We start from the raw sequence: 194930 nt of genomic DNA, 5'->3' as shown, positions 1-194930 counted from the left end.
AAGACGACGACACCGCCACCGCCAAGCCCGCGCAGGCCGCCGGCCAGCAGGCGCCCGCCCAGACCGAGCGCCTGGATTCCGAAGGCGACGCCCTGGTCCATGACGCCCGCGCCTTGTCCGCCGACGACTCCGACGCCGTGGCCCGTGCCAAGGCCGCACTGAACGAGCTGGACATCCAGGAAGGCCTGGACGACCTGGAAGGCTCCTCCGCCCGCGTGCACGTCGGCGACAAGCAGATGATCAACGCCCGCGCCGACCTCAACCAGCTCGTGCCCTTCAAGTACGACTGGGCCTGGCAGAAGTATCTGGATGGTTGCGCCAACCACTGGATGCCCCAGGAAGTGAACATGAACGCCGACATCGCGACCTGGAAGAGCGCGGACGGCCTCACCGAGGACGAGCGCCGCATCGTCAAGCGCAACCTCGGCTTCTTCTCCACCGCCGACTCCCTGGTCGCCAACAACCTGGTGCTGGCCGTCTACCGCCTGATCACCAACCCCGAATGCCGCCAGTACATCCTGCGCCAGGCCTTCGAAGAGGCGATCCACACCCACGCCTACCAGTACTGCATCGAGTCGCTGGGCATGGATGAAGGCGAGATCTTCAACATGTACCACGAGATCCCGAGCGTCGCGAAAAAGGCGAGCTGGGGCCTGAAGTACACCCGTTCCATCTCCGACCCCGAGTTCAAGACCGGCACCCCGGAGACCGATCGCCAGTTCCTCAAGAACTTGATCGCCTACTACTGCGTGCTGGAAGGCATCTTCTTCTACTGCGGCTTCACCCAGATCCTCTCCATGGGTCGCCGCAACAAGATGACCGGCACCGCCGAGCAGTTCCAGTACATCCTGCGTGACGAGTCCATGCACCTGAACTTCGGCATCGACATGATCAACCAGATCAAGATCGAGAACCCGCAGCTGTGGGATGCCCAGATGAAGGACGAAGCCACCCAGATGATCCTCCAGGGCACTCAGCTGGAGATCGAATACGCCCGCGACACCATGCCCCGCGGCGTGCTGGGCATGAACGCGGCGATGATGGAGGACTACCTCAAGTTCATCGCCAACCGCCGCCTGACCCAGATCGGCCTCAAGGAAGAATACCCGGGCGCCACCAACCCCTTCCCCTGGATGAGCGAGATCATGGACCTCAAGAAGGAGAAGAACTTCTTCGAGACGCGGGTGATCGAGTATCAGACGGGTGGGGCGTTGAGCTGGGACTAAGCTAATCAAGCCCCGCTATGCGGGGCTTTTTTTACTCAAAAGATATATAAAGCTATAAGTTTTTTATATCTTGCCTCCACCTACCAGCAGTGAATTTATCATTTCTATCTATTCGCTTTCTTACACTACCGGGCTTCCTACCAAGTTCTTTAGCGATTTCAGCGACGCTCATTTCAAAGTCGACCAACATCACTCTCAACTTCTCTTCGTCAACTAACCCCCACTCCCATCCATGTCGCGGATAGCGTTCTTTTACCGCCGTGATAGCGGCCAATCTTATTTTTCTTTGATTGTCACGAATTCTAATTATTGGAGAGAGCTGAGCTCTTGCCAATTTCACGCCTAGCTCAGGCAAATTAGAATCTGAAAGGCTCGATAAAAAAACCTTGCTTGCATCATCCAGCTCAGGAATATTACCAATATTTTCCTTTATACGAACCATCTTGGAGTTACGCTCGATCTTTCCAAGAACAGAATAATCTTTATGATTAAAAAAACGACCTAACCAGAAGCCGCTGACTAACCTTTGCTGAATCGCACTTTCTATCAGAACAGAGCGCCGCCTATCAAATGGAGAAACGTTTAAAGCCCAAACCCCCAACCTAGGAACATATTTATCCTCAACATACTCTCTCCAACTTAATTCAAAATCCTGCTTTGGCATAAGCAAGTTTTTTGGAGAGACAAGATCCAATGTTGTTGATGCCCAGACTTTCCCCTGCAAAGCCAAACCCCTAAAATACTTAATATAATTTTTTATACCAACTGAACTCATTAGAAAATATAAATCTTCTGAATCCGTTACTTTCCAAGCAGATCTATTTCCTCTGAGAAAACCCTGGTAATGCTGAAAAATCCGCCTTCCAATAAATTCAGAAACCCCAACATACACCACCCTATTCAAAAAACCTTCATGCACCAATAAATAGACACCTCCAAAATTATGATTCATCGCTCGTTTCATGCCACCCAAATATATCCACCTCACAACATCTCTCCAAGTAAAATATTTATTTTCAAGTTGGCGATATAAGTCATAACCAACTTGAGCGCTGTGAAAAGCTTAATATTCGACATCAAGTGGCACCACCAATCTACCACTAAATTTTAACCTTAATTAATAATGCAAACCATTCAAATACGCAAATAGCAACAGCAATTCCTTTAATAATAACACGAACCCAAACCCCTTAACCGATTAACCTATCAACCTATTAACCGATTAACCTCAGTCACGCACCCTTTACAACAAAAAGCTTGCGTTATATTTACCCTATAAATACCCTATAAACAGCAATATGATATATTGCCATTCCAGGATGGCTATACATTTAAACCCCCATCAAACAGCACCCAACGATGATATCTTGAACTTCATTCTTAAACGTCCTAAGACTGCCCAACTGGCCACGACTCGCTATCAGCTGAGGTATTGCTACCGACTCTCGGCTTCGGGATGTTCCTGGCCTATTTCGCCCGTAATCACTTCTATCCGAGCTTCGATCTCTTCCAGTTTTCGTCGTTGCTGCTGGCCGCTGCCTGCCTGGGCTTCCTGACCATTGGCGCCTTCGTTGCCGCACTCTTTCTGCCAGGTGCCTGGGTCTATTACCGCTTCATCAACACGGCGGCGATCAAGGAAGACATCACCTACGCCCTGCCCTATCGCGGCGAGGGGCGCTTACGCGAGATCATGCTGTTGATGACGCTGGTGTTCTTCGTGCCCTATCTGCTGGCGGGGTTCAGCGATGCGGCCATTCTCCTAGTCGATCCTGAACTGTTCCTCAACGTCGCTTTTCTTGCGCCCGTTGCCATCACGCTACTGGCGGGCATGGCCATTCAAGGGCTGTTCGACTTGCGCCGTTTCAGTTTCCTGAAGTTCGTCTGGGAGGCTTACCTGCCGACAATGGTCGTCGGCCTGTTCATCTTCTGGATGCTGGCGCAGGCCTATCCGCTGGTGAGCGATTGGCAGCCGCTGTTCAAGTGGGGTGCTTTGGCCATCGCCCCCTTCATCATTGCCTTCGTCACGACCATAACGTCCATGCTGTTCATCGCAGGGTGGAAGGCGGCGATGATGTTTTCGCTGTTCTTCGCGCTCTTTCTGGCCGGCTATAGCGGGGTGCTGACCACCCTGCCCGAGACCATGGTCAGGACGCTGGGCCTAGGTAATTACCAGGCCAAGGCGATCGTGCTCGATACCTCCTATTGCGCCCAGGAGCAGGCCCGGGTGCTGCCCACCGATGACCAGTGCGTGCTCAAGGAGGTACAGGTGGTCTGGTCGCTGGGCGAGGCCTTCGTGCTGCGGCTGGCGGATGGCAGCACGGCGCGGTTGCCGGCCACGGCGATTCGAACGTTGGTGAAACCCCAGTAACGGGTGGGCCAACTGCCCCCGCCAAAGGTCAGGTTTGAATTAGCGTTATCTGCCCGTCATCATGGCGCGCAATCCTCTGCCTCAAGCCCGCGCCTGCCGTGTCGATAAGACTGCGGTGCGGCTCCGCTTTGGCGGGCGCTCGTCCCAGGCAGGGAGCGCCCTTCTCGTATCCAGACAGGTCCGATTCGCCCATGGCACTCGATGCCCCCACCATGCTGACCCTCACCATCGCCCTGGCGGCTGCCGCGGCGGGCTATCTGGCCATCGAGTGGCGGTCGGTGCGCGAGTCGGCGCTGCTGTACTGGAGCACGGGTTTCGCCCTGATTTGCGTAGGTAGCACCCTGGCGCTGTTGCGTAGCCAGGGGCTGCTGCTGGTGGGTATCTGGTTCGCCAATGGGCTACTGATCTTCGTGCATGGCCTCTTTCTGCTCGGCGTGGCGCGCTTCACCGGGCGGCGGCTGAGTCTGGGCTGGTGGGCCATCGTCGCCCTCTGGCTGGGGTTGTTGCTGCTGCCCAACGAGGCCTGGTGGTCCAAGGTGATGCTGGTGGTGCAGTCGCTGCTGATTGGCGTCCTGGCGATACGGGCGAGTCTGCTGCTGCGCCGGCGCAATGCCGGGGAACGGCAGCTGCGTGCGGTGCTGCTGATCCATGGCCTCTTCTACCTGATCAAGATGATTCCGCCGCTCACCCCCGGTACCCTGATCGATCTGGCGGTCTATCGCGGCGCCATCATCCAGATCTCCCTGGTGGAGGGGGTGATGGCAGTGATGCTGATCGCCCTGTCGATGACCGGCACGGTGCGCTATCGCCGCGAGCAGCATATCGAGCGCCTGGCCGGCAGCGATCCCCTGACCGGCCTGCATAACCGCCGCGCGCTGGAAGCCGAGGCGCCGCGACTGTTCGGCCAGGCGACACCGGCTCGACCCGGTGCCCTGCTACTGATCGATCTGGACAACTTCAAGCTGGTGAACGACCTCCATGGCCATGCGGCCGGTGACGGCCTGCTGATCGCCCTGAGCGACCTGCTGCGCACCACCCTGCCCCGCCAGGCGCTGGCCGCCCGGCTGGGGGGTGATGAATTCGTGGTCCTGCTGGGTGAGGCGGCCGATGCGGATGTCGTGCGTTTGGCAGACACCCTACGGCAGCGCTTCAACCAACTGGCGGCGCAGCGCTTGCGGACGCCCGAGCCCGTCACCCTGAGCATCGGCGCCGTGCTGTTCGAACAGCCACCGGAAAGTCTGGCGGCCCTGCTGGAACGCGGGGACGGTGCCCTCTACGCCGCCAAGCGCGGCGGGCGGGATGGATTGCGGATGAGCCTGGGATGAAGCCGCGCTAATGGCTTAGGCTTGGGCGATCGCCTGACCGGAGCCGACATGCCCATCGCCCTCGAATCCCCCGACCAACCCGAGGTGGTCGCAATGATCGCCGAACTGGATGCCTATCAGGACGGCCTCTATCCGCCCGAGAGTCGTCATGCCCTGGATCTGACATCGCTCATGCAGCCGAACGTGCTGTTCCTGGTCGCCCGGGATGACAGCGGCACTGCCCTGGGCTGTGGGGCCATGGTGCTGCAGGACGACTATGGCGAGATCAAGCGGATGTATGTGAGCCCCAGGGGTCGCGGGCAGGGGCTCGGTGGTCGCCTGCTGGCGGAGCTGGAGCGTGAAGCGATAGGCCGCGGGTGTGAGCTGGCACGACTGGAGACGGGGCCCTATCAGCCGGAGGCCTTGAGGCTTTATCAGTCCGCGGGTTACCAGCGGCGTGGTCCTTTTGGGGCGTATCGGGAGGATCCGTTGAGTGTGTTTATGGAGAAGCGGCTGGAGGCGTAGGGTGGACAACGCGAAGCTTGTCCACGCGGGAGCTCTGGGGTTGTGCGTTGGTGGCGTGAGTGGAAAAGGCTGCGCCGTTTTCCACGCTACGGGTTTTGTAGGGCGGAGAACGCGAAGCTTGCCCACGCGGGAGCTCTGGTGCTGTGCGCTGGAGGCGTCAGTGGAAAAGGCTGCGCCGTTTTCCACGCTACGGGTTTTGTAGGGTGGACAACGCGAAGCTTGTCCACGCGGGAGCTTTGGGGCCGTGCGCTGGTGGCGTCAGTGGAAAAGGCTGCGCCGTTTTCCACGCTACGGGTGAGCTATCGTTTCTGTCTCTGCTCAAGGAAGAGCTGCCATGTCTCGATTTCGTCGTGCCCGTGTTCCGGGGGCTTCCTATTTTTTCACCGTTGTCCTGACGGATCGGCGTAGCGATCTGCTGACACGCCATATTGATCTGCTCCGCGAGACAGTGCGGGCAACGCAGTTGCGCCATCCCTTTCATATCGATGCCTGGGTCACCCTACCCGATCATCTGCATTGCATCTGGAGCCTGCCGGAGGGCGATGCGAATTTCGCCTTGCGCTGGAAGGTGATCAAGTTCGGTTTCTCGAAACGCCTGCCAGTAGGTGAAGGGCGTACCGCGACGCAAAGAGCCCGGGGTGAACGCGGGATATGGCAGCGGCGGTACTGGGAGCACCTGATAAGAGACGAGCAGGATTACCAGCGTCATGTGGAGTACATCCACTTCAATCCGGTCAAGCATGGCCATGTCGGCGCGGTAGAGGACTGGCCCTATTCGAGTTTTCATCGAGCGGTGCGGATGGGGCTCTATCCGCAAGATTGGGGTGGAGACTTTATGGCGGAGACAGGGCGTTGGGGGGAATAGCCACGCGGGGTCACGATTTGGCGACATCAGTGGAAAAGGCAACCACCGCTTCCACGCTACGGGGTGAATTCCGTTAACAGGAATTCCACGAAGCTCCTCACCGTCACCGAGCGCCATCTCGTCTGGGGATAGAGCGCGGTCAGGGGGCGGGTGAGTTCCTGGCCCTGGAAGAGGCGGACCAGATTGCCGGCGGCGACGTCGTCCTGCAGCAGGAAGGCCGGTTGCAGGATGACACCGAGGCCTTGCAGGGCGGCGAGGCGCAGGGCGGGGCCGTTGCTGAGGTGCAGGCGGCCGGGAGGCAGCGGGCCGAAGGGGGTGCCGGTCTGGGCGCGCCATTGGCTCAGGGCGCGAGGGTCCATGCCGAGGCAGTCGTGGGCCTCCAGATCGGCCAGTCGCTCGGGCGTGCCGCGTTGGGCGAGATAGCCGGGCGCGGCGCAGCACCACATCACATAGGGCGCCAGGGGTCGCGCCACCAGGGAGGAATCGGCCAGTTCGCCGATGCGGATGGCGACGTCGATACCCTCCTCCACCAAGTCCTGGACCCGGTCGCTCAGCACCAGATCGAGGGTGACCTGGGGATGCCGCGCCAGATAGTCGCCCAGCCGTGGCGTGAGGCCGTAGGTGCCGAAGGACACCGGCGCCGACACGCGCAGGATGCCGGCGGGTGCCAGGCGCTGGGTTTCGGCCTGGCGGTCGGTGTCGGCGACCAGGGCGAGAATCTCGCGGCAGCGGGCGTAGTAGCCCTCGCCAAAGGCGGTCAGGCGCTGGCGCCGGGTGGTGCGCACCAGCAGTTGCAGGCCCAGGCGCTTTTCCAGGCTGCGCAGGTGATTGCCGGCCATGGTCGGCGAGATGCCCTGGGCCTGGGCCGCTGCGGCCAGGCTGCCGCGCTCCACCACGGCGACGAACACCTGCATGCTGTCGAGCAGATCCATTCCACACTCCTGCTAAGGAATCCTCGCACCGGGAGGGTGTTTATCTCATCTGGGTGGTGGTTGAGGCTAGTGGCTTGGGTGAGGTGGCGAAGTGTTGGGCTTCGCTGCACTCAGCCAAACCCGTGGAAAAGGCTGCGCCGTTTTCCACCCTACGACCCTGAAATGGAGAATCGATCATGGATCTGCAACTGCACGACCGTACCGCCCTGGTGACCGGCGCGAGCATGGGCATAGGCACGGGCATCGCCCGCGTCCTGGCGGCCGAAGGCGTTCGACTGGCGATCACCGCGCGGCGGCGGGACGCCCTGGAGGCCCTGGCCGAGGAGATCGTGGCGGCGGGTCATGCCCGGCCGCTGGTGATCGCAGCGGATATCACCGACGCCGAAGACGTCCAGCGCCTGGCGCGGGAAGCCGAGGACGGGCTGGGCCGGGTGGATATCCTGATCAATAACGCCGGCGGTACACGACCGCTTTCGATAACGGCGGACGATGCGGCCTGGGACGAAGCCTGGAATCTCAACTTCACCGCCACCCGCCGCCTGACCCAGGCGCTGCTGGGTGGAATGCGCGAAAGACGCTGGGGACGCATCGTCAATTTCAGCGGCAGCATGGAGCCGCGGGACGTGAACGGCGCCGGGGCGGCCAAGGCGGCGATCCAGTTCTGGTCCAAGGGGCTGGCGAGTCAGCTGGCGGCCGAGGGCATCACGGTCAACACCATCGCCCCGGGGCGGATCAATTCCGAGCAGATCCTGCAGCGGCTGCACCCGACGCCCGAAGCGCGCCAGGCCTTTATCGCCCGGCACATTCCCATCGGCTATTTCGGCGAGCCGGAAGACGTGGGTCAGGTGGTGGCCTTTCTCGCCTCACCGCTGGCGCGCTACCTCACGGGTGATGTGATCGCGGTGGATGGCGGGATGCATGCCCATGCCCACTAGCGCCTGACGCAGACGAACAGCGCATTGCCCGCCTCGCCGGCCCAGGGTTCGATGCGCTGATAGTCGTGCTCCAGCACCTGGACCTCGAAGTATGGCTCCAGCAGGGCCAGCAGTTCGGGGAAGTCCACCGCCACCATGGGGTGTTCGTCCTGCCAGGTCTGCTGCTGGCCGGCGTGACGGCGTTCGATGCGCAGACGGAGTTGCTGGTGCTCGCCCTCGCCCGGGTAGTGCCAGGCGGAGGCGAAGCTGAAGTGGCCGTCGGCCCGCGCGACGCTGTGGCCGACGCTGGAGCCATTGTCGATGCGGCGCTTGTCGACGGCGTTGAAGCAGAACAGGCCGCCCGGGGTCAGGGCCGCCTGGACCCGCGCCAGGCACGCCTGGAGCCGTGCGAGGCTGCCGCTGTAGTGCAGGGAGTAGAGAAAGCAGGTGATCAGATCGACCGGCTGCTCCAGCTCGAAGGCGCACATGTCCTGGCAGGAGAACCGGGCCTCGGGGCAACGCAGCGCGGCCTGAGCCAGCATCGGCGGATTGAGGTCCAGGCCGCTGCTCTGGAAGCCGGCATCGAGAAAATGCCCCACATGGGGACCGGTGCCGCAGGCGAGATCCAGGTGACGGCTGCCGCCGTTGCCGAACAGCCGCTGCAGGCGCAGCACCGCCTGGCTCTGCGCCTGGTAGTCGATGTCGGCGCAGAGCAGGTCGTAGTAGGCCGACAGGTCGGTGTAGAGGGCGGTGGCGGACATCGCAGGGCCTCGGGGCTGAAGATGCGGGCGCGCATCTTAGTCGGTTTTCGCGATGATGGACGCCTTATACTGGCGGTTTTCCCGAGAGTCCCTTGACGTGAGCAACAAGAGATACGCCTGCATCGGCCTGAGCAACCCCAAGTCGCCGTCCAACGTCGGGTCCATCATGAGGGCGGCGGGCTGCTACGGGGTGGCCTCGGTGTTCTATACCGGCACCCGCTACGACCGCGCCAAGGATTTCGTCACCGACACCAAGAAGGTCCACCAGGACATCCCGCTGATCAACATCGACGACCTGCGCCGCATCCTGCCGCTGGGTTGCGTGCCGGTGGCGGTGGAGTTGGTGGACGGCGCCCGGCCGTTGCCCGAGTACACCCATCCCGATCGCGCCCTCTACCTGTTCGGCGCCGAGGACGGCTCTCTGAGCCAGGAGTTGCGCGACTGGTGTGAGGACGTGGTGTACATCCCTACCCAGGGCTGCATGAATTTGGCGGCCACGGTCAACGTGGTGCTCTATGACCGCCTGGCGAAGGGCAATAACACCCGCTCCGGTCCGCTTTTTTAACCAAACCCCTGGGTCGGCCGGCGCAAGACCGGATCGAAGGGGTTGATGCGCGCGGCGATCACCCCGGCTTCGCGGCGGAGCAGTTCGATCACCGTGGGCAGGCGCTGGGCGTTGAGGCGTTCGCTGAGGGTGCCCACGCTCAGGGCCGCCACTGCCCGGCCGTTGCGGTCGAGGATGGGCACGGCGAGGCCCGCCATGCCGGCCAGCACCCCGGTGTTGCGCGCGGCGTAGCCCTGCTGGCGGACGTTGTCGATCTCGGCGCGCAGCAGCACCTCGTCGTAGTGATGGGCGTCGCGCAGTCGCGGCAGGTTGTAGCGGATCACCTCTTCGCGTTCTTCCTCGGGCAGGAAGGCCAGGATCGCCAGGGCGCCCTGGCCGCCGCCCAGGGGCACGCGACCGCCGATGTCGCCGGTGAAGGTGCGAATCGGATAGGGCCCTTCGCTGCGATCCAGGCACATGGCGTCAAAGCCGCTGCGCGCCAGCAGGAACAGCGAATCGCCCAGGGACGCCGACAGCCGCAGCAGACTCGGCCGCGCCAGGTCGCGCAGGTTGCCGACCTGGCCGGCGCGGGCCGCCAGGGCGAAGAAGTCCAGGCTCAGGCGGTATCTCTTGCTGCGGGCGCACTGCTCGACCAGGCCCTCTTCCACCAGGCCGCGCAGCAGCCGGTGGGTGGTGGGTTGCGACAGGCCCACGCGCTCGGCCAGGCGGGTGACCTTTTCCCCTTCGGGATCCCCCTCGCCCAGGGCGCGCACTACGGCAAATACCCGGCTAATGGCGCCGACGCCTGGCTCAGCTGCCGCTGCCTTTCTTTCAATGGAATCTTCCATCGGCACTACTCCAAAATATTTCACTGAATGAATAAATCCGAAAAAAGAGTTCATTCAGTGAAAAACCTGCTTGTCCTGCATCCTAGGTCGCCCTTACCTTCAGGTCCATAGGGCGATACTCACAATCACCGGACGCCGCCATTCGAGCGAGCGCCAACGTCCAGATCCAGGCTGTCTTTCGCCCTGCCAAAACCTTGCCCACCGTCCCCGTGGGCGCGACCGGAGGAGCATTGCGGCCATGGCTTTCCTGACTCTCGACAATCTCAGCAAGCGCTACGGCGACAGCTATGCGGTGGCGGGCTCGACCCTGGCCATCGAGCGCGGCGAATTCGTCTCCCTGCTCGGCCCCTCCGGCTGCGGCAAGACCACCACCCTGCAGATGATCGCCGGCTTCGTCGAGGTCAGCAGCGGGCGCATCCTGCTCGACGGCCAGGACATCACCCACGCCAAGCCGGCCAGTCGCGGCCTCGGGGTGGTCTTCCAGAGCTATGCGCTGTTTCCGCACATGACGGTGCGCGACAACGTCGCCTTCGGCCTGCGCATGCGCAAGGTGGCGGGCGCCGAACTCGCCCGCCGCGTCGAGGAAGCCCTGGGCCTGGTGCACCTGGGCCAGCACGCCGAGCGCTATCCGCGCGAACTCTCCGGTGGCCAGCGCCAGCGGGTGGCCCTGGCGCGGGCGCTGGTGATAGCCCCGCCGGTGCTGCTGCTGGACGAACCGCTGTCCAACCTGGACGCCCATCTGCGCGAAGAGATGCAGTTCGAGATCCGCCGCATCCAGCGCGAGGTGGGCATCACCACCCTGATGGTGACCCACGACCAGTCCGAGGCGCTGTCGATCAGCGACCGGGTGGTGGTGATGGAGGCCGGGCGCATCACCCAGGTGGATGCGCCCTATCGGCTCTACGAGCATCCGCGCAACAGATTCATCTCCGACTTCGTCGGCAAGGCCAACCTATTGCCGGGCAGCCTGGATGCCCAGGGCCGGCCGCAGATCGCCGCCGGTGGCGCTCTGGCGATCTCGCTGCGGCCGGAAAAGATCGAGCTGCGCCCCGCCGGCGAGGGTCGCCTGCAAGGGCGGGTGCTGACCCGCTTCTTCCTTGGCAGCCAGTGGCTGTATCGCCTGGAGACGGCGCTGGGCGAGGTGTCGGTGCTGCGCAGCAACGACGGACTGCCGCCGCTGGACGAGGGCCAGCGCGTCGGCCTGCACTGGGACGACGGTCTGCTGCGCCGCCTGGAAGCCGCGGAGGCCGCCGCATGAGCACCCTGCTGCGCGGCACCGGCCGCGCCTATCTGCTCAGCGCCCCGGCCCTGGTGCTGTTTGCCGGACTGCTGCTGGCGCCCCTGGCGCTGACCCTGGCGCTGTCCTTCAACGTCTTCGACTACGAAACCGGGGTCAAGGAAGGCAGCTACACCCTGGCGCACTACCTGAGCCTGCTGGGCGATCCCTATTTCTACGAGATCTTCCTGCGCACCTTCTGGATCAGCGCCCTGGTCACCCTGCTCTGCGTGCTGATCGGGGTGCCGGAGGCCATCGTCCTCAGTCGCATGGGCGCGCCCTGGCGCTCGATCTTCCTGATCCTGGTGCTGACGCCGCTGCTGATCTCGGTGGTGGTGCGCGCCTTTGGCTGGAGTCTGCTGCTGGGCGCCGACGGCCTGGTCAACCAGGCCATCGTGGCCCTGGGCGGCCGCCCGCTGAAGCTGCTCTACACCCCCTTCGCGGTAGTCGTCGGCCTGGTCCACGTGATGCTGCCCTTCATGATCATCCCGGTGTGGACCTCGCTGCAGAAACTCGACCCTGCCGCCGAACAGGCCGCGCTGTCCCTGGGCGCCAGTCACCTGACGGTGCTGCGTCGCATCGTGCTGCCCCAGGTGATGCCCGGGGTGCTCTCCGGAACGCTGATCGTCTTCGGCCTGGCCGCCAGCTCCTTCGCCATCCCCGGCCTGCTAGGAGGACGCCGGCTGAAGATGGTCGCCACCTTGATCTACGACCAGTACCTGGCCGAACTCAACTGGCCGATGGGCGCCACCCTGGCGGTGGCCCTGCTGCTGCTCAACCTGCTGGTGATGCTGGGCTGGAATCGCCTGGTGGAACGCCGCTACAAACGTGCCCTGGGAGTCTGACCTCATGACCCGCAACGGCCCGCTTGGGCTCGCCTTCCATACCCTGGTGATGGTCTTCATGCTGGCGCCGCTGGTGGTGGTCTGCCTGGTGGCCTTCACCCCGGAGAACACCCTCAGCCTGCCCACCGCCGGCTTCTCGCTGCGCTGGTTCGCCGCCGTCTTCGAGCGAGCGGACTTCCTAACCGCCTTCTACAACAGCCTGCAGCTGGCGGCGCTATCGGCCACCCTGGCGACGCTCATCGCGGTGCCGGCGGGGCTGGCTATCACCCGCTACCGCTTTCCCGGCCAGGGCTTTCTCAACGGCCTGTTCCTCTCGCCGATCATCATCCCCCACCTGGTGCTGGGCGTGGCCATGCTGCGGCTGTTCGCCCTGCTGGGGGTGAACGGCAGCTTCAGCTGGCTGGTGCTGGCCCACGTGGTGGTGATCACCCCCTATGTGCTGCGCCTGGTGATCGCCGCCGCCATCGGCATTGACCGTAGCGCCGAGCAGGCCGCCGAGAGCCTGGGCGCCAGTCGCACCACGCTGTTCTGCCGCATCACCCTGCCGATGATCCTGCCAGGCGTGGCCGGCGGCTGGCTGCTGGCCTTCATCAACAGTTTCGACGAGGTGACCCTGTCGATCTTCGTCACCTCCCCGGCGACCCAGACCCTGCCGGTGCGGATGTACGTCTACGCCACCGAATCCATCGACCCGATGATGGCGGCGGTGTCGGCCCTGGTGATCGCCCTCACCGCGGCCACCATGATCCTGCTCGACCGCATCTATGGCCTGGATCGCGTGCTGGTGGGCAAACAATGAACAGCCGAGACCCCTCCATGGCATTGCTCAAGCGGGTGGCCGAACGCGACCGCCCGACCCTGGCCTTCACCCTCGACGGCCAGCCGGCCGAGGGCCTGCAGGGCGATACCCTGCTCACCGCCATCCTGACCCAGAGCGATCACCTGCGGGGCAGCGATTTCGGCGGCGAACCCCGCGCCGGTTTCTGCCTGATGGGCGCCTGCCAGGATTGCTGGGTGCGCCTGGCCGACGGGCGCCGGGTGCGCGCCTGCGCCACCTTTCTCGAAGCGGGCCAGCAGGTCAGCCGCGATCCGGGGCGGCCGCTGTGAGCGCCGTCGTGGTGGTGGGCGCCGGACCGGCGGGCATTCGCGCGACCCAGACCCTGGTCGCCCATGGCCTCGAGCCGGTGCTGCTCGACGAAAGCGCCCGCGGCGGCGGCCAGATCTATCGCCAGCAACCGGGCAATTTCCGGCGGCCGATCAAGGCGCTGTACGGCTTCGAAGCCGGCAAGGCCCAGGCGCTGCACGGCGCGCTGGAAGCCGTGCAGGCACAGCTGGACTATCGACCCGACACCCTGGTGTGGAATGCCGAAGCACGCGCCCTGGATACCCTGAGCCAGGGCCGCTATGTCGATCGCCTGGCCTTCGACCAGGTGATCGTCGCCACCGGCGCCACCGACCGCATCCTGCCGGTACCGGGCTGGACGCTGCCCGGCGTCTACAGCCTGGGGGCCTCCCAGGTGGCGCTCAAGTTCCAGGGCTGCGCCATCGGCAGCCGCCCGGTGCTGGCCGGTACCGGCCCCTTGCTCTATCTGGTCGCCTATCAATACGCCAAGGCCGGGGCCAAGCCGCTGGCGGTGCTGGACAGCGCGCCCTTCCGCGACCAGGCCGCTGCCACCCCGGCCCTGCTCGGTCAACCGGCCACCTTCGCCAAGGGCCTCTACTACCGCAGCTGGCTGGCACTGCACGGCGTACCCGTGCACCAGGGTGCCGAGCTCCTGGCGGTCGAAGGCGAGCGTCGAGTAGACGCCGTGCGCTGGCGCGCCGCCGATGGTGAGGCGCACCGACTGGAGTGCGACGCCCTGGGCTTCGGCCAGACGCTGCGCAGCGAGACCCAGCTGGCCGACCTGCTGGGCTGCGACTTCGCCTGGAGCGCTCTCAATCGCGCCTGGTTGCCGGTGCGGGATCCGGGTGGGCGCAGCAGTCAGACCGGGGTCTACCTGGCCGGCGACGGCGCCGGTATCCAGGGCGCCGACGCCGCCGAGCTGGCGGGCGAACTGGCGGCCCTGAGTCTGCTGGACGATCGCGGCGTGCCGGTGGACAGGACGCGCATCCAGGCCCTGCAGGCACGCCTGGTGCGCTTCGAGGTGTTTCGCCAGAGCCTGGAGCGGGCCTTTCCCTTCCCCGCGGACTGGGCGGCCAAGGCGCCGGACGAAGTCACGGTCTGTCGCTGCGAACAGGTCAGCGCCGGCGAGATCCGCGCCGCCGTGGCCCAGGGCCATTGGGAAATCAACAGGGTCAAGGCCACCTGCCGGGTCGGCATGGGTCGCTGCCAGGGGCGCATCTGCGGCGCGGCGGCGGCCGAATTGATCGCCTGCGCCAGTGGTCGCCCGCTGGACCAGATCGGCCGGTTGCGCGCCCAGGCGCCGATCAAGCCGCTGCCCTTTGGCGTGGAGCTGGCGCCATGAGTCGGCTGGACGTGGATGTCCTGATCATCGGCGGCGGCATCGTCGGCAGCAGCGCGGCGCTGTTCCTGGCCCAGGGCGGCCAGCGCGTCGCCCTGCTGGAACGCAACTTCTGCGGCGCCCAGGCCAGTGGCGTCAACTACGGCGGGGTACGCCGCCAGGGCCGCCCGCTGGTGCAGTTGCCGCTGTCCAGTCGCGCCCATCAGATCTGGGGCGGTCTGCGGGACCTGCTGGGTACCGATGGCGAATACCTCAGATCCGGCCACCTCAAGCTGGCCCGCAGCGACACCGACTTCGCCTCCCTGCAGGCCTATGCCCAGGCCAGCCAGGGCTTCGGCCTCGATCTGCAACTGCTCGACCGGGGCGAATTGCGCCGGCGCTTTCCCTGGGTCGGCGACATCGCCGTGGGTGCCTCCTTCTGCCCGGAGGACGGCCACGCCAATCCGCGCCTGGTTTCCCCGGCCTTCGCCCAGGCAGCTGCCCGCGCCGGCGCCCGCATCCTCGAACGGACCGCCGTGACCGCGGTCGAGCACGATGGCCAGCGCTTCCAACTCTGCACCGACAGCGGCCTGACCCTGAGCGCGCCCTGGCTGCTCAATTGCGCGGGTGCCTGGGCCGCGGAGCTGGCCGCCCGCTTCGGCGAGCCGGTGCCCCTCACCGCGGCCCATCCGGCCATGCTGGTGACCGAACCGCTGCCTCTCTTCATGACCGCCAGCACCGGCGTGGAAGGCGGCGGCATCTATGCCCGCCAGGTGGCGCGGGGCAATTGCGTGCTGGGCGGCGGGCGCGGTTTCGCCCTCGACGCCGACCGCGCCCGCCCCGGCCAGCTGGCCATCCTCGACATCCTGAGAAACGCCGCCGAACTCTATCCGGCCCTCAGCGGTGCCCAGGCGATCCGTACCTGGAGCGGCGTCGAGGGCTATCTGCCGGATCACCAGCCGGTGCTCGGCCCCAGTCTCACCACCCCCGGCCTGCTGCACGGCTTCGGCTTTGCCGGCGCGGGCTTCCAGATCGGGCCGGCGGCTGGCGAAGCCCTGGCCGAGTGCATCCTGCAGGGCGCCCCCCGGCACAGCCTGCAGGCCTTTTCCATCGCCCGTTTCCCTTCCCAGCCCAGGAGTTCCCAAACATGCGCCTGACCCCTGCCCTGCTCGTGGCCCTCGCCGGCCTGCCCCTGGCCGCCGTGGCCGAACCGACGCTCTACCTCGGCATGAATGGCGGCACCATGGAACGCCTCTATGCCGACAGCGTGCTGCCCGCCTTCGAGAAGGCGCACAACGTCAAGGTGGTGATCGTGCCCGGCACCTCGGCGGACATCCTCGCCAAGGTCCAGGCCAGTCCGCAGAAGCCGCCGATCCATGTGATGTTTCTCGACGACGGCATCATGTACCGCGCCATCGGCATGAATCTGTGCAGTCCGCTCAAGCCCAGCGCGGCCCTGGCGCAGATCCCCGAAAAGGCCAAGATCAAGGACCAGGCAGCCGCCGTCAGCCTGGGCGTGACCGGTCTCGCCTACAACAGCCGGCTGTTCAAGGACAAGGGCTGGGCGGCGCCGACCTCCTGGGCGGACCTCGCCGATCCCAAGTACAAGGGCAAGGTGGTGTTCCAGTCGCTGTCCTCGTCCACCTTCGGGCTGCATGGTTTCCTGATGTTCAACCGGCTCAAGGGCGGCACCGAGCAGGACGTCGACCCCGGCTTCAAGGCCTGGTCCACCACCGTCGGCCCCAATGTGCTGGAGTACATCCCCAGCTCGGCCAAGCTCTCGGAAATGGTGCAGACCGACGAGGCGGCGCTGTTCCCGCTGACGCCCACCCAGGTCACCGCGCTCAAGCTCAAGGGCATCCCGGTGGAATACGCCCCGCCCAAGGAAGGCGCCGTGGTACTCAACGTCGCCGAATGCGTGACCGCCAACAACGACCAGCCCGAGCTGGCCCAGCAACTGGCGGAATACCTGCTGACCCCCGAGGCCCAGGCGCCGGCGCTGGAACTGGGCGACCAGATCCCGTCCAACCCCAACACCCCCACCACCGACAAGACCCGCGGCCAGGTGGAAGCCATGCAGAACTACCTGAAGACCGCCGTGACCATCGACTGGGACGAAGTGAACAAGGTGCGGCCGCAGTGGAACGCCCGCTGGAATCGGCAGGTGGAGCGCTAGTCGCTCGAACAGCGCAAATGCACCGGTGGGTGTCGACCCTGGACAACCCAGCTTCGGGGCGACCCTTCACCCTTGGCGGCTTCCATCACCAGGAGAGCCGCCATGGCCAACCCGCCCATCACCGTTCTGCGCGACACCCAACCCCTGCCCGTGGTCGATGCCTGCAAATGGGAGCGCATCGAGGGCGAGCCCCATACCGTCAATCTCAATGCCTACACCTCCGATGACGGCAGCAAGATCATGGGCACCTGGATCTGCACCCCCGGCAAGTGGCGCGTCGACTACGTGAAGTGGGAGTACTGCCACTTCCAGGAGGGCTACTGCATCATCACCCCCGACGGCCAGGAGCCCATCCACCTGAAAGCCGGCGACATCTTCGTCGTCGAACCCGGCATGAAGGGCACCTGGGAAGTGGTCGAGACGGTGCGCAAGTATTTCGTGTTCGCCTGATCGGGTGAGCCCCCGGCACTGGCGTCGGGGGCCGGCTGTCATCGACCGTCGAAACCGCGGAAGAAGCGCTCGGCGTTGTCGCTCAAGGTTTCCAGGTCGTATCCCCCTTCCTGCACGATCACCGTGGGCAGCCCGAGGGCCTTGATCCTTTCGCCCAGCAGGCCGAATCCCGCCTGACTCACCGCCACCTTGGACTGCGGATCGTTTTCGTAGATGTCGAAGCCGAGGGACAGCACCAGCACGTCCGGCGCCCATTCACGCAGTGCCGTCTCGGCCTGATCCAGCCGGGCGAAGAAGTCAGCCTCGGAGGCGCCGTGAGGCATTGGCAGATTGAGGTTGCAGCCCTCGCCCGGCCCGCTGCCGCGTTCATCGGCGAAACCAGCCACCACCGGATAGAAGTTGGTCGGATCGCCATGGATCGACAGGTAGCAGACGTCATCCCGGTCGTAGAAGATTTCCTGGATGCCCTGGCCGTGGTGCATGTCGGTATCGAGGATGGCGACCCGGGCGAAGCGCGCGCGCAACTCCTGGGCCGCGATGGCGGCGCCATTCAGGTAGCAGAAGCCACCGGCCGCCTCGGCGCGGGCATGGTGCCCGGGTGGACGACAGAGGGCATAGGCGGCTGGCGCGCCGTCCCGTACGCAGCGCGCCGCGGCGACCGCGCTCTGGGCGGAGCCATAGACGGCGGCCCAGGTCTGGGCGCCGATCGGACAACTGCCGTCTGCCAGGTAGCGGGCGGTCTGGCCGAGGATGCCACGCAGCGGGTTGTTCTCGCGGATATAGATGTTCGACATCACCTCGTCACCCCAGTCCTCGGGTACCTGGTGCCAGTCGCGATAGGCATTCTCCAGGTAGGTCACATAGGCCTCGCCGTGCACGGCATGCAGCGGCGCGCGACCGTGATCCGCCGGCTGTTCGAGGGGATAGCCCAACCGCTCCACCGCGGCCAGCAAGGCGTCGAGGCGGGCCGGCACCTCCTGGGGGGTGCGCATCTGGCCACGGGACAGGTAGCTGCGCGGATGGTGCAGGCGCTGATCGGGATGGAAAAAGGTCTTCATGTCATCTCTCCTGATGGCCCGCGCGGGCCAGCACGGCATTGAACAGGACGTCGGCGCCGCGGCGGACGTCATCGAAGCTGGCCGACTCGGCCTCGTTGTGGCTCAGGCCGCCGGCACAGGGGATGAAGATCATCGCCGTGGGGCAGTGCTTGGCCAGGTGGATGGCGTCGTGACCGGCGCCGCTGATGATGTCGCGGTGGGGATAGCCCAGCGCCTGGACCGCATCGCGCACGGCGGCGACGCAGTCGGTGGCGAAGGGGGTAGCAGGACTCAGCCAGTGCCGCCGGACGTCCAGCGACAAGCCGCGCTTGGCGGCCACGGCGGCCAGGCATTCCCGCGCGGCGGCTTCCAGCGCCGCCAGGGTCTGGTCCTGGGGATGACGCAGGTCCAGGGTGAAGTGCACCTCGCCGGCGATGGTGTTGCGCGAGGAGCGCGCCACATCCAGTTGCCCCACGGTGACCAGTCCTTCGCCGAAGCGAGTTGCGAGATCCTCCAGCGCGGCCAGCATCCGGCCGACGCCGAACAGGGCATCCCGGCGCCGGGCCATAGGGGTGGTCCCGGCGTGGGCCGCGGTGCCCCGGACGCACACGTCGAGCCAGCAGATCGCCTGGCCCCCGGTCACCACGCCCACGGCCAGGCCCTCGTCTTCGAGGACCGGACCCTGTTCGATATGGGCCTCGAAATAGGCGTCGAAGGTCCGCCCCAGTGGCTGGTCGCCGGCATAGCCGGTGCGCTCCAGGCTGGTAGCCACGGAGATGCCGTCCCGGTCGCAGGTCGCCAGGGCCTCGGCCAGCGGCAGTTGCCCGGTGAAGACCGCGGAGCCCAGCATGGCCGGGGTGAAGCGGGCGCCCTCCTCGTTGGTCCAGACGGCGACTTCCAGGGGGCGGTCGGTCTGGATGTCCGCATCGTTCAGACTGCGCATCACTTCGAGACCGGCCAGCACGCCATAGACGCCGTCGAAGCGCCCACCCTTGGGTTGGGTGTCCAGATGACTGCCCATGACCACCGGCGCGGCCTGGTCATCACGGCCCGGACGACGGGCGAACAGGTTGCCGATGCGGTCCACCGTCAGACTGAGACCGGCGGCCGCGCACCACTGGCCGAACAGTGCCCGTCCCTGGCGATCCTCTTCGCTCAGGGCCAGCCGGCTGCTGCCGCCGGCTTCGCCAGGGCCAATCTCGGCCATGGCGGCAAGGCTCTGCCAGAGACGCTCGCCATCGATTCGATACATGGTGGATTCCTTGTGTTCAGGCGGGAGAGACATGGGCGGTCGCTTCCCGACGGCGCGCCAGAGCGGCCACGCACAGCAGCGACAGACCGGCCAGCAGGGAGTAGAAGACCGCCAGTGGCCACCACTCGCCCGTGAAGCGGTGAGCCAGCAAGGTGCCGATCATGGGTGTGAGGCCACCGGCGATGGCGCCACAGATCTGGTAGGCCATGGAGATGGCGGTGTAGCGCACCCGGGTAGCGAAGACACCACTGACGAAACCGGCGATCACCGCATAGAAGGACGCCATGCAGGCCGCCGCCAGGGCGATTCCCAGCACGATCAGCGGCGCCGAGCCGGTCTTGACCAGCACGAACATCGGATAGGGCGAGGCCATGGCAAGGGCCGCGATCAACAGCAGGAAACGGGCGCTGCCCAGGCGCTCGGCGAACAATGCGGCCAGCGGCTGGACCAGAAACTGGATGAGGGCGACGAACAGCAGGCAATCGAGGATCAGCGAGCGCGACAACTCCAGCACCTGGGTGGTGTAGCTGAGCATGAAGGTGTTGGTGAAATAGACGCCGGCGATGCCCAGGGTATTGGCACCGATGCACAGCAGCAACGGACGCCAGGCGCTGCGCAGCACCTCGGCCGCCGGCGCCTTGACCGTTTCCTGGCGCTCCTTCATCTCGGCGAATTCGGGGGATTCATCCACGCCCAGGCGGATGGCCAGCCCGACCACCAGCAGCAGCGCGCTGGCCAGAAACGGCAGGCGCCAGCCCCAGCTGAGCAGGTCCTCTTCCGGCAGGCTGGTGACGCTACGAAAGGCAATGATCGACAGGATCAGGCCGGCCGGGCTCCCCCACTGGGCGAAGGAAGCGAAAAAGGTACGACGGCCCGCAGGTGCATGCTCGCCGGCCATCAGCACGGCGCCGCCCCATTCACCCCCCACGGCAATGCCCTGCACCACCCGCAACAGGATCAGCAGGATCGGCGCCCAGACGCCAGCCTGGCTATAGGTGGGCAGAATGCCGATGAGCACGGTGACCACGCCCATCATCAGCAGGGTGACGATCAGGGATTTCTTGCGGCCGATGCGGTCGCCGATATGGCCGAAGACCAGGCCACCCAGAGGTCGGGCGAAGAAGCCTACGGCGAAGGTCCCGAAGGCAGCCAGGGTGCTCAGCAAGCGGTCTTCGGAAGGAAAGAACAACTGGCCGAAGACCAGCGCGGCGGCCGTGGCGAAGATGTAGTAGTCGTACCACTCGATGGTGGTGCCCACGAAGGCAGCGGCGGCGGCGCGTCTGGGTTGGCGACGAGGAGAGGTGGACGGCATGCAGGGTGCTCCTATCGACTGCCGGAAAGAGAGGCGGCGCGGCGGATTGGAAGGCCGGACGCACGGAGAGCAATGGGCAGGGGCGATCAGGGCGACATGGACGCAGCACTCCTGGGGGTATCGTTCTTGTTGGGCAGGAGAGGAAGAAGGATCGAGGACGCTCTAGGGCGCCTTGACGTCGTTATCCCTTGGCGGGCTAAGATTAGTCAATTTTCTAATTCTTATACTTATCTATAAACATGGCTAATAATCAGGATGAACCGCTCTCCCCCGCGCCCTTGCCCGAGGGCCGGCGTTTTCTCAACGATCGGCTGGACTGGAATCTCCTGCGCACCTATCTGGTGATCGTCCAGGAAGGCAGCGTGAGTCGTGCGGCCGCACGGCTGCACCTGACTCAGCCAGCCGTGAGCCAGGCCCTCAAGCGGCTGGAGGAACAACTCGATCGCGCGCTGATCATTCGCCGTGGGCCGCGCTTCGCCCTCACCGAGGCCGGCGAAGAGGTAGCCCGGATCGCCAGCGACCTCTATGGCAACGTCTCCCGCCTTGGCGCTGCCTTGGAGCGCTCGACGGAAACCGTGGTGGGCAAGGTGCGGATGCTCACCATCAGCCGCATCCAGTCGCGCTGCTACGACGACTTCCTCGCCGACTTCCACCGTCGCTTTCCACGGGTGGAACTGGAGATCGACGTGATGCGCAGCTCGGACATCATCAGCTCCCTGCTGCAGAAGACCGCGACCCTGGGCCTCGCCCTCTGCCGTATTCCTCAGCCCAAGCTGGAGCAGCGCGTGCTGTTGCAGCAGCGCTACGCCTTCTTCTGCGGACGCCGCCACCCCTTGTTCGGGCGCAGTGGCCTGTCGCTGGCCGATCTACAGGGCGAAAACTTCGTCAGCTTCACCAGCGACCAGATTGGCGGCAGCCTCTCGCCGCTCACCATCTTTCGCGATCAGCAGGGCTTCACCGGACGTATCGTGGCCTCCTCGCCCAGCCTCGAAGAAATCCGCCGCCTGGTCGGCGCCGGTTACGGCATCGGCTGTCTGCCCCAGCATGTGGTGGCCGACGAGGTGGCCGCCGGCGAACTCTGGCGCCTGCCGCCCAGCGAGGGCGTGGCCGATGTCGACGTGCACCTGCTCTGGCACCGCGAACAGCGCATGACCCAGGCGGAAACCGCACTGCTGGAAGGCTTCCAGCATCTGCTGGCGACCACCGAGGTCGCCGCGCGGCTCTAGGCCTCAGGGCGTGGCATCGCTCGCATAGCAGGCCCAGGCCAGGCGGGTGGCCAGGCGTTCGAGATAGGCCATGATGGCCGGCGCGGCGATGCGCTCCATCGGGGTGCTGCGCCAGCGGTGCAGCGACAGGCCCAGGGCGATGTCGGCCAGGCTGAAGGACTCGCCGGCCACATAGGGGCCGTGCTGCGCCAGGTGCGCCTCCAGAATGGCGATGCGCCCGTTCCAGGCGGCGATGCCTTGCGCTAGGCGTTGCGGATCGGGTTCCGGTGGCTGCTGCTTCACCAGCGCCAGATAGGCATAGCTCCAGGCCGGATTGAGTTCGCAGGCCTGCCAGTCGAGCCACTGATCGACCCGCGCCCGGGCGCGCGGAGCGGTAGGATAAAGCGCCTCGCCGCCATGGGCATTGGCCAGGTAGCGCAGGATGCTGTTGGACTCCCAGAGCACGAAGTCGCCATCCAGCAGGACCGGGATCTGGCCGTTGGGATTCCACTGCAGGTACTCGGCGGATTGCGCCGAGCGAAAGCCGGCGCCCCAGTCCTCGCGCTCATAGCCCAGGCCCAGTTCATCGAGGCACCAGAGCGCCTTGCGTACGTTGATCGAAGAGACGCGACCAAGAATCTTCAGCATACAGAGGCGACCTCCCGGGATGGATGGCTGAGATAGGGCTCGATATTGCCGAGCGCGCGCTGCACATAGTCCTCCTTCTCGCCCACCGGTGCCACGTAATGCAGCACCTCGGCCGCCGCGTCGCGGCCCAGCAGCCTGGCGATGGCCCAGGCCGCCAGGTAGCTGGAAGCCAGGCAGCCGCCGGCGGTGGCCAGGTTGCCGCGGGCGAAGAAGGGCTGATTCAGCACCTCGATGCCGGCTTCCTGCGCCCAGGGCTTGGTGGTGAGATCGGTGCAGCCGGGTACGCCGTCGAGCAGGCCGAGGCGCGCCAGCAGCAGCGTCCCGGAGCACTGGGCACCGATCAGCTGGCGCCTGGGATCGAGCACCGACAGTTGCTCCAGCAATGCCGCATCCCGGGCGACCTCACGGGTCCGGTTGCCACTTCCAACCAGCACGGCGGTGCAATCCGCCAGTTCGTCGAAGCCGGCCTGGCGCTCCAGGCGGACGCCGTTCATGGACGTCACGAGGGGGGTCGGCGCCATCAGCGAGACCCGCCAGTCCGGCCGCTTGATGCGATTGAGCAGGCCCAGGGCGATGAGGGAGTCCAGTTCGTTGAAGCCTTCGAAGGTGAGGATGGCGAGGTGCATGGGAGCTACCAAGGGCTTGCTGTCGATCCAAGGATTCTTGGCCGCGACTCTGCCGTTCGACCAGATACAGTGCCGCACCGGGCTGGCCATACAGTCATGCCAATCATCGGCAAACCGCTCTAAGCCGGGCAACGACGACGCTGGAGCACTGGAAGCCATGGCACTTAGCCATTACAGTGACACACCCTGGCCGAGCCACCGGCCGATTTGTCATCGCCCATCGGCCTTACCCCCTTTCGAGATGTCGATGGACAACGAGATTCGTTATGAACAGCACGTCCGGCGGGTGCTGCGCACGCCCCTGCTGGTGCTGCAGCCGCTGATGCTGGCGATGTGGCCGCTGACCCTGTGGTGCAATCCGCTGATCGGCAGTCCCTACAAGGGACGCTATTTCGCGCTGATGCTGCTGTTGCTGGCGATCAGCGCCCTGCTCAGCGTGGCGCGCAGCGCACGCATGATGAGTCTGACCTTTACCGGCAACATCTGGGCATTCGCCCTCGCCTTCCGCATCCAGATCCAGGATGGCGGCGCCGTGGGTCACTACTGGAACCTGCCCGTCGCCCTCATCATCATCCTGGGCACCTGCGGCCTGACCTACCGCCTCTCCCACTACCTCATCACCCTGGCCGGCGCCGGCTTCATCCTCTTCATCGGTCAGGACCGGTTGATACCCAGCGCGATGCCGGAGCAGTTGGTCGGGCTGCTGGTCAGTGTCGCCCTGGCCATCGGCATCGCCTACAACCACGCCAACAGCCAGTGGATGCTACGGACCTTCAGGCTCAAGGAGCGCTATCGGATTCTCGCGGAAACCGATGAACTCACCCGGATCGCCAACCGCCGCAAGCTCCTCCAACAGCTGGACGCGGCGCGGGGCGAGAGCGGATGGGAAGCCAGGCATTTCGTCATGCTCGACATCGACAACTTCAAGGAGATCAACGACCGGCACGGCCATCAGGTGGGCGATGAGGTGCTGGTCGCCACGGCGCGGGAACTCGATCGACTCGATCCGCGGCTGGAGGGCGGCCGCCTGGGCGGCGAGGAATTCGGCCTGCTGATCCGCGGCCTCGACGAGGCAAGGATCAGCCACCTGCTGGAAACCCTGCGCGCGCGCCTGGCCGAGGCCGGCCCCCTGGGCATCCGCTTCAGCGCCGGGGCGCTTCGCCTTGCGCCGGAGCTGTCGCTCAACGAGCTGCTGCGCCAGGCGGACGAAGGCCTCTACCAGGCCAAGCGCCAGGGCAAGGACCAGGTGGTCTGGATCCGCTGAGGACCGCTACTCCAGCTTTTCCACCTTAACCGCGGTGGTGCCGTCGTCGACCATGTCCACCCGCCGGGCAGCGGCGCGGGAGAGATCGATGATGCGGCCGCGGATATAGGGCCCGCGGTCGTTGATGCGCACCACCACGGCGCGATCATTTTCCAGGTTGGTCACCTTGACCCGGGTGCCGAGCGGCAGGGTCTTGTGGGCGGCGACCAGTTCGTTGTTGTTGAAGGTCTCGCCACTGGCGGTTTCCTTGCCGTGGAACTTGCGCGAGTAGAAGGAGGCCTTGCCGCGCTGTTCGAAGCCGGCTTCCTTCTTGACCGGTGCCGCGACGGTCTTGGCGTCCTTTTCCTGGCAGGCGGTGCAGGCAAGTATCAGAAGCAACACGAGGGATCTGGGACGGATGAACACGTTTCACCTTCCTCTTTTTCTTGGTTTTCGGGAAAGCAACGCTCGGGGAGTGGATTCAGCTAGCTCTGAACCCGGGCGCCCCCGGGAGGTTCGCCAGGGATGGCCAGCGGCCAGCCCATCTGTGACGAGCCCCTCAAGACCGCCCTAGGGCGCCGGCAGCACGTACCTGAGGATGGCCACGAAATGCAGGGCGCTGCCGGCCATGACGAAGCCGTGCCAGATGCCATGCCAGTGGCGAAAGCGATCGTCGAAGACGAAGAAGAGGATGCCGACGGTATAGAGCACCCCGCCGGCCGCCAGCCAGGCGAAGCCCTCGCCGCCCAGGCGATCCAGCAGTGGTCCCACCGCTACCAGCACGATCCAGCCCATGGTGGCGTAGATCACCAGCGACAGGATGCGCGCCTCCGAACGCGGCTTGAGCTCCTGCGCCATGCCGATCAGCGCCAGCCCCCAGACGATGCCGAACAGCGTCCAGCCCCAGGGACCGCGCAGGGTCACCAGGCAGAACGGCGTGTAGCTGCCGGCGATGAGCAGATAGATCGACAGGTGATCGAGCTTTTGCAATAGGCGTTTCGCCCGCCCCTTCACGCTGTGGTAGAGGGTCGACACGCTGTAGAGGATCACCAGCGCGACCCCATAGATGGCCACGCTGACGATGCGCCAGGGATCGCCCTGCAGGCTGGCCAGTACCACCAAGGCAATGGCGCCGGCCAGGGCCAGCAGGGCACCGACCAGATGGGTCCAGGCATTGAGACGTTCGCCGTAGTACATGCGTCCTCCGGTGTAGGTCGCAAATGGGCTCAGGGTCTCGCCGAGCCCTCGCGACGGGCAGTGAGGCGCTCGTAGCGGTCGAGCAGCGGCTGGATGGAAATCCCGTGGACCGCGATGCTCAAGGCCACCACCGACAGGGTCAGGTCGACGATGGTCCCGGCCCACTCGGCCGTGACCTGATGCGTGAGCGCGTAGCACAGATAATACAGGCTACCGATGCCACGGATGCCGAACCAGCCGATCAGCGCACCCTGGTGGCGATCGATGCGAGTGAAGGGCAGCATGCTGGCCACGCCCAGCGGGCGGATCACCACGAACAGCAAGGCGCCCAGCAGCAGCGCGCGGCTGTCCCAGTGGGTGATGAGTACCACGCCGAGCAAGGTCACCAGCAGCACCTCGAAGGAGCGCTCCACCAGACTGCCGAAGGCGAGCATGTCGCCCATCATCACCCCAGCCGCCATGCGCGGCTCCTCGATGTCCTCGGCGTTGGCCACGGTGGCACGCTCCGGCGCTCCGGTGAGGTGACCGATCACCGGTTGCGCCAGTTGCTCGGAAGGCGTTTCCGCATTACCGGAGGTCTGTACCTCGGCCTGGCGCAGGCCCAGGCCGGCGGCGAACACCGCGAGAAAGCCGAAGGCGCCGATCTCGTCGGCCAGCACATAGGACAGGGCGATCAGCGCCAGGGCGAGGAAATCGTTGGGCGAGATGGTGCTGTCGCCATGCCGCGTGCGCAGGAAGATCATCAGCCGCCCGACCCCCTTGCCCATGGCATAGCCCAGCAGCAGGCCCGCCGGCACGCCCCAGACCACATTCTTGAGAAACCACTCCAGGGTCCAGCCCCAATGGAGTTCGCCATGCTGCAGGAGCAGCAGACCGAGCAGCACGAAGGGAAAGGCGGTGCCGTCGTTGAGGCCCGCCTCGCCGGAGAGACCGAAGCGCACCCGGTCGAAATCCTGGGCGTGGTTGACCTGCACCAGCCCGGCCAGCACCGGGTCGGTAGGCGCGAGGATGGCGCCGATCAGCAGGGCCACGCCCCAGGACAGACCGAGCAGGTAGTGGGCGATCAGGCAGACCCCGGCGATGCTGAAGATCATCACCGGCCCGGCCAGCAGATAGGCGCCGTGCCAGGAAGAGCGATGAAAGGACAGGCGCAGCTTGAGGCCGCTGACGAACAGCGAAAAGAGCACCGCCACCTCGGTGAGGTGGCCGATCCAGGTCGCCGATTGCTGGAAGTCGACCTCGGCCAGGCCCAGGCCGATGGGGCTGATGAGCATGCCGAAGGCCAGGCAGACCACCGAGGTGGTGACCGGCAGCCAGCGCAGGTAGGCGGAGGTCAGGGCGAGGATCATCAACAGCGATCCCAATACCCCGACCCAGACGAGAAAAGTCATGTGGGTAGCGTGATCCAGAACAGAGAAGGAAGAACGGGTAGCAGACGTCACCCTTCTGATGGAGACTGCGCCGACGTAGCCGCGTGCCCCCTATCTGCCGAATGGCGCGCCTCCGGGTGACCCCGTGGCCCTGGCCGGGGTCCCATGCCCTATAGTCCCCAAGGAAAGCCTCTACCCGCATGAGCGATCACCGCCTCCGCAAGCAACGCCGCCTCGAACGCCTGCAGCGCTTCCTCGACTGGGCCGGCCGCACCCATCCCGACTTCGTCGCCAGGCAGCAGCACCAGGAAATCTGGTTCAAACCCTATTCGGGCTATCCCCTGCCGCACCTGGGGCGGATCGCCAAGGCCTTCTGGTTGGGGCTGGACGAAGGCGCTGCGGTCGCCGCCGGCAGCGCGCCCGATCCCGACAGCCTGCTGGGCCAGGCGCTGCTCAATGCCGGCAAGACCTTTGGCTATCCGGTGGACGTCTTCGGCAGCGAAAAGCTCTTTACCGGCGGCGCGGCGAGCGAATTGCTCGAATCCCACTGGGCGCTGAATCTGGCCGACAGCGCTTCGGCCGAGGCCTTTGCCGCCGCGGTTAGCGAGCGTCTGGGCGATGCGGTGCGCGAGCGCCTCGGCATTCTGGCGGCGCCCTTCGCCGAGATGGCGGACGAGGATCGCCAGCGGGTGCTGGAGCGGGTGCCCCAGGCGTTGATCCGCCTGGACGACTTTTTGCCGCGGGCGGTGGAGGTGCTCAACGAAACGCGCCACGAATTGAGATTCAACGTGGTGCTGACCCACGAGGACATTCGCCTGGAGATCCCCCGGCGGCTGGCGGCCAACCAGGGCCGACTGCTGAGTGACGCCGATGTCGCCGCGCTCAGGGCCGAAGCCGAGGCGGACCTGCGCGAGCGTTTCGCCGTGCTGGTGGGCGAAGCCGATGCCCTGGACTTCGATCTGCACCAGCTGGGCACGCCGCGCCTGCAGGAGCTGATGCGCCTGGAAGCCGACAAGCTGCGCCGCGCGCTGCGCCACGCCGTGACCCAGCAGCGCGAGAAGATGGCCTTCGCCGTGCTGCTGGAAAACAATCCGCGCTTCGGCCAGTACCACCAGAATTACCCGGCCCGCCGCCTGACCCGCACCTGGACCGCCCTGCTCGGCCCCACCAACAGCGGCAAGACTCACAGGTCCATTGAGGCCATGGCGGCGGTGACCCATGCCATCTACCTCTCGCCGCTGCGGTTGATGGCCCTGGAAAACCAGGAGCGCCTGGAATCCCTCGGCGTACCCTGCTCGCTGGTCACCGGCGAGGAGGAGATCATCCGCCCGGGCGCCACCCACTTCTGCTGCACCGTGGAGGAATTCGCCCGCTTCCGCCGCCAGCAGTGGGAGGTGGTGGTGGTCGACGAGGTGCAGATGCTGGCCGATCCGCAGCGCGGCTGGGCCTGGGTCGATGCCCTGGTCAGCGCCCACACCAAGCGCCTGCTGATGACCGGCCCGGCGCTGATCGAACCCTCGCTGCGCACCCTCTGCGAGCTGTGCGAGGACCGCCTGGAGATCAAGCCCACCAAGCGCCTGTCGCCGGTCACGGTGGCGCGCCACGCCACCACCCTGGAGCGCCTGGAACCGGGTTCGCTGCTGGTGGCCTTCAGCCGCCGGGTGGTGCTGGAACTCAAGGGCCTGCTGGAGATGGCCGGCCGCCGGGTGTCGGTGGTCTATGGCGCCCTCTCGCCGGAGGTGCGGCGGGAACAGGCGCGGCGCTTCCGCGAAGGCGAGACCGAGATCATGGTCGCCACCGATGCGGTGGGCATGGGCCTCAACCTGCCGGCCCATACCCTGTGCTTCTACACCGACGAGAAATTCGACGGGGTGGAGAACCGGCCGCTGCGGGTGCAGGAGGTCAAGCAGATCGGCGGGCGCGCCGGACGGTTCGGTCATCATGCCGAGGGGGAAATCACCGCGCTGGAGCCCCATGTACTGCGCAACATCAAGCGGCTGTTCCACAGCCCGGACGATCCGGTGGATTTGCACCAGTTCCAGGTGCGACCGAGCCTGGAACACCTGCGCGCGCTGTCCGAGTTCATGGAGGAGCCCAGCCTGCTGCGCACCTGGCTGACCTTCAATCGCAACATCAACTATGGCGACGCCTTCGTCTCGGTACTGCCCGACGAGCTGGCCGAGTGGATCAAGCTGATCGACCTGCCCGGTATCGACTTCCAGCTGCGCTGGATCTTCGCCTGCACGCCGATCCGTGGCGGCCTGGAAGGCCCGGCCAGCGGCCAGGCCCAGCGCTGGCTGCGCAGCGTCGCCCGCGGCGAGCCGGTGGATCTGCCGCGCATCCCCATGGGCACCGATCTCGCCGGACTGGAAAGCGCCCTGCACGTGGTGGAGACCTATCTGCACCTGTCGCGCAGCCTGCCCGAGCTGTTTCCGGCCCTGGAACGCGGCCAGGATCATCGCGACCTGCTCAACGACGCCATCACCCGGGAGTTGTCCCGCCGACGCCGGCCGCGTGGCCAGGAAAAGGGCCAGGGCAAGGGCGGCCGCCGCCAGGGACGGGGCGAACGCCGAGGTGGACGGTTCGGGCGCTAGGCGGCGCGGAAAGTCGCCAGCGGTCACGCTACCGATCGCGGCCATGGGCCGCTCCTACAGGGAAATCATGCTCCTGTAGGAGCGGCCCATGGCCGCGATAGTCCAAGCCAGAACGGCCGCATCGGCGGACCGCCATGGCCGCGATAAAGAAAGACAGTCGCTCCTACCGGGACGTCCCCAGCGGCGCCCGCGCCTTGAAGCTCCAGGTGAAGAAGAATTCCGCCACCTGCTCACCGCTTTCGTCGGTGCCGACGCTGCGCAGCTCGACCTGCTGCGGCTCGCCGGTCTCCCGGGCGCGCACCAGCGCCGCGGCGATGGCCGCGCCCTGGTCGCAGCGAAAGACGATGGTACCCACGGCCTTCTTGCTGAAGGTCGCCCTCATGGCCACCACCAGCATGGCGTAGCGGCTGCCGGAACGGCGGATGTGCCGGTCGGCGAGGATGCCGGTGGAAAATTCCGCCGCCATGCCCTCCACCGCCCAGAACATGCTCTTGAAGGGATTCTGGTTCAGCCAGCCATGGGTGACCTGCATCTGGCAGCCGGCATCGTCCAGGTGGCGCAGGCGCAGGCCGGCGATCTTGGCGATGGGCACCTTGGTCCAGACGAAGAGATTGAACAGCAGTCGATTCATGGCGAGCGCATCCGGCAGCCTGGCCGGAGCGCCAGGTGCCCGCAGCTTAGCGCTTCGCCCCGGGCCGCTCCATGGCTGGCGGACGCGGCCCGGTAGACAGTTCGCGACCCCCGGGTCGCGCGGCCGGGGCGCCTCGCCGAAGAGGCGCCCGCGGGCCTTATAGCGGATTGGCGTTGAGTTGCTCGGCGTAGCGCCGGGTCATGAACACCGCGAACAGCAGGCCGGCCACCGCCAGGCCGCCGCCCACCAGGCCGACGTAGGGCATGCCGACATGGGTCCCCACCACGCTGCCGAGCAGGGCGCCGCCGCCGATGCCGACGTTGTAGATGCCGGAGAACAGCGCCATGGCGACGTCGGTGGCGTCCTTGGCCAGGGCCAGTACCTTGGATTGCAGCGCCAGGCCGAAACTCATGATGGCGATGCCCCAGATGACGCTCAGACCCTCCAGCATGAAGCTCTTCCAGGCGAAGGGCAGCAGCAACAGCAGCGACAGGGCGATGCCAGCGATGGCCGCGATCAGGAAGCCATTGGGGAATCTCAGGCTGTAGCGGCTGAACAGCAGCGAGCCGATGACGCCGGAGCCGCCGAACAGCAGCAGCAAGGCGGTGATCTGCATGCCACCCATGCCCGCCACCTCCACGGCAAAGGGCTCGATGTAGCTGTAGCCGGTGAAATGGGCGGTCACCACCAGGGTGGTGAGCAGGTAGATGCACAGCAGCGCCGGGCGCTTGAACAGCACCGGCAGGCTGGCCAGGGAACCGGAGTTCTCGCTGGGCAGCAGCGGCAGGTTGCGCGCCAGCCAGAGCACCGTGCCCACCGCCAGCGCCGCGATGGCGACGAAGGTGTAGCGCCAGCCCAGCAATTCCCCCAGCACCCGGCCCAGCGGGATGCCCAGCACCATGGCCAGGCAGGTGCCGGTGGCCAGCAGGCCGAGCGCCTGGGTCTGCTTGCCGGCCGGGGCGATGCGCACCGCCAGCGAGGCGGTGATCGACCAGAACACCGCATGGGCGAAGGCGATGCCGATGCGGCTGGCCACCAGCACCTCGAAGCTCCAGGCCACCCCGGACAGGCCGTGGCAGGCGATGAACACGATGAAGACGAACACCAGCAGCCGGCGCCGCTCGATGGAACGGGTGGCGAGCATCATCGGCAGCGACATCAGGGCCACCACCCAGGCATAGATGGTCAGCATCAAGCCGACCTGCGAGGGGCGCATGTCGAAGCTGCGCCCGATGTCGCTGAGCAGCGCCACCGGAACAAATTCCGTGGTGTTGAAGATGAAGGCGGCCAGGGCCAGGGCGATGACACCGGACCAGCTGGGCTTCCGGGCTTCGGCGGTAGCATCCATGGGGGGTCTTCTACTCCAGAGCGAAAGGGTGGATGGCGACTCTCGGTCAGAAAGCCGACGACAAAAACCCACGAGCAAAGGCCTGGCCCGCCTGCGACGCCGGGTCGCGAGCGAGAAGTCTGCCGTAGGTAGGGATTGGAATTGAATGTAGTAAAAATTCTACGCTGTCGATTCGGACCATCACAACCTCCCGCAGTTGCGCCTGACAGCGGCAATCGCCTGGCCGAAGCGGCCAACCGCCTGATCGGTGGCGCTTTTTTACCCGGGAGCAGCACGCCGATCGCCTGGCGCTGCGACAAAACATCGCGAAACCTTTTGCCTGGACGAAGCTCCGAGCGAAACGCGCCGGACGATTGACCTTACCCCAGGGGTAAGCTCTAGCCTCGGCGTCACCAGCCCAGTCAGGAGCCTCCCCCATGCGTATCGTCCTCTCCTCCACCCTGCTCGCCCTCAGTCTGCTCGCCGGCGGCGTCGCCCAGGCCGCCGAGACCCAGCACCCGGCCCACCAGGACATGCAGAAGAGCATGGAGACCATGCACCAGGGCATGGAAGAAGGCCTCAAGGCCAAGGACCCGGACCTGGCCTTCGCCAAGGGCATGCTGGCCCACCACGAGGGCGCCGTCGACATGGCCCGCTATCAGCTGCAGCACGGCAAGGATCCGGAGATGCGCAAGCTGGCCGAGGACATCATCCAGGCCCAGCAGAAGGAAATCGACCAGCTCAATCGCTGGATCAAGGCCCACGGCAAGTAATGGCGCGCCGCGTCCGGGACTGGCACAGTGGGACGCCAGTCCCGACGCGGAGTCCACCATGCTGATCGACCATCTGGATCATCTGGTCCTGACCACCATCGACCTCGCCGCCTGCGAGGATTTCTACACCCGGGTGCTGGGTATGCGCCTGGAGACGTTTGGCGCGGGGCGCAAGGCGCTGCGCTATGGCAACCAGAAGATCAATCTGCACGAGCGGGGGCACGAATTCGAACCCAAGGCGCACCTGCCGGTGTCGGGCGCCCTCGACCTCTGCTTCATCGCCCGGGAGCCGCTGGACCAGGTGATCGCCCATCTGCAGCGCGAGGGCTGGCCGATCATCGAAGGCCCGGTGGCTCGCACCGGGGCCACCGGACCGATTCGCTCGGTCTATGTCCGCAATCCCGACCTCAACCTGATCGAGATCGCCGAGTACCCGACCTAGGCTCTGCGCGAAAGGTCGCCGAGCGAAGGTCAGGCGAGGCGAAAAGAAGCCTGAGGAAGCGGAGTTTACGAGTGGTAAATGAGCATTCCGAAGGCGTTTTCAACGACGCATCACCGAGTGCAGGCACTTTTCGTACAGAGCCTAGCGCGGCCGACCGAACACCTGGGTCCAGTAGAGGCTGTGGGTGCTCCGCGGATTCAGGGCATAGGCCGCGCCCATTTCGGTGAATTCCGGATTCATCAGATTGGCGCAGTGGCCCGGACTCGCCAGCCAGCCCTGCATGGCCTGGCTGACCGAACCGGCGCCCGCGGCGATGTTTTCACCGATGCGGGTCCAGCCGTAGCCCTGTTTGCCCACCCGCTCGGCCACGGTGCCGCCGCCGGGGGCGGTATGGGAGAAGTAGTCGCGACCGGCCATGTCCTGGCTGTGGGCCAGGGCGGCATTGGCCAGCGCCGGATTCCAGCGCAGCGGGGTGGTCGCGGCAAAACGCCGGGTGCCGCAGGTGCGCGCCTGGGCCCGGGCGCGATTGACCTCGGCGAGGACCGCCTTGCCGGCGCTCTGCCAGTCGCCCAGGCCGGCGCTCACCACCGGACGCGCCAGCACCAGCTGCCAGCGCGGACCCTGCTGACTCACCCCGATCTGCGCATAGTCGCTGCTGGCCAGCGGCCGGCAATACTGCTGGCGCAGTCCGGCCATGGCCGCCTGGGCGGTGGTGGCGCCCGCCAGCATGATCACCTGCACGGCCGATGCCTGATAACCCGCGGCGCGCAGATCGCCCTGCAGCCGATCGCGACCGGTCAGGCGCACCGCCGCCAGGCGATTGTCGGCGGCGAGCGGCGCCGCGGCGCGGGTGCCCGGGCACCCCTGGGGGGCGGCGCGATAGGCGTTGATCAGACTGACCAGGCGCGCCTCCTCGGGCGTCGCGGCGAGGGCGGCCTGGGTCAGCAGGGTCGTGGTCAGCAGCAGGGACAAGGCGGGGAAACGGGACATGCGCGAGCGGATCCGGAAAAGACGGAAGCGCTATGTACCCGGCCTGAATCCAGGGCGCAAGCCAGACCGGTGGCCAGCCGAGGAACGGATGGCAGTTTGCTTGCAAGGGTGATTGGAGTAGGCTCGCCGGCTCATTCAACAGGAGTCTCTCCCATGGCCAAAGCCTCTGCCCGCCACATCCTGGTTTCCAGCGAAGCCAAGTGCAACGAACTCAAAGCCGCCATCGAAGGGGGCGCCGATTTCGCCCAGGTGGCCAAGGACAACTCCAGCTGCCCCTCCAGCCGCCAGGGCGGTGACCTGGGCACCTTCCGCCCGGGCCAGATGGTCAAGGAGTTCGACACCGTGGTGTTCAGCGCGCCGCTGCATCAGGTCCAGGGTCCGGTAAAGACCCAGTTCGGCTATCACCTGGTGGAAGTCACCAGCCGCGAAGATTGATCGCGCCAGTGCTCCCGCTCGCAGCGGGGGCACCTCCCTTCCCTGCGCCCGACCGGCTATCCTGCAGACCTCCTGTCTCACGAGGATAGTGCCATGTCCCTTCCCCTCGAACGTCACGGTCAGTGCCTGTGCGGCGCCGTCCAGCTGGATTGTCGCCTCGACAGCCTTGCCGTCTCGGCCTGTCATTGCCGGACCTGTCGCCGCTGGAGCGGTGGCCCGCTGCTGGCAGTGGACTGTGCTCAGCCACCAGTGATCGGCGGTGGCGATGCCCTGGCCGTCCATGCCTCGTCCGACTGGGCCGAGCGCGGCTTCTGTCGCCACTGCGGCACCCACCTGTTCTACCGCCTCAAGTCCGAGCCGCATTACGCCATTCCGGTGGGCCTGCTCGAGGGCAGCGACTGGTTGCTGGACAGCGAGATCTTCATCGAGGAAAAGCCGGCCTGGTACTGCTTCGCCAACCAGACCCGCCAGCTGACCGGCGCCGAGGCCATCGCCGAGCACGGCGAACAGGACTAGTCGCCTTCCGGCGCCAGCCATGACCACTGGTCGCCTCGCTGCGGGCGACCTCGGGGTCCTGCGCACGCTCGTTATCACGCCAAGGCTCATGCCAGAGCCCCGGCCCCTGCCGCACCTCTGATCCGTTGCGCCCGGTCGCCTGCGGCCTGGGCGCACACCCCTATCAAGCCGCCGGCAAACGCGCCGATGCCTGGGTGAGCTCCCTTTCCCAGCCTGCCAGACAAGAGGAACAATCATGGGGTTTCTGCAACGCTTCGGCGCGCGTGCCCGCCAGGGCGGTAGCGGCGTGTTCAGCCTGACCTGCTCCGCTCGCGAACTCGGCGACCGCCTCAGCGGCGTCGCCCTCAAGCCCACCTATATCGCCGGCTTCGTTTCGCCACACCTGGACCTGGACGCCATCGCCCGGCAGCTGGCGGGGCGCTTTCCCGGCGCATCCATCAGCCTGTGCACCACCTCCGGCGAACTCTGCGGCAGCGAGCAGCGCCTGTATTGCGCCGCCGATGGCGCCTGGGACCGGCTGGTGCTGCAATTCTTCGACGCCTCGGTGATCGCCTCGGCCGAGGTGGTGCACGTTCCGCTGGACAGCGAGGACATCCGCCGTGGCGGACCGCGGCGCAGCATGAAGGAGCGCCTCGCCCGCCTGACCGAGTCGCTCAAGCGCCTGCAGGTGCGCACGCCCATCGATCACCGCGATACCCTGGCCTTCGTGCTGTTCGACGGCCTGTCCGCCTCGGAATCCTTCTTCATGGAGGCGCTGTACGAGTCCGGCCGCTTCCCCTGCCTGTTCGTCGGCGGTTCCGCCGGCGGCAAGGGTGACTTCCGCCAGACGCTGTTGCACGATGGCCGCAAGGCCTATGAAAACCATGCCCAGCTGGTCTTCCTGAAGATGGCCCGGAACACCCGCTTTGGGGTGTTCAAGAGCCAGAACTTCAGCGCCACGCCGCTCAGCCTCAGTGTCCTCACCGCCTCCCTGGAAGAGCGCTACATCAGCCAGGTGGTCGACAGCCGCGGCCAGATCAAGAGCATGGTGGCGGCCCTCTGCGAGGCCCTGAGCTGCCGCGCCGAGCAGCTGGAGCAGCGCCTGGCGGACTATTCCTTCGCCATCCGCGTGGGCGAGGAGCTGTTCGTCCGCTCCATCGCCCGCATCGACTACGAGCGCGAGCGCATCCACCTGTTCTGCGACGTGGCGCCCGGCGAAGAGCTGGTGATGGTCAAGCGCACCTCCCTGGTGGACGCCACCCGCGAGGACTTCGCCCGCTTCCTGCAGGGCAAGAGCGGCACCCCGCTGGTGGGCGTGCTCAACGACTGCATCCTGCGCCGCGCCAACAACGGCGCCGAGTTGCCGCGCATGGGCGAGGTATTCGGCCAGACGCCGGTGGTGGGCTTTTCCACCTTTGGCGAGATCCTTGGCCTGAATCTCAACCAGACGCTCACCGCGGTGTTCTTTTTCCGTACCCCGGAGGGCGCGCCCTTCCGCGACGACTATGTCGACAACTTCGCCGCCCACTACGGCGAGTTCAAGGCCTTCTTCCTGCGCCGGCAGATCAAGAAGCTGGCCGGGCTGAGCCAGGTGGTGGTCAACCAGATCAACGAGTTCAAGCGGCAGAACTTCACGGGTGTGGTGGATGCCCAGGGCCTCGACGACTCCATCCAGGCGGTGTTCGGCGGGCTCGCAGACCTCGGCCAGGTGCTGCGCCAGGCGCACCAGAGTCGCCAGGAGATCGGCGAGCAGTTGCGGCACTACTCCGGCGAATTGCATAGCAGCATGGACGATCTGGCGGGCAATATCCTGCAGCAGGGCGAGGTCACCCGCCAGGCTGACAGCACCGTGCAGCACCTCACCGAACAGGCTGAGGACGTGGTGCGCAGCGCCAACGAGCTGAGCCAGTCGAGTCTGCGCATCCAGTCCATCGTCCAGGTGATCCAGCAGATCGCCGGCCAGACCAACCTGCTGGCGCTCAACGCGGCCATCGAGGCGGCGCGCGCCGGCGAGAGCGGTCGCGGCTTCGCGGTGGTGGCCGACGAGGTGCGCAACCTGGCGGCCATCACCCACAAGAACGCCGCCGAGATCGGCGCCGACATCGACCAGTTGTCGCGCGCCATCAGCGAGGTCGGTGCCCATATCGCCGGCCAGGCCCAGGACGTGGGTTCGCTGCAGGAGCTGCTCGCCGTCCTACGCGAGTCCGGTCGCCTCACCGCCCAGACCTCCCATCGCACCAAGGACATCGCCGACACCCTGACCGGCCTCACCGCCGCCACCTCGTCCTAGGCTGCAGGTGACTTACCGTTCGTCGGCACTGACCGGCAAGTCCCGCCCTCTTCCCGCGCCGCCGCCCCTCACCAGGAGGGGCGACCGGAGGCCGCCGGCTCACCCTTTGAGTGACCGCAGGGTCACGGCCAGCGCCGTGGCTTGCGGCCCTGTTTTGCCCTCATCGGCGACCCATGGGTCAGCAATAGACGCCCCAAACCCGCTCCCAGCCGCGTCTACGACTTTTGTAGTGACTATACGAAAGCACTACAAAACTGAGTTGACGACGCCCTTATCTCCTGCAAATCTCTAGCTGCACCGGACGCGAACCCCCTATCCATGCGGGTCGCGACTGGGCTCCGGGTGACCCTCGGGCCGTCTTGCGTAGTGATGCTCAAGAGGCACTACAAGAGAAGACGACTGAAATGCCGCGCTGCTCGAGGCAGCGTCGCCAGAGGTGACGTCCGGATCCATGCAGGGACGTACGGCGACATGACTCGACAGCTGGGCTGACCTTTCGCCTTCGCGACCGGTATCCGGGTGGCAACCGCCATCCCGCTGCCGGACGTTGGGAAAAGACTGGTACCCAAGCAAACCTCATCGAGAAGGATCGACTCATGTCCGCTTACGAGAACGACGTTCAGGCCATCGCCGCCCTCAAGAACAGCACCGGCAATCACTGGAGCGCCATCAATCCGGAGTACGCAGCGAGGATGCGCCTGCAGAATCGCTTCAGGACCGGTCTCGACATCGCCCGCCACTGCGCGGCCATCATGCGCCGGGACATGGCCGCCTACGACGCCGACAGCAGCGCCTACACCCAATCGCTGGGCTGCTGGCACGGCTTCATCGGGCAGCAGAAGCTGATCGCCATCAAGAAGCACCTGGGCAGCACAAAAGGCCGCTACCTCTATCTGTCCGGCTGGATGATCGCCGCGCTGCGTTCGGAATTCGGCCCGCTGCCGGATCAGTCCATGCACGAGAAGACCAGCGTGCCGGCGCTGATCGAAGAGCTCTACACCTTCCTGCGCCAGGCCGATGCCCGCGAGCTGGGCATGCTGTTCCGCGAGCTGGACGCCGCCCGCGCCGCCGACGAGAACGCCAAGGCCGCCGCTATCCAGGCCAAGATCGACAACCATGAAACCCATGTGGTGCCGATCATCGCCGACATCGACGCCGGTTTCGGCAACGCCGAGGCCACCTACCTGCTGGCCAAGAAGATGATCGAGGCCGGGGCCTGCTGCATCCAGCTGGAAAACCAGGTCTCCGACGAGAAACAGTGCGGCCATCAGGACGGCAAGGTCACGGTGCCCCACGAGGACTTCCTGGCCAAGATCAACGCCGTGCGCTACGCCTTCCTCGAACTGGGCGTGGACGAAGGCGTCATCGTCGCCCGCACCGACTCCCTGGGCGCCGGCCTGACCAAGCAGATCGCGGTGAGCAAGCAGCCGGGCGACCTCGGCGACCAGTACAACGGCTTCCTCGACTGCGACGAGGTGGACGCCAGCCAACTGGGCAACGGCGATGTGCTGATCAGCCGCGGCGGCAAGCTGCTCAAGCCCAAGCGCCTGGCCAGCGGCCTGTTCCAGTTCCGTGCCGGCAGCGGTGTGGACCGGGTGGTGCTGGACTGCATCACCTCGCTGCAGAACGGTGCCGACCTGCTGTGGATCGAGACCGAGAAGCCCCACGTCGGCCAGATCAAGGCCATGGTCGACCGCATCCGCGAAGTCGTGCCCAATGCCAAGCTGGTCTACAACAACAGCCCCTCCTTCAACTGGACCCTGAGCTTCCGCCAGCAGGTGTTCGACGCCCTGCAGGCCGAGGGCAAGGACGTCTCCGCCTACGACCGCGCCAAGCTGATGAGCGTGGACTACGACGACACCGAACTGGGGCGCCTGGCCGATGCGCGGATTCAGAGCTTCCAGCGCGATGCGGCGCGGGAGGCAGGCATCTTTCACCACCTGATCACCCTGCCCACCTACCACACCGCGGCCCTGTCCACCGACAACCTGGCCAAGGGCTACTTCGCCGAGGAAGGCATGCTGGCCTACGTCAAGGGCGTGCAGCGCCAGGAGATCCGCCAGGGCATCGCCTGCGTCAAGCACCAGAACATGGCCGGCTCCGACATGGGCGACGACCACAAGGAATACTTTGCCGGGGAGGCCGCGCTCAAGGCGGCGGGCAAGGACAACACCATGAACCAGTTCCATTGATCACGGCCACTGCGGAGGACACGCTCATGAACCTGAACGACAACCCCAGCCTGGACGATCTCAAGCAACTCTTCGGCCGGCTCAAGGACAAGAACCACAACCACATCCTCTGGGTCTGCGAGAGCGGCGCGGTGCACGTCGACCGCCTGCCCGGCGGCGAGACGCCCGAGCAGTTCGAAGAGCGCCATCCCAGCCTGCGCATCCGCTTCAAAACCTACAACAAGGGCGGCGGCTACGTCGGCAAGTCGGCAGCGGCGGACGACAACTTCATCCGAAGCGTCCACACCGCCCTGCAGGAGCACTGGCGCCTGGCCGGTCGGCAGCAGCAGCCGGCCTACGTGGATCGCTACTACTGAAAGAAAAAGGGCGCGGCGGGTAGCTGATCACCCGGCGCGCCCTGCCCCACCTCTGAGGCGACTCGCCTGATCCTGGATGGCCCTCCGGGATCGAGCGAGTCGCCTCTTCCGTTTACAGCACGAACAGATCCACGAAGCGATGCACCGGGGTGGCTTCCAGGCCTGCCTGGTCCTTGCACAGCGCGAAGATCTGGGCGCAGCGACCGGCCGGGAAGCGCGTCGCCAGGTTGCTCTGGAATTTGCGCTCCAGCAGCGGAATGCCCTCTTCGCGGCGACGGCGATGGCCGATGGGATATTCCACGGCGATCTTCTCGGTGCTACTGCCATCGGTGAAGAACACCTGCAGGGCATTGGCGATGGATCTCTTGTCGGCTTCCAGGTATTCGCGGCTGTAGCGCTCGTCCTCGACGATCTCCATCTTCTCGCGCAGCTGGTCGATGCGCGGATGCGCCTGGTGGAAGGCGTCCTCGTAGTGCTCGGCGACCAGGTCGCCGAACAGCAGCGGCACGGCGATCATGTACTGCAGGCAGTGGTCGCGGTCGGCGGCGTTGGCCATGGGGCCCTGCTTGGAGATGATGCGGATGGCCGATTCGTGGGTGGTCACCACGATCTTCTCGATCTGGTCGACACGGTCGCGCACCTGGGGGTGCAGGATCACCGCGGCTTCGGCGGCGGTCTGAGCATGGAATTCCGCCGGGAAGCTGATCTTGAACAGCACGTTTTCCATCACGTAGCTGCCGAAGCCCTGGGGAAAGCTGAACTGGCGCTGGTCCGCCGGCTTGGTGGCCAGATCCTTGTTGGTGTGGCTGAACAGCACGTCGTAGAAGCCCCACTGGGGCGCGCTGAGCACGCCCGGGATACCCATCTCGCCACGCAGAGCGATGTCGGCCAGGCGCACGCCGCGGCTCGAGGCATCACCGGCGGCCCAGGACTTGCGGCTGCCGGCATTGGGTGCATGGCGATAGGTGCGCAGCGCCTGGCCATCGACGAAGGCGTGGGACAGGGCCGCCAGCAGTTGCTCGCGGTTGGCGCCCATCAGCTTGGCGCTGACCGCGGTGGAGGCCAGCTTGACCAGGAAGACGTGGTCCAGGCCGACACGGTTAAAGGAGTTCTCCAGGGCGAAGACGCCCTGGATCTCGTGGGCCATGACCATGGCCTCCAGCACCTCGCGCATGGTCAGGGGCGCTTCGCCCTGGGCCACGCGGCGCTGGGAGAGGTGGTCGGCCACCGCCAGGATGGCGCCGAGGTTGTCGGAGGGATGGCCCCACTCGGCGGCCAGCCAGGTGTCGTTGTAGTCCAGCCAGCGAATAATGCAGCCGATGTCCCAGGCCGCCTTGACCGGGTCCAGGCGATAGCTGGTGCCCGGCACCCGCGCGCCCTGGGGCACCAGGGTGCCCTCCACCTGGGGGCCGAGCAGCTTGGTGCACTCGGGGAAACGCAGGGACAGCAGGCCGCAGCCGAGGGTGTCCATCAAGCAGTTGCGGGCGGTGTCCAGGGCCTCGCGGGAGGTGACCTGGTAGGTCAGGACGTAATCGGCCAGGTCCTGGATGACCTGGTCGTAATCGGGTCGGTTGTTGAGATCGACGTTGGCGCTCATGGATTTTGGTTCCTAAATATCGTGGTCATGGCGGTCCGCCGATGCGGCCGCTGTACGGGGTTAGGTTCATCGCGGCCATGGGCCGCTCCTACAGGACGCTCCCGCCCTTGTAGGAGCGGCCCATGGCCGCGATCAAACAATCAACGATTGGCGATGGGCGTGAAGGCCCGCTGCTCGACGCCGATGTAGTCCGCACTGGGGCGGATGATGCGGTTGTCGGCGCGCTGCTCGAAGACGTGGGCGCACCAGCCGGCCGTCCGCGAGCAGACGAAAATCGGGGTGAACAGCGGCGTCGGAATGCCGAGGAAGTGATAGGCCGAGGCGTGGTAGAAGTCGGCGTTGGGGAACAGCCCCTTCTCTTCCTTCATGGTGCGGTCGATGGCTTCCGAGACCGGGAACAGCACGCTGTCGCCCACCTCTGCCGCCAATTGCCGGGCGTAGTCCTTGATCACCTCGTTGCGCGGATCGCTGTCGCGGTAGATGGCGTGGCCGAAGCCCATCACCTTTTCCTTGCGTTCGAGCATCTGCTTGAGGCCGCTGACCGCCGCCTCGGGCGAGGCGAAGCGCTCGATCAACGCCATGGCCGCCTCGTTGGCGCCGCCATGCAGCGGGCCGCGCAGGGAGCCGATGGCGCCGGTGACGCAGGAATAGAGATCCGACAGCGTCGAGGCGCAGACCCGGGCGGTAAAGGTGGAGGCGTTGAATTCGTGCTCGGCATAGAGGATCAGCGAGACGTTCATCACCCGGGCGTGCAACTCGCTGGGCGCCTTGCCGTGCAGCAGGGTGAGGAAGTGGCTAGCTATGTCCGGGGCGTCGCTGGTGCAGTCGATGCGGGTGCCGCTCTGGCTGAAGTGGTGCCAATACAGCAGGATCGCCGGAAAGGCGCCGAGCAGGCGATCGGCCACCTGCTGCTGGTCGGCGAAGCTGTGCTCCGGCTCCAGGGTGCCCAGCAGGGAGGCGCCGGTACGCATCACGTCCATGGGGTGGGCGCTGGCGGGGATACGCTCCAGGCCTTCCTTGAGCGGCTGCGGCAGGTCGCGCAGGGCCGCCAGGCGCTGGCGATAGGCCTCCAGTTGCGCTTGCGTGGGCAGCTCGCCATAGAGCAACAGGTGGGCGACTTCCTCGAAGTCGGCCCCGGCGGCCAACTCACGGATGTCGTAGCCCCGGTAGGTGAGGCCCGCGCCGGTCTTGCCGACGGTGCAAAGCGCGGTGCGGCCGGCGACCTGGCCACGCAGGCCGGCGCCGCCGAGGGTTTTGCTGTCTGCCATCGTCTCGCTCCTCTTGGATTTGTTAGGCGAAAAAGCGGGCGTTCAGGGTGGAGCGTCAGTGTTTCTGTTGTTGGAACAGGCGATCCAGCTGGTCCTCGTAGCGGTGATAGTCGATGCGGTCATAGAGTTCGGCGCGGGTCTGCATGGTGTCGACCACCGCCTGCTGGCTGCCATCGCGGCGGATCGCCGTGTAGACGTTTTCGGCGGCGCGATTGGCCGCGCGGAAGGCCGACAGCGGATAGAGCACCAGGCCGACATCGGCCCCGGCCAATTCTTCGGTGGTGAACAGCGGCGTGGCGCCGAATTCGGTGATGTTGGCCAGGATCGGCACCTTCACCGCCTGGGCGAACTGGCGGTACATGGGCAATTCGGTCATGGCCTCGGGAAAGATCATGTCGGCGCCGGCCTCGACGCAGGCGCAGGCGCGATCGATGGCGGCCTGCAGGCCTTCCACCGCCAGGGCGTCGGTGCGCGCCATGATGACGAAGTCCGCATCGGTGCGGGCATCCACCGCGGCCTTGATGCGGTCGACCATCTCCTGCTGGCTGACGATCTCCTTGCCCGGCCGATGACCACAGCGCTTGGCGCCGACCTGATCCTCGATGTGCATGGCCGCCGCGCCGGCCTTGATCAGCGACCGCACGGTGCGCGCCACATTGAAGGCCGAGGCGCCGAAACCGGTATCGACATCCACCAGCAGCGGCAGGTCGCAGACATCGGTGATGCGGCGCACGTCGATCAGCACGTCTTCCAGGCCGCTGATGCCCAAGTCCGGCAGCCCCAGGGAGCCGGCCGCGACCCCGCCGCCGGACAGGTAGATGGCCTGGAAGCCGGCGCGCTTTGCCAGCAGCGCATGATTGGCGTTGAGGGTGCCGACCACCTGCAGCGGGCGTTCGGCGGCGACGGCGGCACGGAATTTCTGGCCGGGACTGACGGCAGGCATGGCGTTACCTCGACTGAGCTTGGACTAGGGGATGGTGCTGCAGATTGCGCTTGGAGGCGGCGATGTGGCGGCGCATCAGCAGTTCGGCCAGTTCGCCGTCGCCCTCGGCCAGGGCATCGAGGATGCGGTGGTGCTCGGCGAAGGCCTGGCGCGGACGATTGGGGGTGGCGGAGACCTTGAGCCGGTACATGCGCACCAAGTGATAGAGCTCGCCGCAGAGCAGCCGCACCAGCATGCCGTTGCCGCTGGCCTGGATGATGCGGTAGTGGAAGTCGTGGTCGCCTTCCTGCAGGTAGTAGCCGGTGCCGGCCTGGAACGCCTGATCGCGTTCGTGGGTATCCAGCAGCTGGCGCAATTCGTCGATGCCCTGGGGCGTGAGCCGCTCGGCCGCCAGGCGGCAGGCCATGCCTTCGAGGGATTCGCGGATTTCGTAGAGTTCGACCAGTTCGGCCAGGCTCAGGGCGGCGACCCGGGCGCCGGCATGGGGCACCCGCACCACCAGGCGCTGGCCTTCCAGACGATGGATGGCTTCGCGCAGCGGCCCACGGCTGATGCCATAGGTGCGCGCCAGCTCGGGCTCGGAAATCTTGCTGCCCGGCGCCACGTCACCGCGGACGATGGCCTCGCGGATCCGGCGGAACACCTGCTCGGAGAGGGTCCCACTGTCGGTCTCGGGCGCTTCGGCCTGGAGGGGGCTATCGATCATTGTCGACACCTTTTGTGTTTATGGGCTGAATAACTACGCCTGAACGCCTCTCCAGTCAATCTTTGTCGACAATCCAGCTGTGACAGCCTGTATCTCGCTCCGCCAGAGGCGGTTCGCTACACTAGCGCGCCGCCCTCCCAGCCGACCTCGCCATGCCCCTCTGCCACCTGCATCCCCTGCCCTACCATGCCGATCCCACGGCGCGTTTCGCTCTGCTGCAGGGCGAGCCCGGCGCGGTGCTGCTGGATTCCGGGCGGCCGGTGGCCGAGCGCGGGCGCTACGACCTCATGGCGGCCTGGCCGCTGGCGGTGCTGCAACCGGCAGCCGACGAAGATGGCCGCGCTTTCTTCGCCCGGGCGCGTACCGCCTTGGTCAAACTGGGCCGGGCGGAATTGCCGGACGAGGTGGAGCTGCCTTTCGCCGGTGGCCTGCTGGGCTATCTCGGCTACGACTTCGGCCGGCGCTTGGAACGGCTGCCAGACGGCGCCCACGCCGATCTGCAACTGCCCGATAGCCGCCTGGGCCTCTATGCCTGGGCGCTGATCAGCGATCACCAGGCGCGGACCAGCCAGCTGGTCTGCCATCCGGCGCTGGACGCAGGGGAACGCCAGCGACTGATCGCCCTGTTCGACGCCGGGGCGGCGCCCGAGGCCGAAGGCTTCCGGCTGACCGCCCCCTTCGTCGCCGATATTGACGAGTCCACCTATCGCCAGCGCATCGAGGCCATCCAGGCCTATATCGCCGCCGGCGATTGCTACCAAGTCAACTTCGCCCAGCGCTTTCGCGCGCCCTTCCAGGGATCGGCCTGGATCGCCTACCAGGCGCTGCGCGCGGCCTGCCCGACGCCCTTCTCCGGCTATCTGGCGCTGGAGCACGGCGCCCTGCTCAGCCATTCACCGGAGCGCTTTCTGCGGGTCAGCCGCGGTCAGGTAGAAACGCGACCGATCAAGGGCACTCGGCCAAGGCGCGCCGAGGCCGGTGCCGATGCCGCCGAAGCCCGTGCCCTACTGGCCAGCCCCAAGGATCGCGCCGAGAATCTGATGATCGTCGACCTGCTACGCAACGACCTGGGGCGCAGCTGCCGGATCGGCTCGGTACGGGTGCCCGAGTTGTTCGCCCTGGAGAGCTATCCCAACGTCCACCACCTGGTCAGCGCCGTCACCGGCGAACTGGCCGCAGGGCTGGACGCCCTGGATCTCCTGGCCGGCAGCTTTCCCGGTGGCTCCATCACCGGGGCGCCGAAGATCCGCGCCATGCAGATCATCGACGAGCTGGAAGAGACCCGCCGCGGTCCCTACTGTGGTTCGCTGCTCTATCTGGACGTGCGCGGCGAGAGCGACAGCTCCATCCTGATCCGCAGCCTGCTCGCCGAAGACGGCGTGCTCAGTTGCTGGGGCGGCGGCGGCATCGTCATGGACTCGCACTGGGCCGACGAATACGCCGAATCCCTGGCCAAGGTGCGAGTGCTGCTGGAGACGCTGGCAGCCCACAGCTGATCCGGCTTTGCTACCATGGCCTCATCCCTTACCCGGCTGGAGTCCGCCATGTCTCTCGATCTCGCCCGCATCAACGCCGACTTCGGCCGCGATCCCGAAAAGCTCGTCGCCTGGGCCCTGGGGCTGGGCAAGAGCGCCATCGTCACCACCAACTTCCGCCCCTTCGAGGCGGTGATCCTGCATCTGGTCAGCCAGGTCAAGCCGGACATCCCGGTGGTCTGGATGGACAGTGGCTACAACACCCCCGCCACCTACCGCTGCGCCGACGAGATCGTGCGCAAGCTGAATCTTAACCTGGTGACCTACCTGCCCAAGCGCTCGCGCGCCCACCGCGAGGCTATCGACGGCCCGGTACCCGGGCTGGACGATCCGCGCCACGCCGCCTTCACCGAAGAGGTCAAGCTGGAACCCTTCGCCCGTGCCCTGCGCGAGACGGCGCCCGAGGTCTGGTTCACCGCCCTGCGCGCCACCGATACCGCGGTGCGCGCCCAGATGGACCCGGTCAGCGTCAACCCGGACGGCCTGATCAAGGTCGCGCCGCTGCTGCACTGGACCTCCAAGGATCTCTACCAGTACCTCACCGCCCACGACCTGCCCAACGAGTTCGACTACTTCGATCCCACCAAGGGTGACGAGAACCGCGAGTGCGGCCTGCACCTCGCCCACTGAGTCCGTGCCTTTCGCGCGTCCGCTCCCGGGCGCGCGCCCTGCTCCTGCTGATAGCTCACCCATGACCGCTTCCCGCCCTATCCACTCCCGCAAGGGCGTCTTTGCCGTGGTGCTCGGCAACGCCGTGGAGTTCTTCGACTTCGGCGTCTACGCCACCTTCGCCGTGCTGATCGGCCAGGTGTTCTTTCCCTCGCAGAACGCCTTCGCCAGCCTCATGGCCAGCGTCATCACCTTTGGCGTCGGCTTCGTCGTCCGCCCGCTGGGCGCCATCCTCATCGGCGCCTGGGCCGATCGGGTCGGGCGCAAGCCGGCGATGCTGCTGACCATGGTGCTGATGGCCCTGGGCACTGGCGGCATCGCCGTGCTGCCGGGCTACGAGCAGATCGGCATCGCCGCCCCCATCCTGCTGGTGCTGACCCGGCTGCTGCAGGGCCTGGCCTGGGGTGGCGAAGCCGGCCCGGCCACCACCTACATCCTGGAGGCGGCGCCACTGCACAAGAGGGGCACCTACGCCTGCTGGCAGGTGGTGGCCCAGGGCCTGGCCGCGGTGGCGGCCGGCCTGATCGGCTATGGCCTGACCCTCTGGCTGACACCGGAGCAGCTGCTGGCCTGGGGCTGGCGTCTGCCCTTCCTGCTCGGCCTGGCGATCCTGCCCATCGGTCTCTATATCCGTCGCGGCCTGGTGGATACCCACGTCGGTGAAACCCGGGGCACCGGCGCGGTGCTGGGCGAGGTGCTGGCCACCCAGCGGCGGCCACTGCTGCTGGGGCTGCTGATCCTCTCCGGCAGCACCATCACCCAGTATTTCCTCAACTACATGACCACCTTCGCCCTGGTGGAGCTCAAGCTGCCGGCCGGAATCGCCATGCTCGCCACCCTGGTGATGGGCGCGGCCATGGCGGTCTGCTCGATCCTGGGCGGGGTGCTCAGCGATCGCTATGGCCGGCGCATCGTGCTGATCCTGCCGCGACTGCTGTTGCTGGTGCTGCTCTATCCGGCGCTGGAGCTCATCACCCAGGCACCCGGCCCGGGCACCTTCCTGCTGACCCTGGCCGTGCTCTCCGGCCTGCACGGCATGAGCGGCGCGGCCCTGATCGTGCTCCTGGTGGAAAGCTTTCCGCAGCGGGTACGGGCCACCGGCTTCTCGGTGGTCTATGCGCTGGGGGTGGCGGCCTTCGGCGGCACCGCCCAGATCGTGGTGACCTGGCTGATCGGCGCCACCGGGGATCGCATGGCGCCGGCCGGCTATCTGCTGGTGGCCAATCTAGTCTGCCTCGGCGCCGCCTGGTTCGCCGCCGAGACCTGCCCGGGGCGTCAGCCGGCGGAACGCTCCGCGGCGTAACCCTCTTCCCGACGGTTCTTGCGCTCCAGGCGGGTGTAGACGATGCCGGTCAGCAGGAGGCCAAACACCAGCACCGCGGCCAGCAGATAGAGACCCGAGGCCAGGGTCCCGGTCGCCGCCTTGAGCGCGCCGATGCCATAGGGGCCGAGATAGCCGCCGAGGTTGCCCACCGAATTGATCAGGGCGATGCCGGCGGCGGCACTGGCCCCGGCGAAGAAGCGTCCGGGCAGGGTCCAGAACAGCGCGGTAAGGGAAAACAGGCAGAAGGCCACGACCGACAGCGCCGCCAGTTGCAGCACGGCGGTGCCGAACCAGGCGCTGCCGGCCATGGCCAGGGCGCCCACGGCATAGAGCACCGCCAGGTGACCGTAGCGATCGCCCAGGCGATCCGAACTGCGCGGCACGATGAGCAGGCCGAGAATGCCGAAGGCATAGGGGATCGCCGAGATGAAGCCGGTGGTGAGATCGCTGCCGCCGAACTGGTGGATCAGCGTCGGCAGCCACAGCCCCAGGCCATAGATGCTCAGGGTCACCGGCAGATAGTAGAGCGCCAGCAGCAGCACCCGGCGGTCCTTGAGCGCATGCAGGGGGTTGCCATGGCGGGTCTGGTCGAAGAGGTGCAGGTCCTTTTCCAGCTCCGTGGCCAGCCAGCGCTTTTCCTCGGCATTCAGCCAGGCGACCTGTTGCGGACCATCCGGCAGCCGGGTCAGGGTCGGCCAGGCCAGTAGCACCGCCGGCGCGCCGATGCAAAGGAACAGCCACTGCCAGCCGTGCAGGCCGAGCCCGCCATCCAGTTGCAGCAGCATGCCCGACAGCGGCCCCGTCACCAGCATGGCGATGGGTTGGGAGAGGATGAACAGCCCCATGATCTTGCCGCGGTGACGCACCGGGAACCACTGGGTGAGGTAGTAGAGCACCCCGGGAAAGAAGCCGGCCTCGGCCACCCCCAGCAGGAAGCGCATGACATAGAAACTGGTGGGACCCTGGACGAAGGCCATGCCCATGGTGATGGCACCCCAGGTGATCAGGATGCGGGCGAACCAGCGCCGGGCACCGAAGCGCTCCAGCAGCAGGTTGCTGGGTACTTCGAAGAGGAAGTAACCGATAAAGAACAGGCCGGCACCGAGGCCGTAGGCGGCGTCGCCGATGCCGACGTCGGCGCCCATGTGCAGCTTGGCGAAGCCCACGGCAGAGCGGTCGATGTAGGCGACCAGATAGAGCAGGACGAGAAAGGGAATCAGCTTGTGCGTGATCCGGCGAATGAGGACGGATTCGGGGTGCATGGCGTTCTCCGACTTGTTGTTTTTGTGCGGTTGAAGCGCAGATCGCCATAAAGTCTAACGTAATATCATTGAGACGTTAAATAGCCATAAGCCGCCATTAATCGGCACTTAAGGTAAATTTGGTACTATTAAAACAATGTTACGAAGTAGGAAATCTTACCTCTTGCTTTCCGCTGATTCCCATTACAGAGCCGCCTGGCCCACGATAAGATCGGTTATCGCGCTGATGGTGTTATAGTGATGGCACGACGACTTCGGATGCCTTTCGATGAATTACAAGACACCGCTGCCGCGCAAAAGCAGACACGCTCGCATCGTTCATGAGCTCGGTACCCAGATCGTGTCTGGACACTTTCTGCCAGACCAGCGCCTGCCCCCCGAGGCGCAGCTGTGCGAAGAGTACCAAGTGAGCCGCCCTGTCCTGCGTGAGGCCACCCGGGTGCTCGTGGCCAAGGGCCTGGTCAGGTCCAAGCCCAAGGTCGGAACCGTGGTCAAACCACGCAACGAGTGGCATCTGCTCGATCCCGACGTCCTGCATTGGCTGCTGGAGAGCGATTCGCGGCACAGCTTCTACGAGACCCTGGTCAAGGTGCGCAACATCATCGAGCCGGAGGTCGCCGCCATGGCGGCTGCCAATGCCCAGCCCGAAGACGTGAAGGCCATCGAAGACGCCTACGAGCGGATGGAGCAGGCCGTGGACATCGCCAACATGGCCGAACCGGACATGGCCTTTCACCTGTCCATCGCCACAGCCACCCACAACGAATTGCTGACTCACCTCTACAGCATCATGTTGCTGCCGGTGCGGGACTACCTGGAACGCTCCTCGGCGCTGTTCGCCGCCGGCGACAGCCTCAACCTGCTGGTCTCCCGGCACAAGGCGATCCTCACCGCCATCCAGCACCGCGACCCGCTGACCGCTCGCCACGCCGCCATCGCCCAACTGGCCGGTGTCAATGACATGGTCGCCGAGGCCTTCCGGCCGCAGCCCTTGTCTGAAGGTGAAATTTCGTATGATCATTGAGGGCAAGAACCCACTCGCGGTATGCCCTCATGTCCAGCAGCTACCATGCCTCTACCGTAGAACAACTCGGCCAGCGCCTCGCGGCCGGGCAATTTCCACCCGGTAGCGCCCTCAAGGTAGAGGCGGATCTCTGCCAGGAGCTGGGCGTCAGCCGCACCATCCTGCGCGAAGCGATCAAGACCCTGGCGGCCAAGGGCATGCTGGAAGTCGGTCCCAAGGTCGGTACCCGGGTCCTGCCGCTGAGTCGCTGGAATCTGTTCGATACCCAGGTGGTGGGCTGGCTGGCCACGGGCGGTCTGCCTGCCCATTTCGTCAAGGACTTGCTGGATCTGCGCCACGCCATCGAGCCGGCGGCGGTCCGCTGGGCCTGCGAAAGAGCCACCCCTGAGCAGGTGCAGGCGATCCAGGTCGCCTACCAGCATCTGGAAGCCTCCCTCGAGGGCGGCGACTACAACACCGCCGACCAGCGTTTCCACGAGTGCGTCCTGGCGGCCAGCCACAATCAGTTCATCGAGCAGATGGTGCCCGCCCTGGGCGCCCTGCTGGCGGCCTCCTTTACCCTGTCGTCGGCCGATCCCGCCGAATTGCGACGTACCCTCCCCCTGCACAAGACCCTCGCCGACGGCATCGCCTCGCGCGATGCGGCGCGCGCCGTCTGGGCCTGCATGATGCTGATCGACAGCGCGGCGGTGACCCTGGCGCGCTATACGGACTGACGTTTCGGTCGGCAACCTTGGCGTCGCCGCAGGTTCCCATGCCTGGACTTCCCGTACTGCCACAACAAGAGAGGTGAACGATGGATTGGCAGCCGCTGCTTCCCCAGCGCTTCAAACTGGCCGAGGGCCCCTTCTGGGACCAGGAGACCCAGGCGCTCTACTGGGTTGACATCGCCGGCTTCAAGGCCTGCCGCCTGAGCGGCGAGCACTATCAGGAATGGCAACTGGATCGGCCCTGTTCCGCCTTCATGCCCACGGTGCGCGGCGACGCCCTGGTAACCCTGCCAGACGGCGTCTTCCGTCTTGACCTGGATTCGCCACCGGACCGTCCCGCCCTGGAACTTTTCTGCGTCGCCGATCCCGATCCGGGCAATCGCGGCAACGAAGCCCGCTGCGATGCCCAGGGGCATCTGTGGCTGGGCACCATGCAGAACAATCTCGATGCCCAGGGTGGCGACGTGGCCATCGACCGCCACTCGGGCGGGCTGTTCCGCATCGATCCGGACGGCAGCGTCAGTCGTCACGCCAGCGATCTCGGCATCGCCAACACCCTGGTGTGGAGCGCGGCGGACAACCACGTCATCAGCGCCGATACCCTCAAGGACACCCTCTATCGCTATCCGCTGGATGCCAATGGCAACCTGGGGACCCCCACCGTCTGGGCCGGCCCCCACGAGCGCGGCTCGCCGGACGGCTCGGCTATCGACAGCGAGGGCTGCGTATGGAATGCGCGCTGGGATGGCAACTGCCTGCTGCGCTTCTCGCCGGAGGGCGAGCTGCTGGAGATCGTCGAACTGCCCGTCCAGCGTCCCACCAGCTGCGTCTTCGGCGGACCGGATCTGCGCACCCTGTACGTCACCAGCGCCGCCGCCGATGGCGCCCTCGACGGCGCCCTGCTCAAGGCCACCGCACCGGTAGCCGGCATGCCCTGCCACAGGTTCGCTGGCTGATTCATCCTACCGACCCAGGCGCCCCTCTGCGGTGCCTTTCCGTTCCAGCCCCTATGTAACAGCTTGGTGACAGAGGTGACGAAAAATCTCGTCACCTTTTCCTTGCACCCGCACCCATCCAATCATAATATCAATGAAGAGCGGTGTCGTCTGACCTCCACGACGGCAGCCCGCCGCCTCGCATTGCCTGGCCACACCAATAAAAACAAGGAGTTCCAGCTATGTTCCGTGTTCCGGGAGTTCGTTCTCTGCTGCGTGCCGCCCTCGCCGCCGGTGCCGTCAGCCTGTCTCTCTCCGCTTTCGCTGCCGATCCGGTCAAGATCGGTTTCCTGGTCAAGCAACCCGAGGAACCCTGGTTCCAGACCGAGTGGGCCTTCGCCGAGAAAGCCGCCAAGGACAAGGGCTTCACCCTGCTCAAGATCGCCGTGCCGGATGGCGAGAAGACCCTCGCCGCCATCGACAGCCTGGCCGCCAACGGCGCCAAGGGCTTCGTGATCTGCCCGCCCGACGTCTCCCTCGGCCCGGCCATCGTGGCCAAGGCCAAGCTCAACGACCTCAAGGTCATGGCCGTGGACGACCGCTTCGTCGACGCCAAGGGCAAGTTCATGGAAGACGTGCCCTACCTGGGCATGGCCGCCTTCGAGGTCGGCCAGCAGCAGGGCGCCGCCATGGCCGCCGAAGCCGAGAAGCGTGGCTGGAAGTGGGATGACACCTATGCGGTGATCAACACCTACAACGAGCTGGACACCGGCAAGAAGCGCACCGACGGTTCGGTGGAAGCCCTGAAGAAGGCCGGCCTGCCCGCCGATCACATCATTTTCGCGCCGCAGAAGACCCTGGACGTGCCCGGCAGCATGGACTCCACCACCTCCGCGCTGGTCAAGCTGCCCTCGGGCGCCAAGCACCTGATCATCGGCGGCATGAACGACAACACCGTGCTGGGCGGCGTCCGCGCCACCGAAAGCGCCGGCTTCAAGGCCGAGCAGGTGATCGGCATCGGCATCAACGGCACCGACGCCATCGGCGAACTGAAGAAACCCAACAGCGGCTTCTTCGGCTCCATGCTGCCCAGCCCCCACGAAGAGGGCTACCAGACCGCCAGCATGATGTACGAATGGGTGACCACCGGTAAGGAACCGCCCAAGTACACCGCGATGGACAAGGTCACCCTCATCACTCGCGCCAATTTCCAGCAAGAGCTGGAAAAGATCGGCCTCTGGAAGTGATGACCCCGGCGGCGCCTCGGCTGGCGCCGCCCTCCTCTTTCGTCTGACAGGAGTGCCCCATGGCAGCCCTGGAACAAACCACCGCCCAGAGCGCCGACAGCCTCGGTTTCGTCGGCATCGGCAAGACCTTTCCCGGCGTCAAGGCGCTCGCCGACATCTCCTTCAACGTGCGTCCCGGCTCGGTGCACGCCCTCATGGGCGAGAACGGTGCCGGCAAGTCGACCCTGCTGAAGATCCTCAGCGGCTACCACGCCCCCACCACCGGCCACCTCAACATCGACGGCCAGGAGCTGGTGTTCAAGAGCACCGCCGAAGCCATCCGCGCCGGCGTCGCCGTGATCCAGCAGGAGCTGCAGCTGGTGCCGGAGATGACCGTCGCCGAAAATCTCTTTCTCGGGCACCTGCCGGCGCGCTATGGCATCGTCAATCGCGGCCACCTGCGCCGCCAGGCCCTGGACCTGCTCAAGGGCCTGGCCGAAGAGATCGACCCCAACACCAAGGTCGGGCGCCTGTCGCTCGGTCAGCGCCAGCTGGTGGAGATCGCCAAGGCGCTCTCCCGGGGCGCCCGCGTCATCGCCTTCGACGAGCCGACCAGCTCCCTGTCCGCCCGCGAGACCGATCGGCTGATGACCATCATCGCCCGGCTGCGCGACGAAGGCCGGGTGGTGCTCTATGTCTCCCACCGCATGGAAGAAGTCTTCCGCATCTGCGACGCGGTGACGGTGTTCAAGGACGGCCGCCACGTGCGCACCATCGAGCGCCTGGCCGACATCACCCCCGACCAGCTGATCACCCTGATGGTCGGCCGCGATCTCGCCGACATCTACGACTACCGCCCGCGCGAAATCGGCGGTGGCTGCCTCAAGGTCGAGGGCCTGCTCGGCCAGGGCCTGCAGCAGCCGGTGGGCTTCGAGGTCTGCCAGGGCGAGATCCTCGGCCTGTTCGGCCTGGTCGGTGCCGGTCGCACCGAGCTGTTGCGCCTGCTGGCGGGGCTGGAAAAGCACAAGGCCGGCAGCCTGAGTCTCAAGGGCGCCCCGGTCAGCCTAAGGTCGCCGCGTGACGCCATCGCCGCCGGCATCCTGCTGTGCCCGGAAGATCGCAAGAAGGAAGGCATCGTGCCCCTGGCCAGCGTGGCTGAGAACATCAACATCAGCGCCCGCGCCCATCACGCCAGCCTCGGCTGCCTGATCCAGGGTCGCTGGGAAAAGGCCAATGCCGAAAAGCAGATTCGCGCGCTGAACGTGAAGACGCCCCACGCCGGGCAGAAGATCAAGAATCTCTCCGGCGGCAACCAGCAGAAGGCCATCCTCGGGCGCTGGCTGTCGATGCCCATGCAGGTGCTGCTGCTCGACGAACCCACCCGCGGCATCGACGTGGGCGCCAAGTCGGAGATCTACGCCATCATCCATGACCTCGCCGCCCGCGGCATCGCCGTGGTGGTGGTGTCCAGCGACCTGATGGAAGTCATGGGCGTGGCCGATCGCATCCTGGTGATGAGCGAAGGCGCCATCACCGGCGAGGTGGCCCGCGCCGAGTTCAACGACGAGCGCCTGCTGCAGCTCGCCCTGCCCCGTACCCGGGCCTGATGAAAACAAGAAAAGAGGTCACGTCCATGTCCGCCCAACCCCACAGCCTGACCCCGCCGCGCCGCGGTTTCGACACCCGCCGCTTCCTCGACGACTGGGCCATGATGCTGGCCGCCGTCGTCATCTTCACCCTCTGCGCGCTGTTCGTGCAGAACTTCCTCTCGCCGCTGAACATGCGCGGTCTGGGTCTGGCGATCTCCACCGTGGGCATCGCCGCCTGCACCATGCTGTTCTGCCTGGCCTCCGGCCACTTCGACCTCTCGGTGGGGTCGGTCATCGCCTGTGCCGGGGTGGTCGCCGCGGTGGTGATGCGCGAATTCGACAGCGTCTTTCTCGGCGTCGCCGCCGCCCTGGCCATGGGCCTGGTGGTGGGTCTGATCAACGGCCTGGTGATCGCCAAGCTCAAGATCAACGCCCTGATCACCACGCTGGCGACCATGCAGATCGTGCGCGGCCTGGGCTACATCTTCTCCGACGGCAAGGCCGTGGGCGTCTCCCAGGAGCAGTTCTTCGTGTTCGGCAACGGCCAGCTGTTCGGCCTGCCGGTGCCCATCGTCATCACCCTGTTGTGCATCCTGTTCTTTGGCTGGCTGCTCAACTACACCACCTTCGGCCGCAACACCATGGCCATCGGCGGCAACGAGGAAGCCGCGCTGCTGGCCGGCGTCCACGTCGACCGCACCAAGATCATCATCTTCGCCATGCACGGGGTGATCGGCGCGCTGGCCGGCGTGGTGCTGGCCTCGCGCATGACCTCCGGCCAGCCGATGATCGGCCAGGGCTTCGAACTCACGGTGATCTCCGCCTGCGTGCTGGGCGGGGTTTCCCTGGCCGGCGGCATCGGCATGATCCGCCACGTGATCGCCGGCGTGCTGATCCTGGCGATCATCGAGAACGCCATGAACCTGAAGAACATCGACACCTTCTACCAGTACGTCATCCGCGGAACCATCCTGCTGCTGGCCGTGGTCATCGACCGCTTCAAGCAGCGCTAAACCCAGACTCTGCCCTCCCCCGCGGCGCCAGGCGCGCCGTAACGGGGACCGCTATGCCCGTGAAATGCCCGAGGACCAAACAATGACCACGCCCAAACGCCCGCTCCGCTCCGCCCAGTGGTTTGGCAGCAACGACAAGAACGGCTTCATGTACCGCAGCTGGATGAAGAACCAGGGCATCCCGGACCATGAATTCCAGGGCAAGCCCGTCATCGGCATCTGCAACACCTGGTCCGAGCTGACCCCCTGCAACGCCCACTTCCGCAAGATCGCCGAACACGTCAAGCGCGGCATCTACGAAGCCGGCGGCTTCCCGGTGGAATTCCCGGTGTTCTCCAACGGCGAATCCAACCTCAGACCCACCGCCATGCTGACCCGCAACCTGGCCAGCATGGACGTGGAAGAGGCCATCCGCGGCAACCCGGTGGACGCCGTGGTGCTGCTCACCGGCTGCGACAAGACCACGCCGGCGCTGCTGATGGGCGCCGCCAGCTGCGACGTGCCGGCCATCGTCGTCACCGGTGGCCCCATGCTCAACGGCAAGCACCACGGCCGCGACATCGGCGCCGGCACCATCGTCTGGCAGATGCACGAGGCCTACAAGGCGGGCGCCATCGACCTCAACGAATTCCTCTCCGCCGAAGCCGGGATGTCGCGTTCGGCCGGGACCTGCAACACCATGGGCACCGCCTCGACCATGGCCTGCATGGCCGAGGCCCTGGGCACCTCGCTGCCGCACAACGCCGCCATCCCGGCGGTGGATTCGCGGCGCTACGTGCTGGCCCACCTGTCCGGCATGCGCATCGTCGAAATGGTGGAAGAAGACCTGCGGCTGTCGAAGATCCTCACCAAGGAAGCCTTCGAGAACGCCATCCGCGTCAACGCCGCCATCGGCGGTTCCACCAACGCGGTGATCCACCTCAAGGCCATCGCCGGCCGCATCGGCGTGGACCTGGAGCTGGACGACTGGACCCGGGTCGGTCGCGGTACCCCCACCATCGTCGACCTGCAGCCCTCCGGACGCTTCCTGATGGAAGAGTTCTATTACTCCGGCGGCCTGCCGGCGGTGATCCGCCGCATGGGCGAAGCCAATCTGCTGCCTCATCCCGAGGCCCTGACCGCCAACGGCAAGACGATCTGGGCGAACTGCGCCGAGGCGCCCATCTACGGCGACGACGAGGTCATCCGCGCCCTGGACAACCCGCTGCGCGCCGACGGTGGCATCTGCGTATTGCGCGGCAACCTGGCGCCCAAGGGCGCGGTGCTCAAGCCCTCGGCCGCGACCCCGGCGCTCATGCAGCATCGCGGTCGCGCCGTAGTGTTCGAGAACCTGGAAGACTACAAGGCGCGCATCGTCGACCCGGATCTGGACATCGACGAGACCTGCGTGATGGTGCTGAAGAACTGCGGGCCCAAGGGTTATCCGGGCATGGCCGAGGTGGGCAACATGGGTCTGCCGCCCAAGCTGCTGGCCAAGGGCATCACCGACATGGTGCGCATCTCCGACGCCCGCATGAGCGGCACCGCCTACGGCACCGTGGTGCTGCACGTGGCACCTGAGGCCTCGGCCGGCGGCCCGCTGGCGGTGGTGCGCGAAGGCGACATGATCGAACTGGACTGCGCCTCCGGGCGCCTGCACCTGGATATCCCCGACGAGGAACTGGCCGCGCGTCTGGCCGACTGGCAACCGCCGGCCGATCAGCTGCTGGCCGGCGGTTATCGCCGCCTCTACGTCAACCATGTGCTGCAGGCCGACGAAGGCTGCGACTTCGACTTCCTGGTCGGCTGCCGCGGCGCCGAGGTGCCCCGCCACTCCCATTGATCCGCTTCTACCCCTCTCCCCTCGGGAGAGGGTTGGGGTGAGGAGGCTTTACCGCCCCTCCTCCGGCTTCCGGGTCGCCTGACCCACCCTTGCACAACAACAAACCGAAAAGGTGGTCGAGATGAAACGCACGTTAGCCCTCACCGGACTTGGACTGTCACTCATGATCAGCACCCTTACCGCCCAGGCGGCCGGCCTCAGCAGCCAGCAGTCGAGCTTTGGCAAGCTGCCCGATGGCACCCCCATCGAGAAGTTCGTCCTGACCAACAGCCACGGCATGCAGGCCACCGTCATCACCTACGGCGGCGTGCTGCAGGCGCTCAAGGTGCCCGACCGCAAGGGCCACAGCGAAGACGTGGTGTTGGGCTTCGATGACGTCCAGGGTTATCTCGACAACCCCACGGTATTCTTTGGCGCCACCATCGGCCGCTTCGGCAACCGCATCGCCGACGGTCGTTTCAGCCTCGACGGCAAGAGCTACCAGATCCCGCAGAACGACAAGACCAACGCCCTGCACGGCGGTCCCCAGGGCTTCAACACCAAGGTGTGGAAGGCCGAGCCGGCCAAGGGCGACGGCTGGGTCGGCGTGACCCTGAGCTATGTGTCTCCCGATGGCGAGATGGGCTTTCCCGGCACCCTGACCACCCAGGTGACCTACCAGCTGGACGAACACAACCAGCTGACCCTCAAGTACCGCGCCACCACCGACAAGCCGACGGTGCTCAACCTGACCAACCACAGCTACTTCAACCTGGCGGGCGCCGGCAGTGGCACCGTGCTCAAGCAGGTGGCGATGCTCAATGCCGACACATACACGCCGGTGACCGCCAAGCTGATTCCCACCGGCGAATTGCCGCCCGTGGCCGGCACGCCCCTGGACTTCCGCAAGCCGACCGCCATCGGCAAGCACATCGCCGACGACAACCAGCAGCTGAAGTACGCCGAACCCAAGCAGGGTGGCTATGACTTCAACTGGGTGCTCAACACCGCGGGCGATCTGCAGAAGGCCGCCGCCGTGGTGACCGATCCGGGCTCCGGCCGCACCCTGACCCTCTACACCACCGAACCGGGCGTGCAGTTCTATACCGGCAACTTCCTGGAAGGAAACATCAAGGGCAAGGCCGGCAAGACCTACGGCCACTGGGGTGCCTTCACCCTGGAAACCCAGCACTATCCGGACGCGCCCAACCAGCCGAACTTCCCCACCACCCGCCTGGATCCCGGCCAGACCTACACCCAGACGACCATCTTCAAGTTCGCCGCCAAGTAAGGCGATTGCCGATGCACGCAAGGCCGCTCTCAGGAGCGGCCTTCTTCTTTGGGGATTGTGCATGCGGCTTCCCTCACCCCCACCCTCTCCCGGAGGGAGAGGGGGTTGTTCCGGCACGCGCTTGGCTCTTCAGTAGCGTGGAAAACGGCGCAGCCTTTTCCACTGTCCTGCCACCCCCCTTCCACCACCCAATAAAAAACCCGGCGTCTCGCGACGCCGGGTTCTCAACCACTCAGGACCGCGCGATCAGATCGCGGCCTTGGTGTTCTCGCCGTTCACCAGGCGCTGGATGCCCAGCGGGTTGGCGTTCTGCAGGGCTTCCGGGAGGAAGGCGTCCGGGTAGTTCTGGTAGCACACCGGGCGCAGGAAGCGGTCGATCGCCAGGGTGCCGACCGAGGTGCCGCGAGCATCGGAGGTCGCCGGATAGGGACCGCCGTGGACCATGGCGTCACAGACTTCCACACCGGTGGGATAGCCGTTGAGCAACAGGCGCCCGGCTTTCTGCTCCAGCAGGCCGATGATGGCCTCGAAACGTTGCAGATCGGCCGGCTCGGCCAGCAGGGTGGCGGTCAGCTGGCCATGCAGGCCTTGCAGCGCCTGGTGCAGCTGGGCCTCGTCGGCCACCTCGACCACCACGGTGGTGGGGCCGAAGACTTCTTCCTGCAGCAACTCGTCGTTTTCCAGCAGCAGGCTCACGTCAGCCTTGAACAGCTGCGGACGCGCCTGGTTGCCTTCCTGGCTGGCACCGGCCAGGTGTTGCACGCCGGAATGAGCCAGCAGCGCCGCGACGCCCTTCTCGTAGCTCTTCAGGGTGCCCGGATTGAGCATGGTCTGGGGCGCTTGCTCGTTCATGGCACCGGCCAGGCGCTCGAGGAAGGCGCTGAATTCGGGCGAACGCAGGCCAATGACCAGGCCCGGATTGGTGCAGAACTGACCGCAACCCAGAACCACGGAGGCCGCGAGTTCGCCGGTGATGGCGTCGCCACGGGCCTTGAGCGCCTCGGGCAGGACCACCACCGGGTTGATGCTGGACATCTCGGCGAACACCGGGATCGGCTGCGGACGGGCCGCGGCCATGTCGCACAGGGCGCGACCGCCGCGCAGGGAGCCGGTGAAGCCCACCGCCTGGATGGCCGGGTGCTTGACCAGCTGCTCGCCCACGCCACCGCCATAGATCATGTTGAACACGCCCTTGGGCATGCCGGTCTTCTCGGCAGCGCGAATGATGGCGTCGGCCACGTATTCGGCGGTGACCATGTGGCCGCTGTGGGCCTTGAACACCACCGGGCAACCGGCGGCCAGGGCCGCGGCGGTGTCGCCACCGGCGGTGGAGAAGGCCAGCGGGAAATTGCTGGCACCGAACACGGCCACCGGACCCAGGCCGATACGGTACTGGCGCAGGTCAGGACGCGGCAGCGGCTTGCGCTCGGGCAGCGCGGTATCGATGCGCGCACCGTGGAAGTCACCGCGGCGGAGCACCTTGGCGAACAGACGCATCTGGCCGCTGGTGCGGCCGCGCTCACCCTGGATGCGGCCAGCCGGCAGCGCGGTTTCCTGGCAGACCAACTGGACGAAGTCGTCACCCAGGGCATCCAGTTCGTCGGCGATGGCGTCGAGGAAGGTCGCGCGCTTTTCGGCGCTCAACTTGCGGTACAGGGGCGCGGCCTGCTCGGCGGCACGGGCGGCGGCATCGACCTCGGCCGTGGACGCCTGGAAGAATTCGTAGGGCAGCTTTTCGCCGGTCGTGGCGTCGATGCTGTAGACCCGCACCTCGCCCTCGCCGCTGCGAGCGCCACCGATGTAGTTCTTGCCTTGGATCTGCATTGTTCTCGACTCCTTATACCTAGGGGTTCAGGGAAGACCACCCGCTACGGGGAGGTCTTCGAAAGGGTGGCACGCTCGGTGTCCGAGCGGCCGGGCCAGCCTGTGCGATACCCACTCTAGCATTCGCATAGTCAGCAGTCATCATACAACTATCAGAGCTGGCGGACCTGCCCGGGCTGGAAGGCTGCCGTGCCGGCCTTGACGCCATTGCTCAGCGGCTCGCCGAATTCCGGCACCGCGATCTCGAATCTGTCGCCCGGCTCGACGCGCACGCCATCGGCGAAGGACAGGGTCGCCGTGCCGAAGAAATGTACATGGACATCGCCCGGCCGCAGGAACTGGGCATACTTGAAGTGGTGATACTCGAGGTTCTCCAGGCTGTGGCACATGTTGTCCTCGCCCGAGAGGAATTCCTTCTCCCAGACCACCTGCTCGCCGCGACGGATCCGGCTGGTGCCCGACAGATGGCGCGGCAGCTCACCGGTGCGCAAGGCCGGACCGAAGCTGCAGTAGCGTAGTTTGGAATGGGCCAGGTAGAGATAGTTCTTGCGTTCCATCACGTGGTCGGAGAATTCGTTGCCCACCGCATAGCCCAGGCGGTAAGGCTTGCCGTCGTCACCGATCACATAAAGACCGGTCAGCTCCGGCTCTTCCCCGGCGTCCTCGGCGAATTCCGGCAGCGGGATGTCGCCGCCCGGACGCACCAGGATGCCGCCGTCGCCCTTGTAGAACCATTCCGGCTGTGCACCGGCGCTCCCCGCTGCAGGCCGACCGGCCTCCACGCCCCATTTGAACATGCGCATGGAGTCGGTCAGCTTGGCCTCTTCCTGGCTGTTCTGCTGGTGCATCTTGTCGCGGGTGGCGGCGCTGCCCAGGTGGGTCAGACCGGTCCCGGTGACCAGGCAGTGCGCGGGATCCTCATGGTCCAGCGGCGGCAGCAGGCGACCGGCCTCGAGCAGCTCGGCGTAGGCCGGGCCGGGCTCCAGGCCCAGGGTCTGCACCTGAGATTCCAGGGAAACGCCGGCACGGATGGCCTGCAGCGCCAGGGTCCGGGTGCTGGTCGCGCCGCGGACCTGCTGGACTTCACCGCGCTCGACCACGCCGACGCGGCGCTGGCCCTGCTGGTCTTCGAACTGAATCAGGTGCATGGCATTCTCCTTGTTGGTTATCGCCTGCAGGAGACTTTACTCGGCGCCATGGGGCCTGCCTAATGAGAGCTCCCTATCCCGCGATAACCAACGGTTATTCCCATGCTGCCATCCCTGGGCTCCATCGCCTCCCGTCTGCGCCTGCGGCAACTGCGCCTGCTGATCGCCCTCGACGAGGAAGGCTCGCTGCACAAGGCCGCCGAGCGCATCGCCATTTCCCAGCCCGGCGCCACCAAGGCCCTGCACGAGATCGAGAGCACCCTGGGCGCCACCCTCTTCCTGCGCACCCACCAGGGCCTGCAGCCCAATGACCTCGGCCGCTGCGTGATCCGCTATGCGCGGCTGATCGAAAGCGACCTGGCCCATCTGCGCGAAGAGATGCTCGGTATCCTGCAGGGCGAAGGCGGTCGGCTGGCGGTGGGTGTGATCATGGGCGCCGTGCCCCGGCTGATCGCCGCGGTGTCGCGCCTGGGTGCGGCGCAGCCCCAGCTGGGGATCGAGATCATCGAGGACACCAGCGTGCGCCTGCTCGACCTGCTCGACGCCGGTCGCATCGAAATGGCCATCTGCCGCAGCAGCGTCAGCCGCCGGCCGGATGCCTATGACTGCCTGGAGGTGCGCGAAGAGCGGCTGGAGATCGTCTGCCATCCCCGCCATCCGCTGGCGGAGTCCGAGACGCTGAGCCTGGCCGAACTGGTCGACAGCCGCTGGATCGTCTATCCGGCCAACCTGCCCATGCGCCTGACGCTGGAGCGGGAATTTCGCGCGGCGGAACTGGAGTTTCCCCGCTATCCGGTGGAAACCTCCTCGACCTTCACCCTGCTCGGCCTGCTGCAGGAAGACGCCAACCAGGTGGCCATGCTGCCCAGCGACATCGCCCAGTTCGGCGAAAGACACGGCCTGCTGCGCCGCCTGCCCGTGGTCCAGCGCACCCGCAACGAACCCTATTCGATCCTGGTCCGCCAGGGCGCGGGATTGTCGGCGGCCGCGCAGCTGCTGCTGGAGCAGTGGCGGTTGGCGGGGTGAGGTAACGCATCGTGGCCATGGCGGTTCGCCGATGCGGCCGCTCCTACAGATGGAAGCACGACGGCTTGTTGCGATTTCGCCGAGACTGACGTGACTGAACGCCTGCTCGGATAGCCCCCTCTCCCCTCGGGAGAGGGTTGGGGTGAGGGTGTCCCCTTCAGCGCAGTCTCCAGTGGAAAAGGCTACGCCGTTTTCCACGCTACGTGCTGCTGCGGCCGCGATGATTTCAGCGAGAGGAAGCCCTCAATACGTCGGCAGCGTCACCCCATGGAACAGGGTCTCCAGCTCCTGCCGCGAGGGCGTCTGCATGGCCTCGGTGAGGACATCGCGGGTCAGGTGCGGCGCAAAGCGGCCGATGAAGTCGCACATGAAGCCGCGCAGGAAGGTGCCACGGCGCAGGCCGATCTTGGTCACGCTGGCTTCGAAGAGGTGGCTGGCGTCCAGGCAGACCAGGTCGGCATCGGCTTTGTGATCCACCGCCATGTCGGCGACGATGCCCACGCCCAGGCCGAGGCGGACATAGGTCTTGATGACGTCGGCGTCCGCCGCGGTCAGCACCACGTTGGGCTCAAGACCCTGGCGGGCAAAGGCCTCGTCGAGCTTGGAGCGGCCGGTGAAGCCGAAGACGTAGGTCACCAGCGGCTGTTCCGCCAGGTGTTCCAGGGTGAGGTGCTCCACCTTGGCCAGGGGGTGACCCTGGGGCACGATGACACAGCGGTTCCAGCGATAGCAGGGCATCATCACCAGATCGTTGAAGCGTTCCAGACCCTCGGTGGCGATGGCGAAGTCGACGGTGCCGTCGGCGGCCATCTCGGCGATCTGGGTCGGCGAGCCCTGATGCATGTGCAGGGCCACGTCCGGATACTGCTTGATGAATTCGCTGATCACGTCCGGCAGCGCATAGCGCGCCTGGGTGTGGGTGGTGGCGATGGACAGGGTGCCCTTGCGCTCGTTGGAGAATTCCTGGGCGATCTGCTTGATGCTCTCGCACTTGCGCAGGATCTCGCCGGCGGTCTGGATGATGCGTTCGCCGGCCGGGGTCACCCGGGTCAGGTGCTTGCCGCTGCGGGCAAAGACCTCGACCCCCAACTCGTCCTCGAGCAGGCGGATCTGCTTGCTGATGCCAGGCTGCGAGGTATAGAGGCTCTGGGCGGTGGCGGAAACGTTCAGATCGTGGTGGGCGACTTCCCAGATATATCGCAACTGTTGCAGCTTCATGCCGGCTCCTCACTGACCCATGCGCAAGCATATAACAGTAAAGCAGGCCCTAAGGTTTTTCTAGACCGAAATCGAATTAAGTCGCGGAGGAGTAAGACTGACGCTTACGGATCAGCCCTGTCGCAGCGGCACCAGGTACACCGGGATGCGTGCGGTCTGCAGCAGGCGGCTGGCGGTACGTCCCAGCGGGGCGACCTGGGCGTCGCCCTGGCTGCGACTGCCGATCACCAGCAGATCCGCGGCGAAGTCCTGGGCCTGCTTGAGAATGGCGGCCGGCGGATCGCCCTGCACCACCCGCACGGCCCGGATCAGACCCACGGTGGCCGGGGTCTCCAGCAGGTCCTCGCGCAGCGACTCGAACACCTGCTGCTCGATGGTCTCCAGCACCAGCTCCAGACCGCCATTGCGCAGGCGATCCAGGGATTCACCATTCGGATGCTGTTGCAGCAGCGTGGAGGCCAGCAGGCCGAGCGGCTCCACCACATGGACGACATACAGCCGGGCCTGATGGATGCGGGCGAGATTCAAGGCATGCTGAAAGACATAGGACGAACACAGGCCCAGGTCCGTGGCATAAAGCAGCGAGCGGATCACGATTCCTCCTGGCCAGATCAGGCGACCTGACCGGTGCAATGCGGGATAGCCCTTTCCAGCGTAGCAGGGGAAAGACATTTGCGCTGCGAAGCGCGCGTTAGAGGCCTTTCAGGGTATTTCCTCGGGCTCCCGCGCCGCCGCGGCCTGGATCGCCGCCACCAGGGCCGGCTCGCGCAGGGGCGCCTGCACCGGGCCGAAGAAGTCGCCATCCCCGATCAGGAACAGTGCCGGCAGATGAAAGACCCCATAGCGCTGCACCAGACCGCCACTGCGCTCGGCATCCACCCAGTACAGCCGCTCGACCGGCAGCGCCGCCGTCGGCAGCACCTGGCGCGCCAGGCGGCAGGAGGCGCAACCGGCGCTGGTAAAGATCAGCAGGGAGCGCCCAGGCGCCGCCAGCAGGACGGCATCGGCCGTCCCATCGTCCAATTCCATGCTTTCCTCGTCGCGATCATCGCCAAAGCACGCCTTCGGGCGCGTCGATAGCGTCGTAGCCATTGTGAGCGGGCGGGACAAGCGTTAAGGTGCCCCACCCTCTCCATCGTATTTTGCCTGCACGGGCCCTGACCTGTCGCAGCGCCGTGACCGACGAGTAGCACCATGGCCGCACAGCCCCGCCTTAACGACCTCAACATCGAAGCCAACGAGCCGCTCATCACCCCCGAGCAGCTCAAGCAGGAGATCCCGCTGAGCGATCTCGCCGCCGACACCGTCGCCCAGGGCCGCCAGGTCATCCGCGACATCCTCGACGGCAAGGACCATCGCCTGTTCGTGGTGATCGGCCCCTGCTCCATCCATGACATCAAGGCCGCCCACGAATACGCCGAGCGCCTCAAGGCCCTGGCCGCCCAGGTCAGCGACAGCCTCTATCTGGTCATGCGCGTCTACTTCGAGAAGCCCCGCACCACCGTGGGCTGGAAGGGCCTGATCAACGATCCCTACCTGGACGACTCCTTCAAGATCCAGGACGGCCTGCACATCGGTCGCCAGCTGCTGCTGGACCTGGCGGAAAAGGGCCTGCCCACCGCCACCGAGGCGCTGGACCCCATCTCCCCCCAATACCTGCAGGACCTGATCAGCTGGTCGGCGATCGGTGCCCGCACCACCGAATCCCAGACCCACCGGGAAATGGCCTCGGGCCTCTCCTCCGCGGTCGGCTTCAAGAACGGCACCGACGGCAGCCTGACCGTGGCCATCAACGCCCTGCAGTCGGTGTCCAGCCCGCACCGCTTCCTGGGTATCGACCAGCGCGGCCAGGTATCCGTGGTCATGACCAAGGGCAACGCCTATGGCCATGTGGTGCTGCGCGGCGGCAACGGCAAGCCCAACTACGATTCGGTCAGCGTCACCCTGTGCGAGCAGGCGCTGGTCAAGGCCAAGGTCAAGCCGAACATCATGGTCGACTGCAGCCACGCCAACTCCAACAAGGACGCCGCCCTGCAGCCGCTGGTGATGGACAACGTCGCCAACCAGATCGTCGAAGGCAACAACTCCATCGTCGGCCTGATGGTGGAAAGCCACCTGGGCTTTGGCAGCCAGCCGATTCCGGCGGATCTGTCGCAGCTGCAGTATGGCGTCTCGGTGACCGACGCCTGCATCGACTGGGCCATGACCGAGAAGAGCATTCTCGACATGCACCGCAAGCTCAAGGATGTGCTGCCGCGCCGCGCGCGCAGCTGATCCTGCAGCAGATACGAAAACGCCGGGCTCAGCCCGGCGTTTTTCTTGGCGTGGCCATTCAGGCCAGCGGCGTCACCTGGCCACGACGTTCCAGGTAGTGCTCCACATAGGAGCAGGAGGGAATGACGCTGTAGCCGCGGCTCTCGGCGTAGTTCAGCGCGTACTCGGTCAGCCGCGCTGCCAAGCCGCGCCCACGCAGGGCATCGGGGACGAAGGTGCGATAGAAATCCATGGTCTGCTTGCCCAGATCCATGTAGGCGAGATAGGCGCGCTGGCCGTCGACAGAAAGGTGGAATTGATGATTGGCCTCATCGTGTTCCACGTGGAGGGACTCGTTCATGACTACTCCTTGGCGGTTTGGCTCCGCCTTATCCATTGTTATCGATGATACCCGAAGACGAGAACGCACCCTTCCTGTGCGGGACTGAGCCACAGCGCGTCAGACCCCTCCGGAAGAAGCAGGTTCTGACCAGCCGTCGCACCGAGAAGACACACTATATCAGGGCCGCCTGCGCGGGAGCAGGCGCGGCTCGGCGCTTGACAACTTCCGCTCATCCTCTAACGTTTTGAAACGTTCGCGACTTTCAGCCATCCAAGCAGTTGCTGATACCGGGTGCGCAGGGATTCCGGGACGAACACGGGGAGCCGAGAAGGATTTTCCGCAAAAAATCCTTCTTCAACGGGTTCGCTCAGTTTACTTACGACCGGTAATGAGTAGTATGTAGCCGCAATTTTCCACCTGGGAAATTGATCTTAAAACAGGATGTCTACCTCAAGGGGTTTACGATGAACAACGCTCTGAAATTCGCCGCCCTGGCTCTGGCCGCTGCTCTGGCCACTGGTTGCAGCACCGCTAACAAGGAAAGCGAAGCTCGCCTGACCGCTACCGAAGACGCCGCTGCCCGTGCTCAGGCTCGTGCTGACGAAGCCTACCGTCACGCTGACGAGGCCCTGGCCGCCGCTCAGAAAGCTCAGCAGACCGCTGACGAAGCCAACGAGCGCGCCCTGCGTATGCTGGAAAAAGCCAGCCGCAAGTAAGCGCCTCGGCTGGAAAGGCGAGTGGCAACAGTCGCCTTTCCCGGAGCAAACAAAAAGCCCGCCATCTCAGATGGCGGGCTTTTTGTTTGTCTGGCCGGCCGAGCGCGCTCGGCCGGTCGCGATCACAGGGTCTTGGCAGGCGCCTTGGCCACCGCACCCGGCGTTATCCCGGCCGGCAGGTCGGCGATTTCCACTGGCAGGCCGTCCTGGCCCTGGACCACGTCACGCACCGTGTTCCAGTTCACCGCGCTATTGGCCTGCAGCAGGTCGTCACGCTTGATCAGCGCATTGACCACCGCGGCCTGACGGTCGATCTCGGTCGGATCGCCCTTCACGGTCACCGGCTGGTGGGCTTCCAGGTAGAGCTTGCCCTGGCTCACGCCGAACTTGTAGGGCTCGTCGATGATGCGCACCGGCGTGCCCACGGGCAGCATGCCGACCAGTTCGGTCACGTTGAAGTTGTACATGCGGAAGCAGCCATGGCTGACCTGCATGCCGATGCCGAATTTCTTGTCCGAGCCGTGGATGAGATAGCCCGGCAGGGTCAGGCGGATCTTGTAGGGCCCCAGGGGATTGTCCGGACCGGGCGGCACCACCTTGGGCAGCGGATCGCCTTCGGCGGCGTGCTCGGCGCGTACCGACTCCGGCGGATACCAGGACGGATCCTTGATCTTGTCCACCACCTTGGTCACGCCGATGGGCGAACCCCAGCCTTCGCGGCCGATGCCCAGCGGGTAGGTGAACACCGTGTGACCACCCTTGGGGTAGTAGTACATGCGGTATTCGGCGATGTTGATGACGATGCCTTCGCGCGGGCCGGGCGGCAGGATGAAGCGCGTGGGCAGCACGATCTCGGTGCCGGCACCCGGCAGCCAGGCATCGACGCCCGGGTTGGCGGCCACCATCTCGGTGTAGCCCAGATCGTACTTCTGGCCGAGATCGGCAAAGGTGTCTTCGTAGGCGGCCTTGATGACCTGAACCTCGCCGACCACGTCTTCACCGGGTGGCGGCAGCGGCAACTCCAGTGCCTGCGCCGTACCCGCGCTCAACAGACCAAACAGCGAGAGGGAACCGACCAGGGTCGAAACGCGCGCGGGCATGGGATGAATCCTTGCAAGGAGCAAAAAGGTGACGGCGCGAATTGTACACGCCTCGATCGGCGTCCGGCAGGGCCTCAAAAGACCTGTAACGGATTCGGCAAGCCCCGTTTGGCGCCTTGCAGCCGCTGCATGCAGGCCGGACAGAGGGTCTTGAGGCCGAGCGCCCGGCGATTCAGCGGATGCAGGCGGGGACGCGCCGGCAGCAGGGTACCGCACAGCGTCCGGTCGGTCGGCGAGCCCAGCTCCAGCTGCCGGGCGACGATATGGACTCGGCCCTCGCGGCAGGCGAACAGGTCGAGCTGGGCATCGGGCTGGATCAGCTGATAGCCGTGCATGGACCGGGAAAGGCGGGACATCGGGATACTCCAGGGGCGGTTCCGCCGGGCGGTCGATTGGCCGGACCGGCGGGGCGCGCAACCTTAGCGGAAAGCCCCGTCGGGGAAAAGTCCGGCGTTCAGTCGCGCAGCAGCGGCTGCAACTGGGGCCAGGCGTTGTCCAGCAGGCGCTGCTGGGCATTGGCCTGGGGGTGGATGCCATCCGGCTGCATATAGGCCGGATCGCCGCCTACCCCTTCCAGCAGGAAGGGCACCAGGGCCACCTGCTGGGCCTTGGCCACGTCCGTGTAGACCTGGGCGAAGCCATCGGTATAGCGCGGTCCGTAGTTGGGCGGCAGGCGCATGCCCAGCAGCAGGACGCGCGCGCCTCGGGCCTTGGCCTGTTCCACCAGGGCGGTGAGGTTGCGCTCGAACTGGGCCAGCGGCTGGCCGCGCAGGCCGTCGTTGCCGCCCAGCTCGATGGCCACCACGTCGGGTCGATGCTCGGCCAACAACCGTGGCAGGCGCGCCAGGCCGCCGGCGGTGGTGTCGCCGCTGATGGAGGCATTCACCACCTGGTAGTCGAGCCGCTGCGCCTGCAGGCGCTGCTCCAGCAGGCGTACCCAGCCCTGCCCGTCGGCGAGGCCGTAGCCGGCGCTGATGCTGTCGCCCACCACCAGCAGGGTGCGCGCCATGGCCAGGGGCGTGAGGGTCAGGCAGAGCAGCGCCAGCAGCCAGGCAATGCCTTGCCGCAAAGGCGCGCTGGACTTCGCCCGCTTTTTTGACTCTAACTCGCCACAGCCGCCCGCATGCGGGCCCTTCGAATACGGCATCGGATACCTCATGAGCGAAGTCATACTGCTGGCACGCGACCTTAGCAAGGTCGTCACGGGCGCGGAAGGCGCGCTGCCGATCCTCCAGGCGCTGGATCTGCAACTGCAGGCCGGCGACAGTTTGGCCATCGTCGGCAGCTCGGGTTCCGGCAAGTCCACCCTGCTCGGTCTCTTGGCCGGTCTCGACCTGCCCAGCGGCGGCGAGGTCCATCTCGCCGGTCAGCGCCTGGATACCCTCGACGAAGACGCCCGTGCCCGCCTGCGCGCCGAACGGGTGGGCTTCGTGTTCCAGTCCTTCCAGCTGCTGGACAGCCTCACGGCGCTGGAAAACGTCATGCTGCCGCTGGAGCTGGAGGGCGTGCGCCAGGCCCGCGACCAGGCGGTGGCCCTGCTGGAACGGGTCGGCCTGGGCGAACGACTGCGCCACTATCCCCGGCAGCTCTCCGGCGGCGAGCAGCAGCGGGTCGCCCTGGCGCGCGCCTTCGCGCCGCGCCCGAGCATCCTCTTCGCCGACGAACCCACCGGCAACCTCGACAGCCGTACCGGTGCCCATATCAGCGATCTGCTGTTCGAACTCAATCGTGAGCGCGGCACGACGCTGGTACTGGTGACCCATGACGAGCGCCTGGCCGCGCGCTGCGCCCGCCAACTGCGCCTGGAAGGCGGCCGGCAGGTCGCGGCATGAGGCGTACCGGTCTGCCCTTCACCCGGCTGTTCGGCCTGGCCTGGCGCCAGAGTCTGAGAGAGCTCCGCGCCGGCGAGATCCGCATGCTCTGCCTGGCACTGGTGGTGGCCGTCGCCGCCAGCGTCGCCATCGGCTACTTCACCGCCCGCCTGGGCGCGGGCATGGAAAATCGCGCCAGCGAATTCCTCGCCGCGGACCTGGTGCTGCTGGGCAGCGAACCGCCACGTCCGGAACAGGTGGACGCCGGCCTGCAGCGGGGCCTCGAACACAGTCGCTCGCTCAATTTCAGCACCATGGCCGCAGGTGCCGAGGCCCTGCAGCTGGCCAGCGTCAAGGCGGTCCAGGCCAACTTTCCCCTGCGCGGCGAGGTGCGCAGCGCCGCGGCGCCGGACGCGCCCGACCAGCCGGGCGGCGCTCCGGCGCCCGGGGAGGCCTGGGTCGAGCCGCGCCTGCTGCTGGCCCTGGACGCCAAGGTCGGTGATCGCCTGGACATCGGGCGCAAGGCCCTCACCATCACCCGGGTGCTCACCTACGAACCGGATCGGGCGGGTGACTTCTACAGCCTGACGCCGCGGGTGCTGATCAATCTCGACGACGTGGCTGCCACCGGGGTCATCCAGCCCGGCAGTCGGGTGCGCTATCGCGAACTCTGGCGCGGCGAGCCCCAGGCCCTGGCCGCCTATCGCCAGGCGCTCACCCCGGCCCTGGCCGCCAACCAGCGCTTCGAAGGCCCGGGTGATGGCAATCGCCAGCTGGGCAATGCCCTGGAGCGTGCCCAGCGCTATCTGAGGCTGGCCAGCCTGGTGGCGGTGGTGCTGGCCGGCGTGGCCGTGGCGCTGTCGGCCAATCGCTTCGCCGCGCGGCGCTTCGACGCCAGCGCCCTGCTGCGCTGCCTGGGTCTGACCCGCCGCGACGCCCTGGTGCTCTACGGCCTGCAACTGGGGTTGCTGGGGCTGGCGGCGAGTCTGCTCGGCGCCCTGCTCGGCTGGCTGGCGCAGCTGGTGCTGTTCGAGCTGCTGCATGGCCTCCTGCCGGCGCGCCTGCCGGCGGTCGGGATCGGCCCGGCGCTGGCCGGCATGGGCACCGGCCTGGTCGCCCTGGTCGGCTTCGCCCTGCCGCCGCTGGCCGCCCTGGGGCGGGTCCCGCCGCTGCGGGTGCTCCGCAGCGATCTGCAGCCCGTGCCCCTGCGCACCTGGCTGGTCTATGGCTGCGCCCTGCTCGCCCTGGGGCTGATCATGTGGCGCCTGTCGCTGGATCTGCGCCTGACCCTGGCGCTGCTGGTGGGTGGCCTGGTCGCGGGACTGCTGTTCGGCAGTCTGCTCTACCTGGCCCTGCGTGGCCTGCGCCGGGCCATGCAGGGTGCGCCCCTGGCCTGGCGGCTGGGTCTGGGTCAGCTGCTCCGGCATCCCCTGGCGGCGGTGGGCCAGACCCTGGCCTTCGGCCTGATCCTGCTGGCCATGAGTCTGGTGGTGCTGCTGCGGGGCGAGCTGCTGGAACGCTGGCAGGCGCAACTGCCGGCCGAGGCGCCCAACCACTTCGCCCTCAATGTGCTGCCGGACGAGCGCCAGGCCTTCGCCGCGGCGGTGGCCGGTCTCTCGCCCCACGCCAGTCCGCTCTATCCCATCGTGCAGGGCCGCCTGGTCAGCGTGAAGGGGCATCCGGCCCAGGACGGCCTGGAAGACGACTCCCGCGGTGGCCGTGCCACCCGGCGCGATCTCAACCTGACCTGGTCGGCTGGGTTGCCGGACGGCAACCGCCTGGAAGCCGGTCAGTGGTGGGACGCGCTGCCCACCGGCGACCTGCCCGGGGTGTCCCTGGAAAGCGAGCTGGCGCGCAGCCTCGGCGTCGGCCTGGGCGACACCCTGGGCTTCGTCATCGGCGATCGCCAGATCGAGGCGCGAGTCACCAGCCTGCGGCAGGTCAGCTGGGACAACTTCCAGCCGAACTTCTTCGTGATCTTCGCCCCGGGCGCCCTGCAGAACGTGCCCTTCACCTACCTGGGCAGCTTCTACCTGCCGCCCGGGCACGACCGGGAATTGCTGGCCCTGGCCCGGCAATTCCCGGCGGTGACCCTGCTGCCCATCGACGCCCTGCTCGATCAGCTGCGCAGCATCCTCCGCCAGGTCAGCGTGGCGGTGGAGTTCGTGCTGCTGTTCGTGCTGGCCGCCGGCATCGCCGTGCTGCTGGCCGGCCTGCAGGCGACCCTCGACGAACGCATCCGCCAGGGCGCCCTGCTGCGCGCCCTGGGTGCCCGGCGCGAGTTGCTGCAACGGGCGCGGCGCACCGAATTCATCCTGCTCGGCGGCGCCAGCGGCTTGCTCGCGGCGCTCGGTTGCGAGATCGTCAGCGCCCTGCTCTACCGGCTGGCCTTCGACCTGGACTGGCAACCCCATCCCTGGCTGCTGCTGTTGCCGGTGCTGGGCGCCCTGCTGGTCGGCGCGGCGGGCCTGCTGGGCACGCGGCGGGCCCTCACCGCCAGTCCGTTACTGATCCTGAGAGAAAGCTGATCCATGAGTCGCTACCGTCCGCCGCGCACCGCCGGCACGCCCCTGATCACCGCCGCCGGCGAAGCCCGGTTGCGCGCCGAACTCCACGACCTGTGGAACGTGCGCCGGCCCCAGGTCACCCAGGCGGTGAGCGAGGCGGCCGCGCTGGGCGATCGTTCGGAAAACGCCGAGTACATCTACGGCAAGAAGATGCTGCGGGAGATCGACAGCCGGGTGCGCTTCCTGCGCAAGCGGCTGGAGAATCTCAAGGTGATCCGCGAGCGCCCGGCCGATCCGACCAAGGTCTATTTCGGCGCCTGGGTCACCCTGGAAGACGACGAGGGCGCCGAGAAGCGCTATCGCATCGTCGGCCCGGACGAACTCGACCTCCGGCAGAACCTCATCAGCATCGACTCGCCCCTGGCGCGGGCGCTGGTCGGCAAGGCGCTGGACGCCGAGGTCCGCCTGCAGACGCCGGCTGGCGAACAGCGCTGGTACATCGTCGAGATCGCCTATCCCGAGGAATGACGGCTAGCGGCGACGGGTGATCACGCCCTGCCGCGCCACGCGGGTCAGTTCCCGCACCAGGGATTCGAGACCGGCCTGGCCCGGCGACTGCACCACGGCGAAGTCGAAGCTGTCGTCGCCAAAGGCGCGCAGCTGTTCGGCCCGGTCGGCGAAGCGAATCTGCAGGGTGCGGCTGTGCGGCCAGCGCTTGGGCCAGCCTTCGAGATAACGCAGCAGGGTGGGCTGGTCGGGACCGCCGAGGAGGATGGCGGGATGACTGGCGAGTTTGCCCTGGGTCAGGGGCGTCAGGCGTAGCGGGAGCGGTAGCATGGACGAAATTCCGCCTCGTAGATCCAGCTGGGCGGTAGTACGAGGCCTGTTCCGTCCAGCGCTTTAGCGGTATTTGGGAGCGCCCCGCAAGTTGCTGTTTAAATCGGCGCGGGATCATCCTAGGGAGGGCTCGACCGCCCTGTCAAGCGGGCTTCAACCGTCGCCGCGGCCGTTCTCCCTGGCCCCGGTTGTCGCCACGGCCGGCGCTTCCAGCCGGGCCCGTTCGCGACTGAAGGCCACCCGGTACTTGTTGACGCTGGCCACGTAGTTGACCACCCCGATACCCACCTCCTCGGCAGCGATGCGCTCGACCTGGAAGAACCAGCGATCGCCGTCCAGCCCCTGCTTGCGCGCCTTGGCCCGAAGCGCCTGGACGCGCTCCGGGCCAAGGTTGTAGGCCGCCAGGGTAAAGGCGCGGCGCTCGCGCTCGGCGAGCCGCGGACTGGAGAAGAATTCGCGGCGCAGGCGCGCCAGATAGCGGGTGGCGGCCCTGACGTTGTCCTCGGCGGAATGCAGGTTGCGCACCCCGACGCTGCGCGCCGCCCGCGGGGTGATCTGCAGCAGCCCCGCGGCGCGGCCGGCACCGCGGGCATGGGGATCGAGGCCGGATTCCTTGTAGGCCATGGCGGCCAGGGTCAGCCAGTCGAAGTCGTAGGCCTTGGCGTAGCGCTGCAGCAGCGGCCGCACCTGGGCCAGGCGCTTGCGGTCATGGGCCTGCAGCGGATCGCGTACCTGGTAGCGGCGCGCATAGGCCTGGTGAAAGGCCTGGTCGTCGTCGCGCGCCTGGGGTTGCCGGGCGAAGGTCCGGATCCGCTCGGCGAGCTGGTGCGCCGGGGCGCGCAGATACCAGAGCTGCGCCTGGTCATGGGCCACCACCAGCCGATCGGCCACCCGCAGGCGCGGCAGCACCCGCGCCCAGCGATGGGCCAGCCCGGACTCGACGACGCTGAGCGGATAGATGCCGGCCTGGGTCAACTCCAAGACGTCTTCCACCGCCAGGGTCGGATCGGCCCACTCGACCTGCACCGGCCGCAGCCTGCGCTTCTCCAGCTGGGCGTTGAGCCGGGCCAGGGCCGGACCAGCTGCGCTGCCCTGGGGCAGCACCACCCGGCGTCCGGCCAGTTGCTCCAGATGGCGGGGCAGGCGCTGACCGCGCCCACCCACCACCACCAGACTGGTGGGCGCCGCCACCGACGCGGCGATCAGCGCCGAATGCGGCGGCGGCAGCAGGGTTTCGCCCGGCGCCACCAGATCGCCCTCGCCGCGCTGCAGCGCCGCCAGGAGATCGTCCTTGGCCTTGGGCACGAAGACCAGGCGCAGCGGCCGGCCCCCGGGCTGGTGCTGCAGGTAACGGGCGAAGGCCTGCAGGCGCCGATACTCGATGCCGAGCGCCTGGCCGTTCCATTCGCCGGAGCTGTGCCGACTCTGGTTGACCAGGACGCGCAACTCGCCGGCCCGCTCGATGGCGGTCAGGTCGCGCGCCGCGACATGGCGCGGCGCTTCGGGTGGCAGGGCGCCGAGCCGCGCCTGGGCGGAGCAGGCGAGCAGGCAGCCAACAAGGACCAGGGTGAATCGAAACGGCATCCAGGACTCCTGACCTGGCCGGGACAGCGCCGATAGCACCCGGACTACGGATAGAATGAAGGGACAAAATCTGTGGAAGGTCCGCACCATGCAATTGATCGACATCGGCGTCAACCTCACCCACCCCAGTCTGCTCAAGCAGGTGGACGCGGTGATCGAGCGGGCCCAGGCCGCCGGTGTGATGCAACTGGTGCTGACCGGCACCACCCTCGAAGACAGCGAGAACGCCCTCAATCTCTGCCTGCGCCTGGATGCGGGCGAGGCGCTGTTCAGCACCGCGGGCGTCCATCCCCACGAAGCCTCGACCTGGAACGCGGCCGCCGCCAGGACCCTGCGCGACCTGGCCAGCCAGCCCAAGGTACGGGCCCTGGGCGAATGCGGCCTGGACTTCAATCGCGACTTCACCCCGCGGCCGCAGCAGGAGCGCTGCTTCGAGGAACAGCTGGCCCTGGCCGCCGAATTGCGCCGCCCGGTGTTTCTCCACGAGCGCGACGCCAGCGAGCGCATGCTGGCGATCCTGCGCGACTATCGCGACCACCTGCCGGCCGCCGTGGTGCACTGCTTCACCGGCGAGCGCAAGGCGCTCTATGGCTACCTGGATCTGGACCTGCACCTGGGCATCACCGGCTGGATCTGCGACGAGCGCCGCGGCCTGCACCTGCACGAGCTGGTCGGGCAGATCCCGGTCGGTCGGCTGATGCTGGAAACCGATGCCCCCTACCTGCTGCCGCGCACCCTCAGACCCAAGCCGCGCCATGGCCACAACGAGCCGGCCTTCCTGCCGGAGATCCTGCGCACCGTGGCGCGCCTGCGCAACGAAACGCCCGAGCAGACCGCCCTGCACACCAGTGCCACCGCCCGCGCCTTCTTCGGGCTACCGGAGATCGCCGTGCCAGAGCGGATCGAGGAATTCGACTAGGCAGGGTTGCCGTTTCGCTAAAGTCAGACCCATGCAAGCCGTTAACCTTTGGGCTTATTCCACGGCGTCAGACGTCTTCTCGCAGGGCGTTGACGCCAGTCAAGATCCGGGTCGCGCCGGCCTGCCAGGCTGTGCGGCCCCGCCGACTGGATGCCCCCTATGTTTGCCTGGCTGCGCGATATTTCCCTCAAGTACAAATTCTGGGCGGTCAACGCCGTTGCCTTCGTCACCAGCCTCCTGCTGGTGCTGTTCGCCATGCAATTGGAGGTCTCCGGCCGCGCCGAGCAGCTCAAGGCGGTCAAGGCCGTCGTGGGTGAGGCGGCTACCAGCCTGAGCGCCCCGACCTTTACCGACATCTTCGTGGCCCGGGCGCCGGAATACGCCCTGGCCGTGGGCGTACTGATGCTGGTGCTGCTGGTGGCCTCGCAGCTGCTGATCCGCTTCATCCTCGGCAATCTGCAACGCCTCAAGGACACCATGCTGCGGGTGGAGCGCGACGGCGACCTCACCGCCCGGGTCGAGGTGCGCGGGCGCGACGAGGTCGGGCAGATGACCCAGGCCTTCAACGCCATGCAGGACAGCTACACCCGCGTCGTCGGTACCGTGGCCGCCAGCGCCGCCCGCCTGGACGAAGGCGCCGGACGCCTGGCCAGCGGCATGCAGGGCGTGCGGGGCGGCATGCAGGATCAGCAGCACGAAACCGACCAAGCGGCCACCGCCATCAACGAGATGAGCGCCACCGTGCAGCAGATCGCCGAGCACGCCGCCGGTACCCGTGACCAGTCCCAGGAAGCCGACCGCCTGGCCGGCGCCGGCCAGCAGGCAGTGGAGCGCGTCAGCCATTCCATCGCCGACCTCTCCCAGGGCGTGCAGCAGACCGCGGTGATGATCCAGGAGCTGGCCGAAAACAGCGAGCGCATCACCAGCGTGGTCAACGTCATCCATGGCATCGCCGAACAGACCAACCTGCTGGCGCTCAACGCTGCCATCGAGGCGGCCCGCGCCGGTGAGGCTGGCCGCGGCTTCGCCGTGGTGGCCGACGAGGTGCGCAACCTGGCCAAGCGGGTGCAGGGTTCCACCGATGAGATCACCCGCATGGTCGACGGCCTCCAGGCCGGCACCCGCGATGCCGTGGAATTCATGCGCGAGAGTTCGCTCAAGGCCGATGACTGCGTGGTCCAGGCCGGCGCTGCCGGGCAGGCCCTGGCCGACATCACCGCCGCCGTGACCCTGATGCGCGACAGCAACACCCAGATCGCCGTGGCCGCCGAACAGCAGGCCCAGGTGGCAGAGGAGATGAGCAGGTCGGTTGTAGGCATCCGCGATGTCACGGAAAGGACCATGCTGCTGACGCAGGAGTCGGCCAGCACCAGCACTGAACTGGCCGCCCTCGCAGGAACCCTGAATCAGGCGATTCGCCAGTTGCGCCTATAGCCTCCATAGCGAGAGCGCATTCGCGCGGTTGCCCGACAGGCGGCAAGATGCCCGCACGTTTTTCGGAGAACCGTCATGCGCTCGGTCACCACCTTCACTTCCGCCGTGCTGTTGTTGCTGGGCCTGGGCTGCATCGCCCAGGCGCTCGGCAACCCCCATCCACAACCGCTGATCCTGGCGGCCGTCGTCTGCCTGGTGGCCTTCGCCCTGCAAGAGCCTGACGCCCTCCCCGTGCCTCAGTCGCTGCGCGCCTGACGGCCACGCAGCTGACGTTTCAATAGCTTCAGCGCCCTGGTCAGAGCCGCAGGATCCTGCGGCCGACCGGCATAGCGCTGCGCCTGGAATTCCTGGGAAAAGGCCGAGATCGCTGCGCGCGCCGCCGGCAGCTCGGCCATGGCGCGTCCGGCGAAGCTGCCCGCCGCCTCGCCGCTTCGACGCCTGACGCCTTGCCGCGCCAGCAGCCGCTCGAACTGGTCGAAACGCGTCAACAGGGGATCCCGCGTCCGCTGCCAGGGCTTGAGCACCAGCAGGGCCATCACCCCGAGCACGCCCAACACCACCAGCGCCAGCAGCAGCCCCAGGCGTTGCAGCGAACCCTCGCCGAGCAGCCGCTTGAAGAGTTCGCCCTGGGTATCCTCCTGGTAGTTGAGCACCCAGCGCTGCCAGCCGTAGTTGAGGCGGTCCCAGCCCAGACGCAGGTCATTGAGCCAGGCCAGGTTGCGATAGCGATTGGCGGCGAAGGGATTGTCGGCGAGGAATTCGTTGGCCGCGCCCTGGGCCGCCAGGGCCTCCTGCAGACCCCGCTCGATACGCTCGGGCGCCACCTGGGCGGTAGGGTCGACGCTGACCCAGCCGCGCCCCGGCAGCCAGTATTCCACCCAGGCATGGGCATCGAATTGCTGCACCAGCAGATAGCCGCCCGCGGCATTGAATTCACCGCCCTGGTAGCCCGCCACCACCCGCGCCGGAATGCCCGCCACCCGCAGGGCAAAGGTCATGGCGCCGGCATAGTGGGCGCAGAAGCCGCGATGGTTGTCGAAGAGAAAGGCGTCGATGGCATCGACGCCTGCCGTGGGCGGTTGCAGGGTGTAGACGAAGGGTTGCTGGCGGAAATAGGCCAGGATCGCCTGGGCCAGGGCCTCGGGCGTTGGCGCGCGAGTCTTGAGCCCGGCTACCCAGGCACGGGTGCGCGGCTCGCCGCCACTGGGCAGCTGCAGCGCGCGCCTCTGGCTGGAGGCGGACAGCCGCTCCGGCTCGCGAGTGGCCTGCGGCCAGCTGGATACCCGATAGAGCAGCGCCTGATCCACCGGGCGGCGGCGCTGCAGATGGAAGTCGCTGGCCAGGCGCACGTCGCGCTGATCGCTGCGCGCCACGTCCAGGCCGTAGAGCCAGGGCCGACCGCTCGGCTCCATGACCACCTGGTAGTCCAGTCGGGGGCCGCTCGGCGTCCAGGCCGGTTCCGGACTCCAGGCGGTGTCGGGATCCACCGACCAGCGCGCGCCGTCGAAGCGCTCGTAGGTGGTGGCCCGCCAGTAGAGATCACGCTGCGCCGGCCGGTCGCCGGCGAAACTGACGCGAAACACCCGCTCGGCGGATTGCGAGAGCTGGGCGATCTCCCCCGGCGCCATGCTGTCGCCCAGTCCGGTGCGCGCCTGGTCGCCCGGTTGTGGCAACGACCACAGCGGGCCGATACGGGGAAACACCAGGAACAGCAGCAGCATCAGCGGCACCGCCTGCAGCAGCAGGGTGCCGGCGACTTTCAGCGTCGCCAGCGGCCGACTGGCCAGGGCACTCTGCTGCAGGCCGATCAGCGCCGCCACCAGGGCGGTCACCGGCAGCAGGCTGTAGAGCGCAGCGAGCAGGCCATCCTCGAACAGGTAGGCGATCACCACCGCGAAGAACCCCAGGTAGATCACCACCAGGGCATCGCGGCGGCTGTGCATCTCGATCAGCTTGAGGGCAAAGGTCACCAGCAGCAGCACGGCGCCGGCATCCAGGCCGATGAAGGAGCCACGCGACAGCCAGATGCCGCCCATGGTCAGCAGCAGCAGCCCGCCCTTCTCTATCCGCGACGGCGCCCGCACCCGCATGCGAAACAGCAGCACCCGCCAGCCGGCGCAAAAGGCCCAGAGCAGGCCGACCCAGGGTGGCAGATGGGTGAGGTGCGGCAGGATCACCAGCGCCTGGGCCACCAGCAGCCAGATCAGGGCGATGCGCGGAATGGCTTGCGGCACGGCGGTGCTCATGATGGCCGCCCGAACAGGGCCAGGGCCTGCAGCGCCGCGTCACGCTGGCTCTCGCCGCTGGCCGGCGCCAGCTCCACCCCGGGCACCCTGAGGCCGAAGCGCAGCTGGCGAGCACTGCAATCCAGCACCGCCTGGCACAGCCAGGACAGCCGCGTCTCGGTGTCGCCATCGAGCACGCTGAAATCCAGCCAGAGTTCGCTGCCGGCCAGAGCGGTGAAGTCCTTGACCAGCAGGCCCTGCCCGCGGGAAAAGGCCTTCCAGTCCAGCCGCCGGCGCGAATCGCCGGGCTGATAGGACCGCAACCCCTGAAAGTCGTCGGCGCCCTGCCCCGTCTGGCGCTGGCCTTCCTCGTTGCCGGCATCCTGGCCGCTGCGCAGCGGCGTCGTGGTCGCCAGTGGCTGCGGATAGACCAGGGCGCGCACGTCCAGGTCCAGCCAGCTCCAAGCGACGAACAGGCCGAGGGGAAAACGGCTCTCCACCCGCAGCCGCCCGGGTCTGAGCCACCCGCGACTCGGCGCCGGGTGGAATATCTGCAGGGCGACGCTCTCCCCCGCCGGCACGTCGCTGAGCAGCAGCGGCTCGTTACGCCAGCCCAGGGCGATGCCCTGGTGCGCGCGGCGCTCGCTCTCCAGGCGCAGGCGAAAGCCGGCGGCCTCGCCGGCGAACACCGGACTGGCGCCGCCGCCGACCAGTTGCAGACCGGCCAGGTTGCGATAGGTGTGCAGCATGGCCACCAGCGCCAGGGAAAACAGCAGGAAGGTCAGGCCATAGGCCAGGCTGTTCTGGTAGTTGATGCCGGCCAGCAGCATCAGCAGCAGGGCGATGGCGAAGGCGCCCCCCTGGCGGGTGGGCAGGATGAAGATGCGTCGCTGATCGAGGGTGATGCGATTGGCCGGGGGAATCCGCCGCGCCAGCCAGCCGTCTCGATAGCGCTGCCAGGCGCCGCCGGTCACAGCGCCGGGACTTCGCGCAGCAGCCATTGCACCAGGGCGCCGCCGCCATGCCCGGCGGGATCGGCGATGTCGCGCAGGCGATGCCCCGCCACCGCCGGCAGCACCGTCTGGACATCCTCGGGCAGCACATGGTCGCGCCCCGCCAGCAGCGCCCAGGCGCGCGCCGCGGCCAGCAGCGCCAAGCTGCCACGCGGCGACAGGCCGAGGGCGAAGGACGTCTGGGTGCGGGTGGCCTCCACCAGGCGCAGCACGTAGTCCACCACCGCCTCGCTGGCATGGATGCGCGGCACCTCGGCCTGGATCAGCCGCAACTGGGCATGATCCAGCAGGGGCTCCAGGTGCGGCAGCTGCTCGCGTCCGGAACCGCCGAGCAACAGCGCCCGCTCGGCGGCGCGTCCGGGATAGCCGAGCGACAGGCGCATCAGGAAGCGGTCGAGCTGGGATTCCGGCAGGGCGAAGGTGCCGCCCTGGGAGATGGGATTCTGGGTGGCGATGACAAAGAAGGGATCGGGCAAGGGCCGGGTGGCACCCTCGATGGTCACCTGCCCCTCCTCCATGGCCTCGAGCAGCGCGCTCTGGCTCTTGGGCGTGGCGCGATTGATCTCGTCGGCCAGCAGCAACTCGGCGAACACCGGCCCGGGATGGAAGACGAACTGGCCGCTGTCGCGATCGAACACCGAGGTGCCGAGGATATCGCCGGGCAGGAGGTCGGAGGTGAACTGGATGCGCTGGAAGGACAGTCCCAGCACCTTGGCCAGGGCATGGCTGAGGGTGGTCTTGCCCATGCCGGGCAGGTCTTCGATCAGCAGGTGCCCCCGCGCCAGCAGGCAGGCCAGCGCCAGCCTGACCTGGGTTTCCTTGCCCAACAAAACGCCGTCTACCGCCTTGAGACAGGCGTTCAACCTATCGTGCATGCCCTGAGGTCTCTCGCCTTGCGCCGACATGAGAAGGCGTCGGCCTGCAAGACGAGAATAGCAGCACCTTTTGCCGGCGACCGCCGCCCTGGAGCTTTACCGCTTATTTCAGGGTGGCGAGGATCTCTTCCACGGCGCGGGCCGGATCGGCGGCGCGGGCGATGGGCCGGCCGATCACCAGGTAGTCGGAGCCGGCGTCCAGGGCCTCGCGCGGGGTGAGGATGCGGCGCTGGTCATCCAGGGCGCTGCCGGCCGGCCGGATGCCGGGGGTGACCAGTTGCAGCGCCGGTTGCGCGGCCTTGAGCGCGGAGGCCTCCTGGGCCGAGCAGACCAGGCCGTCCAGCCCGGCGCGAGCGGCCAGACCGGCCAGGCGCAGTACCTGCTCCTGGGGATCCACGTCCAGGCCGATGTCCGCCAGGTCCTCGCGCTCCATGCTGGTCAGCACGGTGACACCGATCAGCAGCGGCTTGGGACCCTGGAAGGCCTCCAGGGTCTCGCGACAGGCGCTCATCATGCGCAGGCCGCCCGAGCAGTGGACATTGACCATCCAGACGCCCATCTCCGCCGCGGCCTTGACCGCCATGGCGGTGGTGTTGGGGATGTCGTGGAATTTCAGGTCGAGGAAGACTTCGAAGCCGCGCGTGCGCAGAGCCTCCACCACCCCGGCGGCGCTGGCGGTGAACAGCTCCTTGCCGACCTTGACCCGGCAGGTGGCGGGGTCGAGGCGGTCGGCCAGCGCCAGAGCGGCGGACGACGAAGGGAAATCCAGGGCGACGATGATGGGAGACTGGCAGGCGGACATGGGAGCTCTCGGCAAAACGGCAAAGGCCGGCATTTTCGCAGAAAAGCGCCGCGCCGGCACTTGGCCGTTCTCGTCCGTCAGCTCGGCCTGAGCAGGCGTTCGCGCAGCCAGTTGCCAGCCGGACCCAGCGGCCGTCGCCGTGACCAGACCACGTCCACCGCCACCCGTTGCGGCCAGCCCGGTACGGCCAGCTCCACCAGCCGCCCCTGGCCAAAGGTCGTCACCAGCCACAGCGGCAGTTCGGCCCAGCCGAAGCCCTGCACCGCCATGTCCAGCAGCAGCAGGTAGTCGGGCGCCGACCAGCAGCGGCCGCGGGTGTCCGGCAGGCGGCTGACCTGGGGAGAGGCTTCGGTCACGGTGCTCAGGCGCAGCAGCCGATAGGGCGCCAGGTCGGCCGGTGTGACCCGCTCCAGCGCTGCCAGCGGATGATCGACGGCGACATAGAGACCGAAGGTGACCAGACCATCCAGGGTGGCCGCCTCGATGTCCGCCGGATAGGGCGGCTGACCGGCCAGCAGGCCCAGATCCGCGCGTCCCTGCACCAGGCTGAGAACATCGGCGTCCTCGGCGATCAGGCATTCGAATTCGAGATCCGGATAGCGCTGGTCCAGCTCCGTCAGCAGCGCCTCGTAACGGGTGGGCTGATAGGTATCGGAGATCACCAGGGTCAGGCGCGGCTCCACCCCGGCCGCCAGCTGGGTGGCGCGATTGGCCAGGCGGTCGTGGGCCGAGAGCACGGCGCGGGCCTGGTCGAGCAGTTGCTCGCCGGCCGCCGTCAGCAGCGGGTAGCGGCCCTGGCGATCGAACAGCGACACCCCCAGGTCGTCCTCCAGCCGGGCGATGCTCTCGCTGATACTGGACTGCCGCTTGCCCAGCACCCGTGCCGCGGCGCTGAAGGAGCCGGCCGCGGCCGCCTCGACGAAGGCCTCGAGGGCTTCGGCATTGGGATACATATCGGCTTACCCTATGGAATCCACTTTGATCACCCCAGCTTAACCGATGAGACTGAAGCCCTGTCCATCGTGGAGTCACCTCATGTCCGGCCCCCTCACCCAGCGTCCCGCCAGTGCCCGCATCCTGCATGCCCTGCTGTTCGAGGGGATCGCCGTGCTGCTCGCCACTCCGACCCTGGCCTGGCTGCTGGATCGCTCCCTGGGGCACATGGGCCTGCTCACCGCCGCTTTTTCGGCCATCGCCATGCTCTGGAATCTGGTGTTCAACCTGGGTTTCGATCGGCTGCAACAGCGCCTGGGCTTCACCCGTGGCCTGGGTGTCCGCCTGCTGCACGCCCTCGGCTTCGAAGGCGGACTGATCCTGGTGCTGGTGCCGCTGGCCGCCTGGTGGCTGTCCATCAGCCTGTGGCAGGCGCTGCTGCTGGACCTGGGACTGATCCTGTTCTTCCTGCCCTACACCCTGGCCTTCAACTGGCTCTACGACCTGGGTTACGCCGCCTGGCTCAGGCGCACGAATGCGACCTGCCGGGCGCACTGATAGCCTTGTCCGTGGTCGAAGCGATATAGCCACTCAAGGAGAAGACAGATGCCCTGGTATGCCTGGTTGATCCTGCTGGTTGCCATCGGCTCGGTGGTCGGCAGCCTGCTCATGCTCAAGGACACGGCGCGCAAGGTGCCCTTGACCGACGAACAGAAAACCAAGATCCGGCAGCGCAATGCCGAGATGGATGCCAAGGAGGCCCAGGACCGCTGATCGCGCGCCCCGGGCGTCCAGGCAGAGCCCTGTCACCCTCTGGGTGGCAGGGCTCTGTAGCATCAGGACTCCAGCGGTGCCTTGGTATTGACGTACTCCGGCACCTCCGCCAGTGGCAGGCTGCGCACCTGCTCACGGGTCGGTCCCTCACGCTTGGGTAGCGGTTCCAGGGATTGCGGCTGACCGCTTTCCAGGGCGCGCTCGATGGCCGCCAGCACACGCACGTCGCGCCAGCCCTCCTCCCCGTCCATTTCCGGCTGCCGATCCTGCAGGATGCAATCGGAGAAATAGGCCGTCTCGCCGCCGAAGTGATCCACCACCGGCGCCTTGAATTCCTCGGTCTCTCCGTCCACGGTCAGGCGATAGCCGATGGCGACGCCTTCACCGAAGCCAAAGCACGGCGAGGCTTCGATCTCGCCCTTGCGGCCGATCAGCTGGAAACGCTCGGTATTAGGGCCGCTGAAACTGACGGTAAAGCTCGCCAGCCGTTCTTCAGGAAAGCGCAGGGTCACGGTCACGGCATCCCAGGTCGTGACGTCACGCCCAGGCGTCTGGACCCCCACGGCACTGACTTCGATGGGCTCGTCAGCGAAGAGCGCCCGCACGGCATTGAGCGGATAGGGCCCCATGTCGGTGACGGGACCGGCCCAGAAGCCGCTCTGGGCGCGGTGGTTGGCCGTGTCGACCGGCTGGGTGAAGGTCGAGGTGAACAGGCGCGGATCGCCGATCTCGCCATTGCGTACCCGCTCGATCATCTCCACCGTGCCCGGCTCGCAGTGCAGTCGATAGGCGATCATCAACTTGGCGCCGGAGCGCGCGGCCGCGGCGTTGATCGCCTGGCATTCTTCCTCGCTGATGGCCATGGGCTTTTCTAGCAGGACATGGATGCCAGCCTCCAGCGCCGGCACCGCGAATTCCAGATGGCGGAAGTTCGGCGTGGCCAGGTAGATGGCATCGATCTCGCCCGACGTGAGCAAGCTGGGAAATTCTTCGTAGCTGTAGCTCTTGAGGCCGTACTTGGCGGCCAGATCCCGCGCCTTGACGGGATCGCCGGTGACCAGGGCGGTCATCTCGGAATTGCTGGTCTGGCCGACCCCGGGCATGAAGGCGCCCTGGGAAATCCAGCCACCTGCTACCACTGCATAACGAATCTTGCCTGTTGCGCTGGGCATGGAACGCTCCCGAATCCAGGCAGACGACGTGTCCGCCACCTGAACTGTCGGCAAGCGTTGCGGCCAGGAAGTTCCGGACAGCCGTTCGACGACGGCACGGCGCCCGCGTCAGGCTAGCGGCGAAAGCGCAACTCGACTTCCGCGCCTTCGAAATCTTCGCTGCGATCCCGGCTGATCACCCGCCCGCCCAATTCGAAACGCCCGGGATCGTCCGCCTTGCGAAACAGCTGCGGCAGCAGACCCGCCTCGGCGACGCTGCTGTCGGCCTTGCCTGCGCCCAGGTGACGCGTGCTCACCGCCTGGGGCGTGGCCGCCTCTCCGGGTACGCTGAGATCGAGGGGATGGGCTGCAGCCGGTGCCGGCTTGGGCACGGCGGGCTTCTTGACCTGGCTGTTCTTCGCCAGGTCCTGCTTTTTCGGGGGCGGGGCCGGCAACACGAAGGCCTTGCCGGGCAGTGGATCCAGGCGGAAGGCGCGCAGATCGGCGGCGCTGCCCTGGGGCTCGGCGGCCACCGGCGGCTTCGGTGCCTCTGGCACTGGCGCTGGTGCGGGAGGCGTCTTGGCCGTGGCGGGCGGTGACTCGTTATCGCAGCCCGCCAACAGCAGGGTCACGGCCAGCGCCGTCGTTGCCAGGTATCCACGCATGGGCTCACCACACTCAGGGCATCGCGCCCGGAGTGGAGCACCAGGTGCGACAGGGTCAGTCTCTACAACCGACTCCGCCGCCCCACGGCGGGTTCCAGGCCTGCCGCTAGGCGGCCAGGGTTTCCTGGCAGAGCTGACGGGCGAGCAGGCCCAGGGTCATCAGCGCCCGCTGGGCATCGCGTCCCCAGGGCAGACCGCAATTGAGGCGGATGCAGTGATTGAACTGGTCGGTGTTGCTGAAGATCATGCCGGGCGCGATGCTCACCCCCTGATCCAGGGCACGCTGGTGCAGCAACCGGGTATCCACCCGCACCGGCAAACTGACCCAGAGGATGAAGCCGCCATTGGGCCGGCTCATCTGGGTACCCTCGGGGAAATGCTCCTGGATCGCCAGCTGGAAGGCGGTCATGTTGCGCCGGTATTCCTGGCGGATGGCGCGCAGGTGGCGGTCGTAACCGCCGTTCTCCAGATAGGCCGAGACGCCCATCTGGGTCACGCTGCAGGCGGAATGGGTGGTGAAGGTCTGCAGGCGGCAGATGTCTTCCTGGTAGGGCCCGGCCACCACCCAGCCGATGCGGACGCCCGGCGAGATGGTCTTGGAAAAGCTCGAGCAGTAGATCACCCGCCCCTGCTTGTCGAGGGCCTTGAGCGCCTTGGAACCACTGTCGTAGGTCAGCTCGCCATAGATGTCGTCCTCGACGATGGCGATGTTGCGCTCGGCGGCCAGCCTGAGCAGCTGCTTCTGCCGCGCCTCCGGCATGCTGCCGCCCAGGGGATTGCTCAGGCGGGCGGCCACTACCAGGGCCTTGACCGGCCACTGGCTCGCGGCCAGCTGCAGTGCTTCCACGCTGAGCCCGGTATCCGGATCGCAGGGGATCTCGATCACCTTGAGGCCCAGCACCTCGGCCAGTTGCAGCAGCCCGTAGTAGGACGGCGATTCGGTGGCGATCAGGTCGCCCGGCTTGGTCAGCACCCGCAGCGACATCTGCAGCGCATCCACGCAGCCATGGGTGATCACCACCTCTTCCGGCCCCACCACCACCCCCGCATCGCGCAGGCGAATGGCGACCTGGCGGCGCAGGGGCTCGTAGCCCGGACTGTGCAGGTAGGAAAAGGCCGCGCGGGCCTGGAAACGGGTGACCTTGGACAGCTGCTGGTGCAGGGCCCGCAGCGGCAGATAGTCGGGCTGGGGTACCGCCATGCCCAGGGGGACCACGCCTTCCCGCCGTGATTCCGCCAGCACCTGGTTGATGATGCCGGCACGGGTCACCAGACTGGGCCGCTCCACCGTGGCGATGTCCGGCGTCGGCGCGGTCAGCGCCGGGGTCTGGTGCACATAGAAGCCCGACTGCGGCCGGGCGCGGATCAGCCCCTGGTCTTCCAGGGTGGCATAGGCCTGCAGGACGCTGGCATGACTGACGCCCAGCTGCTGACTCAGCTTGCGCACCGAAGGCACCCGTTCGCCGGGCTTGTAGACCCCCGTGCGGATGTCGTTCGCCAGTTGCTGGGCGATGCGCTGATAGAGCAACAGATTGGTCATGGCGTCTTCCTGGACGAAAGCGGAACAGTAGCAGGCTACCCTGAAGGTATACCGGTACAGCTAGGCCTGACCTTAACCCTTCCCTTCCCGGGGCGGCAATGTCCAAAAACGACAAGGAACCGGCGCACCCCGCCTTGACGCCAGGGGCTCTGCCAGAGGGCTTGCCGCGCCCATGAAAAAGCCCGCCAAGGGGCGGGCTCTTGCACGGGGGTGGGCCTCAGATGGCCTTTTCCAGCTCGGGGATCAATTCGAACAGGTCACCCACCAGGCCGTAGTCGGCCACCTGGAAGATCGGCGCCTCCTCGTCCTTGTTGATGGCGACGATCACCTTGGAGTCCTTCATGCCCGCCAGGTGCTGGATGGCACCGGAGATGCCCACGGCGATGTACAGCTGCGGCGCGACGATCTTGCCGGTCTGGCCGACCTGCATGTCGTTGGGCACGAAGCCGGCGTCGACCGCGGCGCGCGAGGCACCCACGGCGGCGCCCAGCTTGTCCGCCAGGGCGTAGAGGATCTTGAAGTTGTCACCGTTCTGCAGACCGCGACCACCGGAGACCACCACCTTGGCGGCGCCCAGCTCCGGACGGTCGGACTTGGCCAGCTCTTCGCCGACGAAGCTGGAGATGCCGGCGTCCTTTACCAGGCTCACGGCTTCGATGGCGGCGGAACCGCCCTCGGCGGCGACCGGATCGAAACCGGTGGCGCGCACGGTGATCACCTTGATCGGCGCCGTGGAGCGCACGGTGGCGATGGCGTTGCCGGCATAGATCGGCCGCTTGAAGGTGTCGGCGGATTCGACGGCGATGATCTCGGAGATCTGGTCGACGTCGAGCAGTGCGGCGACGCGCGGCAGGAAGTTCTTGCCATTGGTGCTGGCAGCGGCCAAGACGTGGCTGTAGTTGGCGGCCAGCTCGACCACCAGCGGCGCGACGTTTTCCGGCAGCTGGTGAGCGTAGGCGGCGTTGTCGGCCAGGAGTACCTTGCTGACACCGGCGACCTTGGCGGCGGCGTCGGCGACCGGCTGGGCATTCTGGCCGGCGACCAGCACATGGATATCGCCACCGATGGCCTGGGCCGCGGCAACGGTGTTCAGGGTAGCGCCGAAGAGGTTGGCGTTGTCGTGGTCGGCAATGACGAGAATGGCCATCAGATCACCTTCGCTTCGTTCTTGAGTTTTTCGACCAGTTCGGCCACGGACTTGACCTTGATGCCCGCCTGACGACCGGCCGGGGCTTCCACCTTGACCACCTCGTAGGAGGCCTTCACCGCCACGCCGAGGGCGTCCGGGGTCAGGGTTTCCAGCGGCTTCTTCTTGGCCTTCATGATGTTGGGCAGCGAGGCGTAGCGCGGCTCGTTGAGACGCAGGTCGGTGGTCACCACCGCCGGCAGCTTGAGCGCCACGGTCTGCAGACCGCCATCGATCTCGCGGGTCACGTTGAGGCCGTCACCGGCCTGCTCCACCTTGGAGGCGAAGGTGCCCTGGGCGAAGCCGGTCAGGGCCGCCAGCATCTGGCCGGTCTGGTTGTTGTCGCTGTCGATGGCCTGCTTGCCCAGGATCACCAGCTGGGGCTGTTCCTTGTCCACCACGGCCTTGAGCAGCTTGGCGGTGGTCAGCGACGACAGCTCGGCAGTGCCGGTGTCGATCAGCACGGCGCGATCGGCGCCCAGTGCCAGGGCGGTACGCAGTTGCTCCTGCGCCTGGGCGGGACCCGCGGTCACGACCACGATCTCGCTGGCGATACCCTTTTCCTTCAGGCGCACCGCTTCTTCCACGGCGATCTCGCAGAAGGGGTTCATGGACATCTTGACGTTGGCCAGGTCGACACCGGTCTGGTCGGCCTTGACGCGGACCTTGACGTTGTAGTCCACCACGCGTTTGACAGCTACGAGAACCTTCATGAATCCCTCGATTTATTCTGGTGAATAAACAGGACGCCAAGGCGGCCTTGCGTTGGACACGACCCCTGCCGCTCCAACCTTGTTGCAAATTCTTCTTATGTTGACCTCCACGGCAGCAGGGGTCAACGCGACAGTCCGTCAGGGGCCAGTAACTCCCGAGTCTAACAGGCTTGCAGAAAATTTAAACAAACGTTTGAATGGGTGCCAGGGAGCACGCGGGATATAATGAAGTCTTTTGTTGCACCCCTACATAAATAACCAGATCGTGAGCTTTGCCTGAGGAGAGTGAGCCGTGGAACGCGAATACATGGAATTCGACGTGGTGATCGTCGGGGCCGGCCCCGCGGGCCTGTCCGCGGCCTGTCGTCTCAAGCAGCAGGCGGCCGAGAAAGGCCAGGAGATCAGCGTCTGCGTGGTCGAGAAAGGCTCCGAGGTCGGCGCCCACATTCTCTCCGGTGCGGTCTTCGAACCGCGCGCCCTGGACGAGCTCTTTCCCAACTGGAAGGAACTGGGCGCGCCGCTGAACACCCCGGTCAAGCGCGACGACATCTACCTGCTCAAGGACGAGCGTCAGGCGACCAAGGTACCGAATTTCTTCGTGCCCAAGCCCATGCACAACGAGGGCAACTACATCATCTCCCTGGGCAACCTCTGCCGCTGGCTGGGCCAGCAGGCCGAAGCCCTGGGCGTGGAGATCTATCCGGGCTTTGCCGCCCAGGAGCCGCTGATCGATGAGCAGGGCGTGGTGCGCGGCATCATCACCGGCGACCTGGGCGTGGATCGCGAAGGCCAGCCCAAGGAGGGGGTCTACACCCCCGGCATGGAACTGCGCGGCAAGTACACCCTGTTCGCCGAGGGCTGCCGTGGCCATCTGGGCAAGCAGCTGGGCCAGAGATTCAAGCTCGGCGAAGGCGCCGATCCGCAGCACTACGGCATCGGCATCAAGGAGCTGTGGGAGATCGACCCGGCCAAGCACGAGCAGGGCCTGGTGATCCACACCTCCGGCTGGCCGCTGGACAAGGAGAACCCGGGGGGTTCCTTCCTCTATCACCTGGAAGACAATCAGGTGGTGGTCGGGCTGATCGTCGATCTGGCTTACAGCAATCCGCACCTCTCGCCCTATGACGAATTCCAGCGCTACAAGCACCACCCGGTGGTGGCCCAGTACCTGGAAGGCGGCAAGCGCGTCTCTTACGGCGCCCGCGCCCTGGTCAAGGGCGGCCTTAATTCCCTGCCGAAGATGGTCTTTCCTGGTGGCGCCCTGATCGGCTGCGACCTGGGCACCTTGAACCCGGCCAAGATCAAGGGCAGCCATACCGCCATGAAGTCCGGCATGCTCGCCGCCGACGCCATCGTCACCGCCTTGGCAGCCGGGCGCGAAGGTGACGAACTCCAGGGCTACGTCGATGGCTTCAAGGGCAGCTGGCTGCAGGAAGAACTCCATGCCAGCCGCAACTTCGGCCCGGCCATGCACAAGTTCGGTCCGCTGCTCGGCCCGGCCTTCGCCTTCGTCGAGCACAACCTGCTGGGGGGCGCCCTGCCCTTCACCCTGCACGATCGGCGCATGGACCACACCTGCCTGAAGAAGGCCGACGAGGCGCCGCGCATCAGCTATCCCAAGCCGGATGGCAAGCTGAGCTTCGACAAGCTGTCCTCGGTGTTCCTCTCCAACACCAACCACGAGGAAGACCAGCCGGTTCACCTGAAGCTCAGGGATCCCTCTATTCCCATCGCGCAGAACCTGCCGCTGTACGACGAACCCGCCCAGCGCTACTGCCCGGCCGGCGTCTACGAGGTGGTCCGCGATGGCGGCGAGCCGCGCTTCCAGATCAATGCCCAGAACTGCGTCCACTGCAAGACCTGCGACATCAAGGACCCGGCGCAGAACATCACTTGGGTGGCGCCGGAAGGCAGTGGGGGCCCCAACTACCCCAACATGTAAGCGTAAAAAAGGGCCCCGAGGGGCCCTTTCTTCATTCAGCGGGCGCTACGGGAAAGAAGCTGCCACGGCTCCAGAGACCGAGCCAGGAACGGCCCTCGTGGTCACTCTCCTCGACCCTCTCCATCAGCCGGTAGAACACCGCCCGATTGAGCCGCGCCTCCAGACCGCCACGCACCCGCACATAGGGTGCCGGCTGGTCATCCTGCTCCTCGAAGCGCAATGGATGTTCGGCATCGACGGCGACCCTGTCGCCCACGTTCGTAACCAGATCCAGGGTCTGCTCCTGGCCACTGCCACGCCATTCGACGTCCACGGCCATAAAGGGCACGTCTTCCACCTGGATGCCCACGCATTCCACCGGTGTCACCAGCACATAGCGCTCGGGATCGCGGCGCAGGATGGTGGAAAACAGCCGCACCATGGCCGGTCGGGTGATGGGGGTGCCCTGGTGATACCAGGTGCCATCCCGGGCGATGCGCATGTCGATGTCGCCGCAGAAGGGCGGATGCCAGAGCTCCACGGGCGGCAGCCGGCCCTCTTCTGCAGCTGGCAATTGCGCCAGCAGGTTGCGCGTCACATCGACCTGGCTCACGTCCCTCTCCTCTAGCGGCTGCCCAACCCCAGCAGGCGTTGAGCGTATTGGTTGAGCGCCGGTCCGAGCAGGTCTTCCGGACGCTCGTCATAGAACGTCAGGAAGCCGCCACGACTGCGGATCCGCGCCGTGTCCACCAGGCGGAAGGTGGCGACCTCCACCAGCATAATCTGCACGACGCTACGATCGCGCCCTACCCGGCCGATGTCGTCCTGGTCTTCCCACTCTTCCCACGTCCCGATGCGATCGTCCGCACCGGCGAAGCGGGTGTAGAGCACATAGTGGGCCCCAAGCTGGCGGGCCTTGGCCATGGCCTCGTCGAAGCCCTCCGGCTTGTCCGCCCGACGCACCCGGGGGAAATACTCCACGAAGCCCTTGAAGGCCTCTTCCGCCACCACGTTCGGGCGGGCATAGGGATGGCCGAGGGGCACGAAGGCGCCCTGGGCTATGTAGATGTAGGAGTCGGCCTGCAGCCGAAAGTTGTTCAGCCGCTGGGTCTTGCTGTAATCGAGCAGCCCCGCATCGCGCAGGTGGTACTCGACCCCGGACGCCATGTCGCTGACGTTCATGCAGCCACCCAGGCAGGCCAGCAACACGGAAATGAACAGAAAACGCAGTGTGACCATGGAAAGCAGACCCCTGTCCGGCGCCAAGTTGCCGTCGATACAGGGGCCTTAGCAGCTTTCGCGCCAGCTTGAGGCGCAGCGGGTAGATCAGCCGCCGATGATCTTCATGACCGTCACGCCCCCCGAGAAGGCCACGTCCTGCTTGTCGCCCAGCGCCTTGACCAGCAGCCGCTGCAACGCCGGCAGCGCCAGGTGCCGCGGCTTGTCCAGCAGATCGCCGACATAGTGGCGGTTGCTCGACGACAGGCAGCCGTGCAGCCAGCCCGTGGACGACAGCCGCAGTCGCGAGCAGGTCCGGCAGAAGGGCACGCTTTCATTGGCGATGACGCCGAAATGCCCACCCGACTCGACGCGGTAGCGCAGCGCCGTGGAGTCCACCGGCGCATCGGCCTGCACATAGGCATGGCGCGAGCCGATGATCTCCAGCAACTCGGCCAGGGAGACCAACTGGTTGTTGAACGCGACCGGATCCTTCGCCAGGTGGCCCATGCGCATCAGCTCGATGAATCTGAGTTCGAAGCCGCGCTCCAGGCAGTAGTCCAGCATCGGCAGCACCTGATCGAGATTCTGGCCGCGCAGGGGCACCATATTGAGCTTGATCTTGAGACCGGCCGCACGGGCCGCTTCGAGTCCGGCCAGCACCGTGGCCAGATCGCCCCCCCGCGCCAGACGCGGAAAGGCCTCGGCATCGAGGGTATCCAGGGAGACGTTGAGCCGGCGGATGCCGTGGTCGATGAGGAAATCCAGCTTGCGCGGCAGCAGCTGACCATTGGTGGTCAGGCTGATGTCCTTGAGACCGAGCTGGGAGACGCGGGCGAGAAAGGGTTCCAGCCGCGGCGTGACCAGGGGTTCGCCCCCGGTGATGCGCAGCCGTTCGATACCGGCGGCATCGATGAGGTATTCCACGCCCCGTGCCATGGTTTCGGCACTGAGTTCGTCCTGCGCAGCCACGAGCCGCTTGCCGTTAGGCACGCAGTACGTACAGGCATAGTTGCAGGCCGCCGTGAGGCTGATCCGCAAGTTGCGAAACGCCCTACCCTGGCGGTCAACGATCATCTTTGGGGTTACTCCAGTGGGACAAGAGAAAAGGGATGGCGCGGCATCCCTCGCCTCTATCGGACCCTAGGATCGGACAGGCGTTTCGACGTCTCGCTTGCGTCGGTTGCCCATGCGAACGCCGATCTCCATGAGGAACTGGAAGAAGCCTTCCTGATCCTCCAGCACGTCGCGCCAGAACGGCGAATGGTAAAGGGCCACGGCGCCGTGCACCAGCGCCCAGGCAGCGCAGTAGTGGAAATAGGGCGGCACGTCCTCGAGCTTGCCTTCGTCGATGCGGCCTTCGATCAGGCTGGTCAGCCGCTGGAAGTTGGAGGTGCGGATGCTGTGCAGCTGCTCGACCAGTTCGGGCACCTGCCGCGTCTTGACCACCTTCTCCTCGAGGCGATCGAACAGGCGGTAGCGCTGCGGATCGCTCATGCGGAACTCGAAATAGGCGCGGGAGAGCGCTTCGCGGTCGCGGGCGACGTTGTCCGACTGGAACAGCTCGGCCAGGTCCCGTTCGTAATCCAGCATCAGCCGCAGATAGATCTCGGCCTTGGAATTGAAGTGCTTGTAGATGGTGCCTTTGCCGATACCGACCGCCTCGGCGATCATCTCGACGGTGACGCTGTCTTCTCCTTCGGAGAGAAACAGCTGCAGGGCGGTATCGAGGATTTCCTGTTCGCGGCGACGGAACTCGCGGACTTTGCGGGATTCTTTCTGCATGGCAGCCCACTTGTTGTTTTGAAAAGGGATAGGGCCTTCGAATCGCCAGTCACCCCTCGGCATACCGGCACTTCGTCACACCTTGGGCGAGCTGCACCGAAAGCATCGGTGAACCGCGCGGGCGCGCCCCTTATTATGCCCCATCACACCCAGATTGTACGGATCGAGTCAATGTCTTCCTGGAAGCACGAATTCCCTCAGGCCTACGCCATGAGATACCTCAACCACGCGGCCGTGGCCCCGTGGCCCAAGCGCGCCGCGCAGGCCGTCACCGAATTCGCCGCCGAAAACTGCCAGTACGGTGCGCGCAACTATCCGACCTGGCTGGTCATGGAACAGCGCCTGCGCGAGCGCCTGACCCGCCTGCTCAATGCGCCGTCCAGCAGCGACATCGCCCTGGTGAAGAACACCTCCGAGGCTCTCTCCTTCGTCGCCTTCGGCCTCGACTGGCAGAGCGGCGACCAGGTGGTGATCAGCGACGAGGAGTTCCCCTCCAACCGGGTGGTCTGGGAAGCCCTGGCGCGCTTTGGCGTCGAGGTGGTGGAGGTCAGTCTGGGTGACACCCCCGAGGCCAATCTGTTGGCCGCCTGCGGTCCGCGCACCCGCCTGATGGCCATCAGCGCCGTGCAGTACGCCAGCGGCCTGCGCCTGGACCTGCCCCAGCTGGGCCAGGGCTGCGACGCCAAGGGCGTGCTGCTGTGCGTCGATGCCATCCAGCAACTGGGCGCCCTGCCCTTCGATGCCCAGGCCTGCAACTGCGCCTTCGCCATGGCCGACGGCCACAAGTGGATGCTCGGCCCGGAAGGCCTGGGGGTGTTCTATTGCCGCGCCGATTTGCGCGAGCAGCTGAAGCTGCACGAATACGGCTGGCACATGCTGGACAACGCCGGCGACTACAGCCAGCGCGAATGGCAACCGGCCAAGACGGCGATGCGCTTCGAGTGCGGCAGCCCGAACATGCTTGGCGCGGTGGCCCTGGAGGCGAGTCTGTCGCTGCTGGAAGATGCCGGCATGGAACAGGTGGGCAAAGACCTGCTGGCACGGATCGAGCTGCTCGACAGCCATATCCGCGGTCTCCCCGGTGCCGTCCTGCATTCACCGGTCGCTGCCGAGCGCCGCTCGGGCATCCTCACCTTCTCGCTCGAGGGCTGGGACAATCGGCAGCTGTTCGAGCGACTCAAGACCGCCGACGTGGTCTGCGCCCAGCGCGGTCCGGGCATACGCCTGTCGCCGCATTTCTATACCAGCGAGCACGTGCTGGAGCAGACGCTGGATCTGATCGGGGCGCTGGCACGCTTCTAAGGTAAGGGCCTGAAAGGCCCGAGATAGCCAGTGTCGGGGCAGCGCTATTCCAAAACTGTTTAAAAAACGTCCAATCCCGACTGGACCTTTCCGCGAGCTGGCCAATACTCAAGTGACTGGCCGCGTCGACCCCCGCGGCGCGGGCCAGGGAGGCGGCTCTCCGTCTGGGCGAACCGCTGGTCCGGCCCGGGTATCCCAGGATACCCGGGCCATTTTTTGCCTAGGTCCTGTACGAAAAGTCGCCGAGCGACGATCAGGCGAGGCGAAAAAGGCTGAGGAAGCGGAGTTTACAAATGGTAAATGAGCATTCCGAAGCCTTTTTCAACGAAGCATCATCGAGCGCAGGCACTTTCCGTACAGGACCTAAAGGGTGGCGCGGGGAAACAGCCGGCGAAAGTTGGCGGTGGTCTGCTCGGCGAGGGTTTCCAGGGTCACCCCGCGCACGTCGGCCAGGCACTGGGCGACCTCGACCACGAATTGCGGCAGGTTGGCCTTGCCGCGGTGGGGCACCGGCGCCAGATAGGGCGAATCGGTTTCCACCAGCAGGCGATCGGCCGGTACCTGGCGCGCGACGTCGCGCAGATCGGCGGCATTGCGAAAGGTCAGGATGCCGGAAAAGGAGATGTAGAAGCCCAGGTCCAGCGCCGCCTTGGCCGTTGCCCAGTCCTCGGTGAAGCAGTGCAGCACCCCGGCGCCCGGCAGGTCGGCGGCCCCCAGCATGGCCAGGGTATCGGCGCGCGCCTCGCGGGTGTGGATCACCAGCGGCAGCCCCGTGCGCCGAGCCGCCTCGAGGTGCAGGGCGAAGGAACGTTGCTGGATCTCGGCGGTGTCGGGCTGGTAGTGATAGTCGAGGCCGGTCTCGCCGATGGCGGCGACGCGCGGATGGGCCAGCCGCGCCAGCAGCCAGTCGAGATCGATGGCGCTGCCCTGGGCGGCATCCAGCGGATGGATGCCCACGGCGCAGTGGACGTCGGCATAGCGTTCGGCCAGGGCCTGCACCGTGGGGGCATTGCCGGCATCGACGCCGATGCAGAGGAACTGGCTGACACCCCGGGCGCGCGCGGCATCGAGCGCTGCATCCAGGGAGCCGTCATGAAGGGAAAGATCGAGTCGATCCAGGTGACAGTGGGAGTCGACGAAGTGCACGGGAAATAGCCTTGAATCAGCAGCGACGCCCCGCCCCGAGCGGGACGGCGCAGGCGTCACATGGTATGGGTGGGACGGTCCGACTTCAGCGAGCCGGCCAGATAGGTTTCGATCTTGTTGCGCGCGGTATTGTCGCCTTCGTTGAACTGCACGCCGACCCCGGCGGCTCTGTTGCCCTGGGCGCCCTTGGGCGTGATCCAGACCACCTTGCCGGCGACCGGGATCTTGTCCGGCTCGTCCATCAGGTTGAGCAGCATGAAGACCTCGTCGCCGAGCTTGTAGGTCTTGCCCGTCGGGATGAACAGGCCACCGTTGCGGATGAAGGGCATGTAGGCGGCGTAGAGCACCGACTTGTCCTTGATGGTGAGGGACAGGATGCCATTACGGGGGCCCAGGTTCTGCGGCAAACTCATGAGATTCTCTCGACACAGACAAGACGGACGCGCGGATCGCTAGCGTCCGGGCACCAGACCGGCCCAGCGGATCAACAGCGATTCCAGCAACAATACGCGGTTGAGGTTGGCTTTGCCCAGCACCTTCTGCCGCTCGGTATGCAGCCATTCCTGCAGGGCCAGCACCTCGTGCGGCGCGCTCTTCTCCGCCAGATAACCCAGCACCTTGGCCATGTCCGGCGCAGCCTCGGCATCGGCGCCACCCCACTGCTGGCGCAGGACACCATGGGTCCATTCGCAGAACCAGTCGAGCAGCAGCGGCAGGGGCACGGCATTCCAGCTCTCGGCCAGCTGACTGGGCGCCGCCTGGCGCTTGAGCAGGCGCTTGACCCCCTCCACCACCAGGGCCCGGCGGGCCAGCACGTCCTCGCCATGCAGACGCAGGGCCGCCAGCGGCGAGCCGCCGGCCAGCACCAGCAACTGGGTACGGACCTCCGCCTCGAGGTCCGGCAGACGCTCGCCCAGCCAGGCGAGACTTTCGGCCCGCGAGGGCACCGGACAGGCCTGTTGCACGCAGCGACTGCGCACGGTGGGCAGCAGGCGGCTCGGCTGGTGGCTCACCAGCAGCAGCACGGTAGCGCCCGAGGGCTCTTCCAGGCTCTTGAGCAGGGCGTTGGCGGCATTGAGGTTCATCGCCTCGACCGGCTCCAGCAGGATCAGCTTGCGCCCGCCCAGCTGGGCGGTCTGGGAGACGAAGTCCACCAGGCCGCGGATCTGATCGACGCGAATGGGCTTTTCGGCCTCTTCCGGCTGGATCACGCAGTAATCGGGATGGGTCCCCGCCCTGAGCAGGGCGCAGGCCTTGCACTGGCCGCAGGCGGCAGCGCCCTGGGGCGCCTGGCACAGCAGCAGCGCGGCAAGGCGCTCGGCCAGGTCGCGCTTGCCGATGCCGCGCGGGCCATGCAGCAGATAGGCATGGGGATGCTGTCGCCGGGGCCAGATCCGCGCCCAGAGTTCCTCCTGCCAGGGATAGACGTCAGCCACCTGGCGTCGGCTCCAGGGTGGCGACCAGGGCGCGCAGCTCCGCCTGCACCTCGGCCAGACTGCGCGAGGCATCGATCAGGCGATAGCGCGCCGGCACGGCCTGGGCACGGTCCAGGTAGGTCTGGCGCACCGCCTCGAAGAAGGCGCGCTGCTCCTGTTCGAAACGATCCAGGGCGCCGCGTCGGGCTGCCCGCGCCAGGCCGATCTCCACCGGCAGGTCGAAGACCAGGGTCAGGTCGGGTTGCAGGTCGCCCAGCACGAAGGCTTCCAGGGTGGCGATGCGTTCCACGGGCACACCGCGGCCGCCGCCCTGATAGGCATAGGTCGCATCGACGAAACGATCGCAGAGCACCAGGGCACCGCGCGCCAGGGCGGGCCGGACGACCTGGGCCAGGTGCTGGGCGCGGGCGGCGAACATCAGCAGCAATTCGGTATCCACCGCCATGGGCTCGGCGGCCGGCGCCAGCAGGATCTCGCGGATGCGCTCGGCCAGTGGCGTGCCGCCCGGCTCACGGGTCAGCACCACCTCGCGCCCACCGCTGCCGAGGAGTTCGGCGAGATAGTCGCGGTTGGTGCTCTTGCCCGCGCCCTCGGGGCCTTCGAGGGTGATGAACAGGCCGTTTGCCGTCATGGGGTTTCCTTGCTGTCGGGCGTCTGCGGGGCGGGACTGGAGCGGTAGTCGGAGCGCCGCTTGAGCTGGAAGTCGCGGACCGCCTGGTTGTGCGCCTCCAGGTCCTTGGAAAAGACATGGCTGCCGTCGCCACGGGCGACGAAATACAGGCTGTCGCCGTCCTTGGGATGCAGCGCCGCATGGATGGCCTCGCGACCGGGCATGGCAATCGGCGTCGGCGGTAGTCCCGCGTTGAGATAGGTGTTGTAGGGCGAGGGCTCGCGCAGATCGGCGCGGGTGATGCGGCCGTTGTAGCGCTCGCCCATGCCGTAGATCACCGTGGGATCGGTCTGCAGCAGCATGCCGGCCGCCAGGCGACGGACGAAGACCCCGGCGATCTCGTCGCGCTCCTCGGGCACGCCGGTCTCCTTCTCCACCAGCGAGGCCATGATCAGTGCCTGGTAGGCATCCTTGTAGGGCACCGCGGGATCGCGTGCCTGCCATTCCTGATCGAGCACGGCCTGCAGGCGCTGGTTGGCCTGGCGCAACAGATCGGATTCGCGCTGGCCCTTCACATAGCGATAGGTATCGGGAAAGAAACGCCCCTCGGGGTGCTGGCCGTCCAGGCCCAGGCGCTTCATCAGAGCGGCATCGTCCAGCTCGGCGGTGTCATGCTCGAGCTTGGGCTGCCGCGCCAGGGCGGCGCGTACCTGACGGACATTCCAGCCTTCCACCAGGGTGAGGCCGTACTGCACCACGTCGCCCTTGCGCCAGAGGCTGAACAACTGTTCCACCGTCATGCCGGGGGTCAGGCGGTATTCACCGCTGTGCAGCGTCTGCCCGGCCAGATTGAAGCGCCAGTACAGGCGCAGCCAGAAGGCGCCGTCGAGCACGCCCTGCTCTTCCAGGCGCAGCAGGCTGCCGCCCGGGGTCGCGCCCTTGGGGATCTCGATCAGTTGCTCGCCGTCGACCTTCAGCGGCTGAGTCAGCGCCTGGTGCTGGCGCCAACCGGCCAGGACCAGCAGCAGGCCGCCAGCGGCCAGCAGCGCCGTAAGCAGAGCTCTCGCCTTGCGCATCGGCTATTCCAGAATCTCGTTTATCGAACCTTGCAGTTTACGGGTCACCGGCCCCACGGACCAGTTCGCGGCTGCGTACCGGCGCACGGGCCAGATACCGTACTGGCTGTTGCAGAGGAAAACTTCGTCGGCCGCCAGCAGATCGTCCAGCGCCAGCGGCAGGACCTCGGCCTGGATGCCTTCCCGGGCAGCGATATCGAGCAGCAGACCGCGCAGCACGCCGGCCACGCCACAGCCGCCCAGCGCGGGGGTCAGCAGCCGCCCGGCGCGGACCAGGAACAGATTGCTGAACACGCCCTCGATCGGCCTGCCGTCCTGATCCAGCATCAAGCCTTCGGCATAGCGGGGGTCATTCCACTCCCCCCGCGCCAGGACCTGCTCGAGTCGATTCAGGTGCTTGAGTCCGGCCAGCAACGGCTGACGGGCCAGGCGGGTGGTGCAAGGATAGAGGTCGATGCCCTCGATGGCATGGGCCGCCGGATAGGCCGGGACGGGAGAGCCCAGCAACAGGCGCCGCACCTCGGGCTCGGCGGGCGGGGCATACCCGCGCAGGCCGTCACCGCGGGTGAGCAGCAGCTTGGCGACGCCCTCCCCCAGCAGCGCCGCATAGGCGCGGATCTCGGTGTCCAGCTGAGCGACATCGCAGGGAAGGCGCAGTCGCTGGCAACCGGTGGCCAGCCGCTGCAGATGACGGTCCAGCAGACGTGGCTGGCCCCGGCGAACCGCGATGGTCTCGAACAGCCCATCGCCATAGGCCAGACCCCGGTCGCGTTGCAGACCGGGATCCAGCGGTTGGCCATTGAGCCAGTCCTGGATCAAGCGTCGAAGCGCCGGAACACCAGACTGCCGTTGGTGCCACCAAAGCCGAACGAGTTGGACAGGGCCACTTCGATGGGCCGCTGCCGCGCCTCGTGGGGCACGAAGTCCAGATCGCAGCCGTCGCTGGGATTGTCCAGATTGATGGTGGGCGGCGCCACCTGATCGCGCAGGGCGAGCACCGTGAAGATGGCCTCCACCGCGCCGGCGGCACCCAGCAGGTGACCGGTCATGGACTTGGTCGAACTCACGCTCAGGCGCTTGGCCTGCTCGCCGAACACCTGCTTCAGGGCCGCCACTTCAGCCAGGTCGCCGGCCGGCGTGGAGGTGCCATGGGCATTGACGTAATCGACCGCTTCCGGCGCGATACCGGCGTCCTTGAGGGTCGCCTTCATGCAGCGCGCGGCACCCGCGCCGTCTTCCGGCGGGGCGGTCATGTGGAAGGCGTCAGCGCTCATCCCGAAACCGATCAGCTCGGCATAAATGCGGGCGCCCCGCGCCTTGGCGTGCTCGTACTCTTCCAGCACCAGGGCACCGGCCCCATCGGACAGCACGAAGCCGTCACGGTCGCGATCCCAGGGACGGCTGGCACGGGTCGGATCGTCATTGCGGGTCGACAGGGCACGCGCCGCGCCGAAGCCGCCCAGACCCAGACCCGAGGTCGCCATCTCCGAACCGCCGGCGACCATGGCGTCGGCCTCACCGTAGGCGATGTTGCGCGCCGCCATGCCGATGCAGTGCGTCGCCGTGGTACAGGCGGTGGCGATGGCATAGTTGGGACCCTGCAGACCCAGATGGATCGACAGGAAGCCGGACACCATGTTGATGATGGAGCCCGGTACGAAAAAGGGGGAAATACGGCGTGGACCCTGGGCGAGCAGCGACTGGCAATTCGCCTCGATATTGGTCAGTCCACCGATGCCGGAACCCATGGCGACACCCACGCGCTCGCGATTGCCATCGTTGATCTCGAGACCGCTGTCACGCATGGCCTGGAAGCTGGCAGCGAGACCGTATTGGATGAACAGATCCAGCTTGCGGGCTTCCTTCGCGGACAGGTACTGCTCCACGTCGAATCCCTTGACCGATCCGCCGATCCGCGTGCTGAAGGCAGAGACGTCCATATGCTCGATCGGCGCGATACCGCTGCGACCGGCCAGGATGCCTTCCCAGCTGCTCGCCACATCGGCGCCAAGCGGCGATACCATGCCCATACCCGTGATCACGACACGTCTACGCGACACACCCAACTCCTCTTGTCCTTCCGGGGCGGCCACCCCTCTTAAAAAAAGCCGATTCCATCGATCTTGACCTTGGACCTAAAGAAAAGCCGCACGCCCTACAGGACGTGCGGCTTCTTGTGTCCGAAACTGGCGACTACTTATTGCTGGTGAGCAACGATGTAGTCGATAGCTTCCTGGACGGTGGTGATCTTCTCAGCCTGCTCGTCCGGGATTTCGGTCTCGAATTCCTCTTCCAGAGCCATCACCAGTTCGACGGTGTCAAGGGAGTCGGCGCCCAGATCCTCGACGAAGGAAGCGCTGTTGGTAACTTCCTCTTCCTTCACGCCGAGCTGCTCAGCGACGATCTTCTTAACGCGTTCTTCGATGGTGCTCATACCGTGTTCTCACTCCTAAAGGAAAAATCCGCACAACGGATTGCGCGTAAGTGTATAGAAAGGGATTTCCGTATTTCAAGCTGACGCGACATCAAGACGTATGCGCGGCCATTGCTGGTCCGACAGTTTACCAGCTTAGCGCAATAGCCGCGCGGGGGTAACGCCGGTCAGCTCATGTACATTCCGCCGTTGACGGGGATCGTGGCGCCGGTCACATAGGCCGCGCCCTCGCCCGCCAGGAAGCCAACCACCTTGGCGATCTCGTCGGCCTGGCCGAGGCGACCGGCCGGGATCTGGGTCAGCAGCGCGGTGCGCTGGGCTTCCGGCAGTTCACGGGTCATGTCGGTGTCGATGAAACCCGGGGCCACGGCGTTGACGGTGATGTTGCGCGAACCCACCTCGCGGGCCAGTGCCCGGGTGAAGCCCTCGAGACCGGCCTTGGCGGCGGCATAGTTGGCCTGGCCGGCGTTGCCCATGGCACCCACCACCGAGCCGATGCTGACGATGCGACCCCAGCGGCCCTTGGTCATGCCCTTGAGCACGGCCTTGGACAGGCGGAACAGGCTGTTGAGGTTGGTATCGATCACGTCGAACCACTCATCGTCCTTCATCCGCAGCATCAGGTTGTCGCGGGTGATGCCGGCGTTGTTGACCAGGATCGACGGGGCACCGAACTGGGTCTGGACCTGCTCGAGGGCGGCCGCGACGGAGGCGTTGTCGGAAACGTTGAGCACCAGGCCGGTGCCTTCGATGCCGTTGGCCTTGAGCGACTCGGCGATGCGCTGGGCGCCCGCCTCGCTGGTCGCGGTACCGATCACGGTGGCGCCCAGCCGGCCCAGTTCCAGGGCGATGGCTTGACCGATACCACGGGTAGCGCCCGTGACCAGGGCGACCTTACCTTGCAGACTCATCTCGTTTTCCTCGATTCAAAAAGCCGCGCGAGCGGCGGCGAAGGCGTCGGGGGTGTCCAGGGCCAGCGTTTCCACGCCCTTGACGCATCTCTTGTTCAGACCGGCCAGCACCTTGCCGGGGCCGCACTCCACCAGGTGGGTGACGCCCTGGGCCGCCAGGTACTGCACGGATTCGACCCAGCGCACCGGGCTGTACAGCTGGGCCAGCAGATCCTGCTGGAGACTGTCCAGGTCGGTGTTGACGCCGGCATTGACGTTCTGCACCACCGGAATCTGCGGCTGGCTCCAGGTGCAGCCACGCACGTCCTCGGCGAAGCGCTCGGCCGCCGGGCGCATCAGTTCGCAGTGGGAGGGCACGCTGACCGGCAGGGCCACGGCGCGCTTGGCGCCCAGGGCCTTGCAGGCCTCGATGGCGCGCTCCACCGCCGCGGCGGCACCGGCGATCACCACCTGACCGGGAGCATTGAAGTTGACGGCGCTGACGACCTCGCCCTGGGCGGCTTCGGCACAGGCGGCCAGCACCTGGGCGTCTTCCAGACCGAGGATGGCGGCCATGCCGCCCTGCCCGGCCGGCACCGCCTGCTGCATCAGCTCACCCCGGCGCGCCACCAGGCGTACCGCCTCGGCGAACGGCAGGCTGCCCGCGGCGACCAGTGCCGAGTATTCGCCCAGGCTGTGCCCGGCGACATAGGCCGGCTTGGCGCCGCCCTCGGCCAGCCACAGACGCCACAGCGCGATGGAGGCGGTCAGGATGGCGGGCTGGGTACGGTCGGTCTGGTTGAGCGACTCCTGCGGGCCCTGCTGGGTCAGCGCCCAGAGGTCGTAGCCGAGGACGGCGGAGGCCTCGGCGAAGGTTTCGCCGATCAGTGCGTGGTGCGTGGCCAGCTCACCCAGCATGCCCAGGGCCTGGGAGCCCTGACCGGGAAAGACGAAAGCGAGAGAGGCAGACATAGGCAGGTCTCTTGTAGGTCCATTGCTGGCGAAACCGCGGTTCCGCCACTGACAGACTGAGATGTCGGTGTCGACCGGTCGGTCACACCGCTTTCAGAGCCGCCAAGTTTAACCGGATCCGCTCGGGGAGATCAGTCTCCACGTCGCGCAGGGCGCGCTCGATGGCCTGAACGAGACCGACTTCGCCTGCCGCACCATGGCTTTTCACCACCACCGCATTCAGGCCGAGAAAGCTCGCGCCGTTGCGCAGCTCCGGATCCCAGTGGCGGAAACGCCGGGCCAGCCAGGGCTGCAGCAACTGACGCTCGAGCCAGGAGGCCGTGCCGCTGCGCTCGACCAGCAGGCGCAGCAGCGCCTCGCCGGACTTGAGCACCGCATTGCCGGTGAAGCCATCGCAGACCACCACGTCCGCGACGGCGGCATAGAGATCGCTGCCCTCGACGAAGCCGATAAAATCGAAGGCCTGACTCTGGGCGAGGCGCCGTGCCGCCTCCTGGATCACCGGCGTGCCCTTGCCCGGTTCGCGCCCGACATTGAGCAGCGCGACCCTTGGCCGCACCAGGCCACGCGCCTGGGCCGCACCCGCCCCCAGATAGGCGAATTGCACCAGCTGTTCGGCAGAGCTGTCGAGATTGGCGCCGAGATCGAGCAGCAGCGTCTGGTGCTCTCCCCGTCCAGGCAACGCCGACATCATCGCGGGTCGATCGATGTCCGGCAGCGTTCCCAGCAGCTGTCGCGCGAGCGCCATCCAGGCCCCGGTATTGCCGGCGCTCAGACAGCCCTGGGCACGCCCCTGTCGGACCGCGTCGAGCGCAGCATGCATGGACGTCCGGGTACGACTGCGCACCACGGCAGCGGGGCGTTCATCGGGCCCGACAAGGGCATCGACGTAGTCGAACTGCAGGCGATTGGCGAGAGAGGCAGGCGGTGACCAGGCCGACAGGGCGTCGCGCTGACCACAGAGGAGAAGATGTAGGGCGGGGAAACGCTCGAGAGCGTCGAATGAAGCAGGAACAATGCAGCGGGGACCGAAGTCCCCGCCCATTGCATCGATCGCGATGACGATTTCGATCGAGGATTACTCGTCGGAACCCTTGTCGATCACTTTGCGACCGCGGTAGAAACCGTCGGGCGACACGTGGTGGCGCAGGTGAACTTCACCGGTGCTCTTTTCCACGGACAGAGCGTTCGCTTCGAGGGCGTCGTGCGAACGACGCATGTCGCGAGCGGAACGGGATTTTTTGTTCTGCTGAACAGCCATGATTTAACTCCTAAACGTTTGGGTCACGCTTCAACTGCGCAAGTACACTGAACGGGTTGGGTCGCTTTTCCTCGTCCGCCGGCTCTTCGGGCGCCTCGAAACCTTCCGGATGCTGGCAATCCCCTTCCGGATGCACAGGGATGATCGGCAGAGCGAGCAACAGCTCTTCTTCGATCAGGCTATGCAGATCCAGCGGATCTTCGCCAACCTCCAGGGCATCGTAACCCTGTGGCAAGGCATCGGCCGACTGCCCCTCCCAGAGCACGGCGAAATCGAATTCGCTGTGGATGGGAAGCACTGCCGGCTCCAGACAACGCTGGCAGATCATCTCGACCGCGGTATCGAGGACACCGTGGATGACGAACTGCCGCTGTTGATCACGCCCGAAGTCGAGGACGACGACTACCGCGCCTTCGGACTTCACGAGCTGCTCGCCGACACGCCGCATGTTCGCGAGAGGCAGCTCACCCTTGAGGGTTACGCCGCGATCCGCCAATTTGCGAGGATCGACCTGAGGTGGAATTGGCCCATTCAACATAAGCGCGCCATTATAGGGACGGCCTTACGGCTGTCAAAGGAAATTAACCCCGAAGCGACTTCGACCGACCTCTGGTCGATCTCGCCCGAGAACAAACTGATGCCTCTCATTCTACTCGCTTCCAGCTCGCCTTACCGCCGCCAATTGCTGGAAAGACTCCAGCTGCCCTTCGCTCATCGGTCGCCGGACATCGACGAAACGCCACGGCCTGGCGAAAGCCCGAGGGCGCTGGTGGAGCGCCTGGCCCGGGCCAAGGCCGCTGCCCTGGCCGACCAGCCGGAGCCGACCCTGATCATCGGCTCGGATCAGGCGACCGCCATCGACGGCGAGATCCTCGGCAAGCCCCTGACCCATGAGCGAGCCCGGCAGCAACTGGCCCGGGCCAGCGGTCGCACCCTGGTGTTCCATACCGGACTGGCCGTGCTGGACAGCCGCACCGGGGAGTGCCGCAGCGAGGTGGTGGATTTCCAGGTGCGCTTTCGCCCGCTCGAGGCTGCGACGATCGACCGCTACCTGCTGGCGGAACAGCCCTACGATTGCGCCGGCAGCTTCAAGGCCGAGGGCCTGGGCATCGCCTTGTTCGAGGCCATGCAGGGGGACGACCCGACCAGCCTGATCGGCCTCCCCCTCATCCGCCTCGCCGCACTGCTGCGGGAGGCTGGCCTGCAGGTCCCTTGAGATCTGCAGGCTGTCGCCCTAGCGCAACGCCGGACCCTGCCAGCCCATGTAGAGCGCCAGGCGCTCGGCGACACTGGCGCCCAGGCGCTTGGCGAAACGGTCGAAGGGCGAGTCTTCCTGGGTGTAGTCGACCAGGCGCTCTTCCTTGACCACATCGCGCGCCACATAGCTGGCGCTGCCGAGGCCATCGATCAGCCCCAGGGACAGCGCCTGCTCGCCGGACCAGACCAGCCCGGAGAACAGCTCCGGATGACCCTCGACCTTGAGCCGGTCGCCACGCCCCTTCTTGACGCTGTCGATGAACTGCTGATGGGTGGTATCCAGCACCTGCTGCCAGAATCGGGTCTCTTCCGGCTTTTGCGGCTGGAAGGGATCGAGGAAGGCCTTGTGTTCGCCCGAGGTGTAGACCCGGCGCTCCACACCCAGCTTTTCCATGGTGCCGACGAAACCGAAGGAAGCCGCCGTCACGCCGATGGAGCCGACCAGACTGGCCTTGTCGGCATAGATGGCGTCGGCCGCGCTGGCCACATAGTAGGCGCCGGAGGCCCCCAGGTCGGTGATCACCGCATACAGCTTGATATCCGGATGCAGACCGCGCAGGCGCTTGATCTCGTCATAGATGTAGCCGGATTGCACCGGACTGCCGCCCGGACTGTTGATGCGCAGCACCACGCCACGGGTGTTGCTGTCGTCGAAGGCCTTGCGCAGGGCCGTGACCACATTGTCGGCACTGGCCTTCTCGTCGTCGGCGATCACGCCCTTGAGTTCGATGAGCGCGGTATGGGCGCCGGACTCGGTCACCCCACCCTTCTTGCCCAGCGACAGCAGGGGCGTGAACAGCACCAGCATGACGATCAGGTAGGCGAAGGTCAGCAGCTTGAAAAAGATGCCCCAGCGCCGCGCCCGCCGCTGCTCGCGCACACTGGCGAGCATGGTCTTCTCGATCAGGGCCCAGGTCTTGTCGTCCGCCGGACGCGTACGTCCGCTGTCTTCCTTCCACTCGTCAGCCATGCCCAACCTCACTCCTGACCACAACGTTGTCACCCAGCCATAGCGCCAGGTCCGCGAAAGCTTCGATCACCAGGCGCGGCCCGAAATCCCTCAGCACCTCGGCCGGCTGGGCACCATAGGCCACCCCGACCGCAGCGACCCCGGCGCGGCGGGCCATTTCCAGGTCGAACACCGCATCCCCGATCAGCAGGGCGCGCTCCGGCGCCACGCGGCAATGGGCGAGAATCTCCTCGACCATTTGCGGATCGGGCTTGCCGGCGGCCTCGTCGGCGCAACGGGTGATGTCGAAGAACTCGCTCAGGCCATGCTGCTGCAGCGAACGGGCCAGGCCGCGCCGGCTCTTACCCGTCGCCACGGCCAGCTGGTAACCCAGGGCGCGAAAGCGCTGCAGCCCGCTCAGCACCTCGGGAAACAGAGGCGACGCCTGCTGTTCGCGACGGACGAATTCGGCGCTGTAGGCATCGCGAAAGCCCTCGATCTGCGCCGGAGTGACCAGATGCGGATAGAGCGTCTGGATGGCCGCGACCAGCTCCAGGCCGATGATGCCCTTGACGGCCACGTCGCTGCGCGGTGGCAAGCCCAGCTGCTCGGCCGCCACGTGCATCACCTCGACAATCCGGCCGATGGAATCCGCCAGGGTGCCGTCCCAGTCGAAGATCAGCAGCTGGTATTCAGGCATCCAGACGCTCCAGCGTCTGACTCCAGGTGCTGTCGACCGGCGCTTCCAGGCGCAACTCGCCGCCTTCGGGCAGCGGAATCACCAGACTCGCCGAGTGCAGGAACAGCCGCTTGCCGCCCAGCTCGCGAATCTCCTGGGAGAAGTCTTCGTCGCCGTATTTGGGATCGCCGGCGATGGCGTGCCCGGCGTGGCGGGCATGGACGCGGATCTGATGGGTACGCCCGGTCACCGGCCGCGCCTCGACCAGGGTGGCGAATTCGCCATAGCGCCGCAGCACGCGGAATTCGGTGAGCGCCTCCTTGCCTTCGTCATTGACCTCGACCATGCGCTCACCGGATCTGAGGGTATTCTTAAGCAGGGGCGCGCTGATCTTCTTCTTGGCCGCCGGCCAATGGCCGCGCACCAGGGCGTGATAGCGCTTATCGACGCCGTCGCCGCGCAGGGCCTCGTGCAGGAAGCGCAGCATGCTGCGCTTCTTGGCGATCATCAGCAGCCCGGAGGTATCCCGGTCGAGACGATGGACCAGCTCGATGTCGCGGGCGTCGGGACGCAGTTGGCGAAAGACCTCGATGACCCCACCGGACAGGCCACTACCGCCGTGCACGGCGATACCGGCCGGCTTGTTGATGACGATGAGGGCCTTGTCCTCGTGGACGATGGAATCCTCCAGGCGCTCGAGCAGGCCCCTGGCCAGGGGTGCAGGCTCGTCGGGCTCGGACAGACGCAGGGGCGGTACGCGGATCTGGTCGCCGGCCTGCAGGCGGTAGTCGGGCTTGATGCGGCCCTTGTTCACCCGCACTTCGCCTTTGCGCAGGATGCGATAGATGAGGGTCTTGGGCGCACCCTTGAGGTGGGTACGCAGGAAGTTGTCGATGCGCTGGCCGGCATAGTCGGCAGGCACGTCGAGCAATTGAACGCCGGTGCTGGGAGAAGGAGGCTTAGTCATCGGCAGATGATAGCAATTTTCCCTTATTTGAAGCACTTAAAGCTTGCTGCTATAGTCCGGAGGCGGTTATCAGTCCTGTCTGGATGGCACCGCTCGCGAGGCCGTAGATTCCGCCCGCGAATATAGGCTGCAAATGCAATAGTCACTGGACGTCTGGCCGTCCAGCAGAACGCCGACTCTGCCCAAGGGGGTGAGTGGCGATCTGCGATCCGCCTGGTAACCAAGGCAGCGGCACCCAGGGTGCCAGCTGTAAAACGACAACCGCTCCGGACCTTGCGGGCGGCACCTGATTCCTGAAGATTGTGTGCAGGATGGAGATGCACAACCAGCGTATCGCGTAGCCTGACAGTACGCCTGCAGCCCGCTTCGCGCCCAGCTTCGGCCAAGGTGACGATCGCAGGTGGAAGCCTCAAGGCCAACGGCCGATGCTCCAACCGAGCGACACCTGACACGAATCCCGCGACGACCCGGCTGCCCGAGCCTTTCGGCTGTCACGCCCGCACCATGCCTGGTTGATTCCTCCTCCTGTGGAGCTGCAACGGCAGTCGCTCAAGCGCCTGCAGGAGACGTAGTCGCGGCACGCCCCAGGGCCTGCTGCTGGACACGAAGGCCGGCTTTGCCCGGCTTCGATACGACCCCGTGCACCCTTCTCTTGAATCCTGTTGCCACCCTGCGGGCCGAGAGCCCGGAACGTAGTGGTATTACATGAAGAGAATGCTCATCAACGCGACCCAGCCCGAGGAATTGCGGGTTGCCCTGGTCGACGGTCAACGGCTGTTCGACCTGGACATCGAGTCCGGAGCCCGCGAACAGAAAAAGGCCAACATCTACAAAGGCCGCATCACCCGCATCGAACCCAGCCTGGAAGCCGCCTTCGTCGACTTCGGCGCCGATCGCCACGGCTTCCTCCCGCTGAAGGAAATCTCCCGGGAATACTTCAAGAAGAACCCGGAAGGCCGCGTCAATATCAAGGAAGTGCTCTCCGAAGGCCAGGAAGTAGTCGTCCAGGTCGAAAAGGAAGAGCGCGGCAACAAGGGCGCCGCCCTGACCACCTTCATCAGCCTCGCCGGTCGCTACCTGGTGCTGATGCCCAACAATCCCCGTGCCGGCGGCATCTCCCGTCGCATCGAGGGTGAAGAGCGCAACGAACTGCGCGAAGCCCTAAACGGCCTGAACGCCCCGGGCGACATGGGCCTGATCGTGCGTACCGCCGGCCTGGGCCGCAGCACCGAAGAACTGCAGTGGGACCTCGATTACCTGCTGCAACTCTGGTCCGCCATCACCGAAGCCTCGGGTGAGCGCAAGGGCCCCTTCCTGATCTATCAGGAAAGCAACGTCATCATCCGCGCCATCCGCGACTACCTGCGTCAGGACATCGGTGAAGTCTTGGTCGACAGCGTCGAAGCCCAGGAAGAAGCCCTGAGCTTCATCCGTCAGGTGATGCCGCAGTACGCCAGCAAGATCAAGCTCTATCAGGACAGCGTCCCGCTGTTCAATCGCTTCCAGATCGAAAGCCAGATCGAGACCGCCTTCCAGCGTGAAGTGAAGCTGCCGTCCGGCGGCTCCATCGTCATCGATCCCACCGAGGCCCTGGTGTCCATCGACATCAACTCGGCGCGCGCCACCAAGGGTGGCGACATCGAAGAAACCGCCCTGCAGACCAACCTGGAAGCGGCCGAGGAAATCGCCCGTCAGCTGCGCCTGCGCGACATCGGCGGCCTGATCGTCATCGACTTCATCGACATGACCCCGGTCAAGAACCAGCGCGCCGTGGAAGATCGCGTCCGCGAAGCCCTGGAAGCCGACCGCGCCCGCGTGCAGATCGGTCGCATTTCCCGCTTCGGCCTGCTGGAAATGTCCCGCCAGCGCCTGCGCCCCTCCCTGCGCGAAACCAGCGGCATCGTCTGCCCCCGTTGCAACGGCCAGGGCATCATCCGCGACGTGGAATCCCTGTCGCTGGCCATCCTGCGCCTGATCGAGGAAGAAGCCCTCAAGGATCGCACCGCCGAGGTGCGCGCCCACGTACCCATCCAGGTGGCGTCCTTCCTGCTCAACGAGAAGCGCAACAGCATCACCAAGATCGAGCTGCGCACCCGCGTGCGCATCATCATCCTGCCGGACGATCACATCGAGACCCCGCACTTCGAAGTGCAGCGTCTGCGTGACGACAATCCCGAGCTGCTGAACAGCCAGTCCAGCTACGAGATGGCCAACACCGAAGCCGAAGAGGTGCAGCCGGTCAGCTCCACCCGTACCCTGGTGCGCCAGGAAGCGGCCGTGAAGGTGGCGCCCGAGCGCGCACCGGCTCCCACCCCGGTCGCCGCCGAAGTGGTCGCTCCTGCTGCCCCTGCCGCCAAGACCACCGCCGAGCCGAACCTGTTCAAGGGTCTGGTGAAGTCCCTGGTCAGCCTGTTCGCCGGCAAGACCGAAGAGCAGCCCATGGTCGACAAGACCGCTGCCACTCCGGAAGCGCCCAAGAGCAGCGACGAGCAGCGTCGCCAGGACGAGCGCCGCAACGGTCGTCAGCAGAATCGCCGCCGTGAAGGCCGCCGTGACGACGAGCGCAAGCCGCGTGAAGAACGCCAGCCGCGCGCCGATCGTGGCGAGCGCAGCGAACGCCCGGCCCGCGAAGAGCGCAAGCCGCGTGAAGAGCGCCAGCCGCGCGAAGAGCGTCAGACCCGTGAAGACCGCCCGGCTCGCGAGGAGCGTCAGCCCCGCGAAGAGCGCGCCAATCGCGAAGAGCGCCAACCGCGCGAAGAACGCCAGCCCCGCGAGGAGCGTCAACCGCGCGAGGAGCGTCAGCCCCGCGAGGAGCGTGCCACTCGCGAAGAGCGCCAGCCGCGTGAAGAGCGTCAGCCCCGCGAAGAGCGTCAACCTCGTGAGGAGCGTCAACCCCGCGAAGAGCGCGTGAGCGCTGAAGAGCGTCCGGCTCGCGAAGAGCGTCAGCCGCGTGAAGAGCGCAAGCAGCGTGAAGAGCGTCAGCCGCGCGAAGAACGCAAGGCCCGCGAAGAGCGCCAGGAAGCGGCCAGCGCCGAAGAGCTGAACGAAGAAGAGGTGCTGGAAGGCAACGAAGAGCTGGAAGAAGGCGAAGAGCGTCCGCGTCGCCGTTCCCGCGGCCAGCGTCGTCGCAGCAACCGTCGCGAGCGTCAGCGTGATGCCAACGGCAACTTCATCGAAGACGAAGAGCAAGGTACTGCAGCCACCGACACCCCTGTCGCACCGGCCGCGGTCGCCCTGGGTACCGCCGTCGTGGTCAGCGAAAGCGTGACCGCCATTGCCACCCAGGAAGAGGTTCGTGACGTTCGCCAGCAGGAGTCGGCAGCCACCGCCGAAACCCCGGCCGCCACCGAAGCCACCCAGGAGGCTGCAATGGAGCAGCCCGCAGCGGACGCCCCTGCCCAGCCGGAGATCCTCACCCCCCAGGTGAGCCAGCTGCAGGACGAGCGTGCGCCGCACCAGGAAGTCGAGATCACCACGCCGGTGGTCGAGCAGACCGCTCCGGTAACGGCCACCGCGCCCATTCCCGCGGCACCGGTCGAGACCGAAGCTGCGGAATCGGCTGCCGGTCGCGCCTCCAACGATCCGCGTGAGCGCCGTCGTCGCGAGCGCCTGGCACGTGAAGCCGAAGCGGCACGCGCCAAGCAGGCCGAGCAGGACGCTCAGGCCCCTGCCCTGGGTGCCATTGCAGAAACCGAGGAAACCTTCGCCACCGCGGCGGTAGGTACCGTCGAGCCGCAACAGACGCCCGAGGCCCAGCCGGCCCCGATCGCTGAAGAGCTGCCTGCAGCCGAAGCCGAATCGGCGCCGATTGTGGTGGAAGAGCCCGTGGAAATCGTGCCCAGCCCTGCGCAGGAAGAAGCGGCTACCGTCGCCCTGACCGGCGAAGCCGACACCCCTGCGGAGGCTCCCAAGGCCGATGCTGTGAAAGAGGATGAAGCCACCCAGGCCGAACTCGATCGTAAGCTCAAGGAGTCGCGGGAAAATCATCCCGGCTGATCTCCGCCAGCCATGAAAAGGGGCGCCTAGGCGCCCCTTTTTTATGCCTCGAATTCGAGTGGGCATGGCGCACCGAGGGTGACGAGCCGGTCCCGATAGATCGATACAGGCCAGCCCTCTACGCACTGGAGTCCTACCCGCGATAAAGGCCTGCCTGGTTGGGCTTCGGCGGTGGAGCTGCCTCAACCCAACCTACGGGCCCAGGGAATCGACGTAGGTTGGCGCCGAGCGTAGCGAAGCCCAACACGGGGAGATGGGCTGATTGTTGGGCTTCGCCGGTGGAGTTACCTCAACCCAACCTACGGTGCCCGAGGGAATCGACGTAGGTTGGCGCTGAGCGTGGCGAAGCTCAACAAAGGACAGGATGGCCTGACTGTTGGGCTTCGGCGGTGAAGCTGCCTCAACCCAACCTACGGACCCAAGGGAATCGACGCAGGTTAGCGCTGAGAGTAGTGAAGCCCAACACGGGGAGATGGGCTGATTGCCGGGCTTCGGCGGTGGAACTGCCTCAACCCAGTCTACGGTACCCATGGGAATCGAGGCAGGTTGGCGCTGAGCGTAGCGAAGCCCAACGTTAGGCTGATACCGGACTGCCGACCTTTGGCGGCGAACCCACACCATTGGCCCTGCGCACCCTTCGCCGAAAAATCCCAGGCATAAAAAAACCCAGCCGCTTGGCTGGGTTTTTCGAGCGTATCCCGAAGGATTAACGCTTGGAGTACTGCGGACGCTTACGCGCTTTGCGCAGACCGACTTTCTTACGCTCGACTTCACGGGCGTCACGAGTGACGTAACCGGCTTTGCGCAGGGAGCTGCGGTAGCCTTCGTCGTACTCGATCAGCGCACGGGTGATGCCGTGACGGATAGCACCGGCCTGACCGCTCACACCACCGCCAGCGACGGTAACATAGACGTCGAACTTCTCCAGGGTCTCGGTCAGCTCGAGGGGCTGACGCACGACCATGCGCGCGGTCTCGCGACCGAAGAAGGTGTCCAGAGCGCGATCGTTGATGGAGATCTTGCCAGTGCCCGGACGGAGGAAGACACGAGCGGTGGCAGTCTTACGACGGCCGGTACCGTAATTTTGAGTTGCCGACATGTTGTACTATCCCGATTAAAACTTGAGTTCTTGGGGCTGCTGAGCGGTGTGCGGATGGTTCGCACCCTTGTACACCTTGAGCTTGCGATACATGTCGCGGCCCAGCGGGTTCTTCGGCAGCATACCCTTGACGGCGGTCTCGATGACGCGCTCGGGAGCACGGGCGATCAGCTTTTCGAAGTTGATCGACTTGATGCCACCCGGGAAACCGGAGTGATGGTAGTACATCTTGTCGGTAGTCTTGGCACCGGTCACACGAACCTGCTCGGCGTTGATGACGACGATGTAGTCGCCGGTGTCAACGTGAGGGGTGTATTCGGGCTTGTGCTTGCCACGCAGGCGAGTGGCGATTTCAGTAGCCAGACGACCCAGAGTCTGGCCAGCAGCGTCGACGACGTACCAGTCGCGCTTAACGGTTTCCGGTTTTGCGGTGAAAGTTTTCATTCTCTATGGCCTCAGAGGCCGCCCTGGTAAAAAGACGGCAAATTCTACACAACAGTGCAACCCCAGACAAGTCGGGGGCAGCCGGAAACAGACGCTCTTCGGGGGCTCGGGTCGGCGTCCGCTACGGCGATCTCGGCAGGCTTAGGCATCCCCCGCCAAGAAAGCTGCGGCATGATACCCGTTCACGCCAGAAAAGCAACCACAAGCTAGAAAGAAAATAGTGCCTGGGTCGCCGCCGAACCCTGGCGACGGGAGGCCAGGTGATCGGCCAGCCGCGTCGGTTCCGGCAGGCGGTGACGCCTTACGCAGGCCATGACCAGCGCGGGTGCGCTGGCCAGGCTGACCCGGTGCCCGGGCGAGACGATCAGCGGCTTGACCCGGTCCTTGCTGCGCAGCACCGTGCCGATCACCCCACCCTCGCGATCCCGCAAGTCGACCTGGCTGCCGCGCGTCTCGGCGAGTTCGCCGTGGTGACCGGTGAGAATCTTCTTGGCCACGCCGATCGTCGGCAGACCGGTGACCACCCCGAGATGGGCGGCGATACCGAGGCGGCGTGGGTGAGCGATGCCATGGCCGTCGCAGAACACCAGCTCGGGCGTCTCCGGCAATTCCGCCAGGGCCTGGAGCAGCGCCGGCAATTCGCGAAAGGACAGCAAGCCCGGTACATAGGGCATCACGGTGGGGATGCGGGCGACGGCATGGGCCAGTGGCTGCAGGGTCTCGGCATCCAGCAGGACGGCCACCGCGCGGGTGATCTCGCCCCCCTCCTCGAAGCCCACGTCGACCCCGGCGTAACGCCGCGGCGCGCCGAAGTCGTCGTGCAAGAGGACCTGCGTGGCCAGTTGCTTCTGCAGGATGCGCGCCTGGGCGGGCGAGCCGTCCCACTCGGCGAAGGGATCGGAATTCACACGTACCTCCCGAAAACCTGGGTCAAAGGATTGATCCTTCAACCCGGGCAGGGTTCACGGCTTGTGCGGACGGGCCAGGTATTCGTGGGACTGCATTTCCAGCAGGCGGCTGAGGGTGCGCTGGAATTCGAACTCCAGGCGGCCACCGGAATAGAGGTCCTTGAGCTCCACTTCGGCCGACAGGATCAGCTTGACCTGGCGATCGTAGAATTCGTCGACCAGGTTGATGAAGCGCCGCGCCATGTCGTCCTTGAGCGCGTCCATCTGCTCGACGTTGCTGACCAGTACCGTCTGGAAGATCTTGCCCAGCTCGATGTAGTCGTTCTGGCTGCGCGGACCGTCGCAGAGGGCACGGAAATCGAACCAGGCGACGTCTTCGCAGGTGCGGCGCGCGCGGATCTCGCGATTCTCGATCATCAGCGGCACGTCTTCGCAGAGGTCGTTGCACTCGACGGTGAGCGAACGGAAGCTCTTGGCCATCGCCGCCTCGACCTCGTCGCTCAGCGGATAGTGAAACAGCTGCGCCTGTTCCAGGGCGCGCAGGCGATAGTCCACGCCGCTGTCGACGTTGACGATCTCGGTGTGTTCCTTGAGCAGCGCGATGGCTGGCAGGAAGCGCGCGCGCTGCAGACCGTCCTTGTAGAGGCCGTCAGGCACGATGTTCGAGGTGGCGACCAGACTGACGCCATTCTTGAACAGCTCTTCCAGCAGGGTCGCCAGGATCATGGCGTCGGTGATGTCGGAGACGAAGAATTCGTCGAAGCAGATCACCCGCGCCTCGTCGGCGAAACGCCGGGCGATGATGGTCAGCGGATTCTTCTCGCCCTTGAGGGTGCGCAGTTCTTCGTGAACCCGCTTCATGAAGCGGTGGAAGTGGGTGCGCATCTTCTGCTTGAACGGCAGGGCGTCATAGAAGGTATCGACCAGATAGGTCTTGCCGCGCCCTACCCCACCCCAGAAATACAGCCCCTTGACCGGCGTGACCGTCTTGCGCCCGAGCAGCTTGCCGAACAGGCCACCCTTGGACGCGGGCTCGGCGAGCAATTCGTCATAGAGGCGCTGCAGATGGCGGACGGCCTCTTCCTGGGCAGCATCGTAGAAAAACTCCGGGCGCTTGAGGTCGGCCTGGTAACGCTCGAGGGGGGTCATGGCGGCTTCTGGTCGGGTGGAAAAAAGGGTGGTCACTGTAATGGCGGTCCCTGGCGTTGACAACGCCGGGGACCGCGGGTGCCCTTTAGGCCTCGGCCAATTGCGCGAGTGCGGTGCGCGTCCGCTCGATCAGCGCATCGCGCGCGGCGGGGGAATCGCTGGCGACGCCCTCGGCCACCACCTGATCTGCCAGCAGCAGCTGGAAGCCGTTGCCCTCTCCCGCCACGACACTGGCCGGCGTGGTGACCAGCTGCTTGCTGGTGATGCCGGCGGTCTTGGCCTCGGCGAAGGGGATCGACAGGGCCAGTTCGGTGCCGTCGGCGTCGAGCAGGCGGAAGCGGAAGCTGCCGTCGCTCTCGCGGAAGCTGACGAAGCGGGCGGTCTTGCTGGCCTTCTTCTTGGCGCCGCCGGTGGCGACCTGGGTCTTGAGCGAGCGCAGGCCCACGGCTTCGCGCAGCTCGCCGAGGAAGGGCGTGGCATAGCGGCGGGCCTTGGCGGCACCGGCCAGCAGGATGTCTTCCAGATCATCGGGACGGGCGATCAGCGCCGCATAGCGCTCGCGTGCTTCGCCCAGCTCGGCGTCGAGCAGCTCGAACAGCTGGCCCTTGGCCTCGCCCCAGGCCAGGCCGTCCAGCAGGGCCGCGCGGAAGGCCGCGCTCTGCTCGGGGGTGGCGAAGGCCTGGTAGAGGGTGAAGAGGTGGGCGCTGTCGGGATCCTTGGGCTCGCCGGGCAGGCGCGAGTCGGTGACGATGCGGGCGATGGCGTCCTTGAGCTGCTTGGCGCTGCCGAACAGCGGGATGGTGTTGTCGTAGCTCTTCGACATCTTGCGGCCGTCGAGGCCGGGCAAGGTGGAGACGCTTTCCTCGATGACCGCCTCGGGCAGGGCGAAGTAGTCGCGCCCGTTGCCGAACAGATGGTTGAAGCGCTGACCGATGTCGCGGGCCATCTCAACGTGCTGGATCTGGTCGCGCCCGACCGGCACACGCAGGGCGTTGAACATCAGGATGTCCGCGGCCATCAGCACCGGATAGCTGTAGAGCCCCATGGTGACCCCGGCATCGGGATCCTCGCCCTGCTCCAGGTTGCGGTCGACCGCGGCCTTGTAGGCATGGGCGCGATTGAGCAGGCCCTTGCCGGCGACGCAGGTGAGCAGCCAGGTCAGCTCGGGGATCTCGGGGATGTCGGACTGGCGATAGAAGGTCACCCGCTCCGGATCCAGGCCGCTGGCCAGCCAGGTGGCGGCGATCTCCAGGCGCGAACGCTGGATGCGCGCCGGGTCGTCGCACTTGATCAGGGCATGGTAGTCGGCGAGGAAATAGAAGGAGTCGGCATCGTCGGCCAGGCTGGCGCGGATGGCGGGACGGATGGCCCCGGCATAGTTGCCCAGGTGCGGGGTACCGGTGGTGGTGATGCCAGTGAGGATGCGAGTGGTCATGGAGGCGCTGGAAATCCGAGAGACTAACGAGGGTCAGGCCTGCAGGCGGGGCAGGACCAGATCTTTGAGTTCGACGAGTTTGCCATGGAAGAAATGGCTGCAGTCGGCGACGCGGAGCAATTCGTGCGGCTGTTCGAGCGCGGCGGACCAGGCATAGACCCGCTCGGGGGTCACCACCTCGTCGGCCTCGGGCTGGATCACGGTGAGGCGCGCCCGCTGGGGCAGGCGGCCGTCGACCGCGAAACACTCCACCGGCGGCGCCAGCATGAACAGCCGTTCCACCGCCACGCCCTCGCCTTCCAGGCGCCCGCCGAGGCAGGCGGCGACGCAGGAGCCGAAGGAGAAGCCGCAGAGGGTCAGGGGCAGGTCGGGATGGCGTTCACGCAACCAGGCCACGGCGGCCGCGGCATCGTCGATCTCGCCTTCGCCACCGGCATGCACGCCGGTGCTGGCACCAACGCCGCGAAAATTGAATCTGAGGGTGGCCTGGCCGGCATCCCGGGCGATGCGCTGCAGGGTGGCGACCACCTTGTTCTGCATGGCGCCGCCATGGAGCGGATGGGGATGACAGAGCAGGACCGCGCCGGTGGGGGCATCCGGGCTCTGGTACAGCGCCTCCAGAGTGCCCGCGGGGCCCTCCAGCAGCAGGGATTGTTCACGGGCTGACACGCTTGACTCCGTGATCCCGGACGAACAGTGCTCATCCAAGGAGTTGATTTTGATAGGGTCGATCCTGCGCGATGCCTGAGTGCGGGGTATGATGACGCCCAGCGAATGGCAGAAGACGCAACCCAGTGTACAGGCTCGCCGGTCTGCCGTTACCGTAAAGCAAAGCCGCTCATAGAGGAAGTTTCGTGGAACAGTCGCTCACTACCTGGTTGTTGCCCCTGGTCGCGCTGCTGATCGGGGTCGGGATAGGTTTTCTGCTGGCACGCCTGGTGCCGGGCGCCGCGCCGAGCCGGGTGCAGCGCCAGCTGGATGATCTGCAGAAGAAGTTCGACGACTACCAGCACGAGGTCACCAGCCACTTCAGTACCACCGCCGGCCTGGTGCGCAAGCTCACCCAGACCTACCAGGACATGCAGTCGCACCTGTCCGAAGGCGCCGAGCGCCTGGCCCAGGACGAACTGACCCGTCAGCACCTGCTGGCCTCGCTGCACAGCGCCGAGCAGCGTTACCCATCCAGTCGCGAGCGCATCGACGGTCCGACCGAAGCGCCGCGGGACTACGCGCCCAAGGGTGACGGCACCCCCGGCACCCTCGACGAAACCTACGGCGTGAAAAGCCGCGGTTGATCGCCAAGGCCGGGGACTCCCCGGCCTTCTGCTTTCCGGCCTCCGCCCTCTGCACTCAGGGCGCGACGCCCGGCCCTTTTCCGGCCCGTCATGGCATAATCCGCGGTTGCAGTCTTTCGCAGGAGAACGCCATGCCCGCAGCGGCCAGTGGCCTGAGCCTCTACGGCATCAAGGCCTGTGACACCATGAAGAAGGCCCGCCTGTGGCTCGACGAGCACGGCCAGGCCTACCACTTCCATGACTACAAGCAGAGCGGCATCGACCGCGAGCGGCTGGCGGCCTGGTGCGCGGAGCATGGCTGGGACAAGGTGCTCAATCGCGCCGGCACCACCTTCCGCAAGCTCGACGACGCCCAGAAGGCCGACCTCGACACCGCCAAGGCCATCGACCTGATGCTGGCGCAGCCTTCCATGATCAAGCGACCCGTGCTCGATCTCGGCGACCGTACCCTGCTGGGCTTCAAGCCCGAGCTCTATGCCGCGGCCCTGAACTGACCCCGCGGCCACCGCCCCTACTACCGAACATCTCGCACCGACCGGATCGGTGCCTCTGCAAAGGAACAGTCTCATGTCGAATGCCCTCTTCAGTATCGCCTTCGGTGTCGGCACCCAGAATCGCCAGGACGCCTGGCTGGAAGTCTTCTATGCACAGCCCCTGCTGAATCCCCCGGCGGCGCTGGTCGAGGCAGTCGCGCCGCTGCTGGACTACCAGGGCGGCAACCAGGCCATCGCCTTCGCCCCGGCCCAGGCCCGCGGTCTGGCCGAAGCCCTCAAGGGCATCGATGCCGTGCAATCGGCGCTGCTGACCCGCCTGGCGGAAAGCACCAAGCCGCTGGTGGCCACCCTGCTGGCCGAAGACGCCGCGCCCGCCTCCACCCCCGAGGCCTACCTGAAGCTGCACCTGCTGTCCCACCGCCTGGTCAAGCCCCACGGCCTGAACCTCAGCGGCATCTTCGCCCTGCTGCCCAACGTGGCCTGGACCAACCAGGGCGCCGTGGACCTGGCCGAACTGCCGGCCGAGCAGCTGGAAGCCCGTCTGCGCGGCAAGCTGCTGGAAGTCTTCTCGGTGGACAAATTCCCCAAGATGACCGACTACGTGGTGCCGGCCGGCGTGCGCATCGCCGATACCGCCCGCGTGCGCCTGGGTGCCTATGTGGGTGAAGGCACCACCGTGATGCACGAAGGCTTCGTCAACTTCAACGCCGGTACCGCCGGCCCCGGCATGATCGAAGGCCGCGTTTCCGCTGGCGTCTTCGTCGGCAAGGGCTCGGACCTGGGCGGCGGCTGCTCCACCATGGGCACCCTGTCGGGCGGCGGCAACATCATCATCAGCGTCGGCGAAGGCTGCCTGATCGGCGCCAACGCCGGCATTGGCATCCCGCTGGGCGATCGCTGCACCGTGGAATCCGGTCTCTATGTGACCGCGGGCACCAAGGTCGCCGTGCTGGATGACCAGAACCAGCTGGTACGGGTAGTCAAGGCGCGCGAGCTGGCCGGTCAGAGCGACCTGCTGCTGCGCCGCAATTCGGAAACCGGCGCGGTCGAGTGCAAGACCAACAAGACCGCCATCGAACTCAACGAAGCGCTGCACGCGCACAACTGAGTCCACAACCGGGCAGCCCGCCTCGCGCGGGCTACCCCGGAGCTGTCGCCATGTCGCTACCCTCCCCCTGGAGAGCCGAATTCCCGGCTTTCACCGCCTTCGCCGCCGACGGCATCACCTACCTCGACAGCGCCGCCACGGCGCAGAAGCCCCAGGTGGTGCTGGATGCCCTGCTGGCCAGCTACAGCCTGGGCGCGGCCAATGTGCACCGGGCCCAGCACTGGGCTGCCGAGCGCGCCACCGCCGCCTACGAAGGCGCCCGGGGGCGGATCGCCGCCTGGCTGGGCGCTGCCGCGCCGCACGAGGTGGTGCTGACCCGCGGCGCGACCGAGGCGCTCAATCTGCTGGCCTATGGCCTGGAAGACGCCTTCGCAGCCGGGGACGAGATTCTCATCAGTGCCCTGGAGCACCACGCCAACCTGCTGCCCTGGCAGCAGCTGGCCCGGCGTCGAGGCCTCGAACTCAGGGTCATCCCGCTGACCGCGAGCGGTCATCTGGACCTGGCAGCCGCCGAGCGGTTGCTGGGGCCGCGCACCCGCGTGGTCGCGGTCAGCCAGCTGTCCAACGTGCTCGGCACCTGGCAGCCGCTGGCGGAACTCGCGGTCTTGATCCGGGCACGCTCGCCGGCCTGGCTGGTGGTGGATGGCGCCCAGGGCGCGGTCCATGGGCGGCATCGCCCGGCAGACTTCGACGCCGATTTCTATGTGTTCTCCGGCCACAAGCTCTATGCCCCGGAGGCCATCGGCGTACTCTGGGGCAAGGCCGAGTGCCTGGCGCACCTCAAGCCCTGGCAATTCGGCGGCGAGATGGTGCAGCACACCACCTTCACCGACGCCCGCTTCCACGCCGCGCCCATGGGCTTCGAGGCGGGGACGCCGCCCATAGGCGCGGCCATCGCCCTGGGCGCGGCGGTCGACTGGCTGCAGGGCCAGGACGAGACGCTGATCCGCGGTCACGAGCAGGCCCTGAGCCTGAAGCTGCTGGCCGGGCTGGCTGCCCGCGACGGCGTGCGGGTGCTGGGTGAACCCCAGATCGCCCTGGCCAGCTTCCAGGTCGCGGGCGTGGACGTCGGCGATCTCTCCCATCTGCTGGGCGAACAGGGCATCGCGGTGCGCGCCGGTCAGCACTGTGCCATGCCGCTGTTCCAGACCCTGCAGACCCCCGGTGCGCTGCGGGTTTCCCTGGGCCTGTACAACGATGCCGAGGACCTGCAGCGCTTTTTCACCGCCCTGGACAACGCCCTGGAGCTCTTGCAATGAATCTGCTTCCCGATGCGGCGGAAGCCCGCCGCGCCTTTGTCATCGCCAAGGGCTGGGAGGCGCGCTCGCGACTGCTGCTGCAGTGGGCCGAGCGTCTGCCGGCGGTGCTCGAGGAGCGTGACGAAGACCTGGTACAGGGCTGCGAGAGCCGGGTACGCCTGACCCATGAAGCCCAGGGCGATCGTCACTTCTTTCGTGCCAGCAGCGAATCCCGGGTGCTCAAGGGCTTGCTCGCCGTGGTGCTGGTGCGCGCCAATGGCCTGACCCGCGAAGAGCTGGGCCGCCTCGACATTCACGGCTGGCTGGGCGAACTCGGCCTGGAACGGCAGTTGTCGCAATCGCGCAGCAACGGCCTGAATGCCGTGCTCACGCGGATGCGCGAACTGGCGGCCTAGCCTTCGCTAGCCGCGGGATTGCGCCGCGCGCGGAAGAAGTCGGTCAGCACCTGACCACAGGCCTCGGCCAGCACCCCACCCTCCACCAGCACCCGGTGGTTGAGGAAGTCCTGCTCGAAGAAGCGCCCGCGGCTCTGGGCCATGCCGGCGCGCGGCTCGCTGGCGCCATAGACCAGGCGCTGGATGCGACTGTGGACGATGAGGCCGGCGCACATGCTGCAGGGTTCGAGCGTCACATAGAGCGTCGCGCCCGGCAGGCGGTAGTTGGCGAGGCGCGCGGCGGCGTCGCGAATCGCCTGCATCTCGGCATGGGCGCTGGGATCGTGGGCACCGATGGGGCGATTGAAGCCGCGGCCGATGACCTCGCCGTCGAGCACCACCACGGCGCCGACCGGCACCTCGCCCTGGGCGGCGCCCTGTTCCGCCAGGGCCAGGGCTTCGCGCATGAACAGGTCATCCCGGCTGCGGTCGATGATGGGCAAGGGGCGGAAGCGGGCCATGACTGAACTCTGGACAAAGCGTCATGATACCGCCGTCAGCCCGCGAGACCAGTCGCAGGATCCGCGGCCAAAGATGAACCCTTCGGCAAAAAATGATCGCGATAATGGTTATCAGGTACTGCGAATGCGAAAATGGTGCGGTGACTGCTGGCAGCGCGTGAACGGCATCACATTCACAGCCATTCGGTGCTAAAGCTTTAACAGGACCGCCTCGTTGCGGTCCTATTCAAGAGTTCATCTGAGACAGTCGCATGATTGCTGCACCCTCCGGTCAGTCCCTGCAAAGCTGCGAAAGCGAGCCGATCCGCATTCCAGGCGCCATCCAGGCACACGGCTACCTTATCGCGTTCGATGAGGCGGAAGGGCTGATCAAGCATGCCAGCCGCAACCTCCCCGAGCTGTTCGGCAAGCCCCAGGTCGAGTTGCTGGATCGACCACTGCAGCAGGTCCTGCCCCTCGAGCTGTACGAACAGGTGCGGCAGGCGCTGACCCTGGAGCATCTGGAAGAAGCCAATCCGCTGAGCTGGACGCGCCCGGCCCGCGACATGGACGTGATCCTGCACCGCAGCCATGGCCTGGTGTTCCTGGAATTCGAGCCGGACGACCATGGCGGTGTCGAACCCGCCGGGCTGGCCCGTGCCCTGGCCCGCCTGCAACAGGCGCGTACCCTGCCCGAGCTGTGCGAAGGCGCGGTACGCGAGGTGCGCGCCCTGACCGGCTTCGATCGGGTGGTGGTCTATCGCTTCGATGATGGCGGCGATGGCCAGGTGGTGGCCGAGGATCGGGTCGACGACATCGACAGCTACCTGGGCATGCACTTTCCGGCGAGCGATATCCCCGCCCAGGCCCGGGCGCTCTATCACGAGAACTGGATCCGCAACATTCCCGACGCCCAGTACGAGGCGATCCCGCTGGTACCGGCCTTTCTCCATGGCACCGAGCGCGACCCCATCGATCTGACCCATGCGGTGCTGCGGAGCGTATCGCCCATCCACTGCCAGTACGTGCGCAACCAGGGTCTGCGCGCCTCCATGAGCGTGTCGCTGATCAGCGACGACAAGCTCTGGGGACTGATCAGCTGTGGCCACCGCGAACCCCTCTATCTGCCCTATCGCACGCGGATGGCCTGCCGCTCGGTCGGGGTGCTGGTATCGCTGATGATCCGCGCTCTGGAGAATCGCCAGGTGCAGCGTGAGATCGATGCCCGCGAGGCGCAGCTGGCAGCCCTGATCCAGGGCATGTGCGACAGCCGTGGCGAGGTGCTCAGCGGACTCTGCGAAAGACCCACCGACCTCCTGGAGCTGGTGGATGCCGCCGGGGTCGCGGTGTTGGTGGAGGACGAGCTCTGCACCCTGGGAGAGTGCCCCGGCGCGGAGGACATTCGCGTCCTCGCCGCCTGGGTCACGGCCGAGATGGACACTTCGGGCATCTATGCGACTCGCTGCCTGGCCGACGAATTGCCCGACGCCCGCCGTTACAGCGCCAGCGCCAGTGGCGTGCTGGCCCTGACGTTGCCCAAGCCGGTGCGCAACCTGGTGCTCTGGTTCCGCCCCGAGATCGTTACCACGGTGGTCTGGAGCGGTAACCCGGCCAAGCTGGAAGCCACGGTGCCCATGCCGGGTCCAGGGCTCAACTATCCGCATCCGCGGCGTTCCTTCGATGCCTGGAAGGAGCTGGTACGGCTGCGTTCCGAACGCTGGCGCCAGGCCGATCTGTTCGCCGCCAAGGACCTGCGCCGCTCGGCCATCGAGTTGGATCTGGCACGCCAGGTCGAACGCGAGCGGCAGGCGGTGCGCTTGCGCGACGAGATCGTCGCGGCGGTCTCCCATGACCTGCGCAGCCCCATCACCATCATCCTGATGAAGGTCGGAATGCTGCAGCGCCAGCTGGAAAAGCTGGCCCCGGGCGATGATCGCCTGCCCGGTTCGCTGGAGGTGATAGAGACCGCGGCCAATCGCATGAATGCCCTGATCAGCGACCTGCTGGACCTGTCCAAGATCGAATCGGATCGCCTGGCGCTGGATCTGAAGCCCGCGCGCCTGGCCGACGTCTGCGCGCAGCCCATCCTGCTGTCGCGCCCGCTGGCGGAGATCAAGAACATCAGTCTGGAATACGCGGCCGATCCGGAGCTCCAGGTCCTGGTGGAAGCCGAACGCATCTTCCAGGTACTGATGAATCTGCTGGGCAATGCCATCAAGTTCACCGCGCCGGGCGGTCTGGTACAGCTCAGCATGCGGCAGGTCGGCAACCTGGCGGAGATCAGCGTGACGGACAACGGTCGCGGCATGAACCAGGCGCAGCAGGCGCGGGTGTTCGAGCGGTTCTGGCATGTCCAGGAAGACAACCCTACCGGTCATGGGCTGGGGTTGTATATCGCCAAGGGCATCGTCGAAGCCCATGGCGGCGAGCTGAGCGTCACCAGCGCCCTGGGCGAAGGCAGTACCTTCCGCTTCACCCTGCCCATCGCGCCCTAGCGTACCCGGACGAGAGAAAAGAAAGCCCCGGTGGCCGACAGCGACGTTGAAACCACCGGGGGAGCGCTGGGCTCGCTGTAATGGACGTCAGCGAAACGCCGCGAATTCCCGCCTTTCGTCGGGCTGCAAGGGTCATTTTCTTCAATACCGCCAGGGGGCATCCCCGCTAGGTTCAGGTCTCCACAACTGTCGAGACCTCGCGATGACCCTGATCCTGTCCATGGCCGCCTTTGCCCTGGTGGCGTCCCTCTCTCCCGGCCCGGTCAATCTGGTGGGCTTCAACACCGGCCTCACCCACGGCTGGCGACCGGCCCTGTGGCATGTCGCCGGGGCCACCCTGGGCTTCGTCGTCCTGCTGGTCGCCGTCGGCCTCGGCCTGCACGAGGTGCTGGCCGCCTGGCCGGCGCTGCTCTGGATCCTGCGCGTGGCGGGCGCCCTCTTCCTGCTGTACCTGGCCTGGAAACTGGCACGGGCCTCGGGGGACCTGGGCAGCGGCGCAGTGGCGGCCTGCCCGGGCTTTCGCGACGGCGCCCTGCTGCAATGGCTCAATCCCAAGGCCTGGCTCGCCGCCGCGGCCGGGGTGGCACTGTTCGTGGGCGAGGATCGCGGCCGCCTGGCGCTGTTCGCCGGCCTCTACCTGGTGATCTGTTTCGCCTCCCTGGCCTGCTGGGCGGTGGCCGGTCAATGGCTGCGTGGCCGCGCCCTGACGCCAGGTCGCCTGCGCCTGCTCAATCGCGCCCTCGCCACGTTGCTGGTGCTCTGCGCCGCTTCGCTGCTATGGGAGGGCTGACGCGGCGCGATACTGACCGGGGGTGGCCGCCACCAGGCGCTTGAAGGTGCGCTGCAGGTGGGCCTGGTCGGCGAAACCGGTGGCCAGGGCGACCTCGGCCAGCCCCTCGCCCTGACGCAGGCGTTGCCGCGCCAGGCGGATGCGCCGGTCGATCAGATAGGCATGGGGCGTCAGGCCAAAGCGCCGGCGAAAGCTGCGAATCAGCTGGGTGGGCGAGAGATCCGCCACCTGGCTGAGTTGGTCCAGGCTGACTCCTTCGCCGCAATGGGCATCGAGAAATTCGGCGGCGCGCCTCAGCCGGCGATCCTCGCGCACCGGCACCGCCGCGGCCGGGGTGCGACCCAGGCGGGCCAGCACGGCCTCGAAATACAGCAGCGCCTGGCTCTGGCGCTGCAGGGTGAGAGTGTCGGGATCCACCAGGCAGGCATGCAGGGCTTCCAGGCCGGCATAGAGCTGGCCGTCCCGCGACAGCTGCGCCGCCAGGGGCTGGAAGTCGTCGCGCCCCGGACGCTGCAGCTCGGCCAGCCAGCCGGCATCCACGTGCAGCATGCGATAGCGCCAGGCAGCCTCGCCCTGGGGATTGCAGGCATGGACGTCACCGGGATTCATCAGCACCAGGGTCCCCGCCCCCACCAATTCGCGGGTCCGACCGTTGTGATAGCGACTGCGCCCACCCAGCACGATGCCGATGGAAAAGGTCTCGTGGGAATGCGGGGCATAGCAGAGCGCGCGGCCGTCCTGGATGGAACGGGCTTCGAGAAAGGGCAGCGCGGGATCGCGCCAGAACTGAGGGACGGCGCCGGTAGCGGTCATGCGGCAGGGATTCCGGGACGACGGACCGGAGCAGTCTAGACGTCGTCCCGGAAGGGGGAAAGTCAGGTGTCAGCGGGTGGCGGCGTCTTCGGCTTCCTCCAGCAGGACGTCGGCGGTGATCAGGTAGTCGGCGTCCGGATGGAGTTCGGCGCCCAGCGCCAGTTGCTGCGCCGCGGCGGCCAGGGTCGGGGCGCCCTGGTAGGTGGCGTTGAGTTCAGCCAGCAGGAGGCCCATGTCCTTGTGCATCAGCGCCGCCGGAAATTGCGGGGCGAAGTCGCCGTCGCGCAGCGCCGCCAGCTTGCGCTGGTGATGGGGCGAGAGCACCGCCAGGTCGCCGAACACCTCGAACAGCACCTCGGCATCCAGGCCGGCGCGGGTGGCATAGGCCAGCGCCTCGGCCAGGGCGGCGAGTCCGGCGCCCATCAGGCCGTTGATGGCCAGCTTGATGGCGGCGCCCTGTCCGGTCGGACCGACGTGGTGCACGGTCTTGCCCAGGGTCTCGAGGATGGGACGGGCGCGCTCCACCGCCTCGGGTTCGCCACCGGCCAGGACCACCAGTTGCGCCTTTTCCGCCTCGGGCGTGCTGCCGGACACCGGGGCCTCGACCACGGCGATACCCCGGGCGCGACCGGCCGCCTCCAGGCGCAGCGCCAGCGCCGGCGAGTTGGTGCTGGTGTTGATCAGCAGACGACCGCTCTCCAGCCGGGCGAGGACGCCGTCGGGGCCGAGCAGCACCTGTTCGAGGATGGCGTCGTTGGGCAGGGAGACGATCACCACCTCCGCCTGGGGCAAGAGGGTCGCCAGGGGCTCCATGGGCGTGCCGTGGCGCTCGCCGTCCTGCTGGTGCTCGGCATAGGCGCTGACCGCATAGCCGGCCTCGCGCAGGTTGGCGCCCATGCGCTGGGCCATGGCACCGAAGCCGATGAAACCGATCGAGGGATGGGCGGACATGGCGAGACTCCTGGGTAAAGGATGGGTGGTATCTCGACTGCCCCCGACGACGGGGGTTCCGCCGGCTAGATCCCGCTCAACGTCTCGCGAGCTAGAGACAGACAAGGCGCAACGACCTGCGGGAGTAACAGGCGCAGCCTGGCCCGAAGGGTGAGCGCTAGCGAATCAAAGACCTGAGGAAGCGGATCGGACCCGCGCTCGGGTTTACGAGTGGTAAATGAGCATTGCGACGGGGCCGCCTAGGCCGGGCTGGCGACCCAGGGTCTTTTCAACGCAGTTTGGCCGACGCGCAGCAGACGTTGAGTGGGATCTAGATCCCGCTGAACCAGTTATAGCCCTGGTCCTCCCAATAGCCACCGGGATAGTCGTTGGTCACGAACAGCGCCTGGATGTGCTTGGGATTCTTGAAGCCGAGCTTGGTGGGTACCCGCAGGCGCAGCGGGTAGCCGTAGTCCGGCGGCAGGGCCACCTGGCCGAAGTCCAGCGCCAGCAGGGTCTGGGGATGCAGCGCCGAGGCCATGTCGATGCTGGAGTAGTAGCGATCGGCGCACTTGAAGCCGACGTACTTGGCCGTGGTGTCGGCACCGATGCGTTCGAGGAAGGTGCGCAGCGGCACCCCGCCCCACTGGCCGATGGCGCTCCAGCCTTCGATGCAGATGAAGCGGGTGATGTCGGCGCGCTGCGGCAGGCGGCGCAGGTCTTCCAGGGTCCAGGCCTGCTTGTGGGCGACCAGGCCGGAGACCTCCAGGCGATAGTCGCTCAGGTCCACTTCCGGAACGTTGTATTCGGGGTAGAAGGCGTTGAAGGGAAAGGGGTTGGTGATCTGGCTGGCGGCATAGGTCGGCGCCAGGCGCTCGCGGCCGAACAGCCAGGCCTGCACCCGGTCGTTGAAGCGCGACATGGACCAGAGCACCTTGTCGACGCTGTCGCCGTCCTGCAGGTTGCAGCCGCTGAGCATGGCCAGGGCGCCCACCGTCAGGCCCTGCTTGAGCAGCAGGCGTCGTTGCAGATTTTCCACCTGCCGCTGTTGCGCCGGTTCCAGGCGCAGCCGTTCACGCCGACTCATCGTCAACCTCCTCGTGCGCACGGCCGGTGATCATCGGCGGCAGGGTGCGGGGGACCAGGATGACCAGGGCCAGGTGCACGACGACGAAGGCGCCGATGCCGGCCATGGCGAAGAAATGCACGTATCGGGCGGTGTCGAAACCGCCCAGCAGCACGGCCAATCCCTGCAACTGCACGGGTTTCCAGATGGCCAGGCCCGAGAGCACCACCAGCACCCCGAGGGCGAGCACACCCCAGTAGAGCAGGCGCTGCACGGCGTTGTAGGTGCCCAGCTGGTGGCCAAGCCGCAGACGTGCGGCGGCGATGAAATCCCGGCCGATGGCGCGTGGCGACAGGGGCAGGAAATCGCGCCGGAAGTGGCCGCTGAACAGGCCATAGAGCAGATAGACCAGGCCGTTCACCGCCAGCAGCCAGAACACCGCCAGGTGCCAGGCGATGGCGCCACCCAGCCAGCCGCCGAGGGTCGACCAGGCGGGAAAGGTGAAGGAGAACAGCGGCGAGGCGTTGTAGATCGCCCAGCCGCTCATGAACATGCAGGGCATCGCCAGGGCGTTGAGCCAGTGGGTGAGGCGCACCGGCCAGCGGTGCACCAGGCGCCGTCGCGAGGTGGTCATGGGGTTCCCCTCCACGGAAAGTTGGACGCGGTCGCCTGGCGACCGCGCTGGGGTTTACATGGGCGGGGTGAAACCGTCCTTGCCTACGGCCACGCCCTTGGCGTGCTTGCCGTCTTCGGCGGGGAACAGCACGACCTTGGCACCGGGCTTGAGCAGGCTGCGGTCGCCCTTCTCGACATAGGCGATGGGCACGTCTTCCGGCACCACCAGCTGCTTCTCGCCGCCCTTGTACTGCACGGTCAGGGTGCGGCCGTTGGCCTTCTTGAGTTCGCCCACGGTGCCGTTGGTCATGGTGCCGGTGCTGCCATCGGCATTTTCCCAGCCGTAGTGGCCTTCGCCGGAGCCGCGCAGGCTGGCCTCGAACACCGTCACCTCCAACGCCTTGAGGGTGCCGTCGGGCTGCGGTGTGGCAGCGGATCCGATGAAGCTGTTGGCCTCGATGCGATCCAGGTTGGCCTTGGATACGGCGCGGTAGCTGGTCTTGTCATCCAGCATCAGGGTCTGGTGGGCGCCATTGCGGGTGGTGAAGGCCAGGGTGTCGCCCTGGACGCTGTCCACCGTGCCGCGCATGGGCTTGACGGTGGGCATGGGCGCGGCCTGAGCCAGCAGGGCACTGCCGGCGAGCAGCAGGGCGAGGGAACCGCGGAGCAGAGTCTGGGTACGCATGGAGCCTCCTGGGATAGGGAATCGCCCCGCCACAGTGCGACGCGTGGGGGGTCAGCAAGATGACCGGCGAATGACAAAAATGTCACCCAGCGGAGCGACCGGAAGCCCTACCATTACGTCATGCACATTCTCCTCATCGAAGACGACCAGAAGACCGGCGAGTACCTGAAGAAGGGCCTCGGCGAATCCGGCTACGCGGTCGACTGGACCCAGCACGGCGCCGACGGCCTGCACCTGGCCCTGGACGGCCGTTACGACCTGATCATCCTCGACGTCATGCTGCCCGGCATCGACGGCTGGCAGATCATGGAAGTGCTGCGCAAGAAGCTCGACGTGCCGGTGCTCTTTCTCACCGCCCGCGATGGCCTGCAGGATCGCATCCGCGGCCTGGAGCTGGGCGCCGACGACTACCTGGTCAAGCCCTTCTCCTTCGTCGAGCTGCTCTTGCGTATCCGCACCCTGCTGCGCCGTGGCGTGGTGCGCGAGCCCGAGCACTTCCACCTGGCCGATCTGCAGCTGGACCTCCTGCGCCGCCGGGTGACCCGTGGCGACGACCTCATCACGCTGACCAACAAGGAATTCGCCCTGCTGCACCTGCTGCTGCGTCGCGAAGGCGAGGTGCTGTCGCGCACCCTGATCGCCGCCGAGGTCTGGGACATGAATTTCGACAGCGACACCAACGTGGTGGACGTGGCCATCAAGCGGCTGCGCGCCAAGGTCGACAACCCCTACCCGGTCAAGCTGATCCATACCGTGCGCGGCATCGGCTATGTCTGCGAGGTCCGCCCTTGAGCGCCCGCTCACCCTCGCTGATCCTGCGCGCCACCCTGGGATTCGCCCTGGTGGCGTTGCTCGCCGTGGGCGGCGCGGGTGTCTTTCTCTACCACAGCCTGGAACGGACGGTGCTGGAGCGCGCCGACTACGCCCTGCTCGGTCGCCTGGCGCATTTTCGCAGCCTGCTCAGCGCCGACCTGTCGCTGGAGACCCTGGGGCGCAGTCCGCAGCTGTTCGCCAACATGCTGGGCAACGAGCAGGACGTCTTTCTCATCGGCGCGCCGGGCGCCAAGCCGGTGATCGCCTCCAACCCCCTGAATATCGCCCTCCCGGATCTTGCCGTGGTACCCCAGACGCGGCGACCGACGCCGGCCGATATACGGGAGGGCACCCTGGCCGACGGCACCCGCTGGCGCGCGGCGCGGGTCGCGGTGAACACCCCCGAAGGCCCGGTGGAACTGACCGCCGCCCATGTGCTGCGCAACGAGGACACCACCCTGGCCGATTTCCGGCTGGGCCTGATCGGCGCGGTGACCCTGGCCTTCCTGTGTACCGCCGGCCTCGGCTATCTACTGCTGCGGCGCGGCCTGGCACCGCTGCGGCGCATCGCCCGCCATGCCGGCGGCATCACCCCGACTCGTCTGGCCGCGCCCCTGGAGCTGGCCGATGCGCCGCGCGAGTTGCAGCCGCTGGTGGAAAACTACAACGCCATGCTGGCGCGCCTGGCCGACGGCTATGGCCGGCTGGTGCAATTTTCCGCCGACCTCGCCCACGAGATCCGCACCCCGATCAATGCCCTCATGGGCCATACCGAGGTCGCCCTGCGCCAGGTGCGCAGTGCCGAGGACTACCAGGCGCTGCTGGCGTCCAACCTGGAGGAGCTGGAGCGCATCTCGCGGCTGGTGGAAAGCATCCTCTTCCTCGCCCGCGCCGACGACGCCCAGGCGGTGCTGACCCCGCAGCCGTTGCAGCTGGACGAAGAGCTGGCGCGCATCGCCGACTATTTCGAAGGGCCGGCCGACGAGCGCGGCCTGCGGCTGGTGGTAGCGGGCGGCGGCGAGGTGGTCGCCGATCCACTGATGCTGCGCCGCGCCCTGAGCAACCTGGTGGCCAATGCCATCCGCTATGCCGAGCCGGACGGCGAGATCCTCCTGCAGGCGGACGGCGGGCGCATCCGCGTCAGCAATGCCGGGCCGGCGCTGGCACCGGAGCACCTGCGTCGGCTATTCGACCGCTTCTACCGCGCCGATCCCTCGCGCCACCAACCCCATGATTCCAACGGCCTGGGCCTGGCCATCGTCACCGCCATCATGCGCCTGCACGGCGGCCGCGCCGAGGTCGAGCAGGATGAGCGGGGCATCCATTTCAGCCTGGTCTTCCCGACCGCGGCGGCCTGAAGCGCGACCTATCCCTCAAACCACGCAACCGCCCGTCACCAAAGGACTTTTTCCGCTTGCCCAGGCCGGCTATGGGCTGCATCGACCCGTCCACTACTGTACATTCATCTACCTTAGGCAATAAGCAAGGGTGGTAGGCGATGAGCGTGGATGTCGAACTGGTGCTAGCCGGCAAGATCGGTTTTGCGGCGCACCAGAACGCGGTGCCCGTGCTGCGCGAATTGCGCCTCACCCACAGCGGCCAGGACCCCTTGGTCGACGTCAGCCTGACGGTGACCGCCGAGCCGGCCTTCGTGGTCCCGCGCACCTGGCACCTGGAGCGCCTGGACCCCAAGGGCACCCTTCATCTCGATGATCGCGACCTCGAATTCGACGCCGCCCTGCTCGGCAGCCTGCAGGAAAGCCTGGTCGCCCAGCTGACCTTCACGGTACGCCAGGGCGAAGAGATCCTGCAGACGCGGCGCTATCCGGTCGAGCTGCTGGCCCGCAACCAGTGGGGCGGCGTGGACAGCATGCCCGAGCTGGCCGCGGCCTTCGTCATGCCCAACGACCCGGCAGTGGATCGCCTGCTGGGCGCGGCCGCCGAGGTCTTGCGCCGCGCCGGCAAGTCCACGGCGCTGGACGGGTACGAGAGCGGCTCGCGGCGACGCGTCTGGGAGCTGGGTTCGGCGCTCTGGTCGGCGCTGTGCGGTCTGCAGCTGACCTATGCGGTGCCGCCGGCCAGTTTCGAGCGCCAAGGCCAGAAGATCCGCACGCCGGGCGCCATCCTCGACGGCGGCCTGGCCACCTGCCTGGATCTCGCCCTGCTCGCCTGCGCGGCGCTGGAACAGGCCGGTCTCAATCCGCTGCTGGTCATTACCCGCGGCCATGCCTTCGCCGGGGTCTGGCTGCAGCCCCAGGAATTCGCTCAGCTGCTCACCGACGACGCCGAGCCGGTGCGCAAGCGGGTGGCGCTCAAGGACCTGCTGGTCTTCGAGACCACCCAGGCCACCGCCTCGCCGCCGCCCTCCTTCAGCCAGGCCATGCAACTGGCCGAGCGGCAGCTGGACGACGAGTCCTTCGTACTGGCGCTGGACATCCGCCGCGCCCGCCTGCAACGCATTCGCCCGCTGGCGGTGCCCGGCCAGCCGGCCATCCATGCGGACGGCCTGCTGCTGCCCGGCGAAGCCCTGGAAGAAGCCCCGCCGCTGCCGGCCTTCGACGTGGACGTCGAGGCGGCGCCGACCACCCCGGTCGGGCGCCTGGCGCTGTGGCAGCGCAAACTGCTCGACCTCACCACCCGCAATCGCCTGCTGCATGTGCCGGACAACGCCCGCAGCGTGCCCCTGCTCTGCCCCGAGCCGGCGGCGCTGGAAGATCGCCTGGCCGAGGGCCGGGCACTGCGTCTGGTGCCGCTGCCGGATCTGGCGGTGAGCGGGCGCGACGCCGTGCTGCACGAAGCCCGCGAGCACGAGAATCTCGACGACGAATACGCCCGCGGCGCCCTGGCCCGCGGCGAGGTGGTCGCGCCCCTGGATGCGACCAAACTGGACGCGGCCCTGGTGGAGCTCTATCGCCGCGCCCGCAGCGATCTCGACGAGGGCGGCGCCAACACCCTCTACCTGGCGCTGGGCTTCCTGCGCTGGAAGAAGGCGGCCGACGATCCCAAGCACTACCGTGCGCCGCTGATCCTGCTGCCGGTACGCCTGGAACGGCAGAGCGCCGCCAGCGGCATCACCCTGCACCTGTTCGAGGACGAGCCGCGCTTCAACCTGACCCTGCTGGAGCTCTTGCGCCACGACTTCGACCTGGACATTCCCGGGCTCGACGGCCCGCTGCCCGGCGATGGCAACGGCATCGACGTGGATGGCATCTGGACCAGGGTCCGCCGCGCGGTGCGCGACCTGCCCGGCTTCGAGGTCAGCAACGAATTGCTGCTCGGCCAGTTCTCCTTCGCCAAGTACCTGATGTGGAAGGACCTCACCGAGCGCAGCGACCAGCTGATGGAAAGCCCGCTGGTGCGGCACCTGCTGGAGCGCACCACGGAATCCGGCGCCTACCTGAGCGGGGGCAGCTTTCCCCGCGAGCGCGAGCTGGATCGCCAGGTCACCCCGGCCGAACTCTTCACCCCGCTGCCGGCGGATTCTTCGCAACTGGCGGCGGTATTGGCCTCGGCCGGTGGCCAGGACTTCGTGCTGGACGGCCCGCCCGGCACCGGCAAGTCCCAGACCATCGCCAACATGATCGCCCACAACCTGGCGCTCGGTCGGCGGGTGCTGTTCGTCGCCGAGAAGCGCGCGGCCCTGGACGTGGTCTATCGCCGCCTGGAGGCCCAGGGGCTGGGCGAATTCTGCCTGGAGCTGCATTCGAGCAAGGCGTCCAAGGCCGAGGTACTCAAGCAGCTGGAGCGCGCCTGGGATACCCGCGACGGCCTCGACGAAGAAGAATGGCTGGCCGAGGCCGCCGAGGTGGAACGCCTGCGCGATCGCCTCAATGCAGTGGTCGAGCGCCTGCACCGGCGCTGGCCCAATGGCCTGACCCTGCAGCAGAGCATTGGCCGCGTCCTGCGCGACGCCGCCCCCGATACCCCGCGCCTGGCCTGGCCCAATGCCGACGCCCACGACGCCGAGGCCCTGGCCGAGTTGCGCAACGCCGTGCGCCGCCTGGCCCTGCACGCCGAGACCGGCCGCAGCCTGGCGGCGGATTTCGCCCTCTTGCCGGCCCATCCCTGGTCCAACGCCTGGCAGGACGCCCTGGTCGGCGCCGCCGAACGGCTGCGCGACACCCAGCAGGCCCTGCAGCAGGCGCGGCAACGCCTGCGCGACGTCCTTGGCCTGCCGCTGGCGGATCAGGTGGCGCCCCGGCGCCTGCTGGAATTCGCCGAGCTGCTGCAGAACGCCGCCGGCCAGGACCTGGCCTTCGCCTTCGGGCCTGGCGCCGCCGAGCGTCAGCGCCAGCTGGGGCGCGCCCTGGAGTTGCTGCGGGACTACCAGACGCTGGAGCGCGAGCTGTCGGTGCCCTATGCCGCCGAAGCCTGTCGCCGCGTCGCCCTGACCCAGCTGGAAACCGCCTGGGACGCCGCCGGGCAGCGCTTCTGGATCTTCGCCAGCCGCGCCCAGCGCCAGGTCACCCAGGATCTCGCCCGCCAGGGCGAAACCCAGGGCCAGCCCGACGTGGCCGCCGACCTGCCACGCCTGCGGCGCCAGCGCACCCTGCTTACCGAACTGGACGAGTTGACGCCCAGCCTGGCCGCCATCAGCGGCTGGCAAGGCGTCACCAGCGATCTGGAGGCCCTGCTCGCGCGCCGCGCCCTCGCGGAAAGGCTGAGCACGGCGCTGCCGACCCTGGCGGAAACGCCCGAGCAGTTGCTGGCCCTGCGCCAGGCGGCGGCGCGCCGGTTGCAGCATCCCGAGGACCAGCCGGTGGACACTACCCTGGCACCGGCCAGCAGCGCCTTCTCCGCCGCCCTGGAGGCCGCCGAAGCCGCGCGCCAGAGCTTTTCCGAGCAGGCAGGACTGCCGGCAGACACCCCGGCCGCCGAGTTGGTACGCACCGCCGCCGCCCTGTTGCGCCAGCCCGGTCGCCTCAAGGCCTGGTGCGACTGGCAGCGGGTCCGCGAGGAAGCCGACGCCCTCGGCCTGGCGCCGCTGATCGCGCGCGTCACGGTCGGCTCCGGCGAGGATCTCGCAGCCGTCTTCGAAACCGCCTATGCCCGCTGGTTCGCCGCCACCGCCCTGGACGCCGAGCCCTTGCTGCGCGATTTCGTCCCGGCCGAGCACGAGAGCGACATCCAGGCCTATCGCCGGTTGGACGATCGCCTGCAGACCCTCGCCGTGCGCCATATCCGCGCCCTGCTCTGCCACGGCCTGCCGCCCAAGAACGACGCGGCGCGCCAGGGTGGCGGCTTCGCCGTGCTCAAGCACGAATTGCAGAAGCAGCGCCGGCACAAGCCGCTGCGCCAGCTGGCGCTGGAAATGGGCGACGCCCTGGCGCGGCTGGCGCCTTGCATGCTGATGAGTCCGCTGTCCATCGCCCAGTACCTGCCGCCCGATGGCGGCCTGTTCGACCTGGTGATCTTCGACGAAGCCTCGCAGATCGCGCCCTGGGACGCGGTGGGCGCCATCGCCCGCGGTGTGCAGGTGGTGATCGCGGGCGACCCCCGGCAGATGCCGCCGACCCGCTTCTTCGACCGCGCCGCCGGCGAGGACGACACCGCCGAGGACCTGGAGAGCATCCTCGACGAATGCCTGGGCGCCGGCATCTACAGCCACAGCCTCAACTGGCACTACCGCAGTCGCCACGAGAGCCTGATCGCCTTTTCCAACCATCACTACTACGACGGCAAGCTCATCACCTTCCCCGCCCCGGAGATCCGTCCGAGCGCGGTGGAATGGCGGCGGGTGGACGGCGTCTACGCCAAGGGCAAGGGACGGCACAACGCCCTGGAAGCCCAGGCCATGGTCGCCGAGGCGGTCAAGCGCCTGCTCGATCCGGCCTTCGCCGGACTCAGCCTGGGCATCATCACCCTCAACAGCGAGCAACAGCGGCTGGTCACCGACCTGCTCGACCGCGCGCGCCAGCAGCACCCGGAGATCGAGGCGCACTTCGCCGAAGACCTGGCCGAGCCGGTGGTGGTGAAGAACCTGGAAACGGTGCAGGGCGACGAGCGCGACCTGATCATGCTCGGCATCGGCTTCGGCCCTACCGAGCCAGGCGCCAATACGATGTCGATGAACTTCGGCCCCTTGAACAAGGACGGTGGCTGGCGCCGCCTCAACGTCGCCGTGACCCGGGCGCGCCGGGAGATGCTGGTGTTCTCCTCCTTCGATCCGGGGCTGATCGACCTCAATCGCACCAATGCCCGCGCGGTACGGGATCTCAAGCTGTTCCTGGAATTCGCCCAGCGCGGCCCCCAGGCCCTGGCGGCGGCGGTCAAGGGCTCGCTGGGCGGGCACGACTCGCCCTTCGAGGAAGCCGTGGCCCAGGCGCTACAGGCCAAGGGCTGGCAGGTGGTGCCGCAGATCGGCGTGTCGCGTTTCCGCATCGACCTGGGCATCGTCCATCCGGACCGTCCGGGCGACTACCTGGTGGGCATCGAATGCGACGGCGCCACCTACCACAGCGCCGCCACCGCCCGCGACCGCGACAAGACCCGCAGCGCCATCCTCCAGGGCCTTGGCTGGACGCTGCTGCGCGTCTGGTCCACCGAATGGTGGATCGACCGGGTTGGCGCCACCGAGCGGTTGCATGGGGAGATCGAGCGGCTGCTGGATGAATCGCGAGCGAAAGCCTGAGATAGGGTCTGTTGGGCTTCGCTGCGCTCCATCCAACCTACGAGGCACCCGATCACACCGAACTGCCCCCTCTCCCCTTGGGAGAGGCTTGGGGTGAGGGTATTCCCGGACATGCCGATGGCCAAAGGTGGCAAATAGCCAAGGTTGGCCTTAGCTAGGTTGAGGCTACTCCATCGCCGGAGCCCAACAAGCCACGCTCGATCCTGGCACCGTTGGCGGGGGGCAACCCTCACCCCAGCCCTCTCCCCGAGGGAGAGGGGGCGGTTGGTCCGGCGCGGGGAGTGGTCTGATCGTGGTATCTCGCTGCCAGGGCATCCGTAGCGTGGAAAACCGCGCCGCGTTTTCCACTGATCAACTGCACCTGGACGTGGATAAGGCTGCGCCGTTATCCACTCTACGCGGCTACCCCTTTTTCCTTTGGGTGAGGGTATTCCCGGCCATGCCGATGGCCAACGGACTGTTGGGCTTCGCGACGCTCAACCCACCCTACGAGGCGCCTGACCGCACCGAACTGCCCCCTCTCCCCTTGGGAGAGGGCTGGGGTGAGGGCACTCCCGGACATGCCAATGGCCAATGGACTGTTGGGCTTCGCGGCGCTCAACCCAACCCACCAGGCCCAGCCCTGTAGGTTGGGTTGAGGCGGCCTTATCGCCGAAGCCCAACAAGCCGCGCATGACCTCGGCACCGTTGGGCTTCGCTGCGCTCAACCCAACCTGCGGAGCGCCGTAAGTTACAGGATATTCAGCGGATACTCGGTGATCAGCCGCGTCTCGGCCACGGTGCCGCCGGTGCTCTGACTGCCGGAATGCCAGGCCTGGCGCAGGCGGAAGCTGAGGTCCTTGGCCGGGCCGTTCTGCAGGACGTACTTGGCCTCCAGATCGGTCTCGTGTTCCTTGTCGCCGTCGCCATAGAGACCGGCATAGGCCGAGTCGGCGGCCAGGTGGGTGCCATCGATGCCGCTGCCGCGGGTATGGCGCACCATCAGGCTCAGGCCGGGCACGCCGTAGCTTTCCATGTTCAGGTCGTAACGGGCCTGCCAGCTGCGCTCGCCCGGGCCGTTGAAGTCGGAGAACTGCATCGAGTTGCCGAGCAGGATGGAGTCACCGAAGGATCCCGGCACCGGCGCGCCGAAGACCGCGTAGTCGAAGGGCTGGTCGCCATGGATACGCTGGTGGATCAGGGTGAAGGTGTGGGCGCCGGTCTGGAAGGCGGCGGCCAGCGAGCCGGCGGTGTTGGCGATGCTGCCGGCCTTGGCGCTGCCGGCGTCCAGGGTGCGATAGAGGTTGGCGTCGAAGGTCAGACTCTGCTCGGCGGCCAGCGGCACCACATAGTTGAGGTTGCCGTAGTACTGGTCCCAGACGTCCTCGAAGTGCCCGGCATAGAGCGAGGCGCTGAGGTGATCGCTGAACTTGTAGACGCCCCCGGCATAGCTGGCCGAAGCCGCTTCGACGCCGGCGTAACCGGCGAAGATGCCGCCGTCCGAACCGGTGGTGCGCGGCGCCGTGGCGGCGGTGAAGTGACCGCCTTCAAGCATCAGGTGATCGACCTCCTGGCTCACCAGGCTCCAGCCCCGGGCGGTCTGGGGAAACAGCCAGTTGCCACCCGCCGCCAGCACCGGCGCCGTGGGTTGCTGGTCGCCATACTTGAGCACGGTGTTGGAGACGCGCAGCTTGACCGCCGCCCCGCCCTTGCTGAATTCGCTGCGCTGGCTGCCGTCGCCGTCCACCGGCATGTTCGGGGTGTTGGCGTGGCCATCGCCGCCATCCAGCTTGAGACCCAGATAGCCATAGGCATCCACACCTACGCCCACGGTGCCCTGGGTGAAGCCCGAGGTGTAGTTGAGCAGGAAGGCCTGGGTCCAGCTGCGCGGATCGCGACTGTTGCGCGCGTCAGCGCCATGGCCGTCGCCTTCGTTCTGGCGCAGGTAGTAGTAGTTGCGCAGCAGCAGGGTCAGGTCACCGTCTTCGACGAAGCCCTTGGCATCGGACTGCTGGCTGGCCAGGGCGGCGCCGGTGAGGAGCAGGCCGGGCACGCCGAGCAGCCAGGCGCTCTGGCAGGCAAAGGGGGAAAACAGCGATAGCTTCATGGGCGGTTCACTCAGGGGTTGGAATCGTTAGGTCGCGAACGAGTTTGCCAGCTAGCGCCGGTGCATACCACTTCGCTGACCGTCGTCATCGTCCGGTAACCTCCCTGTGCTGCGCTGGCGGTTCGCCCCTTTCGCCAGAGCGCCGCCATGTCCAGCCAGCCCTTTGCCGTCGATCTCGCCTATCGTCCGCGCCTCGCCGACCTGCGTCCCCTGCTGCCGGCGCAACCCGCCGGTCTGAGAAGCGCCGAGCCGCGCATCACCCCCGCCGCCAGCCTGGCCGACCGCCAGGGTTACCAGGCCGATTTCCTTGGGGACTTCCAGGTCCCCTGGCCCCGTCCGAGCGCGGCCCTGGCCGGCGATGTCTATCCCCTGCCCGCCTCGGGCGACCGCCTGGACTACACCCACTTCTCAGTCAGCCTCTCGCGCAGCCGGCGAATGGCGCTCTGGGTCGGGGTCAATATCGCTGGCGACCAGCCCGTCGAGGTGCCCCGCAGTCGCGACGCCTGGGCCTACGACGGCCGGGTGCCGCTGGAGGCCCAGCTCGGCGAGGCGCTCTATGCCGACAACCTGCTCGACCGTGGCCATCTGGTACGGCGCCAGGATCCCAACTGGGGCGCCGCCGCGGCCCAGGCCAATAAGGACACCTTCCACTTCACCAACTGCGCGCCGCAGATGGCCGCCTTCAACCAGAAGACCTGGTTGGAATTGGAGGACTACATTCTCGACAACACCCAGCGCTGGCAGGCACGGGTCAGCGTCTTCAGCGGCCCGGTCCTGCGTGCGGATGACCGCGCCTATCGCGACGCCCGGATCCCCGAAGCCTTCTGGAAGGTGGTGGCCTTTCTCGGTGACGACGGCAAGCCCTCCGCCAGCGCCTACCTCATCGACCAGCGCCGCGAGCTGGACGAGCTCTCCATCGCCTTCGGTCGCCTGCGCACCTACCAGTGCAGCGTCCTGCGCATCGAGCAGCTGACCGGCATCGACTTCGGCCCGCTGCGCGACCACGACGGCTTCTCCAATGAAGAGCGGGTCACCGGCAGCCCCGTCGAGCGGGCCATTTTCGGTCCTGCCGACATCCTGCTCTAAGGCTTGTCTGTAAAGTCGCCGAGCGAAGGTCAGGCAAGGCAAAAATCCGTGAGGAAGCGGAGTTTACGAATGGTAAATGAGCATTCCGAACGGATTTTTAACGCAGCATGACCGAGCGCAGGCACTTTTCAGACAAAGCCTATCCCGGCTGCACGCAGGCACGGGGCAGGCTATTGCGCACCCCCAGCAGCGCCAGCAGGATCACCCCGACCAGATAGAGCTCGGCGGCACCGGTCAGGCCCAGCCGCGGCACCAGGGCGCTGACCGCCAGGGCCGGCAGGCAGAACGCCAGGTAGCTGAGCACATAGAAGGCGGCCAGCAACCCGGCGCGCTGGGTCGCTTCCGCCAGCGGCAGCAGGCTGCGGGTGGCGCCGAGAAAGCCGCTGCCGAAGCCGACGCCGGTCACCAGGGTGCCCAGGGCGAAGAGTCCCAGCTGACCGCTGGCCACCGCCAGCCAGAGCAGCGCCGGACCGGCCACCAGGGTGCTCGCCCCCAGGCGCAGCAGGCGCGCCGCCGGCCAGAGGCGCAAGCCATGCAGACAGGCCGCACCGGTGAGTGTAAGGCCAGCCACCACGCCGCCACCGACCAGGATCGACGTCGTACCGGTCGCCGCCTTGACCAGCGCCGGCATCAGCGACAGATAGAAGCCGCCCACGGCCCAGACCGCCAGCTCCAGCGGCAGGACCCGCCAGAGCATGGCGCGGGCCTGGGGCGGCACCGCCAGCTGGGGGCGCAAGGCGGCGAGCAGACCCGGTCGGCGCGGACCGCTATCGGGCAGGCGCAGCAGCGCCAGGCCCTGCAGCAGAAAGAGCGCCAGGAACAGCCGATAGACCAGTTGCAGCGGCGCCGGCGCGAATTCCACCAGCAGGCCGCAGCCCAGCGCGCCGATCGCCATGCCAAGCAGCGGCGTCAGGCTGTTCAACCAGGGACCGCGCTCGGCATCCACGTCGAGCAGCGCCGCACCCAGGGCACTGGTGGCGATCCCGGTCGCCAGGCCCTGCAGGGCGCGGGCGAGCACCAGATCCGCCAGGTCATGCGCCTGGTGGAACAGCAGCATGGCACCCGCCTCCAGCAGCAGCGCCGCCAGGATCACCGGCCGCCGCCCCAGGTGATCGGACAGCCGCCCGCCTACCAGCAGGGCGGCCAGCAGGGCGAAGGCATAGACGGCGAACACCCAGGTCAGCCAGAAGGTGGAAAAGCCCCAGGCCTGCTGGTAGCTGGCATAGAGGGGGGTCGGCGCGCTGGACGCGGCCAGGAAGGTCAGCAGCACTGAACCCAGCAGCGTCAGGCGTGCAGAGGAGGAGCCGTTCAGCGAAGACATGTCCGCACCTTAAAGCTAAATAATTGCTTTAAAGCCTGAACCCTTCCTGCAGCAAAAGCAATGCGTTTGCGTTAAGAGCCGGGTATCCTGTCACCATGACCAGCAAGCAAGCCCGTCCCGGCGGCCGCAGTGCCCGCGTTCAGCAAGCCATCCACGAGGCCGTCCTGGCGCTCCTGCAGGAGCAGCCCCGGGAAGCCCTCACCGTCCCCCTGATCGCCGCGCGCGCCGGGGTCACGCCCTCGACCCTCTATCGTCGCTGGGGCAATCTGCCCAGTCTCCTGGCCGACGTCGACCTGCAGCGGCTGCGCCCGGACCAGCCGCCCGAGGACACCGGCAGCCTGAGAGGCGATCTCGAACGCTGGCTGGAACACTATGTCGACGACCTCGCCTCCACCCCCGGCCAGGCCATGCTCAGGGACGCCCTGGCGGCCACTGATCCGGGCTGCGCGGTGCGCTGTACCGAGCCGACCCGGGAACGCCTGGAGCTGCTGCTCGAACGCGCCCGCAGCCGTGGCGAACCGGCTCCGACCCTGGACGTCCTGCTCGATGGCCTGGTCGCCCCGCTGATCTATCGCACCCTGTTCGGCGCCGAGCGCCCTGACCTGGCGCTGTGCCGGCAGCTGCTCGCCCGGGCGCTGCGGCCAGACCGTTAGGCAAGGCATCATCCATGAACGACGAGGCCCGGACTGTCACCAGTCCGGGCCTCGTGCTTGGTCAGCGGATCCCGCGGGATCCGCTGGATGCTGCGCTTAGGCGGCAACCACCTTGTTGGCCGGCTGGGTACGACGACCCAGGGCACCACCGATGGCACCGACGATGCCGCCGATCACCAGGCTGATCAGCAGGACCCAGCTGGCCTGGGAGACCTTGCGGGCAGCCACGTCAGCCGCTTCGCGAGCCTTCTGCTCGGCCTGGGCCTTGAGTTCCTGGTACTTGGCATAGGCCTGCTGGTAGGTCTGCTGGGCCTTGTCGACGATGGCGTTGGCCTCGGCGTCGCTCTTGCCGGTGCGGGCCTTGATCAGGTTGACCAGCGCCTGACGGTCGGCGGCGTTCCAGGCCTGGTCGCCACGCTGCTTCAGACGATCCAGCAGGGCACTCAGCTGGTCATCGGTCTGCTGCGGATTGTTGGCGCTGTTCTGGGCGGTGTTCTTGGCATCCTGTTCGGCGCCCTGAGCCTGCTGCTTCAGATTCTCCGGCTGCAGTTCGGTCTTGCCGGTCTGGCGCAGCGCGGTTTCCAGTTCGTTCTGCAGATCACCCAGGTCGAGCTGGATGCCCTGCTGACGCAGTTGGTCCTGAACCTGGTTGGTCAGGGCCGGTGCCGCCTGGGACAGGCCGCTGCCGATCATCGACAGACCGCTGCCCGTCACGTTCAGACCGGTACGCACCACGCCGCTCACGGCGCTGGACACCAGATAGACGCTGACCAGGGTCACGCTGGCCCAGACCAGGATGCCGTGCAGGGCGCCTTCGCGCTGGGCCAGGCGACCGGCGATCCAGGCACCGACGAAGACCGACACCACGGCGCTGACGCCGACCCAGATACCGGTGCCCTTGCCCAGGCCGGACAACGGATTGGCTTCCTGCTGCGGATCGATGGAAGCCGAGCCGATGGCGGTGCCGAGCAGGCTCAGCAGCAGCGACACGGTCAGGGCGATGACCACGCCGGCGATGATCGAACTCCAGGAAATACGCTTCAGCAGCGGTGCGGTAGCGGTAGCCGTGGTGGCCGCATAGGCTGGGGTGTGGCGGGCGTCGTAGGACATGGCAAGTGCTCCAGGGTGGTTATGGGAAGAACTTATTGTGGTAACGGATTGATACCGTCACGCTTTTAGAAGTTCCCAGACCAGCATTCCAGAGCCACCAAAGGTCGTCAGACCTCAGTTATCCGCTATCCAAGAAGGATATCGGCCAGCAGCTTCACATTGAGCACCACGATCAGCCCGGCGATCGCCCAGGCCAGCACCTGTGTGAGCCGACCGATCACGAAGCTACCCATCAGCTGGCGATCCGAGACGAAGCGCACCAGTGGGATCACCGCGAAGGGCAGCTGCATGGACAGCACCACCTGACTCAGCACCAGCAGCTTGGCCGTGCCGCTTTCCCCATAGAGACCGGTCACCACCACCACCGGGATCACGGCGATGCCGCGGGTGATCAGCCGCCGCGCCCAGTCGGGAATGCGCAGCGACAGGAAGCCTTCCATGACGATCTGGCCGGCCAGGGTCGCGGTGACCGTGGAATTGATGCCCGAGGCCAGCAGCGCCACCGCGAACAGCAGCGAGGCAATACCCACGCCCAGCATCGGCGACAGCAGATGGTAGGCGTCCTGGATCTCGGCCACGTCGGTGCGCCCGGCGCTGTGGAACACCGCCGCGGCGGTGATCAGGATGGCCGCGTTGACGAACAGCGCCAGCATCAGCGCCAGGGTGCTGTCGGCCACCGCCCAGCGCAGGCCCATCCGGCGCCCCTCCTCGGTCCGCGGATAGGCGCGGGTCTGCACGATGGACGAATGCAGATAGAGGTTATGGGGCATCACGGTGGCGCCGATGATGCCGATGGCCAGGTAGAGCGCAGCCGGATTGGTGACGATTTCCGCCTTGGGCAGGAAGCCGTCGGCGATCGCGGCGATGGACGGCTGGGCCAGCACCATCTGCACACCGAAGCAGACGAAGATCAGCGTCAGCAGGGCGATGACGAAGGCTTCCAGCCAGCGAAAGCCGCGATTCATCAGCAGCAGGATGAGAAAGACGTCCAGCGCCGTGAGGATGGCGCCCCACATCAGCGGGATGCCGAACAGCAGATTCAGCGCGATGGCGGTGCCGATCACCTCGGCCAGGTCGCAGGCGATGATGGCGATCTCGCAGGCGATCCACAGCAGCAGGCTCACCGGCCGCGAATAACGCGCGCGGCAGGCCTGGGCCAGGTCCAGCCCGGTGGCGATGCCCAGCCGTGCGGCCAGGGCCTGCAGCAGGATGGCCATGAGGTTGGAGAGCAGGATCACCGACAGCAGCAGGTAGCCGAATTGCGAGCCGCCGGCCAGGTCCGTGGCCCAGTTGCCCGGATCCATGTAGCCCACCGAGACCATGTAGCCGGGGCCGAGAAAGGCCAGCAGCCGCCGCAACCAGCTGCCGCCTTCGGGCACCGGCACGCTGGCATTCATCCGCCCAAGGCTGGGCCGGGCGGACGGCGCAGGCTCCTGCCAGGCAGGCTCGACGTAGCTGGCGGATTCTTTCATGGCGGACTCGTGCGGCAAGGTAGGACTACCCTTTGGAGAATTTAGCCTAGGCTAAAATTCACACATCCGGCAATAAAAAATCTCTATCTCATCCGTCGATAACGCCCATTGGCGAAGGAATCTTTGGTATTCGCCCGCAACTCGGTCAAAATGGCGCCCGATCGCGTCCTCTCGACGCGCCTCAGGTCTTTGCGGAGAAGGTCATTCAGGTGGGCAACATGACAAAGGACGACGAACTGCTGAATCGGTTGGTCGATCCATCCATTCATATGGAAGGTTTTCAACAGGTCCGCGAGGCGCATCGTCAGGAGCTGATCGAAGACTATGTCGAGCTCATTTCCGACCTCATCCGGGACGGCGGTGAAGCCCGTCAGGTCGACATCGCCGCGCGCATCGGCGTGGCCCAGCCGACCGTGGCCAAGATGCTCAAGCGCCTGGCCGCCGCCGGCCTGATCGTGCAGCGCCCCTATCGCGGCGTCTTCCTCACCCCCGAGGGCGAAGCCCTGGCCGAAGCCAGTCGCGCCCGCCACCATGTGGTCGAGACCTTCCTGCTGACCCTGGGCGTGGACGCCGATACCGCGCGGCGCGATGCCGAAGGCATGGAGCACCATGTCAGCGAGGCCACCCTGGAAGTCTTCCGGCGCTTTATCGCCAGTCGTCAGGCCTGACGGCTGCGGCTTTAGTCGAAAGTCGCTGCGCTTCCCTTAAGAAAATCCTGGCACCGTCGAAGTAGTGGAAGTCATACTTTCACTCTTCCTGGTGTCCTGCCATGTTCAATCGCCCGCTCAAGACCGAACTCGCCCAACTGCGCGCCGAGGTCGCCGAATTGCGTCAGCTGCACGCCGGCTTCGAAAGCCAGGCGCTAAGTCTTACCGTGGATGACCGCGGCAACATCGAGCGGGTCAACGAGCGCTTCTGCCGCGAAATGGGCTATCGCGCTGAGAACGTGGTGGGACGTCCGCTGGATGCCTTCATTCCGGAATACGTCAAACAACTGCCCTGCTATCGCGACCTCAAGAATGCGCTCAGCCAGGGCAACCAGACCAGCGGCATGTACCGCCTGCTGCGGGCCAACGGCCAGGAAGCCTGGCTCTATGCCACCTGGCAGCCGCTGCGCGACGCCGACGGCCGCATCCACAAGACCATCTGCTACGGCAACGACCGTACCGAACAGGTCGAGACCTCCACCGAGCATTCCGGGCTGATCAACGCCCTGCTGCGATCCACCGCGGTCATCGAATTCAACCTGGCCGGCGAGGTGCTCACCGCCAACGACCGCTTCCTGCAGGGCATGGGCTATTCGCTGCAGCAGATCCAGGGCAAGCACCACCGGCAGTTCTGCACCAGCGAAGAAGCCAATTCCGCCGAATACCAGGCGTTCTGGGCGCGGCTGAATCGCGGCGAATTCATCGCCAGTCGCTTCAAGCGCCTTGACAGCCATGGCCGTACCGTGTGGCTGGAGGCCTCCTACAACCCGGTGCTCAACACCCGTGGCGAGCTGTACAAGGTGGTCAAATTCGCCACCGTGATCACCGAGCAGGTGGAACAGGAACAGGCGGTGGCCGAGGCGGCCAAGGTCGCCTTCGACATCTCCCAGCAGACCGACGAAAGCGCCCGCCAGGGTGCCGAGGTGGTGCAGAATACCGTCTCGGTGATGCGCAAGATCGCCGAGGAGCTACAGGTCGCCTCCAACGGCATCGAGGCCTTGGGCGAGCAGTCGCTGGTCATCAGCACCATCGTCAAGACCATCAGCGGCATCGCCGAACAGACCAACCTGCTGGCGCTCAACGCCGCCATCGAAGCGGCGCGGGCCGGTGAACAGGGCCGGGGCTTCGCCGTGGTGGCCGACGAGGTCCGCCAACTGGCCGGCCGCACCAGCAAGGCCACCGAGGAGATCGTCGGCGTGGTGCAGCAGAACCAGCAGCTGGCGCAGACCGCGGTCGCCAACATGGCAGCGAGCAAGCACCAGGCGGAACAGGGCCTGCAACTGGCCAATGCCGCCGGTACCCGCATCACCGAGATCCAGGACGGCGCCCAGCGCGTGGTGGGTGCGGTGGGTCAGTTCGCCCGCCGCCTGAACTAGCGCGCCCGCCTCAGGCCGGCGCCGGACGCCGCCGGCCGAGCAGCCCCAGCGCGGCCAGGGTCACGCCCAGGCTGACCAGCAGGCAAAGCCCGAGCAGACCACGATCCCCCCAACTTTCCCGCGCCAGGGCATAGCACCAGGGCGCGGCCGCCGAGAGCAGAAAGCTCGGCGCCAGCAGCTTGCCGGTCAGCCGCGCATAGAGCGCACGGTCGAACAGTTCCAGCGGCAGGCTGGCTCGCAGCACCGCCACCAGGCCGTTGAGGGCGCCATAGAGAAAGACGAAGCCGGCGGTGAGGCCCAGGTGGCCTTCGCTCGCCAGCGCCAGGGCGAAACTCAGCGGCAGGCCCAGGCCCAGCAACAGATTGAGCTGGCGCGCCGAAAGCCGCTGCCCGGAGGCCAGTTCCGCCAGCCGCGCGCAGACCTGGCCGATCCCCCACAGCGCCGCCACCCCCACCGGCACCCCACGCTCGGCCAGCAGTGCCGGCAGATGCGCCGACAGTCCCGCCGAAAGAAAGCCGATCAAGGCCATCCCGGTGGCGAACAGTACCCCGGCCAGGCGTGGCGAGCCGCCCGCCGCCGCGACGGGCACCTCGGCACTGGGCAGGCATCCCCGTACATTGGGCAGCGGCAGAAGCAACAGCAGCCCGGCCAGGGCGATGCCGGCATAGACCACCAGCCCCAGGCGCCAGCCCAGCCCCTCCAGCAGCCAATGTCCCAATGGCCAGAACACCGCCGAGGCCAATCCACCGAGCAGGGTGATGCGCACCATCACCGCCCGCGACCGCTCGCCGGCCAGCCGCGCCAGGGTGGCGAAGGCGGCGTCGTACAGCGACAGGCGCATGCCCACGCCCAGGGTCACCCAGGCCAGGTAGAACAGCGGCGCCGACTGGGCCGCGGCCAGGCCCAGGCAGCCCAGGGCATCGAGCACCAGGCCGAGTTGCAGGGTGCGACAGCCACCCAGGCGTTCGATCACCGCGCCGCTGAAGGGCGAGACCAGGCCCATGGTCAGCATCGCCAGGGAAAAGCCGCCATAGACCCAGCGCGCGTCCCAGCCCAGCCCCGCGGCCATCGCCGGGCCATAGACCCCGGGCAGATAGAAGGCCAGGCCCCAGGCCAGCAACTGCATGAGCCCCAGTTGCCAGATGGCGCGATCGCTCGGCATCGGCGTCATCAGCGCGTGCCCGGGGTCCGCTCGCCCTCTCCCAGGCTGCGCTGCATCAGCACCGTGTCCACCCAGCGCCCGTGCTTGAAGCCCACCGCCTCGAAGGTGCCGACGGTGCGAAAGCCCAGCCGCTGGTGCAGGGCGATGGAGCCCTGGTTGGCGCTGTCGCCGATCACCGCCACCAGCTGGCGAAAACCCGCCGCCGAGCAGGCCGCGACGATCTCTTCCAGCAGGCGGCGGCCAATGCCCTGGCCGCCCAGGCCGTCTCGCACGTACACCGAGTCTTCCGCGGTGTGGCGATAGGCCAGTCGCGGGCGATAGAGCACCGCATAGGCATAGCCCACCACCTCGCCCTCCAGCTCGGCCACCCGGTAAGGCAGTCCGGCCTGGCGTACCGCGGCCAGGCGGCGTCCCAGCTCGGCGAGGTCCGGCGGTTCCAGCTCGAAGCTGGCGCAGCCATGCAGGACATGCGGGGCATAGATGGCCTGGATGGCCGGCAGATCGGCAGGGGTGGCATCGCGCAACAGCAGAGCGGTGTTCACGGGAGAGGTCCATTCACGGGATCGATAGGGCGATCATGCCGGGACGGCCAGCCAAAGATAAAGCTATGCTCGGTTATCACTGGTATAAGCGAAACCTTGGCATGGTCGACCTCAACCTCACTCAGCTAGAGACCTTCGTCCAGGTCGTCGCTACCGGCAGCTTTTCCGCCGCAGCCGATCGCCTGGGGCTGAGCCAGCCGGCGGTCAGCCTGCAGATCCGCCAGCTGGAACGGCGCCTGGGCCTCAAGCTGCTGGAGCGCCTGGGGCGCGGCCTCAAGCCCACCGCCGCGGGCCGTCTGCTGCTGGATCACGCCGAACGGATCCAGACCGCGGTGGACCAGGCCCTGCAGGCCCTGGCCAGCCATGGCGAGACGGTCGCCGGCCGGGTCGCCATCGGCACCGGCGCCACCGCCTGCATCCACCTCCTGCCGCCGCTGCTGGGCCAGTTGCGCCAGCGCTTTCCGCAGCTGGATGTGCGGGTCAGCACCGGCAACACCCTGGACGTCCTGCGGGCGGTGGAAGACAACCGCCTCGACCTGGGCCTGGTCACCCTGCCCGCCAGCGGTCGCAACCTGCAGGTGGAACCCCTGCTGGAGGATGCCTTCGTCGCCCTGCTCCCGCCTGCAGGTTCGTTACCAACGGGTGCGCTGGCCCCGGCAGACCTGGCCGAGACGCCGCTGCTAGCCTTTGAGACCGGCAGCAGCACCCGGCTGCTGATCGACGACTGGTTTCGTCGCGCCGGCCAGGCCAGCCGCCCGGTGATGGAGCTGGGCAGCATCGAGGCGCTCAAGGAACTGGTGGCCGCCGGCCTCGGCTACAGCCTGGTGCCCGGCATCGCCGTGGCCACCGAGCACCATCGCCACGGACTAAGAGTGCAGCCGCTGGCACCGCCCCTGACCCGCACCCTGGCCCTGGTGCTGCGCCGCGACAAACCCCTGGGTCGCCCGCTGCAGCAGGTACTGGAAGCGTTACGACAGCTGCGCCGCTGATAGAGGCTCGACCAGACGCCCACCACGCCCTATCATTCAATGATTCAACGATCCTTGTATTATTGAACCATGAATGAAGAGCTTGCCGTTTCCGCCCTTGCCGCCCTCGCCCACGCCCAGCGCCTGAAGGTCTTTCGTGCCCTGGTGGTCGCCGGCACGACCGGCCTTACCCCCAGCCAGTTGGCCGATCAGCTCGAGGTAGCCCGCAGCAACCTCTCCTTCCACCTCAAGGAGCTGGCCAATGCCGGTCTGGTTTCGGTGGAACAGCAGGGCCGCAATCTCATCTATCGCGCAGCCTATGACCAGATGAATGCCCTGCTCGGCTACCTGACCGAGCACTGTTGCGCCGGCAGCGACTGCGCGGTCAGCGCACCGCCGCGCTGCTCCTGCTGACCTCCGTCCCTCCACCGCCAACCACAAGACCAGGCCCGCCATGCACAGTCCCCCCGCCTGCCCCCCGGCAGCACCCGCCATGAACACCTTCGAGCGTTACCTCAGCCTCTGGGTCGCGCTCTGCATCCTCGCCGGCATCGCCCTTGGCCAGCTGGCTCCGGGCCTGTTCCGCGCTATCGGCCGGATCGAGGTGGCCCAGGTCAATCTGCCGGTCGGCCTGCTGATCTGGGTCATGATCGTACCTATGCTGCTCAAGGTGGATTTCAGCGCCCTCGGCCAGGTGCGCCAGCACTGGCGCGGGATCGGCGTCACCCTGTTCGTCAACTGGGCGGTCAAGCCCTTCTCCATGGCGCTGCTCGCCTGGCTGTTCATTCGCGTGCTCTTCGCGCCCTGGCTGCCGACGGAGCAGTTGGACAGCTACATCGCCGGGCTCATCCTGCTGGCAGCGGCGCCCTGCACCGCCATGGTCTTCGTCTGGAGTCGACTCACCCAGGGCGATCCGCTGTTCACCCTGTCCCAGGTCGCGCTGAACGACACCCTGATGATCTTCGCCTTCGCCCCCATCGTCGGCCTGTTGCTGGGCCTGTCGTCGATCACGGTGCCCTGGGCCACGCTGCTGCTCTCGGTGGTCCTCTACCTGGTGCTGCCGGTGATCCTCGCCCAGCTCTGGCGGCGGGCGCTGCTGCGCCAGGGTCAGGCCGCCTTCGACCGCACCCTGGCCCGTCTGGGCCCTCTCTCGATGGCCGCCCTGCTGGCCACCCTGGTGCTGCTGTTCGCCTTCCAGGGCGAGGCCATCCTGGCGCAGCCGCTGGTGATCGCCCTGCTCGCCGTGCCCATCCTGATCCAGGTGCTGTTCAATTCGGCCCTGGCCTACTGGCTGAATCGTCTGGTGGGCGAGAGCCACAGCGTGGCCTGTCCCTCGGCGCTGATCGGCGCCAGCAACTTCTTCGAACTGGCGGTGGCCGCTGCCATCAGCCTGTTCGGCTTCCACTCGGGCGCCGCCCTGGCTACCGTGGTGGGCGTCCTGATCGAGGTACCGCTGATGCTGCTGGTCGTGCGCCTGGTGAACGGCTCGCGTGGCTGGTACGAACGGGGTGCCGCTTCCCACCGTCGAGACCGTCCATGACCAGCACCATCACGATCTACCACAACCCCGCCTGCGGCACCTCGCGCAACGTGCTGGGCCTGATTCGCAACAGCGGCGTCGAGCCGACGGTCATCCACTACCTGGAAACACCGCCCGACCAGGCGCAGCTGGAGCGGCTGATCGCCGACCTGGGCATGCCGGTGCGCGAGCTGCTGCGCCAGAAGGGTACGCCCTACGCCGAGCTGGGCCTGGACGATCCGCAGCTGGATGACGCGGCCCTGATCGCCGCCATGCTGCAGCATCCCCTGCTGATCAATCGACCCATCGTGGTGACCCCCCTAGGTACCCGCCTCTGCCGGCCCTCGGAACGGGTACTGGAGATCCTGCCCGAGCCGCAGCGCGGTCCCTTCGTCAAGGAGGATGGCGAGGTAGTGGTTCTCTCTGCGGCGCCGCGCGGCTGATCGGGGCCCCCATGCGCGACATCGCCCGCGATAAGGACAGCGCCTGGCAGGTCTTGCTGATCTTCCTGCGCCTGGGCTGCACCAGCTTTGGCGGCCCCATCGCCCACCTCGGCTACTTCCGCCAGGCCTTCGTCACGCGGCGCCAGTGGCTGGACGAAGCCGCCTATGCCGAGCTGGTCGCGCTCTGCCAGCTGCTGCCCGGCCCGACCAGCAGCCAGGTCGGCATGGCCCTGGGCCTGGGGCGCGCCGGTAGCTGGGGTCTGCTGGCGGCCTGGCTGGGTTTCACCCTGCCCTCCGCCCTGCTGCTGATCCTGTTCGCCCTGGGCCTCGCCCACTTTCCGGGATTGGCCGACTCGGGCGCGGTGCATGGGCTCAAGGTCTTTGCCGTGGCGGTGGTGGCCCAGGCGGTCTGGAGCATGGGCCGCAGCCTCTGCCCGGATACCTCGCGCCGCATCCTGGCGCTGGTCGCCGCCGGCCTGGCGCTCTGGCTGCCCGGTTCGGTGGGCCAGCTGCTGGGCCTGGGTCTGGCCGCCCTGGTCGGACGCCTGGCCCTGGCGCCCGCCGCCACGCCGCCGGCCCCGAGCCTGCAAACGGGACTCTCCCGGCGCCTGGGTGTCGTCGCACTGCTGCTGTTCCTGCTGCCGCTGCTGCTCTTACCCGTCTGGGACAACCTGGCCGCGGGTGTCTATCGCGCCGGCGCCCTGGTGTTCGGCGGCGGCCATGTGGTGCTGCCGCTGCTGCAGGCGGTGGTGGTGCCCAGCGGCCTGGTCAGTGATAGCCAGGTCATGGCCGGCTATGGCCTGGCCCAGGCGGTGCCCGGCCCGCTGTTCACCTTTGCCGCCTACCTGGGGATCCTGGTACCCGCGGCCCTGCCCGCCTGGCTCAATGGCCTGCTCTGGACCCTGCTGATCTTTCTGCCCGGCGCCCTGCTGCTGCTCGCGGCCCTGCCGTTCTGGCAGTCACTGCGCCAGCACCCCGGCTGGCAACGCCTGCTGACCGGACTCAACGCCGGAGTCGTCGGTCTGCTGCTCGCGGCGCTCTACGATCCGGTGTGGACGGGGGCGATCCGCAGCCTGACGGATGTCGTCCTGGCCGCCCTGGCCCTGGCGCTACTCCTGCGCACCCGCTGGTCACCGGTGCTGATCGCGCTGCTGGTCGCCTTAATCGTCTGTCTATTGAACTTTTAGCGCACTACCGTTTAGCGGCATCCCACTAGTGGCCCGATGAAATTGCGGCGTGGTTCGCTGTAGGTCCGTGGAAAGCTAGGCACTGTCGGCGTGACGTTCCGCTGTGTGAAACGTCTTGCCCTGCGCGAGAACGTGTCCAGCGAGCGCAAGGCCTGACCTGCATTAAGGATGACCGCAATGACCTACAAGAACCCCCTGGACACCCCCGCTCCCCTGTTCACCGCTGCCGCCACCACCAAGGCGCCGCTGACCGCCGCCCCCGCCAAGCCGGCCGGCATCTCTGACGGCGTCACCTACTACGCCTTCCAGAGCCAGCCGCGGCTGACCCTCGACATCAATACCGCGCCCGAATACGTTGGCTTCGCCAAGACCTTCGATGCCAAGGGCCCCCACTACGCGGCCGGCTCGACCCTGAACGAACTGACCCTGACCGGTCACTGGGAAGGCCAGCTGACGCGCCTCGACGGCCATACCCGCGGCGCCACCGCCAGCGACGGCACCCTGGATTCGAGCATCACCAAGCTCACCGTCAGCCTCACCGACACCGCTGACAACCAGTTCCACGAAGGCGACATCATCACCCTCAACAACTTCGACGGCCTGCAGACCTTCGACGGCTCCAAGTCCACCGCCGGCCTGTCGATCGACTTCCTCAATGGCTACGAGCACGGCCTGGATCACCTCTATTCCAGCCAGAGCGCCTTCCTCAAGAGCGTGACCACCGGCAGCGGCAACGACCTGATTCAGGTCAGCACCATCGCCGCGCCGGAACTCGACAGCGTGGCCGCCCTGAGCAACTGCCGGGTCAAGACCCTTAGCGTCGACAGCGGCGCCGGCAACGACCAGATCGGCGCCCATATCCAGCAGGCCGACATCGTCATCAAGGCCGGTGCCGGCAACGATTTTGTCGACCTGCTGTTCACCGAAGGGGTGGCTGCCCACAACGCCACCGTACGCGGCAACTATGGCCATGGCGCCACCGTCACCCTGGGTGAAGGCCGAGACACCCTCAGCCTGCTCACCTCCAGCCTGGTCAACTTCGACGGTTCCAGCAGCGCCACCGCCAACCGCTCCCTGGCGGCCAATCACGTGACCGTGACCGACTACAACGCCAAGGACGACCAGATCGTTTTCGGCTCCTCGCTGTTCGTCGATGCGGCGGTCACCACCGTGGCGGACGCCACCCTCAAGGGCGCGACCAGCCTCTATGCCGCCCTGCAGCAGGTGGTCCAGACCACCACCGGCGACGTGCACGCCGCGGTCTTCCACTATGGCAAGGACACCTACGTCTTCCATGACGGCAGCGACCGCGGCCAGATTGATGCCTCGGACTCGCTGATCCAGCTGGTGGGTACGCACGACCTCACCGACGTGGCCTCCACCGTCGCCGCCGGCGAGCGCGGCATCGGCAACTGGGGCTGATCCCCTACGCTGCCCTGCCCCTTCCACAGGCAGGGCAGCGAGCGCTGGTTCCCAGCCCTGACCTCTCAGGGGCACTAGCCGGACGCATCCGGGGTCTGTCTAACCACACCCACCCCGCGTGCAAGAGGAAACCGAGATGAAGATCCTGATGGTCCTGACCTCCCATGACCAGCTCGGCGACACCGGCAAGAAAACCGGCTTCTGGCTGGAAGAATTCGCCGCTCCCTACTACGTCTTCAAGGACGCCGGTGCCGAGATCACCCTGGCCTCCCCCGCCGGCGGCCAACCGCCGCTGGACCCCAAGAGCGACGCGCCCGACGCCCAGACCGAGTCCACCGAGCGCTTCAAGAACGATCCCGAAGCGCAGCAGGCGCTGGCCAGCACCGTCAAGCTCGCCGAGGTGCAGGCCGAGGACTACGACAGCGTCTTCTATCCCGGCGGCCACGGCCCGCTCTGGGACCTCGCCGAATCCCGCGACTCCATCGCCCTGCTCGAAGCCTTCGCCCAGGCCAACAAGCCCTTCGGGCTGGTCTGCCACGCGCCCGGCGTGCTGCGCCACGTCAAGGCCGCCGATGGCACCCCGCTGGTCAAGGGCCGCACCGTCACCGGCTTCACCAACAGCGAAGAAGCCGGGGTGCAACTCACCGACGTGGTGCCCTTCCTGGTGGAAGACGAACTGAAGAAGCTAGGCGCCCGCTACGAAAAGGGCCCGGACTGGGGCGAATTCGTGGTCGAAGACGGCAACCTGGTCACCGGCCAGAATCCGGCGAGTTCGGAAGCCGCGGCAGACGCCTTGCTGACCAAGCTGGGCTGAGCGGCCCGAACCTGAAAGAGCCCGCCTGATGGCGGGCTTTTTTCTGGGGACCGCCAATGCCTACGCACGGCAGTTTTCCGCACTGCATCCTCGCTCTGCTGACCAAGTGCCACTAGTCGCAAAGATTGCAGAATTCCTGGCGCCAGCCGACAGCCTCTCATGAGCGCAGCCTTAGCCCTGCGCCGCCCAGGCTGGAAAGGATATTCCGTGCAAGCTATTACCTGGTCGTATTTTCAGAGCCTTGCCCGATGAAGAGACTCCTGCTCGGCGTGCGCGCCCTGATGTCCGTGCCCAAGGACAATCCTGGCCTGATCAGGGCGCAATACCTCGCGCTGTCGCGCCAGCTGCCGATGATGTACTTCATCCTGCTGACCAACACCCTGATGCTGGCCGGCACCCACTACGCCGTCGCGCCACGCTGGCTGGTGCTCTACTGCCCGCTGGTCATGACGCTGTTCGGCGTGATCCGGGCGGCCGAATGGATCCGCACGCGCAATCAACCGCGCAGTCCGACGCAGATGCTCACGGCCCTGAAGCGCACCAACCGACTGGCGCCCTTCGTGGCCTCGGCCTTCACCGCCTGGGCGCTGGCGTTGTTTCCCTATGGCGACAGCTATACCCAGGCGCATGTGGGCTTCTACATGGCCATCACCGTAATCGGCTGCATCTTCTGCATGATGCACCTGCTGCCCGCGGCCCTGGCCACCACCGCCGTGGTCAACACCGCCTTCGTAGTGTTCTTCGCCTCCACCACCATCAGCACCTTCGTGGCCACGGCGATCGACGTCCTGCTGGTGTCCATCGCCATGCTGGTCATCCTCAAGGCGCAGTACGGCGACTTCACCCGGCTGGTGAACATGCAGGCGCAGACGGCGAAACTCAGCGAGGAAAATCTCAAGCTGGCCAACCAGGACAGCCTGACCGGCCTGGCCAATCGGCGGCAGTTCTTCTCCCGCCTCGATACGCTGCTGGCCGACGCGCGCACCCAGGGGACCCGCCTGGCCGTGGGCCTGATCGACCTGGACGGTTTCAAGCCGATCAACGATCTCTATGGCCATAGCGTGGGCGACCGACTGCTCCATCAGGTCGGCCAGCGCCTGAGCAGGCTGCTGGGCGAGGACGTCCACCTCGCCCGCCTGGGCGGCGACGAATTCAGCCTGATCATCACCGGGGTCTTGAACGATGAGCAGCTGCGGGCGTTTGGCGAAAGGGTCTGCGCCAGCCTGCGCGAGCCCTTCCTGCTGGTGGACCTGCCCATCCAGATCAGTGGCTCGCTGGGCCTCGCGACCTTTCCCGACCAGGCCTTTTCCGCCACGGACGTCTATGAGCATGCCGACTACGCCCTGTACCAGAGCAAGCGCCACCGTCCCGGCACGGCCTGCCTGTTCAGCACCGCCCATCGCCAGCAACTCAATCGCGAAGGCCTGACCGAACAGGCCCTGCGCCGGGCCGACCTGGAGCGCGAGTTCTACATGGTCTTCCAGCCCATCGTGGACATCCGCAGCAAGCAAACCGTGGCCTTCGAGGCGCTCGCCCGCTGGGAAAGCCCGGAGCTGGGCAACGTCCCGCCGGGTGATTTCATCGCCACCGCCGAGCGCGTCGGCATGGTCAATCGCCTGACCCTGCCGCTGCTGAACAAGGCGCTGAACGCGGCCGCGCGCTGGCCTGCCGGCATCCGCCTGGCCTTCAACCTCTCCGCCCACGACTGTGCCTCCGAGGAAGCCGCCCAACAGATCGTCGAACTGATCAAGCACAGCCCGTTCGACCCGGCCTGTCTGGATCTCGAAATCACCGAAACCGCCGCCATCCAGGACCTGCCCCAGACCCAGCGCGCTATCAGCCGCTTCCGCGAACTGGGCTGCGGCATCTCCCTCGACGACTTCGGCACCGGCTATTCCAGCCTGAGCCAGATCCACGCCCTCCCCCTGACCAAACTCAAGGTGGACCGCACCTTCGTCACCAACCTCCACCTCGACCCGGCCAGCTTCAAGATCGTCAAATCCCTGATCGCCCTGTGTCAGGACATGCAGCTGGAATGCATCGTGGAAGGGGTGGAAACCGCAGCAGAACTGGGTGCGCTGAAGAATCTAGGCTGTACAAGGGCGCAGGGATATCTGTTCGCCAAGCCGATGCGGGCGAGTGATATTAGGGGTTGGTTGGAGGGGAAGCAGCTGGAGAAGGTGCTGGCGGTTTGACTTGCAGGGGTATCAGGTGCGACGCAATCTCTTGTCCAAGCAGCGATCTCTCGCTTAGACGCGTCCGCTCACACCTGTAATCCCGTAACACCTTGCCCTGCCTAGGTTTACGTAGGTGCTCGTGCCATTTCATTCAGAAGCTTGAAGAAGTTTAGCTTAGGCCGATAAGTATGGGCTTGACCCTGCACTCCTGAAGCCTGCGGAAAGCCGATATAGACATACTTGCTTGCGCGACACGCTTGGCCCGTCGGTCCTAGAACATGAATACCGTGATGTGATCATTCCGTGGCTGCAGGCGGCCAAAAGAGGACGTAGACAAGCGACCGCTACCGACCCAAAGCTGCCGTTGGCGTAGGGCCGCTAGTGACCAGAAGCGGACGCCTGGGACAGCAGCCCACGCCTTAGAGGTTCTTGCCTCTTAGCGTTGTTAGACATTGCGACCCTGTCTAGCGAACAACGCCGTCCCCTGGTTTGTTCAACCAGCGAAACGAATGGCTGATAGCATTGGGCACAACGTGCCCTACAGTAAGATCCAGTTGACTAGGAGAACATGATGTCCAAGGACAATACCGATCTAGAGCAGACTGTCAGCACCACGGTTTTAGGTATGGAAACCAGCGACTATAGGTTTGAAAGCTTTTGCAATGCAATCGTCTCCACGCTGGAAGGAGGTGCTGTCATATTTTCTACTTCTCTTTCCTGGGATCTGGGGCGAGATGGTGTCGGCGGGGGCAGAGCCTCGGGATTATATGTTTGCACTAGCTTGCGTGATGACATAGATGCGAAAGCTCTTTCTGATATAGCCAGAATAACTGCAACCACAAGTAATATTTCCCGAATTTATTTTTGTTCTTCCCACTGCCTAAGCGAACATCGACGCCAATCAATTGAAAGTCTGCTTGCCGATAAAGTCGATAAAGCTTTTCCAATAATTTGCCTGGGTGCAAGTCAGCTTGTAGAGACGGATCTTAGCCGCAGTTCAGGCCTGTTGGAGCGGCACTATGGGTCTGAAATAAGCAATGCGCTTAGATCGATTGGTCGTGGATCCAGCGACGATACTGAGATTCGTGGCTTGAGACTAGCTTTGATTTCATCATCCGCCGATAACTCTGCAGAGATAAGGTTTGAGGTATACGCATCTGGGGTGCTAGATGTGCTTGCAGATGAAAAATCTCGCACTTTAGAAGCATTGGCTCGTGATTTTTCAGGCCTGTTGAGGCTACAAAGAAATGTCGCTCGCGAGGCAATAATTCCAGCTATCTCGCGACTTTGCGAAAGTGGATTTATAGAAGAAAAAAGCGGTATATATTGTGTGACTCCCAGTGGGCTCGTAGCAAGACAGGATCGAGAGAAAGGCGCGGCTGTACGTTTGTTGGAGGGACGCCAGGCTATTAGAGAGGTTTTGGAAAATGCAATTGGTTCCCGTTTCTTAGATAATCAATTTAGCCGTATTTGGGAAGTCCTCGAAGATAAGATGGCTCAGTATTTTCTGTTGCGTGGCGATGCTCTTGTAGCGGAAATTAGCGCACTCATAAATGAGGAGCACCAAATAACGCATCTTACCTCGCCTTTGAGCTTTCTGGATGAGTTTGCCACGGCTGTAGCCGCTACATCTCAACATCCACAACAGCGAGAGGAGCTAAAGCAGGCTATAAAGGATATGTTTACTGACCGAACCAGCGCAGCAACTGACTGGCTAGTTCGACTTAGTGCAAGCTTTCTTTCTCTTTGTGCTGCGGGACTAGAACACTCCAGCAACTCTGCGCTCTCAAAGCTTTTCGCGAGAACGACTTTGGTGCTCGATACTGATGTGGTTTTATCTCTTCTAGGTACGGGAGAGCCAGAGCACAACTCTGTCGAGATGATTGTTGATAGATGGACGCGCCTCAATGGAAATGTCTTTGCACCTACTCCTGTTTTAGAAGAGGTTGCCTATCATGCTTATATCGCAACTCGCGATTATGAGGAGGTGAGGCATCAATTGCCCGGGACAGCAGAAGAACGTTTGCAACTCATTGATAACGTATTCGTTCGCTCTTTTGCTCAGTTAATGGCAGATAAGAAGGCGCAACCGACTCATTGGTCAGCCTATCTAAAAGATTTCAAGGGAGATAGCGAATATGATTTTAGTCGTATATCTTCCGCATTATCGGATTACAAAATAGGACAACTTTTTGATCGATCTACTCAGGAGTCCGATCTGGAGGAAAGGGTACGTCGCTTTCTAGTCGAGGGCGCTAGTGACAGGTACACCGGTAGAGCTCTTAGAAATGCTCAGGATAAAGCTCGGCGTGATGCCGAGATATACTCGGCACTAATTCATCATCTAAGGCTGGTTAAGAGCGAAGATCCCGCAGCTACGTGCCTACTCGTAAGTTCCGCGCGGCGACTAGTGCAGGTTGATACTCGCTTCCAGAGAAGTGGAGAGCAGCAGTTGGTCATCTCTGTTGCGGCGCTTCTACAGCTTATCTCCCTATTGCCTGATGTGACGCTTGGCCTGTCAGCAATGAAAGCGTTCCTATTTGATGAGAGAAGGCGCGGATTCTCTTCTGAACTCGAAAGAGCACTGTTGAGGCTCGTGCGCTCTAGCGGAACTTATTCTTTGCCTTGGGCGAAGCGAGGTTCGCTCATGCGCTCTGTCAGGGATCGACTAATTCAAGATGCGCACCAGCAGGGTAAGCGCAAGCTATCGGCTGACGACATCGCTCGAATCGAACACGAGTCTCTCATGCCCGAGAGAGCCCCCCAGACGGCAGCCTTGCTCCATCAGGCCTTAGAAGCCATCGCCGTTGATCCGCGTTTGGAGCAGGAAAACACTGCATTGAGAGCTGAAATCAGACAGCTTAAAACGGAGTTGGAGCATCGTCAGACTGTTGCCCGAACTAGTCAGAAGCGGCGCAAGCACAAGCGTAGAAAATAGATGACGATTGAGTCCGCCGTACCAAATAATGAATTGACGCAAATTTCCAGGCGATCTCGGAAAGCTAGAGTGGCGCCCTTGTTTGCGAAACTCCATTAAGGAATGTTCCTGACAGTAATGAGCTCAGCGCAAATGGCCTCGTAGAAAGGATGCAGGTCAGTAGTGATCGGCCGCCCCTGGCCGGAAGCTGCTCACCACCAACGGCCGCTTTGGGTCGTTAGCGGTCAGTCATGAATGACTGCTTTCGTCCCTGAGCCGCGTGTGCGACCGGTCACGTCAAATGCCAACGGCTACTCAGCACCTATGCAAATTGTTCCGATAGAGGGCAATTTCTTCCTCAAGCGACTAGCCGGAATGAAGGGCTGCCACACAGCCTAACCAATAGTTTTCCCAAGTTGCCTGAGCGTCCATTCATCAATCACATCAGCCTAGTTCTGCCCCATCGCACGACGCTGATCCCGCCACGACCTTGTTGTAAACGGTGCGCGAGTCCCCTCTGCTGGCGAGCTAGCTATTTCTCGATCCAGTCGGAGTCGTAACCCACCCCGTGCGAACGCTGCTGGCCGTGCGGCGCCAGTCGTGGAGACTGCCAGTATTCACCCTCATCAAAAACCAAAAGCCCGCAATTACGCGGGCTTTTGGCTTTTTCTGCAAGACGTACCGGGCTATGCCGGACGCGGGATCACTCCCACTCGATCGTCGCCGGCGGCTTGCTCGAGACGTCGTAGGTGACGCGGGAGATGCCGTCGATTTCGTTGATGATGCGGTTGGAGACCTTTTCCAGCAGCTCGTAGGGCAGATGGGCCCAGCGGGCGGTCATGAAGTCGATGGTTTCCACCGCGCGCAGGGCGACGACCCAGGCGTAGCGACGACCGTCGCCGACCACGCCGACGGATTTTACCGGCTGGAAGACGACGAAGGCCTGGCTGACCTTGTGGTACCAGTCGGCCTTGCGCAGTTCGGTGATGAAGATGTCGTCGGCCCGACGCAGCAGGTCGGCGTATTCCTTCTTCACTTCGCCGAGGATGCGCACGCCCAGGCCCGGACCCGGGAAGGGATGGCGGTAGACCATGTCGTAGGGCAGGCCCAGCTCCAGGCCGATCTTGCGCACCTCGTCCTTGAACAGTTCGCGCAGCGGCTCGACCAGTTTGAGGTTCATCTCCTCGGGCAGGCCGCCGACGTTGTGGTGGGACTTGATGACATGGGCCTTGCCGGTCTTGGCGCCGGCCGACTCGATGACGTCGGGGTAGATGGTGCCCTGGGCCAGGAACTTGATGTTGTCGAGCTTGCTGGCTTCGGCGTCGAAGACGTCGATGAAGGTGCGGCCGATGATCTTGCGCTTCTTCTCCGGGTCGGCTTCGCCTTCCAGGTTGGTCAGGAAGCGCTGCTCGGAGTTGGCGCGGATCACCTTGACGCCCATGTTCTCGGCGAACATGGCCATCACCTGGTCACCCTCGTGCAGGCGCAGCAGGCCGTTGTCGACGAAGACGCAGGTCAGCTGGTCGCCGATGGCCTTGTGCAGCAGGGCTGCGACCACCGAGGAGTCGACGCCGCCGGAGAGGCCCAGCAGCACGTTGGCGCTGCCGACCTGGGCGCGCACCTGGGCGATGGCGTCCTCGACGATGTTGGCCGGGGTCCAGAGGGCTTCGCAGCCGCAGATGTCCTTCAGGAAGCGCGAGAGGATGCGACCGCCCTGCTTGGTGTGGGTCACCTCGGGGTGGAACTGCACGCCGTACCAGCCGCGCTCGTCGTCACCCATGGCGGCGATGGCGCAGCTCGGGGTGCTGGCGACGATGTGGAAGCCGTCCGGCAGCTTGCCGACCTTGTCGCCATGGCTCATCCAGACGTCCAGGCCAAGCACGCCGTCGTCGTCGATGTGGTCTTCGATGCCTTCGAGCAGGCGGCTCTTGCCGACCACGTCGACCTTGGCATAGCCGAATTCACGGATGTTGGAGCCTTCGACCTTGCCGCCGAGCTGCTCGGCCATGGTCTGCATGCCGTAGCAGATGCCGAACAGGGGCACGCCCAGGTCGAACACCGCCTTGGGTGCGCGCGGGCTGCCAGCCTCATGGACCGACTCGGGACCACCGGCGAGGATGATGCCGCGCGGAGCGAAGGCACGGATGTCGGCGTCGTCCATGTCGAAGGGGTGCAGCTCGCAATAGACGCCCAGTTCGCGCACGCGGCGGGCGATGAGCTGGGTGTACTGGGAGCCGAAGTCGAGGATGAGGATGCGGTGGGCGTGGATGTCTTGGGACATGGCCAGGTCTCGATAGCGCTAGGTTCAGACGATTCGGGGCTGTAAGACAGCCCCGAATCGCAACGTAAGAACTAAGAGCCTGTTAAAAGTCCGCTGCGCGTCGGCCAAACCGCGTTGAAAATGGCTTCGGAATGCTCATTTACCCTTTGTAAACTCCGCTTCCTCAGCCATTTTCGCCTTGTTTGTCGCTAGCTCGCGGCGCTTTTAACAGGCTCTTGAATTAGGAATCAGCCCACGCGGTAGTTGGGCGCTTCCTTGGTGATCTGCACGTCGTGGACGTGGGATTCGGCCATGCCGGCGCCGGTGATGCGCACGAACTGCGGCTTGGTGCGCATCTGCTCGACGGTGGCGCAACCGGTGTAGCCCATGGAGGCGCGCAGGCCGCCCATCAGCTGGTGGATGATCGCCGCCAGCGGGCCCTTGTAGGGGACGCGGCCTTCGATGCCTTCGGGGACCAGCTTCTCGGCGCCGGAGGCGGAATCCTGGAAGTAGCGGTCGCTGGAGCCCTGGGTCTGGGACATGGCGCCCAGGGAGCCCATGCCGCGGTAGGACTTGTAGGAGCGGCCCTGGAACAGCTCGACCTCGCCCGGGGCCTCTTCGGTACCGGCGAACATGGAGCCCATCATCACGCAGTAGCCACCGGCGACGATGGCCTTGGACAGGTCACCGGAGAAGCGGATACCGCCGTCGGCGATCAGCGGGACGCCGGTGCCTTCGAGGGCGGCGGCGACGTTGGCGATGGCGGAGATCTGCGGCACGCCGACACCGGCGACGATGCGGGTGGTGCAGATGGAGCCCGGGCCGATACCGACCTTGACCGCGTCGGCGCCGGCGTCAGCCAGGGCCTTGGCGGCTTCGGCGGTGGCGATGTTGCCGCCGATGACCTGGACCTGCGGATAGGTCTCCTTGACCCAGCGCACGCGCTCGATCACGCCCTTGGAGTGACCGTGGGCGGTATCGACCACGATGACGTCGACGCCGGCGGCGACCAGGGCGGCCACGCGCTCGGGAGTCTCGGCGCCGGTACCGACGGCCGCGCCGACGCGCAGGCTACCGGCGTCGTCCTTGCTGGCGTTGGGGTAGGCCTTGGCCTTTTCGATGTCCTTGACGGTCATCATGCCCTTGAGGGCGAAGGCTTCGTCGACGATCAGCACCTTCTCGATGCGGTGCTTGTGCAGCAGCTCGCGGACTTCCTGCTTGTCGGCGCCTTCGCGCACGGTGACCAGGCGATCCTTGGGGGTCATGACTTCGCGCACCGGCACGTCGAGACGGGTCTCGAAGCGCACGTCGCGGGAGGTGACGATACCGACCAGGTCACGACCGGAGAGCACAGGAACACCGGAGATGTTGTGCATACGGGTCAGGTCGAACAGGTCGCGCACGCTGGCGTCGGCGTCGATGGTGATGGGGTCCTTCACCACGCCGGCCTCGAAGCGCTTGACCTTGCGGACTTCCGCGGCCTGCTGCTCGACGGTCATGTTCTTGTGGATGATGCCGATGCCGCCTTCCTGGGCCATGGCGATGGCCAGACGGGACTCGGTCACGGTGTCCATGGCGGCGGACACCAGGGGAATGTTCAGCTCGATGCCACGGGTCAGGCGGGTCTTGAGACTGACGTCTTTCGGCAGGACATCCGAATAGCCGGGGATGAGGAGAACGTCGTCGAACGTCAGGGCTTCTTGGCTGATGCGCAGCATGGCGGGCGCTCCCGGGCGGGAAAATTTAGGAGCGCGACATTATACCTGCGCTTGGGGATGGGCGGCAACGGACCTGGACACCAACGGTAAGAGGATTCGATTTACGTGAGAATGACTATCAACATAGAATCGCCGCCACTTTCCCCGCCCCTCTCGAGATCGCCCTTGAACACGCCGCCCAGAGCCCTTCGCCGTTTCGCGCCCTTCGCCTTCAGCACCCTGGCCCTGGCGACCAGTTCGAGCCTCCTGGCCGCGGAAAACGCCAGCCTCGCCCCCATGGACATTTCCGCCCCGGCTACGGAGGCCGACCAGGGCTATCGCGCGACCCGGGCCTCGACCGCGAGCAAGAGCGATGTGCCGATCAGGGAAGAGGCGCAGTCGGTGCAGACCGTGACTCCGCAGCTGATCCAGGACTACGAGGTGCGGACCCTGGACGATGCCTCGAAATTCGTCAGCGGCGTGACCCAGAGCAACACCCTGGCTGGGACCAAGGACGCCTTCGTCAAACGCGGCTTCGGCACCAACGCCGACGGCTCCATCTTCCGCGACGGGGTGCGCTCGAATCTGTCGCATAACTTCGACGCCACCGCCGAGCGTGTGGAAGTTCTGAAGGGCCCCGCCTCTCTGCTCTATGGCGCCCTGGAGCCGGGCGGCCTGATCAACGTGGTCAGCAAACAGCCGCAGTATCAACAGCGCACCACCCTGAGGGGCTCGGCCTACAGCGAGGGCGGCGGCAATCTCGGCGTCGACACCACCGGCCCCCTGGGCGACAGCGGCTTCGCCTATCGGCTGATCGCCGAGCGGCAGAGCGAGGACTACTGGCGCAACTACGGGGTGGATCAGCACACCCTGGTGGCGCCGTCGCTGTCCTGGACCGGCGAGCGCGCCAGCCTGACGCTGGCCTATTCCTACAATGATTACACCGGCCCGGTGGATCGGGGGACGGTGTTCGTCAATGGGCATCCCAGCAGCGCCAGCTACGACAAGCGCCTCGACGAGAAATGGGCCCAGACCAAAGGCATCACCGAGACGGCCAGTGCTCGTTTCGAGTACCAGCTCAGTGACGACTGGAAGACGCGGCTGATCTACGCCTGGAACAATGACAGGTACAGCCTGGACTTCGCTCAGCCAGCCTCTCTAGCCGCCAATGGCAACCTGCTGCGGGCGGCCAATGGCGCCCACTACGACTACGAGACCCAGTACACCAGTTGGGACTTCATCGGCAGTCAGGAAGTGTTTGGCCAACGTCATGAGCTGCTGGTAGGCATCGACCACGAAGAGAACAGCCAGTACCGCGGCAAGACCTATCGCAACACCAACACGCGGCGAAACATCAATATCAATGCGCCCGTCTATGGCAACCTGGCGCCGCCGAGCGATCTCAGTCCGACGCAGAGCAACCAGGATAGCGACCTCGACTCGACCTCCCTGTACTTCAAGGACAACTGGCACCTCAACGACCGCTGGATCCTGGTCCTCGGCGGGCGCTATCAACAGTTCGACCAGTACGCGGCTCAGGGTTTGGCACCCCATGTGGTCAACCTGGACAAGCGCGATCACGCAGTGACACCGCTGGCCGGACTAGTATTCAAGGCCACCGACGATCTATCGCTGTATGGCAATTACAGCCGCTCGTTCGTCCCCAACACCACGGTGGACGACCTGGGTACTACTTTCGATCCCGAAGAAGGCCGCAGCTTCGAGGTAGGCGCCAAGTATGACCTGGCGCCGGGGCTGAACCTGAACGTCGCGCTCTATGACATCGAGAAAAAGAACGTGGTCACCACTCGTACCGAGCGCGGCCTGACTATTGGCGAAGCCGCCGGCAAGGTCGGCTCGCGTGGCGTGGAGGTGGATCTCACCGGTCGCCTGGCCGAGCGCTGGGACGTCGTCGCCACCTACGCCTACGATCACACCGAGGTGCTCGACGATCCCAGCAACGAGGGCAATCGCCTGACGCAGGCGCCCAAGCACAGCGGCAGCCTCTACCTGACCCACCACCTGCTGGTGCCGTCCAACCTGGGTGGCTGGCACCTCGGCGGCGGCGCCCGCTACGTCGGCGAGCGCGCCGGCGATGCGGCCAACAGCTTCTACATGAGCAGCTACACCGTGGCCGACGCCTTCCTGCGCTGGGACCTGCCGGTGACCGGCTACCAGACCCGCCTGCAGCTCAACGTCGACAACCTGTTCGACAAGCAGTACTACCCATCGAGCGCCAACAGCCCGCTGCAGGTGGCAGTAGGCGAGCCGCGGACGGCGCGGTTGAGTGCCACGGTGAGCTTCTGATCCAGGGAATACGTCTACCTCTTAGCCCTCAGCGTGCGAAACAGGCCGAGGGCTGAGAGGTGCGATGCCCCCTTCCGGCAACGTCCTTCAGCGCCAACGAATGAGGCATGGTTCACTGACGGGGCGTGGAAAGGCAGGCACTGTCCAGCCCACGTTCGTTTGTTCAAGTCGTTTGCTCTTCTGAGCAAGTTCAGCGAGCGCTCAACCTGACTTTCACCAAGGATGAACGCCATGACTGCCAAGCAACATCCGCTAGACGCTGACCAGACCCTCTCCAATCCATCCGCCGCCTTTGCCAGGGCAGCCCAGGCCGCCGTACCCGCCACGCCGGCCGGTATCTTCGACGGCGTCAGCTACTACGCTTTCCAGAACCAGCCGCGCCTTACCCTCGACATCAATGCCGCCGCGGCCAAGGTCGGTTTCGCCAAGACCTTCGACGCCAACGGCCCGCACTACACGGCAGGCTCGACGTTGAATGAAGTGAGCCTCATCGGTCACTACGAAGAGCAACGAACGCTCCTGGATGGCCATACCCGCGGCACCACACCGGGAGACACCTCGCTGGATTCCAGCATTGCCAAGCTGACCGTCAGCCTCACCGATGTGCCCACCAATGACCTCAACCTGTGGTCTCACGTCGACCTGAGCAACTTCGACGGGCTGCAGACGTTCGACGGCTCCCAGTCCACCGTCGGCCTGTTCATCGACCTGACCAATGCCTACAGAACCGATGGCCCCGACGTGCGTAGCGAGAGCGCCTTTCTCAAGACGGTAACGACCGGTAGCGCGGGCGATTTTCTCTATGTCAGCACCATCGCCGCAGCGGAGTTGGACAGCGTCGCCGCGCTCGGCAATTCCAGGGTGAAGCCCTTGACGATAGACACGAGTGCAGGTGGGGACGATATCTCGGCCTACATCCAGCAGGCCGATATGGTCATCAACGCCGGTGCGGGTGGAGACTCCATCGACCTGTCCATCGAAAAGGGCGTCGCGGCGCACAATGCCACCGTAAGGGGCAACTACGGTCACGGCGCTACCATCACCATGGGTGAAGGCCGGGACTACCTCATCGTCGACACCCTGGGCAACGGCACGTTGGCCAACTTCGATGGCAGCAGCAGCGCCGCCGCCAATCGCTCTCTGGCGGCCAACCACGTCACGATTACCGACTACCAGGCCAGTGAAGACCAGCTCATCTTCGGTTTTTCGATCCAGAAACCCGAGGCGGTCACCACGGTGGCGGATGCGGCCCTGAAGGGCGCCAACAGCCTGTACGGCGCACTGCAACAGGTGGCGCAATCCATGGCCTACAACGAGCATGCCGCGGTCTTTCACTATGGCTCGAACACCTACGTTCTGCATAACGTGGGCGATACCGGTCAGATCGACGCCGCCGATTCGCTGATCCAACTGGTGGGCATCCAGGATCTGCAGGACGTGGCCGGTACGGTGTCCGCCGGTCCGCGCGGCATAGGCAGCTAGGGCCCGGCACCCGGCCGCGGGATCCCTGCCTGCCCAGACGTTGGGGTCCCGTGGCTTTCGCGCGATCTGGCGGCTCGGAACAATGGAGGCGACAGCACCGCCGAGAGCGGGCGAAGAAAATCGCCCTGAGCCGGAAAGAGGCAATGGACAGCGGATGTCAGCCAGGTGCTGATGCTCTATCCTAGCCGCCCCGCCACGGGGCCTCGGCCCGCCTGGCGGGCCTCTTTCCGTCTTCGGCCAGTCCCCCTCATGCTCGATCGCCGCACCCTTCTGCACTTCGCCGCTGGTACCGCGCTGCTCGCCGGCCTGCCCGGTCGGGTGTTCGCGCGGCCAGCGGTCGTCGATGGCGACTTTCCGCGGCAGGTGGAGCATGTGGTGGGCAGCACCCTGATCCCGCGCCAACCCCAGCGGGTGGCCGTGATCTCCACCGGCCAGCTGGACGCCGCCCTGAGCCTGGGCGTGATCCCGGCGGGCACCACCCGTGTGGACAATCGCGAACTGGCGCCCGGCTATCTGCGCACCGCCCTCGCCAGCCGCGCGCAGGAGCTGGAGGCCATGGTCGATCTGGGCAGTCGCCAGGCGCCGGATCTGGAAGCCCTGGCACGCCTGGCGCCGGACCTGATCGTGCTCAATCGCACCGTGCTCAAGGCCGGCGGGCTGGAGCTGTTCTCTCGCATCGCCCCCACGGTGGTGGCGCGCGGCACCGGCGGCAACTGGCGACCGGATTTCCTGCTGCTGGCCGATGCCCTGGGCCGCCGGCAGCAGGCCGAGCGACTGCTGGCGGAGCTGGATAGTGACCTGACCGGTCTGGCGCAGCGCTTCGGCGCCCAGCCGCCGTCCGCCTCCCTGCTGTTTTCCAGCGGCGCGCGACTGCGCCTGATGGGCGCGGATTCCTTTGCCGGCGGACTGCTGCAGGCCATGGGCGTGACCCGTCCGGCGGCGCAGCGCTTCAAGGGCACCTCGCGGGACGTCAGCGCCGAGTTGCTGGACCTGGCCGACGCCGACTGGCTGTTCTATGCCGAGCAGGGCACCGCCCTGGCCAGCCTGGCGCGACAGCCGCTGTGGCCGCGGCTCAGTGCGGTGAGCCAATCCCGGGCCATCCGCGTGGACACCGACGCCTTCTATCTCAACGCCGGCCCCCTCGCCGCGCGCCAGGTGATCAGCACGGTCGCCGGCGCCCTGGGGGTGACATGACCGCATCGGCCCGCCCCGCGCCTCTGGCGCAACGAGCATCCGCGACCCGCGGCGGCCTGGTGCTGGTCCTGCTGCTGATCGTCCTGGCGCTGGCGATGGTGGCGAGTCTGGGCATAGGGGCGCGGTCGCTGTCGGCGGCGCAAATCCTGCACCTGCTCGTCGCCCCCGATGACTCCACCGACGCCGTGGTGCTCTGGGAACTGCGCCTGCCGCGCACCCTGCTCGGACTGCTGGTGGGCGCGGCCCTGGGCCTGGCCGGTGCCCTGATGCAGGCGCTGACGCGCAATCCGCTGGCCGATCCCGGATTGCTGGGGATCAATGCCGGGGCGGCCTTCGCCGTGGTGGCCGGGTTGTCGCTGGTGGGGCTGGACGATGCCCCGACGCGCCTGGCTTGTGCCCTGCTGGGAGCGGCCCTGGCCGCCGGCCTGGTCTATCTGCTCGGTGGCAGTGCCCCGGCCCGTGGTCAGCCCATACGGTTGATCCTGGCCGGTATCGCCCTCAGCGCCAGCCTCAACGCCTGCACCGGCATCATCACCCTGTTCGACAGCGCGGTGTTCGACAGCTACCGCTTCTGGGCGGTGGGCGCCCTGAGCGGCCAGACGCCGGGCGGCGCCCTCAGCATCCTGCCGTTGCTGCTGATCGGCCTGGCGCTGGGTCTGCCCCTGGGCAGCCGTCTCAATGCCCTGGCGCTGGGCGACGACCTGGGTCGCGCCCTGGGCGCCCGACCGGGGCAACTGCGGCTGCTGGCCTTCGTCGCCATCGTGCTGCTGTGCGGCGCCGCCACCGCGGTGGCCGGACCCATCGGCTTTCTCGGCCTGGTGGTGCCCCATGCCCTGCGCCTGCTGGTGGGCGCCGACTGGCGCTGGATCCTGGCCCTGGCGCCCCTGGCCGGCGCCAATCTGTTGTTGCTGGCAGATACCCTGGGCCGCCGCGTGGCCCTGCCAGGCGAGCTGGAAGCCGGGATCGTTTGCGCCCTGCTCGGTACCCCGGTGCTGCTCGCGCTGATCATCCGTTCCGCCCGGCGGGTGCGCCCTTGAGTCGTCATCGCTTCGCCCCCCGCCGCTCGGCGCGCTTCAAGGCCTGCCTGTTGCTGCTCCTGCTGGCGGCCATCGGCATCTGCGCCCTGACCCTCACCGGTGGCGCCTTCGCCCCGGCGCCGCACCGAGTGGCGGTCACCCTGCTCGGTCGGGGCGATGCCCTGGCCAGGCTGATCCTGCTGGATCTGCGCCTGCCGCGGCTGCTGGCGGCCTTTGGCGTCGGCGCCGCCCTGGGCGCCAGCGGCGCCATCTTCCAGCGCCTGGCGCGCAATCCCCTGGCCAGTCCGGACCTGGTGGGCTTCACCGTCGGCTCGGCCAGTGGCGCCCTGATCACCCTGCTCTGGCTGCAACTGGGCGGCGCGGCGCTGATGCTGGGCGCCCTCGGCGGCGGACTGCTGGCCGCGGTACTGGTAGCCGGCCTCGCGGCCCTGGCAAAGATCCGCGGCGAGCGGATGATCCTGCTGGGCATCGCCGTCAGCGCCCTGCTCGCCTCGCTCAACGAATACCTGCTGACCCGCGCCGAGCTGGACGAAGCCCAGGAGGCTCGGCTCTGGCTGTTCGGCAGCCTGGACATGCTGACCTGGAGTCGCACCCTGACCCTGCTCGCCGGCTGCCTGCTGCTCCTGCCGCTGGCCGCCTGGCTGGCGCGGCGGCTGCGCCTGCTGGAGCTGGGCGACGACCTGGCCCGGGCCCTGGGCCTGGCCGTGCTGCCCAGCCAGAATCTGCTGCTGGCGGTTGCCGTGGCCCTGGCCGCCCTGGCCATCGCCACCGCCGGTCCCATCGGCTTCGTCGCCCTGGCGGCGCCCCAGCTGGCCCGGCGCCTGACCCGCAGCGCCGATCTCGGCATCCTCGCCCCCGCCCTGCTCGGCGCCTGCCTCACCGCCCTGGCCGACCTGCTGGCCCAGCGGCTGCTGGCACCCTTCCAGATTCCGGTCGGCTTGCTGACCGGCGCCCTGGGCGGCCTCTATCTGATCTTTTTGCTGAGCCGCGAATGGCGGCGGACCTCATGAGCCAAGACGTCCCTTCCAGTCGCCTCGCCGCCCACGGTCTCACCGTCGGCTACGGCGGCCAGCCGATCTGCGCCGACCTCGATGTGCGGCTGCCAGATGGCCGCTTCACCGTCATCATCGGCCCCAACGGCTGCGGCAAGTCGACCCTGCTGCGCAGTCTGGCGCGGCTGATCCGTCCCCGTGCCGGCGAGGTACGCCTGGACGGCCGGCTGATCCAGGACCTGCCGACCCGCGAGGTGGCCCGTCGCATCGGCCTGCTGCCGCAGAGCGCGGTGGCGCCGGACGACATCCTGGTCAGCGACCTGGTGGCGCGCGGTCGCCACCCCCATCGCCAGGCCTTCGCCGGCTGGACCGATGCCGACGAGCGCGCGGTGCAGCACGCCCTGGAAGCCACCAATACCCTGGAGCTGGCCGAGCGGGCGGTGGACAGTCTGTCCGGCGGTCAGCGCCAGCGTGTCTGGATCGCCCTGGCACTGGCCCAGGAGACCCCGCTGCTGCTGCTCGACGAGCCCACCACCTTTCTCGACATCGCCCACCAGGTGGAGCTGATGGAGCTGCTCTGCCGCCTCAACCGCGAAGGCGGCCGCACCCTGGTGGCGGTGCTGCACGACCTCAACCAGGCCTGTCGCTACGCCGACCACATCATCGCCCTGCGCGCCGGCCGCATCCTCGCCGAGGGCCCGCCGGCGGAGATCGTCAGCCCCGAGCTGATCGAGGAGCTGTACGGCCTCAAGTGCGCGGTGATCGAGAATCCCCTGGCGGGTACGCCGCTGGTGATTCCCTATTAGACGCAGGCCCCGGGAAACGCTGCGCGGTTTTCCAGGCTACCGCTAGGGTGGACAAGGGCGCTGCTTCGTCCACCGTTGCGCCCCATCTTGTCGGACGACCCCGCAGGTGCTCCACTGGCGATCCAGAACAACAACGGAGCTCGCCATGCATATCGTCATCCCGGACGACTACCAGCACGTCGTCGAAACCCTGGATTGCTATCCCCTGCTCCAGCGCGCCGGGCATCAGGTGACGCTCTATCACGACGCCGAACGCGATCCCAGGGTGCTGGTGGAGCGCTTCCGTGACGCCGATGCCCTGGTGCTGACCCGCGAGCGGACCCGCATCGACGCCGAGCTGCTGGCGCACCTGCCGCGGCTCAAGCTGATCAGCCAGACCGGCAAGGCCACCGCCCACCTCGACGTGGCCGCCTGCACCCGCCAGGGCGTGGCGGTGTGCGAAGGCAGTGGCTCGCCGGTCTCCACCGCCGAGTTGACCTGGACGCTGATCCTCATGGCCCGCCGCAAGCTCAAGCCGGCCATCGACGCCCTCTATGCCGGGCGCTGGCAGGTCAATCTGGGCGAACGACTGGACGGGCAGATCCTCGGCATCTGGGGCTATGGCAAGATCGGCCAGCGCCTGGCGCGCTACGGCCAGGCCTTCGGCATGCCGGTGCTGGTCTGGGGCAGCGAGGCCTCGCGCGCCCGCGCCGAAGCCGACGGCCATCGCGCGGCGCCCAGCAAGGAGGCCTTTTTCGCCGAGGCCGATGTCATCAGCCTGCATCTGAGATACAGCGAGCGCAGCCGCGGCTGCGTGCGCGCCGAGGACCTGGCGCGGATGAAGAAGAGCGCCCTGCTGGTCAACACCGCCCGCGCCGGCCTGATCGAGCCCGGCGCCCTGCTCACGGCGCTGGAATTGGGCCATCCCGGCCAGGCGGCGCTGGATGTCTTCGAGCAGGAACCGGTGGCGCCGGACGATCCCCTGCTCGCCCACCCCCAGGTGCTCTGCACCCCGCACCTGGGCTACGTGGAAAAGCACAGCTACGAGCTCTATTTCGGCGAGGCCTTCGCCAACCTGGTGGGCTTCTTCAGCGGCGAACCGACCGGCCTGGCCAATCCGGAGGTGCTGGGGCGGTAGGCTTGGGGGCGCGTGGATCGCGTGGATCGCGTGGATCGCGTGGATAAGGCTGCGCCGTTATCCACCCTACGCAGCGCTCTGTTGGGCGCAGCGAAATCCGACAACTGCACCCTCACCCCAGCCCTCTCCCAGAGGGAGAGGGGGAAAAGCGGCGCACTCCTCGTAGGTTGGGTTGAGCGCAGCGAAGCCCGACAACCTGCACCCTCACCCCAGCCCTCTCCCAGAGGGAGAGGGGGAAAAGCGGCGCACGCCTCGTAGGTTGGGTTGAGCGCAGCGAAGCCCGACAACCTGCACTCTCACCCCAGCCCTCTCCCAGAGGGAGAGGGAGGAAAAGCGGCGCACGCCTCGTAGGTTGGGTTGAGCGCAGCGAAGCCCGACATTGTCCAGGCTTGAACGCTGTTGGACTTCGACGCTGAAGCTGTCTCAACCCAACCTACGGCAAGCGCTCCCTTACCGCGGCGGCGAAGGCGGCGGGGGCTTCCTGGGGGATGTTGTGGCCGCAGCCGGGCAGCACCTCGTAGCGGAAGGGTCCGCTGAAGTGCTGCGCTACCCCGGCTTCATCCTGCACCGCAGTGACCCCATCGTCGGCACCGGCCAATACCGTGGTGGGTACGCGGATGGGTGGCTGAGCGGCGAGCCGGCGCTCGGTCTCGGCATAGGCCGGGTCGTCCGGGGCCAGGCCGTAGCGGTGGCGATAGGAGTGGATCACGGTGTCGACGAAATCGGGATTGTCGAAGGCCGCGGCGGTAAGGGCGTAGGTGGCGTCGCTGAAGCGCCAGCTGGGTGACCACAGCGACCAGAGCAGTCGACAGAATTCGCGGCGATGTTTCGCCAGTCCGGCGCGACCTCGCTCGCTATGGAAGTAGTACTGGTACCAATAGCGCAGCTCCGCCGCCGGTTCGGCAGGCTGGGTCGCGGCGCGGGCGATGTCCTGGATCGGATAGCCGTCGCCCAGCACCAGCCCTGCGACCCGCTCGGGCCAGAGGGCGGCGACGATACCCGCAGCGCGACCACCCCAGTCGTAACCGGCCAGGGTCGCCCGCTCCAGGCCCAGGGCGTCGAGCAGCGCCAGGACGTCATGGGCCAGGGCGGCCTGCTGACCGGAACGCGGGGTGTCGGCGCTCAGGTAGCGGGTCGCGCCATAGCCCCGCAGAAAGGGCACATGGACGCGGCAGCCAGCGGCGGCCAGTTCATCGGCCACCTCGGCGTAGGCGTGGATGTCATAGGGAAAGCCATGCAGCAGCAGGACCGGATGGCCGGCGTCCGGGCCCTGGACTTGGTAGGCGACGTCCAGGACGCCGGCCTGGATGGAGGTGAGCATGGGGGATCTCCGCCACGGGTGTTGTAGAGCGGAGAGGTGGATCGGCTTGGGAGTTCCCAAGGTGGCAGCGTCGCGTGGAAAACGCTACGCGGTTCCACCCTACCAGGCTACGGCGTCTGAGAGCATCGCGGCCATGGGCCGCTCCTACGGAGTCACCGGTCACTGTAGGAGCGGCCCATGGCCGCGATCATCACAACGCCAAACTCGATAGCGGACCACCGTAGGCTCGTTGGTTACCCCGCCAGATACCGCCCGATCAGGGTCACGCCCGACACCAGCACCAGCCAGGTCACCAGGCGGGTGAAGCGTTCGCGGGACAGGCGGCGCTGCAGGTGGCGGCCGATCCAGCCGCCGAGCAGCATGGCGGGCAGCAGGCAGACCGCCAGGAGCAGCAGGCTGCCATCGCTGTAGGCGCCGGCGATCAGCAGCAGGACGATGCGGATGGAGGCACTGCAGCCGATGAGGAAACTCTGGGTGCCGCGGATGGCGTTCTTGTCTTCCAGGCGGCCGTTGAGATAGAGCGCATAGAGGAAGCCGCCACTGCCGAACAGGGCGCCGCACAGGCCCCCTACCCCGCCCGCCGGGATCGACCAGGCCGGCGCCAGTTGGCGAAAGCCCTTGGGACTGAGCAGGCTGTAGGTGGAATAGGCCACCACGAAGAGCCCCAGCCAGAGCATCAGCAACCGGGCATCGGTGCGCATCAGCAGGTAGGTGCCCAGGGCCGCGCCGAGCAGCAGCATGGGCAGCAGGCGCCTGAGTTCACGTCCGGCGATGGCGCGGCGATCCGGCAGCCAGTTGTGGAAGGAGGCGAGGAAATCCAGCATCACCAGCAGGGGTACGATGCGCGACAGCGGCATCCAGCTGGTGAGCAAGGGGCCGGCGACCAGGGCGCTGCCGAAGCCGGCGACGCCAAAGATCAGGTAGGCCAGGACCACGATGGCTTCGATGAACAGCCAGTCGAGCGGGCTGAAGGCGGGAACGAGGGCAACGAGAGAGTCGAGCATGGGGGCGCATCCTGCGAGAAGAGATCGCATTCTGCGCCCCGCGTGCAACCTCTGAAAACCGCCAGCCGCCCCCGTTCACGGGGACCGGCGGTCCAGAGCGGCTCAGGGAATCAGGCGCTGGGCCCGCAGCCGGGTGAAGAGGTCGAGAAAGCTCGCCCGGGTGTCGCGATAGCCGAAGAAGCCCAGGTCGCGGCTCTTGGTCATGTCGTTGAGGCACTCGATCTCGCGGCCCAGGTCGGCGTCGCTGTGCCACCAGGAGGCCAGCTTGTCGACGTCGGCTTCCACCAGGTCGTGCTCCTCGGCGAGCTTGCGCCACTGCGCCGGGGCCACGTCCTTCATCCGCGCTTCCAGCGGCATGGGCTGCTCGGGATAGGGCGCCGGCTCCAGCTCGAAGAAGGCGGCGATCTCGCCCCACAGCCAGCGCCAGCGGAAGACGTCGCCGTTGACCGTGTTGAAGGCCTGGTTGCGCGCGGCCGGCGCCAGGGCGGCCCATTCCAGTTGCTCCGCGAGCAGGCCGGCGTCGGTGACGTCGGTGATGCCGTCCCACTGGGTACGGGAACCGGGGAAGACGAAGGGCTGGCCGGTGGCCTTGCACAGGGAGGCGTAGACCGCCAGGGTCAGGCCCATGTTCATGGCGTTGGTGCCCTTGGCCTGGCCGATCATGCTGTGGGAGCGGTGCACGCTCCAGCCGAAGCCATGGCGCTCGGCGGCGGCGAAGAGGATGTCTTCCAGGGTGTAGTAGAAGTTGGCGCCGGCCTGGCGCGGCTCGCTTTCGCGGAAGGGCGTCTCGGCCTTGCCGCTGCCGTATTCCTCGAAGGAACCCAGGTAGTGCTTGGTGCCGGTCACCAGGGCCAGGTGCTCGAGCGGCGCGCCGTCCAGGGCCTGGCAGAGGTTGTCCATCATGGCGCCATTGGCCTCGACGTTTTCCTTCTCGGTGGGGCGACGGGTCCAGGTGCAGAAGAACACATGGCTGATCGGCAGACCGGCCAGCGCCTGGCGGGTGGACTCGGCGTCGAGCAGGTCGGCGGCGACCGGGATGACGCCTTCCTGCGCCACCGGCTTGCGCGCCAGACCGTAGACGGTCCAGCCCGAGGCGACCAGGGTATTGGCCAGGTTGTAGCCGGAAATGCCGGTCACGCCGACGATGAGAGCGGTGCCCTTGCGCATGAAACCTCCAGATAGGGATGGGAGACGGCCTGCGGCGGTCGCAGGCGCTGTAGATAAGGGAGTGCCTTGTCTCAGGGTTGATTCCAGCCTATTGGAGAATTAACGGCGTATCCTGGGTATAAATTCCTTTTTAATCGGAATCAGATTCCGCAATCGGGAGCCCGCCTTGTATTCCTCCGAACGCCTCAAGGGCCTCGACGTCTTCGTCACCGTGGCCGATCTCGGCAGCTTCACCGCGGCGGGCGAGCGCCTCAATCTCACCGGTTCGGCCGTCGGCAAGAGCGTGGCCCGGCTGGAAAGCCGGCTGGGCGTGCGGCTGTTCCAGCGCACCACCCGCCGGCTGAGCCTGACCGAAGCCGGCACCCGCTTCTATCGCACCTGCACCGGGGTGCTGGCCGAGCTGGAACAGGCCGAAGTGGGCCTGGCCGCCCAGGACGGCGAGCCCCACGGTCGGGTACGCATCGACCTGCCCGCCTCCTATGGCCGGCTGCATGTGCTGCCGCTGATCCTGGAGCTGCTGCACCGCTATCCGCTGTTGCAACCGGACCTGTCGCTGTCGGATCGCTTCGTCGATCCGGTCCACGAGGGCATCGACATCCTGGTGCGCATCGGCGGCTCCGACGCCTGGCCGGCCAGCCTGGGGCATCGCTTCCTCGGCACTCAGCGCCAGGTCTTTTGCGCCGCCCCGGCCTATCTCGCCCAGCATGGCCGCCCCCGGACCCCGGCCGAGCTGGTCGATCACCAGTGCATCGGCTTTCGCCAGGCCGATGGCCTGATCAGCCCCTGGCAGCTGCGCGGCGAACAGCCGGGCGACAGCGAACGCTGGATCTTCCAGCCGCGTCTGGTGGTGGGTGATGGCGAAGGCGAGGTGCTGGCCGCCCTGGCCGGGCATGGCATCGCCCAGTTGCCGACCTGGCTGATCGCCACGCACCTGGCCAGCGGCGCCCTGGTGGACGTGCTACCCGAGCACGGCGTCGAGGGCTCGCCGATCAACCTGGTGTGGCCGCGCAGTCGCGAGAGTCTGCCGCGGGTCCGGCTGCTGCTGGAGCACCTGGCCAGTCGCCTGCTGCCCACGGTGGCGCCGAAGCTTTCGCGCTAGCCACGACCGCTCGACCAGTGGCCCCGGCCGCCGCGCCACGGACGGGAACATCCGCTCGGACACCCCGGTCGTAAAACCTCGTACGCCCGCTCGCCCCTGAGTTCCATCGATGGGCGGCATGACGATTATCGAGACGATCGATTGGTGCCGTCGGCTCTGGCTCAGCAGGATCGACGGTTTGTCACCGGGCCAGGCCAACCTGGCCGCCCTGCTCCACCACTCAGTTCCACCACCTAGATGAGGTATCTCATGAGCCAAGCCCAAGGCTACGCTGCCCAGTCCGCCGACCAGCCCCTGGCGCCCTTCTCCTTCGAGCGGCGCGAACCCGGCGCCCACGACGTGCAGATCGACATCCTCTTCTGCGGCGTCTGCCATTCCGACCTGCACACTGCCCGCAACGAGTGGAACAACACCCTGTACCCGTCCGTGCCCGGTCACGAGATCGTCGGCAAGGTGACCGCGGTCGGTGCCCACGTGAAGAACTTCAAGGTCGGCGACACCGTCGGCGTCGGCTGCATGGTCGACAGCTGCCAGCACTGCGCCCCCTGTGACGCCGGTGAAGAGTCCTACTGCGAGAACGGCTTCACCGGCACCTACAACGGCAACCTCTACGGTGGCAGCGAAAACACCCAGGGCGGCTACTCCGACCACATCGTGGTCAACGAGAAGTTCGTGCTTAAGGTGAGCCACACCGAGAACCTGGCCGCCGTGGCGCCGCTGCTGTGCGCCGGCATCACCACCTACTCGCCGCTGGCCCACTGGAAGGTTGGCCCGGGCAAGAAGGTCGGCATCGTCGGCCTGGGTGGCCTCGGCCACATGGGCGTCAAGATCGCCCATGCCATGGGTGCCCACGTGGTGCTCTTCACCACCAGCGCAGGCAAGAAGGACGACGCCCTGCGCCTGGGCGCCGACGAGGTGGTGGTGTCGAAGAACGAAGACGAGATGGCCGCGCACGCGAACAGCTTCGACTTCATCCTCAACACCGTGGCCGCGCCGCACAACCTGGACGCCTTCCTCACCCTGCTGAAGTGGGACGGCACCATGACCCTGGTCGGCGTACCCGCCGAGCCGCACCCGGCGCCCAGCGTGTTCAACCTGGTGATGAAGCGCCGCCAGCTGGCCGGTTCGCTCATCGGTGGCATCCGCGAGACGCAGGAGATGCTGGACTTCTGCGCCAAGCACAACATCGTCTCGGACATCGAGCAGATCGCCATCCAGGACATCAACGAAGCCTATGAGCGCATGCTCAAGAGCGATGTGAAGTACCGCTTCGTGATCGACATGCAGAGCCTCAAGCAGGGCCAGACCGCGGCCTGATCCCGCGCTCCGCTCCGCCGACAACGCCCGCGCCCGTCGCGGGCGTTGTCATTTCCGGTAACGCATTTTTGGCGCGCCCCGCGGTCCTAGCTTCTGTCCGAAAAGTCGTCGAGCGAAGGTCAGGCGAGGCGAAAAGTCCTGAGGAAGCGGAATTTACGAGCGGTAAATGAGCATTCCGAAGGGCTTTTCAACGAAGCATCACCGATGCGCAGACACTTTTCGGGTAGAAGCAAGCGATAACGACAATCACGAGGCGGCCGCCATGCAGTGGGACAAGGGACAACGTAGCGACAACGTGCAACAGGCCAGCGGTGGACGCGGCATGAAGATCGGCGGCGGCCTCGGCCTGGGTGGCGTGGCCCTGGTGGTGGTGTTCGGCCTGCTCAGCGGCCAGAGTCCGACGCAGATCCTCGGCAACCTGATCAGCCTCAGCGGCCAGAGCGCGCCGAGCCAGCAGGAGACCACCGCCCCGGCCGACAATCGCCAGGTGGACTTCGTCCGCGTGGTGCTGGGCGAGACCGAAAACACCTGGACGCGCATCTTCCAGGCCCATGGCGAGCAGTATCAGCCGCCCAAGCTGGTGCTGTTCAACGGCCAGGTGCAATCCGGTTGCGGCGGCGCCACCGCGGCCAGCGGTCCCTTCTATTGCCCGGTGGACAGCAAGGTCTACCTGGACCTGACCTTCTTCCAGGAACTGCAGCAGCGTTTCGGCGCCGACGGCGACTTCGCCCGTGCCTATGTGATCGCCCACGAGGTCGGCCACCATGTGCAGAACCTCACCGGTACCACCAGCAAGATGGAAGCGGCGCGCCGCCGTGGCATTCCCACCGAGGGTGCCACCGGGTTGTCGGTACGCCTGGAACTGCAGGCCGACTGCTATGCCGGTGTCTGGGCCAACGACGCCCAGAAGCGGCTGAACTGGCTGGAGCCGGGGGACCTGGAGAAGGCGCTGAACGCCGCCAACGCCATTGGCGATGATCGCCTGCAACGCCAGTCCCAGGGCCGCGTGGTACCGGATTCCTTTACCCACGGCAGCTCCGCGCAGCGGGTCAAGTGGTTCCGCACCGGCTTCGACAGTGGCAAGGTGGAGAGCTGCGACACCTTCGCCGCCAAGGCGCTCTGACCTCTAGCGGGAGATACCCGATGCGTCGCCTGCTCGCGCTGTGCCTGGCCCTGGCCTGGGGCTCCGCCCTGGCGGCGCCCCATGAGGGGGTCGCCCGTATCGTCAGCGACCGGCTGCCGATCGGCCAGGCGCAGGCCGCGCTGCAGCTGTCCACCGACTGGGACCGGCCCCATCCGGAAATCCGTCGCGCCCTGGTGATCGTGCATGGCCGGCTGCGCAATGCCGCGACCTATTTTCGCTCCGGCCAGACGGCCACGGCAGCGGCCGGCGCCATGGCGGACACCCTGGTGATCGCCCCGCAATTCCTCAATGAAACGGACGTCCAACGCCATCGGCTGCCGGACACCCTGCTGCGCTGGCAGGGCAATGCCTGGATGGGCGGCGAGCCCGCCCTGGGTCCGCAGCCGCTGAGCAGCTTCGCGGTGTTCGATGCCCTGCTCGCCCGCCTGGCGGAGCGTCGGCTGCTACCCAATCTGCAGGAGGTGGTGATCGCCGGACATTCCGGCGGTGGCCAGGTGGTGCAGCGCTACGCCGTGCTCGGCCAGGGCGAGCAGGCCCTCGCCGCCCAGGGCATTCGCCTGAGATACGTGGTGGCCAATCCCTCGTCCTACGCCTATTTCGATGCCCACCGACCGGATGCCCAGGGCCAGCCCGTGCCCTTCGCCGCGGCGTCCAGCTGCCCGGACTTCGATACCTGGAAATACGGCATGCAGGGCCTGCCGGCCTATGCCGCGGGTCGCACGGCCGCCAGCCTGGAAGACCACTATGCGGGACTCGACCTGACCTATCTGTTGGGCGCCGAAGACACCAATCCCAACCATCCGGCGCTGGACAAGGGCTGCGCCGCCGAGGCCCAGGGCCCCTATCGTCTGGCCCGCGGGCTGAATTACTACCGCTATCTACAGGGCCGCCATCCGGGGCTGCGCCAGGCGCTGATCGAGGTCCCCGGCGTGGGCCACAACGGTGACGCCATCTTTACCTCGCCCGCAGGCCGCCAGGCGCTGTTCGGCGCCGGCGACCAGGCTTCAGCGCGCCAGGGCGGCGGGCGCGTCCAGTAGCTCCTGCACCTGGGCGACGAAGGCTTCCAGGGTGAAGGGCTTGCCCAGCACCGCCATGCGCTCGCCGACCAGCGGGACGGGCGGCTCGTTGCCCGCCGCATAACCGGTAATGAAGAGGATCGGCAGGTGTGGTCTGAGGGTACGGGCCGCGCCGGCCAGCAAGCGGCCGTTCAGCCCCGGCAGGCCGACATCGGTGATCAGCAGGTCGAAGCCCTCGCCTTCGCGCAGGGCCGCTAGCGCCGATTCGGCATCCACGGCGTCGCGATAATCCCAGCCCAGGTCGACGAACACCTGCACCAGCAACTCGCGGATGACCGTATCGTCTTCCACCAGCAGCACCCGGACGCCGGGCAGGACGCGGGCGGTCGGGGCACTGGCGACCGGCTGAGGTGTCTGGGCGGCCAGGGCCGGATGACGCGGCAGCAGCAGACTCACCCGACAGCCCTGCCCCGGCGCGCTGGTCACGCTCACCTGGCCGCGCGACTGGCGGACGAAGCCATAGATCATGGACAGTCCCAACCCCGAGCCCTGGCCCACCGGCTTGGTGGTGAAGAAGGGTTCGAAGACCCGCTCCAGCACCTCCGGCGCCATGCCCACGCCATCGTCGCCGACCTCGATCAAGAGGTAGTCGCCCGCCGGCAGCCCCGGATCGGCGTCGGACTGCACCCAGTTGCGCGCGCGGATGGTCAGGGTGCCACCCGCCGGCATGGCATCGCGGCTGTTGATGGCCAGATTCAGCAGGGCATTTTCCAGCTGGTGCGGATCGACGTCGACCGGCCAGAGTCCGGCCTCCAGTTCGAACTGGCAGCGGATCTGCGGTCCCAGGCTGTGCAGCAGCAATTCCTGGAAGCCGCCGATCAGCCGGGCGACGTCGACCGCCTGGGGATTGAGCGTCTGGCGACGGGAAAAGGCCAGCAGTCGATGGGTGAGACTGGCGCCCCGTCCGACCGACTGGGTGGCGGTGTCGAGCAGACTGCCGACCCCGGCCAGGACCTCCGGCGCCAGGCGGCGGCGCAGGAGATCCAGGCTGGCCTGGATACCGGCCAGCAGGTTGTTGAAATCGTGGGCGATGCCGCCGGTGAGCTGGCCCACGGCTTCCATCTTCTGAGCCTGGCGCAGCAGCTCCTCGGCCTGGGCGCGACTGTGCATCTCCTCGCGCAGCTGGCGATTGCTCTCCTCCAGTTCGGCGGTCCGCGCCTGCACCTGGACCTCCAGGGTGGCACGCTCGCGGCGCAGGGCCTCTTCGGCCTCGCGGCGGTCATCGATGTCTTCGCTGGTGCCGTACCAGCGGATCACGGCGCCCGCTTCATCGCGCCGCGGATAGGCGCGGGTGCGCAGCCAGCAGTGGCTGCCATCCGCGACCCGTACCCGGTGTTCCTGGTCGTAGGCCCGACCGGCGCGGCGCGCCGCATCCCAGGCCTGCCGGGTCGCCTGGCGGTCGTCCGGATGCAGCAGCGTCCAGAAGGTATCGGCGTGCAGCGCCGGCTGGCCGGTCAGTTGCTGCCAGCGCGGCGAAAAGACCATCCGCCCGCCGTCGGGATCGCAGGTCCAGGTGTACTGGGGATTGAGTTCCACCAGATGCCGATAGTGGTCTTCGCTTTCGCGCAGCTGCAGATCCGCCTGGTGGCGCTCGATGGCCAGGGCGGCGGTCTCGGTGACCAGACGGAAGGCGTCGCGCTCGGCGGCCAGGGGGCGCCGTGGCTCCAGATAGTAGTTGGCGAAGGTGCCCAGCAGCCGGCCATCCAGGGCCAGCAGCGGCATCGACCAGCAGGCCCGCAGGCCGTAGCGCAGCGCCAGGTCACGGGCGCCCGCCCACAGCGGATCGCAGGCGATGTCCTCGACATAGACGGCTTCGCGCCGGTAGGCGGCGGTGCCACAGGAGCCCGCCAGCGGGCCGATCTCCAGCCGACCGAGATCGCGGCTGTAGGCTTCCGGCAGACTGGGCGCGATGCCGTCCTGCAGATAGCGGCCATCCTCGCTGAGCAACAGGATGCAGGCATGCAGGCGAACCTGGGCCAGGGCCTCCACCCTCTGCAGCAGCGCGTGCAGCACGCTGGTCAGAGGCAGCCCGGTGGCAAGGCTTTCCAGCGTCTGGCGCTCGTACTGACGCAGATCGCTGGAGGACGGCTGGTCGCTGGATGGGGCGTGGAGGCTCATAGGGCTGGCCTGAGATGGATCCGAAGCCGGCATCTTAGCCAGTGGCCCGGCAAACAACAGACTATTTGCGCCTGACGGGCAATTTCCTGGCGTCAGAGCGCCGCCAGGATCTCGGTGCAGGTCTCGAAGCGCTGGTCCCGCGCCGCCGGCCAGGGATCGCCCGGCTGATTGACCTGCAGCGTCCGGCAGCCCACGGCCCGCCCGCACTCCAGGTCGTAGCGGTGATCGCCGATCATCACCAGGCGGTCTGGCGCCACCTGCCAGAGTTCGGCCAGCCGCAGCAGGCCACCCGGATCGGGCTTGGGCGGCGCCTCGTCGCGCCCCAGCACCGCGGCGGGCGCGAAGCAGTCTTCCAGACCGATGGCCGCCAGGGTCAGCAGTGCCAGGTCGCGGGCATTGCGGGTGAGGATGCCCAGCGGGCGACCGTCCTCGTGCAGGCGCCGGATGAGGGCGACCGCGCCCGGTGCCGGGCGGGCAGCGACGGCCAGTTCGCGCTCGTGCTCGAACAGCCAGGCGTGCTTGGCCTCGCGCTCGGTGGCCGGCAGCTCGGCCAGGTGATGGAGGATGTCGGCCTGTTCGGGGATGCCCAGATGCCGGCGAATGGCGGCGAAGTCGTGTACCGCCAGGGTCAGGGTACCGTCCAGGTCGAACACCCAGTGGCTGAGGTGACGCAGTGTCATGCAGGGATCCTTTGGCGAGAGGTGACCTTCGGGCACTCCGGGGGAACCCCCGTCACCCGTGCTCCGTCTGGTGGAGACAACCTTCTGCAGGAGTCTACCCATGACGACGACCGTCCGGGCGCTACTTTTCGATGTCTTCGGCACCGTGGTGGACTGGCGTGGCAGCCTGGTCGAGGGCTTGCAGGGACTGTCGGCCAAGCATGGCGTCCAGGGCGACTGGGAGCGGCTGGCCGATGCCTGGCGCGCCGAAGCCTACGAGGCCATCCTGCCGCAGATCGAGGCCCGCAGCCTGCCCTGGCTGCCCCTCGACGAGGTGCATCGGCTGGCGCTGGACGAATTGCTGCCCCGTTACGGCCTGGTCGGCCTGACCACCGCCGAGGTGGCCTGGATCAATAGACTCTGGCACCAGCTGACCCCCTGGCCCGATGCCGTGCCGGGTCTCACGCGGCTGCGCCAGGGCTATCCGGTCTGCGCCCTGTCCAATGGCAACGTCAGTCTGCTGCTGGACATGGCCCGCCATGCCAGGCTGCCTTGGGACATGCTCTTTGGCGCCGATCTCTTCCAGCGCTACAAGCCGGCCGCGGAGGTCTACCTGGGTGCCTGCGCCCTGCTCGACCTGGAACCGGAACAGGTGATGCTCTGCGCCGCCCACAATGGCGACCTGCAGGCGGCCAAGGAGTTGGGCCTGGCCACCGCCTTCATCCAGCGCCCGCGGGAAAGGGGCCCGGCCGGTGGCGAAGTCTCCGCAGGCGGCTGGGATCTGGAAGCGAGCGACCTCCAGGATCTCGCCGACCAGCTCGGCCTGCCAGCGATGGAGGACGAGCGGGCCGAGCCCGGCGATTGAGCGCGGCCCAGGCGCTTCTGTATCCTGCCGGATACTTTTCGCCAGGGCACCGCCATGGGTTTTCTCGACAAGCTGCGCAAGAAACGTGAACGCCAGGCCCTGGCCGCCCTGCCCCGCCTGCACCAGCGCACGGCGCGCCTGCGCCGCGAACTGCCCGACTACGAGATCGGCGCCGGCACCTATGGCGCGCCCAGGGTGTTCGATCTCAAGGAAGGCGCCACCCTGCGCCTGGGGCGCTACACCTCCATCGCCGAAGGGGTGCGCATTCTGCTTGGCGGCCTGCACCGGTTGGACTGGGTGACCACCTATCCCTTTCCCGCCTTCGTCGACGACCTGGCCCACATCAAGGACTACGGCGGCACCCGTGGCGACGTGGTGATCGGCAGCGACTGCTGGATCTGCACCGATGCGCTGATCCTCTCCGGCGTCACCATCGGTCATGGCGCCGTGGTGGCCGCCGGCGCCGTGGTTACCCGCGACGTGCCGCCCTATGCGGTGGTGGGCGGCAATCCGGCACGCTTCATCAAGTGGCGGTTTCCCGAAACCACCTGCCAGGCGCTGCTCGACATCGCCTGGTGGGACTGGCCCGAGGCGGAGATCCTCGCCGCCGGCGAATACCTGTGCAGCGCCGATATCGACGGCTTCATCGCCTACGCCCGGGCGCGCCATCCGGCGTCCTGAATCCAGCGTCTGGAACTCGAGGCGCCTCCCAAGGCTCACCTTCATTAGTCAATCTTTTGAAGGTTTTCCATGGAAGCGCTCGATCTGCTGCAATGGCCGGCCATGGCCATCACCCTGCTCGCCGCCTGGCTGGTGGCCTCCCAGCGCCAGGGCCGGCGCAGCCTCGGCTTCTGGGTATTCCTGCTCAGCAATGCCCTGTGGATCGCCTGGGGCCTGCAGGCCGAGGCCTATGCCCTGATCGTGCTGCAGCTGGGCCTGGCGGCGATGAATCTGCGCGGCGTGCGCCGCAACGCCGACGAGGCGCCCGCCGCCGCCGAGGTCTCGGGCAGGGCATAATGACCGGCCCTGCGTCAGACGGCCCCGCCCCCATGCAGCACAGCGTCACCCCCATCGGCCACGTCCGCTCCTGCTTCAAGGAAAAATTCGCCATTCCCCGGCAGCCCGCCCTGGCGCCGGCCGCCCGCGGCGTGCTGGAACTGCTGCCGCCCTTCGATCGGCCCGAGGCGGTCGAAGGGCTGGAAGGCGTCAGCCATGTCTGGCTGCTGTTTCTCTTCCACCAGGCGTTGGAGAGCCAGCCGCGCCTGCGGGTACGGCCGCCGCGCCTGGGCGGCAATCGCTACCTGGGGGTGTTCGCCACCCGCGCCACCCACAGACCCAATGGCATCGGCCAGTCGGTGGTCCGGCTGGACGGCCTCGAACCGGGACGGCTGCTGCTCTCGGGCATCGACCTGCTCGACGGCACCCCGGTGCTGGACATCAAGCCCTATGTGCCTTACGCCGACAGCCCGCCGGGCGCCCACAACGCCATCGCCGAGGCGCCGCCGCCGGCCCTGGCGGTAGGCTGGGCGGACGCAGCGCGCGTCCAGGCCGAGGCCCATGGCCAGCGCCTGGGTGAGCCCCTGGCCGAGCTGATCGAGCAGTGCCTGGCCCAGGATCCGCGCCCGGCCTACCAGGCGCCCACGCCCGAGCGCCGCTATGGCGTGCGCCTCTGGGACGTCGAGGTGCACTGGCACTATCCGACCGCGGAACAGATCCGGGTACTGGACGTGACCGCGGCGTCCTGATGCCGCCCGGTTTGCATTCCGGCGGCCAAGGCCCCAACAATGACATTGCCGGATCGCATGAGGCGGTCCGCACCCGGCTACGGCCGCCGTTCGGCCGTATCACCGATAGGGAAGCATCTATGGCTCCAAGCAGACAGGTCATCAACGCTCAGGTCAGCCCCAAGGGCAGCCTGGAGACCCTTTCCCAACGCGAGGTCCAGCAGCTCAGCGCGGCCGGCTCGGGCAACCTCTACCAGCTCTTTCGCCAGTGCGCCCTGGCCATCCTCAACACCGGCGCCCACAGCGACAACGCCAAGACCATCCTCGAGGCCTACCAGGACTTCGAGATACTCATCCACCAGCAGGACCGCGGCGTGCGCCTGGAACTGATCAACGCCCCGGCCGACGCCTTCGTCGACGGCGAGATGATCGCCAGCACCCGCGAGATGCTGTTCAGCGCCCTGCGCGACATCGTCTACACCGAGAGCGAACAGAGCAGCCTGCGCATCGATCTGGAAAGCTCCGAGGGGATCACCGACTACGTCTTCCACCTGCTGCGCAACGCCCGCACCCTGCGCGCCGGCATTGAGCCGAAGATGGTGGTCTGCTGGGGCGGTCACTCCATCAGTACCGAGGAATACAAGTACACCAAGAAGGTCGGTCACGAACTCGGCCTGCGCAGCCTGGACATCTGCACCGGCTGCGGCCCGGGCGTGATGAAGGGCCCGATGAAGGGCGCCACCATCGCCCACGCCAAGCAGCGCATTCAGGGCGGCCGCTACCTGGGCCTCACCGAGCCGGGCATCATCGCCGCCGAGGCGCCCAATCCCATCGTCAACGAACTGGTGATCCTGCCCGACATCGAGAAGCGCCTGGAGGCCTTCGTCCGCGTTGGCCACGGCATCATCATCTTCCCGGGTGGCGCCGGCACGGCGGAGGAATTTCTCTATCTGCTGGGCATCCTCATGCACCCGGACAACCGGGACATCCCCTTCCCGGTGGTGCTCACCGGGCCGCAGAGCGCCGCGCCCTACCTCGAGCAGCTGCATGCCTTCATCGGCGCCACCCTGGGCGAAGCCGCCCAGCGTCACTACCAGATCGTGGTCAACGATCCGGTCGAGGTGGCCCGGCAGATGGCCCAGGGCCTCAAGGCGGTCAAGCAGTTCCGCCGCGAGCGCCACGACGCCTTCCACTTCAACTGGCTGCTGCGCATCGAGGAAGGCTTCCAGCGCCCCTTCGATCCCACCCACGAGAACATGGCCGCCCTGCAGCTGACCCATGCCGTGCCGCCGCACGAACTAGCCGCCAACCTGCGCCGCGCCTTTTCCGGCATCGTCGCCGGCAACGTCAAGGCCAAGGGCATCCAGCTGATCGAGGAACGGGGGCCCTACGAGATCCATGGCGATCCCGACATCATGCGGCCGCTGGATCGGCTGCTGCAGGCCTTCGTCGAACAGCACCGGATGAAGCTGCCCGGCGGCGCGGCCTACGAGCCCTGCTATCGCGTGGTCAGCTGAATCCTTTCACGTTGGCCTTTTTGGCCGATTTCCTCCCGTCATGACCGTTCGTCCACATCCTGTTCGACGAACGGTCATGATGCTAGCCAGGTGATATCAAAAAGTCGCTAGCTAGCTATCCAGAGCGCTTCGCTGACCGGCGCTCGCCGGGTGGCGAAGTCACTTTGCCGCTACAGAAAAAACCTCGCGCGCTAACTGCATAGCCGCAGGCTAAAGCCCCTCTTCACCGCGCCGATAGGGCAAGGCAAGCTAATCTCAGAGCGCAGGTTGCCGTAGTGAAATCTACCCGGGCGGAGATCCCGCCGGGCCGTCTTCCTCCAGCCGCGCCAGACTTCCTGCCGAGGCCACGGAATGAACAACTGGCTGGGACTCGACTTTCTCGTCGCCCCTCTCGCCCAAGAGCAGGTGCACCTGCACGGCCAGCACAATGGCTGGCTGGTCGCCCTTGCCTATCTGGTGGCGGTCAGCGCCTGCTATGTCACCCTGGTGTTCGCCGAGCGCATCGGCCAGACCCGCACCCTGGCCCGGCGGCGCGCCTGGAGCCTGATGGGCGCCCTGAGCTTCGGCTTTGGCGTCTGGGGCATGCACTTCATCGCCATGCTGGCCTTTACCGTGCCCACCCGGGTGCACTACGACCTCTTCATCACCCTGGCCTCGCTGCTGATCGTGGTGCTGGCCGGACTCATGGCCATGCCCGCCCTCAGCCAGCCCGACCTCACCCTGGGCCAGCGGCTCAAGGCCGGCACGGTGCTGAGCGTGGGCATCGTGCTCATGCACTACACCGGCATGGCCGCGGTGCACACCGAGGCCATGGTGCTCTATCGCCCGCTGCCCTTCCTGCTGTCGATCGGCATCGCCGTGGGGGCGAGCTTCGCCGCCCTGCAGCTGATCCAGATCTTCCGTCGCCACTACACCGGCATCTATCGCTGGCTGCGCATCGCCACCGCCCTGGTGATGGGCCTGGCAATCGCCGCCATGCACTTCACCGGCATGTGGTCCATGGTGCTGGTCGCCCCGGCCGAGACCGCAGACGCCCTACAGGGCGCCAGCAATTCCTGGCAGCTGGGGGTGGGCATCGCCATCATCGCCCTGCTGCTGGTGGTAGGTGGCCTGGGCGCGGCCTGGGCCGATCGCCAGCTGCAGCGCAAGGAAAACGACCTGGAGCGGGTCAATTCCCTGGTCGGCCAGCTCGACGAGGCGCGCGCGTCGCTGCAGCAGGCCGCGCACTACGATCCCCTTACCGACCTGCACAATCGCCGCGCCTTCAACCAGGCCTTCGCCGAGATCCTCGAGCGCCATGCCCAGCAGGGGCGCAGTCTGGGGGTAATGTTTCTCGACATCGATCACTTCAAGCGCATCAACGACAGCCTCGGCCACGACGCCGGCGACCAGTTGCTGGTGGCCATGGCGAAGATCATTCGCGAGGCGGTGCGTGACGGCGACCTGGTGGCTCGCTTCGGTGGCGACGAATTCTGCATCCTGGCCAGCCTCGCCGGACCCGACGAGGCCCGGCACCTGGCCCAGCGCATCCTGGAGCGCCTGCGCAATCCGGTCACCATCGGCAACCGCACCCTGGTGATGACCACCAGCATCGGCATCAGCCTCTATCCTCGCGACGGCGGCTGCTGCGAAGAGCTGCTCAAGAGCGCGGATCTCGCGCTCTACCTGTCCAAGGGCAATGGCCGCAACACCTTCAGCTTCTTCGACGAGACCCTGCGCGAGAAGATCTCGCTGCAACTGGAGCTGGAGGCCGAACTACGCGAAGCCCTGGTCGAGGAGCGCGGTCTGCAGCTCTACTACCAGCCGATCCTCGACGTCGCCAGCGGTCAGCTGGACAAGGCCGAAGCCCTGATCCGCTGGGACCATCCCCGCCTCGGCATGCTGGCGCCCAACCACTTTCTCGGCGTGGCCGAGGCCAATGGCTTCGTCGAAGAGCTGGACGCCTGGGTGCTCCGGCGGGCCTGCAAGGACCTGGCCGAGCTGACCGCCGCTGGCCTCACGGAGCTGCGCATCGCGGTCAACTGCTCGGCGCTGAGCCTGAGCAACGACGCCCTCCCCGGGCAGATCGCCTGGCGGCTGGACGACCACCAACTGTCGCCGCGGCGCCTGGAACTGGAGGTGACCGAAAATGCCCTGGTCAAGAACGTGCAGCCCACCGCCGAGCTGTTGCAGCGCATTCGCGACCTGGGCGTGACGGTGTCCATCGACGACTTCGGCACCGGTTACTCCTCGCTCGCCTATCTCAAGCGCCTGCCGATCGACACCGTGAAGATCGACCGCTCCTTCGTCACCGGGCTGGCCGAGGGCAACGCCGATCACCAGATCGTCCAGGCCATCATCGGCATGGCCCGGCCGCTCAAGCTCAAGGTCACCGCCGAGGGCGTCGAGCATCTGGAGCAGCTGCGGCTGCTGTGCGCCCTGGGCTGCGACTTCATCCAGGGCTATCACATCAGCCGACCGGTCCCCCTGGCCCAGGTGCCCGAGGTGATCGCCCGCTATGCCAGCGGGGTCTGCCCACTGCAGGCCCAGGCGGAGGTGGATGCCGACGCCCTGGCGCTGGCCAGGGCGCTCGGCTAGCCGCGCCGATAGCGCAGCCAGACGCTGCCGTCGTCCTGGGCTTCGGCCGTATCCAGCTTGAGGTACAGCGGCTGCTGCCAGGCCTGCTCGGCGATCTCGAAGGAGGCCGGATGGGCGCCACGGCCGTCCACCAACGGGATGATCAGCACACTGATCTCGTCCACCAGACCGGCGGCGACAAAGGAGCCGCTGACGTGGGGACCGCCCTCCACCACCAGCCGCTCGATGCCCAGTTCTGCGTTGAGCAATTCCAGCACCGCTGCCAGATCCAGTTCGTCCTTGCCACCGAAGACGTAGGAGGCACCGATGTTCTGCAGGTGCGTCAGGTAGTCGTCGCTGACGCCTTCGGTCAGCACCGCCACCACGTGGGAATCCAGGGCCTCGTTCTTTTTCCAGGCCACTTTGCCCTGGGGATCGATGGCGATGGCGTACTTGCTGGCGTCACGCTTGGCGAAATGATGGGTGCGCGGGATGGGCGCCTGGGCGACGCCGGTGGGATAGCCTTCGCCATGGGCGATCTCTTCCATGGTCACCCGGCCGCAGGCCCAGGCATCGAAGGCGAAGCGCTCGGCCAGGCGCTCGTAGGTGGTATCGGCCTGTTTCTTGACGGCGCGATCCCAGCCATCGGTGAGGGCGTGACCGTCGACCGACGACATCATATGGCAGATCACATAGGGCTTCATGGGGACTCCCGGCAGTGGCGTGTCGCCATGACACGCCTTGCAGCAACCGACCGGTCCGCCGCCGGGGGAGTTCAGCCCGCCGGGCCGCGGAAACGAAAAACCCGCCGGAGGGCGGGTTTTCGGGGAGCCGGGTCGCGTTACTTCTCGACGAAGGCGCGCTCGATCAGGTAGTCGCCCGGATCGCCCATGCGCGGCGAGATGGTCAGGCCGAATTCGTTCAGCACGGCGCTGGTCTCGTCCAGCATGCTCGGGCTGCCGCAGATCATGGCGCGGTCGTCCTGCGGATTGATCGGCGGCAGGCCGATGTCAGCGAACAGCTTGCCACTGCGCATCAGGTCGGTCTGACGACCCTGGTTGCGGAATTCCTCGCGGGTGACCAGGGGGTAGTAGATCAGCTTTTCGCGGACCAGGTCGCCGATGAATTCGTGCTCGGGCAGGGTCTTGGTGATGAAGTCGGCATAGGCCAGCTCGTTCACGTAGCGCACACCATGGACCAGGATCACCTTTTCGAAGCGCTCGTAGGTTTCCGGATCCTGGATGGTGCTCAGGAAGGGCGCCATGCCGGTGCCGGTGCTCAGCAGATAGAGGTGCTTGGCGGGCTTGAGGTCGCTGAGGATCAGGGTGCCGGTGGGCTTGCGGCTGACCATCAGGTTGTCGCCTTCCTTGAGGTGCTGCAGGCGCGAGGTCAGGGGGCCGTCCGGCACCTTGATGCTGAAGAACTCCAGGTGCTCTTCGTAGTTGGGGCTGGCGATGCTGTAGGCGCGCATCAGCGGACGACCGCCTTCGGTTTCCAGGCCGATCATCACGAACTGACCGTTCTCGAAACGCAGACCCGCGTTGCGGGTGGTCTTGAAGCTGAACAGGGTGTCGTTCCAGTGATGAACGCTCAGGACGCGCTCGGTGTACAGGTTGCTCATCGATGACTCCAGGAAAAATCGGTACAGCCCGGGGCTGGATAGAAATTGCGCGACAGTTTATAGAGGGGGAAAATATCCGTGAAATGAATAATTCGAATATAGGTTATCCAAAAGGCAGATATGAGATTCACGTTGCGTCAACTCGAGGTCTTCGTCGCCGTGGCGCGCCAGGAAAGCGTTTCCCGGGCGGCCGAGGCGCTCAGTCTGTCGCAGTCGGCCACCAGCACCGCCCTGGGCGAACTGGAGCGGCAATTCGACTGCCGGGTATTCGACCGCGCGGGCAAGCGTTTGACGCTCAACGCCCTGGGCCGGCAGTTGCTGCCCAAGGCGGTGGCCCTGCTCGACCGCAGCGCCGAGGTGGAAAATCTGCTGCGCGGCAAGACCGGCTTCGGCTCCCTGGAGGTCGGCGCCACCCTCACCATCGGCAACTACCTGGCCACCCTACTGCTGGGCGACTTCATGCAGCGCCATCCCGACTGCCGGGTGCGACTGCACGTGCACAACACCGCCAGCGTGGTGCAACGTATCGCCAACCATGACATCGACCTCGGTCTGATCGAAGGCGACTGCCAGCATCCGGATCTGGAGGTGCAGCCCTGGATTGAGGACGAACTGGTGGTGTTCTGCGCGCCCGGACACGTCCTGGCAGGCAGGGAGGCCACCCAGGCCGAACTGGAAGCCCAGGCCTGGATTCTGCGCGAACAGGGTTCCGGCACCCGCCTGACCTTCGACCAGGCCATGCGGCATCACGCCCAGCCGCTGGACGTGCGGCTGGAGCTGGAACACACCGAGGCCATCCTGCGCGCGGTGGAATCGGGACTAGGCATCGGCTGCCTGTCGCGGCTGGCGCTGAGAGACGCCTTCGCCCGCGGCACCCTGGTGCCCATCGCGACCCCGACCCTGGATCTGCGCCGCCAGTTCTGCTTCATCTGGCACAAGCAGAAGTACCAGACCGGGGCCATGGTCGAATTTCTCGACCTCTGTCGCCAGCTGACCCTGGGCCTCGCCCGCAGCGATCAGATCGACACCGCGCGGCCCCGGCCAGGGCGCTAGTCACTGGCCCTGGTAGATCCGGCGATTCTCCAGCTCCCGCTGCTCGTGGCGGCGGTGCGCGCGCAACGCCAGCAGCGCCAGGACGCCGATCACCAGGCGATAACCCTGGGAATAGAGATCCAGCTCGGCGGTGGCCGATTCGCCCAGTACGCCGCTGATCAGGCGCACCACGAACAGCGTCAGCTGCACGAAGGCCACCAGCAGCAGGCCGGCCGACAGCCATTCCGCCCGCCGGAAGGCCAGTACGGCAAACAGCGCCAGGGCGAATTGCATGCCGCCGTACCAGACCCGCGCCTCGGCCACCGAGGCCGAATCCATCAGCACCATGCCGCGGGCATTGGCCATCTCATAGGGATAGAACCAATGCGCCAGGGCGAGTCCAAACCAGACCAGGGCCTGCAGACCCAACACCAGACGTGCGAAGCGAAGCTCGGACATTCCCCGTTTCTCCTTGGGGCCAGAGGTGAATGACAGCCGCTCCAGTGTAGCCAGCGCCGGGAGCGATCTGCACTGCCGATGCAGACCGCCACAGGCGGGGTAGGGGTCGCCGGGAGCGCTGGGGGAAGCTGCAGGCCTCCACCCCTCCGGCTCCTGACCCGTCTCTTATTCCCATCTCCCAGCCCACGAGGCCGTACTAGAACTCCTATGCCGTC

The 194930-nt window shown here is 66.5% G+C and carries 181 protein-coding genes; 92 read left to right on the top strand and 89 right to left on the bottom strand.

All coding sequences use genetic code 11. From position 1 onward, the window contains the following. The first annotated feature begins 71 nt into the window (after positions 1–71). Positions 72–1226 (top strand): ribonucleotide-diphosphate reductase subunit beta, encoded by a 1155-nt coding sequence (locus DBY63_RS14095; protein WP_256594398.1) that lies wholly within the window; start codon positions 72–74, stop codon positions 1224–1226. A gap of 52 nt (positions 1227–1278) precedes the next feature. Here DBY63_RS14095 and DBY63_RS24770 read toward each other — a convergent pair whose 3' ends face one another. Beyond that, complete coding sequence (locus DBY63_RS24770) at positions 1279–2190, bottom strand: GIY-YIG nuclease family protein (protein ID WP_146750257.1); 912 nt, start codon at positions 2188–2190, stop codon at positions 1279–1281. A 558-nt stretch (positions 2191–2748) separates the two neighbouring features. On the opposite strand from DBY63_RS24770, the gene DBY63_RS14090 reads away from it, so the two are divergent. The 4 genes from DBY63_RS14090 (at position 2749) to DBY63_RS14075 (ending at position 6288) form a co-directional block, all read left to right on the top strand. Beyond that, positions 2749–3594, top strand: coding sequence for a hypothetical protein (locus DBY63_RS14090; RefSeq protein WP_146750256.1), 846 nt, complete (start codon positions 2749–2751; stop codon positions 3592–3594). Between the two features lie 191 nt (positions 3595–3785). After that, positions 3786–4919: a GGDEF domain-containing protein gene (locus DBY63_RS14085; RefSeq protein ID WP_108582350.1), complete on the top strand. Its 1134-nt coding sequence runs from the start codon at positions 3786–3788 to the stop codon at positions 4917–4919. Between the two features lie 48 nt (positions 4920–4967). Beyond that, positions 4968–5423, top strand: coding sequence for a GNAT family N-acetyltransferase (locus tag DBY63_RS14080; protein WP_108582349.1), 456 nt, complete (start codon positions 4968–4970; stop codon positions 5421–5423). Positions 5424–5757: 334 nt separating this feature from the next. After that, entirely contained in the window at positions 5758–6288 is a 531-nt protein-coding gene (locus DBY63_RS14075) for a transposase (protein ID WP_108582348.1), read from the top strand. A 56-nt stretch (positions 6289–6344) separates the two neighbouring features. Here the strand turns inward: DBY63_RS14075 and DBY63_RS14070 are convergent, their stop codons facing one another. Next, positions 6345–7220, bottom strand: a complete 876-nt coding sequence (locus DBY63_RS14070) for a LysR family transcriptional regulator (protein ID WP_108582347.1) — start codon at positions 7218–7220, stop codon at positions 6345–6347. Positions 7221–7396: 176 nt separating this feature from the next. Here DBY63_RS14070 and DBY63_RS14065 point away from each other — a divergent pair, with 176 nt between their 5' ends. Further along, positions 7397–8155: an SDR family oxidoreductase gene (locus DBY63_RS14065; protein WP_042138050.1), complete on the top strand. Its 759-nt coding sequence runs from the start codon at positions 7397–7399 to the stop codon at positions 8153–8155. On the opposite strand, the gene DBY63_RS14060 is transcribed toward DBY63_RS14065, so the two are convergent. After that, on the bottom strand, positions 8152–8895 hold the full coding sequence (locus tag DBY63_RS14060) for a class I SAM-dependent methyltransferase (protein ID WP_108582346.1): 744 nt from the start codon (positions 8893–8895) through the stop codon (positions 8152–8154). The two genes, DBY63_RS14065 and DBY63_RS14060, sit on opposite strands and share 4 nt — an antisense overlap. Before the next feature lie 97 nt (positions 8896–8992). On the opposite strand from DBY63_RS14060, the gene DBY63_RS14055 reads away from it, so the two are divergent. After that, positions 8993–9460 carry an RNA methyltransferase gene (locus tag DBY63_RS14055; protein ID WP_007160503.1) on the top strand — a complete coding sequence of 156 codons (468 nt, stop codon included), beginning with the start codon at positions 8993–8995 and terminating at the stop codon, positions 9458–9460. On the opposite strand, the gene DBY63_RS14050 is transcribed toward DBY63_RS14055, so the two are convergent. Then, entirely contained in the window at positions 9457–10287 is an 831-nt protein-coding gene (locus DBY63_RS14050; protein WP_108582345.1) for an IclR family transcriptional regulator, read from the bottom strand. The genes DBY63_RS14055 and DBY63_RS14050 overlap by 4 nt on opposite strands. Positions 10288–10525: 238 nt before the next feature. Here DBY63_RS14050 and DBY63_RS14045 point away from each other — a divergent pair, with 238 nt between their 5' ends. The 8 genes from DBY63_RS14045 to DBY63_RS14010 all read left to right on the top strand — a co-directional run bounded on the left by DBY63_RS14045 (position 10526) and on the right by DBY63_RS14010 (position 17475). After that, on the top strand, positions 10526–11545 hold the full coding sequence (locus tag DBY63_RS14045) for an ABC transporter ATP-binding protein (RefSeq protein ID WP_027601612.1): 1020 nt from the start codon (positions 10526–10528) through the stop codon (positions 11543–11545). Next, entirely contained in the window at positions 11542–12408 is an 867-nt protein-coding gene (locus DBY63_RS14040) for an ABC transporter permease (RefSeq protein WP_108582344.1), read from the top strand. Before DBY63_RS14045 ends, DBY63_RS14040 begins: the two co-directional genes overlap by 4 nt. Positions 12409–12412: 4 nt before the next feature. Continuing rightward, positions 12413–13207: an ABC transporter permease gene (locus DBY63_RS14035; protein WP_027598975.1), complete on the top strand. Its 795-nt coding sequence runs from the start codon at positions 12413–12415 to the stop codon at positions 13205–13207. A 17-nt stretch (positions 13208–13224) separates the two neighbouring features. Next, complete coding sequence (locus DBY63_RS14030) at positions 13225–13515, top strand: (2Fe-2S)-binding protein (protein WP_007160508.1); 291 nt, start codon at positions 13225–13227, stop codon at positions 13513–13515. Further along, on the top strand, positions 13512–14873 hold the full coding sequence (locus tag DBY63_RS14025) for an FAD/NAD(P)-binding oxidoreductase (protein WP_108582343.1): 1362 nt from the start codon (positions 13512–13514) through the stop codon (positions 14871–14873). The genes DBY63_RS14030 and DBY63_RS14025 overlap by 4 nt, the downstream gene beginning before the upstream one ends. Continuing rightward, positions 14870–16006 carry an FAD-binding oxidoreductase gene (locus DBY63_RS14020; protein WP_108582342.1) on the top strand — a complete coding sequence of 379 codons (1137 nt, stop codon included), beginning with the start codon at positions 14870–14872 and terminating at the stop codon, positions 16004–16006. The genes DBY63_RS14025 and DBY63_RS14020 overlap by 4 nt, the downstream gene beginning before the upstream one ends. Continuing rightward, positions 15997–17025, top strand: a complete 1029-nt coding sequence (locus tag DBY63_RS14015) for an ABC transporter substrate-binding protein (RefSeq protein ID WP_074584654.1) — start codon at positions 15997–15999, stop codon at positions 17023–17025. The genes DBY63_RS14020 and DBY63_RS14015 overlap by 10 nt, the downstream gene beginning before the upstream one ends. A gap of 102 nt (positions 17026–17127) precedes the next feature. Further along, on the top strand, positions 17128–17475 hold the full coding sequence (locus DBY63_RS14010) for a cupin domain-containing protein (RefSeq protein ID WP_007160512.1): 348 nt from the start codon (positions 17128–17130) through the stop codon (positions 17473–17475). A 38-nt stretch (positions 17476–17513) separates the two neighbouring features. On the opposite strand, the gene DBY63_RS14005 is transcribed toward DBY63_RS14010, so the two are convergent. The 3 genes from DBY63_RS14005 to DBY63_RS13995 are packed head-to-tail and all read right to left on the bottom strand — an operon-like array spanning position 17514 to position 21076. Next, a complete protein-coding gene (locus tag DBY63_RS14005) occupies positions 17514–18533 on the bottom strand; it encodes a histone deacetylase family protein (protein WP_108582341.1) in 1020 nt (339 codons plus the stop codon). A gap of 1 nt (position 18534) precedes the next feature. Next, the gene (locus tag DBY63_RS14000; RefSeq protein WP_108582340.1) at positions 18535–19764 is read right to left on the bottom strand and encodes a Zn-dependent hydrolase; all 1230 of its coding nucleotides are present in this window, start codon (positions 19762–19764) and stop codon (positions 18535–18537) included. Positions 19765–19780: 16 nt separating this feature from the next. Beyond that, complete coding sequence (locus DBY63_RS13995; protein WP_007160515.1) at positions 19781–21076, bottom strand: MFS transporter; 1296 nt, start codon at positions 21074–21076, stop codon at positions 19781–19783. Positions 21077–21315: 239 nt separating this feature from the next. Here DBY63_RS13995 and DBY63_RS13990 point away from each other — a divergent pair, with 239 nt between their 5' ends. Then, positions 21316–22302: a LysR family transcriptional regulator gene (locus DBY63_RS13990; RefSeq protein WP_051119454.1), complete on the top strand. Its 987-nt coding sequence runs from the start codon at positions 21316–21318 to the stop codon at positions 22300–22302. A 3-nt stretch (positions 22303–22305) separates the two neighbouring features. On the opposite strand, the gene DBY63_RS13985 is transcribed toward DBY63_RS13990, so the two are convergent. Both DBY63_RS13985 and DBY63_RS13980 read right to left on the bottom strand, forming a co-directional pair. Next, a complete protein-coding gene (locus tag DBY63_RS13985) occupies positions 22306–22929 on the bottom strand; it encodes a glutathione S-transferase family protein (protein WP_108582339.1) in 624 nt (207 codons plus the stop codon). Then, entirely contained in the window at positions 22923–23555 is a 633-nt protein-coding gene (locus DBY63_RS13980; protein ID WP_108582338.1) for a DJ-1/PfpI family protein, read from the bottom strand. Before DBY63_RS13980 ends, DBY63_RS13985 begins: the two co-directional genes overlap by 7 nt. A gap of 247 nt (positions 23556–23802) precedes the next feature. On the opposite strand from DBY63_RS13980, the gene DBY63_RS13975 reads away from it, so the two are divergent. Beyond that, positions 23803–24819 carry a GGDEF domain-containing protein gene (locus tag DBY63_RS13975; protein ID WP_256594396.1) on the top strand — a complete coding sequence of 339 codons (1017 nt, stop codon included), beginning with the start codon at positions 23803–23805 and terminating at the stop codon, positions 24817–24819. A 6-nt stretch (positions 24820–24825) separates the two neighbouring features. On the opposite strand, the gene DBY63_RS13970 is transcribed toward DBY63_RS13975, so the two are convergent. The 3 genes from DBY63_RS13970 to DBY63_RS13960 form a co-directional block, all read right to left on the bottom strand. Continuing rightward, positions 24826–25200: a septal ring lytic transglycosylase RlpA family protein gene (locus tag DBY63_RS13970; RefSeq protein WP_223855457.1), complete on the bottom strand. Its 375-nt coding sequence runs from the start codon at positions 25198–25200 to the stop codon at positions 24826–24828. A gap of 168 nt (positions 25201–25368) precedes the next feature. Continuing rightward, entirely contained in the window at positions 25369–25995 is a 627-nt protein-coding gene (locus DBY63_RS13965) for a hemolysin III family protein (protein ID WP_007160523.1), read from the bottom strand. 29 nt (positions 25996–26024) lie between these two features. Then, entirely contained in the window at positions 26025–27386 is a 1362-nt protein-coding gene (locus DBY63_RS13960; protein ID WP_177411452.1) for a cation:proton antiporter, read from the bottom strand. Positions 27387–27565: 179 nt separating this feature from the next. Between DBY63_RS13960 and DBY63_RS13955 the strand changes: the two genes are divergently transcribed. Beyond that, on the top strand, positions 27566–29959 hold the full coding sequence (locus DBY63_RS13955; protein ID WP_108582336.1) for a DEAD/DEAH box helicase: 2394 nt from the start codon (positions 27566–27568) through the stop codon (positions 29957–29959). Between the two features lie 163 nt (positions 29960–30122). On the opposite strand, the gene DBY63_RS13950 is transcribed toward DBY63_RS13955, so the two are convergent. Both DBY63_RS13950 and DBY63_RS13945 read right to left on the bottom strand, forming a co-directional pair. Continuing rightward, entirely contained in the window at positions 30123–30590 is a 468-nt protein-coding gene (locus DBY63_RS13950) for a DUF4442 domain-containing protein (protein ID WP_108582335.1), read from the bottom strand. A gap of 157 nt (positions 30591–30747) precedes the next feature. Beyond that, on the bottom strand, positions 30748–31938 hold the full coding sequence (locus DBY63_RS13945) for a sugar transporter (protein ID WP_108582334.1): 1191 nt from the start codon (positions 31936–31938) through the stop codon (positions 30748–30750). Between the two features lie 416 nt (positions 31939–32354). Between DBY63_RS13945 and DBY63_RS13940 the strand changes: the two genes are divergently transcribed. Then, entirely contained in the window at positions 32355–32690 is a 336-nt protein-coding gene (locus tag DBY63_RS13940) for a DUF305 domain-containing protein (RefSeq protein WP_027598986.1), read from the top strand. Positions 32691–32751: 61 nt separating this feature from the next. Beyond that, entirely contained in the window at positions 32752–33132 is a 381-nt protein-coding gene (locus tag DBY63_RS13935; RefSeq protein WP_177411453.1) for a VOC family protein, read from the top strand. Positions 33133–33273: 141 nt separating this feature from the next. On the opposite strand, the gene DBY63_RS13930 is transcribed toward DBY63_RS13935, so the two are convergent. After that, positions 33274–34122, bottom strand: a complete 849-nt coding sequence (locus DBY63_RS13930; RefSeq protein ID WP_108582332.1) for a CAP domain-containing protein — start codon at positions 34120–34122, stop codon at positions 33274–33276. A 153-nt stretch (positions 34123–34275) separates the two neighbouring features. Here DBY63_RS13930 and DBY63_RS13925 point away from each other — a divergent pair, with 153 nt between their 5' ends. The 5 genes from DBY63_RS13925 to DBY63_RS13905 all read left to right on the top strand — a co-directional run bounded on the left by DBY63_RS13925 (position 34276) and on the right by DBY63_RS13905 (position 39890). Continuing rightward, positions 34276–34557 carry a peptidylprolyl isomerase gene (locus DBY63_RS13925; RefSeq protein WP_007160531.1) on the top strand — a complete coding sequence of 94 codons (282 nt, stop codon included), beginning with the start codon at positions 34276–34278 and terminating at the stop codon, positions 34555–34557. Positions 34558–34650: 93 nt separating this feature from the next. Further along, positions 34651–35073 (top strand): GFA family protein, encoded by a 423-nt coding sequence (locus DBY63_RS13920; protein WP_108582331.1) that lies wholly within the window; start codon positions 34651–34653, stop codon positions 35071–35073. 235 nt (positions 35074–35308) lie between these two features. Beyond that, positions 35309–37342: a methyl-accepting chemotaxis protein gene (locus DBY63_RS25355; protein WP_108582330.1), complete on the top strand. Its 2034-nt coding sequence runs from the start codon at positions 35309–35311 to the stop codon at positions 37340–37342. Between the two features lie 596 nt (positions 37343–37938). Continuing rightward, positions 37939–39534, top strand: a complete 1596-nt coding sequence (locus DBY63_RS13910) for an isocitrate lyase (RefSeq protein WP_108582329.1) — start codon at positions 37939–37941, stop codon at positions 39532–39534. Between the two features lie 26 nt (positions 39535–39560). Continuing rightward, a complete protein-coding gene (locus tag DBY63_RS13905; protein WP_027601593.1) occupies positions 39561–39890 on the top strand; it encodes a hypothetical protein in 330 nt (109 codons plus the stop codon). A 112-nt stretch (positions 39891–40002) separates the two neighbouring features. On the opposite strand, the gene prpD is transcribed toward DBY63_RS13905, so the two are convergent. The 4 genes from prpD to DBY63_RS13885 form a co-directional block, all read right to left on the bottom strand. Beyond that, positions 40003–41487, bottom strand: a complete 1485-nt coding sequence (gene prpD, locus DBY63_RS13900) for a 2-methylcitrate dehydratase (RefSeq protein WP_108582328.1) — start codon at positions 41485–41487, stop codon at positions 40003–40005. 140 nt (positions 41488–41627) lie between these two features. After that, positions 41628–42755 (bottom strand): 2-methylcitrate synthase, encoded by a 1128-nt coding sequence (gene prpC / locus DBY63_RS13895; protein WP_108582327.1) that lies wholly within the window; start codon positions 42753–42755, stop codon positions 41628–41630. A 55-nt stretch (positions 42756–42810) separates the two neighbouring features. Continuing rightward, on the bottom strand, positions 42811–43698 hold the full coding sequence (gene prpB, locus DBY63_RS13890; RefSeq protein WP_108582326.1) for a methylisocitrate lyase: 888 nt from the start codon (positions 43696–43698) through the stop codon (positions 42811–42813). 4 nt (positions 43699–43702) lie between these two features. After that, positions 43703–44404 carry a GntR family transcriptional regulator gene (locus tag DBY63_RS13885; protein ID WP_074584639.1) on the bottom strand — a complete coding sequence of 234 codons (702 nt, stop codon included), beginning with the start codon at positions 44402–44404 and terminating at the stop codon, positions 43703–43705. Between the two features lie 152 nt (positions 44405–44556). Here DBY63_RS13885 and pabB point away from each other — a divergent pair, with 152 nt between their 5' ends. The 3 genes from pabB to DBY63_RS13870 all read left to right on the top strand — a co-directional run bounded on the left by pabB (position 44557) and on the right by DBY63_RS13870 (position 47911). Beyond that, a complete protein-coding gene (pabB, locus tag DBY63_RS13880) occupies positions 44557–45900 on the top strand; it encodes an aminodeoxychorismate synthase component I (RefSeq protein ID WP_108582325.1) in 1344 nt (447 codons plus the stop codon). A 48-nt stretch (positions 45901–45948) separates the two neighbouring features. Beyond that, complete coding sequence (locus DBY63_RS13875) at positions 45949–46569, top strand: phosphoadenosine phosphosulfate reductase family protein (RefSeq protein WP_108582324.1); 621 nt, start codon at positions 45949–45951, stop codon at positions 46567–46569. A gap of 61 nt (positions 46570–46630) precedes the next feature. Beyond that, complete coding sequence (locus tag DBY63_RS13870) at positions 46631–47911, top strand: MFS transporter (RefSeq protein WP_077172355.1); 1281 nt, start codon at positions 46631–46633, stop codon at positions 47909–47911. Here DBY63_RS13870 and DBY63_RS13865 read toward each other — a convergent pair. After that, entirely contained in the window at positions 47884–49194 is a 1311-nt protein-coding gene (locus DBY63_RS13865; protein WP_108582323.1) for an MFS transporter, read from the bottom strand. The two genes, DBY63_RS13870 and DBY63_RS13865, sit on opposite strands and share 28 nt — an antisense overlap. 268 nt (positions 49195–49462) lie before the next feature. On the opposite strand from DBY63_RS13865, the gene DBY63_RS13860 reads away from it, so the two are divergent. The 8 genes from DBY63_RS13860 (at position 49463) to DBY63_RS13825 (ending at position 58783) form a co-directional block, all read left to right on the top strand. After that, a complete protein-coding gene (locus DBY63_RS13860; protein ID WP_007160544.1) occupies positions 49463–50218 on the top strand; it encodes a FadR/GntR family transcriptional regulator in 756 nt (251 codons plus the stop codon). 29 nt (positions 50219–50247) lie between these two features. Next, on the top strand, positions 50248–50934 hold the full coding sequence (locus tag DBY63_RS13855) for a FadR/GntR family transcriptional regulator (protein WP_007160545.1): 687 nt from the start codon (positions 50248–50250) through the stop codon (positions 50932–50934). Between the two features lie 80 nt (positions 50935–51014). Further along, positions 51015–51884 carry an SMP-30/gluconolactonase/LRE family protein gene (locus DBY63_RS13850; RefSeq protein ID WP_108582322.1) on the top strand — a complete coding sequence of 290 codons (870 nt, stop codon included), beginning with the start codon at positions 51015–51017 and terminating at the stop codon, positions 51882–51884. Positions 51885–52105: 221 nt separating this feature from the next. Further along, on the top strand, positions 52106–53110 hold the full coding sequence (locus DBY63_RS13845) for a substrate-binding domain-containing protein (protein WP_007160547.1): 1005 nt from the start codon (positions 52106–52108) through the stop codon (positions 53108–53110). A gap of 59 nt (positions 53111–53169) precedes the next feature. Beyond that, on the top strand, positions 53170–54696 hold the full coding sequence (araG, locus tag DBY63_RS13840) for an L-arabinose ABC transporter ATP-binding protein AraG (protein ID WP_027601583.1): 1527 nt from the start codon (positions 53170–53172) through the stop codon (positions 54694–54696). A 26-nt stretch (positions 54697–54722) separates the two neighbouring features. Next, complete coding sequence (gene araH / locus DBY63_RS13835; protein ID WP_027598999.1) at positions 54723–55691, top strand: L-arabinose ABC transporter permease AraH; 969 nt, start codon at positions 54723–54725, stop codon at positions 55689–55691. A gap of 82 nt (positions 55692–55773) precedes the next feature. Next, positions 55774–57513 (top strand): IlvD/Edd family dehydratase, encoded by a 1740-nt coding sequence (locus tag DBY63_RS13830; protein ID WP_007160550.1) that lies wholly within the window; start codon positions 55774–55776, stop codon positions 57511–57513. A 121-nt stretch (positions 57514–57634) separates the two neighbouring features. Next, positions 57635–58783 carry an aldose epimerase family protein gene (locus DBY63_RS13825; protein ID WP_027599000.1) on the top strand — a complete coding sequence of 383 codons (1149 nt, stop codon included), beginning with the start codon at positions 57635–57637 and terminating at the stop codon, positions 58781–58783. Positions 58784–59029: 246 nt separating this feature from the next. Here the strand turns inward: DBY63_RS13825 and DBY63_RS13820 are convergent, their stop codons facing one another. After that, on the bottom strand, positions 59030–60607 hold the full coding sequence (locus tag DBY63_RS13820) for an aldehyde dehydrogenase (NADP(+)) (protein WP_042138000.1): 1578 nt from the start codon (positions 60605–60607) through the stop codon (positions 59030–59032). A gap of 152 nt (positions 60608–60759) precedes the next feature. Beyond that, the gene (gene araD1 / locus DBY63_RS13815; protein WP_108582320.1) at positions 60760–61755 is read right to left on the bottom strand and encodes an AraD1 family protein; all 996 of its coding nucleotides are present in this window, start codon (positions 61753–61755) and stop codon (positions 60760–60762) included. A gap of 102 nt (positions 61756–61857) precedes the next feature. Between araD1 and DBY63_RS13810 the strand changes: the two genes are divergently transcribed. Further along, entirely contained in the window at positions 61858–62781 is a 924-nt protein-coding gene (locus DBY63_RS13810) for a LysR family transcriptional regulator (RefSeq protein ID WP_108582319.1), read from the top strand. A gap of 243 nt (positions 62782–63024) precedes the next feature. Here the strand turns inward: DBY63_RS13810 and cysB are convergent, their stop codons facing one another. The 3 genes from cysB to DBY63_RS13795 all read right to left on the bottom strand — a co-directional run bounded on the left by cysB (position 63025) and on the right by DBY63_RS13795 (position 65028). After that, positions 63025–63999 carry an HTH-type transcriptional regulator CysB gene (gene cysB, locus DBY63_RS13805; RefSeq protein ID WP_007160555.1) on the bottom strand — a complete coding sequence of 325 codons (975 nt, stop codon included), beginning with the start codon at positions 63997–63999 and terminating at the stop codon, positions 63025–63027. Positions 64000–64110: 111 nt separating this feature from the next. Further along, positions 64111–64593 (bottom strand): universal stress protein, encoded by a 483-nt coding sequence (locus tag DBY63_RS13800; protein ID WP_007160556.1) that lies wholly within the window; start codon positions 64591–64593, stop codon positions 64111–64113. Positions 64594–64701: 108 nt separating this feature from the next. After that, positions 64702–65028 carry a thioredoxin family protein gene (locus DBY63_RS13795; protein ID WP_007160557.1) on the bottom strand — a complete coding sequence of 109 codons (327 nt, stop codon included), beginning with the start codon at positions 65026–65028 and terminating at the stop codon, positions 64702–64704. 165 nt (positions 65029–65193) lie between these two features. Between DBY63_RS13795 and DBY63_RS13790 the strand changes: the two genes are divergently transcribed. Continuing rightward, positions 65194–66273: a 3-deoxy-7-phosphoheptulonate synthase gene (locus DBY63_RS13790; RefSeq protein ID WP_007160558.1), complete on the top strand. Its 1080-nt coding sequence runs from the start codon at positions 65194–65196 to the stop codon at positions 66271–66273. Positions 66274–66331: 58 nt separating this feature from the next. Here DBY63_RS13790 and DBY63_RS13785 read toward each other — a convergent pair whose 3' ends face one another. Beyond that, positions 66332–66613 carry a GNAT family N-acetyltransferase gene (locus DBY63_RS13785; RefSeq protein WP_007160559.1) on the bottom strand — a complete coding sequence of 94 codons (282 nt, stop codon included), beginning with the start codon at positions 66611–66613 and terminating at the stop codon, positions 66332–66334. Between the two features lie 446 nt (positions 66614–67059). Between DBY63_RS13785 and DBY63_RS13780 the strand changes: the two genes are divergently transcribed. Continuing rightward, positions 67060–67311, top strand: a complete 252-nt coding sequence (locus DBY63_RS13780; RefSeq protein ID WP_007160560.1) for an Lpp/OprI family alanine-zipper lipoprotein — start codon at positions 67060–67062, stop codon at positions 67309–67311. Positions 67312–67433: 122 nt separating this feature from the next. Here the strand turns inward: DBY63_RS13780 and DBY63_RS13775 are convergent, their stop codons facing one another. The 3 genes from DBY63_RS13775 to DBY63_RS13765 all read right to left on the bottom strand — a co-directional run bounded on the left by DBY63_RS13775 (position 67434) and on the right by DBY63_RS13765 (position 69420). Next, a complete protein-coding gene (locus DBY63_RS13775; protein WP_108582318.1) occupies positions 67434–68411 on the bottom strand; it encodes a L,D-transpeptidase family protein in 978 nt (325 codons plus the stop codon). Positions 68412–68485: 74 nt separating this feature from the next. Next, positions 68486–68767, bottom strand: a complete 282-nt coding sequence (locus DBY63_RS13770) for a hypothetical protein (protein WP_007160562.1) — start codon at positions 68765–68767, stop codon at positions 68486–68488. A 98-nt stretch (positions 68768–68865) separates the two neighbouring features. After that, complete coding sequence (locus DBY63_RS13765; protein WP_219860090.1) at positions 68866–69420, bottom strand: arylesterase; 555 nt, start codon at positions 69418–69420, stop codon at positions 68866–68868. Between the two features lie 148 nt (positions 69421–69568). Here DBY63_RS13765 and DBY63_RS13760 point away from each other — a divergent pair, with 148 nt between their 5' ends. Genes DBY63_RS13760 through greB form a run of 3 tightly spaced genes read left to right on the top strand, consistent with a single transcriptional unit; the run spans position 69569 to position 73257 of the window. Continuing rightward, positions 69569–70243: an ABC transporter ATP-binding protein gene (locus DBY63_RS13760; RefSeq protein WP_108582317.1), complete on the top strand. Its 675-nt coding sequence runs from the start codon at positions 69569–69571 to the stop codon at positions 70241–70243. Further along, the gene (locus DBY63_RS13755) at positions 70240–72750 is read left to right on the top strand and encodes an FtsX-like permease family protein (RefSeq protein ID WP_108582316.1); all 2511 of its coding nucleotides are present in this window, start codon (positions 70240–70242) and stop codon (positions 72748–72750) included. The genes DBY63_RS13760 and DBY63_RS13755 overlap by 4 nt, the downstream gene beginning before the upstream one ends. A 3-nt stretch (positions 72751–72753) precedes the next feature. Next, complete coding sequence (gene greB / locus DBY63_RS13750) at positions 72754–73257, top strand: transcription elongation factor GreB (RefSeq protein ID WP_027601576.1); 504 nt, start codon at positions 72754–72756, stop codon at positions 73255–73257. Between the two features lie 3 nt (positions 73258–73260). Here the strand turns inward: greB and DBY63_RS13745 are convergent, their stop codons facing one another. After that, entirely contained in the window at positions 73261–73566 is a 306-nt protein-coding gene (locus DBY63_RS13745) for a hypothetical protein (RefSeq protein ID WP_042137989.1), read from the bottom strand. A gap of 153 nt (positions 73567–73719) precedes the next feature. After that, positions 73720–75150, bottom strand: a complete 1431-nt coding sequence (locus DBY63_RS13740; RefSeq protein WP_108582315.1) for a transglycosylase SLT domain-containing protein — start codon at positions 75148–75150, stop codon at positions 73720–73722. Between the two features lie 88 nt (positions 75151–75238). Between DBY63_RS13740 and DBY63_RS13735 the strand changes: the two genes are divergently transcribed. The 3 genes from DBY63_RS13735 to DBY63_RS13725 all read left to right on the top strand — a co-directional run bounded on the left by DBY63_RS13735 (position 75239) and on the right by DBY63_RS13725 (position 77758). Beyond that, a complete protein-coding gene (locus DBY63_RS13735; RefSeq protein ID WP_027601574.1) occupies positions 75239–76069 on the top strand; it encodes a TatD family hydrolase in 831 nt (276 codons plus the stop codon). 159 nt (positions 76070–76228) lie between these two features. Then, the gene (locus DBY63_RS13730) at positions 76229–77503 is read left to right on the top strand and encodes a methyl-accepting chemotaxis protein (protein WP_108582314.1); all 1275 of its coding nucleotides are present in this window, start codon (positions 76229–76231) and stop codon (positions 77501–77503) included. A gap of 75 nt (positions 77504–77578) precedes the next feature. Further along, on the top strand, positions 77579–77758 hold the full coding sequence (locus DBY63_RS13725) for a hypothetical protein (protein ID WP_108582313.1): 180 nt from the start codon (positions 77579–77581) through the stop codon (positions 77756–77758). Here the strand turns inward: DBY63_RS13725 and DBY63_RS13720 are convergent. The 5 genes from DBY63_RS13720 to DBY63_RS13700 all read right to left on the bottom strand — a co-directional run bounded on the left by DBY63_RS13720 (position 77740) and on the right by DBY63_RS13700 (position 83371). Beyond that, positions 77740–79749 (bottom strand): DUF3488 and transglutaminase-like domain-containing protein, encoded by a 2010-nt coding sequence (locus tag DBY63_RS13720; RefSeq protein ID WP_108582312.1) that lies wholly within the window; start codon positions 79747–79749, stop codon positions 77740–77742. The genes DBY63_RS13725 and DBY63_RS13720 overlap by 19 nt on opposite strands. Continuing rightward, complete coding sequence (locus DBY63_RS13715; protein WP_256594393.1) at positions 79746–80729, bottom strand: DUF58 domain-containing protein; 984 nt, start codon at positions 80727–80729, stop codon at positions 79746–79748. Before DBY63_RS13715 ends, DBY63_RS13720 begins: the two co-directional genes overlap by 4 nt. Beyond that, a complete protein-coding gene (locus tag DBY63_RS13710) occupies positions 80699–81616 on the bottom strand; it encodes an AAA family ATPase (protein ID WP_077172343.1) in 918 nt (305 codons plus the stop codon). The genes DBY63_RS13715 and DBY63_RS13710 overlap by 31 nt, the downstream gene beginning before the upstream one ends. A gap of 103 nt (positions 81617–81719) precedes the next feature. Then, positions 81720–82418 carry an orotidine-5'-phosphate decarboxylase gene (gene pyrF / locus DBY63_RS13705; protein ID WP_108582310.1) on the bottom strand — a complete coding sequence of 233 codons (699 nt, stop codon included), beginning with the start codon at positions 82416–82418 and terminating at the stop codon, positions 81720–81722. Between the two features lie 77 nt (positions 82419–82495). Next, on the bottom strand, positions 82496–83371 hold the full coding sequence (locus DBY63_RS13700) for a LysR family transcriptional regulator (RefSeq protein WP_027601571.1): 876 nt from the start codon (positions 83369–83371) through the stop codon (positions 82496–82498). 82 nt (positions 83372–83453) lie between these two features. Here DBY63_RS13700 and DBY63_RS13695 point away from each other — a divergent pair, with 82 nt between their 5' ends. Both DBY63_RS13695 and DBY63_RS13690 read left to right on the top strand, forming a co-directional pair. After that, on the top strand, positions 83454–83909 hold the full coding sequence (locus DBY63_RS13695; RefSeq protein ID WP_027599016.1) for a multidrug/biocide efflux PACE transporter: 456 nt from the start codon (positions 83454–83456) through the stop codon (positions 83907–83909). A gap of 48 nt (positions 83910–83957) precedes the next feature. Then, positions 83958–84125 (top strand): DUF2897 family protein, encoded by a 168-nt coding sequence (locus DBY63_RS13690; protein WP_007160578.1) that lies wholly within the window; start codon positions 83958–83960, stop codon positions 84123–84125. 62 nt (positions 84126–84187) lie between these two features. Here the strand turns inward: DBY63_RS13690 and DBY63_RS13685 are convergent, their stop codons facing one another. The 5 genes from DBY63_RS13685 to DBY63_RS13665 all read right to left on the bottom strand — a co-directional run bounded on the left by DBY63_RS13685 (position 84188) and on the right by DBY63_RS13665 (position 89380). Beyond that, complete coding sequence (locus DBY63_RS13685) at positions 84188–85297, bottom strand: Gfo/Idh/MocA family oxidoreductase (protein ID WP_108582309.1); 1110 nt, start codon at positions 85295–85297, stop codon at positions 84188–84190. A 113-nt stretch (positions 85298–85410) separates the two neighbouring features. Continuing rightward, positions 85411–85941, bottom strand: a complete 531-nt coding sequence (locus DBY63_RS13680; protein WP_256594392.1) for a hypothetical protein — start codon at positions 85939–85941, stop codon at positions 85411–85413. 106 nt (positions 85942–86047) lie between these two features. After that, positions 86048–87481 carry a PLP-dependent aminotransferase family protein gene (locus DBY63_RS13675; RefSeq protein ID WP_027601567.1) on the bottom strand — a complete coding sequence of 478 codons (1434 nt, stop codon included), beginning with the start codon at positions 87479–87481 and terminating at the stop codon, positions 86048–86050. A 217-nt stretch (positions 87482–87698) separates the two neighbouring features. Continuing rightward, complete coding sequence (locus tag DBY63_RS13670; protein WP_108582307.1) at positions 87699–88628, bottom strand: FAD-binding protein; 930 nt, start codon at positions 88626–88628, stop codon at positions 87699–87701. Beyond that, a complete protein-coding gene (locus DBY63_RS13665; RefSeq protein ID WP_027599021.1) occupies positions 88628–89380 on the bottom strand; it encodes an electron transfer flavoprotein subunit beta/FixA family protein in 753 nt (250 codons plus the stop codon). The genes DBY63_RS13670 and DBY63_RS13665 overlap by 1 nt, the downstream gene beginning before the upstream one ends. A gap of 292 nt (positions 89381–89672) precedes the next feature. On the opposite strand from DBY63_RS13665, the gene DBY63_RS13660 reads away from it, so the two are divergent. Beyond that, a complete protein-coding gene (locus DBY63_RS13660; RefSeq protein ID WP_042137972.1) occupies positions 89673–91322 on the top strand; it encodes an electron transfer flavoprotein-ubiquinone oxidoreductase in 1650 nt (549 codons plus the stop codon). Between the two features lie 31 nt (positions 91323–91353). Here the strand turns inward: DBY63_RS13660 and DBY63_RS13655 are convergent, their stop codons facing one another. The 4 genes from DBY63_RS13655 to DBY63_RS13640 all read right to left on the bottom strand — a co-directional run bounded on the left by DBY63_RS13655 (position 91354) and on the right by DBY63_RS13640 (position 94304). Beyond that, a complete protein-coding gene (locus tag DBY63_RS13655; RefSeq protein ID WP_108582306.1) occupies positions 91354–91914 on the bottom strand; it encodes a DUF1285 domain-containing protein in 561 nt (186 codons plus the stop codon). An 11-nt stretch (positions 91915–91925) separates the two neighbouring features. Beyond that, entirely contained in the window at positions 91926–92540 is a 615-nt protein-coding gene (locus DBY63_RS13650; RefSeq protein ID WP_108582305.1) for a DUF4823 domain-containing protein, read from the bottom strand. An 87-nt stretch (positions 92541–92627) separates the two neighbouring features. Then, positions 92628–93596 (bottom strand): radical SAM protein, encoded by a 969-nt coding sequence (locus DBY63_RS13645; RefSeq protein WP_108582304.1) that lies wholly within the window; start codon positions 93594–93596, stop codon positions 92628–92630. A gap of 66 nt (positions 93597–93662) precedes the next feature. Next, positions 93663–94304, bottom strand: a complete 642-nt coding sequence (locus DBY63_RS13640) for a TetR/AcrR family transcriptional regulator (RefSeq protein ID WP_007160588.1) — start codon at positions 94302–94304, stop codon at positions 93663–93665. Between the two features lie 171 nt (positions 94305–94475). On the opposite strand from DBY63_RS13640, the gene DBY63_RS13635 reads away from it, so the two are divergent. Further along, the gene (locus tag DBY63_RS13635; protein WP_108582303.1) at positions 94476–95606 is read left to right on the top strand and encodes an aminotransferase class V-fold PLP-dependent enzyme; all 1131 of its coding nucleotides are present in this window, start codon (positions 94476–94478) and stop codon (positions 95604–95606) included. A gap of 363 nt (positions 95607–95969) precedes the next feature. On the opposite strand, the gene DBY63_RS13625 is transcribed toward DBY63_RS13635, so the two are convergent. The 13 genes from DBY63_RS13625 to DBY63_RS13565 all read right to left on the bottom strand — a co-directional run bounded on the left by DBY63_RS13625 (position 95970) and on the right by DBY63_RS13565 (position 105969). Then, the gene (locus DBY63_RS13625; protein ID WP_108582301.1) at positions 95970–96752 is read right to left on the bottom strand and encodes a TatD family hydrolase; all 783 of its coding nucleotides are present in this window, start codon (positions 96750–96752) and stop codon (positions 95970–95972) included. A gap of 56 nt (positions 96753–96808) precedes the next feature. Next, positions 96809–97165 carry a PilZ domain-containing protein gene (locus DBY63_RS13620; protein WP_017641886.1) on the bottom strand — a complete coding sequence of 119 codons (357 nt, stop codon included), beginning with the start codon at positions 97163–97165 and terminating at the stop codon, positions 96809–96811. Positions 97166–97204: 39 nt separating this feature from the next. After that, positions 97205–98188, bottom strand: coding sequence for a DNA polymerase III subunit delta' (locus DBY63_RS13615; protein WP_027599028.1), 984 nt, complete (start codon positions 98186–98188; stop codon positions 97205–97207). Next, positions 98181–98819 (bottom strand): dTMP kinase, encoded by a 639-nt coding sequence (gene tmk / locus DBY63_RS13610; protein ID WP_027599029.1) that lies wholly within the window; start codon positions 98817–98819, stop codon positions 98181–98183. The genes DBY63_RS13615 and tmk overlap by 8 nt, the downstream gene beginning before the upstream one ends. Continuing rightward, positions 98816–99874 (bottom strand): endolytic transglycosylase MltG, encoded by a 1059-nt coding sequence (gene mltG, locus DBY63_RS13605; RefSeq protein ID WP_108582300.1) that lies wholly within the window; start codon positions 99872–99874, stop codon positions 98816–98818. Before mltG ends, tmk begins: the two co-directional genes overlap by 4 nt. Before the next feature lie 3 nt (positions 99875–99877). After that, positions 99878–100690, bottom strand: a complete 813-nt coding sequence (gene pabC / locus DBY63_RS13600; protein WP_171991249.1) for an aminodeoxychorismate lyase — start codon at positions 100688–100690, stop codon at positions 99878–99880. Next, the gene (gene fabF / locus DBY63_RS13595; protein WP_007160596.1) at positions 100690–101934 is read right to left on the bottom strand and encodes a beta-ketoacyl-ACP synthase II; all 1245 of its coding nucleotides are present in this window, start codon (positions 101932–101934) and stop codon (positions 100690–100692) included. Before fabF ends, pabC begins: the two co-directional genes overlap by 1 nt. Positions 101935–102071: 137 nt before the next feature. Next, complete coding sequence (gene acpP, locus DBY63_RS13590) at positions 102072–102308, bottom strand: acyl carrier protein (protein WP_007160597.1); 237 nt, start codon at positions 102306–102308, stop codon at positions 102072–102074. Positions 102309–102475: 167 nt separating this feature from the next. Further along, a complete protein-coding gene (gene fabG / locus DBY63_RS13585) occupies positions 102476–103219 on the bottom strand; it encodes a 3-oxoacyl-ACP reductase FabG (RefSeq protein ID WP_007160598.1) in 744 nt (247 codons plus the stop codon). 15 nt (positions 103220–103234) lie between these two features. Continuing rightward, positions 103235–104170 carry an ACP S-malonyltransferase gene (fabD, locus tag DBY63_RS13580; protein WP_007160599.1) on the bottom strand — a complete coding sequence of 312 codons (936 nt, stop codon included), beginning with the start codon at positions 104168–104170 and terminating at the stop codon, positions 103235–103237. A gap of 82 nt (positions 104171–104252) precedes the next feature. Next, positions 104253–105215 carry a phosphate acyltransferase PlsX gene (plsX, locus tag DBY63_RS13575; protein WP_074584616.1) on the bottom strand — a complete coding sequence of 321 codons (963 nt, stop codon included), beginning with the start codon at positions 105213–105215 and terminating at the stop codon, positions 104253–104255. Positions 105216–105248: 33 nt separating this feature from the next. Then, on the bottom strand, positions 105249–105431 hold the full coding sequence (rpmF, locus tag DBY63_RS13570; RefSeq protein WP_007160601.1) for a 50S ribosomal protein L32: 183 nt from the start codon (positions 105429–105431) through the stop codon (positions 105249–105251). A 10-nt stretch (positions 105432–105441) separates the two neighbouring features. Further along, entirely contained in the window at positions 105442–105969 is a 528-nt protein-coding gene (locus tag DBY63_RS13565; protein WP_108582299.1) for a YceD family protein, read from the bottom strand. Positions 105970–106068: 99 nt separating this feature from the next. On the opposite strand from DBY63_RS13565, the gene DBY63_RS13560 reads away from it, so the two are divergent. Next, on the top strand, positions 106069–106647 hold the full coding sequence (locus DBY63_RS13560; protein ID WP_044341765.1) for a Maf family nucleotide pyrophosphatase: 579 nt from the start codon (positions 106069–106071) through the stop codon (positions 106645–106647). Positions 106648–106665: 18 nt separating this feature from the next. On the opposite strand, the gene sppA is transcribed toward DBY63_RS13560, so the two are convergent. From sppA to rluC, 3 genes are read right to left on the bottom strand one after another with little or no spacing between them, the layout of a single operon-like run. Continuing rightward, on the bottom strand, positions 106666–107658 hold the full coding sequence (gene sppA, locus DBY63_RS13555) for a signal peptide peptidase SppA (RefSeq protein WP_007160604.1): 993 nt from the start codon (positions 107656–107658) through the stop codon (positions 106666–106668). After that, positions 107651–108337, bottom strand: a complete 687-nt coding sequence (locus tag DBY63_RS13550) for an HAD-IIIA family hydrolase (protein WP_042137950.1) — start codon at positions 108335–108337, stop codon at positions 107651–107653. The genes sppA and DBY63_RS13550 overlap by 8 nt, the downstream gene beginning before the upstream one ends. Further along, the gene (rluC, locus tag DBY63_RS13545; RefSeq protein ID WP_007160606.1) at positions 108330–109283 is read right to left on the bottom strand and encodes a 23S rRNA pseudouridine(955/2504/2580) synthase RluC; all 954 of its coding nucleotides are present in this window, start codon (positions 109281–109283) and stop codon (positions 108330–108332) included. The genes DBY63_RS13550 and rluC overlap by 8 nt, the downstream gene beginning before the upstream one ends. Positions 109284–109988: 705 nt before the next feature. On the opposite strand from rluC, the gene rne reads away from it, so the two are divergent. Then, positions 109989–113279 carry a ribonuclease E gene (rne, locus tag DBY63_RS13540; RefSeq protein WP_218565012.1) on the top strand — a complete coding sequence of 1097 codons (3291 nt, stop codon included), beginning with the start codon at positions 109989–109991 and terminating at the stop codon, positions 113277–113279. A gap of 706 nt (positions 113280–113985) precedes the next feature. On the opposite strand, the gene rpsI is transcribed toward rne, so the two are convergent. From rpsI to DBY63_RS13510, 6 genes are all read right to left on the bottom strand, one after another. Next, entirely contained in the window at positions 113986–114378 is a 393-nt protein-coding gene (rpsI, locus tag DBY63_RS13535; RefSeq protein WP_007160608.1) for a 30S ribosomal protein S9, read from the bottom strand. Between the two features lie 15 nt (positions 114379–114393). Further along, positions 114394–114822: a 50S ribosomal protein L13 gene (gene rplM / locus DBY63_RS13530; RefSeq protein WP_007160609.1), complete on the bottom strand. Its 429-nt coding sequence runs from the start codon at positions 114820–114822 to the stop codon at positions 114394–114396. Between the two features lie 206 nt (positions 114823–115028). Further along, a complete protein-coding gene (nfi, locus tag DBY63_RS13525; protein WP_027598260.1) occupies positions 115029–115730 on the bottom strand; it encodes a deoxyribonuclease V in 702 nt (233 codons plus the stop codon). 54 nt (positions 115731–115784) lie between these two features. Next, a complete protein-coding gene (gene zapE, locus DBY63_RS13520; protein WP_007160611.1) occupies positions 115785–116879 on the bottom strand; it encodes a cell division protein ZapE in 1095 nt (364 codons plus the stop codon). Between the two features lie 85 nt (positions 116880–116964). Next, entirely contained in the window at positions 116965–118314 is a 1350-nt protein-coding gene (locus DBY63_RS13515; protein ID WP_007160612.1) for a tryptophan--tRNA ligase, read from the bottom strand. A 33-nt stretch (positions 118315–118347) separates the two neighbouring features. Then, complete coding sequence (locus tag DBY63_RS13510; RefSeq protein ID WP_108582297.1) at positions 118348–118983, bottom strand: alpha/beta fold hydrolase; 636 nt, start codon at positions 118981–118983, stop codon at positions 118348–118350. 185 nt (positions 118984–119168) lie between these two features. On the opposite strand from DBY63_RS13510, the gene DBY63_RS13505 reads away from it, so the two are divergent. The 5 genes from DBY63_RS13505 to DBY63_RS13485 all read left to right on the top strand — a co-directional run bounded on the left by DBY63_RS13505 (position 119169) and on the right by DBY63_RS13485 (position 122865). Then, on the top strand, positions 119169–119609 hold the full coding sequence (locus tag DBY63_RS13505; RefSeq protein ID WP_007160614.1) for a DUF1043 family protein: 441 nt from the start codon (positions 119169–119171) through the stop codon (positions 119607–119609). Between the two features lie 131 nt (positions 119610–119740). Beyond that, positions 119741–120103: an ArsC family reductase gene (locus tag DBY63_RS13500; RefSeq protein WP_007160615.1), complete on the top strand. Its 363-nt coding sequence runs from the start codon at positions 119741–119743 to the stop codon at positions 120101–120103. Positions 120104–120176: 73 nt separating this feature from the next. Beyond that, the gene (dapD, locus tag DBY63_RS13495) at positions 120177–121211 is read left to right on the top strand and encodes a 2,3,4,5-tetrahydropyridine-2,6-dicarboxylate N-succinyltransferase (RefSeq protein WP_042137936.1); all 1035 of its coding nucleotides are present in this window, start codon (positions 120177–120179) and stop codon (positions 121209–121211) included. Positions 121212–121261: 50 nt separating this feature from the next. Next, positions 121262–122470, top strand: a complete 1209-nt coding sequence (locus DBY63_RS13490; protein ID WP_042137934.1) for a cysteine desulfurase — start codon at positions 121262–121264, stop codon at positions 122468–122470. After that, positions 122467–122865: a SufE family protein gene (locus DBY63_RS13485; protein WP_007160618.1), complete on the top strand. Its 399-nt coding sequence runs from the start codon at positions 122467–122469 to the stop codon at positions 122863–122865. Before DBY63_RS13490 ends, DBY63_RS13485 begins: the two co-directional genes overlap by 4 nt. Here the strand turns inward: DBY63_RS13485 and tadA are convergent. Beyond that, positions 122862–123365 (bottom strand): tRNA adenosine(34) deaminase TadA, encoded by a 504-nt coding sequence (gene tadA / locus DBY63_RS13480; protein WP_007160619.1) that lies wholly within the window; start codon positions 123363–123365, stop codon positions 122862–122864. The two genes, DBY63_RS13485 and tadA, sit on opposite strands and share 4 nt — an antisense overlap. A 251-nt stretch (positions 123366–123616) precedes the next feature. Between tadA and DBY63_RS13475 the strand changes: the two genes are divergently transcribed. Together DBY63_RS13475 and DBY63_RS13470 are read left to right on the top strand one after the other, a co-directional pair. After that, complete coding sequence (locus DBY63_RS13475; protein ID WP_042137930.1) at positions 123617–125839, top strand: ATP-binding protein; 2223 nt, start codon at positions 123617–123619, stop codon at positions 125837–125839. A 202-nt stretch (positions 125840–126041) separates the two neighbouring features. Then, positions 126042–126629 (top strand): LysE family translocator, encoded by a 588-nt coding sequence (locus tag DBY63_RS13470; protein WP_042137928.1) that lies wholly within the window; start codon positions 126042–126044, stop codon positions 126627–126629. Here the strand turns inward: DBY63_RS13470 and DBY63_RS13465 are convergent. The 5 genes from DBY63_RS13465 to DBY63_RS13445 form a co-directional block, all read right to left on the bottom strand. Continuing rightward, on the bottom strand, positions 126615–127442 hold the full coding sequence (locus tag DBY63_RS13465; protein WP_108582296.1) for an AraC family transcriptional regulator: 828 nt from the start codon (positions 127440–127442) through the stop codon (positions 126615–126617). The genes DBY63_RS13470 and DBY63_RS13465 overlap by 15 nt on opposite strands. 69 nt (positions 127443–127511) lie before the next feature. After that, positions 127512–128393: an NAD(P)-dependent oxidoreductase gene (locus DBY63_RS13460; protein WP_007160623.1), complete on the bottom strand. Its 882-nt coding sequence runs from the start codon at positions 128391–128393 to the stop codon at positions 127512–127514. Positions 128394–128703: 310 nt separating this feature from the next. Beyond that, a complete protein-coding gene (locus tag DBY63_RS13455) occupies positions 128704–129459 on the bottom strand; it encodes a molybdopterin-dependent oxidoreductase (RefSeq protein WP_007160624.1) in 756 nt (251 codons plus the stop codon). Continuing rightward, on the bottom strand, positions 129446–130072 hold the full coding sequence (locus tag DBY63_RS13450; RefSeq protein WP_058790622.1) for a cytochrome b/b6 domain-containing protein: 627 nt from the start codon (positions 130070–130072) through the stop codon (positions 129446–129448). The genes DBY63_RS13455 and DBY63_RS13450 overlap by 14 nt, the downstream gene beginning before the upstream one ends. Positions 130073–130126: 54 nt before the next feature. Next, positions 130127–130738, bottom strand: a complete 612-nt coding sequence (locus DBY63_RS13445) for a hypothetical protein (RefSeq protein WP_007160626.1) — start codon at positions 130736–130738, stop codon at positions 130127–130129. Positions 130739–130858: 120 nt separating this feature from the next. On the opposite strand from DBY63_RS13445, the gene DBY63_RS13440 reads away from it, so the two are divergent. The 3 genes from DBY63_RS13440 (at position 130859) to DBY63_RS13430 (ending at position 138182) form a co-directional block, all read left to right on the top strand. Continuing rightward, a complete protein-coding gene (locus DBY63_RS13440; RefSeq protein WP_007160627.1) occupies positions 130859–131530 on the top strand; it encodes a heavy metal response regulator transcription factor in 672 nt (223 codons plus the stop codon). Continuing rightward, positions 131527–132909 carry a heavy metal sensor histidine kinase gene (locus DBY63_RS13435; RefSeq protein ID WP_108582295.1) on the top strand — a complete coding sequence of 461 codons (1383 nt, stop codon included), beginning with the start codon at positions 131527–131529 and terminating at the stop codon, positions 132907–132909. Before DBY63_RS13440 ends, DBY63_RS13435 begins: the two co-directional genes overlap by 4 nt. 140 nt (positions 132910–133049) lie before the next feature. Beyond that, a complete protein-coding gene (locus DBY63_RS13430; RefSeq protein WP_108582294.1) occupies positions 133050–138182 on the top strand; it encodes a DUF4011 domain-containing protein in 5133 nt (1710 codons plus the stop codon). 730 nt (positions 138183–138912) lie between these two features. Here the strand turns inward: DBY63_RS13430 and DBY63_RS13425 are convergent. Then, positions 138913–140268: an OprD family porin gene (locus tag DBY63_RS13425; RefSeq protein ID WP_108582293.1), complete on the bottom strand. Its 1356-nt coding sequence runs from the start codon at positions 140266–140268 to the stop codon at positions 138913–138915. A 147-nt stretch (positions 140269–140415) separates the two neighbouring features. Between DBY63_RS13425 and DBY63_RS13420 the strand changes: the two genes are divergently transcribed. Then, positions 140416–141354 (top strand): DNA/RNA non-specific endonuclease, encoded by a 939-nt coding sequence (locus tag DBY63_RS13420; RefSeq protein WP_108582292.1) that lies wholly within the window; start codon positions 140416–140418, stop codon positions 141352–141354. Between the two features lie 139 nt (positions 141355–141493). Here DBY63_RS13420 and DBY63_RS13415 read toward each other — a convergent pair whose 3' ends face one another. Then, positions 141494–142675, bottom strand: a complete 1182-nt coding sequence (locus DBY63_RS13415; protein WP_027601540.1) for an MFS transporter — start codon at positions 142673–142675, stop codon at positions 141494–141496. Between the two features lie 95 nt (positions 142676–142770). Here DBY63_RS13415 and DBY63_RS13410 point away from each other — a divergent pair, with 95 nt between their 5' ends. Then, complete coding sequence (locus tag DBY63_RS13410; protein WP_108582291.1) at positions 142771–143328, top strand: TetR/AcrR family transcriptional regulator; 558 nt, start codon at positions 142771–142773, stop codon at positions 143326–143328. Positions 143329–143424: 96 nt separating this feature from the next. On the opposite strand, the gene DBY63_RS13405 is transcribed toward DBY63_RS13410, so the two are convergent. Both DBY63_RS13405 and DBY63_RS13400 read right to left on the bottom strand, forming a co-directional pair. Further along, positions 143425–144438, bottom strand: coding sequence for a hypothetical protein (locus tag DBY63_RS13405; RefSeq protein ID WP_108582290.1), 1014 nt, complete (start codon positions 144436–144438; stop codon positions 143425–143427). Positions 144439–144563: 125 nt separating this feature from the next. Then, positions 144564–145910: an Nramp family divalent metal transporter gene (locus DBY63_RS13400; protein WP_027598277.1), complete on the bottom strand. Its 1347-nt coding sequence runs from the start codon at positions 145908–145910 to the stop codon at positions 144564–144566. 218 nt (positions 145911–146128) lie between these two features. Between DBY63_RS13400 and mntR the strand changes: the two genes are divergently transcribed. Then, positions 146129–146578: a manganese-binding transcriptional regulator MntR gene (gene mntR, locus DBY63_RS13395; protein ID WP_027598278.1), complete on the top strand. Its 450-nt coding sequence runs from the start codon at positions 146129–146131 to the stop codon at positions 146576–146578. A gap of 101 nt (positions 146579–146679) precedes the next feature. Further along, positions 146680–147993 carry a PAS domain-containing methyl-accepting chemotaxis protein gene (locus tag DBY63_RS13390; protein WP_027601538.1) on the top strand — a complete coding sequence of 438 codons (1314 nt, stop codon included), beginning with the start codon at positions 146680–146682 and terminating at the stop codon, positions 147991–147993. 10 nt (positions 147994–148003) lie between these two features. Here DBY63_RS13390 and DBY63_RS13385 read toward each other — a convergent pair whose 3' ends face one another. Continuing rightward, complete coding sequence (locus tag DBY63_RS13385) at positions 148004–149164, bottom strand: MFS transporter (protein ID WP_108582289.1); 1161 nt, start codon at positions 149162–149164, stop codon at positions 148004–148006. Next, positions 149164–149697, bottom strand: coding sequence for a GNAT family N-acetyltransferase (locus tag DBY63_RS13380; RefSeq protein ID WP_108582288.1), 534 nt, complete (start codon positions 149695–149697; stop codon positions 149164–149166). The genes DBY63_RS13385 and DBY63_RS13380 overlap by 1 nt, the downstream gene beginning before the upstream one ends. Positions 149698–149762: 65 nt before the next feature. Here DBY63_RS13380 and DBY63_RS13375 point away from each other — a divergent pair, with 65 nt between their 5' ends. From DBY63_RS13375 to DBY63_RS24765, 9 genes are all read left to right on the top strand, one after another. After that, a complete protein-coding gene (locus DBY63_RS13375; RefSeq protein WP_108582287.1) occupies positions 149763–150686 on the top strand; it encodes a LysR family transcriptional regulator in 924 nt (307 codons plus the stop codon). Positions 150687–150755: 69 nt separating this feature from the next. Continuing rightward, positions 150756–151079, top strand: coding sequence for a metalloregulator ArsR/SmtB family transcription factor (locus DBY63_RS13370; RefSeq protein ID WP_027598283.1), 324 nt, complete (start codon positions 150756–150758; stop codon positions 151077–151079). Positions 151080–151119: 40 nt separating this feature from the next. Next, positions 151120–152205: an ACR3 family arsenite efflux transporter gene (arsB, locus tag DBY63_RS13365; RefSeq protein WP_256594391.1), complete on the top strand. Its 1086-nt coding sequence runs from the start codon at positions 151120–151122 to the stop codon at positions 152203–152205. After that, complete coding sequence (gene arsC, locus DBY63_RS13360) at positions 152202–152627, top strand: arsenate reductase (glutaredoxin) (protein WP_108582286.1); 426 nt, start codon at positions 152202–152204, stop codon at positions 152625–152627. The genes arsB and arsC overlap by 4 nt, the downstream gene beginning before the upstream one ends. An 11-nt stretch (positions 152628–152638) precedes the next feature. Beyond that, positions 152639–153814, top strand: coding sequence for a chromate efflux transporter (gene chrA / locus DBY63_RS13355; protein WP_108582285.1), 1176 nt, complete (start codon positions 152639–152641; stop codon positions 153812–153814). A gap of 177 nt (positions 153815–153991) precedes the next feature. Continuing rightward, positions 153992–155236 carry a hypothetical protein gene (locus DBY63_RS13350; RefSeq protein ID WP_108582284.1) on the top strand — a complete coding sequence of 415 codons (1245 nt, stop codon included), beginning with the start codon at positions 153992–153994 and terminating at the stop codon, positions 155234–155236. 136 nt (positions 155237–155372) lie between these two features. Next, entirely contained in the window at positions 155373–156050 is a 678-nt protein-coding gene (locus DBY63_RS13345; RefSeq protein WP_007160645.1) for a type 1 glutamine amidotransferase domain-containing protein, read from the top strand. A gap of 248 nt (positions 156051–156298) precedes the next feature. Beyond that, positions 156299–158245, top strand: a complete 1947-nt coding sequence (locus tag DBY63_RS13340) for an EAL domain-containing protein (RefSeq protein ID WP_108582283.1) — start codon at positions 156299–156301, stop codon at positions 158243–158245. Positions 158246–158798: 553 nt separating this feature from the next. Then, positions 158799–161165: a hypothetical protein gene (locus DBY63_RS24765; RefSeq protein WP_146750255.1), complete on the top strand. Its 2367-nt coding sequence runs from the start codon at positions 158799–158801 to the stop codon at positions 161163–161165. A 682-nt stretch (positions 161166–161847) separates the two neighbouring features. Here DBY63_RS24765 and guaA read toward each other — a convergent pair. Both guaA and guaB read right to left on the bottom strand, forming a co-directional pair. Continuing rightward, complete coding sequence (guaA, locus tag DBY63_RS13335; protein WP_058790639.1) at positions 161848–163425, bottom strand: glutamine-hydrolyzing GMP synthase; 1578 nt, start codon at positions 163423–163425, stop codon at positions 161848–161850. Between the two features lie 227 nt (positions 163426–163652). Continuing rightward, entirely contained in the window at positions 163653–165122 is a 1470-nt protein-coding gene (gene guaB / locus DBY63_RS13330) for an IMP dehydrogenase (RefSeq protein ID WP_007160653.1), read from the bottom strand. Between the two features lie 165 nt (positions 165123–165287). On the opposite strand from guaB, the gene DBY63_RS13325 reads away from it, so the two are divergent. The 7 genes from DBY63_RS13325 (at position 165288) to DBY63_RS13295 (ending at position 174036) form a co-directional block, all read left to right on the top strand. After that, positions 165288–167408 carry a TonB-dependent siderophore receptor gene (locus DBY63_RS13325; RefSeq protein ID WP_108582282.1) on the top strand — a complete coding sequence of 707 codons (2121 nt, stop codon included), beginning with the start codon at positions 165288–165290 and terminating at the stop codon, positions 167406–167408. Positions 167409–167639: 231 nt separating this feature from the next. Continuing rightward, a complete protein-coding gene (locus DBY63_RS13320; RefSeq protein ID WP_108582281.1) occupies positions 167640–168890 on the top strand; it encodes a hypothetical protein in 1251 nt (416 codons plus the stop codon). A gap of 249 nt (positions 168891–169139) precedes the next feature. After that, on the top strand, positions 169140–170084 hold the full coding sequence (locus tag DBY63_RS13315; protein WP_108582280.1) for an iron-siderophore ABC transporter substrate-binding protein: 945 nt from the start codon (positions 169140–169142) through the stop codon (positions 170082–170084). Then, positions 170081–171121, top strand: coding sequence for an iron chelate uptake ABC transporter family permease subunit (locus DBY63_RS13310; protein WP_256594390.1), 1041 nt, complete (start codon positions 170081–170083; stop codon positions 171119–171121). Before DBY63_RS13315 ends, DBY63_RS13310 begins: the two co-directional genes overlap by 4 nt. Continuing rightward, the gene (locus DBY63_RS13305; RefSeq protein ID WP_108582278.1) at positions 171118–172131 is read left to right on the top strand and encodes an iron chelate uptake ABC transporter family permease subunit; all 1014 of its coding nucleotides are present in this window, start codon (positions 171118–171120) and stop codon (positions 172129–172131) included. Before DBY63_RS13310 ends, DBY63_RS13305 begins: the two co-directional genes overlap by 4 nt. Beyond that, positions 172113–172919: an ABC transporter ATP-binding protein gene (locus tag DBY63_RS13300; RefSeq protein WP_108582277.1), complete on the top strand. Its 807-nt coding sequence runs from the start codon at positions 172113–172115 to the stop codon at positions 172917–172919. The genes DBY63_RS13305 and DBY63_RS13300 overlap by 19 nt, the downstream gene beginning before the upstream one ends. Positions 172920–173064: 145 nt before the next feature. Next, positions 173065–174036, top strand: a complete 972-nt coding sequence (locus DBY63_RS13295; RefSeq protein WP_108582276.1) for a D-2-hydroxyacid dehydrogenase family protein — start codon at positions 173065–173067, stop codon at positions 174034–174036. Between the two features lie 433 nt (positions 174037–174469). Here DBY63_RS13295 and DBY63_RS13290 read toward each other — a convergent pair whose 3' ends face one another. The 3 genes from DBY63_RS13290 to DBY63_RS13280 form a co-directional block, all read right to left on the bottom strand. Then, positions 174470–175357 (bottom strand): alpha/beta hydrolase, encoded by an 888-nt coding sequence (locus DBY63_RS13290; protein WP_077172301.1) that lies wholly within the window; start codon positions 175355–175357, stop codon positions 174470–174472. A gap of 233 nt (positions 175358–175590) precedes the next feature. After that, a complete protein-coding gene (locus DBY63_RS13285; protein ID WP_027598303.1) occupies positions 175591–176361 on the bottom strand; it encodes a sulfite exporter TauE/SafE family protein in 771 nt (256 codons plus the stop codon). A gap of 102 nt (positions 176362–176463) precedes the next feature. Beyond that, a complete protein-coding gene (locus DBY63_RS13280; protein ID WP_108582275.1) occupies positions 176464–177528 on the bottom strand; it encodes an SDR family oxidoreductase in 1065 nt (354 codons plus the stop codon). Between the two features lie 166 nt (positions 177529–177694). Here DBY63_RS13280 and DBY63_RS13275 point away from each other — a divergent pair, with 166 nt between their 5' ends. From DBY63_RS13275 to DBY63_RS13255, 4 genes are all read left to right on the top strand, one after another. After that, a complete protein-coding gene (locus tag DBY63_RS13275; RefSeq protein WP_027598304.1) occupies positions 177695–178627 on the top strand; it encodes a LysR family transcriptional regulator in 933 nt (310 codons plus the stop codon). A 249-nt stretch (positions 178628–178876) separates the two neighbouring features. Beyond that, complete coding sequence (locus tag DBY63_RS13270; RefSeq protein WP_108582274.1) at positions 178877–179944, top strand: NAD(P)-dependent alcohol dehydrogenase; 1068 nt, start codon at positions 178877–178879, stop codon at positions 179942–179944. Positions 179945–180206: 262 nt separating this feature from the next. Further along, positions 180207–181067, top strand: a complete 861-nt coding sequence (locus DBY63_RS13260) for a neutral zinc metallopeptidase (RefSeq protein ID WP_007160666.1) — start codon at positions 180207–180209, stop codon at positions 181065–181067. Positions 181068–181087: 20 nt separating this feature from the next. Then, on the top strand, positions 181088–182125 hold the full coding sequence (locus tag DBY63_RS13255) for a hypothetical protein (RefSeq protein WP_108582273.1): 1038 nt from the start codon (positions 181088–181090) through the stop codon (positions 182123–182125). Here the strand turns inward: DBY63_RS13255 and DBY63_RS13250 are convergent. Both DBY63_RS13250 and DBY63_RS13245 read right to left on the bottom strand, forming a co-directional pair. Continuing rightward, positions 182093–184282, bottom strand: coding sequence for an ATP-binding protein (locus DBY63_RS13250; protein ID WP_108582272.1), 2190 nt, complete (start codon positions 184280–184282; stop codon positions 182093–182095). The genes DBY63_RS13255 and DBY63_RS13250 overlap by 33 nt on opposite strands. 92 nt (positions 184283–184374) lie before the next feature. Then, positions 184375–184962 carry an HAD family hydrolase gene (locus tag DBY63_RS13245; RefSeq protein WP_042137876.1) on the bottom strand — a complete coding sequence of 196 codons (588 nt, stop codon included), beginning with the start codon at positions 184960–184962 and terminating at the stop codon, positions 184375–184377. A gap of 100 nt (positions 184963–185062) precedes the next feature. Here DBY63_RS13245 and DBY63_RS13240 point away from each other — a divergent pair, with 100 nt between their 5' ends. The 6 genes from DBY63_RS13240 to DBY63_RS13215 all read left to right on the top strand — a co-directional run bounded on the left by DBY63_RS13240 (position 185063) and on the right by DBY63_RS13215 (position 191624). Then, positions 185063–185806 (top strand): haloacid dehalogenase type II, encoded by a 744-nt coding sequence (locus DBY63_RS13240; RefSeq protein WP_108582271.1) that lies wholly within the window; start codon positions 185063–185065, stop codon positions 185804–185806. Between the two features lie 54 nt (positions 185807–185860). Beyond that, on the top strand, positions 185861–186487 hold the full coding sequence (locus DBY63_RS13235) for a CatB-related O-acetyltransferase (protein WP_044341683.1): 627 nt from the start codon (positions 185861–185863) through the stop codon (positions 186485–186487). Between the two features lie 69 nt (positions 186488–186556). Beyond that, positions 186557–186823 carry a hypothetical protein gene (locus tag DBY63_RS13230; protein WP_007160672.1) on the top strand — a complete coding sequence of 89 codons (267 nt, stop codon included), beginning with the start codon at positions 186557–186559 and terminating at the stop codon, positions 186821–186823. 32 nt (positions 186824–186855) lie between these two features. Further along, the gene (gene tsaA / locus DBY63_RS13225) at positions 186856–187551 is read left to right on the top strand and encodes a tRNA (N6-threonylcarbamoyladenosine(37)-N6)-methyltransferase TrmO (protein ID WP_027598312.1); all 696 of its coding nucleotides are present in this window, start codon (positions 186856–186858) and stop codon (positions 187549–187551) included. 119 nt (positions 187552–187670) lie between these two features. Next, positions 187671–189047 (top strand): nucleotide 5'-monophosphate nucleosidase PpnN, encoded by a 1377-nt coding sequence (ppnN, locus tag DBY63_RS13220; protein ID WP_042137868.1) that lies wholly within the window; start codon positions 187671–187673, stop codon positions 189045–189047. 351 nt (positions 189048–189398) lie between these two features. Beyond that, a complete protein-coding gene (locus DBY63_RS13215; protein WP_077172297.1) occupies positions 189399–191624 on the top strand; it encodes a bifunctional diguanylate cyclase/phosphodiesterase in 2226 nt (741 codons plus the stop codon). Here the strand turns inward: DBY63_RS13215 and DBY63_RS13210 are convergent. Both DBY63_RS13210 and fpr read right to left on the bottom strand, forming a co-directional pair. After that, the gene (locus DBY63_RS13210) at positions 191621–192307 is read right to left on the bottom strand and encodes a dihydrofolate reductase family protein (protein WP_108582270.1); all 687 of its coding nucleotides are present in this window, start codon (positions 192305–192307) and stop codon (positions 191621–191623) included. The two genes, DBY63_RS13215 and DBY63_RS13210, sit on opposite strands and share 4 nt — an antisense overlap. A 137-nt stretch (positions 192308–192444) precedes the next feature. Then, on the bottom strand, positions 192445–193224 hold the full coding sequence (gene fpr / locus DBY63_RS13205; RefSeq protein WP_007160677.1) for a ferredoxin-NADP reductase: 780 nt from the start codon (positions 193222–193224) through the stop codon (positions 192445–192447). Positions 193225–193344: 120 nt separating this feature from the next. Here fpr and DBY63_RS13200 point away from each other — a divergent pair, with 120 nt between their 5' ends. Further along, entirely contained in the window at positions 193345–194277 is a 933-nt protein-coding gene (locus DBY63_RS13200) for a LysR family transcriptional regulator (protein ID WP_027601504.1), read from the top strand. Here DBY63_RS13200 and DBY63_RS13195 read toward each other — a convergent pair whose 3' ends face one another. Next, on the bottom strand, positions 194278–194715 hold the full coding sequence (locus DBY63_RS13195) for a DUF4345 family protein (protein WP_017638634.1): 438 nt from the start codon (positions 194713–194715) through the stop codon (positions 194278–194280). Positions 194716–194930: the final 215 nt, after the last annotated feature.

The organism is Pseudomonas sp. RIT411 (assembly GCF_003057735.2).
GTDB lineage: Bacteria > Pseudomonadota > Gammaproteobacteria > Pseudomonadales > Pseudomonadaceae > Chryseomonas > Chryseomonas oryzihabitans.
Note: the sequence above shows the minus strand (reverse complement) of the source record. Positions and strands in the feature narration are given on the sequence as shown.

What these genes read in the sequence shown, in the direction of transcription:
- DBY63_RS24770 (WP_146750257.1), bottom strand. Translation starts at nt 2,190, where the DNA reads ATGAAACGAGCGATGAATCATAATTTTGGAGGTGTCTATTTATTGGTG.
- DBY63_RS14085 (WP_108582350.1), top strand. Translation starts at nt 3,786, where the DNA reads ATGGCACTCGATGCCCCCACCATGCTGACCCTCACCATCGCCCTGGCG.
- DBY63_RS14080 (WP_108582349.1), top strand. Translation starts at nt 4,968, where the DNA reads ATGCCCATCGCCCTCGAATCCCCCGACCAACCCGAGGTGGTCGCAATG.
- DBY63_RS14075 (WP_108582348.1), top strand. Translation starts at nt 5,758, where the DNA reads ATGTCTCGATTTCGTCGTGCCCGTGTTCCGGGGGCTTCCTATTTTTTC.
- DBY63_RS14070 (WP_108582347.1), bottom strand. Translation starts at nt 7,220, where the DNA reads ATGGATCTGCTCGACAGCATGCAGGTGTTCGTCGCCGTGGTGGAGCGC.
- DBY63_RS14065 (WP_042138050.1), top strand. Translation starts at nt 7,397, where the DNA reads ATGGATCTGCAACTGCACGACCGTACCGCCCTGGTGACCGGCGCGAGC.
- DBY63_RS14060 (WP_108582346.1), bottom strand. Translation starts at nt 8,895, where the DNA reads ATGTCCGCCACCGCCCTCTACACCGACCTGTCGGCCTACTACGACCTG.
- DBY63_RS14050 (WP_108582345.1), bottom strand. Translation starts at nt 10,287, where the DNA reads ATGGAAGATTCCATTGAAAGAAAGGCAGCGGCAGCTGAGCCAGGCGTC.
- DBY63_RS14045 (WP_027601612.1), top strand. Translation starts at nt 10,526, where the DNA reads ATGGCTTTCCTGACTCTCGACAATCTCAGCAAGCGCTACGGCGACAGC.
- DBY63_RS14040 (WP_108582344.1), top strand. Translation starts at nt 11,542, where the DNA reads ATGAGCACCCTGCTGCGCGGCACCGGCCGCGCCTATCTGCTCAGCGCC.
- DBY63_RS14035 (WP_027598975.1), top strand. Translation starts at nt 12,413, where the DNA reads ATGACCCGCAACGGCCCGCTTGGGCTCGCCTTCCATACCCTGGTGATG.
- DBY63_RS14030 (WP_007160508.1), top strand. Translation starts at nt 13,225, where the DNA reads ATGGCATTGCTCAAGCGGGTGGCCGAACGCGACCGCCCGACCCTGGCC.
- DBY63_RS14020 (WP_108582342.1), top strand. Translation starts at nt 14,870, where the DNA reads ATGAGTCGGCTGGACGTGGATGTCCTGATCATCGGCGGCGGCATCGTC.
- DBY63_RS14015 (WP_074584654.1), top strand. Translation starts at nt 15,997, where the DNA reads ATGCGCCTGACCCCTGCCCTGCTCGTGGCCCTCGCCGGCCTGCCCCTG.
- DBY63_RS14010 (WP_007160512.1), top strand. Translation starts at nt 17,128, where the DNA reads ATGGCCAACCCGCCCATCACCGTTCTGCGCGACACCCAACCCCTGCCC.
- DBY63_RS14005 (WP_108582341.1), bottom strand. Translation starts at nt 18,533, where the DNA reads ATGAAGACCTTTTTCCATCCCGATCAGCGCCTGCACCATCCGCGCAGC.
- DBY63_RS14000 (WP_108582340.1), bottom strand. Translation starts at nt 19,764, where the DNA reads ATGTATCGAATCGATGGCGAGCGTCTCTGGCAGAGCCTTGCCGCCATG.
- DBY63_RS13995 (WP_007160515.1), bottom strand. Translation starts at nt 21,076, where the DNA reads ATGCCGTCCACCTCTCCTCGTCGCCAACCCAGACGCGCCGCCGCCGCT.
- DBY63_RS13990 (WP_051119454.1), top strand. Translation starts at nt 21,316, where the DNA reads ATGGCTAATAATCAGGATGAACCGCTCTCCCCCGCGCCCTTGCCCGAG.
- DBY63_RS13985 (WP_108582339.1), bottom strand. Translation starts at nt 22,929, where the DNA reads ATGCTGAAGATTCTTGGTCGCGTCTCTTCGATCAACGTACGCAAGGCG.
- DBY63_RS13980 (WP_108582338.1), bottom strand. Translation starts at nt 23,555, where the DNA reads ATGCACCTCGCCATCCTCACCTTCGAAGGCTTCAACGAACTGGACTCC.
- DBY63_RS13975 (WP_256594396.1), top strand. Translation starts at nt 23,803, where the DNA reads ATGGACAACGAGATTCGTTATGAACAGCACGTCCGGCGGGTGCTGCGC.
- DBY63_RS13965 (WP_007160523.1), bottom strand. Translation starts at nt 25,995, where the DNA reads ATGTACTACGGCGAACGTCTCAATGCCTGGACCCATCTGGTCGGTGCC.
- DBY63_RS13960 (WP_177411452.1), bottom strand. Translation starts at nt 27,386, where the DNA reads ATGACTTTTCTCGTCTGGGTCGGGGTATTGGGATCGCTGTTGATGATC.
- DBY63_RS13955 (WP_108582336.1), top strand. Translation starts at nt 27,566, where the DNA reads ATGAGCGATCACCGCCTCCGCAAGCAACGCCGCCTCGAACGCCTGCAG.
- DBY63_RS13950 (WP_108582335.1), bottom strand. Translation starts at nt 30,590, where the DNA reads ATGAATCGACTGCTGTTCAATCTCTTCGTCTGGACCAAGGTGCCCATC.
- DBY63_RS13945 (WP_108582334.1), bottom strand. Translation starts at nt 31,938, where the DNA reads ATGGATGCTACCGCCGAAGCCCGGAAGCCCAGCTGGTCCGGTGTCATC.
- DBY63_RS13940 (WP_027598986.1), top strand. Translation starts at nt 32,355, where the DNA reads ATGCGTATCGTCCTCTCCTCCACCCTGCTCGCCCTCAGTCTGCTCGCC.
- DBY63_RS13930 (WP_108582332.1), bottom strand. Translation starts at nt 34,122, where the DNA reads ATGTCCCGTTTCCCCGCCTTGTCCCTGCTGCTGACCACGACCCTGCTG.
- DBY63_RS13925 (WP_007160531.1), top strand. Translation starts at nt 34,276, where the DNA reads ATGGCCAAAGCCTCTGCCCGCCACATCCTGGTTTCCAGCGAAGCCAAG.
- DBY63_RS13920 (WP_108582331.1), top strand. Translation starts at nt 34,651, where the DNA reads ATGTCCCTTCCCCTCGAACGTCACGGTCAGTGCCTGTGCGGCGCCGTC.
- DBY63_RS25355 (WP_108582330.1), top strand. Translation starts at nt 35,309, where the DNA reads ATGGGGTTTCTGCAACGCTTCGGCGCGCGTGCCCGCCAGGGCGGTAGC.
- DBY63_RS13910 (WP_108582329.1), top strand. Translation starts at nt 37,939, where the DNA reads ATGTCCGCTTACGAGAACGACGTTCAGGCCATCGCCGCCCTCAAGAAC.
- DBY63_RS13905 (WP_027601593.1), top strand. Translation starts at nt 39,561, where the DNA reads ATGAACCTGAACGACAACCCCAGCCTGGACGATCTCAAGCAACTCTTC.
- prpD (WP_108582328.1), bottom strand. Translation starts at nt 41,487, where the DNA reads ATGAGCGCCAACGTCGATCTCAACAACCGACCCGATTACGACCAGGTC.
- prpC (WP_108582327.1), bottom strand. Translation starts at nt 42,755, where the DNA reads ATGGCAGACAGCAAAACCCTCGGCGGCGCCGGCCTGCGTGGCCAGGTC.
- prpB (WP_108582326.1), bottom strand. Translation starts at nt 43,698, where the DNA reads ATGCCTGCCGTCAGTCCCGGCCAGAAATTCCGTGCCGCCGTCGCCGCC.
- DBY63_RS13885 (WP_074584639.1), bottom strand. Translation starts at nt 44,404, where the DNA reads ATGATCGATAGCCCCCTCCAGGCCGAAGCGCCCGAGACCGACAGTGGG.
- pabB (WP_108582325.1), top strand. Translation starts at nt 44,557, where the DNA reads ATGCCCCTCTGCCACCTGCATCCCCTGCCCTACCATGCCGATCCCACG.
- DBY63_RS13875 (WP_108582324.1), top strand. Translation starts at nt 45,949, where the DNA reads ATGTCTCTCGATCTCGCCCGCATCAACGCCGACTTCGGCCGCGATCCC.
- DBY63_RS13870 (WP_077172355.1), top strand. Translation starts at nt 46,631, where the DNA reads ATGACCGCTTCCCGCCCTATCCACTCCCGCAAGGGCGTCTTTGCCGTG.
- DBY63_RS13865 (WP_108582323.1), bottom strand. Translation starts at nt 49,194, where the DNA reads ATGCACCCCGAATCCGTCCTCATTCGCCGGATCACGCACAAGCTGATT.
- DBY63_RS13860 (WP_007160544.1), top strand. Translation starts at nt 49,463, where the DNA reads ATGAATTACAAGACACCGCTGCCGCGCAAAAGCAGACACGCTCGCATC.
- DBY63_RS13855 (WP_007160545.1), top strand. Translation starts at nt 50,248, where the DNA reads ATGTCCAGCAGCTACCATGCCTCTACCGTAGAACAACTCGGCCAGCGC.
- DBY63_RS13850 (WP_108582322.1), top strand. Translation starts at nt 51,015, where the DNA reads ATGGATTGGCAGCCGCTGCTTCCCCAGCGCTTCAAACTGGCCGAGGGC.
- DBY63_RS13845 (WP_007160547.1), top strand. Translation starts at nt 52,106, where the DNA reads ATGTTCCGTGTTCCGGGAGTTCGTTCTCTGCTGCGTGCCGCCCTCGCC.
- araG (WP_027601583.1), top strand. Translation starts at nt 53,170, where the DNA reads ATGGCAGCCCTGGAACAAACCACCGCCCAGAGCGCCGACAGCCTCGGT.
- araH (WP_027598999.1), top strand. Translation starts at nt 54,723, where the DNA reads ATGTCCGCCCAACCCCACAGCCTGACCCCGCCGCGCCGCGGTTTCGAC.
- DBY63_RS13830 (WP_007160550.1), top strand. Translation starts at nt 55,774, where the DNA reads ATGACCACGCCCAAACGCCCGCTCCGCTCCGCCCAGTGGTTTGGCAGC.
- DBY63_RS13825 (WP_027599000.1), top strand. Translation starts at nt 57,635, where the DNA reads ATGAAACGCACGTTAGCCCTCACCGGACTTGGACTGTCACTCATGATC.
- DBY63_RS13820 (WP_042138000.1), bottom strand. Translation starts at nt 60,607, where the DNA reads ATGCAGATCCAAGGCAAGAACTACATCGGTGGCGCTCGCAGCGGCGAG.
- araD1 (WP_108582320.1), bottom strand. Translation starts at nt 61,755, where the DNA reads ATGCACCTGATTCAGTTCGAAGACCAGCAGGGCCAGCGCCGCGTCGGC.
- DBY63_RS13810 (WP_108582319.1), top strand. Translation starts at nt 61,858, where the DNA reads ATGCTGCCATCCCTGGGCTCCATCGCCTCCCGTCTGCGCCTGCGGCAA.
- cysB (WP_007160555.1), bottom strand. Translation starts at nt 63,999, where the DNA reads ATGAAGCTGCAACAGTTGCGATATATCTGGGAAGTCGCCCACCACGAT.
- DBY63_RS13795 (WP_007160557.1), bottom strand. Translation starts at nt 65,028, where the DNA reads ATGGAATTGGACGATGGGACGGCCGATGCCGTCCTGCTGGCGGCGCCT.
- DBY63_RS13790 (WP_007160558.1), top strand. Translation starts at nt 65,194, where the DNA reads ATGGCCGCACAGCCCCGCCTTAACGACCTCAACATCGAAGCCAACGAG.
- DBY63_RS13785 (WP_007160559.1), bottom strand. Translation starts at nt 66,613, where the DNA reads ATGAACGAGTCCCTCCACGTGGAACACGATGAGGCCAATCATCAATTC.
- DBY63_RS13780 (WP_007160560.1), top strand. Translation starts at nt 67,060, where the DNA reads ATGAACAACGCTCTGAAATTCGCCGCCCTGGCTCTGGCCGCTGCTCTG.
- DBY63_RS13775 (WP_108582318.1), bottom strand. Translation starts at nt 68,411, where the DNA reads ATGCCCGCGCGCGTTTCGACCCTGGTCGGTTCCCTCTCGCTGTTTGGT.
- DBY63_RS13770 (WP_007160562.1), bottom strand. Translation starts at nt 68,767, where the DNA reads ATGTCCCGCCTTTCCCGGTCCATGCACGGCTATCAGCTGATCCAGCCC.
- DBY63_RS13765 (WP_219860090.1), bottom strand. Translation starts at nt 69,420, where the DNA reads ATGGCGCGCACCCTGCTGGTGGTGGGCGACAGCATCAGCGCCGGCTAC.
- DBY63_RS13760 (WP_108582317.1), top strand. Translation starts at nt 69,569, where the DNA reads ATGAGCGAAGTCATACTGCTGGCACGCGACCTTAGCAAGGTCGTCACG.
- DBY63_RS13755 (WP_108582316.1), top strand. Translation starts at nt 70,240, where the DNA reads ATGAGGCGTACCGGTCTGCCCTTCACCCGGCTGTTCGGCCTGGCCTGG.
- greB (WP_027601576.1), top strand. Translation starts at nt 72,754, where the DNA reads ATGAGTCGCTACCGTCCGCCGCGCACCGCCGGCACGCCCCTGATCACC.
- DBY63_RS13745 (WP_042137989.1), bottom strand. Translation starts at nt 73,566, where the DNA reads ATGCTACCGCTCCCGCTACGCCTGACGCCCCTGACCCAGGGCAAACTC.
- DBY63_RS13740 (WP_108582315.1), bottom strand. Translation starts at nt 75,150, where the DNA reads ATGCCGTTTCGATTCACCCTGGTCCTTGTTGGCTGCCTGCTCGCCTGC.
- DBY63_RS13735 (WP_027601574.1), top strand. Translation starts at nt 75,239, where the DNA reads ATGCAATTGATCGACATCGGCGTCAACCTCACCCACCCCAGTCTGCTC.
- DBY63_RS13730 (WP_108582314.1), top strand. Translation starts at nt 76,229, where the DNA reads ATGTTTGCCTGGCTGCGCGATATTTCCCTCAAGTACAAATTCTGGGCG.
- DBY63_RS13725 (WP_108582313.1), top strand. Translation starts at nt 77,579, where the DNA reads ATGCGCTCGGTCACCACCTTCACTTCCGCCGTGCTGTTGTTGCTGGGC.
- DBY63_RS13720 (WP_108582312.1), bottom strand. Translation starts at nt 79,749, where the DNA reads ATGAGCACCGCCGTGCCGCAAGCCATTCCGCGCATCGCCCTGATCTGG.
- DBY63_RS13715 (WP_256594393.1), bottom strand. Translation starts at nt 80,729, where the DNA reads ATGGCTGCTGCGCGAAGTCCCGGCGCTGTGACCGGCGGCGCCTGGCAG.
- DBY63_RS13710 (WP_077172343.1), bottom strand. Translation starts at nt 81,616, where the DNA reads ATGCACGATAGGTTGAACGCCTGTCTCAAGGCGGTAGACGGCGTTTTG.
- pyrF (WP_108582310.1), bottom strand. Translation starts at nt 82,418, where the DNA reads ATGTCCGCCTGCCAGTCTCCCATCATCGTCGCCCTGGATTTCCCTTCG.
- DBY63_RS13700 (WP_027601571.1), bottom strand. Translation starts at nt 83,371, where the DNA reads ATGTATCCCAATGCCGAAGCCCTCGAGGCCTTCGTCGAGGCGGCCGCG.
- DBY63_RS13695 (WP_027599016.1), top strand. Translation starts at nt 83,454, where the DNA reads ATGTCCGGCCCCCTCACCCAGCGTCCCGCCAGTGCCCGCATCCTGCAT.
- DBY63_RS13690 (WP_007160578.1), top strand. Translation starts at nt 83,958, where the DNA reads ATGCCCTGGTATGCCTGGTTGATCCTGCTGGTTGCCATCGGCTCGGTG.
- DBY63_RS13685 (WP_108582309.1), bottom strand. Translation starts at nt 85,297, where the DNA reads ATGCCCAGCGCAACAGGCAAGATTCGTTATGCAGTGGTAGCAGGTGGC.
- DBY63_RS13680 (WP_256594392.1), bottom strand. Translation starts at nt 85,941, where the DNA reads ATGCGTGGATACCTGGCAACGACGGCGCTGGCCGTGACCCTGCTGTTG.
- DBY63_RS13675 (WP_027601567.1), bottom strand. Translation starts at nt 87,481, where the DNA reads ATGACCAATCTGTTGCTCTATCAGCGCATCGCCCAGCAACTGGCGAAC.
- DBY63_RS13670 (WP_108582307.1), bottom strand. Translation starts at nt 88,628, where the DNA reads ATGGCCATTCTCGTCATTGCCGACCACGACAACGCCAACCTCTTCGGC.
- DBY63_RS13665 (WP_027599021.1), bottom strand. Translation starts at nt 89,380, where the DNA reads ATGAAGGTTCTCGTAGCTGTCAAACGCGTGGTGGACTACAACGTCAAG.
- DBY63_RS13650 (WP_108582305.1), bottom strand. Translation starts at nt 92,540, where the DNA reads ATGGTCACACTGCGTTTTCTGTTCATTTCCGTGTTGCTGGCCTGCCTG.
- DBY63_RS13645 (WP_108582304.1), bottom strand. Translation starts at nt 93,596, where the DNA reads ATGATCGTTGACCGCCAGGGTAGGGCGTTTCGCAACTTGCGGATCAGC.
- DBY63_RS13640 (WP_007160588.1), bottom strand. Translation starts at nt 94,304, where the DNA reads ATGCAGAAAGAATCCCGCAAAGTCCGCGAGTTCCGTCGCCGCGAACAG.
- DBY63_RS13635 (WP_108582303.1), top strand. Translation starts at nt 94,476, where the DNA reads ATGTCTTCCTGGAAGCACGAATTCCCTCAGGCCTACGCCATGAGATAC.
- DBY63_RS13620 (WP_017641886.1), bottom strand. Translation starts at nt 97,165, where the DNA reads ATGAGTTTGCCGCAGAACCTGGGCCCCCGTAATGGCATCCTGTCCCTC.
- tmk (WP_027599029.1), bottom strand. Translation starts at nt 98,819, where the DNA reads ATGACGGCAAACGGCCTGTTCATCACCCTCGAAGGCCCCGAGGGCGCG.
- mltG (WP_108582300.1), bottom strand. Translation starts at nt 99,874, where the DNA reads ATGCGCAAGGCGAGAGCTCTGCTTACGGCGCTGCTGGCCGCTGGCGGC.
- acpP (WP_007160597.1), bottom strand. Translation starts at nt 102,308, where the DNA reads ATGAGCACCATCGAAGAACGCGTTAAGAAGATCGTCGCTGAGCAGCTC.
- fabG (WP_007160598.1), bottom strand. Translation starts at nt 103,219, where the DNA reads ATGAGTCTGCAAGGTAAGGTCGCCCTGGTCACGGGCGCTACCCGTGGT.
- fabD (WP_007160599.1), bottom strand. Translation starts at nt 104,170, where the DNA reads ATGTCTGCCTCTCTCGCTTTCGTCTTTCCCGGTCAGGGCTCCCAGGCC.
- plsX (WP_074584616.1), bottom strand. Translation starts at nt 105,215, where the DNA reads ATGGGCGGGGACTTCGGTCCCCGCTGCATTGTTCCTGCTTCATTCGAC.
- rpmF (WP_007160601.1), bottom strand. Translation starts at nt 105,431, where the DNA reads ATGGCTGTTCAGCAGAACAAAAAATCCCGTTCCGCTCGCGACATGCGT.
- DBY63_RS13565 (WP_108582299.1), bottom strand. Translation starts at nt 105,969, where the DNA reads ATGTTGAATGGGCCAATTCCACCTCAGGTCGATCCTCGCAAATTGGCG.
- DBY63_RS13560 (WP_044341765.1), top strand. Translation starts at nt 106,069, where the DNA reads ATGCCTCTCATTCTACTCGCTTCCAGCTCGCCTTACCGCCGCCAATTG.
- sppA (WP_007160604.1), bottom strand. Translation starts at nt 107,658, where the DNA reads ATGGCTGACGAGTGGAAGGAAGACAGCGGACGTACGCGTCCGGCGGAC.
- DBY63_RS13550 (WP_042137950.1), bottom strand. Translation starts at nt 108,337, where the DNA reads ATGCCTGAATACCAGCTGCTGATCTTCGACTGGGACGGCACCCTGGCG.
- rluC (WP_007160606.1), bottom strand. Translation starts at nt 109,283, where the DNA reads ATGACTAAGCCTCCTTCTCCCAGCACCGGCGTTCAATTGCTCGACGTG.
- rne (WP_218565012.1), top strand. Translation starts at nt 109,989, where the DNA reads ATGAAGAGAATGCTCATCAACGCGACCCAGCCCGAGGAATTGCGGGTT.
- rpsI (WP_007160608.1), bottom strand. Translation starts at nt 114,378, where the DNA reads ATGTCGGCAACTCAAAATTACGGTACCGGCCGTCGTAAGACTGCCACC.
- rplM (WP_007160609.1), bottom strand. Translation starts at nt 114,822, where the DNA reads ATGAAAACTTTCACCGCAAAACCGGAAACCGTTAAGCGCGACTGGTAC.
- zapE (WP_007160611.1), bottom strand. Translation starts at nt 116,879, where the DNA reads ATGACCCCCCTCGAGCGTTACCAGGCCGACCTCAAGCGCCCGGAGTTT.
- DBY63_RS13515 (WP_007160612.1), bottom strand. Translation starts at nt 118,314, where the DNA reads ATGACCACTCGCATCCTCACTGGCATCACCACCACCGGTACCCCGCAC.
- DBY63_RS13500 (WP_007160615.1), top strand. Translation starts at nt 119,741, where the DNA reads ATGCCCGCAGCGGCCAGTGGCCTGAGCCTCTACGGCATCAAGGCCTGT.
- dapD (WP_042137936.1), top strand. Translation starts at nt 120,177, where the DNA reads ATGTCGAATGCCCTCTTCAGTATCGCCTTCGGTGTCGGCACCCAGAAT.
- DBY63_RS13490 (WP_042137934.1), top strand. Translation starts at nt 121,262, where the DNA reads ATGTCGCTACCCTCCCCCTGGAGAGCCGAATTCCCGGCTTTCACCGCC.
- DBY63_RS13485 (WP_007160618.1), top strand. Translation starts at nt 122,467, where the DNA reads ATGAATCTGCTTCCCGATGCGGCGGAAGCCCGCCGCGCCTTTGTCATC.
- tadA (WP_007160619.1), bottom strand. Translation starts at nt 123,365, where the DNA reads ATGGCCCGCTTCCGCCCCTTGCCCATCATCGACCGCAGCCGGGATGAC.
- DBY63_RS13475 (WP_042137930.1), top strand. Translation starts at nt 123,617, where the DNA reads ATGATTGCTGCACCCTCCGGTCAGTCCCTGCAAAGCTGCGAAAGCGAG.
- DBY63_RS13470 (WP_042137928.1), top strand. Translation starts at nt 126,042, where the DNA reads ATGACCCTGATCCTGTCCATGGCCGCCTTTGCCCTGGTGGCGTCCCTC.
- DBY63_RS13465 (WP_108582296.1), bottom strand. Translation starts at nt 127,442, where the DNA reads ATGACCGCTACCGGCGCCGTCCCTCAGTTCTGGCGCGATCCCGCGCTG.
- DBY63_RS13460 (WP_007160623.1), bottom strand. Translation starts at nt 128,393, where the DNA reads ATGTCCGCCCATCCCTCGATCGGTTTCATCGGCTTCGGTGCCATGGCC.
- DBY63_RS13455 (WP_007160624.1), bottom strand. Translation starts at nt 129,459, where the DNA reads ATGAGTCGGCGTGAACGGCTGCGCCTGGAACCGGCGCAACAGCGGCAG.
- DBY63_RS13450 (WP_058790622.1), bottom strand. Translation starts at nt 130,072, where the DNA reads ATGACCACCTCGCGACGGCGCCTGGTGCACCGCTGGCCGGTGCGCCTC.
- DBY63_RS13445 (WP_007160626.1), bottom strand. Translation starts at nt 130,738, where the DNA reads ATGCGTACCCAGACTCTGCTCCGCGGTTCCCTCGCCCTGCTGCTCGCC.
- DBY63_RS13440 (WP_007160627.1), top strand. Translation starts at nt 130,859, where the DNA reads ATGCACATTCTCCTCATCGAAGACGACCAGAAGACCGGCGAGTACCTG.
- DBY63_RS13430 (WP_108582294.1), top strand. Translation starts at nt 133,050, where the DNA reads ATGAGCGTGGATGTCGAACTGGTGCTAGCCGGCAAGATCGGTTTTGCG.
- DBY63_RS13425 (WP_108582293.1), bottom strand. Translation starts at nt 140,268, where the DNA reads ATGAAGCTATCGCTGTTTTCCCCCTTTGCCTGCCAGAGCGCCTGGCTG.
- DBY63_RS13420 (WP_108582292.1), top strand. Translation starts at nt 140,416, where the DNA reads ATGTCCAGCCAGCCCTTTGCCGTCGATCTCGCCTATCGTCCGCGCCTC.
- DBY63_RS13415 (WP_027601540.1), bottom strand. Translation starts at nt 142,675, where the DNA reads ATGTCTTCGCTGAACGGCTCCTCCTCTGCACGCCTGACGCTGCTGGGT.
- DBY63_RS13410 (WP_108582291.1), top strand. Translation starts at nt 142,771, where the DNA reads ATGACCAGCAAGCAAGCCCGTCCCGGCGGCCGCAGTGCCCGCGTTCAG.
- DBY63_RS13405 (WP_108582290.1), bottom strand. Translation starts at nt 144,438, where the DNA reads ATGTCCTACGACGCCCGCCACACCCCAGCCTATGCGGCCACCACGGCT.
- DBY63_RS13400 (WP_027598277.1), bottom strand. Translation starts at nt 145,910, where the DNA reads ATGAAAGAATCCGCCAGCTACGTCGAGCCTGCCTGGCAGGAGCCTGCG.
- mntR (WP_027598278.1), top strand. Translation starts at nt 146,129, where the DNA reads ATGACAAAGGACGACGAACTGCTGAATCGGTTGGTCGATCCATCCATT.
- DBY63_RS13390 (WP_027601538.1), top strand. Translation starts at nt 146,680, where the DNA reads ATGTTCAATCGCCCGCTCAAGACCGAACTCGCCCAACTGCGCGCCGAG.
- DBY63_RS13385 (WP_108582289.1), bottom strand. Translation starts at nt 149,164, where the DNA reads ATGACGCCGATGCCGAGCGATCGCGCCATCTGGCAACTGGGGCTCATG.
- DBY63_RS13375 (WP_108582287.1), top strand. Translation starts at nt 149,763, where the DNA reads ATGCTCGGTTATCACTGGTATAAGCGAAACCTTGGCATGGTCGACCTC.
- DBY63_RS13370 (WP_027598283.1), top strand. Translation starts at nt 150,756, where the DNA reads ATGAATGAAGAGCTTGCCGTTTCCGCCCTTGCCGCCCTCGCCCACGCC.
- arsB (WP_256594391.1), top strand. Translation starts at nt 151,120, where the DNA reads ATGCACAGTCCCCCCGCCTGCCCCCCGGCAGCACCCGCCATGAACACC.
- arsC (WP_108582286.1), top strand. Translation starts at nt 152,202, where the DNA reads ATGACCAGCACCATCACGATCTACCACAACCCCGCCTGCGGCACCTCG.
- chrA (WP_108582285.1), top strand. Translation starts at nt 152,639, where the DNA reads ATGCGCGACATCGCCCGCGATAAGGACAGCGCCTGGCAGGTCTTGCTG.
- DBY63_RS13350 (WP_108582284.1), top strand. Translation starts at nt 153,992, where the DNA reads ATGACCTACAAGAACCCCCTGGACACCCCCGCTCCCCTGTTCACCGCT.
- DBY63_RS13345 (WP_007160645.1), top strand. Translation starts at nt 155,373, where the DNA reads ATGAAGATCCTGATGGTCCTGACCTCCCATGACCAGCTCGGCGACACC.
- DBY63_RS13340 (WP_108582283.1), top strand. Translation starts at nt 156,299, where the DNA reads ATGAAGAGACTCCTGCTCGGCGTGCGCGCCCTGATGTCCGTGCCCAAG.
- DBY63_RS24765 (WP_146750255.1), top strand. Translation starts at nt 158,799, where the DNA reads ATGTCCAAGGACAATACCGATCTAGAGCAGACTGTCAGCACCACGGTT.
- guaA (WP_058790639.1), bottom strand. Translation starts at nt 163,425, where the DNA reads ATGTCCCAAGACATCCACGCCCACCGCATCCTCATCCTCGACTTCGGC.
- guaB (WP_007160653.1), bottom strand. Translation starts at nt 165,122, where the DNA reads ATGCTGCGCATCAGCCAAGAAGCCCTGACGTTCGACGACGTTCTCCTC.
- DBY63_RS13320 (WP_108582281.1), top strand. Translation starts at nt 167,640, where the DNA reads ATGACTGCCAAGCAACATCCGCTAGACGCTGACCAGACCCTCTCCAAT.
- DBY63_RS13315 (WP_108582280.1), top strand. Translation starts at nt 169,140, where the DNA reads ATGCTCGATCGCCGCACCCTTCTGCACTTCGCCGCTGGTACCGCGCTG.
- DBY63_RS13310 (WP_256594390.1), top strand. Translation starts at nt 170,081, where the DNA reads ATGACCGCATCGGCCCGCCCCGCGCCTCTGGCGCAACGAGCATCCGCG.
- DBY63_RS13300 (WP_108582277.1), top strand. Translation starts at nt 172,113, where the DNA reads ATGGCGGCGGACCTCATGAGCCAAGACGTCCCTTCCAGTCGCCTCGCC.
- DBY63_RS13295 (WP_108582276.1), top strand. Translation starts at nt 173,065, where the DNA reads ATGCATATCGTCATCCCGGACGACTACCAGCACGTCGTCGAAACCCTG.
- DBY63_RS13290 (WP_077172301.1), bottom strand. Translation starts at nt 175,357, where the DNA reads ATGCTCACCTCCATCCAGGCCGGCGTCCTGGACGTCGCCTACCAAGTC.
- DBY63_RS13285 (WP_027598303.1), bottom strand. Translation starts at nt 176,361, where the DNA reads ATGCTCGACTCTCTCGTTGCCCTCGTTCCCGCCTTCAGCCCGCTCGAC.
- DBY63_RS13280 (WP_108582275.1), bottom strand. Translation starts at nt 177,528, where the DNA reads ATGCGCAAGGGCACCGCTCTCATCGTCGGCGTGACCGGCATTTCCGGC.
- DBY63_RS13270 (WP_108582274.1), top strand. Translation starts at nt 178,877, where the DNA reads ATGAGCCAAGCCCAAGGCTACGCTGCCCAGTCCGCCGACCAGCCCCTG.
- DBY63_RS13260 (WP_007160666.1), top strand. Translation starts at nt 180,207, where the DNA reads ATGCAGTGGGACAAGGGACAACGTAGCGACAACGTGCAACAGGCCAGC.
- DBY63_RS13255 (WP_108582273.1), top strand. Translation starts at nt 181,088, where the DNA reads ATGCGTCGCCTGCTCGCGCTGTGCCTGGCCCTGGCCTGGGGCTCCGCC.
- DBY63_RS13250 (WP_108582272.1), bottom strand. Translation starts at nt 184,282, where the DNA reads ATGAGCCTCCACGCCCCATCCAGCGACCAGCCGTCCTCCAGCGATCTG.
- DBY63_RS13245 (WP_042137876.1), bottom strand. Translation starts at nt 184,962, where the DNA reads ATGACACTGCGTCACCTCAGCCACTGGGTGTTCGACCTGGACGGTACC.
- DBY63_RS13240 (WP_108582271.1), top strand. Translation starts at nt 185,063, where the DNA reads ATGACGACGACCGTCCGGGCGCTACTTTTCGATGTCTTCGGCACCGTG.
- DBY63_RS13235 (WP_044341683.1), top strand. Translation starts at nt 185,861, where the DNA reads ATGGGTTTTCTCGACAAGCTGCGCAAGAAACGTGAACGCCAGGCCCTG.
- DBY63_RS13230 (WP_007160672.1), top strand. Translation starts at nt 186,557, where the DNA reads ATGGAAGCGCTCGATCTGCTGCAATGGCCGGCCATGGCCATCACCCTG.
- tsaA (WP_027598312.1), top strand. Translation starts at nt 186,856, where the DNA reads ATGCAGCACAGCGTCACCCCCATCGGCCACGTCCGCTCCTGCTTCAAG.
- ppnN (WP_042137868.1), top strand. Translation starts at nt 187,671, where the DNA reads ATGGCTCCAAGCAGACAGGTCATCAACGCTCAGGTCAGCCCCAAGGGC.
- DBY63_RS13215 (WP_077172297.1), top strand. Translation starts at nt 189,399, where the DNA reads ATGAACAACTGGCTGGGACTCGACTTTCTCGTCGCCCCTCTCGCCCAA.
- DBY63_RS13210 (WP_108582270.1), bottom strand. Translation starts at nt 192,307, where the DNA reads ATGAAGCCCTATGTGATCTGCCATATGATGTCGTCGGTCGACGGTCAC.
- fpr (WP_007160677.1), bottom strand. Translation starts at nt 193,224, where the DNA reads ATGAGCAACCTGTACACCGAGCGCGTCCTGAGCGTTCATCACTGGAAC.
- DBY63_RS13200 (WP_027601504.1), top strand. Translation starts at nt 193,345, where the DNA reads ATGAGATTCACGTTGCGTCAACTCGAGGTCTTCGTCGCCGTGGCGCGC.
- DBY63_RS13195 (WP_017638634.1), bottom strand. Translation starts at nt 194,715, where the DNA reads ATGTCCGAGCTTCGCTTCGCACGTCTGGTGTTGGGTCTGCAGGCCCTG.